We start from the raw sequence: 230,686 nt of genomic DNA on the forward strand, positions 1-230,686 counted from the left end.
GGGTTCTTGCGTGCTCGAGGGTGAACGGGCCGACCCTCGTGCGGCGCAAGGCGGTCAAATGGCCGCCGACGCCGAGTGCGGCGCCCAGATCGCGCGCCAGGGCGCGAATGTAGGTGCCGGACGAACATTCGACGACTACATCCAGATCGACGAACTCCGAAATATCCCGGCGGGCAAGGATATCGAAGCGCGAGACGGTGACCGGGCGCGCAGCGAGCTGGACCTCCTCACCAGCCCGATGCCGGGCATAGGCGCGTTCGCCGTTCACCTTGATGGCGCTGACCGTGGCAGGCACCTGTTCGATATCGCCGGTCAATTTCGCAGTGTGCGTGGCGATTTCGACATCGGTGAGATGGGTCGCCGACGCGGTCGAGAGCACTTCGCCCTCGGCGTCGTCGGTGGTGGTGGCCTGGCCGAGTCGAATGGTCGCGGTGTACGCCTTGGTGGTCAGCGTGAGCAGGCCGAGCAGTTTGGTGGCGCGTTCGACGCCGAGCACCAGTACGCCGGTGGCCATCGGATCGAGCGTCCCAGCATGACCGATCTTCTTGGTGCGCAATAGTTTTCGACATTTCGCGACGACGTCGTGGCTGGTCCAGCCGCCGTCCTTGTCGACGATCAGCAGACCGCCGAGTGCGTCGATCCTGGCGTCGGCCATCAGTCGTGCACGATCGCGGTCAGGATGAGTCCGTCGCCGATCATCCAGCGGCCGTCGAAGGAAATCAGCGGCGCGCCACCGTCGGTGACCTGTCCGGGCACCAGGATCTGGCTGTGGAAGGCACCCGAACCCGCGCCGTCGGAGCTCTCATCGATGGTGAAGGTGATGTGGGCGTCCTCGAAGCCGAGCCAGCGTGCGGTCAATGGCCACCACGCCTTGTAGGTGGCTTCCTTCGCGCAGAACAGCAAGCGGTCCAGGTGCAGACCGGAACCGTCGACCCGCGCCAACCAGTCCCGCTCGGGGGGCAGGCTCACCGAATCCAGCACGCCCTCGGGGAGTGTGCCGTGTGGTTCGGCGTCGATGCCGATCGAGCGGAACCGCAGTTTGTGGCCCAAGGCCGCCGCCCGGTAGCCGTCACAGTGCGTCAGGCTGCCGACGATGCCGCGCGGCCACACCGGTGCGCCCCGCTCGCCTTTGCCGATCGCGACCGGAGCCTCACCGAGTTCCGCCAGCGCCAGCCGGGCGCAGTGCCGAGCACCGATGAAGTCCCGGCGACGCTTCTCCACCGACTTCTCGATGAGGTGCGCCTCGGCCGGATGCGGCTGCAGATCTTCCGGGTAGGCCAACAACTCGGCCGAGGCCACACCGGCAGGAAGAATTTTCTCGATCATCACTGACGAGCCTAGTCGAGCCGCGCCACCGACAAACGCCTCGGGAGGCACAGCGCATCACCTGCGCTCGACCTCTGCAGAGGAGTGGACCGAGCACTCATACTCGGTCCACATTCGCGGGATCTGAGCGCTGAGACCCTCCTCTGGCGGCAACGCCGCCGGACTCACACACCGCGACGGCGCTCGGCCTTTTCTCGCATCTCGGCGGCTGCGGCTTCCATCTCGGGGGTGACCTTGAAGTGGCCGCCCCATTTATTCAGCGAACCCGGCGGGTAATCCGGGGTCGGGAGGATTTGGCGCAGCAACTGGTCGGGCAGTCCGCGACGCTGCCATTCGCGCGGGTAGCCGAGCGACACCTCTTCGAAGCGCACGCCGTCGTAGTAGGAGGTGCGCGGGATGTGCAGGTGGCCGTAGACCGAGCAGACCACGTTGTAGCTGGTGTGCCAGTCGGCGGTCAGATCGGTGCCGCACCAGAGGGCGAATTCCGGATACCACAGCACTTCGGTGGGCTGGCGGACCAGCGGGAAGTGGTTGATCATCACGATCGGCGTCTCGGGTGGCAGCGCGTCCAGTTTCCGCTTGGTGACCTGCACTCGGGCGTGACACCAGGCATCACGGGTCAGGTACGGATCCGGGGACAGCAGGAATTCGTCGGTGGCCACCACATTGCGTTCCCGGGCCAGGGCGAGGCCCTCGGCCTTCGTTTTGGTGCCCTTCGGCAGGAACGAGTAGTCGTACAGCAGGAACATCGGAACCAGCGTCACCTGACCGCCGTACTGTTCGGACCCCGCGCCGGTCCACACCGGGAACGGATCCTCCGGTGTGATCACATCGAGATCCCGGCAGATCGACACCAGGTAGTCGTAGCGCGCGACACCGTGCATCTGCACCGGATCCTTCGCCGTGGTCCACAATTCGTGGTTGCCCGGCACCCAGATCACCTTGGCGAAGCGGCCACGCAGCAGCTCCAGTGCCCAGCGGATATCGTCGGACTTCTCCCCGACGTCCCCGGCCACGATGAGCCAGTCCTCGGGCGAATCCGCCCGAATCTGCTCGACGACCGGACGATTCCCCTGGTGCCCGACGTGAACGTCGCTCACCGCCATCAACTTGGGTATCACCACACCTACATTGGCATATCCGCGGGAGTTGCCGCCGTTCGGCTCGACGATCATGGGCGATACCGATTCGAGTCCGCCTCTAACGGCCGCGTTCGTACGGCCGGTCCGGGGCCTCGATCCGCTGGTAGTCGGTGACGACGAGGGTGGGCGTGTGATCCGGATCCCGCTGAGCACTGCCGGTTTCGACGACACCCCTGACCTCGAGCCAGGCATCGTCCTCGATCACCTCCGGCATCCCCGACAGGTGCACAAGTACATACCGCGCATCAGCGACACAGCAGGTGATGACTACTCGCGCGAGATCCGCATCGGGCGTATCCGGATGCTGCTGCTCGAGATCCTTGGGCCGAATAATGAACCCACTGATAGTGATCTCACGACCGTCCAGCGAGTGACTGGAGTCCTGAAGCGCCCGATCCACCAGATCCACAATCGGCAACCGCGGTGCCGGCTCGGCAGGCAGCGGCGGAAAAGCCCAGAGCTTCGGCTGCTCCGCGGCGATGTCGCGCGGGACGACCTCGACCGGGGAACTGGTAACCGCCGCCCCCGCGCCCAGGGCGGGTGGCGCGATGAGCAGGAGTGCGGCGACCGGTGCGAGCAACAACCATTGCGCGCGACCCGAGCCGTGCTGGTGGTCGTGCGGGCCCTGTGCGGCGCCGTGCCCGAGTGCATAGTCGCGGCCCTGCGCGTTGGCATGGCTCAGTACATCGTCGCCGCCGTGGATACCGCGGGGGCGGCGGGTCTCGAGGTGGCCAACGACGTCACGGCCGTGCACGTTCGCGTGCTCGTCGGATGCGGTGCCGCGGCGGATATCTCGGATGATTGCCACTAGGGCGAGCAAGATGAAGCCGATGCTGCTGATCAGCAGGAACGGGTAGAGGCTCGGTTTCACATAGCGTAGGTAGCTGCCGTCGAGGGTTATCCAGAGCACCGCGCCGCCGATGAGTAGCAACAGGAGGTTCTGTGTTTCTCGTTTCATCGGGCACCTCCCAAGAAGATGTATCCGGCGATCGTGCCGCAGGCCACGGCGACCGCGAAGGTCATGGGGGCGAAGCGCATTGCGAAGCGGCGGCCGAAGCTGCCTGCCTGCATGGCGAAGAGCTTCACGTCGACGGCGGGGCCGACGACCAGGAATACCAGCCGCGGCAGTAGCGGCAGCGTCGACATGCTCGCCGCGACGAATGCATCGGCCTCCGAGCACAGGGCGAGCACGATCGCCAGCACCGCCATGACGAGGATCGCAACCACCATCTGCCCGGCCAACCGCTCGTACCAGGTGGGCGGAACCAGTACATGCAGCGCGGCGGCGGCCGCGGCACCGAGTACCAGAAATGCGCTGGCCTGCAAGAGATCGTGGCGCGCGGCCTCGGTGAGGACCTCCCACCGGGTTCGCCCCGTCACACAGTGGTCGCGTCCGGTACCACGCGGCAGCAGCCAGGCCGGGCGTCCGATTCGCGACCAGATCAGCCCCATCACCACCGCGGTGGCCAGCGAGCCGGTGAACCGCGCGGCCACCATTCCCGGCTCCCCGGGAAATGCCACCGCCGTGGCGATCAACACCACCGGGTTGATCGCGGGAGCCGACAGCATGAAGGCCAAGGCCACCGATCCGGGCGCACCCTGATCGGTCAGCCGTCGCGCCACCGGCACGACACCGCATTCACAGCCGGGCAGCGCCATCCCGGCCAGTCCGGCCACGCCGATCGCCGCAGGTTCGTTGCGCGGCAATACCTTTCGTAGCACCGCAGGTGATACGAAAGCTGCGATACCACCGCTCACCAAAACACCGAGCGCCAGAAACGGCACCGCCTGCACGAACACACCCGCGAAAATCGTCACCGCAGTCTGCAATCGCGCGGATGCCCCCACCGCATGCACCAACGGCGCCTGCAAGACCAGTCCGAGGACGATCAGCGCGGCGAGCACATATGTCGAGGACACGCGCGTCCGTACCGAATTCACAGCGTTCTGTGCGAGCACGTCCCCATCCTGCCCTGTGCTGTCGCGAAATCCCGCTTGTCACCGATCACCCCGCGTTGCGCCGCCCGTACATCGCCGCGAGCGGTCCGGCGCGAGACAACCCGTCCAACCGATCGACCACCCGAACCAACGGATCCGCGCAGTCGGCGCGAAACCCGCAGCGACCCTAAGCTCGCCACCCGGCTCGCAGCAGGCGATCCGGCGCGACAACCCGTCCAACCGATCGACCACCCGAACCAACGGATCCGCGCAGTCGGCGCGAAACCCGCAGCGACCCTAAGCTCGCCACCCGGCTCGCAGCGGGCGATCCGGCGCGACAACCTGTCGGACCGATCTCGACTACCCGAACCAGCGGATCCGCGCAGTCGGCGCGAAACCCGCAGCGACCGTGAGCTTTCCGTTCGTTTCGCGACGGCAGGATGCGATGGCGATATGACATGGTCGCGGGATATCGGGCGGGATACGGACGCCGCCGTCGATTTCGTATCGCATATTGGTGACCTTCCAGGAGCGGGCCTCAGGGTCGTCCGGGGTGGTCGGCGGTTGATCCGGCCGCACGACGGCCATGACTTCGGTAACGCCGATGGGCCAGGCGAAGACCAGTAGCCCCGCCTGTTCGCCCAGTCCGGTCACGGTCGGTATGCCGCTCGGCGACGGATCGTCCTGTGGTTGTTCCTGTCTGCCTTGCGGTTTCGCGACCGGGCCGGTATCTGATCGGGTGATCTCGGAGTATCTGCCCGCGACGGCGGCGGCCACCGCGTACACCGGCTGCCCGACGGCGGGGGCGCCACCGTCTTCGAGTTCGGTTGCCTGTGTGCGGCCGACCACGCGCCACGACCCGTCCGGCTGCAACCTGGTCACCCGGTAGGCGACGTTATCCGTCGATGTCGGCGACCACACCACGAGCATCGACCCATTCGCCAATCTCGTGGCCTCGACCCGCTGCGGAGCCCCGATCGGCGACTCCGCGAGCGCAGCGGCCGCACCGGCGTGATCAGCGCATACCTCGACCGCGGCGAGCAGCTCGCGCATCCTGGCATCGGCCGGTCCGGCCTGCGCCGCAGCAACGAGCCGGTCCGCCTCGGCGATGGCCTCTCGGGCTTCGGCGAGCAACTGGTCGATACTCGGCACCTGATTCGGTGGCAGCAGATCGGATGCGGTGCGGCGCACCTGTTCCAGATGCGGCAGCGCCTCGACAAACCGCTTTGCCGTACACGCGACCGTGGCATCACGCCAGTGGGCCTGTGCCTCGTTCAGCACCCGGTCCACCTCATCGGATACCGAACGGATCGGAGTGAGCCCTTCCCCGTCGGACCCGACCAGCCGGTGCGCCTCCTCGACATGGCGCGCGGCTTCCTGTGGGCGACCCCCGCGCAGCGCCGCCCGGGCGGCCTTGAGCGGTGCTTCCCAGAGTCTGGGCGCAGGCGGTTGCGATATGGGTTGCGGCGGCGCGGTCGGCGGCGAATTCGTCACTCGCGCACCGAGTTCCGCGGCGATCTCGGTGAGCACCCGGGTGGCGTCGGCCCGATCGAGACCCAACCGCATCGCCTCGTCGAGCAGATACTGGAAGTCGTCGCCGACGAGTTCGTCCTCGACCAGCACCGCCGCCCTGACCTTGGGCCGCAATTCCTTCGCGACATCCTCGGCCAGGGCCCGCAGATACTCCCGCAGCGTCGCCTCGCCCGATTCGAGCACGTCGTGGATGTGAATCAGCAACTCATCCAACACAACTCGGATGCGACCGGGCGGCAGCTCTCGCGACCGCGCACGCAATGCCTCGGCGCGCAGTCGAATCTCCTGGGTCTGACCGGCTTTCGCCGGATCCACCCGGAGCAGCGCGAACAGCGTCGGCGTCGGTTCACCGTCGATGAGCCGTTCCCATTCGCTGAGCAACTGCCGAATCTGTTGTCTGCGTTGGTCGGTGAGCACACCGGCAGGCGCGGGGGCGTCCTCGATGACCCGATGCCTGCGCAATCGAGTCGCGACCTCGGCGGCACTGAGCCCGCCCATCGCACCGATCTCCTCCAGCCCAGGCACCTTCCCGGCCGGAACCCCGCCGTGACGCTGCACCAATCGCGAGATCGCCGCGTCGAGCATCTCGTAGCGGTCCGCATCCCGGCGCTCGCGCATCTCCCGGATCCGCGCCGCTTCCGCGCGGCGGACCGCCGAATCCAGCAGTACGCGGGACAGCTTCGGATGCGCGTCGACCAGCAGCCCCACCAGCACCCGGTACTTCGGATGGTCGCGCTGGCGCTGCCAGAAACCCCAGACCTCCTCCACCCGGGCGGCGATCTCGGCATCGCTCAGCGACTCCGTCTCGTCCAGCGGAATGTCGTAGAGCTCGAACGGATCCGACTCCTCGAGCCCACCGCGGCGCTCGACATCGGCGAGCACCCGCTTGCGGTAGTCGTTCGGATCGAACGCCTGCATGGTCACCGCTCAGCTGTCGCGGCGGCGGGTGCGCTGGACCTGATCGAGTTCGCGCGCCACATCCGCTTGCGACAGGGTCGCGCCGGTCTGCGCGGTCAGGACCAATGGAATATCGGCGTCGACGTGATGGCAGGTGACGCGCAGGACGCCGTCGAAGCCCATCTCGAAGGTCACCCGCACCTCGCTGCCCTCGGGATAACCCGCGGGGATGCCGCGAATGCGCCCTTCCACCAGCACCTTCGTATCGTCGGGGCGAGCCGATGCCGCCTGGCCCTGCTGCTCCACAATGGTCAGCGCGATTTCGTCCTGATCCGCGCGCACGGTACCGAAGGAACGACGTACCTTCACCGGCAGCGTCGAATTGCGATGCACCAACCAAGTCGCCGCCAGCCCGTACTGATAGTCGAGCGCGAGCACACCGAAACCGCGCGAAACGACGGTATCGACCTGGATTTCGAGCATCCGGCGCACCAGCCCGACCGGTTGCCCGAAGGAGGCGGCGACGCGGGCGATCGATTGGTCCAGATCGGCCGGTGCGGCGTCGTCGATATTCGCGCCGTCGCGCAGTCGACCACGGGTAGTGAGGTCGGCGAGGACGAGACGTTCCATCTCCAGCTTTTCGCCGTACAGCGCCGCGCCGCGCGCCACCGAGAGGTCGGGATCGCGCAGTTCGCCGGCAAGGCCGAGTTCCTTGCGCAGTTCGCGCTCCACCATCGGCATGCGCGAGGAGCCGCCGACCAGCAGCAGGCGGTCGACGGATCCGACACCGCGCTTACTCGCCGCAGTCAGGCAATCGCGGGTCAGGTCGATGGTGCGGCGCATGAGCGAAGCCGTCATCGCGTCGACTTCGCCGCGCGTCAGCGGGATAACCGCGCGAGCGCCGTCGTGCGCGATCACCACATCGGTGCGCTCGGCATCGGTCAGCTCGCGCTTGGCACGTTCGGCGGCCAGCACCAGCATCTGCGAACCCGCCGAATCATCCAGCGGGTCTTCGGCATCCGGGTTCGCCTCGCAGAACTTTTGCGAAAGGTACAGCGCGATGCGCTCATCCCAGTCGGCGCCGCCGAGTTGGTGATCGCCCTCGACCGCGAGCACCGAAATGCGGCGGTCGGCGAGTTCGATGACGGTGGCGTCGAAGGTGCCGCCACCGAGGTCGTAGACGAGAACCGTCTCGCGCGGGCCCGGCTTGCCGACGTCCATACTGCCATCGAGTCTGCCGAAACCGTAGGAGAGCGCCGCCGCGATCGGTTCGGAGAGCACACCGGCGACATCGAAGCCCGCATACGTGCCCGCCTGGATGGTCGCGCGCCGCTCCTCGTCGCCGAAGTAGGCGGGCACGGTGATGACCGCGCGCTTCACCGGTTCGCCACCGCTGAATTCGGCATCCGCGGCAAGGCTTTTCAGGATCAGCGCCGAAACCGCGGGCGCGGACCAGGTTTGCCCGTGCGCGGCGAAACGCCAGTCCGTATCGCCCATCCGCCGCTTCACCAGCGCGCACACATGCTCCGGATCGAGCCGAGCCTGCCGCCGCGCACCCTCGCCCACCAGATGATCGAACGCCGACGCGAACAAAACGACCGAAGGCACCGTCGCCTCGCCGTTCAAACCGATCATGACTTCGGGCCGACCATCAGCGTCTATCCGCGCGATCGCCGAATTTGTCGTACCAAGGTCGATGCCGTAGACCCCCATGAGACGCGATGGTAGCAGCCACATCCGACACCAGCCCAGTTCCCAGCAGTGGATCCCGATGCCGCCCAAAACAATCGATGCACCCCCGCGAACTAGCGTTAAAGTGCGAGCATGACCGACCCCGCCGCGCCGGACCCCGAGGACCCAACCATCCCCGCCGCGCCGCAGGTAGAGGCCAACCCAATCGCGCCACACACCGGTCATCCCACCGGCCCCCGCACGCCACCGCTCGAAACCCTCACCAGCCCCACCGCACCGCAAGCTGGTAACCCCGCCAAACCCCTCACGCCGTGGGCCGACACGACGACCAGCCAAGCAGCGTCACGGTCTGGTCACCTCACCGACCCAGGCGCATCACAGGCCGAGACCTTCGCCGCCCCCGCGCCGCAAACCAAAACCCACACCGACCCCACGCCACCAGCCAGCCACACCGCCGATCCCCTTGAGCCGCAGATCAAGGCCCCGACCGCGCCGCAGGCCCATTACCCCGCCAACTCCCGCACACCACAACTCGAGAACCCCGCCGACCCGCTCGCCCACCTGGCGGAACGCATCGAAGACCTCACCCGAGTAATCGCCCGCCAAGCCACCACCATCGACCGCCTGGCCGACGAAGCCAAGGCCCGCGACCGACGCGACCGCAGCGGCGCCGACCTCCCCCTCGTCCTGGAACTCTTCGCACTCCACGCCGACAGCACCGCCTGCGCGGCCACCGCCGAATCCCCGCGCGAGCGAGCAGCATTCGAAGCTGTCGCCACCCGCATCGAACGCCTCATCGTCGGCCGCGGTGGCACATTGGTCACCCCACGCCCCGATGACGCCTTCGACTCGCTCACCATGGAAGCGGCGGATGTCGCCAAGACCGACGATCCCGCATTGGACCGCACGGTGGAATCGGTCGTGCAAACCGGCTTGACGGTCTCCGGCCGCTCGGTGCGTCCGGCAGGAGTGGTCGTCCGCCGACACCACTGACCACTCGTTGCCCGCCGCACACGAACTCACCCAGCAGAGCAGTCGTCCGCCGACACCACCGACGACCCGCTACCCGCCGCACACGAACTCACCCAGCAGAGCAGTCGTTTGCCGACACCACTGACAACCCGCCGCCACCGCACACGAACTCACCCGAGTGGCTGGTGCACCGACACCACCGACAATCCGCTACCCACCGCGCACGAGTTCGCCCGGCGAAAACATGCGCGGGATGCGAAACCGTGCACGGCGCACCGCGCTAAGCACTGACGCGCGGGATTTCGGTGCCGATTTGCGCCCAGCGGCCGGATTCCGCGCGCCAGACTACGGCGATGAGGCGTAGGAGCATGAAGGCTACGAGGCCGGTCCAGATGCCCGCTATGCCCCAGTTGAAGACGAGGGAGAGCCAGATGGCGGGGAGGAAGCCGAGGAGGGCGGCGCCGAGGGTGGTGTTGCGGAGGTAGGCGGCGTCGCCCGCGCCGAGGAGGACGCCGTCGAGGGCGAAGACGATGCCTGCGATCGGGATGATGGCGACGAAGAACCACCAGGCGACGTGGGTGCGGTCGAGGACGGCCGGATCGTCGGTGAAGAGTTCAGGGATGACGGTCGCGCCTGCTGCGAAGGCCGCCGCAAGGACCAGCGCCAATCCACCCGACCAGCGGGTGATGCGGCGCGCCAGACCGCGCGCTCCGGTGGCGTCGCCTGCGCCGAGTGCCGCACCGACCAGGGTTTGGGCGGCGATGGCGAGCGAATCCAGGGTCAGGGCGAGGAAATTCCAGAGCTGCAGGACCAGTTGATGTGCGGCCACCGATGCCGCACCGAACCGGGAGGCGACGGCCGCCGCCGACACGAAGCTGGCTTGGAAGGCGAGACTGCGGGCGATCAGATCACGACCGAGTACCAGCTGTGCCCGCATCACCGACCAGTGCGGCGCCAGCGGAACACGTGCGCGCACCAGCGCGGTCAGGAACAACCCGGCCGTTACGGACTGGCCCGCCGCATTCGCGACCGCCGAACCCGCCAACTCCAGCCGCGGCGCACCCGCCAACCCGTGCACCAGCGTGGGGCACAGCACCCCCGAAACCAGCAGTCCCGCAACAACGAACAGCAGCGGCCGACGCGTCTCCTGCACCCCACGCAACCACCCGTTACCCGCCATCGCGATCAGAATCAGCGGCACCCCGAACAGCGCGATCCGCACCCAGACCAACGCCTCCCCCGCAATATCCCCACCACCCGCGATCACATTCGTCAGCGGAACCGCAATCGCCTGCCCCATAACAAGAACCAGCGTCCCGACGATCACCGCGACCCAGGTCGCCTGCACCCCTTCCCCGATCGCACCGCGTTTATCCCCCGCCCCATGCCGCCGCGCCGCCCGTGCCGTGGTCCCATACGACAGGAACGTCAGCTGCGAACTGACCTGCGCCAGAATCAATCCGCCGACCGCAAGCCCTGCCAATGCCAACGCCCCCAGCCGCCCCACCACAGCCAGGTCGAAGAGCAGATAGATGGGCTCCGCCACCAGCACACCCAAGGTCGGCAGGGCGAGTCCGAGAATCCGTCGCGGCCCCACCGCGCCGGTCGGATTCGACGCAACCCCGCTGACTTCCGAACTCACCCGAGTTCAGCCAACAGCGCCGCGACGACCGATTCGGACGTGCCATTAGTGGTGTATCCGGCAGCGAACCGATGCCCACCGCCGCCCAAAGATGTTGCGACAGTGGCCACATCGACACCATCCTGCGCCCCCGGCGCACTGTCGCGCGACCGCAGCGACACCGTCCACCGATCCGGAATCGTGCGCGATTCCTTGAACACCGCGGCAACCCCGGCCTCGGAGGTGGTGCGGACGATATCGACCACACTCTCCACCTCTTCCGAGCGCACACCATCGACATCCTCGCGCCGCACAATGGCGTACACCAGTCCGGTCCCACCACCGGCCTGTGGCTCCAACCGAGCCGAGCCGAGCACCCGCGACAGCATCGGCAACCAGCCGAACGGATGCGTATCCATCAGCGAGCGCGTGATCTCGGCACCGTCGATGCCGGTGGCCAGTAGCCGCTCGGCCAGCTGATGGGTGCCGGGCCGCACCCAGCGGAAGGATCCGGTATCGGTGACCAATCCGGCGTAAAGGCAATGTGCCACTTCGGCATCGATCGGCACCTGCCAGGCGTCGAGCAACCGCGCGATCAAACTCGTCGTCGATTCCGCACTCGCATCGATCACATTGATCGTCCCGAACCGGGTGTTGGAGCGGTGATGATCGAACACCAGAGTCGTTCGGGCCCCGGCCAATCGATCGGCGAGCGCACCCAGCCGACCGGCACTGCCGCAGTCCACGGAAACCAGCAGATCCACCTCGGCGGGTACCTCGGCGGGCGGCACCAGATGCTGCACACCGGGCAGCGTCCGCATCGTTGCGGGCAGTTCGGCGGGCTCGGCGAACGATACCCACACCGGGACACCGCGCCGGTGCAACACCAATGCCAAAGCGAGCCCGCTGCCGATGGTGTCGGCATCGGGCTGCACATGACACAGGATGGTGACCGAACGCGCCGCGTTCAATGCGGCAAGGGCCGGTCCGAAATCGACCGTATCGACAGCGACCCCCCTACCCGGGTCGACGGGCATCGTCGTCATGGTCTACCGCACGTCACTCGTCGGATTCGCGTTCGACCTTATACGGGTCGGCATCGCCGGCATGGGTGGCGGTGGACGCCACCTTCGCGACCGCGTCATCAGCGGCCCGCGCCCTGGCCAGCAGCTCTTCCATATCCCGTGCCGCGTCGGGCACCTTGTCGAGCACGAACGCCAGCGTCGGGGTGAATTTCACGCCGGTGCCCGCGCCCACCTTCGAGCGCAGCACACCCTTCGCCTTCTCCAGACCGGCGGCCGCGGCCGCGTAATCCGGTTCCACGTCGAGGGTTTCGCCCATCACCGTGTAGTACACCGTCGCCTCGCGCAGATCGCCGGTGACCTTCGCATCGGTCACGGTTACGAAATTCAGACGCGGATCCTTCACCTCGTATTCGATCGCGGTCGCCACGATCGCGGAAATCCGCTTGGCGAGTCGGCGTGCCCTGGCTTGATCCACCATGGCTGAACCCTCCTCACTACTACTGCTGTGTTCATTTTGCGGCGGGACCGGGACCCTGCGTGGTTACGCAAGCTTCCGCCTCCGGGCCCGTCGTTCCCGCCGCGGATCAGTCTTCGGGTCCGAAGATCCTGCGGCGCACTGCCAGCAACTCTAACTCCGGACGAGCCGCGACGTGACGCTCACATTTGTCGAGTATCTCGGTCAGGTGATCCATACCGGAACTGACCATGGCGACTCCGAGCAGTGAGCGACGGTGGCGGTCTTGTTCCCCACCCTCGGCGGCACTCACGCCGAAGCGCTGCAATTCGGCCAGCACGGGCCGAATCACCGAACGCTTCTGCTTCAGCGAGTGCACATCTCCGAGCAGGATGTCGAACTCCAGTGCACCCAGGTACACCCAAGCCTCCTGTATCGGCGCCTACGAAAAGATTGTCTCGGTGGTCCGGTCCAGCGTTGACGGCCGGACCGGACCACCGACGAACAAATCAGTCGCGCGGCTTCTCGCGCAGCTCGTAGGCCTCGATCACGTCGCCTTCCTTGATGTCGTTGTAGGTCAACGTCATACCGCATTCGAAGCCCTCGCGGACCTCGGTGACGTCGTCCTTCTCCCGCTTCAAGGTGGAGATCGTGACCGTCTCGGCGACCACCAAGTTGTCGCGGAGCAGGCGCGCCTTGGCGTTGCGCTTGACCGAACCCGAGGTGACCATGCAGCCGGCGATATTGCCGACCTTCGACGAACGGAAGATCGCGCGGATCTCCGCCCGGCCCAGCTCGACCTCTTCGTAGATCGGCTTGAGCATGCCCTTGAGGGCCTTCTCGATTTCGTCGATGGCCTGGTAGATCACCGAGTAGTACCGGATGTCCACACCTTCGCGGTTGGCCAGCTCGGTCGCCTTACCCTCGGCCCGGACGTTGAACCCGATGATGATCGCGTTCGACGCCGACGCCAGGTTGACGTTGGTCTCGGTGACGCCACCGACACCGCGGTCGATGACCCGCAGGCGCACCTCGTCGTCGATCTGGATACCGAGCAGCGCCTCCTCGAGGGCCTCGACGGTACCGGAGTTGTCGCCCTTGAGGATCAGGTTGAGCTCCGAAGTCTCCTTCAGCGCGGCATCCAGATCTTCCAGGCTGATCCGCTTGCGGCTGCGCGCGGCCAGTGCGTTGCGCTTGCGCGCATTGCGCCGGTCGGCGATCTGGCGAGCGATCCGGTCCTCGTCGACGACGAGCAGGTTGTCACCGGCGCCCGGCACCGACGTGAAGCCGATGACCTGGACCGGCCGCGACGGCAGCGCCGCGACGACATCGTCGCCGTGCTCGTCGACCATGCGGCGGACGCGACCGTAGGCGTCACCCGCCACGATCGAGTCACCGACGCGCAGCGTGCCGCGCTGGATGAGCACGGTAGCTACCGGGCCTCGGCCGCGGTCGAGGTGCGCTTCGATGGCGACACCCTGTGCGTCCATGTCCGGGTTGGCCCGCAGATCCAGCGCTGCGTCCGCGGTCAGCAGGACCGCCTCGAGCAGTTGCTCGATATTGGTCCCCTGCTTGGCGGAGATATCGACGAACATGGTGTCGCCACCGTATTCCTCGGCAACCAGGTTGTATTCGGTCAGCTGCTGCCGGATCTTGTCCGGGTTCGCGCCTTCCTTGTCGATCTTGTTGACCGCGACCACGATCGGCACGTCGGCCGCCTGCGCGTGGTTGATGGCCTCCACCGTCTGCGGCATGACGCCGTCGTCGGCGGCGACCACCAGGATCGCGATATCGGTGGCCTTCGCACCACGGGCACGCATGGCGGTGAACGCCTCGTGACCCGGGGTGTCGATGAAGGTGATGAGCCGGTCGTTATCGCCCAGATGGGTGAGCACCTGGTAGGCGCCGATGTGCTGGGTGATGCCACCGGCCTCGCCCTCACGGACGTTGGCCTTACGGATGGTGTCGAGCAGTCGGGTTTTACCGTGGTCGACGTGACCCATGACGGTCACCACCGGCGGACGCTGTTCGAGGTCTTCCTCGCCGCCCTCGTCCTCACCGTAGGTCAGGTCGAACGATTCCAGCAGCTCGCGGTCCTCGTCCTCGGGGCTGACCACGTGCACGACGTAGTTCATCTCGCTGCCGAGCAGCTCGAGGGTCTCGTCGTTCACCGACTGGGTCGCGGTGACCATCTCACCGAGGTTGAACAGGGCTTGCACCAAGGCGGCCGGGTTCGCATCGATCTTCTCCGCGAAGTCCGACAGCGAGGCACCCCGGGCGAGACGGATGATCTCGCCGTTACCGCGCGGCAGCCGCACGCCACCGATGGCGGGGGCTTGCATGCTTTCGTACTCGGCGCGCTTCGCCCGCTTCGACTTACGGCCACGACGCGGGGCGCCACCGGGACGACCGAACGCACCGGCCGCACCGCCACGGCCACCGGGACCACCCGGACGACCGCCGCCACCGCCACCGGGACGACCGCGGAAACCACCGGCCGCGGGAGCACCGGCACCTGCACCGGGCGCACCCGTGCCACCGCCACCCTGGCCGCCGCGGTAGCCACCGCCACCGCCACCACCGGGACGACCGCCGCCGCCACCACCGGGGCCGCCGCCGGGACGACCCGGACGACCGGCACCCGCGCCGCCGCCCGGACCCGGACGGGCCGAACGTGCGGGCATGGCACCCGGATTCGGGCGCGGCGGCATCGAGCCGGGGCTCGGACGCGGACCACCGGGACGCGGACCACCCTGGCCCGGAGACGGACGCCGCTCGCCCTGGGCGCCACCCGGACGGGGACCGCCCTGGGCCGGACCTGGACGCGGACCCTGGCCGGGACCCGGACGCGGGCCACCCTGGCCGGCGCCCGGACGGGGTGCACCCTGGCCGGGAGTCGGACGCGCGGCGGGACGCTCACGATCGGGAGCCGAGGAGAAGGGGTTGTTGCCGACGCGCGGGGTCTTCGGGCCCGGCTTCGGACCGCCGGGACCACCCGGACGCGGGCCACCCTGGGCCGGAGCACCGGAACGCTGCTGCTGACCGGGACGGGCACCGCCCGGCGTCGGGCGCTGCCCCCCTTGGGAGGGGGCACCGTGAGCCGGAGCGGACTGGGCCGGAGTGGCCTTCGCCGCAGGAGCCACCGGGGTCTCCTGCGCCGGGGTGCTCTGCGCGGGCTTGGCCGGAGCCGGGCCGGGACGAGCCGCGGGGCTCGGACGGACGGCGTCGGACGGACGCGCGGCAGGAGCCGCGGTCTCACGGGCGGCCGGAGCCGCCGGGGCTGTTGCCTGCGCGGGCGCAGGAGCGGGGGTACGGGGACCCGGACGCGGACCGCCGCCTGCGGCGGGCTTCGCGGCCGGAGTGCTCGACGGTGCGGAACCGGGGCGCGTCCCGGACTTCGCGCTGCCGTTCGCCGGGGCGGACTTACCTGCCACCGACTCGCGCAGTCGACGTGCGACGGGTGCTTCCACCGTCGAGGACGCCGACTTCACGAACTCGCCCTGCTCCTTGAGCGTTGCGAGTAGTTCTTTGCTTGTGACACCGAGTTCTTTGGCCAACTCGTGCACGCGGGCCTTGCCTGCCACTGCTCTCCTCACTGAGAGGTCGAGCAGTGCCTCCGCCTAGGGAAGGCGGGCCCGCACGACCTCGGGTTATCTCCGATGGACGTTCATCGTTGGTGCTTCACGGTGTGCTCATGAGTGCTCGTGCCTGTTCTCGAGGTACTTCTCCAGGGCTGAGATATCCAGTTTTCCGGACACTCGTAGTGCTCTGCCGAATGCTCGGCGTCGTTCTGCGGTGCGCAAACAAACCGAAACGGGGTGCAGCCAGGCACCCCGTCCGGGAAGTCTGCGCCACGGATCGGGAACTATCGCAACAACCTCGGAACCGTCACCGGTTTCACAGTCCTGCGCCACGATCCGCAACAGATCGACGGCCAACTCGCGCTTTCGGCACCCGATGCACGTCCGCTCCGGGGCTGCTCGACGTCGGTGCGCCGGGGCCAGCTCGGTGGTGCGTTCGGACAAAGAAACCGAAGGCTCGCGTTGAACCTGAGACCACTCTACCGCTGTCCCGCTCGGAACACCGAACCCCGCCCCTTCGGAAGTTACGAATATGTCATCCGGCGGGCTCGATTCGCGGGAATCGATCAACTCCGATGCGCCTCCGTCCGCACACTGCCGCTGCCCGCATCCGGGGTGGCATCGCTGCGGATATCGATCCGCCAACCGGTCAGGCGGGCCGCCAACCTGGCGTTCTGCCCCTCCTTACCGATGGCGAGCGAGAGCTGGAAGTCGGGGACGACCACGCGTGCGGCGCGGGCTTCGGGATCCACGATCGTGACCGAGACAACTTTCGACGGCGACAGCGCATTCCCGACGAAGGTCGCCGGATCATCGGCGTGATCGATGATGTCGATCTTCTCCCCCGCCAGTTCGCTCATCACGTTGCGCACGCGCTGACCCATCGGGCCGATGCACGCGCCCTTGGCATTGACGCCGGGCACGGTGGTGCGCACCGCGATCTTGGAGCGGTGTCCGGCCTCGCGGGCGACCGCGACGATCTCCACCGAACCGTCGGCGATCTCGGGCACCTCGAGCGCGAACAGTCGGCGCACCAGATTCGGATGGGTGCGCGAGAGGGTGATCTGCGGGCCGCGCGGGCCGCGGGAGACACCGACGACGTAACACTTGATCCGGTCGCCGTGCTCATAGCTCTCGCCGGGCACCTGCTCGGCCGGCGGGATCAGTCCCTCGGTGCCGTGCAGTTCGCTGCCGATACGCACCACGACGGTGCCGCGGGCATTGGCACGGGCATCGCGCTGCACCACGCCGCCGACGATGTCGCCCTCATGGGTGGAGAATTCGCCGAAGGACTTCTCGTTCTCGGCATCGCGCAACCGCTGCAGCACCACCTGGCGCGCGGTGGTCGCCGCGATCCGGCCGAAACCCTCTGGGGTGTCGTCCCATTCGGAGAGCACATTGCCGTCGGCGTCGAGTTCGCGCGCCATCACCCGGACCACGCCGGTCTTCTGGTTGATATCGATGCGCGCGGTGGGCTGGTGGCCCTCGGTATGACGGTAGGCCGTGAGCAGTGCCGACTCGATCGCGGAGATCACGGTCTCGATCGAGATCCCTTTATCGGCGACTATCGCGCGCAGGGCTTCGATTTCGATGTTCATTCCACGATCCCTTCGGTCGGCGAATCGGACGCTGTGTTGTTTCGAGCGACCTGCAAGAAGTCGCTAGCGGCTACAGATTCTGTCGGTTCATCTGGTACTTCGGTTGTTCCTCGGACATCGGCGGTGGGGTCCACCGCTTCCTCTTGCCCCGGCCGCGGACGACCGGGCGCGACTCCGCCCGCGAGTTCCAGTTCCCGCCCGCCGGGCGGGTTGAATTCCACTTGGACGACCGCCTCGGCGATATCGGCCAGCGGAATCGTCACCCGGTGCGGTTTGTTCTTCCCGCCGAGCACCAGCGCCACCGTGTCATCGGTGAGGACACCGACCCTGGCCTCGAACTTGTCCGATGACTTCGGATCCGGCGAGGAGGCACCGGCGCGCAGCTTGATCCGCACCTTGCGGCCCTGGGCGCGGCGCCAGTGGCGGTCGACGGTGAGCGGACGGTCGATGCCGGGGGTGGTCACCTCGAGCAGGTAGGGCGTCTCGCCGAAATCGCCCGCGCTGTCGAGGGCCTCGGATAGCTCCGTGCTCAGTCCGGCAATGGTGTCGAGATCGGAAGCGGCATCGCTGTCGACGATCACCTTCACCCGAGCCTGGGCATCCACATGCTTGCCCGCCGTCGAGATATCGACACCCTCGAGGTCGAATCCTCGGCGCTCGACGAGCCCAGCAACGAGCTGGCTCACCCTTTCCTCCGTCGGCATGGGCATGTGGGGCGGCTCCTGGTTCAGTTGTCAGACGGCGGGAAATTTCTCTACCGGAGATCTAGCGTAACGCGCCTCGAGAGTGTAAAGGACCAGCGGCCTCGAGCAAGTTTCCTGGCCACGCGCCCGAAACACGGCGTGCCGGGCCTGGCACCGACCGCACGGCAGACGCTCGGTCGGCCGTGCCGCGCGAATCTGGCACGATGGTGCCGTGCCAATCCGCCTCTCCGCCCCGCCGCACGCCGGGTGCACTTCCGGCATCCCCATCGACCGGCATCAAACCCAGCACGGCAGCGCCGGCGTCGGTCGCACCGGCATCGTCGACCGCCGCACCGCATTGCGGCTGGCCGGCGGCACGACCGTGGGTGTGCTAGCCGTCGGCGCCGTGGCCGGATGTACGGATAAGACGGTGTATCAGCCCGATCCGCTTGCCGCACAAGAGAACCTGGCGCGCGCCGACGCAGCGGCCGCGACGGCGGCGATCGCGGTGACGCCGCAGCGGCATGCCGCATTGACCGCGATCGCGAACGAACGCACCGCACACGCGGATGCGCTGCGTGCCGAAATCAACCGTGCGATCGGCGTTTACGGTGACGGCACTACTCCGACGCACCGCACCCGCGAAGTCACCCCGCCCGCTTCCGGCACTTCTCCCGCGGCATCGGGCGCATCAACCACCACTCCGCCGAGCATCGACGAGTTGCGCACGCGGCTGGCCAAATCGCAGCAGTCCGCGGGTGATCTCGCCCGCACCCAATCCGGTTATCGCGCAGGACTATTGGCCTCGATCAGCGCATCGTGCGCGGCGCAGGCGGGGGTGTTGCTGGCATGAGTCGTGCCGCCTCGACCTACCTCGCACGCCATGCCGGGCGCACCACTCAACTCATCCAGGCAGGGATGCGCACATGACCGAAGCCGAACGCCAAGCCCTGCTCGACGCGTTGCGCGCCGAATACGCGGCGGTGTACGCCTACGGCGTGATCGCGGCCTACGGCTCCGCCGAACGAGTCCGCTTGATCGCGCAGGACACAGCCGCCCACCGTGCCCGCCGCGACACCACGATCGATGCGTTGAAGGCGGCCGGAGTCACGGTGCCACCGCCGGACGCGGCCTACACCACGCCTTTCCCGGTGAACGATCCGATTCCGGCGGCGAATCTGGCCGTCACGGTGGAAACGGACACCGCCGTCGCCTGGCGCGCGGTCGTCGAGAACGGCAGCTCCGAATCCCTCCGCCGGACGGGCGTGGACGCCCTCACCGAATGCGCGCTGCGCCTGGCCACCTGGCAAGCGATCCTCGGCGCCAATCCACCGACAGTCGCCTTCCCGGGCAAGACCTAACCGCCCGCTGCGCACCTTTTCGCCCGCCGCGCACGGATTCGTCAGCGAATCCGTGCGCGGCGCGCCAATCCGTGCGCGGAGCGGGTGGCCAGTGTGATCGCGACTACGGGCGCATTTCGTAGGTGCTGTCGTAGGCGGCGACTTCGGCCCAGACACGGTCGAAGCAGGGACGGTCGGCGACCGGCGGGCGCAGGGCGGAAGCTGCCCAGGCCTGCTGGTCGGGGGTGGCGGAGGGCTTGCCGTAGAGGGTGGTGGCGTGGCCGTTGAAGTCCCGGATCTGGAAGTCGAAGATCTGCTCGATGACGTCGCGGTCCAGGCCGGTGATGGCCGCCTGCTCCAGGATCAGCTGGCCGTAGACCACCAGGGAGAACAGGTGGCCGATGGTCAGCATGAAGTCCAGATCCTTCTGCTGATCGGCATCGGGAGCTGCCGTGGTCAGCAGGGTGCGCAGGGCCTGGGCTTGTTCGTAGAAGCGCGCGACATTCGGCAGATCGGCGTGCTTTTCGTACACGGGGGTCCAGTCGGCGAACTGCACCTTGCCCGCGCCACGAGCCGGGCCCTGCCGGAAGAAGAACTCGTCGTCGGCCGCATCGAGGCGGGTACCGATCTCCGGGTAGTCCTTCGGGTTGAACAGGTAGTTCGGCATGAACTTCAGGATCTGGCCGACATTGACATGCACCGTGCCCTCGAGCCGGGGCAGCGTCCCGATATAGCGGGCGACCTGCGCGAAGTAGGTGTTCTTCTCGAATCCCTTGGCGGCCAGCACATCCAGCAGCAGCGTCATGACGGTCTCGCCCTCGGAAGTCACCTTGGACTTGGTCATCGGGTTGAACAGCAGGTAGCGGCGGTCCTCGAGGCTGGCGCTGCGGAAGTAGTCGACGGCCCGGTCGCTGAACAGCTTCATCGCGACGATGCGCGCGTACGCATCCACAAAATTCGTTCGCACATGCGGGAATTCGGTGACGGCCTGGCCGTAGAGGATGCGGTTGTTCGAGTGCGTGATGGCCTCGTAGAACGAGTGCTCGACCATGCCGATGCTGCCGTGGCACAGGTTGAACTTGCCGACATTGACGGTGTTGAGCGCGGCGGAGAAGGCCTCGGGACCGGTGGACAGGATGTCGGCGGCGGTCACCGGGTAGTCGTGCAGCGCGAAGGTGCTGACATACAGCTGACCGTGGATGACGTTGTCGATGAGCTCGTAGCTGTCCTGGCGGCTGTCGGCAGCGAACCATACATAGCCGTCCGCACCCTCGATATCGGCGCGGCGGGAGAAGACCGACACCATCGAAGCGACATTGCCATTGCCGATGTAGTACTTGACGCCATTGGCGCGGAACAGGATTCCGGCCTCCGCATCCGCACTGCCCGGCTCGGTCGGTGTCAGGATCAGGTCGGTGTTGTAGATGTCGGCACCGTGGTCGCGCTCGGACAGACCGAATGCCATCACCTGGCCGTCGAGGAGATCAGCGGCCGCGCGTTTCTTGGCGTCCTCGTTATCGCTCTGCCAGATCGGCCCGAGGCCCAGGATGGTGACCTGCTCGGCGTACCAGTACGCGAGACCGTAGAAGCCGAAGATTTCCGACAGCGCCGCATTGCGGGCACCGTCCCACCGCCGGTTCGCGTCACCGTCGGCGTAGGCGGCCGGGGTCAGGAAGGTCGCGAACAGGCGCTCCTTCTTGACGAACTCGAGGAAGTCCGACACCCACACCGCATCCGCGTCATCGGCCAGCAGCTGCCGCTTGCCCCGCGACTCGAACCACTCGATGGTGGCCTTCAGCAGCCGCCGCGTCTCGGCGTCGAACTGCTTCGGGTCATAGCTGGTCGGGTTGAACAACAACGCGTCGGTGCTCGTCATGCCGCTAACTTACCAGCGGGTAACAGCAGCCAGGAGGGGGTCCGCGATTACGGCCCGCCACGAATCGTGCCTACGGAACCGTAGGTCCGGACGTGTGCGAGAAGCCCGGTCGACCGGGCTCGGTCGACCGGGCTTCCCTACGGTTGTCGAAGGCCGAAGCTACCGCCCGCCGCGGACCTGCGCGAGCACCGATTCGACCACCGAATCGGCCGGGACCTCGGTGGATTCGCCGGTGAAGCGGTCGCGGATCTCGACCTTGCCCTCGGCCCAGCCGCGGCCGACGACCACGACCAGCGGAACGCCGATCAGCTCGGAATCCTTGAACTTCACGCCGGGCGAGGCCTTGCGGTCGTCCAGGACGACTTCGAGTCCGGCCGTATCCAGCAGCGCCGCAACCTGTTCGCCGCCCTCGCGCGAGGAGTCGTCCTTGTTCGCGATTACCACGTGCACGTCGAACGGCGCGACCTCGCGTGGCCAGCGCAGCCCCTTCTCGTCGTGCTGCTGTTCGGCGATCACCGCGACCATGCGGGAGACGCCGACGCCGTAGGAGCCCATGGTGAGCCGCACCGGCTTGCCGTTCTCGCCGAGCACATCGACCTCGAAAGCATCGGTGTACTTGTTGCCGAGCTGGAAGATGTGGCCGATCTCGATGCCACGGGCGGATACCAGGACGCCGCGCCCGTCGGGCGAGGGATCGCCGTCACGCACATCGGCGGCCTCGATGGTGCCGTCGGGGGTGAAGTCGCGGCCGGCGACCAGGCCGACGACATGCTTGCCCGGCTCGTCGGCGCCGGTGATCCAGCTGGTTCCGGTGCCGATGCGCGGGTCGACGAGGTAGCGAACACCGTTGGCTTGCAATGCCTTCGGGCCGATGTACCCCTTGACCAGGAACGAGTTGGCGGCGAAATCGGCCTCGGTGAGCAGTTCCACCTCGGCGGGTTCGACCGCGGCGCCGAGGCGCTTGTCGTCGACCTCGCGATCGCCCGGAATGCCGATACCGAGCAGTTCGGTCTTACCGTCCGGGTGGCGCAGCTTGACCATGATGTTCTTGAGGGTGTCGGCCGCGGTGACAGGTTGCGCGGAGATGCCCGCACTGTTCGCCCAATCCACCAGCGTCGCGATGGTCGGGGTGTTCGGCGTGTCGTGTACGACGGCCGCGGGCAGACCCTCGATGGGTTGCGGTTCGGCAGCAGGCGTGACCACCGCTTCCACATTCGCGGCGTAGCCGGACTCGCGGCACACCACGTAGGTGTCCTCACCGACCGGGCTGTCCGCCAGGAATTCCTCCGACGCGCTGCCGCCCATCGCACCCGAGGTGGCCGCGACGATGACGTACTCGACCCTGAGCCGGTTGAAAATGCGCTGGTAGGCCTCGCGATGCGCGTTGTAGCTGGCCTTGAGCCCGTCCTCGTCGAGATCGAAGGAATAGGAGTCCTTCATGATGAATTCGCGGCCGCGCAGAATGCCCGCGCGAGGCCGCTCCTCGTCGCGGTACTTGGTCTGGATCTGGTACAGCGTGACCGGCAGATCCTTGTACGAGCTGTATTCACCCTTCACGGTGAGCGCGAACAGCTCCTCGTGCGTAGGCCCCAGCAGATAGTCCGCGCCCTTGCGGTCCTGCAGCCGGAACAGGCCGTCACCGTATTCGGTCCACCGGTTGGTGGTCTCGTACGGTTCGCGCGGCAGCAGCGCGGGCAGCGAGATCTCCTGCGCGCCGATGGCGTTCATCTCCTCCCGCACGACCTGCTCGACCCGCCGCAGCACCCGCAGGCCCAGCGGCAGCCACGAGTACACGCCCGGGGCGATGCGCCGCACATATCCGGCGCGGACGAGGAGTTTGTGACTGGGCACCTCGGCGTCAGCGGGATCGTCGCGCAGGGTACGCAGGAACAGGTGGGAGAGGCGGGTGATCACGGAACGACAGGGTAGTCGCTGGCCGGACGATGTCTGCAACGCATTGGCCCATTTCGGCGTGATCGGGGGCTCTCCGTGGTTACGCAAGCTACCGCCTCCGAGCCCTGACCGATCACGCCGGTACCCTGTCCGTTCGTGCTGGTGCTGCTGCCCCCTTCCGAAACCAAGTCCGATGGCGGTACCGATGTGCCGCTGGAGCTGGAGTCGCTGGCGATGCCGCAGCTCGCGGCGGTGCGCGACCGGCTCATCGACGAGGTCGTCAAGCTGGCCGCCGACCCGGACGCTTCGCGCGCGGTGCTCGGCCTCGGCAAGGGGGCTGATACCGAGATCGCGCGCAATGCGACGCTGCGCACGTCAGCGACCCGGCCCGCGCTGGAGCGCTACACCGGCGTGCTCTACGACGCACTGGATGCCCGCTCCTTCACCAAGGTCCAACGCGCCAAGGCCTATGCCCGCCTCGGCATCGGCTCCGCCCTGTTCGGCGCCGTCCGCGCCGATGACCTCATCCCCGCCTACCGGCTCTCCGGCGGTTCCAAACTTCCCGGCCTCCCGACACTTTCCGCCATCTGGCGCGATGTCCTGCCCGACGCGCTGGTCGCCGAGGTCGCCGGTGAACTCGTCATCGACCTGCGCTCGGGCACCTACCAGCAGCTCGGCCGCATCCCCGACGCCATCACCGCCAATGTCCTCACTGAACACCCCGACGGATCCCGAACCGTGGTGAGCCACTTCAACAAACACCACAAGGGCCTACTCGCCCGCGCCCTCGTCCTCACCCGCGCCGACCCCACCGACATCCGCGCCGTAGCCCGCGTAGCCACCAAATCCGGCCTCCGCACCGAAATAGCCTCCCCCACCGAACTCCTCATCATCACCGGCTGATGTACGGCTGGCACATGACCAGTGCGCGTCTCACATAGGTCGCAACTTATGTGCAGCGCACGCTGGCTCTGTGCGAGCACTTCACTCGCGGAAGGCGGTTGGTTGCGGCGGGCTATTCGCGCTCGGTGGGGCGCCAGGTGCCGGCTCGATGGATGCGGTGAGCGAAGGCGGCGGCTCGGGCCAGTCGGGTCAGCCAGCGGTCCGGGGTGTCCAGGTCAGGCCAAGTCCAGCGGACAACGGCCCAACCCAGGGCGCGCAGTGCGTCCGCACTGAGCTTTTCGGCGATCACGGTGGATTCGGATGAGCCGTGGCGGAAATTGTTGCGGTACTTGATCATTCCATCGAATTCGCCGATAACACCCAGCGTTGGGAACAAGAAATCGACTCGGGCGACGAATCCGCCGTTGACATCCAGGACGGTCGACTGGAGTTCCGGTGCGGGCAGTCCGGCAGTGCACAAGACAACCCGGCTCCGCGATTCGCCGGGGCTCTCGGCGCGGCCGTCGAGGAAGTCGATGACGCGGCGCGCGGCCGGGCAGCCCGGGCGGCCGTTCGCCCGCAGTAGTTGTTCCGCTAGTTCGGCACTGCTGGTATGCCCGAGGCGCAGTGCCGCATCACCCACTACGACAGCTTGTTCGAACGGCACGGTTCTGGCCAGGTCGACGATCGTGCGCGCTACGGTCGTCACCCGCAGATCGCCGATCTGCACCACCTCGTCCGACTCGATGGACGCGGCGTGCATCATGACCCGCTTACCCGTGCGTGCCCCGGTTCTTCGATTGCGCGTCAAATGAACCCGTGCCAACGGAATCGACCACACCGGCAGACCGTGCACGACAGCCGCGGAGATATGACTGACGACGGCAGCTGAACTGGAGCCCGCGGCGACAGCATCGGTCAGCACCAGATGCCTTTGTTCAGTAGTCATTTCGCCGATATCGACCGCACTCAGGTATTGCCCCCGGCACACCCGCTGCCAAGGTCGCCTGCTCAGCTCACGTCCGGTGAATCCGGCTTCCAGCGCATTCCGCCGGGAAATAGTTCGAGGTACCTCCACTCCCCGATGTTCTCGACCGACTCCACCCAGCCGAAAGCCCCAATCCACGGATTGTGGATAAATCACCGCCTGTGCACAACTCCACACCACACGCCATACCTGACCATCGAGCCACCTCCTGCGCCCTACCAGGCTCCAATCACCGCGCCGATCTTCTCGTGCACGGCGCCACGGTACGCACGAGTCCGAGCGCAGAAGCGCCGCCGCACCTTGCAGCATCCATCCGGCAATGAGCCAGCCCGCCGTGGGCGCGAAGCCGTGACCGGCGGGTTGGCGCATACCCAGTGAGCGCCGCGCAAGAGTTGCAACCTATGCGCGGCGCCCACTGGTGCGCGACACCGCAGGTAGCGTGCTCAGGCCTCGCGGGGCGGCGAGCAGTCGGCACGGCGCTGTCCTGCGCGCGGTCAGCGCTGTGCGGCGGCCAACGCGGCTCGGATCTTGTCAGCAGCCGCGGGGGCAGCGGGGTGCTCCCAGAACGGAAGATCCGCGGCGTAGGGGTCGCCATAGGCGGGGGTGTTGGGCTGGGAGCGCCAGCTCTCGTTCAACGAGCCGATGTCGACTGTGTCGTAGCCGAGGGTGTCGAGTAGTTCGGCGGCGGCCTTTTTCGCATCGGCGTCATCGCCTGCGATGGGGAGGGCCGAGCGGTCGGGGGCACCAGAGGGGCGGGCGAGGGCGGCCAAGTGGGGATAGAAGATGTTATTGAAGGACTTGACGACCTTCGAGGTCGGCAGGTGGCGCTGCAGCAGTTCGCTGCTGGTGGTGGTGCCGTCCTCGAGTTCGGGGAAGGTGCCGTCGCGGTCCGGGTAGTAGTTATTGGTGTCGATGACGACCTTGCCCGCCAGCGGCTGCACCGGAACCTGCCGGTAGTTCTTCAACGGCACCGTGACCACCACAATGTCACCGGCTGCGGCCGCCTCCACGGCGGTGGCGGCACGCGCCCGTGGCCCGAGCTCGGCAACCAGCTCCGCCAGCGTCTCCGGCCCCCGCGAATTGCTGACTACGACATCGAGTCCGGCCGCGACGGCCAATCGTGCCAGCGTGCCGCCGATGTTCCCGCTACCGATCAATCCAAGCGTTGTCATGCCCCCACCCAACCGAGTCGACGCCACGATTGTTCCCGCATGCGGTCGGTGCAACCGGAAAGCGTCGTGAGCAGCAAGAGTCGGAGTGGGCCGCGATGCGCGCGGTAGCCGACCTGCTCGGCGTCGGAACCCCGGAAACAGTTCGTAAGTGGGTGCGTGCCAAGGCCAGATCGGAACCGCTGCTCGTGCCGGGGTCAGCATCGACGAGTCGCCGCAGCTGCGGCGGGAGAAAGCAGAACTCGAGCGCGCCGAAAGCGTCCCGATGTTGCGGCTGGTCGGGCACAGGCTTCGACGAAGGATAGGCGAAGTCGGTGCCGAGAGTGGCTCCGGCGACCGCTCCACAGCGCCGACGCCAGGCTCCATGCCGTCCCGCACGCGAAAACTCGGATGCGCGGAAAATAACCGGCCTGTAGTGTTCGGCGAGCGGCGGGGGAAATCCGAAATGAGGGGCCGCACAAGGAAAGTGATGGCGTCGAGGGCGCCCGGGGAGGTAATTGATGACGAAGTTGAATCAGATCATCGCGGTGGAAAAGGGCGTCAAGAGCGGCGCGCTGCGCGAATTGGCCGAAACCCAGAGTCAGCTGCAGAAGCCGGGGCTGCTGTCCGGTATCGCGCGCACGTATCAGCCGAAAGATGAAGAGGGTGAACAGCTTCCCCCTGAGTCGACGCGGGTGCAGGTCAAGTCCGAGGAGGTGTTGCACCAGACGGCCGCGACGCTGACCCGGCTGTTCGACGTGACGGCGACCAAGGACTGGGCGAACTGCGAGGCCAAGGCCGACGTGCGCGTCGACGAGGAGACTCTGCTGGCCGCCGTACCGGTGTCGTACCTGCTGTTCCTGGAGAAGCAGCTGGCCGACCTGCACACCTTCGTCAAGAAGCTGCCGGTGCTCGACGCCGCCGAGGCCTGGGCATTCGACGATTCGTCCGACACCTGGCGCACCGACGCCGTGCGCACCATCCGTACCAAGAAGGTGCCACGCAACCACGTCAAGGCCGAGGCGACCGAGAAACATCCGGCGCAGGTCGAGGTGTACTACGAGGACATCGCCATCGGCTACTGGACCACGATGAAGTTCTCCGGTGCGATGCCGGCCCGCCGCGTCAACGAGTTGGTCGAACGCATCGAAAAGCTCCAGCAGGCAGTCAAATTCGCCCGCGAGGAGGCCAACGGGAGCCAGGTCACCGACCGCAAGACCGGTGATGTGATCTTCCGTTACCTCTTCCGCTGAACCGGGCGGGGGCGAAAAATCGCCCCCGCCCCACAGACTCCCCCGCCGCGTGCGGGGGAAGCGCAAGAGCGCAAACTCAAACTGAAGATAAGCCTGAAGACACGGTGACAGTGTGGGTTCGAATCCCGCTCCGGGCACAGGCCCGGATAGCCCAATTGGTAGAGGCAGCCGGAATCTCAGACTCTCGCTCCAGATTGAGCATTCGCCGCCGAACACCCGATCACGAGGAAGGACACAATCGCGACGAGATACGGGTTCAAATCCCGTTCTTCCAGCCACAATGGAAGATGGTCTAATCGTATGACACGTCGTATCAGTTTGATCCGATCCCACCGACCCGGTGCGCGAATTTGGGTGGCACCAAGGAACCCGGGGGCAGGCTACGCCCTCGGGTTCCCTTGCGTTGGTACAGGAATGGTCAGAGCGCGTGCTTGTCGGTGAGTCCGAGCACGTGGTCGAGAATGTCCAAGCCTTCCTTGGCCTCGGTCTCGTCGATAATGCACGGCGGAACCACATGCAGCCGGTTGAAATTGACGAACAGCAGCAGGCCCGCCGCCTTGGCCGCGGCCACAGTTTCGTTCATGGCCGCGCTGGTGCCGCCGTACGGTGCGAGCGGTTCGCGAGTTCGCTTGTCCCGCACCAGTTCCAGCGCCCAGAATACGCCGGTTCCGCGCACATCACCGATGCTGGGATGGCGTTCGGCGAGTTCGCGCAAGCCGGGTCCGAGTACGCGGGTACCGATATCGGCAGCGTTCTCCACGATTCGCTCGTCCCGCATCGCATTGATGGTCGCGACCGCGGCGGCCGTCGCGAGCGGATGACCCGAATAGGTCAGCCCGCCCGGATACGGACGGTCATCGAAGGTCGCCGCGATGGCCCGGCTGATCGCGACACCGCCGAGCGGCACGTAACCGGAATTCACCCCCTTGGCGAAGGTCAGTAGATCAGGAACCACGCCCTCGAAATGCTCTATGGCGAACCATTTTCCGGTACGCCCGAACCCCGACATCACTTCATCGGCGATGAAGACGATGCCGTATTTGTCGCACAGCGCCCGGACACCCGCCATATACCCGGGCGGCGGAACCATAATTCCCGCTGTACCGGGGATGGATTCGAGCACGATCGCCGCGATTGTGTCCGGACCCTCGAAAACAATGGTCTGCGCGAGATGCGCCAAAGCCCGTTCGGCTTCCTCGGTTTCGGTGCTCGCATGGAATTGCGAGCGGAACAGGAACGGACCGAAGAAGTGGACTACTCCGCTATTACCGTGGTCGTTCGGCCAGCGCCGCGGGTCGCCGGTGAGGTTGATCGCGGTCTCGGTGCCGCCGTGATAGGAACGGTAGCGCGAAAGCACCTTGTAGCGGCCGGTATGCAGGCGCGCCAGCCGAACCGCGTGTTCGACGGCATCGGCGCCGCCATTGGTGAAGAAGATCTTGTCGAGTTCGCCCGGGGTCCGCTCGGCGATCAGCCGGGCAGCCTCGGAGCGAGCATCGTTGACGTGTTGCGGCGCGACGGTGCACAGCTTTGCAGCCTGCTCCTGTACCGCCGCAATGACTTTCGGATGCTGGTGACCGATATTGGTGTTCACCAGCTGAGAGGAGAAATCGAGCAGACGATTACCGTCGCCGTCCCATACGTAGCAGCCCTTGGCGGCCGTAATGGCCATCGGTGTACGGTGCGCCTGCGCGGACCACGAGTGGAATACGTGGCGGCGGTCGAGTTCGAAGGCGCGGGCGGCGGCCTGCCGGGCGAGTTCGGGTGCCGATCCATTCGGGAGGGTCATCGAATTCTCCTGCGTAGCTATTGGTTCTGGGGGAATCCGAGTTCGAGTCCGCCGTGGCTGGGATCGAGCCAACGCGTCGTGACGGCCTTACCACGGGTGAAGAAATGCGCGCCCTCGATGCCGTGTGCATGCGAATCGCCGAACAGCGAATTCTTCCAGCCGCCGAAGCTGTAGTAGGCCATCGGAACCGGGATCGGCACATTGATGCCGACCATGCCGACCTCCACCTCATTGTGGAAGCGCCGGGCCGCGCCGCCGTCATTGGTGAAGATGGCGGTCCCGTTGCCATAGGGATTGTCGTTGACCAGTTGCAGCGCCTCGTCGTAGCTGTCGACGCGCACGACCGACAGGACCGGGCCGAAGATTTCGTCGGTATAGACGCTCATCGCGGTACCCACATGATCGAGAACCGTTGGACCGAGCCAGAATCCATCCGCCGCACCATCGGCCTGGATGCCGCGACCGTCGAGAACGACACTGGCACCGGCGGATTCGCCCGCATCAATATAGGCGGCGACGCGATCGCGATGCTCGCGGGTCACCAGCGGACCCATATCGGTATCGCGGGTGCCGTCACCGGTCTTGATGGTCTTCGCGCGCTCGGTGATCTTGGCGACCAGTTCGTCGCCGACCGCACCGACCGCACCGACCGCGAGCACCACACTGATCGCCATGCAGCGCTCCCCCGCGGAGCCGAATCCGGCATTCACCGCGGCATCGGCGGCCAGATCCAGATCGGCATCGGGCAGCACCACCATGTGGTTCTTGGCGCCGCCCAGCGCCTGCACGCGCTTACCGCTGGCGGTACCGCGCTGGTAGACGTACTTGGCGATAGGTGTGGAGCCGACGAACGAGACAGCCTTGATATGCGGATTGTCGAGCAGTTCGTCGACCGCGACCTTATCGCCCTGCAGCACATTGAAAACCCCTGCGGGCAAACCGGCTTCGTGCCACAGCTCGGCCAGCCACAGCGATGATGACGGATCCTTCTCGCTCGGCTTGAGCACCACGGTGTTTCCGGCCGCGATCGCGATCGGGAAGAACCACATGGGCACCATCGCCGGAAAGTTGAACGGTGATATCACCGCGACCGGGCCCAGCGGCTGGCGGATCGAGAAGATGTCCACCTTCGTCGAAGCATTCTCGGTGAATCCGCCCTTGATCAAATGCGGTACACCGCAGGCGAATTCGACCACTTCGAGGCCGCGGTTCACTTCGCCGAGCGCATCGGAGTGCACCTTGCCGTGTTCGGCGGTGATCAGCTTGGCAAGTTCTTCCTTGCGCTCGTTGAGCAGTTCGCGGAACCGGAACAGGATCTGTGTGCGCCGCGCCAGCGAGGTGTCGCGCCATTCCGGGAACGCCGCCTTCGCCGATGCGATCACCGCCCTGGCATCCTCGACACAGGCCAGCGCGACCTGCCCGGTCACCACCCCGGTCGCCGGATTCGTCACCGGCGCTGTCGCCGAGCTCGTGCCCGCGAAGGGTTTGCCGTCGAGCCAGTGCGCGATTGTCTGCATATGTCCTCGATTCGATCCTGAGCGCCGGATGGTGTCGTGGTTTCGACTCTGCACCATCGCTGCCCGATTTCGGCCAGACGTTATGTATGCGATTTCGGATTTCCTATTACGATTTGTCAGATGCTGCTCTCTGTCGCCGATGTACTGGTCATGCCGGTTGTGCGCGCGGGCGAGCCGGAGGTCGTCGGTTCGGCGGCGCTGGATCGGCCGGTGCGGTGGGTGCATGTCAGCGACCTGCCGGATGTCGCCGAGTTGCTGGTCGGCGGGGAACTGATGCTGACTACGGGCTTGGCATTGACCGGCAGCGACGAGTCGGCAGTCGCGTATCTGAATTCGCTGGCTGCTGCGGGGGTGGCCGGACTGGTCATCGAACTCGGCAACGCCGTTCCGCAGCTATCGCCGATCATCGCCGAGACCGCCGACGCACTCGGACTCCCGGTCATCGCGCTGCATCGCGTCACCCGCTTCGTGGAAATCACCGAGGCCGTGCACCGAGTGATCGTGGCCGACCAGTATGCCGAACTCGAATTCGCGCGCACCGTGCACGAGACCTTCACCGATCTCAGCGTGCGCCGCGCCGCGCTGGCCGAAATCGTCGAGACGACCGCCGACATGCTCGATTCCTCGGTCGTACTGGAAGATCTGGCGCATCGGGTGCTGGCGCTGACCGCCCGGCACACCAGCACCTCGGCGATTCTGGAGAACTGGGAGACCACCTCGCGACTGCTGCCAGAGGGCTGGGATGTGGTACAGGTCGGCCCGCATACCCAGCGCTGGGGTCGGTTGATCCTGCGTTCGAGCGAGCTGGCGACGCCGCGCGCCCGCATGGTACTCGAGCGTGCCGCACAGACGCTGACGCTGCACCGGATGATCGATAAGGATCGCTTCGGCCTGCATCGTCAAGCGCAGACCGGACTCATCGACGATATGGTCAACGGCCGCGTCCTCGACGAACGCGATGCGCAGGCCAGGGCGGCCGCGTTGGGGCTGTTGACCCGACGCGCGCACTACGTTCCGCTCGCGATAGACGTTGCCGCCCTTGCCGAATCCGATCAGGTCGCCAGGCAGCGCCGCAGCGCGGGCGTGCTCGACGCGGTCACCCACGGTCTCGGACTGTCGAAGGCGACCGCATTGACCGCGGCCGAGCACGGCGACCGGGTCGGCATGGTGCTCGCGATCCCACGCAGCGCCGATCTCGATGACACGCTCCGCACCGTGTGCTCGGCGATCATCGCCGAGGTGCGGCGGGTGGAGGGGGTGCGGCGGGTGGTCATAGGCGTTGGCGCGGAAGCGGATTCACTGCTCGACACCGCACGCGAATTGGCGCAGGCGGCGCATGTCGCCGAGGTCGCGTTATCGCTGGAGTCGGCGTCTGATCGGCCGCGCTCCCGGGACGCTACGTGGTCACGCTCCGCTACCGCCTCCGCGTCCGCCGCTCGCGCGGCGGTGCCGAGAGCGTTCTATCGCAGCGGCGATATCCGGCTGCGCGGACTGCTCTCGTTGATCCGCAATGATCCCGGCGTGCAGAGCTTCGCCGAAACGGAACTGAGCGCGTTGCTGCGCTACGACATTCGGCATGCGGCCGATCTGACCCGCACGTTGCGACAGTTCCTCGACGTCGCGGGCAATAAGACCGAACTCGCCAAGCGGCTCAATATCAGCAGACCGACCCTCTACGACCGGCTCGCCCGCATCGAGCGGATTCTCGACGTCGACCTCGAGGACGGTGAATCCCGGACCTCACTGCATACCGCACTGCTAATTCGCGATCTGACCGCCGACTCGAACTCCAGGACCGACAGGTGATTTCGACCGGATCGGGAATGTTCTCGAGTCGGCAACCGTTTCATCAACCCATGACAGCTGTGCTCTCCGAGGAATTGAAGAAGTACCTGGACGAGTCGAAGGTCTTCGCGACCGCGGCGACGATCGGACCGAACGGACAACCCCACTTGACCGTCATCTGGCTCGAGCGCGATGGCGACGATCTGCTGTTCTCCACGACGGTGGATCGGCAGCAGGGCAAGAACCTCGCCCGTGATCCGCGGATCACGGTAATGATCAATCCGCCGGATAATCCGTACGTGTACGCGGAGATTCGCGGCACCGCCACGATCACCCCCGATCCCGACAAGACACTGCCGGACAAGCTGTCGGAGCACTACACCGGGCTGCCGTACGTCGAATTCAACCCCGCCTCCGTCAATGACGGACCCCGCGTAATCGTGCGTGTGACCCCGCGCAAGGTCGCCGGTCGCCTGTGAGCTCACGGCCGGGCGGGTCAGCTCTGCCCGGCCTCTTCCCTCGCGTGCTGCGCCTGGCCGACCTCGGCCGCCGTGTAGCGCAATGTCAGTGCCACCAGCCCCACCAGCAGTGCGCCGATGGCGGTGACGAAAAGCACCAGCGTGTAACCACTTCCGAGCGCATCCAACTCCGCGGGCGTCATACCGGCGGGCTTACCCGTTCGGCCGCCGAGCGACAGCGTGCGGGATGCGGCGACCGGCGCGAGCAGGCCGATCGCGACGGGTGTGCCGAGGTTCATGAACATCTGACCGACCGCGGAGAGCGGGCCGATATTCTTCGGCGCGACACCGACCAATACGCACAGCGGGACGATCACCACGGCAACACCGATGCCGAATCCGATCATGATGAAGAGCCCCAGCAGGGTCGGCCAGTACGGCACGTCCCGTTCGAGCGTCGAGCCGAACAGCAGTCCGACGACGAGAATCGCCGCGGCACCGCTCAACAGCCAGCGCGGCGCGACCGTCATCGCCAGCTGCGAAGCCGTGGCGGTGCCCATACCAGCACCGATGGTGAACGGGATGAACGCGACCCCGGCGACCAGCGGGCTGTAACCGACGGCATTCTGAACGAACAATCCCGCGAAATAGGTGCTCGCGGCCAGCACTCCGCTGGCCAGGAAGATGGCGCCGAAGGTGGCGACCCGATCACGCTTATCGAATAGCGACCAGGGCAGCAGCGGGTTGTCCACCCACCGTTCGGCAAGCACGAAGACGATCAATACCACCACACCGGCGACAATCGAAGCGATGATGACCGGACTGTCCCAGCCGAATTCGGGCGCTTCGGTCGCGCCGAATACCAGGGACGCGCAGGCGAGGGTGCCGAGTACGGCCCCGCGCACGTCCAGGGGTAGTCGGTGGTGGGTGGTGTCGCGCAGCCGCCGCACCGCGCCGGCGAGGATCAACGCACCGATAGGCACATTGATCAGGAAGATCCAGCGCCAGCTCACCTCGGTGAGCGCGCCGCCGATCACCAGTCCGCCGACCGAGCCGACCGCCATCATGGAGCCGAAGATCGCGATCGCCTGATTGCGCACCCGGCCGGGCGCGAAAGTGGTCGCTACCAGGGCAAGTGCGGTCGGGGCCGCGAGCGCGGCGCCGGTGCCCTGGATCGCGCGGGCCGCGATCAGCATGCCCTCGTTCTGCGCAAGTCCACATAGCAGCGAGGCCAGTGTGAACAGTGCGACGCCGACGATGAACATGCGTTTGCGGCCGAAGGAGTCGCCGATCCGGCCGCCGAGCAACATCAAACCCGCGAACGGCAGACCGTAAGCGGTGACCATCCAGGCACTACCTGAGCTCGATAGACCCAGTTCGTCTTGTAGTCGGGGCAGGGCGAGAATCACCACCGTGCCGTCGAGCACGACCATCAATTGCAGCCCGCTCAGCACCAGGATCGCCAAGCCGAAGGCCCGCCGCGTCACCGGATATGGCGTCGTAGCGGGATTGTCTGGCACAGTCAGCCACTGTAGTCAGAGCGACGGATGACAGGTAGCGGCCCGGTCCGCGGCACCACCGGCATGGAGCCGGTCCGCTGCGATTCCTCCTGCGCGTGCTGTGCCTCGGCCAGTTGTCTCGGCGAATAGCGCAATGTCAGCGCGATGAAGCCCGCCAGCACCGCGACTAGCGAGCAGACCGCGAGCACCAGCGTGTATCCGCTGCCGAGCGCGAAGATCTCGGCCTCGTTCATATCCGCCGCCTTACCGGTGCGCCCGCCCATCGACATGGTGCGCGATGCCGCGATGGGAGTGAGCAGACCGATGAATACCGGCGTTGCCAGGTTCATGAACATCTGCCCCACCGCGGACAGCGGACCGATATCGGACGCCGGCACCCCGACGAGCACGCACAACGGCGCGAGCACCATTGCCACGCCGACACCGAAGCCGATCACGATCAACAGCGGCAGCAGGGTGGTCAGGTAATTCACGCCGCCGTCGAGCTGTGATCCGACCAGCAGTCCGGCGGCCAGCACGAATGCCGCGCCGCACACCAACCAGCGCGGTGCGACCAACAACGCCGCCTTGGAGGCCACCGCACCGCCGATGCCGATGCCGATGGTGAACGGGATCGAAGCGATACCCGCGACCAGCGGTCCGTAGCCGAGCACGTTCTGCAGGAACTGCGCGACGAAGAAGGTCATCGCGCCGAGCACACCGCCGGCCAGGAAGATCAGCATGAAAGTGGTGACCCGATCGCGACTGTCGAACAGCGACCACGGCAGCAGCGGATCATCGATGGTGCGCTCGACAACCACGAAGACGATCAGCAGCACCGCACCCGCCACCAGCGCACCGATCACGGCCGGACTGCCCCAGCCCAACTCGGGCCCCTCGGTCGCGCCGAACACAACCGACGCGCAGGCCGCGGTGCCGAGCACCGCACCACGGATATCGAGTGACGATCGGTGGTGTTCGGTGTCCGCGAGCTGGGACAGCGCACCGAGAATGATCAATACGCCGATGGGCACATTGATCAGGAAGATCCATCGCCAGGACAGCTGGGTCAGCGCACCGCCGACCACCAGACCGCCGACCGAGCCGATACCGACCATCGAGCCGACGATCGCAATGGCCTGATTACGCGCCTTTCCGGGCGCGAAAGTGGTCGCCACCAGCGCGAATGCCGTCGGCGCCGCAATCGCCGCGCCCGCGCCCTGCAAAGCGCGAGCCGCGATCAGCATGCCCGGGCCCTGCGCCAACCCGCACAGCAGCGAGGCGACTGTGAACATCGCGACGCCCAGCATCAGCATTGGCTTACGACCGAACGTGTCCCCGAGCCGCCCGCCGAGCAGCATCAGACCCGCGAAGGTCAGGCCGTAGGAGGTCACCGTCCACGCGCCGCCCGCGCTGGACATGCCCATCTCTTCCTGCAGTCGGGGCAGCGCGAAAATGACCACGGTGCCGTCGAGCACAACCATCAGCTGCAGCCCGCTCAGCACGAGTATGGCGAGCCCGAAGGCCCGCTGCGTCACCGGATACTGCATCTTCGCAGGGGGATTATCGAGCACGGTGAGCCACTGTAATTGATCCGGAACCCAGGTCTCCGCTCCAGCGGGTGCGATTCATCTAGTCATAGCGAAAGTCACTGGACGGTTGTGACACCTTCCAGTTGCGGGAGCCCAGCGGTTGTGCAGCATTACCCGGCGGAGGACTCGGCGCCCGGTGCGGCGGCTTCGGCGGAGAAGCCCGCTGTGGGGCCGATCACAACGATCGCCGGCGGGCGGATGGCTTCTTCGCGGACGCGGGCGGCAACAGTGCCGAGGTCCGCGCGCAGGACGCGTTGGGTGCGGAGGGTGCCCTCCTGGATCACCGTGGCCGGGGTGTCAGCCGGTCGGCCGCCCTCGATGAGAGCGGTGGCGAATTGTTCGATGCGCTCGACCGCCATCATGAGCACGATGGTGCCGCGCAGGCGGGCCAGGGCGGGCCAGTCGACCAGGGAATCCGGGTGGTCGGGTGCGACGTGGCCGCTGACCACCACGAATTCATGGGTGACGCCGCGATGGGTCACCGGAATGCCCGCGGCGGCGGGGACGGAGATGGGGCTGGTAATTCCGGGGACCACGGTCACCGGAATGCCTGCCTCGACGCAGGCCTCGAGCTCCTCGTAGCCGCGCCCGAACACATACGGGTCGCCACCCTTGAGCCGCACCACGAACTTGCCCGCCTTGGCGCCCTCGATCAGCGCGGAATTGATCGCCTCCTGCGCCATCGCCCGCCCGTACGGAATCTTGGCCGCGTCGATCACCTCGACGTCCGGGCCGAGTTCGGCGAGCAGTTCCGGCGGTGCGAGCCGGTCGGCGACAACGAGATTCGCGCGGGCCAGCAGGCGGCGGCCGCGCACCGTGATCAGATCCGGATCGCCGGGACCGCCGCCGACCAGCGCGACGCCCGGGGTGATCGGCGTCGAATCGTCGGTCACCACACCTGATTGCAGCGCCTCGAGCAGCGCATTTCGCACCGCGGCGGACCGCCGGTGCTGACCACCGGCGAGCACACCGAGCGTCAGGCCGTCGTGCCGAGCCGTCGCCGGCGTTACCGCGGTGCCCAGCCGCGCGACATCGGCGCGCACACAGAAGATGCGTCGTCGCGTGGCCTCCTCGACGACCGCCGCATTGGTCTCGGGTTCGTCGGTGCATGCGATCGCATACCAGGCGCCGTCGAGATCGCCGTCGGCGTAGGCGCGCAATGTCAGCGTGAGTTGCCCCGACGTAGCCATTCCCTCCACGGCCGGAGTGACTTCGCGACTGATGACGTGCACGTCCGCCCCGGAGGCGATCAATAGGCCGAGCCTGCGCTGCGCCACCGTCCCGCCGCCGACCACGACGACACGCCGCCCATTGAGATCGAGCCCGACCAGGTAGTTCGGATCACTCGCGGGACGGTCGGCCGGGTTGATTTCCGGCTGGTCATCGGCAGGTACTGACGTGTTCGGCACAGTGTTCGAGACTACGTCTTGCGTGCGCGTGCCCGGCAATCGCCCGCCGCGAGGGCGCAATAACGGGCACATGCCGGTCGTGGATCGGACAGATGGCCTCCCTATACTTCTGCGCATGAATCGCTGGGGTCGGGCGGCGGTATCGGTAGCGTTGATCGGGTGGCTAGCGTCGGGCGGTGCCGCACAGGCGGATCCGGGGCCCTATGTACCCGCCGCGGGGACCGAGGCGACCTATTTCCAGGCGGGACCGCAGGCGGTCACGGAGCAGATCGGGTTCGGCTGCTGTGATTCGACCGGGGCGAAGTACGACGTCTGGTACCCGACCGATCTGGGCACCTCACCGCATCCGATTGTGGTGTGGGGTGACGGTGCCTGGAGCAACCAGACCAGCAGGTTGGAGCCATGACACAGGCAGAGCAACTGCTGGAGGTCGCATACCGGGAGGCGCTGCGCGGCCGGGCCGAAGGCGGGATTCCGATCGGCGCGGCCCTGTTCGCGGCCGATGGCACCCTGCTCGGACGCGGGCACAACCGGCGGGTGCAGTCCGGCGATCCCAGCATGCACGCCGAAACCGATGCGTTCCGTAATGCGGGCCGCCGCCGCGACTACGGCTCGACCATCATGGTGACCACCCTGTCACCGTGCTGGTACTGCAGCGGGCTGGTGCGCCAGTTCGGGATCGGCGCGGTGATCATCGGGGAAGCACAGACCTTCCACGGCGGGCATGACTGGCTGGCCGAGCACGGCGTCGCGGTGACCGTGCTCGAGGACCAGCGCTGCATCGACCTGATGACCGAATTCATCGCCGACCAACCGCTGCTCTGGCACGAGGACATCGGAGTAGCTGGGGATTGACGTCGGACAAACGATTTCAGCGGAAGTACGGATAGTCCTGCACCCAGTTGAATCCACGGCCGCGCAGCGGAAAGCTGTTCAGATCGACCTGCTGCAAGGTGATGGTCACCGGCCGGCCGTTCAGCTGTCCGTTGAGCGTCAGGCGGTCGGGCGCGGGCTGTTCGAAGGTGAAGTCGGCGATCTGGGCGGGTTGTGCGTCCGGCTGCTCCGGCGGCGCGGACACCGAGATCTTGTGGGCGGCGGTATCGACAGCGGGGACGGCGGGCACCAGCGTGCCGTCCATCTTCTGGTAGGTCATTCCCCGCACATCGAAAACGACTCGCTGCCAACGTGTCTCGTCGGTGCTCAGCGGCGGTACCGGCACGCCGTCCTGGGTGAATTCCGATACCGTCCAGATCCCGTACAGCAGCGGCTTCGGGCTGCCACCGCCGCCTTCGTTCCAGTACTTCAGGCCGGTGTGCACGAAACCCGCTGCCATCCACAGGCCCAGTGCGACTTGCAGCGCGATCGCGATCCGGCGAGTTCGGTTGCCACGGAACGGATCCGGTTGCGTGGCAGGGTCGGACGGGCGGTTCAGCACCAGCACATTCGCCAACCGCCGTGCCTGCGGTGCGAGCAGCACCATGCTCAGCAGCATGAGGTGGAAGGCCAGGATCTTGACCGGGACGTCGAAGGTCATATTGAGCACGAACACCTGCGCCAAGCTCACCAGGCTCAGCATTGCGCCGAGCGTCGCCGTCCTCGGCAGGAAGAGCAGCAGTCCGCCCAGCACTTCGGCACAGCCGAGCAGGATCTCGTAGGTGGGTGAACTCCCGACCTGGTTCCACAACACCGAGGCGGGGCTGAACTCACCGTAGGGTTGCAGCAGTTTCGCCAGCGTCGGCTCCGGCATCTGCGTCGGAATCGCCTTGGCGAACCCGTAGAGCAGCATCTGCCCGCCCAGGCACATCCGGATGAAGAGCAGGAACCAGGCCTGCAGCTGCCGATAGTTCGGCCTGCGCCGGTCCAGCGCGGTCCAGATGAGGGTCGCCACCGCGGCGGCGATCAGCACACAGAAGACGAATGTCCAGATGAAGTATTGATCGCCGCTGCCCGAATCCTCGCGCAGCACGACATCGGTATCGAAGAACAGTCGTCCGGCCGGCTCGATGATCGGGCGCAAAGCGCGAAATTCCCAGAGCACCGCGCTGTCCGACAGCGATCCGGCGAGCAGCCCGGCGAAGGCGAACGGAATCTGGGTGAACAGCAGGCAGAACAGTGCGAAATAGCCGAAAGAGAACCGAAAAGCGATCCTGGTCAACGGATTCCACCGCACGGGCGGCTCGGGCGGTATGACGCTTTCTTCTCGATCGAGAACCTCTGCACCGACCGTACTCACACCGATCCCTCCCTCTCACGACTCCACGTCAGGCGACGGTATCGGCGGCAGAGCCCGACCGCTTCCAGGAAAACCCCGATTCCCACCCCACCTCTCGGCGTACGCGACTCCGCCGGAGGTATGACCCCCGCCTGGTGCAGTGGATTGTCAATACCGAATATCACCCAGTGAGGGTCGCTCGATTTCTTCGAATTTCTGCGGTAAGCACCGACTAGAACGCGTTACAGTTTCCGCAGGCACATGCGTCAGGAGGACAAAGAATGGCCGACGATCCCGATCCCACCGCGCGACGGCAGCTGACCGTCAGCGCGCGGGACCTCGACACCCTCGCCGAGGACCTGTCCCGGTGGCTGGACGGCAAGGTCCACGCTGATCAGCCGCCCAAGATTTCGGCGCTGTCGCGGCCACAGGGTGCGGGGATGTCGAGTCCGACGGTGCTGTTCGACGCCGAATGGAGTGTGGACGGGCGCGCGGACGGCGGTTCGTTCGTGGCCAGGATGACACCGGAGGCCGACTCGTTCCCGGTCTTCGAAAACTACGACCTGGAGCTGCAATACCAGATCATGGCCGGGGTCGCGGCCGCCTCGGCGGTGCCGGTCCCCGAGCTGTGCTGGCTGGAGACCGACGAGAAGCCGCTCGGCACCAAGTTTTTCGTGATGCGGCGGGTCGAGGGCCGGGTGCCATCGGACAATCCGCCGTATGTGTTCATCGGCTGGCTCTTCGACGCCAGTCCCGAGGAGCGTGCGGAATTGGCAGCGAAGACCGTCGAGGTCATTGCGAAGGTGCACGAAATCCCCGATCCGGCAACGCGATTCCCGATGCTGGACGGTCCTGGTCAAGCGCTGCGCCGACATGTCGAATGGCACCGCAACTGGTACCGCTGGGCATTGGCCGATGACGGCTACCCGATTCCGCTGATCGAGCGAACCTTCGACTGGCTCGACGCGCACTGGCCCGCCGATCCCGGTCCGGACGTACTGAGTTGGGGTGATTCGCGACCGGGCAACATTCTGTACGACGGCTTCACCCCGGTCGGTGTACTCGATTGGGAGATGGCCGGACTCGGCCCGCGCGAACTGGATATTGCCTGGGTCATCTTCATTCACCGCTTCTTCCAGGACCTTGCCACCCGCTTCGATCAGCCCGGACTGCCGGACTTCCTGCGGCGCGCGGATGTCGTCGCGAAATACGAGGAGACCACCGGATATACGGTTCGGGATCTCGACTTCTACATCGTGTACGCCGCGCTGCGGCACGCGATCGTGATGGCCAGGGTGAAGCGCCGGATGATCCATTTCGGCGAGGACACCGACACCCCCGATCGCGACGACTACGTGATGCACCGAGCAAGCCTGGAGGCGTTGCTCGACGGAACCTACGAATGGGATTAGAGGAAAATCATGGCTGTATCTGATGGTCGCTCCGCAGGCTCCGCTCCCTCGCCCCTCGACGAATACCCCATCCATCAGACCCACCTGTCCATGTCCCGAGTCGCCAGCAGCGACCGGAACTTCTACGACAGAAGCTATTTCAACGGTCACGACCGCGACGGCGGCACCTTCTTCGTCACCGGCGGCGGGGTGTATCCGAACCTCGGGGTGATCGACGCCTACGCCTGCGTCCGACGTGGCGACATCCAGCGCACGGTCCGCTTCTCCGACGCGCTCGGCGATCGCGGCGTCGACCTGCGCGTCGGCGGGTACCGCATCGAGGTGCAGGAACCGCTGCAGCGGATCCGGGTGATCTGCGAGCACGATGACCTCGGCTTCGACCTCACCTGGCACGGATCCTTTCCCACTGTCGAGGAACAACCGCATCTGATTCTCAACGGCAACCGCCCGATCATCCAGGCCACCCGGTTCGCACAGGTCGGCTCGTGGGAGGGAACGTTGCACGTCGACGGCACGGATCTCACCGTCGACCCGGCCGTCTGGATGGGCACCCGGGACCGCTCCTGGGGCATCCGCCCGGTGGGCGAACCCGAGCCGCCGGGCCGGGCCGCCGCCGAGCCGTCCGGCGGCTTCTGGTGGATGTACGTGCCGCTGCGCTTCGACGATTTCGCCATCGTGCTGATCCTGCAGGAGGAACCGGACGGCAAGCGCACGCTCAACGACGCCGTCCGCATCTTCCCGGACGGTCGCACCGAACAGCTGGGGTGGCCGCGCTACCACATCGAATACCGTTCCGGTACAAGGCATCCCATCGGCGCACGGCTGGAGATGACCACCCCGGACGGTAAGCCGCTCGAGGTCGAAGTCCGGACCGTCACCAATATCCCCCTGCACGTCGGCTGCGGATACGGCGGGGATCCGGACTGGTTGCACGGTCGATGGATGGGTCGCGACTGGTCCTCGAGCGGCAGTTACGACCTCACCGATCCGGCCATCGCGGGACGCATCCCGTTCGGGGTCATCGATCATGTCGCGCACGCGCGCTGCGGGGGTTCCGAGGGGTGGGGCCTGTTCGAACACGGAAGTCTCGGGCGGCACGACCCGACCGGGTTCGCAGACTGGGGCTCGGTCGCGCCGTAGGGTTTTCGGTGGGCACGTACTCGTGCGCGCCCACCGGATTCAGCTCGTCGGCCGAGCCAACTCGGGACGCTTGCGGTAGTCGGTCAGCCCGATCACATTCCCCCACGGATCGGAAACCTCTACGCTCCAACCGGTTCCGACCTCGAACGGTGCGCTGACCACCTGTACGCCGAACCCTTCGAGTTCGGCCGCGGCCGCCACCGCATCCAGTACCTCCAGCCACAGCCGCATTCCGGACAATCCGGCTTCACCCGCCCGCGGATCCACCCGAGCCATGACACCGGCCACCTCACCGCCGACATCGAATACCGCAATCCCCTGCTCCGGCAGTGTGAACTTCACCGCCAACCCCAGCACGCCACCGTAGAACGACACCGCGGCATCCAGGTCACCGACCGGAACCAGCACATTGTCGATGCCTCGAATATCCACCACCCCACTAAACCACGCCGGCCTACCGGAACGGCCACGAATAGATGGGCTTCCCGCGGCTGAGAACTGTATGCCTGCGGGCGAGCCCGATGTCTGGCACCATGCCGCTCCACCGGCGAAACATCTTGCTGAACAAGGTGATTCGGCGGAAGCTTTGTCTGGTTGCGTAAGCGACCGATCGTCCATACCCGTGCCAACGGGTCGGCACCGCCCGAGGGGTCATCATGACAAGTCTTCCCGCATTCCCCGCCGCCGACGAAAGCCCGCTCGACACCTGCATCCGGCTACAGCAGACCGCGCCCGTGGTCGAAGTGGAATTCCCGGGCGGCGTGCCCGCCTATTTGGCCTTGACGCACAACGCCGTTGCGGAGATCCTCGCCGGCGACAACAAGACCTTTGCCAGGGACCCGAAGCACTGGCCCGCGCTATACGACGGATCGATCCCGGAAGACTGGCCGCTACGGGCCATCGCCCAAGGCGACCACCTGTCGACGAAGGATGGTGAGGATCACCGGCGGTTGCGTGGTCTGGTCGGGAAGGGATTTACACCTCGACTGGTGCAGGCGATGGAACCGCGCATCCAAGAGCTCATCGACGGCCTGTTGGACGAGGTGATCGCCGCAGGTGACGGAGTGGATCTGGTACCAACCTTCACCGACGCACTGCCGATGGCGGTCATCGCCGAATTGTTCGGCGTGCCCGACGCGGACCGGCCACGGCTGCGGAAATGGACCTCCACTCTGTTGGCGCACACCACCCCGCCGGAGCTGGCGTTCGCGACCCAGAACGAACTCGGGGCTTTCCTGCACGAATTGGTGCAGCGCAAGCAGCAGGAACCCGGCGACGATCTGACCTCGGATCTGGTGCGGGCCCGCGATGCGGGCGATCGGCTCACCACCGACGAATTGGTCGGCGTGCTCTGGCTGATGCTGATCGCCGGTCACGAGACCACGGTGCATCTGCTCGGTCACGCCGTCATCGCACTGCATCGGAATCCGGACCAGCTCGCAGTGGCCAAAGCCGAAGGCCGGTGGGCCGATGTGGTCGAGGAAACGTTGCGGTACCGCCATTCGGTGATGATGACCAGCTACCGGTTCACGCTGACCGATGTGACGATCGCCGGTGTGGCCATTCCCAAGGGGAGTGCGGTCGGTGTGGTCTACCAGGCGACCGGCATCGATCCGGAGGAGTACGGCGAGACCGCGAACCAGTTCGATCTCGCCCGCGAACAGACCGGACACCTCGGCTTCGGACACGGGCCGCGCTACTGCATCGGCGCACCGCTCGCCCGATTAGAGAGCCGACTTGCCCTCGCCTCGCTCTACCGGCGGCTGCCTGACCTGCGACTCACCATCGATCCGGACGACATTCCCTACTCGCCGTCGTTCTTCACTGTCGGCCCGTTGTCCCTGCCGATCGAACTGGGGACGGTGTCCTGACTCTTGTTACGTCAGTGGTGATTTCGGTGCGAGCGCGGCCGCGATCACTATTCCGTCGACGGTCCGCTTGGGAATAACGAGCGGACCGTCGGCGGCCAGTAGCGCGGCCGCCTCGGCGACGCTGGCGGTGCCGAGTGCGTCATCGGTACGTGCCGAGGGATTCGGTACGTCGACCCGGGCGAGCTCAGCCGCTGTGAAGGCGCGGACCGAGACGCCCAAACCAGCGGCGGCATCACCGAGTTCTTCCGCACGTCGATCGATGGTCGCGAGGTAGGCAATAGGTTTGTCGCCCAGCACTTCTCGCAGAGCATCCAAAATCCGCTCGCTCGATGTGCCCGGCCGAAACCCGAGACCAACGGCCCAGCCTTGCGGGGTCGGTTCGCCGGTTGGGGACGCCGAGGTGTCAGATGGTGGCACGGCTTTGGGCGTATTGGGCGGCTGCGGCGACAAAACGGGTTGTGGCTCCGGGGTTTCCGGCCGGGTGGGTGTGCAGGTAAGAGGCGTGAACGCGGTGGATCAAGGCGCCCTCGCGGATGCGCTCGCCTGCAGTGTGCCAGCCCCAGGCAGTGGCGTGGTCGCCGGTGGAAACCAGGCGGGTGCGGTGGAATTCGTGGCCGCGCACCCGTTCTCCCGCGCGCCATAGGGCGGAATCCGCCAGCGCCACGGCATCTCGATAGCCGAGGGTCAGGCGGGGTCCGAATTCCGCTGTCGCATCGACTACCCCCGCCATCGAATGGCCGTCCAGCGAGCGGCTGAGGTACAGCAATCCAGCACATTCGGCATGCACCGGAAGGCCCGCCCCGGCCTGCTCGGCGACCTGCGCCAGCAGCCGATCGTTGGCCGCCAACGCCGCGGCATGCTCCTCGGGAAACCCACCGGGCAATACCAGACCGGCCGTCCCCGTGGGAAGTTCATCCCGCAGCGGATCGAAGATCACAACCCGTGCCCCGGCAGCCTCCAACAACTCCCGATGCTCCGCATACCCGAACGTGAACGCAGCCCCGCCGGCCATGGCAATCACAGGACCGAGCGCGGCCTCCGTAACCACACCCGACACAACCGGGCCTTGTGCGGCCGTCGGCATCGCACGACTCGCGCGTTCCGCGACTGCATCGGCTGCCCGCGCTCTGTCGCCGACGCCCGCAGAAGCGACACCGGCAGTGCTCGCGCCAGCCTGGGCATTCGAACGGCTCGCCCCGCTGAACGCGCTGGTCACGTCTGTGGCGATCGCCTCGTCGACGCTGGCCGCAGCCACACTGTTCGCGTACACCGAGTCCTCGAATTCACGGATCGCGGTTGCGGGATCCCAGGCTGGGGCGGCGATGGTCGAGCGGGCCAGGCGGGCGATGGTGAGGAGGTCGACGTGGGCGGCGACGAGGTCGGTCATTGCTTCGACGGCGGCGGTGGCGGCGTGGCCGTGTTCGACTGCGGGGATGAGGCCGAGGTGGCGGGAGGGGACCTCGAGTTCGGCCATGCGCGGTAGTGATCCGAGGACCGGGAGGCCGACTCGGTCGCAGGCGGCACGCAGCACCTGGTCGTGACGTTCGCTGCCGACGCGGTTGAGGATGACGCCGCCCAAGCTGATCGCAGTGTCGAAGGTGGCGAAGCCGTGCAGGAGAGCGGCGAGGCTCTGACTGTGGCCGCGGGCATCGACGACCAAAATCACTGGGGCGCCGAGTAATCCGGCGACCTGCGCGGTGGAACCCTCGGCGATCGGTGCGGCGTGGTTCTCATCGATGCGGCCGTCGAAAAGTCCCATTACGCCCTCGACCACCGCCAGATCGCACCCGTGGGCACCGTGGCGGTACAGCGGAACAACACGTTCCGCGCCGACCAGCACCGGATCGAGATTGCGTCCGGGCCGCCCAGCCGCCAGGCCGTGATACCCCGGATCGATATAGTCCGGCCCCACCTTGAACGGCGCCACCCGATGCCCGGCGCGCCGCAGCGCCCCGATCAGACCGGTCGCCAATGTTGTCTTCCCACTGCCCGAAGCGGGCGCGGCGATCACTACCGCCGGAACCCCACTCACAACCGCACCCCTTCCCGGGATCCCGGTGAGGTCACCATTCGATTCCTCGCTGGCCTTTACGGCCCGCATCCATGGGGTGCTTGACCTTGGTCATTTCGGTGACGAGATCGGCGGCATCCAAAAGGGCTGCGGGCGCATCGCGGCCGGTGATAACCACATGCTGGTTACCTGGGCGGTTGCGCAGAGTTTCGACTACCTCGTCAACATCGACCCAGCCCCATTTGAGCGGGTAGGTGAATTCGTCGAGGACGTAGAAGCGGTGCTGCTCAGCCTGAAGCCTGCGCGCGATCTCGCGCCACCCGGCCAGTGCGGCGGCGGCATGGTCCTCATCGGTGCCCTGCTTGCGGGTCCACGACCAACCCTCACCCATCTTGTGCCATTCAACCGCCCCACCGACACCTGTCTCTTCATGCAGACGGCCGAGGGTGCGAAAGGCTGCCTCCTCCCCCACCTTCCACTTGGCACTCTTGACGAACTGGAATACCGCTACATCAAACCCCTGATTCCACGCCCGCAACGCCATCCCGAACGCGGCCGTCGACTTCCCCTTCCCCGGCCCCGTATGCACCGCGAGCACCGGCAAATTCCGCCGCTGCCGCGTCGTCAGCCCATCATCCGGAACCGTTTCCGGCACACCCTTAGGCATCGAAACTCCTTGATAGCCCATTGATCAGAACGTCCACACCCGCCGCACCGCCATGCGCTACGGGATCGAAGCTGCCCGACTGCACATCCACCAGGTGCCGAGAGGCCGAATACCGTTGTTCGGCTATGGGATCGGTAGGTAGATCCACCACGATCAGGCGGCTCGTGTCACGCCGGGGCGACCGGATCCGGCGCGGACGACGTCGGCGACCGAGTCGCCGGTCAGTTCGGCGAGTTGGAGGTAGCCTGCGCGGAGGGTGCGGGCCAGGTCGGCGGCGAGGCCGAGGCGGACCATGCCGCGTTCGCAGTCCACGACGATCGAGGTGATCGCCTCGGCGGCAAGCAGATTCGCGGCGACACGGGCGCGGGGCACCGGATCGATGCCACCGGTGGCGCGGCCGTCGGTGAGCAGGACCAGTATCGGGCGGCGGCGCGGATCGCGGACACGTTCGCGGTGCACGACCTCGCGTGCCTTCAAAAGCCCTGCGGCGAGCGGAGTTTTGCCGCCGGTGCGAATGCCGGACAGGCGACGCACCGCGATATCCACCGAGGATGTCGGCGGCAGGACGACTTCGGCTTCTGCGCCGCGCACGGTGATCACAGCAACCTTGTCCCGCCGCTGGTAGGCGTCGCGCAGCAGCGCGACGACCGCGCCGGTAACCGCCGATAGGCGGTCGCGCGCCGCCATGGATCCGGAGGCGTCGACCACGAATACCACCAGATTGCCTTCACGCCCTTCGCGATACGCACCGCGCAGATCATCGGCGACCAGCTTCAACGGTCCGTCGGCTCGGCCGCGGGAGTGCTGATGCGGTGCCGCGGCGAATACCGTGCCGAGCAAATGCAGACCGCCGGAGGTATCGGTACTGGACCGCACCGTGCGTCCCTGCCTGGTCTGTGCGCGCGAACGGCGACCTGCCGCGCCCTCGCCGACGCCGGGCACCTCCCAACGCGGCGGTGTCACAACGGAGGTCGCGGGCGCACCGATACGACCCTCGCGCGCGGACGGTGACTGCCCGCCGCCCGGGGAATCCGCACCGCCGTCGGGGCCAGAAGCGCCCGGACCACCATTGCCGGGACCGCCATCCGGATCATCGTCTGGGCCTTGACCATCCGGGCCACCATTGCCGGGACCGAAATCCGGATTGTTCAATGCATTATCCGAACCTGCATCATCGACATCGGTGCGGTTTTCCGGACCACCACTCGAACCGCCATCGTCGAGATCCTCAGCCCCGCCCTGCTCCAATTTTGCACGCTCGCTGGACTTTTCCGCCTCTTCCCCCGCCGCACGCATCGCCTCGTCCAGCTGCTCTTCGCTGATCCCGGGCTCATCGAACGGATCCCGCCGCCGCCGATGCGGCAATGCCAACTCGGCCGCAACCCGCACATCCGCCTCGGCCACCGCATCCGCCCCACGCCAGGCCGCATGCGCGGTAGCGGTCCTGGCAACCACGAGGTCCGCCCGCATCCCGTCCACATCGAACGACGCACACAGCGCGGCGATCCGCCGCAACTCCACGTCATCGAGCGCGACGGACGCGACCCGCTCACGGGCCGTGAGAATCCGCTCGGCCACCTCCCGATCGGCCGCGGCATAGCGTGCGGCGAATCCGGCCGGATCCGCCTCGTAGTCCAGCCGACGCCGCACCACCGACATCCGCATGTCCACATTCCGCGAGGCCGCGACATCGACGGTGAGCCCGAACCGGTCCAGTAGCTGCGGCCGCAGCTCACCTTCCTCCGGGTTCATGGTGCCGACCAGCACGAACCGGGCCGGATGCGAATGCGAGACCCCATCGCGCTCGATATGCACCCGCCCCATCGCGGCGGCATCGAGCAGCACGTCCACCAAGTGGTCGTGCAGCAGATTCACCTCGTCGACGTAGAGCACGCCGTGATGCGCGGCCGCCAACAGGCCGGGCCGGAACGCCTGCTCGCCGTCGCGCAGCACCCGCTCCAGATCCAGAGAACCGACCACTCGGTCTTCTGTAGCCCCCACCGGCAACTCGACCAAGCGAGCGGGCCGCGCACCCGTCTCATCGACAATGGGCGGCAGCAATTGCGCAAGCGCCCGCACCACAGTCGATTTCGCGGTCCCCTTCTCCCCGCGCACCAAGACGCCGCCGATCCCGGGATGTACCGCGCACAGGATCAACGCCAGCTGCAACCGCTCCTGCCCCACCACCGCCGAGAACGGAAAGCCCGCATCACCATCAGCACCGGGACGCGCCCCGGTCAGCGAAGAGGCATGCGGCGCGGTTTCGGTACGGGGCAATGGCACGCCCCAACTCTATTCGCGCCACAATGCCCGCCCGGCAGCACCCTCCGCGGGGGATCTACCCCTTGCGCATGGGCAGATGCATGATGCCGTCTTCTTCGAACTCGTCGCCGTCGGGTTTGAAGCCGAACTTGGCGTACAAGTCGACCAGGTAGGTCTGGGCACTCAGGCGCACGGTCGCCGAACCCGCCTCGGCGAGCGCAGCCTGCACCAGCCGGGTGGTGTACCCGTGCCCGCGCGCCGGAACCGACGTACACACCCGGCCGATGCGGAACGATTTCACACCGTTCTCGTGCTCCTCGGTCAACCGCAGCGTCGAGATGATCTCGCCCTCGTCATCGAGCCAGAAATGCCGTGTCTCCGGCAGCAGGTCGAAGCCGTCCAGCTCCGGGTACGCGCATTTCTGCTCGACGACAAATACTGCGACGCGAAGCTTCAACAGCTGATACAGGGTGGCGGTGTCGAGATCAAGCGCCCAGGACCGTTTGAGTGCAACCGTTGACATCATCGCGTCTTGCTATCACAACTACGCGATCGGCGCGACCCCTGCGTGCTTCGGCGTGTTGTCCGACACACTGTTCAGGTTCAGGGTTTTGGTCGACCAATCCCAGACTTCCTGGAACAGCGCCTGGTTCTCCGAGAGCTTCACGCCCAGCGAGGGCACCATTTCCTTCAGCTTCGGCGACCAGTCGTCGTACTCGCGCGGGAAGCACCGCTGCAGCACGTCGATCATGGCGCTCACACCGGTCGACGCGCCGGGTGACGCGCCGAGCAGACCCGCAATGGTGCCGTCTTCGGCGGCGACGACCGCCGTGCCGAACTCGAGCACACCGCCCGCACCCTTGCGCCGGATGACCTGCACGCGCTGCCCCGCGGTGATCAGCTCCCAGTCGTGGCCGTCCGCGCGCGGCATGAACTCCTCCAGCGTCGCCACCTTGCCCGCCTCGGACTTGAGCAGCTCGCTGACCAGGTACTTGGTCAGGCCGAGTTCGGTGACGCCGACGCCGAGCAGCGAGAAAATGTTGTTCGGCTTGACCGACTTGAACAGATCGGTGTTCTTACCGTCCTTGAGGAACTTCGGCGTCCACCCGGCGTACGGGCCGAACAGCAGGCCGGGACGGCCCTTGATGATGCGAGTGTCCAAGTGCGGCACCGACATCGGCGGCGCGCCGACCGCGGCCTTGCCATAGACCTTGGCCTCGTGCTTGTAGATCAGATCCGGGTTGGTGCAGCGGATGAACTGACCGCTGATCGGGAAGCCGCCGAAACCCTTGGCCTCCTTGATCCCCGACTTCTGCAGCAGCGGCAGCGCACCGCCACCGGCGCCGACGAAGACGAATTTGCTGATCAGCGTCCGGGTTCGGCGAGTACGCAGGTTGCGCACCTTGACCAGCCAGGAACCGTCGGACTGCTTGGTGAGGTCGCGCACCTCGTGACCGAAGGCCAGATCGACACCGGAGCGGCCGAGGTAGGCCAGCAGTTCGCTGGAGAGCGAACCGAAGTCGATATCGGTGCCCTCATCGGTCCAGTTGAGCGCGATCGGATCGGAGAAGTCGCGGCCCCTGGCCATCAGCGGCAGCCGCTTGGCGAATTCGTCGGGGCTGTCGATGTATTCCATCGTCGAGAACAGCGGATGCCGCGACAGCGCCTCGTACCGCTTGCGTAGGTAGTCCACATTGTCCGCGCCGTGCACGAAGCTGACGTGCGGGATGGGGTTGATGAAGGCGGAGGGATCGCCGAGGATGCCGTTCTCCACGCCGTAGGACCAGAACTGGCGCGAGACCTGGAAGCGCTCATTGATGTCGATGGCCTTGCTGATATCGACCGAGCCGTCCGGATTCTGCGGGCTGTAGTTCAGTTCGCACAGTGCGGAGTGGCCGGTGCCCGCGTTGTTCCACGGATCGCTGCTCTCGGCTGCGGCCGCGTCCAGCCGCTCGAATAGGGAGATCGACCATTCCGGCTGCAGCTGCCGAAGCAGTGCGCCGAGAGTGGCACTCATGATGCCGGCACCGATGAGTACAACGTCGGTCTTTTCAGTCATGGCAGCGTTCGGCACGGGTAGATCGACTTCCTTGTCCTTCTGCGCACGCCCACCCCCACGGTGGGCCTGCTGGGCACGGGCGCTATGTGGTTGTTGCGAGTCCTGCGTGACTCGGCGAGGTGTAGGTTACCCGCCGTTCACCTAGCCCAATTGTGCACCTCACCTGTTCGAAGTCCGACAACGAACCAACCGAATGTGACATAGATTCCTTCCTGGGTTCGACCTTAGAAACGGCCCTGACGTCGCTGACCCTTTCGAGTGACCTGCAAGCAGTCACTACGGCTAGATTGATCCTTGTGACGAATGAAGCCTCGCTCAGCGTGTCCGATATCACCGCCCCGGCGGCCGAGCGATGGCAGTCCGATGTCCTCGGTGCGGGCTATGAGCAGCGCACTCTGCCGCTCGGTCCGGACCCCGATGGTGAGGGCGAGGCCGTGGGGACCCTCGTTCGCTACACCCCCGACACCGGTGCCACCACCACCGAACCCGCTGTGCTTTACGTGCACGGTTTCACCGACTACTTCTTCCAGCAGCATCTGGCCGAACACTTCACCGGGCGCGGGCACCGCTTCTACGCGCTGGATCTGCGCAAGTGCGGTCGCTCGCTGCGCGACGGCCAGACGCCGCACTACGTCACCGATCTGGCGCTCTACGACACCGAACTGAACGAGTCGCTGCGCATCGTTCAGGAAGAGGCGGGCGATAACGTGCTCCTGGTCGCGCATTCGACCGGCGGACTCATCGTGCCGCTCTGGCTGGACCGGCTCAACAAGGCGAAGGGCACGGCCAAGTCCGGCATTGTCGGCCTGGTGCTCAACAGCCCCTGGTTCGACCTGCAGGGCCCCGCGTACTACCGGACCATCGGCACCCCGATGATCAAGATGCTCGGCCGGTTCCGGTCGATGGTCGAACTACCCGGCAACAAGATCAGCTCCTACGGCGACAGCCTGCACCACAGCGTGGCGGGCGAATGGGATTACAACCTGGATTGGAAGCCGCTGGCGGGCTTCCCGGTCCGGCTCGGCTGGCTGCGCGCGATCCGCAACGGGCACGCCGAGCTGCAGGCGGGGCTGTCGGTCGGCGTGCCCGCGTTGATTCTGCGTTCGCGCATCACGAAATTCGCGCGCAAGTACGGTCCGGCCGTCGATGTGGCGGATGCGGTGCTCGATGTCCGCCAGATCCAGCGCTGGTCGGGCTGCCTGGGCGATCGGACCAATATCGTCCCGATCGACGGCGCTCGCCACGATGTCTTCCTGTCCTCGGCCGAACCGCTGGCCAAGGCCTTCGCCGAACTCGACAGCTGGCTGGACTGGCTGGCGGCCTTCCACAGGAAGACCGCCGGATCACCAGAGGCTGGTGCGTAGCACGATCTCGGTGGCCAATTCGTGGTCGGCCTCGGTCGCCACATTGTCGACGTCGATCTCGACGACTCGAAATTCGCCGTAGACATAGCGTCCGGAGGCATCCGCCACCGAACGCGGCAGATTCTTGGTGACCAGCACGGTGGCGGCGACCTCCACCGGCCGACACGTGGGGTCCGCGACGGTGCCGTCGGCGGCCGGAATCGCTGGATGGCCGCGATCGGCGACGACAAGGCTGATGAACCGGCCGAAACCGCCCGCGCAGACCTGCCAGCCCAGCTGCGCACCCGCACCACGTCCGGCGACATTCACCCACGGGATGCCGAGTTCGTCGAGGATGGCGTGCACGCCCGCCGGATCCAGGTCCGCTATCGATTCCACCGCAATGGTGCGCAGGTCCGAGGTGTGCAGCCGCGCGCACACCTGGTCGTAGACGTCGACCGGATCACCGGCATCGGGCAACAGCAGCACGCTGTGCCGAGACTCCGGGCCGTCGACCCGTACGGTCCATGCCCGGTCACCGACCGAGATCCGCCGAGATTTCACCCGAAATACGGTACACGCCCGAAGTCAACTTCTCGGTCCGTAAGGGCCGAGCTCAGTGGAAACGACCGGACTAGCGCCTGAGTCCGCAATTCCTCCCTAACGCTGGGAATCCGGGATGTCTTGCGCATCAAGTTGAACGGGACCGTGGTCAGTTCACACAAGTCAGGAACGCACAATATTTCGGCGATTGGGCGAGCTGATCAAAAAGGTTTGCTGCCGACTCCCAGGCCGGAGACGATAGTCGGCAGATCGGTGGGCGCACCGTCGGCGAGCAGGCGTTCGATGTGGGCGATGTCGAGGTGCTGTTCGATCAGGTCGGCGAGCAGGTCGAGTTGGGATGAGCGGATCGCGGCTACCGAAGTATTTTCGGCGACGACGAAACCATGCCGTCCGGCGCGGGCGGCGACCTCGCGGAGCCAGGAGCGACGGAACTCATCCGACTCCAGCAGGCCGTGCAGGTGAGTGCCCCAAATCGCCTCGCGCGCAGTACCCTCTGCGGTCGGCGAGCTGTCCAGCTCCAGCCAGGCCGGGTCACCGCTGCGCTCGACGCGACCATGGTGAATCTCGTAGCCGTGCACGGGAATTCCGTTACCCCGCCCGGTGCTGCGCCGCAGCACCTTCGGGTCGGCGAATTCGATCTCCAGATCGAGCAGACCCAAACCCGCGGCCGTCCCCGCATCCGATTCGACCCGGTCGACGATGCGACTCCCGAGCATCTGATATCCGCCGCAGATGCCGAGGATCGGTCGCCCGGATGCGGCTCTGGCCCATAGCGCATCGGCAATTCCGGTGCGCCGCAACCACTCCAGATCCGATACGGTGGCCTTACTGCCCGGCAGCACCACCAGATCGGCATCGGCGAGCCGGGACGGGTCGCTGACCCAACGCACCGCGACACCGGGCTCACAGGCCAACGCTTCGACATCGGTGGAATTGGAGATGCGCGGCAGACGGATCGCGGCGACCGTGAGCCATTCGGCGCCGACCGGCGGGTTGGGACGGCCGACCGGCGCGTCGGCGACCGTACTGAGCGAGTCCTCCGCGTCGATCCACAGCTCGTCCGCGTAGGGAATGACACCGAGTGTGCGACGTCCGGTCAGCTCGGTGAGCCGGTCGAGTCCGGGGCGCAACAATTCGACATCACCGCGGAACTTGTTGACGATGAAGCCGGAGATCAGTTGCTGGTCTTCGGGCTCGAGGACGGCCACGGTGCCGAACAGGTGCGCGAGCACGCCGCCGCGGTCGATATCGCCGACCACGAGCACCGGCAGTCGCGCTGCCCGGGCAAGCCCCATATTCGCCAGATCGGTGGCGCGCAGGTTGATCTCGGCGGGCGAACCGGCACCCTCACAGATCACCACATCGAATTCGGCGCGCAACGAATCCAGTTCGGCGGCAACGACTTCGCGTAGGTCCTGGCGACGCTGGAAATAGTCACGCGCGCCGACGGTGCCGATGGCCTTGCCGCGCACCACGAGTTGGGAGCGTCGGTCGCTACCGGGTTTGAGCAGGACCGGATTGAACCGGACACTCGGCTCGAGCCCGCACGCCGCCGCCTGCAGGGCCTGCGCGCGACCGATCTCGCCGCCGTCGAGGGTGACCACCGAATTGTTGGACATGTTCTGCGCCTTGAATGGCGCGACTCGAACGCCGCGCCGGGCAAGCATGCGGCAAAGTCCGGCCACCACAACGCTTTTCCCGGCATCGGAGGTTGTTCCAGCGATCAGCAGCGCGCCTTTCAAAGCGCCGGCTCCGTCAGCGGTGCGACCGCCACATCCCCGTCATCGCACCGCGCACGAGCCGACCCCAGCCACTCGCGCGCGTGATGTGCTCGCGTCACGGCAGGGAAAGGATCTCGGCGCCCGTCTCGGTCACCACCCGACAACGCGAGCTTCGAACTACGCGCTCCACCCATCACGGCAAAGTGAGGATTTCGGCGCCTGACTCGGTGACCACCAGCGTGTGTTCGAACTGCGCGGTCCATTTGCGATCCTTGGTGACCACGGTCCAGCCGTCGTCCCAGATGTCGTAGTCGATACCGCCGAGGTTGATCATCGGCTCGATGGTGAAGGTCATGCCGGGCTCGATGACCGATTCGATGGCTGGCTGGTCGTAGTGCAGGATGACCAGGCCGCTGTGGAAGGTGGGGCCGACGCCGTGCCCGGTGAAATCGCGCACCACGCCGTAGCCGAAGCGGTTGGCGTAGGACTCGATGACGCGCCCGATCACATTGAGCGCCCGGCCCGGCCGAACCGCCTTGATGGCCCGCATGGTCGCCTCGTGCGTGCGCTCGACCAGCAGTCGCACCTCCTCGTCGACATCACCGGCTAGGAAGGTCTTATTGGTGTCGCCGTGCACGCCGTCGATATAGGCGGTCACGTCGATATTGACGATGTCGCCGTCCTCGATCACCGTCGAATCCGGAATGCCGTGGCAGATCACCTCGTTCAGCGAGGTGCAGCACGACTTCGGAAAACCCTTGTAGCCCAAGGTCGATGGATACGCTCCGTGGTCGCACATGTATTCGTGCGCGATGCGGTCCAGCTCATCGGTGGTGACACCGGGCGCGACCGCCTTGCCCGCCTCGTCGAGCGCCTGCGCCGCGATCTTGCCCGCGATCCGCATCTTCTCGATGGTCTCGGCCGTCTGCACCCAGGGTTCACGGCCCTCGTTCACGGTCTTCTTCCACGCATACTCCGGGCGCTCGATCGAGCGCGGAACCTCACGGGTGGGCGAGAGCGTGCCGGGAACAAGCGGCTGGCGGGTACGCACTGACATGGAACAAGACTATCCGCACCGGTCATCGCGCACTGTCCGTGCCCGCGCCGCGAATGCGCGGTCAACTGAAGGAATAGTTGCGGACCACGGTCCGTTTAGGCTAGTGGTTGACGTAGAAACTACACACGAACAGGACTCGAGCTGTGGAACTGGGACTCACGACTTTCGCGGAGCTGTACCCGGTCGGCGACCGACCGGCGCCCACCGCGGCCGAACGGCTGCGCGAGGTGGTGGACGAGGCGGTCGCCACCGAGCGCGCCGGACTCGACGTCTATGGCGTCGGCGAACATCACCGCAAGGATTTCGCGGCATCCGCGCCCGCGGTCGTACTGGCCGCGATCGCGGCACGGACCGAGCGCATCATGCTGACCAGCGCGGTGAGCGTGCTGAGCTCGGATGATCCGGTACGGGTGTACCAGGATTTCGCCACGCTGGACGGACTCTCGAACGGTCGCGCCGAGCTGATGGCCGGACGCGGTTCGTTCACCGAGAGCTTTCCCTTGTTCGGTTACGACCTGAGCGACTATGACGAACTCTTCGAGGAGAAACTGGCGCTGCTGCTGCACATTCGCGCGGACAAGCCGGTGACCTGGAACGGCAAGTTCCGTGCCCCGCTGCGCGATGCGGTGATCTACCCGCGCACCGACAACCGGCCGCTGCCGGTCTGGATCGCGGTGGGCGGCAGCCCGGAATCCGTGGTTCGCGCCGGACTGCTCGGCCTACCGCTGGCGATCGCGATCATCGGCGGACAACCCGCACGCTTCAAGCCGCTGGTGGATCTGTACCACCGGGCGCTCGAAGAGGGCGGCCACGAGAAGCAGCCGGTAGCGGTACACGCGCACGGCTATATCGCCGATACCGACGAACAGGCCGTCGCCGATTTCTACGCGCCGTACGCCGGGGCAATGAGCACCATTGGGCGCGAACGTGGTTGGGGCCCGATGACCCGCGCCCAGTTCGATGCCCTTCGCTCCCAGAGCGGTTCCCTCTTCGTCGGCACCCCGGACTACGTCGCGGAAAAGATCACCGACATCCGCGACACCCTCGGCCTGGACCGCTTCATGCTGCACACCAGCGTCGGCACCCTGCCGCACGAAAAGGTGCTGCACAACATCGAATTGCTCGGCGCGAAGGTCGCACCCCAGGTGCGCTGAAGAACCCTCACGAGGTCAGGACATTCTCCTGATGCCGTGGTTGTGGCGTCGGAAGCGCGGTGAGAATTCCCAAATCGGGTCGCGCACAGGCATAGAAGCGGTCTCTGGCTTCCGACGCCGTCGCGAGTGTCAGTCCAACAGCCTCCGCAGAGACCGACTGGTCGGCGTGTAGTGCTCGCAGATCCCACACCTTCTGCTGCCAAGTCCGCGCCGCCGCCACGGTCGGACCATCGGCGAGCAGGAGTATCGCTTCGAGCAGCGCCGTCTCGCGGCAGATGGCCGCCAGGTCCCGGCAGACAGCGCAGCCGCGTCCGATCGACGGCCGTCCCGGCCAATCGCAGTGCGCGCCGGGCACATTCGATGGCGGCTAGATCCGCACCGTCGGCTACCAAATGGGTGGCGTGCCAGCGCAGGCAATCGCCGAGGCCGGGCCCGCGCTCGTCGGGTTCGTCCTCGGCGAGGATTTCCCACAACCCAGCGCGCGGGAACATCCCGGATTCTCTGATCGTGACTGTGCCTCTGCCAGATCGGGCGAGAATCGCGCCAGCAGCACAGCATGCCGGCTCGCTGCGAGGTTGATCGCGGGACAGCTCAACCGACCGTAAAGTTAACCGTCGGTGGGTGCGCGGCGCGGATTCGATCGGTAATGATCTCTTCGGATCTGATCAAAGCGATGAAGAATGAGGTAGATACGTGCGAAACACTATGCGGCGCACCGCAGCCGCGACGGCCGCAGTGGCGGGAATGGTGCTGGCGGGAGGGATGCTCGCGATCACCACCCCGGCCGTGGCTCATGCCGAGGACTGTGTGGAGAAGGCGGAAAACAAGCCTGCGGGTCACCTGGTCTCGCCGATCAACGACGGCTGGTTCGAGACGACCGCCGCGTGCGGCGGCAGCATCAAGGTGAATTCTTTGTCGAAGAGCGCCGCGAATGCCAAGGTTCAGGTGTGTTATCGGGACGACAACTCCGGTGACAAGAAACTGCGCCCCGGCAACAAGTGCGGGGAATTCACGACGCTCGAGAAGGATAAATGGCTCACGGTGGCCGAAGGCGTCAAACCGGGCACCAAGTACCGCTTCGAAGTCAGAAGTGTCAACAACAATGACGATTCCGTCCGTAACGCGGATGCCCCGTACTTGCGTAAGGGGTAACAACACCAAGGCTCCGCGGCTGACCGGGGTAGCACACAACCACGCTTCCATGGCCGGGTGGGCAGCACCTGGCTATGGAAGCCGAAATCCCCACAGCCAGAGGCAGTCCCGCGCGGTCGGAGAGCTTCCATGGCGTAACACCGCGAATCTCGGCGGTGGAATCCGATGCGCGATACACAGGAGTCGCACAGGCCCGCAGCCCCGATGCGGGTGGGAACCGGTCCAGCGGCGCGATCGGATAGAGATCGACCCACGCGACGGCCGGGCTACTGACGAACCGTGGCCCGATCGGCGACCAGCAGTCGCAGCGCATCGGCGAACTGGTCGGGCTGAACGGGAATGGCCGACGTTGAGGTAGACCTACAATCTCTTTCCAACACGATCAACCCGATGTGATCAATGTCTGCGGTCACACCTCGGTGCCGGTATCTGTTCGGGCACTGAAGACATCGGTGCTGTCGAGGAGATCGTAGAAGAAGTCACCCGGCAGCATCGTGCGCGCCCGTTCCCGCTCGGCCTCGGTAATCGGCACGACGTTCATGATCCGTACTACCTCGTCGCCGATCCGCACACAATCCTGACCGTCGGGAACGAAAGGGCCGGACAGGAAGACCGCTCGGCAACCGGGAAACGTGGGAAAGTCGTCGACGAGTCCCACCATATGGCCCCAATCCAGCCCACCACCGGGGCGCCACGGATAGATCGCGATGTTGGCCAGTTGTCGTGCGATAGCCTGCTCCTGCTCTTTGTCGAGCGATCCGCGCCGCGCGAACCGGAGTTCGGCGCGCAAGCCGCGACTGCGCCCAGAAGGCGCGGGCATCTCCTCGATAGCCATGCCGATGGTGGCGAACGACGTCATCGCAATGGCATCGGTCGGCCGATAGACGACCACATCGAGCCGATCGACGGGAGACGGCCCGTTGTCGAACAGGTAGCCGTCATTCTCCGGGCCCCAGTTGGCCTGAAGGTCTTGGTACACCCCACGCAGTATGGGTGGTGCGGACACTGGGACATCCTCTCGTGCGACTGTGATGGCAGTCATCGGGCCGGGCGACCGGTGCGGCGGTTCATTCACCGCGGCGGCACCAACGGGCCGCGGTCGATATCGGTGCTGTACAAGGGAATACTGGGCGACAGCCGCTGCAGCAGTGCAGGCGCATTGCCACCCTGGGCTGCTTGGTATTCCTCCGACGTCAGCCCGACGACCTGAAGGAACTGCACACTGCCGTTCAGTGTGTCGATCTCGCCGAGTTCCGGGCCGATGGCGAAAGCGAGAGCGCGCAGTCGGGCCGGTCGCCGGCGATCGGGCCGTTGGCGTTGATGGTGTGGCCGGGTTCGACGATCGGAAGATATACCGCGCCATGTACTGCGGGAGATTGGCCGGCCAGATCGGCGGCTCGGCATCATCACTCGGATGAAACCCGCAGAAGCAGATCGGTCGACTTTTTACAATCGCTCGAGGGAATCGCATTGTGCTGCGCCCAGGCGAGCCAGATATTCCCACTCATTCCGTGTACCGGCCCGCACACCCGACGCGGCAGCAGTGCCACGTCGTAGGGATCTACTCCACCACCCTTGCCGGGTGTACACAGCGTGGGGCCGCGCCCGTACGGGAGCGGCCCTCACCGTGTTACATCAGCAGCCGAATGACATGGTGCACGGCATATGACGCGGCGGGTGGTGCGGATGGCGCACCTCTTGGCCCACGGGAACATCATCCGATACCGCCGGAACCTCCAGCGGCACACCTACGGTGGCAATCGTGTCGCTCGGCGCGGCGGTGGCGGGAACCGCAACGGCCGCAAGGGGAATAGCGGCAAAGACACCCGCGATAGCTACGCGCGCCACGGTCCGGCGGCTGCGCCTCGAGATAGTGATGAACATGAATACCTTTCCTTCTGCAACGTGAGCCCCCCGTTGGTGCTGCACGTCGTCATCGATGAAACCACAGCTGTCACGCGAAAGGTTGGCCGTGCACGGCGAGATATCAACTGCCGCAGAAATTTACACGCCGCTGATATTCATCCGGGTGACGCGCTGATCCACAAGCGCAATTGACATCACAGGCATACCAGACGAGACCACACTCAGAATTGAGTAAAATATTCACTCCTGGAGTTGACGGGTGGTTTTGTGCTGTGGCGGATGCCCGGACGGTGGCCAGGGGTTCAGGCGTGCGCGGGTTCGAGTGCAGGAAGCTGTAATTTCTGGTAGAGCGTCCTGCACCCGGTAGCGACCGGAAGTAAATAGCTGAGCGACCGACTTTTGACAGTTTCTTGAGGTCCCATCAATCGTCCAGGTCAAGAGGGTAGACCAGCTGCGGCGACACCTGGGCTGAATAATATTGCGGCACAAGACTTCCCGCCACTGAACAGCGTCTTCGCGGCGTCGAATATCGCCAGCGGTCTGGCCGCCGGTGCGCGAATCGTCGCAGGGACGCTGACCGGCGCACATGGCGCAGCGCAGTTGCTTGCGGCGGGAGCCACCCATGTGGTGGCCTCGGTTACCGAATTCGCGGTCTTGATCCTCGACCGAATCTGATCGGCCCGAATCCCCGCCCCTTCGATTCCAACCCGACACGAACCGAAAGTTGTAGTCATCTGCGTACTTCGAACACGCAGGGCTATATGGCACGCACCATTTCCCGGACCGCGCTGGCCGTCACCGCCATCGTGCTCACCGCGGCCTGTGGCCGACAGCGGCGGCGAGACATCACCGTCTATTCCGCAGACGGGGTCGGCGGCTGGTACACGACCCCAATTCGACGAATTCAAGAAGAAGTCTGGCATCTCGGTCAACCTGGACGTGGCAAGCAGCGGCCGCATCCCACTCCAGACCCGATTCGCCGAGTTGCGCTTCGAGGGCGATGCAGTCACCCCAAGTAGCGGGCGCGGACTCGTTCGAGGGGCACGCCGTGTCGGTCGACGCTGCGCCGGTGCAAGAGCAAAACATTAGGGCTGCGGCGCACAGCGACGTAGTCGTCGGCCTTCGGTGCTCAGGTTGCTTCGGACTCGAGGTCAGCGGAACCGCGAGCGCGCCGGAACGGGATCGACAGCGCCGCACCGAGTCCCAGCACGATCAGACAGGTGACCGAGCCGATGATCGCGATACGTCGCGGCAGCGGATCGGGTCCCGCAGGATGGACCGGGGCCGCCATGACACGCGGGGTATCGGCGCCGACGCTGACCGGCTTATCCGGGAGTTGTGCGGTGAGTGCGGCCAGCGGATCGATCAGGCCGTGGCCGACCCGATCGTCGCGGCCCGGGCCGGGCGCTTGTGCGGTGCGGGTAATTCGATCGATCACCTGTCCGGCAGTAAGCTCCGGGAAACGGGAGCGGACCAGTGCGGCGAGCCCGGCGACATAGGGTGCGGCGAAACTGGTGCCCTGGATGGTTCCGGTGCCCTCCTGGGTGACCGCGCCGTTGACCAGTCCGGTACCGCCCGGCTTATTGTCGAGCGAGACGATATTGCGCCCGATGGCGGCGGCGCCGACCCACGGCCCGTGCAGCGAAAGCGCCGAGGGCGCGCCGTTCGGATCGATGGAGGCCACGGTCAGGACGTAGGGCTGGAACCACGCGGGACTGGCGATGGTCTGCACGCTGTCCCAGCCGTCACCGTCGTTCTGCTTCTCGCATGCGCCGCCGTTCTCCACATTGCCCGCTGCAGCGACTACCACGACGTTGTGGTCGTAGGCGTACTTCACCGCGGCACCGAGCGGAACGTCGGCGGTGTCGGTTCCGGCTGCGCTGCAAGAGACTTCGGAAATATTGATAACCGTGGCACCCATATCGACGGCGCGCACCACCGAGGCTGCCAAGCCGAGCACACTGCCGTAGCCGGAGGGCACCATGGCATCCGGCGGCTGATCGCCGCCCGCGCGATCCTTGCGCTCATAGTGCGTGCTCAATTGGCGGATGGTGAGGATCTCGGCATCGGGCGCGACGCCGACGAAGGCATCCTCCGGGCTCGGGCGCGCGGCGATAATGCCGGCGACGAGGGTGCCGTGGCCGTCGCAGTCGACGGTGCCGTCACTGTCGGAAACATAGTCGCCACCGGCTTGCAGTGTGGGCAGTCGCGGATGCCGGTTCACGCCGGTGTCGATGACCGCAATCTTTTGTCCCGCACCGCGACTGAATTGCCAAGCCGCGGGCAGGTCGAGCACACGCTGCGGCAGCGGCGGTTCCGCGGGTGGACCACCGATGAGCGACAGTTCGGCGCAGACGACCTTTTGCTCGGTCGGCTCCAAGGGCGCGGGCCGACCGCTGAGCGCCTGCGCGGGCCCGAGTGCGCCCGGGTCGATAGTCGGTGGCGGGACCGCACCGGCCGGAGCAGACCAACCGAGCATCGATGCACCGAGAACCGCTGCAGCGCAGACGATTCCGGTTCCGCGCCGCCAGCCGGGCTCGCTCGCCCGAGCAGTCATATGTTCCTGGCCATCGAATACACTCCCATGATCCACAGCACCAGCGGGATCACCGCGATGATCAGCAGATATTCGGTGATCTCCATGGCTCGTCGGGTCACCGGCGTCACCTCGAGGTGCGGACCGATCACTCCGAACGCCAGCACCCCCGCAGCGAAGGCCAGCAGCAGCACACCCGCGAGCAGCAGCAGATCCGAATCGCCCAGGGCCAGTCCGGTAACCAGGCCGACGACTACGACGCAGCCGCCCGCGATCAGCGCACCGGCCTGCACCAGGTCGGCGAAACAACGGCCGCGCAGACCGATGATCACCGCTGCGATGACGGCGAGGGTAATCCCTTGCCAGCGTGCGGATCCCAGCGGATCAGCGGCGCCGAGCGCACCGACGACCGCGGCAATGGCGCAGGCGATGAGCATACCGGTCTGGTACTGGTTGGCGGCCCTGGCCCGCTCACCGAGTCCGGCGGCCGAGGGCAGTGCCGTCGCGCCGATCGCGCCGATACCTTCGATGGTGGGGCGTGGTTCGTGATCGGCCGGATCGATCGCGCCACCCGCGGTCGGCACCGGCGGGATCGGCAGCCGGGCCAGCACCGCCGCAAGCCGCGGCACCGCGGAGATCAGTGTGATGGCCACCACCAGGATGGCGGCGGAGATCTTGGGCAGGTCGAAATTCCAGATCATCCGCACGAGTGCGGCGAATCCGCCGAACAGTGCGACGGTCACGGTGGCGGCGGTGAGCGCGGCACCGGTCGCGGTGGCGCGATAGATCACCGCCGCGGCCACCAAGGTGACCGAACAGCCGAGCAGCAGATGCGGACTGCCGAGGTCGCCTGGCACGAATAGTGCTGCGCCGCCGAAGAACAACAGCAGCGCGCACAGTGACAACCAGGTAGCCGTCAATTGATCCGCGTACTTACGCGCCGCGATACCCGCCGCGACGGCAGCGATGATGGCGACACCGGTCGCGAGGAAGGGCGCGGCCAGAGCGCCGCCGTGCGCACGCCCAGCGGCGAGCAGCCCCACCGCGAGCAGCACCGCCGACACCGCGGCGACCAGACCGGTCCAACGGGCCGCGGTGGGCGACCAGCCGCGGAAATCGACACTGGTGAGCCGGGATACCGCATCGATGACATCGTCGAAGAGCGCGGGCGATTCCTTCGCGGTGACCGAGCGCAGCACCAGCAGCTCGCCGTCGAACACCTCGGCCTCGCAGAGGCTGCGGCTCGGTGCGATGGCGTCACGGCCCAGCCGGGCCAGGGTCCAGTGTTCGGTATGCAGTGGGGTACCGCCGTCGTCGCCCTCCACCACATCGGGATTGCGCGATTCGATCAGGGCGACGAGATCACCGATAAATGTGGCGATAGGCACGGTCGCCGGAAGCCCGACATCGAGCTGGGTATTTCCCCCGATGACGGACACTCGGCACAGTTCAGGTTCGGCGGCGCGGGTGCCGCTACTCAACGGTTCGGTCAATTGCGCACCGACCCCAACGCCTTACGGAACGATCCCAACACTGATCTCAGCAACCTATTTGTCGGACCAACATACGACCAGCTCTACTCTCGCATGAATTCGCTCGCATGGCACGCGGTATTCCCACACGTTGCAAGCCACCGCCAGTAAAACATAATCTGTCCATCGGACCGTTCAGTTGCGATCGTTAAGCTGTCCGGAAGATGTACGTAGACAATAGCTCCAACCAACACTTCGGGGTTTGACAGCAATGACCGGCAACCGCCAAGCACAACGGGCCTTCGACGCCGGAATCCTGTCGCTGGGCCTGACCATCGATGGACAGGAATCGGCTCGCGATCTCGAGTACGCGAAACTGGCGTTTGCGCGTGCCACCGAGTGGGACCCGACGATGTGCGACGCCTGGCTGGGCCGGGCCGCGGCGGGTGAGGTCACCACCGAGGTGCTCTACAACCTCTACAAGAACAGTGGGACAACACTTTTCCGCGAGCAACGCCGGTTGGGGCTGGCGCCGCGGGCATTGGCCGGACGCTTCCTGGCCGGGCTGTACATCGACTACCCGCTTGCCGGCTACACCGAAATCTGGCTGGCCCAAGCGGCACAGCTGATTTCGGAGAAGGAGTACGACGAGGCCGAACAGGTGCTCGACGAACTCGCCACCCACCGCGCCTCGATGCTCTCGGATACCGATCGGGAGATCGACGACCGGATCTGCGCGTATATCCGTGGCGTACTGCACTTCAACACCCAGCGCTGGCCCGATGTGATGGCCGTGCTCGCCGGATCCGCCGAATGGGACGACCCGTATCTGGCGGCGGGCGCACATGTGATGGTCGGCTCGGCATGCGCCCAGCTCGGCCTGTTCGGCGAAGCCATCCGACGTATGGAACAGGCCGAAGCGGGACCGATCCCGGCGGCCCGGACCACCGCCATGTTCTGCCGTGGCCTGTGCCTGCGCGAGACCGGTAAAGAGGCCCAGGCGCAGGCCCTTTTCGAGAAGGTGTATTCGCAGGCACCGGATTTCGCCGCCAATACCGCAGCCATGCGCGATCGCACCTACCGGCTCACGGTGACCACCAAGGAATCGATCGACGCGCGCACCGACCGCTGGGATCCCGCGTCGGCGCCCTCGGTGGAGGCGATGCAGACCGCCGACGCCGAGGACCGCGCCAAGAAGATCCTGACCGACGCGCGCGCCGAGCTGGATTCCCAGATCGGCCTCGAATCAGTGAAAACGCAGGTCGCGAAGTTGCAGGCGACCGCGCAGCTAGCCAAGATCCGGGCCGAGAAGGGTATGGCCAGCATGGCCCGCGGCAACCACCTGGCCTTCACCGGTCCCCCCGGCACCGGTAAGACCACCATCGCCCGGGTGGTGGCCAAAATCTATTGCGGCGTAGGACTACTCAAGACCGACAAGGTCCTCGAGGCCAAACGCGTGGACTTCGTCAGCCAGAACCTCGGCGGCACCGCGATCAAGACCGACAAGCTGATCGATACCGCGATGGACGGTGTGCTTTTCATCGACGAGGCATACACGCTGATCCAGACCGGTCTGCAAGGCGGTGACGCCTTCGGCCGCGAGGCGGTGGATACCCTGCTGGCCAGGATGGAAAACGACCGCGACCGGCTGGTGGTGATCATCGCCGGCTACGACGGCGAAATCGACCGGCTACTCGCCGCAAACGACGGTCTGGCTTCACGCTTCGCCAAACGCCTGCAATTCCCCTCCTACACCCCGACCGAACTCGGGCAGATCGGCAGCCTGATCGCCCGCTCCCGCGACTCCGAGTTGTCCGAGGAAGCAATGGAACTGCTGATCGAGGCATGCGGACGGCTCTACAACACCGAACGCGTCGACCAGAACAGGCAGCCACGTCGCGGCATCGACCTCGCCGGCAACGGCCGATTCGTGCGCAACATCATCGAATCCGCCGAGGAGGAACGCGAATTCCGCCTCGCCAACGACGAAACACTGGACCTGAGCGCGGTCGACGAAACCGTACTCATGCGCATCGAAACACCGGATATGCAGGCCGCACTCACCGGAGTACTGGCCTCGCTGGGCGTCTGAGATAGATCCCCGCGGCGGCTTCGTCCGCCGCGGGGATCTATCTCAGCTGGCTCCAGTGCCGATAACGTCGCGCTGGACCAGGGCATCGTTCTTCGACAGCGTCGGTCCGGGTACCAGCTCGGCGATGATCGACTGCGGGGCCAGACGCGGACTGTTGCCCAGGCCCAGCACCATTGCCGCCGCGACATCCGGGATGCCGTAGCGGATTCCGTTGTCCGCCACATAAAACAGCGGGCCGCGCCGCAAACTGCCCGCCTCCATTCCGGTGACCTGGACGAATTCACCAGACGACGGTGGGATGTAGACGTTATCGACTCGATCGCCGGTGCCATCGGCGGTTGCCAATGGCACCGGCTGCGCCGAATCAGGCAGTGGGAGTCCAGTGCCCGCCAGCAGCGTGACCACGGCCCGGTCCGCCGGACCTTCGGCGGCGTCATTGCCACGTTCCGCGCTCTTCGCCCAGGCCACGCAGGTGACCGGGGCGTCCTCGGCGGAGACGATCTTCGGCGTGGTCGCCGGGAAGTGGTCGACGGACAGCTCGTGTAACACTGGCACATTGGTCAGTGCATCCGGGGGCACCACCTTGATCTCGCGCATGCCCTGGGAATTCGCGGCGCGAATGACCTGCGCCGTGAAATCCGAGATCGGCTGCACACCGTCGGCCAGCACAACATAAAGCTGCGCCCGATCCGTGTGCCCTGTGCCGCCGATGGCGACGACACCGCCGATCGGCACATCGGAAAGTTTGCCGGGACCGGGCTCACCGGACCGCGGAATATCGGGTGCGGCCAGCGGCGGCACCGCGATGGCCACGTCCAACAGACCGGTGCCGACGGGCCGCGGCCGGTGTCCGGGCAACCCCAGCGAGCGCGCGATGACCGAATCGTCGGGCTCGACCTCCGCACGCTTGCCGTCATAGATCAGGTAGAGCTTGTCCGTTCGCCGCACCAAGAGCGCATCCGAGGGCGCCATGGTTCGGATGCGTTCGTCCAGTTGGGGTTTGCCCGCGAAAACCGCGGTTTCCACGCCGGTCGCCGCAGCCGCGCTGCCGGTGATCGAGAGCTGCACCGTCTCGCACAGCGACCAGTCCGAGCGACCGCCCTGCATTGAACCGGGCAGCGCCGCGGGCGCACCCGGGATGCCGAGCATCGGACCGCGCGGCATCGACGAAAGCTTCGAATCCTTCACCGATTTAGGCGATTCATCGCTGCCACTGATCAGCCGGGCCGAGGCCAGGTTGAGCACCGGATGCAGGCGTTTGTCGTCCTTCTTGTCCTCGGATTCGGCCACCACCACATACAGCGCGCCGCTGTCCTTGCCGATCACGATGTTCGCGTCGCCGATCGAGCCCTGAGGCCGCAGGAAGGCCAGGATGGCCGCACCGGCCACCACGAGCACGCCGAGGATCGCGCCGACGAGCATCGAACGCAGCTGAGATCGCATCGGGTCGTGCAACATCCGCACATCGCGTCGAACCAGAGCGTGATCGAGTCGGCGCAGCAGAAAACGGTAGCCGTTGACCTGGGCCTTGGTGGTCAGCTGAGCCGGCACATGGTCTCCATCGAACTACGGGAAGGAATGGACGACATTGCACCACAAATCGGTGCAGGCATTTCAATCAGGCAACTATCTAGCAACCAGGCGCTAGGTGCGCGAATACCGTTGTGGCGCGGTACTGTATTCCCGAACCGTAGGCACAAACCATTGTGGGCGAGTCTGTGAACGAACGAGATACCAAATCCGGTGCGAATGCCCGTACGGAAACTGGAAACAACAAATCGGCGCACATAACGAACAAACCCTTGCGCGATCCGGAATACTGGCTGTTCCGTGAAATCCCACTGCGGCTCGCGATTCCGCTCGCCGCAGTCGCCGCGGCGGTCGCGTGGATTGCCACCGCATTCGGTGCACCGACATACGTCATCGCCGGTCTGGCAGTATTTGTCGTAGGCGCCGGGGCCGCCCCAGTGCGCCGCCGCGACCCGCGCAATGTAGCAGGCATTGCCGCGCGCGCGATCACCTTCCGCTCGCGACGTGCCCGACCCGGCGCGGCCGATACCGGCCAATCCCCCTTCGACGTACCACTGCCGGAAGGTGGCAGTTACGGCGTGTGCTGGGACGGCGACCTGCTCATGACCATGCTGCACATCAACCCGCCACCGGATACGCTCACCCTCCTGCGCCGTGGCTCGCTGTCCACCGACCAGGTTCTTCCGCTCACCGAAATCGGTCGCTGCCTCAGTCAATTCGATATCAACCTGGCCTCGATCGATGTGATCAGCACCGGCGCGCGGACCGCGGGCGGCGGACCGGTGGCCCAGCTCTACGACCGCATCCTCGGCCCACTGCCCGCCATCGCGCATCGCACGGTCTGGCTGGTGCTGCGGCTGGATCCGCTCGCCAATGCCGAGGCCGTGGACAACCGTGGCGGAGGCGGTGCGGGTGCGCTGCGAACCGCGATCATCGCGACCCGCCGGGTGGCCAATCGACTTGCCGCACAGGATATTTCGGCTTCGGTGCTGACCGCGACCGAAATGAACGGCGCAGCGCGCGAACTCACCCGTGGTATCGCACCGGAGGAATTCACCGAAACCCCGAAGTCGCTGGTGCACGGTGGCATTCACCTCACCAGCTATGAGATCGGCCCGGAGCTGATCGGATCGCGCGGCTTCGCCGATATCTGGGCCACCCCGAGCCTGACCACCACGGTCACTGTGCGCCTGCGGCCCGGTACGAGACGGCCAGGCGAGGTGCGCGGCGACACCGACACGCCCATCACACTGGGTGCACTGATCCGCTTCGACACCATAGACGAGCCGGTAGAACCACCGGTCACCGGACTGCGTGCCCTGCCGGGCGAGCAGTTCCACGCGCTGCTGGATTGCCTGCCCGCGCACCGCTGCGGCGACACCGCTGGCGACTACCGTGGCCCGCTCACCGCACTCGACGGTATCGCGGTGCCAACTGCCGGATGCGGCCAACTGATCGGTGCCGACGACGCCGGACAGGGCATTGCCGTACCACTGATCGGCGACGGCACCCGGCACCTGAAAGTCATCGGCCGGCTGGACCTGGCCCAGCAGGTGATCCTGCGGGCCATCGCCCTCGGCGCGCACACCATCGTGCACACCGACCGGCCCGAAGCCTGGCAGACCATGGTCGCGAATGTCGATGCGCCGCATTCGCTCTCGCTCGCACCCCGCTTCGCGGGTGCGGGACATCATCCGGCCTCCCCTGCCGCGCCGTCGAGCACGCTCATCCCCGGTGCGGCGGTGGTTGTCTTCGACGGCATCGAACCCGCCGCGCCGACCGGCGGCGCAACCATCGTGCAGGTGCTCGCCCCCGAACAGCCCGATGGGCAGTTCGATGCCGATATCGTGCTGGTGCAAGATATTTCGGCTCCAAATGTGATCACGGTGCGGACCTCGACAGCAAGCGCGACAGTCAATATGGTCACCACCCCGGAGGAGATGTGGTACATCGGCGAATCCCTCGCCGCGGCACGATAAACCCGGTACGGTCGGTCCGCCAGCGCAGCGCTAGCGGACCGACCGTATTGCCGACCTTCTCGAGTGCCCCGCAAGCGATCGCTAAACCACGGCTCCGAAGCCTCCGAAGCCGTCACCGATCCTGCTGCGCGTAGGCATATGCCATGAGGAAGTCCTGGCCTATCAGACCGAAGACCGGTGCCGCGGCGGCGACGGTTGCCACCTGGTCGAACGCGGCTGCCGTCGCGACGGTGGTCGCCATCGCGACCGCCGCGTCCCCATACGCGCGAATCGCATGAGGTGTTGCCACGAGTTCGCTCATCGTAAATCCCCGCTCGAGTAATAATTCGACCAACAAAATGTGCTATCAACAATGAACTAACGACAACGAACCCACCAACCCCGATCGCGAAGTCGGGAAGCAAATTTGCACAAATTTGAGGTTCTCGACGAAAGTCCTATCCTGCCAACGCAAACTCTCGGTCGCTATTCGGCGACTTCCTCATTGAACGCTGTGACCAGTTCACCGCGCCGTTCGAACGCACTCCGCACGGCAGCGGCAGCGGTAGCCACCAGAACCGATTCGAACTCGGTTGGCGACATACTCGAAACAGCCTGGGAGAACCGCAGATCCAGCAGCGTCCCATTGCCGTCGACGGCCACGGTTATGGAGCCGTTCGACGCGGTCTCCTCGGCACGGACCCCGGCCATATCGTCGGTCAGATCCCGGATCCGATACAGCCGCTGCCGCACGGCGGCCATCAGCTCATCCATGGTCTCGTACACGGCGAAAGCTCCTCTCGCGGTTCGAACTACACCGACCGCAGCCAGCTACCCGGCTCGGTCTCATAGTCTTGTTCCTCGGCGATCTCTTGGCGCGCAACTTCTTCGGCGGTCGGCAACCCGGTCAGCGCCAACATCTCCGCGGGCACCCCCGCCGCCGCCAACTCCGCCCTGCGCGCCATCCCGGCCCTGTTCGCCGCCTGCCTGCACAGCCGCAGCACCTCGGCCGCCAACGCCTGCGGGTCCCGCTTCAGCTCCGCCGGTTCGATCGAAATCCCAAGCGGCAGACCCTGTTCCGTGGTGCGCACCGAAATCGCACCACTGCGGGCGGCTGCGGTCCATTCGACAGGCACCTGAGGTTGTTCGTGCATGACGATCACACCCCGTCGTCCCGGACCGCACGCAATGCCTCGGCGATCCGCATGTTCACGCGTCCCACCACGATCGCAGCGGCAGCGCGGCTTCACCGTGCGCGTCGAGTTTGACGGCGAGTATCTGGTGCAGCTGAAGAAAGTTGCGATCGAAACCGACGCGGCATGCGGCCATGTACAAACCCCACAGTTTCGCCGTGCCTTCGCCGACCTCCGCCACACAGGCATCCCAATTGTCGACAAGGTTCGCGCACCACGCCGCAAGGGTGGCCGCGTAGTGCTCGCGCAAGTTCTCCTCATGACGGACCTCGAAGCCGACGTCATGGACCTCGGAAATGACGCGACCCACGCCTATCAGCTCGCCGTCGGGGAACACGTATCGGTCGATGAACGCGCCCACCTTGGCGTCGCGAGTGTTGTCCTTGCGGGTGATGGTGTGGTTGAGCAGCAGCCCGCCCGCGCGCAACTTGCTCTGGATGAACCGGAAGTAGAACGGGTAGTTGCGTACACCGATGTGCTCGGTGAGCCCGATCGAGGACACCGCGTCGAAGCCGGTCTCCGGGATGTCGCGGTAGTCGCAGTGCCGGACCTCCGCGAGATCGGTCAGCCCCTCCTCGGCGATCTGCTTCTGGGCCCAATCCGCCTGCTCGGACGACAGAGTCGCGCCGATCACCCGCACACCGCGGCGGGCCGTGTAGCGGACCATGCCACCCCAACCGCACCCGATGTCGAGCAAACGGTCGCCCGGTCGCAGCCGCAGTTTGTCGAACACCAGCCGGTACTTATTGTCTTGAGCCTGTTCCAGCGTCCAGGCCGGGTCACCGAAGGCCGCGCAGGTATAGGTCATCGAGGGCCCGAGTACATATTCGTAGAACGCATTCGAGACGTCGTAGTGATGCTGGATGGCCTCGGAGTCCCGGGTTTTCGAATGCCGCACACCGTCCGCGAGCCGTCGCCAGCGCGGCGGGGCTTCCTGCGGCGGTGGCGCGACGGGCCGAAACGCCTGCCAGCCGAGCGCGCGGGCGGCCTTTACCGATTCCGCCGCGGACGGACGCCGAACTCGGAGGTTCTCCGATGCCCGCAGAAACTCGTACGGATCGCCCGGATGCACACCGGAGACCTCCATGTCACCACCGACATAGGCGCGGGCCATGCCGAGCGGTCCCGGCGCGGTGGCCAGATAGTTCACCGCCCGTGGCGTCTTTATGTGCAGACCGAACGGGCTATCCGCTGGTCCGGCGACACTCCCGTCGTGCGCCGTGACACGTATGGGGAGGGCACCGGCCGCGAAGGTCTGCAGAATATCGGCGAATCCGAACCTGCCACTGGTCATCCCGCCATCAGCGCGTTCTTCGGGAATGGTCATTTACGTTCTACCACCTTGGCGTAAAGGTCCAACAATCTATTTTCGGGGTCATAACGTTTTTTCAGAGTCGTGTAGGTATGTCCGCCGTAGAGTCGGTCGAAGTCGACTTTCTCGTAGAAGGCTTCGGAGTACAGTGATTTGTGTCCGTCGAGGTCGGCGACTTTACCTTCGATCTCCCGATTCATCGCACCTTCGCGAGCATCGACCGCGGTCGGCACGGTCGACCAGAAGCCCACGTTGACATAGGTTTTCTCGGCCGGAATCGGATACAGCGGCCACGGCGCTGTGCCGCTTGCGGATGGCGCACACAATCGCACCGGGCACAACCAGACCGGTTCGATGGGAATCTCAGATAAAAACCAGTCGAGGAACTCCGCGGTCCGCTCGATCGGCACCTCGATATCCTGAATCACGCGTTCCGGCCGGGCGCCGCCTTTATATACTCGCAGCCGGTCGGCAATATGGTAACGGTTATTGAGCGCAATCAGCTTCCAGTAGACACTGCTGCGGAGGTAGCGCTTTGGCCAGCAGCGACGGACGAACGGGTGCTGCGCGCCGAAGTACCGTGAACACCAGAACCAGTCGGTATCCCATCGCCACAAGTAATCATGGATAGTCAGCCGGTCGGTATCGCGCGTCCGGATGGACTGGTAGTAGATGGCCATCCCGGTGTAGTCGCTGACCGGGCCCGGCTCATCGGTTTGCCGGCCCAGCGTGAGGTAGCTCTCATCCCGGCCGAACACCACCCCATCGAGGTAGTCGACGCGCTCGCCACCGTGACTGCGCTCGGCGACAATCCGGTCGATCGCCGACACCAGCTCGGACAGCTCGCGAAAGCGCAGGTGCCGTAGCGCGACGTACGGCCGCACGGGTTCCAAGCGGATGCGCAGCCTAGTCGAATATCCCAGCGTGCCATACGAATTGGGGAAACCATGAAATAGATCGGCATGTGCGCCAGCGGGTTTCGCGGTAACGATCTCCCCCGCCCCGGTCAACACATCGATCTCCAGAACCGACTCGTGCGGCAGGCCGTTGCGGAACGAACTCGATTCGATTCCGATCCCGGTAACCGCTCCGCCGACCGTGATCGTCTTCAACTGCGGCACCACCAACGGACTGAGGCCGTAGGGCAGCGTGGCCGCCACCAAGTCCTCATACGTGGTCATCCCACCGACATCCGCGGTCATCCGGTCCGGCTCGATGGCGATGATCCCGGCCAGGCCGCCGACATCGAGTCCGGGCACGGCCGTATCGGCCCTCGTCCGGAACAGGTTGGATGTCTTCTTTGCCAACCGCACGGTAGTTCCGGGAGGCAATCCGCGGTAGCTCGCGAGCAATCGCTCGACGCCTGCGCGGTGGGCAATGAATCGAGCGTCATGACCAGGCACCCGACCGAATGTACTTATCGGATGACATATTCCCATCAACGGGAATGTCATTCAGCACGAGGCGAAATGGGTTGCAGCTCAAAGGAATGTAAAATTCCGTCCAGATAATAGATTCGGCTATTGAACGAGCCATTATTCAACGTTATGGTCCACCCTCGGTCGGAAGTCCCTCATTCTTGCGGGCCAACCTTCAGGGCGGCGGTTGGCGTACCGCAGCACCCAGCCGCCGATCTCGTTGATACATGCAGCATTCCGGTGTTCATCGACCTTCAGACCCACCATGGTCGGCGCCGTCTGCTCAGAACTTCGAAAGGTCGCCCGTGGCGATAACGGATATCAAGGCGTACGCCCATCTGACCCAATCGGATGTCGAGACGCTGTGCGCGGAACTCGATGCGATCCGCCGAACTGTCGAGCAATCGCGCGGCGATCGGGACACCGCGTACATCCTGCGCACGATCAAACTGCAGCGCGCGCTGGAAATGGCCGGGCGCGCAACACTGTTCGCGAGCAGGCGGCGAACGGCTTGGCTGCTCGGCACCGGACTGCTCGCGGCCGCCAAGGTCATCGAGATGATGGAGCTCGGGCACAACATCACTCATGGCCAATGGGATTGGATGAACGACCCCGAAATCCATTCCAGCACCTGGGAATGGGACTTCGTCGGCCCGTCGGCGCACTGGAAGCGCTCACACAACTACGTCCACCACGCCTACACCAATGTCGTCGGGTTGGACGAGGATCTGAGCTTCGTCGTCCTGCGGATGACACGCGACGAGCCTTGGCGCCCCATCCACCTGATGCAGCCGGTGTTCGCGCTGGGCGTGGCCCTGCTCTTCGAATGGATTATCGCGCTACACGACTGGGCGCTCGAACGTACACATACAAACATCTCGCGCCGCGATATCTGGTCCAAACCGGACCGCGAGTTCGTCAGCAAGATCGCCCGGCAGGTCGGCAAGGACTTCTTGTTCTTCCCGGCACTCACCGGCCGGGCCTATAAGCACACCCTCACGGCCAATGCCAGCGCGCTGCTGCTGCGCAATCTGTGGTCCTACCTGGTGATCATGTGTGGCCATTTTCCCGACGGCGCGGAGAAATTCACCATCGAGCAATTCGAGCACGAGACCCGCGGCGAGTGGTACCTGCGCCAGCTACTCGGCACGGCCAACATCTCGGCGGGACCGGTGCTCGCCTTCATGACCGGCAACCTTTGCTACCAGATCGAGCACCATCTGTTCCCCGACCTCCCGAGCAACCGCTACGCCGAGATCGCCGGGCGAGTACGCGCAGTTTGCGACAAGTACGACCTGCCCTACACCTCCGGTCCGCTATTCGGGCAGTTCTGGCAGTCCTACCGAACGCTGTACACGCTCGCACTGCCGGACCGGTGGCTGCGCCGAACCAGCGACGATGCGCCGGAGACGCGGTCGGAGCGGAAGTTCTGGACCGATGCCGCACCGAAGACACACCTGCTGAAGTCGTCGACCGGACACCTCCGGTTCGGACTCCGTTCCGCGCTCGCTCGTGCCAGAGCGAAACAACGCAGCTCACCCGCACCGTTCGGCGCGTAGGAACCCCGAAATACGTAGCAGCTCAAAGAAATGTAAGTTCTCCCGCGCCGATCAGCCGGTCTTGCCCCGGACAACGATAATTCCGGCACAGATCGGATTCGTCGACGACATCGCGGACGCGACACTCATCACGAACTGATCCGGCATTTCACGAGAGAGATCGACAGATGACTTCGTCCAAGACACCGCACGCCTCGGCCTCCGAACTTCCACCCTCGGTGGGCTTGCGGCCCGCCCTGCTACGCGACCCGTTCCGGTTCGTCATGGATGCCGCCGCCCGCCACGACGGGCTGGTGCGACTCGGCTTCGGACCGCTGGAGACCTATATCGTGAGCCACCCGGATTACATTCGCCGCATCCTGGTGACCCACGCCGCGAACTATGTCAAGGGCCCACTGATGCGGCCTTTTCAGGCCGCGCTCGGCAACGGACTTGTGACCAGCGAGGGCGAGCATTGGCTGCGGCAGCGACGGCTCATGCAGCCCGCATTCCATGCCAAACAGCTGCATCTGATGGAGCAGCAGATCACCGCATGTGTAGAACGTGCCATGCGGCGGTGGGAATCGGCCGCCAACGCGGGACAACCGACGAATTTTCTCGATGACTGCATCGAACTCAATGTGGAGATCGTGCTCGGCGCACTGTTCAGCACGTCGATCGACGCGCCGCGGGCACAACGCCTGCGCGAACTGACCTCCGAGGTGTTCGCCGGCCTCGCATCGAAGGTGTGGACGTTCTTCCTACCCGGGTGGGCGCCGGTACCGGGCGCGATCCGATATCGCCGCGCGGTAAAGGATCTGGATGCGCAGGTGCACGCGCTCATCCAGGAGCGCCGTCGCGCCGACCGCAAGCCCGAAGATCTACTCGGCCTACTACTGGACGCTATCGATGCCGACACGGGAGAGCAGATGAGTGATCGACAGTTGCGCGATGAGATCTTCACCCTGTTCATGGCGGGTTATGAAACAACCGCGACCGGATTGACCTGGGCGGCTTATGAACTCGCACAAAATCCGGAGGCCGCCGACAAGATGGCGGCCGAACTGGAGCGGACAGCTGCGGCAGTTCCCACCTTCGCCGAGTTGCCGTCACTGGAATACGGCAAGCGCGTCGTCAATGAAGCGTTTCGCCTGCACCCGGCGTTCCCGATCTGGTTCCGCAGCTCGATACAGCCTGATATGCTCGGCCCCCACTATCTGCCGCCAGAAGCCAAGATTGTGCTCAATCCCCATGTAACACAACGTGATTCGCGTTTCTGGGAAGATCCGGAGACCTTCGACCCGGACCGGTTCGGCCCGGAGCGCTTCAGTGCCCGCCATCGGCACGCGTATTACCCCTTCGGCAAAGGCAGCCGGGTCTGCATCGGCGAGCGATTGGCCACGACTATTACCCAACAGGTGCTGAGTGCCGTCGTCGGCACCTTCGAATTCACCATCCTGCCCGGATTCAATGTGGTGCCCCGCTATGTGGTCACCTGCCAGCCCCGGGGTGGGCTGCCCCTGGTGCTACGCCGACGCTGACCGCGATCGCCTCGATCGCCTTGGTATACGTTGCAGGACACGATGATAGGTAGCTAATTGGAATGGTTGTCTCATTCACTCGGGTGACGAGCGAAGAATTCGCGCGGATACAGGCGGCTAACATGTCTTGGGTCGCCCGCGACGACGCCGACCCCTCCACGTGGCAGATCGCGGTGGAACCGGCGCGCGGCGGGCAGTGGGAATTCCACCCGGCGACGGCAACGAACCTGCTGCTGCGTCTGCTACGTGGACAGGCGGCCTCCCTGTACTTGCGGAGCTTGCGGAATGCCGAACAGCATTCCTTCACTCCTGCCAGGTGAAAACCGTCACGCCCACCCGGGGCCGGAACAGGCATCCCGGTCACCTGATCAGCGACTACGCCATACCCGCCCGATTCTCGACGACCTCCAACGCACCACCGGCCCATCCAGCATGCCGCCGAAATTCGCGGACACTCGCCGATCCTGGTTCGGTCGCTTGGTGGCTCGAGTTCGATCCCGAAGACACCTATGTTCCCGGAGTCTTCGCCTGATGTCTCGTCATCGCCAGCGGCGGTCGAACCCTCATGTCCGCGCGGGCATTTCGCGGATTGGCCGCGGTAGAGCTGAGAGACCACGGGATGTCATCGGACACGGCCGGACACGTCCACTCGGCGCTCACCGCAGCCGGAGTCCGGATCGAAATCGGGCAACGGACCGCCACCGAATAAGCGTCAACTCGCCTGCCTCGCAGAGCAATTTCTGCAAAGGCACAAGTTTCGTAGGCCGGCACGCCCATTCCGCCCATGCAGCCTACTGGACGAAAGTAGGCAGCACTATTCTTCGCGCCGCCGACGGCGACTGCGCGTCGACGATGCTCATTCCGTCCAGCGGGTCCGGGCCACCGAGTGCCCACGGATGCCGTGGTGCCCAAATGATATGGTTCGACATTTCTGTACAGTCGGCGCAACGCGTCATCGATGGCCTGCCATTCGGTCGAATCACGCACTACGTCAACATCAGTACCCCTCGCAGACCCGCCGCACGCGAATTTTTTTCCGATTTTACAACTTCTTGAGGTATCGATTCGATCGGCGGCGAATCGAAAGAATGCGCCGCCCGAATAGCCTGGCGAGAAGTGTGAATCTCTTGCCATTGTCGGGAATAGTACGGGCGAATTCCCGTCCACCGTCCGTACTGTCGATCAATGATGTCGAAACCCATACAATGCCAATCTCGACGCCAGGCGATCCGAACCGCTGTCACACCTGCTCGAACATTCGCACACGGCAGTCTCGGCCCGGCAGCCGCACGCGGACCGCACCTGATGCTGTGGACAGCGGCGAACCGGACGCTGTTCACGATATGCCGCACCGATGGGCAAGTGGTGTGGCGCGGATCGTTCGGCACCGTGCTGCCCAGTGCGGGTGCCGCAGCCGAAGCCGCGGCACGACAGGCGATCTGGCTGGCCGGATGCGCCCGTACCGACTGGGGTGCCGACGCGGCGACGCTCCACCTGGGTCTGACCACCGACAACGATGTCGACGTCGACGCCCTCGAGCGTCATGCCTTCGCCCTCGGGCTGGTGCTCGATCTGATCACCGCACCAACCGACAACCCAGCCACCGCGCAACGCAACATCAAGAAGCTCGTCGATTGGCGCGGCAGCGACCTCGGCGCGCTCATCCAATCGGGGTGAGAATTGGTATGAGCAACGAATTGGCTACGCACGCAAGAGATCTGCGCTCGGGTCGTGGTCGCGTCATAATTCCTCACCCCCGAGCCGACCGCCCGGGACAATGTCGTGCCGCGAAACGACGCCCGCCGCACGGTCTGCCTTCGACAGCGGATCCGCGATGTCCTCGAGCGACCGCCCTTCCGCGTTCACACCGAAGAACCACGCGGCCCAGTCCTCCGCCTCGGCCAGACCGTATCGACCGTCCCGCGCCCACTGGGCCACAGCGAAGCGGTTCGGCACGCGACGAAGCCCCCGTCACGGCCCACGGTTGATCCGCCGATAGATTCGATGGACGGTATCCTCGGCCGCGGCCAGGCGCTCGGCGAATACATCCGGCTCCGCAGCAGCCAATTCCGTGAACAAACTGACCGCACGCTCAGGCTAAGGCTTCCCCGGCATCGCGATCACACAGCAGCACCGGGCGACTCGGGGACGCTGCGCACAGCCCGAATTCTTACACTCACTTGACCTGCACCGAACCAGGTTCGCCGCATCGCGGAATCGGACCGGGCGGCAATGTGGATAGGCCTACGGGGTGCTGCTCAGTCACCTGGCGTGCAGGACGACGAGCAGGAGCAGGACTTGGACGAGGCCAATTGCGGTGCCGAGCGCCGCGCCGAGGACGCTCGTGCGAATTACCGCTGCGCGAGTCAGTGGGTAGGCGCGATTGGTGCGGTAGGAAATGCGCACCGGCACCTCGGAACCGAGTATGTACCGGCCAGCGACCGCCGCACGTCGTCCGCGCCAATCCGCACCCTGGTATTCGAGTACGGTGCGCTGCTGCCAACGCAAGCACGGGCACAACGTCGGCTCGTGGTCGCGCTTACATGTGTGCGCCACCGCCTTCGCCATTCGCCGACGGGTGTAGGACGGTGCGCTTCTGCCGAACACTTCGTCGAACGGCACCAGCACGTGCCAATACGCGACACCGCACACCCACCCGAACAATGCGCACCCCACCCACCCCGCTAGCAGCCCAAGCATGAGCCTATCGAGCAATTTCTCCGTCACCACTTCCAGATCGAGAGGGAGTCGGGCAGCTCGGCGAGTCCACCGTGTATGGAAACAACCCCAAACCGTCGGTCACGGTAACCATTTCAGGCGTTGGTATCCGCTTCTCCTTCATCGCCTACCCCCGACGCGAACATCATTCGGCTGCGGTCAGTAGTTAGGGGGCGCCGCGAGCGCGCAGATGTGCGGCGCAGCCGAATCGACGAACCCACAAGCGGTCCGCCGGGCAGGGGCGGCGGTACGGCTGCATTACGGGTGCGGCGTTCCGGTCCGGTGCCGTCCAATCCGCAACGGAGCGTATGAAATCCGTGCCCTGTTGACACCCGCACTCCTCGGACGCCGCGCCCTATCCCAGGCGATCACACCTTCACCCACCGCGCGCCGGGGCCGTCAGGCCAGAGAACCACAACGAGCGATCGGCGGGAACCGCTCACAACTGGTGGCACCCGTTGAATACCCAAGTCGCTCGGTTGTAGAAAGGCCATTTCAGCGCAGCGCGCGTTTTGGGCCCGTAGATACCGTCCGCGCCAGTGCCCGCCTTCCGCTGCGCATCAATCAACGCTTCTCGGGTCTTGTCGCCGAAAACGCCGTCGACAACCAGCGTCCCCACGTCGTAGCACTGGTTGAGGGTCTTCTGCAGCGCCTCGACCGCTTCCCCGCGATCCCCCTTGTCGAGCTGACAGCTGTCGGTATGCGGCGTCTCGGCGCTGCCGACTACTCCCGACTTGCCGTGGAGCTGAGTTCCGCTGCAAGTGGCAGCCGCATTGGCCGGGCCAGCGGCAACCACACCGACCCCAGCGCCGGCCAGCGCAATGACAGTCGCCACCAGCGCAGCCCGTCCGCAAAGCATGCCCATAAAATCTCCTCAGGATCGAATCATCTTGTCCACAGAGAAGTATGGATTGCCATAATTTGCAAAACCAACTGCCGAGCACATATTTTGCAGTAACTTGAGTTACGGCCAATCGTGAAATCAAGCGGTTTTGAAGTATTTCCGCAGAAATACAGTAGTCGTGGTCTGAATTTGCATCACGGAGAGTCGAGTGGACAGGCTGTATGACTCTCGTGCTTATTCCGCCGATCCCGCACGGGAGAACGTAGGCGACTCGTCGTACACCGCCTCGACCAGTGAATGTCGAGGACATATGTCCCGAGCACCGCGCATGGAGACGGTGCGGCGTCACTCGCGAGACCGTCCGCAGCCGAGGAAGACATCGGCGCCTTGGGCAGCGGTGTCACCTGGTTGAATTCCGGGTGAGGTATTCACCCAAGCCTCCGCCGAGCCCATGCGCGTGATCGGGTAGCCTCTGCGTGCCTTCGCATTCGACGCTTCGATGCCGCCGGATATCGGCGTCCCCGTTACCCGTTGCGCTGCTGACGGCTCACGCCGACTCGACGGGTATGGGATAGCGCGGGAACATCACCGTGAAGGGGCCGGGGTCGGCGGTGATCCGCTCGCCGACTGACCAGGTGCCGCCGGGACCCGATGTGCACCAGACGATTTCGTTGGCGTCGAGCCGAAACGCGAGCGACTCCGCGGGGACGGGCAGCGGGGAGGTGACCGACACGATGCGGTGCAGCCGGTCCCCCGCCACCGAGGAGGGCCTGAGCGGATACCGGTTGCCGAGATCGTCTGTGAGATGCAGATAGTCCGCATTCAGGATCCAAGCCCGCGGGTCCCGAGCTGCGGGGTCGGTGGTTCGGTGGGCGATGGCGTCGGGGTGGTCGTCGTCGAGCTGGACAATGAGCCGAAGGTGCACGCCGCGGTCGTAGCGCTCCATCGTCAGCACCGTCAGTGCCACGCCGCTACGGCGCGCTGTCCGGGCGACCGCGGAGATCCCGACCAAATCGGCGTGACGCAGCAAGTCCGCCGCCGCGATCGGGCGAAGATCGGGGCGTGCGACAGGGGTATCCGGCACGGGCAACCGAGCAAGCCGGGCGGCCGCCGGCGCGGGTATCTCCCCGAGAAGGGGCATCAGGGGTATCTCGCAATTCACCTGCACCGGCTGGTCGATGCTGCCGGGCGGGAGCGTCAACCGCACAGTGATCGCGGTCGCCTCCGGCGCGAGCACCGGATCGCAGTGCACTTCTCCGTGCGCGTGCCAATCTCCCCCGGGCCCGGCGCCGCCACCCATAACCGAACGGCACCGGTACACGTTACCGAGGTCATCCATCGCCTCGACCACAATGGTGCGGACTTTGCCGATCGTGACCTGCGATGGACCGGGATCCGGCGTGGCCCCCTCGCCCACCGGGTACCGCACCCGCAACTGGATGGTGAAACCATCGGTATAAGCGACGACCGAGATCAGGGCCACCTCGTGATAGGCGGTACAGCCCACCGCATTTACGGCCAGAACATACGACATCCGGTGCAGCCGAGGCAGGTTCGGCCCCGTCGGATCGTGCCACGACCGGGTCGCCTGAGCAGTGTGATGGGCCTGGGACATTCGCCCGGTGCGCCGGGACTCGTTCATGGTCACGAAGACATCTTTCGATTCAGGGCTTTCGGCTCGGCCGGGGCGCAAATCACTGGACATGTAGACGCGTGCGTACTGCGGCGCTCCCGGAGCGCGACCTCGGGGATGGGACAGGTAGCCCAGCGAGGACCAGAGCACGTCGGTGCCTCTACGTCACTGTGCCGATCAGTTCTGGGAAGGAATCATCGCCTGGTGGATCCGGCCGGCGCACCCACCAGCGAACATTTTTACAATCCGCTGAGTCAGAAATGAAGATCCGCGTGGCTGACGATATAGCGGCACGGGCGCGCCCGGCCGTCGGCGCCCGTTCTTCGGCATCGTCGCTGCGTTCACGACCAGCCTCATCTACCTCAACGCGTCATTGCGCCCGCTGTCCCATCACCGCTTCGCACATCACCCGCCATGGGATTCGAAAGCCGTTGCGGCAGTTCCACTATCGGTGAGCATAGGGGCGGTGAGCCTGAGATCTGGATAGTCGCGTCCCAGCAGTGGCAGCAGGAAGCCTCCGAACATCATGAATAGATTGGAACCGACTCACCGTCGAACTTAATGCCTGTGCCGTCGGCCCAGATAGGCCCAGCGGCACGGCTTTACATATCTTTGAGATATCGGTCCGGGCTCCGGACGCCGCCCGATATCGGCGCGACGTCGACACCGGAAGAATGTTATCGAGCCAAGTCGTTACGCCGTGGGCACCACAGCCGCGCCCCCGATAGGCTGCGATCATGCGTGATCTCAGGACCGGATTCGGATACCTTCTCGAGGGACAGCGCTGGGTCGGCCAGCACGGCCGCTGGTTCGGTATCGGCCTGCTACCCGGGTTGATAACACTGGTGCTCTACGTCGCCGCCTTGATCGGATTGCCCTTCGTCGCAGTCGATTTCGTCGAGTGGGCGACCCCGTTCGCCGACGACTGGGACTCGCCGTGGCTGGGAATTTTCCGTGGCTTCCTACTGCTATTCGTATTCGCCCTCGGCCTGCTACTCGCAGTGATCACCTTCACCGCAGTCACCCTATTGATCGGTCAACCCTTCTACGAGAAATTATCCGAGCAGGTCGACATATCCGAGTCCGCCGACGGAACCGCACCCGAGTCCGGGCTGCCACTGATACGTGAGCTGTGGATCTCCACCCGCGACAGCATCCGCCTACTGGCACGGGCACTGATCTGGGCAGTGCTATTGCTCGCCCTCGGCTTCATACCAGTCCTCGGCCAGACCGTGGTCCCGGTGATCGCCGTATTCGTCACAGGCTTCTTCCTGACCCAAGAACTCACCTCCGTCGCACAGGCGCGACGCCGCATCGAAGTCCGCGAACAACTCATCCTGTTGCGCTCACGCCGAAAACTCGTCTGGGGCTTCGGTGTACCACTCGCCCTCGCCTTCCTGATCCCGTTCGTGGCAGTCTTTCTAATGCCCGGAGCTGTAGCGGGGGCAACGCTCATGGTGCGAGATCTCGAAGGGGACGACGACCCCACGACACAACCCCCTTACCCCGCATCCGACAACCCTGCCAGCGTACGAATCAACAAGTAGAGACGACAGCATCACAGAAGTCGGACTTCATCCCGGTTGCTGTTGCCGGTGGTGATGGCGGCGAACACCTCCGTGGGCGATGCCACCACCACCGCCCAGTGCCCTCTGATGGTTCTGCGCAATGCCGACGACGACGAAAATACAGAACGGCCGAGGTCGCGCACTACCGCGCGACCTCGGCCGTTTCAGAACCGAGAGGTACGCCCCCGGGACAAGACCGCAAGGCCCTCCGCCTTACGCCCCAGCCAAGCGTCGCCGTGCAGGATCAGCCAGTCACCTTCTCCAGCGCCTTCGTCGACATCTGCATCAGCGGTTGGGTGAACTTGTTCTGTCCCAAGCGTTCATAGTGGTACGTGATACTGATGAACACGTTGTGATAGATGAACGACATCTCACCCGTGCTGATGTTGTTATTGCTGCTCTTGATTTCACGGAATCGATCGTCGTCGGCGCCGGGAATCCCGACCGCGCTACCTGGCTTGCGTCCCAGCTCAGTCTTGGCCTTCTGCACACCGGATTGGTTCTGATTCGCTTTGAGCAGTTTGGTGGTCACGATGACCCAAACCGCCGGTTGCCGTTGGGCAGTGTGAGTCTTCTGGTTGGAGAAGCTGCACTGCGCCGATTTCTCGTAATCCTTGTCACCGCCGAAAACGTCGGTCGGCTCGGTGGTGAACGTGCCCGGAATGAACGGAGCCAGTTCGGCCTCGGTGAATATGCCGCACCCCATCGGCGCATCGGCGAGATCCAGGGATGTGTCTACCGCGGGCTTCTTGTTCGGATCCTCTTCAAAGAACAGGAAATAGGCACCGGCGGCGCCGCCGGCCAGCACCACCAGCACGAACACCAGCACGAGTGCGATCAGGCCGCCACGCCCCTTGCGCGGCTGCTGTTGCGGCGGCCACGGCTGACCGTACTGTGGATGCGGCTGGCCGCCTGGTGGCGGGAACTGCGCCGGACCTCCAGGGAACTGCTGACCGCCCTGCTGGAACTGCTGCCCCTGGGGCGGGAACTGCGCCGGGCCTGCTGGGTACGGCTGTTCACCCGGCGGGAACTGGCCCTCCGGGAACGGCTGACCGCCCGGTGGAAGCTGCTGGTCGCCCACTGGGAACTGTTGTCCCTGCGGCAACTGCTGACCAACTTCCGGGAATGGCTGCCCCGGAGGGGGATACAGCTGACCGCCGTCGGGAGGCAGCCCCTGCGGTCCGGGCTGCTCTTCGGGTGGCGCGGGCGTCGGTTGCGGTGCCCCGCCCCCCTTCCGCAACGAGGGTGACGACCCTTGCTGCGGCGCGACGGGGTGCTCCCCCGGCGCCGGGTCGTGTTCCGGCACTCCGGGCTGAGACATGGAACCTCCTGACGGGTCCACCGAGCTGGGCCGCCCCGGACCAGGCTCAGAATGCTTCGGTCGCCAGATTCTGGCCTCTGGCCTGCACCCGAAACAAGCCGACCGCGTATTTCTTACAGTCCATTGACCTTGTGCGTTAGCTCGCGTATCCGAAGCCCTTCCGACGGCCCAAGCTGTGCGCCGCGCCGGTAAGCGCACTCTGGCAGATGTCTGCTCACACGCACTGAGTTCTTCGGATCGAGCATTTTGGGGAACCGGGCCCGCACTTCAAGTTCGGTCTCGTCACCCGAGAATTCACAGGTCCAGGCGGGAAACACGTCGAAAGGTTCTGCTCCCAATCCTGGGTGTGGGAGCGGGTGATGCCCGGCAGCACACTGGCAACGCAGCCGAAGTCGTTGCCGGACAAGCGGAATCCCGAGCAGGTAGCGAAGGGGGTCGCATTGAACAGCGCCGCCTCGTAGCGGCGCGCGAATGTCAGGATCGCGGCAGCGGACTCGTCTGAGAAACCCTCGTGCAGATGATCTGGAGGGCGTAACCGTCATTGGACGCCAATGCGATGGCGCGTTGAAATCTGTTGCGTGCCGCGGGAAACGTCCATGCCTGATCCATCCCCGCAAGCGGGCGCACGTTCGGGAGATTCAGGACTTCAGCTGCGATGGTCACTGTATTCCACTCCTGCTAGTCGTATTTAGAAGTGACCAACCGAAAAGCTATGTGTCCGTTCTTTTTGCAATTACTCCGGACAGGGGCCGATCGATCCGGCTCGCCAGGCTGCCGGGGCGGATCAGGCGCCGAGCGGGAGGGCCGCGACGACGGCGTTGGCTACCCTGGTGAGCTCGTTACACAGTTCGGTTCGCTGGCTATTGCTGGCTACCTCGGCGCCGTTGATCCGGGCGTCGAACACGATCGTGCCCGCTGCTATGCCGGACTTCGTATTCCGCGCCACGTCGAAGGCCATGTTGCAGTGCCGATTTCGTCCGAACAGCTTGTACAGTCCGACCGCACGGCGGCCTCCGATTGTCGCCGCACAGGCGCAGATCGACCACATCTTCTAGCGCACCGATAATCATGCGGGCCCATTGGCCCGATGCCCACGGCGCGCTCGCCGGTTTCCGGGTCCAGGTGCGGGCTGCACGCCCACGCGAGCAGATCCAGCCAGGCCGACGTGTGCCAGGCGTGTGCCAGCGCCCGGATCATCATCGGTCGATCGGGTTTGCGGCATCCGCACCGTGCCGGGCGAGGTATCGATCAACGGCCGAACGGAATTCGTCCTTCGCGCGAGCGGCTCGCTCGTTGTCCTCCCGAACGCCCCCAGACTCTCGATCAACCATGCCGTAGCGTCCGCACCGGACTCCGGTTCACTGCTGCCATAGCAACCGACGCCGGTCGGCGGATTTCGCATTGAATCCGGTCCAGGGGACCACACCGTCGTAGGATCGAATGTTCTTGACACGCAAGGGAACCGGATCACCATTGCCGGTGGTGTTGGTCGCGCCGTGTCCTTGCGCGGCGGCGAGCGTCCAGCGCGGCCTGATCCCCCGGCGCCACCTCCGCTTCGAACTCGCCGGGCCGATCGGCCGATTCCACCAGCAGCGCCGGCCCTGTAGCACCCTCGCGGCTGGCGGCATCCGGTTCCGTCGCGGCCTCGGCAATGGAGTCGCCTGCTTCTCCAGAGTCGCCTTCTTCAGGCGAACGGTTCGTATCACCCTGTGAGCCGTGAGTCTTGGGTCGGCCTTCGTCCTCCGCCGCTGTCACGGGCGTTGGATCGGAGTATTCGCCGTAATCGGCGTAGGGGCCGTCGGCGCCGAAGAAGTTGAACATGTCGCCCAGCGGCAAGTTCGGTGACCACTGTCGCGAAGCCCGGGTACCGGGCTCCTCGGCGTGCTGCTGCTGTTGCAGCAGCTTGATCTGTTCACGCAGCGCGGCCGGCGATTCGGCTGCTCGGCGCTGCTGTTCCAGCATGTTCTTCCGGTAGGCGGCTCCTGTTTCCTGCGCCTGGGATGGCGGCGTGAACATGAACTCGCGGATGAACTGGATCATCCCGGCCTCAGTGTTGGTCAGCGCAAGCAGATCGTCGACAGTCTGCTCCACCTTCCGCACCACGGCGCTGCGCATCGCGGCGGCAGTCTGTGCGACTGTTCCCGCCTCCGCGTTGTAGTAATCCACACTCCCCAGATAGGCCAGCCCGAGAATTCTCAATATGGTGTCGACCGGCTTCATCTGGTCGATCATGTCGGCGTTGAGGGTCAGGCGGTGCAGAATGGCCCCATTGCGCAGGCGCGCGAACGCGTTATACACGTATGCGGCCATATCCAGGCCCTCACAGGTACCGACCCCGGACGCTTCCCGGATCTGCACCCGGCCACCGGGATAAACCAGGTAAACCTCCTGCTGGTCGCCGAGTTTCTTACCATCCGATTGGGTTTGGGCGGCACAATGCGTACAGTAGGTCGACATCGTGTCGTCGACGCCGTGCCGAGGGCACTCGAATTCCACCGACAGCCCGTCGATCTGCTCGCAGATCTCGATCATGTAATCGACGAAGCTGTCGATATCGACGGCGCCTTCATCGACGTGCAACTGATCATCCCGGCTGACACCGAGCAGCTCGTACAACGTCTGCACCCGCAGCGGGAACGGGGCCGCGGCATGGGTGTATTCGAAACGGATTCTTCCGGTTTCCGGATCTTTGACGCGACGCACGACCAGGAACGGTTTCGGCCTCTTGCGCTCCGCCCATTCGCCCACCACCTCGTGGAAGACGTCGTCCAGTGACACCATCGTCATATAGCCGCGGAAGATCATGTACTTCGTCACTGCGATCGCCGCGCGGATCTTTTCATGCGCGGACATATCGGTGACATGCACCGTGACCGAACCGTCCTTCTGGACCTTGGCGGACTCCGCAGCGTAATGGCCGATATCTTCGAGCTGGATCTCACCGGACCCGGCACCGACCCGGCCCAGCATGGCCCGGTACGGATTCTCGCCCTGTTTCTCCTCCGATACCGGCACACCGATCTCGATCCCGAGCGAATGCAGGAAAGCGTCGGAAACATCCGGGATTCCCCACACATACCTGGTTTCCGAATCGGCAATCATCTTGATCGCGGCGTTCCGGTCGCGCAGCTTCTCCAGCCGTTCCCGGATCTTCCGGCCCAATACCGGAGCCTGTTCCGTGAACCAGTCATTCTCCAGTTCGGACACATCGGCGGCGTGCACCACATGCAGGTACTCCGCACGCACAGTGGCGACAGCCGCATCGACGGCGGATTCCACTGCGTCCGCCCCTGTTTCGCGGTCGATCGTCTCGAATCTGGACTGCCGCACCGCGGCCCGGACGTTCCGGGCGATCTCTTCGATGTCGACCTTGCGCTCGAGGAAAAGTTTCCGCTGATCGATCACCGAACCGACCGATTCCTGACCGGACTCGGGCACGGTGTCCGCGGTGTTCGCACCCGCCAACTCCTTGACGATCCGCGTGCGGACCTGATTAACCGCTTTGCTGTCGAAGAACTGTGTGATCTTGCGCTCCGCATTCGGACGCCATGCACCGGGTCCCTGCGCGAAGTCGGTCGGCCGGAGCATTTTCAGGTCGCGGACGCCCTCACTGCGAACCACATGTTTGATGGCCGAGTGCTGTTCGATAGCATCGAGAACATCGATGTTCGGCTCGCCCCCGACGGTGTTGTCCAGCACGCGATCCAGCAGTTCATCGGGATTCTCGGAGCCCGCGACAGAGCTGCCGCCGCGTTGCTTGCGCCGCGTTGCCACAGGATGCCAGCCGTGCCAGAGACCGGACCATTCCGGCATGTAATGCCACCGTTCGGCGATCTGGGACATAGCAGCCTGCAGATCGCCGTTCGCCGCCAATTCCTCGGCGTCGGCGGTGAGCTGCTCGAATCGCCGCCGCAACCTGTCGTATCGCAGTTGCGCGCACCGCTGCTCCAACAGCTCGAAAGCCGTCGCCGGTATCCGCCGATCGTCGAAAACGGGCAGATGCGTCGCGGTGATCGAGTCGGGATCATCCTCCGCGAGCGCGTCGGCAAGCTGCTCGATCCGTGCCCGGTCGAGGTGGAAATGTTCGGACCGATAGTCCAGTGCGGAATCGTATTGACGCCTGGCTTCGGCCGCCTCCTGCTCATCCTGCTCACTGTCGGCGAGCGCAGCGCGCAGAGCGCGGACGCGGACGACGAAGTCCGCGAGGATGTCATGGCCATGATCCAGGGCGCTAGTCTTCTGCCGCAGGAGCTGGTCCGCATTCTGCATGCGTTGCTTCGCCGCCTCCTGTTCAGCGGTTACCTGTTCCAGCACCGTCAGACGGCGGGGTGCCGGTGATTCCTTGCGGCGTATCACCTTTCCATCTGTGGTCCGAACGATCGTGACACTGCGCTGCTTCGATTCCGGATCGACCGCCAGAACCGCCGTGACCGAGCCATCTCCAGTCGCCGCATCCGCGAACCACCGCGACAGCTGCTCGTCCAGAGCGAATTCGCCTCGCCAGCCGCGGCCCCACGCCTGCGTCAGCTGCGCCTTCGCCGTGTCACCGGGACGGCGTTCATCGAATCCATGTGGACAATGCCAGGCCGCATGCCACGGCTTTTTGCCTGTCACTTCGAGCGAATGCCATATCGTCCCGTCGCGCTCATCTGCGGCCAGTTCGATACGGACACCATCGCGACGGTCGCTGAACACCCGCACCCGGTCACCCGGGTTCAGGGCCGATGTGATCCAGTCGCTGATCCAGCGAGTGCGGTCATTCGGTCGCTCCTGCTCGATGAACAAGCGAATCTGCTCGACTACATCGGCAGCGGTCACCTCGTCACCGACGGTCACCGCGAACAATCGGCTCCACTGCTCCGGCTGCGTCGACTTCCAATCCACATCGATCCGGAGGTTCTGCTCCGGAAACTCTTGCCTGAGATCACCAGTAGCGGTGCCGACAGCCAATACCCGCTTGCCGCGGGGGCCGCGCACCGTCACATGTACGGCACCGTGGTCGCCGAGCAGGTTCTCGATGTGCTCCTGAGCATCGGACACATCCGCCTGGCCACCCCGCCAGCCGGATGCGAAGTCGGTCACCTGAGGGACAGGAGCATGGCGGTGGCGCTCACCGGACCGGGCGTGGAAGGTGAACTCCTGCCGCTGCTCGGCGGATCCGGCGCCGTCGACATGATAGGTCAGCCACGGATCCGCACCGTCGGCCGCGGTCACGTCGACGGTGCGGTCGCCGTGCTTGCCGGCGACCCGTACGTTGAGAGTGCTCGGTGGCGCTGCTTGCAGCAGCACCGTCACTGGATCCAGGTCACGCATCTCGCTGTCACGCAGCACCCGGGGCAGTTGGTTGGCAGTCGCCGCGATACGTGTCATGTCATGTTCGGTCGGTGAACTACTCCAGCGACAGACCCGCCCCACGGACTCCGGATCGGCTTCGAGGAATTCGAAACGTTCGATCAGTGTCCGGTCTTGCCAGTCGTGGACCTGGGTCACTTCGACCACGAGAGTGCGCTGCCAACCCGTGCCGGATATCCACGCGTCCACCGTCATCCCGTGGGCCGAGCCCGGCCCATCCAGCAGCCGCTCGATCGACAACGCAGCATTCTTGGCATTTCTGTGTCCGACCGGCTGGGGCAGCCCTCCTGCCCCGCTCTGCGCAGCGGGCATGGAATATGTCGCACGCACCCTACGGATGTCCCACAGCAGCGAATTCAGTGCGCCGAGCACCACCTGCCGCATGGTCGCGTCACCCGCCGGCACAAACCAACTGCTGCACCACGTCACAGTATCGGCGGACGCACCGGACCTCGCCGAACGCAGATGACCGGCCCCGGTCCGCCACGGACCCCGCATCGCCCCCAGCGTATGCCCTTCGATGCTCGGCTTCGCCCGATCCCGCTCCACCCGCTCACCGGCCACCCCACCATCGCGGTCGTACCAGATGCCGTTGGAACATTGCACCAATACCTCATCCGCCACAACCCGCACCGCACCGCGACGGGGCGCCTTTCCACCGCCATCCCAACGGAATTCGATACGCGCACCAGTGAAGGCGTGGTTCCGCAACCGCGATTCCAGTTCCGCCGCGGCCATCGCAGCCAACCGCGCCTCGGACTCACCGGCCGAACCGGACACGACAATCAGCCGGTCGTCTGGATCGAAAGCCACTCGGCGAACGGACGGGACCTTCTCGCTCCAGTCGGCGGGGTGGGCGACCATGTCGGCGGGCACTGTGACCGGGATGCCGACGTTGTTATACACGGTACCGTAGGTAGCGCGCACGCCGTGAATGCTGCCCTGCTCGTATGGCGTGACGGCTCCGGTTTCCGGGTCGTAGACGCGAATTCCGTTGTGGTCCCGCACCATCGTCCAGAACCGCAGGCCACCGTCGGCGAGTTCGTGGACACCGACGAGCACCGAACCGAGCCGCATCGGGTCGAGACGAACGGCGGCGGCGTCCAAGTCGTGGAATGCCCGCATATGCGCGCTCGCCGCAGCAGGACGCAGGTACCCAGAGGCACCCGAGGTGACCTCCGCGGCGAACCGCAGGGCATCCAGGTAGTGCCGCTCCTGCGCCGTCGCGTACGACGTGCCGAAATCCGTGGTGTCCGAACCGTTGTCGAGGGGGCGCTGGGCCGCTGGGTCACGCGGCGGGGTGAAGATCTTCTGCAACAGCGTCGGATGGGGCACGCCGGGACGGTGCTCTTCGAGCGGCGGCTCCATGCCGACCAGGATCATCGCGTTGGCGAGCAACGCCTCCGAGGGGGAACCGTCCGCTTCGAAGAAGAAGTAGGCGCCGTGCTTTTCGATACCGCCTGTGCGCTTCGAATTGGCGGTCACACGGACCGCGCCGAAAAGTTCGGACGCGGGGTCGATGCCATGCCCGAACCCCGCGAGGCGGCCTGCAGTGTTCGCGCCGAGTTCCGAAATCGGGTCGCCCGGTGTCGCGAGGACGAAGACCCGGTCGGCAGGCAGGCCGAGCTCCGAGACATGCTCCGCCGGCACACCCGATGCTCCGTTGTAAGCGAACCTGACAACCGAATCGGGCAGTGCGCCACGCAGTGCCGCCAAGGTACCCAGCACCCCGCCGTAGCTGAGCGGGAATGCCACGATCTCGGGAACCGCCGGCCCGCCCGGCCGTCCGGCCAACCGTTTCCGGACGGTATCGAGGGCGTGCAGGGTTCGCGTCAGTGCCGGGGCGCCCTCGCGGGCCTGCGCGGATCCCGGTACCTGCGGCCACAACAACGGCGTAGCGCCCGGCCCGCGGTATCCGACCCACGCCAGCATCGCGACATCGAGTTCGGGGCTCAGCCTCTTGGCCACTTTGCAGACGTTTCCGGCCTTCTCGACACTGGCCGGCAGAATCCCGAGTTCCGCGAGGATCCCGGGCACGAACACACCGATACGCTCGGCGGTACCCGGATTGCCGAGCGCGACGACGGCACGACCGAATCCGTGGTGTGCGGTGCTGTCGTACTCCAGCAGAAATACCTGGTCGGCGCCGAAACGGGTGACCGCGTCCGCCAAGCCTTTTCGCGCGGAGAGAATGGCGCGGATCCGACGGCGTTCGGCCGCAGTGAGCTCGTATATCACCCACTTCCGCAGGGTGGTGTCGACGGGCACGCGCGCCAGGATCCCCGCGAATTCCTCCTCCAGCACGGCCACATTCGCCGCGTGCCGCACCTCGAAGGAAACGCCGTCGGCATTGCCCACCCACCGGGGGAAGTGCTCGATCATGGCCTCGCACTGAGCGTCGGTCAGCGAATCCCACCAATCCGCAAGCATGCTCACCCACATCGGGTGCACGGCCGCCGCCTCGTCGGTGGTGCGGTATTCGCGGCGCAGGCGCGCCGCCAGCCGCTCCCAGCCAGCACGATCCTCAGGCTCCGGCGGAACTTCGCCCTCGGCGAGCCAGAAGCTCAATGCCTCCCGCGCCGCGAGCGGCACCGGGCCGGTATCCGCGGCGCCGGCGATATCGGTGCCCACACCGGATGCCGCGATCCGCTGATCCAGCTCATCGACCAGCTCCAAGAACTCCGCATCGACGTCCGGATCGTCGTCCTCGGCCGGATCCAGCTCGACCGCACCCACCAGCGCATCGGATTCGACGATACCGCTGTCCGAACCCATCGCGCCGTCGCCGGTCGTTCCGGTCAACGAGGCCGGACCAGCTGTGACGCGGCGGCCCCTGAACGCGGGGTGGTCGATCTCGGTGCCGATGGGGGTTCCCCGCTCGACCATCGCCTTTCCCCCAGGATGGAATGCGAGCACGTCCGTAGCGCCGAAACCGTCGAGTTCGTCATCGCCCAGCTCACGCTTGTGCTCCTCGAACAACATCCGGTAGGCGGTGACCGGATCCTTGTCACCGGCAGCGTGGTTGATGTCGATGTCGGGCACATCGGCCGGGTCGAGGATGCTGATCCGGCCGCCGCCGTCGTTGCGCAGCAGCACTGCATGCCGGTCCGCGTCGGCGACGGCCGAATCCAGGCCCGCGACAAAGAAAGTACCGACCTTGGTGGCGCGCAACAGCCGGACGAGATCGGTGCCCGATTCGACGCCCACCCATTCGGTGTGGAGCTGAGTCGCCAGTTCGATGCCACTCAGCCGGGGCTGGAACTCATTCGGCTCCGGTGCCCGCACATCCGCCCGCGTATCCGGTGCCATGCTGTATGCGACACCCCAGGTCACCAGTGCGCACCGCTGCGGCGTGTCCAGCACCTGGTGCAGCGGATCCGCGCCGCCGGGCGGGCGATAGCCGGTCGCCGACAATCCCTGCGCGGCACCGAGGTAGTACTGCCTGGTGGCCGCCACGTCGAGAGCACGGTATTCGGCGAGCCGCGCGGCGACCGTGCCGGCGGTGCGGATCTCCGGTCCGACTCTGATGATCTTTGCCCGTCGCGCCCCGGCAGCCGACTGCTTCACATACGCGGTAGCGGCCACCGCCAAGGTCGACGAGCAGTTCTCGAGCTCGGTGGCATCCCGAACCGTGTCGACGTCGTCTGCGTCTTCCACCCGGCTGAACTGGAATTCGGCGAAACCGTTGGCGATGTCGACCCGGCCCACGAACACTCGCACACCCGCCTTGTCACCCCAGGCGGAGGCATCGGCCCACGCCTGCAGCACCGACTCCCACGTCCGCAACTGCTCGGCGAGGCTCTCCCGATTTTCCCGCAGATGTAGCGTCCGCGAGTCCACCAGCTCTGGCGGCACCGATTCGCGCAGCGCCAGTTCGGCATCGAGCTTCGTCAGGTCCGCGCCCAGCGCGTCGATCGTTCGGCGCAGTACATACCGGCTGGCGAGATCCCGCCATTCGCTGGTGATGCCGGGCAGCTCGGAGACCTCCAACGGTTTGCCCCACACCCATATCCACTGATCGCGCCAGTCCAGTTCATCCCATGCTCGAGCGTAGAAGCGAATATCTTCGGCCCGCGGCTCGGAGGTATCCCGCCAGCCGAACGCATCGGCCGGCCCGCCGCGGGAGTTCTCGCGCCGCAGCTGGCGTACCCGATCATGGAACCGGCGCGATACCGCATGCGCCCGCTCGAAGTCGCCGGTGTTGTCGTGCAGCCGCCGCCGTGTCCACCGCGCCGCCCTGCGGTGTGGATGCGAGACGTCCACACCGTGCGACTGCTGCCACAGTTCCGCGCTAGAGATATCACCGTCCGCGGCCGAAACACCCTCGGCAACAACAGCTTCCGGCTGCCCGTCCTGCGCTGCCCCTTGCGCGCGGAACGGCTGGGCGGACTGCTCGTGCGGTCCGCCGCCGTCCGGACCAATCGACACACCGACTTCACCGCGGCCATCGGCTGATTCGCCGCCGGTAGGTTCACCGTATCGGCCAGACACCAAGGTCGGCTGCGGGCCGCTCGATGCACTGTCCCTATCGCGGCCGAACGGCGAATTCGAACCATCGGAAACCAGCCGCAACCTCGCGGACACCGGAGACTCCGACCCGGAAACGGGTGCGTCGGTTTCAGTTTCGGCATCGAACGGGTCCGGGGTGGGAGGCAGAGGTACATCGGCACCACCCCTGGTCTGGCGGAACTCGTATCGGGTGCCGAAGATGACGTCGGTGCGTCTCCCGGACTTGGCGTCGGTGCGCTCGAACTTCAACCGGGTCCGGATGAGCTCATCGGGGAGGAACTTCAGTAGCTCGGGATCGAGGCGGGCGAGGGACGGAGCGTCAAGGGTGCCGTCGTCGACAGTGACGGTGAGGCTGGTAGCGGTGGCTTCCACTGCGACGGAGCCTGTTCGTCCTGCCACAGCGATTGCGTTCACCAGGCTGCGCGTGACGACGACCGTCCTGTCGACCTGACCTTCCGGCCATCCGTCCGCGAGGTGTCGCACCAGTTCTTCGGCAGCATTCGCCGCCTGCACCGGATCCTCGCCGGAGAATTCGATGGTGCCGGTCTGCGCAGGACCACTCGAATCATCGACGGGCGCCTCGTTTTTCGAGATTTGCGCTGGCGACGGCGTCTCGGCCACCTGCTGCGACGCCAGTCGCTCATCGGTTGGCTGGTGCACCTCCGAAACCGATACGCCGTGCAACCGTTCGAACGCCTCGGCTACGGCCGCGCCAATCGATTCCGCCGATACCTGTTCTCCCACAAGGTCTTTGCGATCAACCGCGAGCCAGTTCCGCTTGTTCAGCAGACTCTCGCCACCATCGATCGCCCGCAATCGGGGGCCGCCGGTCTCCGGCGACTCCACACCGACCCGAATCCCCGCTACCGGGTAATCCGGCGGGAGCGCCCGCACGGCGTCCACCAGCATGGTGAGGACATCACCCGGGATACCGTCCGCGCCGCGCACCGGTAGCCCGTCCACCGAGACGGTTGGGCGTGGTGTGTCCGGGTCATGGTGCGGCGCCGAGAGATCGACTCCGGTGCCTGCGATCAGCAGGTCTTCGTCGCGCAACGGCGGAGCGTCGCCGAGACCCGTGACAACAGCGCCGCCGCGGATGACCGTCGCGAACGTCGCGGCCGGTTCGCCGAACGCGTCTCTGTCGAAACCCTTGCCGAAGTACTCCCCCTTCGCGTGCTGAGCAACAACCCACCGCCCGTTGATCTTCTCCACCGCGACGACTTGGCCGCCGCTGAGTTTCGTCACCGCGTAGGCGTGGCCGTCGGCGCCGGGCAACCCGTTGTGCAGGTCCACGACGAATGCCACATCACCCACCTCGAGTGCTACCGCGATCTTGTCGTGGGCGGTCCCGTCCTCGTCGGCCCGGAACCCTTCCAGCTCGACGGGCTCCGGCCTGCCGTTGCGCAAACGGTCGAGAGTCTGCCTGACCGTCTCACCCGCCAGCGCCGCCTCGGGGTTCGCCCGAGCATCCACCACGCCGGGCGACAGGGCCTCGATCACCGTGCAGGTGTTCTGCACACACGCACCCGGTAGATCCTGCGTATCCGTCTGCGGCAGATACGACCCGGTGCCGTCGTCATCGCCGGTCTCCATAACCGCAGTGCGCGAACCACTTTCGGCTACCTGCATCGATTCGAGATGCTGGCGGGCAGAACGGTAATAGATGGCGTCGATGACGCGGGCGCTGACGTCCTCGGCGGGGATCTGTTGGACCTCGTCTCGGACGCGGTCCGGAATCTCGCCGCCGTACACCGACAGTTCCGGCCCAATGACGCCTGGGAAATGCTCGGCCAGCCACGCGGCCAGCCGGCGCTCGGCATTCACCTTGCGGCTCTCGACCTTGCCGACGAGGTCGAGACGTTCGATAGGAGTAAGCGCGACATACGCAGCCACGAATGCGCCGCCGACATCCCGGCGGGCCCTCTCGATGACCTCCCGCGCGTGGTATCGGACCACCTTTCGACCTGACAGCAGGTCCGCCGCCCGCACAATGGTCGACTGGCCGAGCTTCGCACCGGCGATGCTCCGGACCTGCGCCAGCTGTTCGAGGTCCAGTTCACCGTCCAGCCACTGCCTGAACACGTCGGACTGTTGACCATCCAGCGCGCTCGCGATCGCCTCCAACAACATCGACACCTCGCGAATGCCGGCGGCCGACTGCTTCGCGGCGGCGAGCAACGCCTTCGCCTCGGAGTGTTTGTTCAGCTCCGGGGTCGCCGGTGTATCAGCGGCAACGGCGGGTGGGGCGGCCTGCTCACGCAACCGTTCGACCCCGGGCAGGAACGCGTCCAAGCGGTCTACAGCATCGAACACCGCCGCGCTGCCGGATCGCATCGATCGGCCCGTCTCGGCGACGAGCCGGGCCTCAGCTGCAGCGACGGTCAGCCTGTCGACCGCCATCATTCTGAACAACACGGCGCCGGGGCTGGAGAATCTTGCGTCTATATACGCCGCCAGACGGGTCCTTCGAGCGGCAACGTACCGGGATTCAACGGACAACATCTTTGCCACGTGAAGCACTGCGTCACTGAGGTCTTCCTGGATGCCCCGCGCCGACTGATCCGCTTCCCCATACAACTCCCGTGCCTCAGCAAGCGTCGCGCCATTCAGTGCGGCCCGCAGCACCAGCTGCTGGTCTTGCCCCAGTACCTCGATCCAGCGGTTGACACGCTCTGAATCCGACTGCCGCGCACTCACGATCAACTCGTACCGCTGCCGTAGCTCGCCGGACAGCTCAGCTTCGAGCGGGATCTCCGCTTCCGCCTGTTTTCGGGCGACCGCGTCGGAGTCGTAGTCCTCGGGAACTAGCGTGTCCATGCGCCCTACCGCGTCGCGCAGCACCAGGCGAATTTGATTGGGCGTCCGCTCGATATCACGGGCCGTTTCGGCCAAGGAACCGCCCGAACACACCACTCGGATGAATACTGCACGCTGCACGTCGGTCAGCCGCGCCGCTGCGATGGCTGTGTGCAGCGCATCCTCGCCGATGCTGCCGAACCGGGACTCCAGCGACAGGAACAAGGCCAGCCTGCGCATCGCGGCGGCGAAGAACTCCGTGCGGATCCGGTAAAGCCGCACGCCGAGGTTGTCCGCCGCATCGCGGATCGTGCCGCCCTTCAACCACACCTGGATCACCAACTGCTGTTTCGGAGTCAGCATCTCGACCCACCGCCGGACACGATCGGCATCCGCACCGAAGACAATGCCGACGGCCTCGTACGCGCGTCGCGTCTGCTCATCGAGGCCCTCGGTAAACGGATCGTCCGTGGCAAACGGGCTGTCGCCACCAACCGCACCGGCGTCCGCTTCGTCCCCGAAGGCGGCCATGCCACCCACAACGGCGGTCCCGGCGACCGCCGGACCGCGGGCGCTACCTCCCCTTGCCGTGCCCTCATCGATGCTCGGCGGCTCGTTATCCGACGAGCCGACGGTGTTGCCGCCCGAGGGCTGCGAATCGGCGAATTCGTTGTCCCAGTATGCTTTCAGAAAACGTCGCATCTCCTGGTTGGCGGCGGTATCGGGCTTGCCCCACCGCGCCAGAGCGAGCTGTTCGACCGCTTCGTGCCAGCTGATGCGCGCGGCCGCGTACTCGCCGTAGATCTCGGCCGCTCGATACCCGCCGGGCGGTTCTCCCCACTCATCTTCCTCGAACGCGCTGATGTCGATGCCCGCGCTGAGGATTTCCCGCCGAGCCTCCCAGGCGACGAGAGCGACCTCGGCTTCCATGCGGAACCAGTTCAGCAGTTCTCGTTCGATCCACTCAGTTTCGGACATACCCGCGCTGGGCTGGTCCCAGGTCGATATGTCCTGGTCGAAGAAGATCCTGCCGACCAGCTTGGCGAAGAGGAATACCCGCCTTTCGATCGAATCACTCTCGGGTACAGCGAAAATCACTGTCTTCTGCGCAGGACTGACTCCGATTGGCACCGCGCCGCTGCCTTGCGTGAATGACCGGCCATCAGCCTTCAGATATTCCAGTTTCCGAGTCAGGGACGGCGAATACGAGACGAGCGTATCCATATCCCGGCCGAGACCGGTTGCGCCGCCGTACCACTGGTCGGTGGCCCACGTCTTGATGTCCTCGTGGTAGGACCCATTCCGATCACGGGCCATATGATCGGCGATCCGATCGATGGCCTCCGTGAGCCGGATCTCGCCACGCGCGACGGCATCGTATGCCTCGACATCGCCATAGCCGTTGGTGGTGAAAGCGTCATCCGGGAGTTGCCTGTCCAGCTTCTCCTCCAGCTCGCGCCGCACTCGCACGGAGACGAGCGCGGCATGCGCCTCGTTCTCGAAGCGCTTGCGCATCTCGCTGGTTATCCACTGGTTCTTCGTCACTCCCGGCTGCCACGGATCCAAGTCGGTGTCGACTCCGTAAACAGCGTGACCGAGCTCATGAGCAAGGGTGAGAACGATATGGTCCGCAATCTCGGCGGCGATGCGATCCGGGTCTCGCTCCCCCCGCTTCGTAGCCACTTCCTGCACACGGTTCGCGATTTCGGTGCAGTCGACCTCGATCCGACCATCGTCACGGATATGGCGACCCCATGTTCCATCGGAATGCGCCGGATCACCACCGTCTTCGATGACATAGTCACCACTGGAAACCCGCGTGAACTGCTGCATGAAGTATTCGGAACGGTGGGCCAGATCGTTGACGAGCGAATCAATCTCCTCACCGAGACCGGTCTCGATAACCAGCGGCGGATCGACAGGCTCTATGTCCGCGCCGGGTCCGGCCTCGATGACAGCCGGACCGTCTCCACTTCCGACAGGAGCGCCATCGTCATCGGGACCGGTATCTCCGGCCATGGCGAGCGCGGCAACCCCGAGACCGCCCCCGAGCAAGATGCGGCGTTTCACACCCCCGATCGCCCCGGTGTCATCGGAATAGGGCAGCTCCGCAATCTTGCCGGCCAGCGCCTCGAGCGCTTGGCGCTCGGCCTCGAGAAAGCGCTCGACCGTTCCGGGAAAGGCCGCCTGCTCGATGGTTCCGTACCCCGGCCCGAACCGCTGGGCCAGCACACTCCGGTCGACCCCACCCAGCTGCCGCCGCGCATTCTCGACCTGCTCGAAGTCCGCATCCTCCACGATGCGGTAGACGTCATCCGTCTCGTCGAAACCGTGGTCGTGCCGCAGTGCGTGCAGGATCATCCGATAATCGCGCCGAATGTCGGGAGTGGGTGAAGGGGCAGCAAACCCGCCCCCACCCGACTGGCCCTCAACCCGCGATGGACTGGGCGGGGTACCGATCCGGCCGGAAGCCTCGAGCGCACGCGCCGGCAGCGTACCAACGGGGATTCGATGCACCGGATCGCCCGAGGCATCGAAATCCCAGTGACGGATCTCGACACCGGGGTAATGCCTGCGCGCGTCGAACGGCTCGTGACGCAACACCGGCGGACCCTCGAGCCGCCGCCCATGCTCGTCTACCGGGAAGATCAGCTCATGAATCCACGGCTCACCATCAGCTCCCCGGTACACCGTGACGACATGCCATTCCGGCTCCCCCTTCGGTGCGGTACGGTTCCGCACTGCGACGAGTGAAAACCCACCGCCGCGGACTGCGTCGGCGATATTCGCAAGCTCGGCCGATCGATCGGGATCAGCGTCGAACTCGGCGAGATCGGCATCGAGCGCATGCGCGGCAGTCGGAAAGGAAACACCTCGATCGTGCGCCGCCGCACCATCGAGCATCTCGCGTATCTCCGCATCCCCCAGCCGCATCCGCAAATGCCGTGACATTCCTTGCTCTACAAGGAATTCCAGCTCAGAAACAAGACACACGTTGGCGCCGTTTCCGTCCTCCAGCAGCAGATGCGCATCCTGCACCGGCCCCAGCTCGGGCGCCGACTCGCCGGCTGGTCGTACGCCACTGCCATCCTCGGTTTCGCCCACCTTCCGCAACGAACCCTGACGCGCCGCCGAGTCACTGAGTTCTGAATCCTGGTATGCCTCAACCGCTTCGCGCGACTTGTCAAGGACTGCGGTAACGCGGGACCGCCCGATCGCCCTGCCACCCGGATCAGTAACGCTCGCCCCACCAACATTCGACCTCCTGTCGACCCCACCGATCCACTGCTCTGCCCGACGAACTCGACTCTGTGCCTCGTGATATCTCGACACCGCCGCCACCAGCATGTTGTCGTGCCCTATCCGCGCCAAAACCTGCGCATATCGATCCGACACCATCTCGGCGAGATCAATCTCGGGCCACCGACGAATCGCTTCTTTCAAGGACGACAACGCGGCAGCCCGGTCAGCGACCAACTCATCCATGTCCCAGACACCCGGTACGAACCCACGTTCGGCCACATCCGGTACAGCGAAAAAGACTCGGACAGCGGTATTCTCACCCAAAACACCGTCCTTGCTACGACGGTAATAGATCGCAACCTCGGTATAGCCGAGCTCAACGGCCAGCTTCCCGGTGAACGTATTCCGCGCCGCATCCTCAGGAGAGAGAAACAGTTCCTGCACACCGGCATTGAAACTATCCAGGTTGTCGGCGACCGCGGCATCGGATTCCCATACGCTGCCGATCACCCGCACTCGATGCCCGACGGCAGCCCAGAGGCCTTCGAACATCTCCCGTCCGGACAGTGTTCCCTCGGCCACTTTGATCGACAACGTGAGGACGCCGTTCTCATCGACCGTGCCGTGAATGCCTACCGACCCACCGTAGATACCGTCACCGACATCAGCCCGCCGATACATGCAGGTGTAGCTAGCGCCGTGCTCGTCTTCGTCATGCTCAACTCTTAGCGGTACCCACACCGCTCCCGTCGCTCCCAGACTGCTCTCTGACCCCAGACCCGAGTCGACGGCCGACTGGAGACCCGCCACACCTTGGCCGCTGTGCTCATTCGCCGGATCTCGTCGTATCAGTTCCTTCGGAGTGGTGCCGTACTGCGCCTCGATACCTTCGTCCAGCGCAAAACCGAAGTCGGACAGCGCATCGCCGCCATCGTCCGGCGATGCGGGGGTGCTATCGGAGGCTGGGGCGTTGTATGGCACCGGGGCACGGCCGATGAAACGCCGCACCTCCGCGTCGGTCTGTGGGGCCTGCGCGACATCCGGCCACCGCTGGAGTGGGTCCCCGACCAGCACAGCGCTGATGTTGTCCAGAGAAATGTCGCCGGCTTTGTCTTTGTTGTCTCTCTGTTTCTGCTTCGCGGCGTACACCTGATTGACGAGGGCGGTCAGGGCCACCCGGGCATTCGGCGCATTCATTACGGTCTCGGCCACTTCGGCATCGCTCAGCGCGTTCATGCCGTCGCTGCAAATCAACACGTGGCTGAAGGGGGCCGCGCCGGACTTACTAGAGAAGGTCTTGATGTATTCCTCGACCTCGTTATCGCCCGGAATATCGTCGCGGCCGATGGCACGGGCGAGATACCTGCCGACCCCGTGGTCCTTCGTGAGCTGGACAGCGGTGCCGCTTTCGGAATCCACCCCGTACACGCGACTGTCACCGATCCAACCAACGGTCACCTGACCGGGTTCGACCACAGCGATCGCGATCGTCGTCGCCGGTGGCTTCCTTTCATCGGGGTACAGCAGCTTATTCACCGACTGCACAATGTCTTCGGCATCGGCAATCGCTTGCTTCACCGCCCCATGCGCGGCCATGCCACGACCCAGCGACCGCACCAGACTGTCCTGCGCGACCCGAACCGCCAGCTGCGACGCGACCTGCGAACTGGTCGCCCCGCCGACGCCGTCGCACACCACGCCCATCGTCATCGGTGTGCCGTTTCCCGCGGTCACCTCGACGAAAGCCCGCGCGTCCTGGTTGTGTTCGCGCTCCCCGATATCGGTGATCGTGGCCGACGATCCGGCATCCACGATCTGGCGCTTCGCTAAATCCTGACGCTTCGCTGAATCGAGCTCGAGCATCACTTCCAGATGCTCGCGTACCGCGGCGCGCAGTCGCTGCCGTGGACTCGGTGCGCCGTCGACGTGCGCCTGTTCCATTGCCTGCAGCAGTTCGGCTGAAAAGAACCCGGTGCTCTGCGGATCCAGTACTGTCGTCAAGTCCTGCAACGTGGTGGCGGGCGCCTCGAGCAGTTTCGGCACCATGAACTGCTCCGGCGACAGCCCCAGCAATCGTGCCGCTTCACGCAACTCCGCCTCCACAGCAGCCCATCGCCCGAACCACGACTCGACGACAGGTGCATGGACAGCCCGGTACGGCCCCCCGTCACCCACGGGCGGTTCCGAAATGTCATACGGCCCAGGTTGTGCCCCGCCGGTGTCGTCCGCCAGCGATTGTTCGACCAACTCCGTCGGCCCGACACCGGACGACACGAACGGTCCATCCGCCGACCGACCAGCGCCGTGCTTCGCAGAAACTGCGCCCCCGCCCGCTTCGACCCCGGTCTGCGGCGCAGAGCCTGGACCACCGTCCTGGTTCCGTGGCGAACCATGCCCGCGCCGCACCGCCACGAAGTCCCGCGCTGCACGCAACAATCGCTGCACCGGATCCAGCGCACCCGCCTCCCATGCCTCCCGCATGGCCTGCAACTGTCCCGGAGTGATCACCTGGGTCACGTCCGGTCGCAGCTTCGACTCCAGATCCGACAGCGTGCGATCGGGTGCATCGACCAGTCGCGCCATGAGTTTGTCCGCGTCCACCTCCCATTTGGCCGCTGCCTCCCGCAGCTCAGCCTCCGCGGCCCCGGCAGCGTCTGCACCGAGCGAAGATCCGAGCCATGGTTCATCCACGGATCTCGGCAAATCGCCTGAGCCGGCGTCGCGCTGCGACGCGTTCCCGTCGTTCGTCGAGTCGCTGTTATCAGCCTGAACCTCGGCCTCGTCCGAATGATCCGCCCCCAGCCGGACGTCCGGGCAGTCCACACTCGGCCGCGCCGTCGAGACACCTCCGTCGTCCAAGTGAATCCCATAGCCGGGCAAGGGAATTCCATCGGCACCCAGCAGCACACGGCTCTCCTCCGGTGGCAGACCATCGCCACCCTTGGGAATCTCGCGCCAGCCCTTGGCATCCACGTCGATGCCGTAGGTCTTGGTTCCCTCGGGGAACCACTCCGACGGCAACGACCCGTCGGCCGCGACGGGTTCGTCGCGGACCTGGCCGTCGACCTTGTCGTGCCAGCGCACACCACCGTCTTCGCCCGGATACAGCAGCACTATGTGGGCCAGCTCCGCGCCCGGCTTCTGGATGGCGAAATACACGCGATCGCCGTAGGTGCGGACCAGATCGATGGCGTCGGCGGGCGAGAGTCCCCCACGATGCCAGTCGCCGCCGACGGCCGTCGCCAGGAAACCAGGGGTGGCGCCCGTGGCCTTGAATGCCTCCAGCAGCGCGTCGAGCGGCGTCGGAGCATCGGGGTCGGCCTCCGGCAGGCCCTCGCCGAACGTGACAACCTCGACAACGCAGTCCAGCTGCTCGGCTATCGCATCGGCCGATTCGCCGAGCAGCGCCGCCAGATCCGCGTCGGTGATCGTCGCGCGCTCGGCTACCGGATCTTCCTGTGCCGCACTGTATTCGAGGACGAGCTCCTCGAGCTCGGTGTAGATGTTCTGCTCCAGCACGGACCGATCGTCGATGACGGCGCGGATGTCCATCTCCCGCAGGAGCTCGATCGGCACCGGTGAGAGCGGCAGATGCGCGTTGACGACCTCGGCGTGAATGTCGCGCCGGGTATAGGACAGCTCAACCGGACCCTGCGGCGTATCAACGACCTTGGTGACGGTCCGGTCTTCGATCCGGGTGATCCGAATATCCAGCCCGCGTCGCAGAATGATCTCGTTCGCGCTGTTAGAGACATGGCCCGTGAACAGAGCCGGCGTGCCGGCTGGAACATCTAGTTGCATGCGGTAATCCACCGCACCGACCGGAGTCTCTTCCAGTACCCAGTGACGTGCTGGGCCGAGGCTGCCCGAGGTGTACCGCCCTCGCCGCAACACCATACCTTCGTGCCACTCCGACGGCGGTGCAGACCAACTCCACTCGTCCAAATCCTCGCCCTGGGGAGCGACGTCGATCCCGACCCTCAGGTTCTCGGTTGTCGGCGTCATGCCGACCAAGTGATCCATGCGCTCGATCTTCTGAGCGAGTTCCGGATCAACAGCCTCCCCGGACTGGAGCGGATCGTTGAATTCTGTCGAATCATCCCAGTAGCGGTGCAGGACCTCGTCCACATCCTGCTGCGGGATAGCCCGTGTCATCTTCCGCCACGTCGCACGTCCATATGCGAAACCCTCGTCGGTAGTCGAGAAGGTCCGGTATCCACCGGGAAGCGGGGACAGCTCTGCCGGCCAGTTGCCACCATCCCTGACTTCGCTGCCCGAGATTTCGCCGTCCCAGATACCCCAACGCGACGACTCCGATTCGGTCAGATCGTTGCTCGGCTCACCGTCACCGAAGCCGGCGCCCCCGGCCAGCGGAACATCCGGGCAATCCACACCGGGCCTCGCCGTCGAGACACCGCCATCGTCCAAATGGATCCCATACCCCTCCGCCGGAATCCCGTCGGCGCGCAGCAGAACACTGCTCTCTTCTGGAGGCAGCCCATCACTTCCCTTGGGGATCTCGCGCCAGCCATGGGCGTCCACGATGATGCCGAAGGTCTTGGTCCCTGGCGGGAACCATTCCGCCGGCAACGACCCGTCCGCCGCGATCGGCTCGTCGTAGACCCTGCCATCGACCTTGTGGCGCCAGCGCCCACAGCCGTCGGCACCCGGGTACAGCAGCACCGTATGCGCTATCGGCGCGCCCGGTTGCTGGATGGCCAGATACACCCGGTCACCGTTGTCGCGAACCAAGCCGACGCCCGCTTCCGGCGACAAACCACCGCGATGCCAGTCCCCAGCCACGGCCGTCGCGAGGAAACCGGGGGTTGCGCCCGTGTTCTTGAATGCCTCCAGCAGAGCTTCGAGCGGCGTTGGCCCGCCCTCGGATTCCCGGTCGCTCGCCGCCACGTCACCGGCGAAAGTGATCAGCTCGACCACGCAGTCCAGCTGCTCGGCGGGATCAGGAGGCGTTGCACCACCCGAACCGTTCCCGATAGCGTTCGTGCTCAGGCCCTTGTCGCCCGAAGCTCCGGGCTCGGTGACCGGTGACTCACGGAATTCGAACCAGACCGTCTCACCGTCGGATCGGCGGTCCACACCCCACATGCCGGCGATGTGGTCCATGGCGATCCGGCCGTCGCTCCACTCGACCTCCTCGTCCGACTCGACCCACAACGGCAGTGCCGGTTCGCTGCAGGAGACCTCGACGCGAATCACCCGGGTGCCCGGCGCACCCTGTTCCGTGACGGTCACCGACGCATCGGGTCCGGCCTGCCGGATCGCCACACCGGCAAGCTCGCGCAGCAATCCCACGGTCGGCGGGTCGGTTACGAACCAGTCCCGCATACCCTGTCGCACCTGGCGGCGGACATCGTTCTCGAGCTGCCGGGCCGCATCATCATCGTTGCCGTCCGACTGATTCCGCTCGGACTCGTAGCGCGCTTCGGCGGAAGCGATCAACAGCCGATGCAATATCCGCTCGCCGGCCGTAGCCGATTCGATGCCGCACAGTTCGATGACGGCAAATGCTTCCGGGAGGGCTTCGTGAAGATTGAGGGAGCCGTCTTTTTTGCTGAAGCTGTACCTGCTGAACTGGGTTCGCAGCCAGTGCTGGTACCGGATTTCGTCGTCGACACCGTATGTGGCACGGAAGTATTCGCGGAGTTCGTTGTGGGCATCCACCCATGCGCCGTGCCCGCCCGCATAGTCCATGACGTGGCCGAGTTCGTGGAAGATGAACGCATACAACAGACGCTCGGCGGGCATTGCGCTGAACCCGTTTTCGACGTTGTGCACCATCGTCATGCCTTCGAACTGCGGCAGATCGAGCGCCTGCGCCACGTCGAAGATCAGCGCACTCGTGTAGCGGCACTCTCCGTCGACATATCCGCGCTTGGCACGCGCATAGGCGATTTCATCTGGGTTTCTGGTGGATTGGAGAAGCTTGTCGATTCGGATCTCGGGAAGATCCAGCCAGGGGTACTTGGTGAAGATGTGGTCGACTGCGCGTGCGAACTCACGAGCCAGGTCGATATCGATCGCGGAGTTGTCGAAAACAATCGATACCGGACGCGAGTTTCCTCGGCGCTCTCGCAGTCTCTCCTCGAGCGCCGCAGCGACCTGTTGTGGAGTTTCGCAGTGGGCCGCCCAGTCATCGGTGACAGATCCGCGGTGCTCGGCGCTGAGCAATGGGATAGTCGACGACTCGCCCGCAGCACTACTCTCGGCCGACGGCAGGTGCTCCAGAACTGCCGAACGCGGCCGAACCTCACTCTGATAGACGTTCAGCGCCTTGACCGCTACCAGTGCGTGCAGCTCCTTCGTGGAGTCTCGCTGATTCGGAATCTGCGCCTCGACGGCAGCGAACGCGTTGGCTGCTGCGCTGTACCAGTCCTGGTCACCAAAATTCAACTGAGCCCAGGCAATCCAGGCCGATTCCTCCCGATCCGGGTGAATCTCGATCGTCCGCTCGAATGTCACCGTGAAAAGGGCCTCCATCGCCTCCCGCGCCTGCGCATCGATCAGAGGCCGGCCGAGCTTCTCGTCGATGGTGGCCATCAGCGCGAAACCGAGTTCACGCATCGTCGCCAGATATACGGGACGGTCACTGGAGCCCGGCAGCATCGCCAGTGCGGCCTGCCGGACATCGCTCGCATCCGACCGGGTGTTCAGAACAATGGAAGTCGCGGAGACCGGCGCACCCCACACTGGCTCCGAGGCAGCAAAGCCCCGAGCTACACCGAGGTCCCGGACATGCACCTCGCGGAGGTCGATCTCGGGATACTTCGTGAGGATATGGTCGATCGCTCGACCGAACTCACGAAATGTCTCGACATCGACCCCCGCACCGCGGAACTCCTCGACCGCGACCGCGACATCGGGGTGCCTGCGTTGCAGTTCTTCCGCGACCTCCACAGCCGTGCCGCACCGAGCCGCCCAATCAGCAGCGACCACCGAACCCTGGTCGGTCCCCGCGCTGTGGTCGGGAGTGGGCGCGGTCGCCACGAACCAGGGGCCCTCGCGCCCTGCAACGAATCCTCGCACCGTCAGTACGTCGCCGGAGACATCGACCTGCGCCCGGAAACCATTGGGGTTCCCCGTGTCACGCAGCCCTCGGCGCATCATGGTCGTGACAACATCGACGGTGCCGGTATCGGTGATATGACGGATTACCTCGGCGACGAAGTCGTCATCGGAACGGCAGTCCGATCGGTCGATGATGATCGGGCCGGACGACAGCAGCCGGTACAGCAGCCGTTCTCCGTCCCTCGCATTGTCACGGCGCAGTTTGACCGACGCGAACGATTCGGCAAACACCTCGTTCATGTTGAGCCAATCGGCCAACAAGAAGCTGTATCCGCTGAATTCGCCAGCACACCACTCCCAGAAGCTGTTCTCGTCATCGGTGCCGGTGGCCTCGCGATGAAGATCGCGCAGTGCGTTCATGGCTGACTTGCGCGCGCTCCTGCCGCGCGCGATATCCAGCAAGTGGCCGGCCTCATGATAAGCCACATAGACGAAGGGGCTGACGTCACAGCCAGACAAGAACCCAGTCGCGACATTCATTCGAAACCATCTGATCGCCAGATCTCGATCCCGCATAAACTCTTCATTGAAGGTGATGGTTCGCGTGTCGGCGTTTGTCTCCGCGTACGCGGTGTCAGGTTCTACCGGACCGACACGAATCTCTTTCAATTCAATTCCTGGATACTCATCCAGAATCGCCGCAAGAGAGTTCAATATATCACGTACCGTCTGGATATCGATATCTGGATCATCGAACCCATTGACGGCGACCTTGTATTTACGTGAAAACGAATCAATAATTTTACGAATTTCTTGCCGCGCAGCTGAATCCGTGTCGCGCTCAGTCGAGTCTTCGCCAGAAGCTATCGATCGGGATTCGCGTGTCAGCAGTGAGTGCGCATCTATCGCTGCTGCATTCGGGGTCAGCTCAGGAACCTCCACGACAGCAAATGACGTCGCCAACGCCTTCGAATAGGCCAGCTTTCCGTCACTGCTGAAGCACCGGCTGCTGAACTGCGCCTTCTGCCAGAGCTCGAATTCCACCATTGCAGTGGGAGCCCTACCGGATACCGCTTCCAAAACGATATCCGGATCAAGCGAGGCGGCATAGGACTCGAACATACTGACCTGCGCAAGCTTCACTGCTCGCGTTTCACCTGAATGCATGAGAGCAAGACCGACGACATAGGCAGCCAGCACTTCTGCGGGACGGGCGTTCTGACTGCCGCCAAGTTCCGCCATCGCTTCCGCAAGCAGTTCCGGATCCTGGAAAGACCTGGCGTGCAGCGCGATACCGAGTTCACCGTCAATGTCTAGGGCTTCGGGCAGAACGAGGCCGTCCTCCCCCGTGCGCCGTGACGTGTACAAGTGAGAGATTTCGACCTGCGGGTACGCCCTCAGCAGCCTATGTAATGCGTTGAAGAACTGACGAACTGTGTCGATATCGAATTCGGGGCTGGCGAACCTTATCAGATTGAGACCGAATTGGCCGCGGAGCTCGTCGACAATCTCCTGAACCGTAGAATCGTCGAACGGCCCCGAGTCCTTCGCAGCCGAATCGGCCTCGCCGTCCGGGATCTCGACAGCTTTCGAGTCGTCGGTTCCGTCACCGAGCAGTTCCGGCTCCGCCCCCACGGCCTCCGCCGCCGCCCGAAGCTTGAGCTCCGCGACACTCAGCGGGTCGGATGCGCCCACACCTGGTGCCGTGTGCGCGTCGGAACCAGGCGCCAACTCCGCGCCCAGGTCGGTTTCCGGTTCCTGTTCGCGCTGAGTGTCTTCGGCAGCCCCTGAGCTGTCCGCAGACTCGGCAGGACCATCACCGGGGTCGTCAGCCTCGTTCGGCATCGCCAAATCCGGCCGATTTTCCTGCGGCTCAGGAGCGTTCAAGATGCGAACGTAGGAGTCGGTTGCACGGAGATCGTAGTCACAGCTGAGCTCGATGGTTTTACCAGAGAAGCGCTGCATCAGTGCCGCTTCGATCAGTGCCTGCACCGTGGCAAAGTGCGGATGATCCAGCTGGGGTCGACGGTAAATGACCTGTGCTTGAATTCGGCCCCTATTCGGACCTCCGTCGTAGATCCGGTAATAGAGTTTGAAATCGACTGCGAGATCGTCGATCTCGAGATGCAGGAGATCAGGAGCGCCGACCGCGCGCCGAAGCGACTCGTGAGTAGGGCCGCGTGTCTCGACCGCATGCAGTTCCGTGGCGGCCAGCAGTGACTCCACGCCCGTCTCGTCACCGGCCGCTACCGGTGTGGGAAGATTTGCCACACCGATCGCCGTCACCACCCCGGTAACCGATTTGGGAAGCTGCCCCTCTACCTCCGTCGTCGGTGCACTGATGATCCAGCCCGGAATGTCGGTCGGCGGACCACTGTAATCACTATCGGTGTCGAGCAGATCAACACCCGCTACGACACTGTCCAGTCGGCGCCGCAGGCCGCCGGAAGCACCGTCTACTGCCCCAACCACATAGTGGATATCGATGGTCGTATCCGGGAATCGTTGCAGCAGTGCCGCATCGATCATCATTCGCACGGTGTCGAAATTCGGGTGGGTGAGATCGGGATGATCGAAGATGACTGTGGCCTCGACCGGACCTAAACCATCATCGGCATACGCATACGTGATATTGCAGTCCACGGTCAGATCGCCGCAGACGATCCGTGTCCGCGACGGGCTTCCGAGCACATTCCTGATGTCGGCATGGGCGCCGGCTCGAGCTTCGACCGCACGCAGCATTAAAGACGCCGATCGCCGCCGTTCCCCATCCGTCCCGGGCACCGACGTCGCTGCGGTGCTGTCGGCCTCATCGACACCGGTCACCAACCCCAAGGTTCTGCCGGCCCGGCCGCCATGCAATCTCAGATCCCCGTCCAAGCGGGTGACGATCATGCGTCCCGAAACATCCGACAGCCCCTCGGACTCCGCGCCCTCGACAGGACTGCCATCGACCGAATCGTCCACGGAACGCTGGACGAACTTCCGCGCCGAGTCGGGGGCGCGCTCATCGCCGTGATGCGCACCGATGGGGTGGGTGGGGCCGCGGCGGGGCCTGGGCGGACGGCCGCGCAGCCGACGGCGGGCGACGCCGTCGCGGTACAGGATCGCGTCGACGTTCGCGCCGGCGAACTCCCAGTCGCCGGGCTCATAGTGGTAGAAGTACTGCGCGAGGTCGATCGGCTTGCCGTTGCGCAGCTGCTGGAGGTCGGTGATGCCGATGTCGGCGGGGTCGAACCAGACGATGTTTCCGTCGCCCAGGTTCGCGATGACGATGGCGTGTGCCACGGGGTCGTCGTCGCTCGTCGCCAGGTGTGGGCGTTCGACCGAAACCACCGCCATGTCACCGGGTTTCAGGGTCTTCACCACTCCGGCTACGGACCGGAACCGGCCGCGCCCTTCCCAGTCGGCGTCCAACGATGCGGCGAGTTCGGCGGCGCTCAGCGGGCTGCTGTGCTCCGGGGCGGCGCCTGCCACGGCCAGCGCCGTCCGCGTCGCACAGTCCAGCGGCCCACCCTCGAGCTGAACGTTCAGCATCGGGTCGACAAGCGGCGGTCGGGCGTCCTCGCCCGACCGCCTCGACTCACCCAACGTCGCCCGGTACAGCCGACGTGTCCGCAGCCGGTCGTCCAGATCCGCGGAGACCAGATCCGCTCCACGCTCCGAGTCGGGGCGCAGGTACACGATCGATGTTCCGGAGCCGGGCGAGACGACCTCGTCGGTCGAGCCAACCGCCTCGATAACGGTCACGTCGTCGTCGGCGACCGCGTCGGGATCGCCGAAGGCCAGGCCGACCACACCGGTATCGACGTCGAACCGCAGCAGGTACACCGTGGGGGTCGGGCGCCGCCACCCGACTGCACCATCCGGCCCACCACCTTCCGACGCCGACTCCAGCAGCTTCAGGACCGCCGCGAACGCGTCGGCCTCGCGGGCGTCGGCGTCGGTCCACACGCCGGCCACGGCCTTCTCGTGCAGCGCCTGCAGACGGTGCAGGAGCCGCCACCGGTTGGCGTAGTCGCGCCAGCGCGCGGGAACTCCATCGTGATCGGTCACTTCGCCGATGCCCGGCACACCGCCAGGCATCGCCGCCCAAGCCGCCCGCTCCTCGCGCGTGAGCTTCGCGAACACCAGCGCCACCGCCGTGTGCGGGTCGAGCCCCGCCTCGAGATTGCCCCGGCACTCGTCGGCGAACGCCCGCGCCGGAACGGCCACGCCCGCGCCCGGGTCGTCCGGCGCGAGCCTCCGGGCCCGGCGCAGGAGGGCCGCCAGGGCTCCCCGACGTCGAAGTGAAGACTCACCAGCGGCGAATGGAGAACTCTCCTTCGGCGGGGTTACCCGCGCTGTGCCGCCGTCGATCTCGACCCGGCCGATGCCCAGGCCACCGAACTCGTTGCCGAGGTGGGTCCAGCGGCGGAAGTCGACGTCCATGCCGTCACCCAGCTGACGCAGCAGCTCGTGGTCTTTCCGCAGCAGGCCGGTGAGGAACGCGACCACGTCGTCAACCGAGGCCCGGACCTCGCCCGCCACCACCAAGCGGCCGTCGACGACTCCGACGCCGAACCGACTGCCGGCCGTCTCGATCACCCGCAACGGCATATCCGCTGTGGACGTGGACGCTTCGTAAGCCTTCCCGGTCAGCACGCCGTGCGCGCGACCGTCCGCGCCGACAAGCCCCTTCTCGCCCTCCAACACCCGCCACGGCGACTCGCCGCGAATGGTGAACGTGACGGCATCGTACAGCTCACCCACCAGGAACAGTGGATCGTCGGCGGACGCTCCGATGTGTCTCAGCAACCGGACTACGTGCGCCGGCAGCACCGTGTCGAATTCTTCGAAACTGGCTTGGCCGTGCACGGCAGTGTAGGTCAATTCCGCACCGTCAAAGGTGATCTCGTACGAGACCCCCCGCATCATCGTCACGACGACATGCACGCCGTTGTCGTCGCGGCGCGGCGTCACGGTGGCTATCGGTGCACCGTCGGCGCCGAAGGCAATGTCGTCGGAATGCGGCGCCATCGGATCGACCAGCGCGGCCCGGACGATATCCGTCACGGTGTCGATGACATCGCCGTCGACCTTCCAGCCGCGCAACAAGTCCCCGGTCCGCTGCACCTGCGCGCGGATCGATGACGCCGGCGGTGCGTCGCTGACGTCCTGACCGGTCCGATCCTCTTGCTCATCCGTCCCCTCCGCATCGCTTGGCGCCATACCGAACCGAGTGACCAGTTCAATCTCCTTGTCCGTAGCAAGGAATGGCACTTCATCGGGACGTATCTCCCCGGTTTTCGGGTCGGGGACCATGCCGTAGGCCACGACACCCGTTGATTTCACCGGTCGTGCCGGGGCTTCGGCGTCATCGAACACACGCCAGCGCTGTTGATCCGGGTCGTACATCCACACGTTGTCGCCGCGCGCGAAAGCTCCGTGTACAGCACCGATTTCGGCCGGGCCGCCACCCTGCTCCGCGACTCGTCTCGCCACTATTTCCGGATCATTGCTGAGTAGGAACATGTGCCCGTCGAGTGGACCATCGCCGTACTGCTCCGCGACCAGCACTGTCCTCGGCTCGTCGAGATCGGCCAGTGCACGCCGGACCGCGAATCGATCGGTGACCTTGTGGAGTTTCTTTCCCCTCAGCGCACCCTGGTACGCATGTTCGGGATCAGTGTTGACCAAATCCTCGGGATGCGCGCCTGCCTGGGGACCCTGGCCCGGCTCCGAACCAGTGGCGTCCGTCGCCCCGCCCACCGGCACGGCGCCGACGATCTCGGAGCCGTGGATTGCCCGCAACTCACCGATGGTGAACAGTGCGCAGTCGGCGAGATACCACTGCTCGAGCGCCCGATCGGCCGAACCCCAATCCCGGCTCTCGTCCGGAACCCATTCCCGCCCATCCGGCGACAGGGTGAACATTCGGGTCCGCGTGAAATCGTCGGCGAAGGTTGTTTCCCGCTTCTCCTTGCCAATGACCGTCAGATTAACTGTGCCATCGGCGGAAACCCGCACCGTGACTTCGGGTTCGCGGCTTCCTTTCTCACGTTCGCGACGGAGCGCACGCGCAAGTTCGCGCCGCACGGCGTCCGTCACTTCCCGTGGTTGTCCCGCCAACGCGACCTCGCGCAACAGGGTGTCCGCGAGGCCGATCGGATCGTCCAGATCCCACCGCACCCGCCACGACATCCGGGGCACGTCGCCTTCACGCGACTCGAGATCCAACCACGGCTGCCCGCTGCCGTCCCAGGCGGTCATCCGTACGCCGCTGTCCTGGATCGGGGTTACCATCGACTTGCCCCCTCGGGCGGCAAGCGAATGCCGGACTGCCGACAACATCGTCACCACATCGAATCCGGGAATCCGATCCCATTTCCAGCGGGACAACAGCCACGCGAAGTTGCTGTTGTCTGCTGCGTCTTGCAGCGAGGCAACACGCAGTCGGCCGGACTCCAACTCCGCCCGCTCGCTAGGACGCACGTCGTGAGCTACCAGGAGCGAGTTGTGATAGCGCATCGCACGATCCAGCCGATGCGAACAATCCGTGTTCTCCAGCGTCTCCGCCAAACGAGTCACCTGCTCGGACAGCAGAGTGATCTCTCCGGCCAGCCTTTCCATCTCGGCGGTGGCCTCGCCGGCGATCGGCACGGCCAGGCCACTCGATCGCAAGTAGGCCAACAGCATGGCGAAGGAGTCGGTGACACGAGCTATGTTGCGGCCGACGGCATCACCGGCCTCGAGATCGGTGATCGCGGCCAGCGCGTCGCGGAGCTCGGCGAGTTGCGCCAGGTCCACCCGCCCCTCGGCGATCCCGTCGAACTCCCCAGCGACCCGGTCCAATTCGGGCGCCACCCCGTCCGGCAGACGGTAGCGGAAGGTATATCTGAAGCCCCCGTCGTTCCCGGAGTTGTCGGCCGGAAGCCTCTCGACCTCCGCGCCGCTTTCCATCACGATGGGTAGCCGGTCCGACCGCGCCAGGTCGGCCGGGAAACGACGGTCGACTTCGACCTCCAGCGCGGGGCCGTGCTCGGTGTCAACCACGCGCAGGGCGCCGGTCAGCTTCTCATCGGGCCCGATCTGCTCCACTAGATTCCGTAACTGGCGCTCAGCCATGATCACGCCCGTGCCCGACCTCGAGCCCCTCGGCACCATCTCCTCGACGAGTGTGTGCAGGGCCCAGCTCGCAAAGGCGTTGCCGTCCCGAGAGAACCCGACTTGGGCCAGGACGCCGTGCTCGTCGTACTCACACCACAGCGGGAAATCTTCTTCGGCATTGTCATTTCGCAGCGTCAGCCCCCCACCGGCCGTACACACCACCGACACGTCGCCCTTGTACAGCATGTGCATGAACACACGCTCGCTACCGGACCACTCGCCCGTCAGGGCGCTGTCCTCCGCTTCTCGCCATCGCCACAGCGCCGCCGGGTCGCTGGTCTCTCTCACCAGCCATCGCCACTGTTCTTGCGCTGCTAGATCCCAATCGGCGAACCCGACACCCGGAAGATGGCTCCATTCGACCGCCACCGGACCAGCTGCCGATATCGACCATTCGCAGTAGGACTCACCATCCGCCCCCTCGACTCGGACGCCCCACACCACCACCGGTTTCCCGTCATCGCCGGCGAGCACGGACTTCTCGAGCCGCACCTTGCCGCCCTCGACCCGCAGGAAGCGCCCGACACCCTCGGCAAACCTTTCGGCCGCAGGAAAATCGAAACCTACTGTGCCGCCGACAATCCCGATGACATCGCCGACCGCCGTCGCAATGACGTTCCCGTCCTCGAAGGCATTCGCGTCATCCGCGGTCACCTCACCTTCCCACCACAGCCGGCCGTCCTCCTCGACGTAATCCAGCACTGGTTTCCACGGATACCGTGTGGTGCCTGCCCCCTCATCGGGTACCTCGTCCAGCGACTGCCGCCGCAGCGGATCACCCTGGTCCGTATACGAATTGAGCGCCTCCCTCAGACGCTGACTCCAATACGTCGCACCGAGCTCCACGAATCCTCGCCACAGATCCCGCATTCGCAAGACCTGGCGCCGCTCGGCATTGCCGCTGCGCAGTTCCTCCAGCCACTCGTCGATCTCCAGCCGAGCGGAACGCGGCGAATCGCCGGTATCCGGTGCTGCCTCCCAGGCAACAATCCACTGGCCCTCGTACCGCGTCAGCGCGTCCACCAATCGCTGCGCGAATCGAATCCGATCGGCCCCGCCCTCCTGCACCAGCCGCATCACTTCCAGCAGCGCGTGCGCGATCGTGGGCTGCGCGGCCGACCCACCGCTCAACTCCTCCAGCAATCTCGACGGCAGCCACTCGTCGCCGACGCCGCCGAATTCGTGGCCACCAGACCCCGAGGCGGCGTCGCCCGGCATCTCGCCGTCTCCCGTCGAGGGAGTGCCTCCCGATCCGATGTGGCCCAGCCCGAACACCTGCGTGCCGCCGCGCTGATGCTGGGTGAGCGCCGCGCGCATCGCCTCCTCGCTCTTCCACTGCCGCTTCTCGCGCTCGGCCGCCGCAGCACGCTGCTCTTCCAGGTAGCCCGTCAGCACCTGGTACATGACCCGCTCGCCGTCGGTGACGTTCTCGATCCCAAGGTGGCGTACTGCCGCGTACGACGACAACGCTGCCGTGTACAGGTTGAGCTGATTGTTCGTGACGTAGCTGCCGGAGCTGAACTGGCGGCGCTCCCAATCCGTGTAGTGGCCCACCTCGTCGTCCGGCAGATCGCGATGGTGCGCACGCAGCGCACCGACGATTCGCTCGTAGAACACATCCGGTCCGGCGGCGCCCAAACCGTTGCGCCACAACAACCCACCCATCTGATAGACGGCGGCGCCATACACTGGGCGGTCGGCCGGACCCCGGTAATAGCCTGCGGCGACACCCGCACGCCACCGGTCGGCGAAGCCGTCCGGGTCGACGGCGACCGCATCGTTCAACATGAGCGAGCTCGTGCCGCCGATATAGCCGATCCCGGCTTCCTGCAGGGTCAGTGACGGGTTGGCCGCCTGCTCGTCGAGCACCGCGGACGCCAGCTCCCGCAGCGTATCCAGCGCAGTGCCGTCCTCGTACAGCAATTCGATGCCATGCTCGGCCAGGATCTCCGCTATCCGTTCCGCGTCGGCGTTCGCCAGGCCCCACCGGTCGGCCCTCCGTTCGTGCGCGGTGCCCGGCGTATCCGGTATGTGCTCGGGGTTTTCGCTCTGCTGAATGTCCCAACCGGACCGGACCCACCACTCCCAGTCGCCCTGGGAGGTATCGGGCTGATACTGCGGTTCCTCGGCCCCCGTCACACGTTGGAACGGACTGTTGTCCGCTTCGGCCTGCCGGGCCGCTGCGAGTGCCGCGTCGTCGATTTCGTCGGCGTCCGGCACCTCGGCCCCAAACCGATCATCGCGTCCGTGCGAATCCGGGGTGCCCGATGCGAACGGGTCGCCGACATCCCGCGGTGGGCCCTCGGAGTGGGCGTCACCACGGTGCGAACCCGTGGAACCGATCTCCGGCGGCAACTTCCGGGGCGGCCAGGGCTCGCCGGGTCGCCATTTCGGCCACTGCCGCGCACCACCCGGAGCATCACCCGGTTCGGATGACATACCCGAAACAGCTTCAGTGTGTTCGTAAGACTCCTCGGCACCGGTGGCCGGGTCCGTGAATTGCACGGACAGCATTCGCTCGCCCGGTGATCCGGTCGCCCGCATCGTCGCCACCATGCTGTGGGCGCCACGACCCTGTGCCTGCGTGGCAGTGTGATGCAACCAACGTCCCGCAGCATCCGGTTCCGGATGCTGCCAGCTCTCGGTGAGCACTACGGGGATTTGTGAGATCACCAGCGGCGCCCACAAATCGGAGGCGCCCGCACCGATCTCCGTGCCGATGCTCCACTCCCGGTCCCCGGCACTGCCCGACACTTCGATAATCGCTGTCGCCGCGCCGGACTGATCCTTGACAACGACACGCAACACCTCGTGGTCGGCGTACGCATCGACCGATCCCGGGCCCAGCTGTACCACAATGTCGACGAATTGCGCGACAATGCCCGCGACATCACCGAAGCCGCCCGCGGACGCCTCGAACCACCCAGCCAGCCCATCGCTGTCGGCGAGGGTGCCCGACCACCGCTTATCCGATGCCCACATTGCAGCACGAAGAGAGTTGTTCAGCTCGGCCGCGTAGTCTCCGTCCCCGCGCCGACGCCGTTCCCGATGAATCTCGGACAGAACGTCCCGAGCCCGCGAATCCGCATCGCGATACTCCGCATCCAGCGAATCGCCGCCGTCCCGCAACTCGGCGATCAACCCATGAACCCGCTCGGCCAGATCCGACCCATCGGTATCCGGCAGCGGACCATCCACCTCCACCGGCTGCGCCCGGTTCTCTCCGGAAACAGCCGGCGACTCATTCGCCGATGCAGTGCCTCCACCACCGCCCGACGCAGCCCCCGCACGTCCTCCCCTCGACCCGTCAGCGTCCGCCGAGCCCGGGGTTTCGTCCGGTTCGTCATCGATGTCGGGTGGCCGTGCACCGTAGATATCCCACAGGAACTGGCGGATGTCCTGCACCCGCCGCCACTGTCCCGCCACGTCGAGCGGTTCCCCGTTGGGCCCGACCTTGTTCGCCGCGTCCTCGAGCAGCTTCAAGTGCCGGGCGCTTGGTGAGAGCCCCTGCCGCAGCGACTGCTCGATCACGTATGCGCGCAACCGCTCGATCAGCTCGACGGACTGCGCCTCCCAGACACGCTCGGCTTCCGCCGCCTCGCGGTCGGCGTCTGCCGCCTCGATCGCGGATTCCAGTGCGATCTCGACGAATTCGTCGTCCCCGACCGAATAGAACGAGTCGCCCAAGTCGTCGGTCACGTCCGGCCCGTCGGCGAACTCGGCCGGACAGACGACATCCACCTCTGTGGCGGTGTCGCTCAGATCATCGGCACGCTCGTGCACGACCGGTGAACCCCACACACCGAGCAGAACCAGCTCGTCGGGTGTCGGCAGCCCCATCTCCGCGCACTTGTCACTGCCCAGCCCATCGGCCACGGTCTCGACGGCCTCGGCACCGTCGGCAACCACCACCAACCGCAGCCTCGTCTCACCGTCCTGCGCGGGCAACGCGTGGGCCAGCAACCAGGCGAGCTCGGAGGCATCGACACCGACAGCCGCCACCATCGCCACTCGGCCACCGACGCCGGTCTCCCGTATCCGCGCGAGCAGATCGATGGCGCCGTCCGCCTCCGCTGTCGGCGAATCAGGTTGTCCCGCACCGAGATACACAACGACGGTATCCGCGTCCTCCAGATTCTCCGTGGCATAGAGCTGGGACTCCTGCGGATCATCGAGCTCGAAGTACGGCTCCAAGCCCGCATCCTCCAGCGCGGACTCGATGGAATCGCCGGTAGCTCGCCCGCGCGTCGGTGTCGACTTCGATCCGGGATCACTGTTCGCACCGGGATCGTTCGTGTTCCCGTCCACCGGCAGCGGGAACGGACCATCCACGTCCGGCGACGATCCGGTGACGGGTCCCTCCGCGATGGCCTGCCGCTCGTCCAAGGCTGTCTGCAAGGCAGTGCGCAGCCCGCCGACGGCCGCCTCACTCTGGCGCCCGAGTTCCTGTACCAGCTGCTGGGCCCTGTACAGGTGCTCGGACTCGGCCTCGCCGTGGCGTAGCACCTCGATCAGGTCGTAGCACTCCACTCCGAGTTCGATGAAATGGTGCCAGAAATCCTGGCCGGGACCGTTGAGCCGGTCGAGCATCCGACGCGCCAGCGCGACAGTCTCGCTGGACGCCTCGCCTCTCATCAACTGTTCCAGAACGAGTGCCGGCCTCTCGTCCGCATCCTCAGGCAGGGTTTCGACCGGGACCGGGTCGCTGTCCTCGGGCGGAGGGAGCTGTGCGGTTTGTTCGACGGCGTCGGTCTCGTCGGCCTCCTCCGACGTCGGTTCCGCGGCGACGGGTGCTTGCGATCCACGCTCCGTCACCGGAGGCGGCACGGGATCGGTTGGTTCATCAACCGGCGGCGTGGTCGGCGATTCCGAAACATCCTGCCGCGCAGGGATGCTCGTCAGATCATCGACCCGCTTCCGAAGTTGCCGCGCCGCCTCAGCGGCACTGCGCCACTCATGAAACGACCGCACACGATCCGACACATCGACTGCCCCGGAACGCAGTTGATCCGGGTCCCGCACACCCACCTTCGTCGCGAGGCTCCGCATCCGGTCCTCGGCACGCGCCAATGCCCCACGCAGGTCATCGATTTCGGGTGAATCACCGGCCGCCACCCGCGCCGACAACTCGTCGACCTCGTCGACCGCATTCGCCAAATCCAGCAGCCGCCCCCGATACCGCTTATGGAATTTGGTGGCAGCCTGATCCCGAATACGCCGCTGCTCCTTCAGCTCACGCTTCAGCTGTTCCAGTGTGTCGTACGAGTCGTCAGACTCCCCCGGATACACGGACAGACCGCCAGCACGCGCATCGGTTTCGCCGATCTCGGACTGGGGCCCAGCGGCCTGCTGCGCCGCAACCGGGACCGCGCCGCGAGGTGACGGGCCGGTCGCGACGTCATTGCCACCGAACCGTGCCTGCAGGTCGCGCTCGATCTGCCGGAGGCGTTCCAGCCGTTCCAGTCCGGTCGGCGAGCGACCGTCTGTTTCACTGTTGGCTCGCTGGATTTCCCCGTCGAGGTATGCGCGCGCTTCCGCACGCTGAGATTCCTCCGGGACGGCACTGTCGAGATACGTGTACAGCTGCTCGGTGCGGGTGTCCGCCGTTGCCGAGGCGATCTGGTCTTGGATCGCTTTGCCTTGGGCGGCAAGGTCGCTGATCACCTTCAGCTGTGCCAGCCGATCGAGCAAATCGTGCATGGCCCGACCCGGCTGATCGGGGTAGGAGCGATGGAGCTGGGCTGCCAATTCGGCATACTCATCCCACAGGCGCTCCCGTTCTTCTCGACTGAGCTGCGCCGCACGTTCGTCGTACTCGTCATTCCGACGCGCGTGCTCTTTTCGTGAGAGCTGCGCCGCCCTTTCCTCGTACTCATCACGCCGACGCACCAGCTCCCGCAGCCGCTCCCGCTCGGCTTGGTGCGCCTCGAGATCCTCGAGCAACTGCCGCCGACGCCGCTGCCGCTCCTCCCGCGCAGTCCGCAAGCGCTCGCGCTGCGCATCCACATCGCCCGGACCCAGCATCTCCCCCACGGACGGCAGATTGGCAGGGTCGAGCCCACCGAGCTCACCTGTGATCCTGGCAATCTCGGCATCCTCCCCGCCGATGCGCTCGGCCAGCGCCATCTTCGAGAGCTGATACGGCAACGGAGCGGTCTCGGGCCGACCCAGATCCGGCGGCTCGAGCAACAGTTCATCCGCCAGTTCGTCCCATTTAGCTCGCGCCTGCGCCCGCTGTTGCCGCAATTCGCTGATCTGCGTGCGCCAATCGGCTGCCTGCGCACGCAATTCGTGCGGATCCGATTCCTGCTCGGCCGACAGTCCGGCGCTGCGCTGCTCCGCAGTCTGTGCTTCCGCCCGCTCCAGCCTGGCTTCCGAGCGTTCGAGCTCGGCTTCCAACTGTTGGAGCTCGGCGTCGGCACGCTCGACCGCCTCCGCGGCGGCAAACAGCTCCGATATCCGCTCGGCATCCACCTCGGCCCCCGATGTCGGTGTCGCCGCCAGTTTCTGGGGCGCCAACGCCTCCACCACGTCCTGGATGGTCTGGTGTAGCCGGCGCAGCGCGTCCACGTTGTCGGGAGCCTCGTAATGGGCCGTGGCATCATCAGGCCGCCCGCCCGGCCCGACCAGTTCCCATTCCTGGCTACTGGAATTCCACCGTTCGACAACCGGTTCCGTCTCGCCCATCCGAACCCGGCGCCGTTCGACTGGAAAACCGTTGGGAGACTTTGCTTTCCGCTGCTCCGCGTCCCCGGAGCGCGCGTCGATCAGCCGTAGCGCTTTCTCGGTGGATGCATCGACGAACGGATCCTCCTCCACGCCTTCCGGAGTGATGATGACGACCTGGCCGCCGACCGTGGCCTGTTGCGTGGGCACGGTCCGGCCATCCCGCAGGGTCTTGGTTCCGTACACGACCCGGTCCCCGAGTACCACGCCGTACTCCCCGAACGGGACCCCGCCCAGCTGCCGCCGATATTCCTGCGCCGCCACCTTCAGTTTTTCGGCGATAGCCGCGTCGTACTCCGCCAGTACCTCGGCGACGTCCGCGCGCACCGATTCCGGCAGGTCGTCTCGCTCGGCCACGGCACGGGCCTGCTCCACGAGTTCCGCGCGGGTCATCCGCTCCGGATACTCGACCAGCCCTTCCAAGGCGTGCACGAGGGGCTGGAGATCCCGCTTCGCCTCCCGCTCTGTGTCTTCCCGCTGAGCGGTTGTCTGCATCACCTGTTTCAGGCGACCGTACATCCACTCCATAAACTCGAGCGTCTCGAAAGCGGTTGGCGCGTCACCGCTCCGGGTGAAGGCGGCCACATTCGAATCCATCGCGGCGAGCTGCTGCTGGAGCATCCGCCGCAGACCGGGCCGCTGTTCCCTGCTGAAATTTCGGCCGATGTGCTGCCAGAGGCCGTTGGTCAGCTCCTCTGTCTTTTTGCGGGCGTTGTTGGCGAGACGGTTGCGTTCCCGGTCGATATCGCCGATGGCGGCGCACACATCGCGCAACGCCCGCGCTCGCTCCAGCAGATCGGCATTCCAGCCCGCCGGTTCGCCGGACTCGTCGGTGTGCAGCAGCCCCGCACGCTCGAGTTGCGCAATCAAGGCAATTCGCCGGGCTCGCAACGCATCCCGGTGCAGGCGCGGATACTCCAGCTCCGAACGCAACTGGAACTGCTCGACCTGGATCGCGGCACGACGTGCCTGCAGCACGGTCCGGCGGGCCTCGAGTACGGCGCGTTTCGCGTCGATGTCCCACATCGCCAGGTCCAGCGCCTCGAGGTCGGACTCGATCCGCGCGAGTTCCTCGTCGACGCGGTCGATCTCGGTCTGCGGCGTGCCGGGCTCCGACCGCAGCCGTTTCCGCTCCGCCAGTGCCGCGGCGTAACGCGCCTCCAGCTCGGCACGTTTCGTCTCGAGATCACCCTCCGCGACGCCCAGTGGTGTCAGATCGGATTCGATCTGCCCGAGTTCGGCGGCGTTCTGCTCGAGTTCCTCGTCGAGACGCTCCGTCTCGGTCTCGAGGCGCTCGGCCTCGGCCTCGGCGTCGGCGATTTTCGCTTCGAGGGCGGCAAGTTCCTTGTCCACCCGGCCCAATTCGTCCACCGCATCGGTGAGCACCGTTGCCGCGGAGCCTCGTTCCCGGTGCGCGGCCAGGCGGTCACGGTCGGCCTGCCGGTCGACCCCGTGCTGACGCACTGTCTCGAGCTGCTCGCTCAGCTGATCCCGAGTCGACTCGAGGTCGGCGCGCATCGCTTGCAGCACAATGCGTTTCATCGCATCGACGGGGCTCTGCCGCTCCTCCGGACCGAGCTGCTCGAGTTCGTCTTCTATCTGCGCGAGCTGGGCATCGAGACGGTCGATCTCGGTCTCGAGATTCGCGATCTTCGTGTCGATGGTGGCCAGGTTGCGGTCCAGGTCGGCGATGTCGTCGGCTATCGCCGCCCAGGCGGCCGTCGCATTGGCCTGGTCGATATCGGCGTCAGACGCCGCCCCTAGATCCGGCAGATATTCCGCGATCGCGTCGCGCACGGCACACAGGGTTCGCCGCTGCCGCTCCAGCTGGGAATCCTTGCTGCCCAGCATCCTCGCGTAACTGCCGCGGACCTGCGGCCGGGAGCGGCGGTGCGGTACCGGCGGCTCGGAGACCCAGGCGCCGTCATGCCACCACAGGGTCGTCACTGTGCCGTCGGATTCGACGATGTGCCGCTCGACCAGCACCCTCTGCTCCTGCAGGGCACGCAACATGTCGGCATCGAGGACGGGGCTGCCCGTCGCCTCGGTGGTGACGAACACCAAACGGTTGTCGACCACCTGCCCCCAGGTGCCGAGCGGTGTGCCACCTACCCGGCGGCGTTCGGCGCGGGCGGCGGCGGCCAGCCGCCGCTTTTCCTTCTCGACCTCGGCGTCATGCAGTTCGAGCAGCTCCGTCAGTTCCTGCCAGGCGGGGTTGTCGGGCTGCTGTGGCTCGGGGTTGGCAAGCGCTTTGCGGGCCGCGGCCAGCACGCGCTGCGGGGTCGGCTCATCCGGTAGTTCGACACCCAGCTTCCCGAGTGCACTGGCCACGTCCTCCCAGTTCTTGGTTGGATCTTTTTTGCGCTTCCCTGGCCAGGGATTCTCCGCCGGGCCGCGCAACGTGCCCGCTGCCGCACGCTCGGCTGCCTCCGCGTCGGGGGCGGTGTCGCCGAGCCGTTGGAGCTCCTTCCGGCCCTGCTGAAGACGCCGCAGCCGGCGAATCTCGGCCGCCGCCAGGTCGCCGTCGGACTGCGATGCCTTGTCGCTGGTCGAGTCGGCGGATGCGGGGTCCGGCGCGCCACCCCGCTTGCGCTGATCGGGCCCATCCGCCGTAACACCGGGGGCACTGTCCGACACGCCGGAGCCGTCCGCGGTCCCGCTCGGCGCCTCCGAAACACTCTGCGCGTCCTGGCTTTTCAGCAGATTGATCTGCTTGCGAAGATGCCGCGCCTGCGAGGCGGCACTGCGCCACGAGTGAAACAATCGCACCTTGTCCGACACATCACCTGCCCCGGAACGCAATTGATCCGGGTCCACACCCACCTTTGCCGCGAACACCCGCATCCGGCGCTCGGCACGCTCCAATTCCCCGCGCAGATCACCGGCTTCCGGTGAATCACCGTCATCGGAAGCCGCCAGGCGCGCCGACAGGCTGTCGGCCTCGTCGATCGCTTGCGCCAACGTCAGCAGCAACTTCGGATTATCGAACTCGGCAGCCGCCTTGTCTCGAATCCTCCGCTGGGCCTTCTGCCGATGCCGCAGATGTTCCAGCGGCCCATCGCCCGCCGTGTCCGACGATTCTCGCCGTATCTTGTCGAGCGCCGCGCGAATCTTGTCGTTCTCGCGGTCGGTCCGGTTCTCCGCCTGCTGGTCGACCTGGTCTTGCAGCTCTTGATCGAGTTTGCCAGCCTCTGCGATCGCGGCGGCGGCGATCTCGTCGAACGACCGGCCGAGGTGGGGATACAGTGTCCGCGCCGCCCGCAATTGCGCCGAGCGCTGCGGCAGCCGATCGGTCGCCGCTTGCGTAGCGGCGGCCGAGATGGCGTCGCGGTCGCTCCGCGCCGACAGTTGCTCACCCCGAAGCGCGTTGCGGCGGGTCTCGGCCTGTTCCCGCCGGGTACGCTCAGCGTCGGCGTCGGCCTGACATTGTTCCCGTTCGGCTCGTCGGCTCTCGAGTTCGGCTTGCGCCTCCGCCTTGCGCGCGGCGCGCTCGGCCGCCAGCTGGGCGGCCAGAGACTGGATGAATGCTCGAGTCTCGACATCGTCACGCCGCAGCAGCGACTGATCGCCCTCGGCCGCAGTGTCAGGCTCCGAGGGCTGCTGCGCGGCCTGCTGCCGTGCGTGGATCTCGGCGATTTCGCTTGCGAGCCGGCGAATCTCATCGTCCAGGGACCCAAGCCGATCATCGAGCGTACCGATTTTCCGGTCGAGGGAACCGATCTCGCGATCCAGCGCGCGAATCTCGGTGTCGAGCACGGCAATTCGTGCGCCCAGCGCGGCGGCGCGCTCCAGTGCCTCGCTGGGCAGCAGCCCGCCCGACCACACGTCCGATCCCTCGGCGATCAGCCCCAGCCCTTCGGCCCGCGCGCACCAGCGCTGCCACGCCATCGCTCGTTCCCTGCGCAAGTCGGCGATCTGCTGGCGCGCTGCCTGGACATCGGCCTCCCACTGGGGCCGATCGGCGTCATCGACATCTGCGCCGTCCTGTTCGAGCCGGGCGAGCAGATCGGTAAGCTGCTCGAGCTCCGAATTGATGCGACCGACTTCGTCCTCAGCCTCGAGCAGAGCCGAAATCTGTTGCATCAGTGACGCATCGATCTGCGTCGAGGTGGTGCCGAGCGCCTGAGCGACCAGGACTTCCAGCACGATCCGCCGGGCGTAGTCGTCCAGCAGCTTACCGGTGGAATCCTGATCCGCCGGGGCGAAATCCGGTTGTCCCGGTTTCCACTTCCCGTTTTCCCACCACTCGAGGATCGGCAGACCGGTGTCGTCGACCGACGCACGCCACTGCTCGACGGGCACGCCGTGCTCGGCGATGGCTTGCAGCGCAGCCTCATCCAGTACCGGATCGTCGACACCGGCCGGAACGATGCGGATCAGCTTGCCGCCGACGATCCGCCCCCACGGGCCCGCTGCCACACCACCGATCTGCCGCAGCGCATCCCGTGCCGCGACCTTGGTGGTGCCTGCGACCAGTTTGTCGTACTCGTCGAGCGCCTCCTCCAAGTGCTGCTTGTCGTACTGGGTAAGCCGAAGACCTGTCGGATTCTTATTGGACTCAGTAGCGACACCTGGTGTGCCGCTATCGCTTTCGGTCGCTTGGGGACCGTTCTCGGCAGCCTCGGCTCGAGGACCGTCGGCCTCGGCACCGCTGGGCTTGGAGGTATCGGTCTCGGCGCTGCCGGATTTGGCGGTATCGCCCTCGTCGGTGTCGGACTTCGCACCGCCGCTTACCGCGCCGGCGGACACCACAGTCCCGACCGCTGTGGAGCCGGCCTCGGCGCTGTCGTCCTCCGCAGAATCGGATTCCGAACTGTCACCTACCGCACCAGCGGGCTCCCCCGAGCCGGTCTCCACCGAATCGGGCTCATCCTCCGCACCACCGAGTTGGGCATCATCGGTCTCGACAATGCCGAGTTCGGAGTTGGGAGCGGACTCCCCGCCACCGAGCTCGACAGCGTCGGTCTCCTCAGCGCCGAGCTGGGTGCTCCCGGAGCCGTCGGGATCGGCACCATCCGGCTTCTGAGCGCCCGAAACAGCCGTATCGGACTGTCCCCCACGCATTTCCATCCAGAATGCGTGAGAGCTGTTCGCCCACTGCCGCAGCCGATCCCGCAGAATGCCGATCTCACGGCCGATCGGCGCCTCGACGGTTCCCGAATCCAGCCGCTGGAACCGGATTTCGGCCCCCAGCTCGCCACCCCGGCTCACTGTCACCTTGACCCGCCCGGTCGTGCCGTCCGCGGCAGTGACCGCCAGCGACACCGCCACCTGGTCGTCTCCGGTGGACACGTGCTCCACGGAGACCTGGGCACCGTCGCTGCCACCGGCGAAGAACTCGGCGGCGAGCAGACCGCGGGCGATCAATTCCTCGGGCGACGGCTGACCGTCGGTCTCGTCCCAGACCGTCCGGATATTGTCGGCGGCGGCCCGCTGCCCGAGTGCGGCGCGCGTAATCCGTGCCAAATCCTCGGCGGTCAGTCCGGCCAGCTCGTCTTCGTCGTCGGCGATATTCCCGACACCTATGAGCAGCCGGCGCCGGATCGAGGGCACACCGACCTTCGCACCCTCAGTGGGCTTCTCCGGTATCTCGAACCACAGCAGGTTGCGCCACCCGGATTTGGTGCTGTCGGGAACCCCGTTCTCGCGGATCTCCCAGTAGTCGGCGTGCTGATCGATCGCCGGTGCCTTCCGACCACCGTCGCCGTCCTCGGCCGAAATGTACCCGGGCATTTCGGTTCCCAGGTCGAACACATGGCAGCGCAGGCGCCGGTCGCCGGTCTCGGGGTCGGTCACCACCTCCGCCTCCAGCCGCACTTCGCGGCCCGACTCGGCGGCGCCCCGAATCGCCTGCTCCACCGCGTCTTTGGCGTGTTGGGCCTGCGTCGGCGACCAGTCCGAGGTCATCAGGTCGACGCACCGCAGGGCCAGGGAGATACCGGATTCCGTGTCGTCGACCGGCGTCGTCAGCCCGAATGCGGTGAACCCGAGGTCATCGGGTTCCACGGGGCGGCCGAGCATGTCGGAAGCGTCGTTTTCCAGCCAGTCGAGGTAGCCGGCTTCCACCTCGAACACGCCGAATTCCCGGCCGATCGGGGAAATATCGGCCGCCGAGTTCTTGCTGGCCCGGCGCTCGGTGAACCATTCGGCCAGCCATTGCTGCTGTTGCTTCTCCTGCCATGCGGCAAGCTGGGTTGCCAGCTTGTCCACCGCCCGATCCCCGCCCGGCTGTGCCTCCATGTGAACCGGGGTAGGCGGGTCACCATCCGGCATCGCCGCTGTGACGATCTCCTGCAGCTCATCCGGGGTCATCGGCGCAACCGGATGCTGCGGCGCGTCAGGGTTCTGCGGCGCAACCGGGCTCAGGTAGCTCGCCATCGCGGACTCACCGGCCGCCTGCAGTTCGTCCAGGGTGCCGGGCTCCCCGTAACCGACCGCCGAGTGGGGGATGTCCCGGTGCCGTCCGATTCCGGACTCGACGCCGGGTCCGGCCACAGCGCTGGACCGCTCCGCCGCACCGACCCACCCGTACGCCCCGGGGGATCCGGCCGCCGCCACGGCGCCCGCCCTACCAGATCCCGGACTTCGCACGAATCCCGGTGCGGGAATCGCGAATTGGAACGTGACCTGGTTGCATCCGTCGGCCGCCGGCTCGATCCGCCAGGCGTGCGCGAACTCCCGCACCAGCGGGATCGCACGCCGCTGGTAGCCGTCGTCGGCACTCAGTCGCGGATCCTGGCGGCCGTCGACCACCCGCACCTCGATCGTCCCGTTCGCCAGCGGTGTCGCCTGCACCCGCGCATCCGGGCCGGCGCGCCGCACCGCGTCCTGAACCGTCTCGAGCACCGTCCGACGGAACAGCTCGATCTGGTTCTCGTAGACCTCCAGCTGCTGTTGCTGCACCGGTGTCAGGTTGGCGCGCACCGCATCGGGAACGTTGCCCACCAGTCCCATCACCTTGGATACGGCCTGGTTGACCGCAATGTCCTGACCGCCCGATGCGCCCAGCACCAGGGCAGCGGGGTTCGACTTGCGGATCTTATTGAGCTGACGTTTCGTCGGATCCGCGAAGATACCGGGACCGACAACCGTCGAAACCGCCGGGCCCGCACCGGTTCCGGCCACCCGCGCCGCAGCGGGGGACGTTGTGTCGGCAACGGAACCGTCCGATGACAGCGCCTCGTCGAGGGCCTGTTCGAGCTGTTCCAGCCGGGCCAGTCGCTGAGATTCGGTGAGCGCCCTGCCATCCAGCGACCGGCCGATGTCGCTCATCGTCTCACCGATCAGCCGATGTGCCGCCGCACGCTGCACCGACGCACGCTGCACATTGTCATCGGCGAAGTGATTGTCCACCATCGCATGCAGCCGCGAGGAGAGACGGTCGGCCTTCGCCTGCACCTCGGCCGTGTCGACCTCCGGACGCTCCGACAGCCCGGCCAGCGTGTGCTGCTTGTCCAGGCGGTCATGGAGATTCGTCTCCACATCCTCCAGCAGCGCCAGCCGTTCCCGCGGCTCTATCTCGCTGGCATTGTCCCCACTGCGCATCGTGGCGCGCGCATCCACCCGCCGCACCGCCTCGTCCACGGCCCGATGCGCTGCGGCGCGTTCGGCGTCCGGTGCGGAACGCAGGCGCATGTCGACATCACTGTGCAGCTTCCGAGCGAGCACATCACCGCGGGCGCGAGCCTCGTCCTCGCTCATCCACGGCTTGTAGCGCTGCATCTCCTCGATCGGCTGACCGGAGTAGTCACGACCACCGAAGAAAATGCTCTCCAACGAGCTCGAAAAGACGTTGCCGACCCACTCCTCCGGGCTGGTGCGCCAATCACCGGTAGTGACACCAGTAAGCACATAGGCTGTGGCTTGACCTGCTAGTCCGGCACCACCACCGATGATGATGCCTGTGGCCTGGCTACCCGAAAAAGGAATCTTGCCCAACCGGGTGTATCCCGGTAGACCGGTTGGGACTTCGAACGTCTTGAAGGGAAGATCGGTCTGAAACAGCCTGCGGTACAAGGCGTGCCCGGCAAGACCACCGGCCATGCCGGCGAGGAAAGCGATCCACTGCCCTGAGGTGAAGGACTCGAGTTTGGTTTCATGCTCGGGCCGGAGACTGTTCACCACTCCCTCGGAAATACCCGCGTCGACAAGCCCCTGAGCAACCTCCGTGAAACCTTCCTGAACACCTTCGTACAGGAAATTCTTCAGGATCGAGACGCCAACCGGATGACTCTTTGCGAGTGGCTTGAGAAGCCATGCGATGATCCGCTCCAGCCCTGCACCCAATTTCTGGAAGAATTGCTGCGCGTTCCTGATGATAGCGACTTCGGCAAACCACCCTGCGGGCCCATACGTCTTCGCCCAGGCCAGCTCAGCAACGGTCCAGACCAGCGCCATCTCGGCCTGAACCTTCATCTGGGCCAGGCTGTCACCGAATTCGTCGTAGGTCGTCGCAAGCAGCCGGAGCTGCTCGGCCAGATCGCCTTCACCCGCCTGAAGCTGGCGCAGCGCGTCATCGATCGCGGTGGCGCCCTCCCCCTCGTGGGCACCCTGATGCGTCGACCGGGCCATGTCGAGGTCGACACACAGCTGGCCGCTCTCGACCTCGTCGGCGAGGTCGCGCAATTCGTCCGCTAGCCCCCAGATCCCGTCTTCGTCACCTTCGGGAACCACCCCTCCGGTGATCCAGAGGAATGGTTCGAGACCGGGCGGGCACCACACTTCCACCGGCGGCTACCCCCACCCCGAATCCGACACCTCAGATCCAGACCCCGCACGCCGGACCTCGTCAGGGTCCTCCACATCCGGCATCTGCACCGGCACCGATTCCTCACCCGAATCGGCGAACACCTCCGACACCGGACGCGCGGGCGGAACCATCGCCTGCTGATCGTCGGTCGGCTCCGCCGCCGCGGAAACCCGTGACCGGCCAGGCAATTCGGCCCCGATATCGGGCAACCCCGCAATGAGATCGGACATCGTGGGCAGCTTTTCCCGCTCCCGCAACAGCGGTGCGCGTAGCTCCTCGGTCTGCCGCACGAGATCATCGGCAGCGGCCTGCGCCGCCGCGGTCACGGCGGGACCGAGCTTATCGGGGGCCATTCCTCGAACGTCGTCGGCGAAGGAGGTTTCGACCAGCCGGCCGTTCGCATCCACCGTCACGCTGACAGCGCCATCGAGAGCCGTAGCCGTCGCGGTCAATGCGAGACGCTGCTGCTCGAAGTCGGAGATTCCCGCCATCCGACCGCGCACGGCCTCCAGCATCTCCGCCAACTCATCCCGCGCGCGCCTATTGCGCATTGCACTTTTACCTCAGCCGAATTCTCTGTGTGAAGCTTCTGTCTCTAGCTAGTTGAATTGTGTCGCCGACGCCTGATCCGTCGCGCCGAGTTGCTCATTCGCATAGTCGATTCCGTCGCCCGCGGTGCCACACGACTCGGCCGAGGCCTCAGCGGAATCCTCGAGAGCGTCGAGAAACTCACCCGCGCCCGGCGCGCCGTCCCGCCCGTCGAAGAAGTCGTCCTTGTACCGATCGTCGCCCGCACAGGCCAGAGTGCGCTCCCGAATACTGGCGATCTTGGCCGCCAAACGCTCATAACCCAACCGCGCATTATCGGCGTGTTGACTCGCCCTCTGCATCCCTTCGGGATCAACACCGATGTCCGCCATCACCGAATCCTCCTGCGCCCATTCGTATCACGAAAGATCCTTTCACAACCCCACAGCTCCACCTACTCAAAGAACTGTCAATTCTCTGCGCGCACAATGGATCCAGCACCTCATTCTGGTTCCCAGCCACCGCACGCGGTGACGGCCGCCGAGTAGATCAGGACCGAGCCCGTCGCTCACTCGTCCCATGCCCACAACCGCCAGTAGGGCAGCGACGGAACGTTGCGGTCCCGGTCACCTGCACAGCAGGAGAGCCTGTGTGGCGACTACGGAGCCCATGCAGTCTCAGGTCCGGTCACGGAAACGACTGTAAGATCACTGCCCCACGGACTGCTGCTGCGACGGCACCTGACGCGGCGGCACAGGTGTCGGCGCCGCAGGCGCATTCACCGGACGCTCCCGATTCGGCACGACCACGGCGGCCGCCGACTGCTCCGCCCCCTGCCGATTCGGCGTCTCCCCGACCACGGGCCTCGTCGTACCCGAGATATCACCCAGACCCTCGTCCAAGTTGTCGGCCCGGTCCAGATACTTCGCCCGCTCATGCTTGTCGCCGCCCTGCCCCTGCCGTCCAGCCGCACCCGGCGACCCCGCGGCACCAGGTGACCCCGGCATACCCGCCATCGGCGACATGGCCGAACCGGCTATTGTCGCCGAGGTCGGAAGCCCCGCCCGCGGAAACAACTTCGACCCTTCGAAACCAGCTTTCGGAGCCGCAGAACCGGTGCTACTACCTGACCCGCTACCGATACCGCCGCCCGCACCGCCGCCGAAAGCACGCGGTGTGTAACTGGAGCCGGACGGATCCAAACCAGCGAGCGATGTCGGCATCATCGACGGCGCGGACATGCCCGACTCCGCCAATTTCTGCGCGGCACCGAGAAGCTGCTCCCCGATCTGCCCCGCCGTACCCAACCCCTGCTGGATAGCCGATTGTATGGCCTGCTGCTGTGCGGCCTCCTCCTGCGCCTGCCGCATTTCCTCGAGCGAGGATTCGTAATCGGAAGCAGTCGGGTAATCGGCCAGAGAGGGGGACGTGTCACCACCTGCCGGAGTCAAACCACCGCCGCCAGGGCCCTTAACCGGACCAGGAAGAGGGTCATAGATTGTGTCATCAGTTGCACCCTCATAGTCCCCGCCCAAACGGTGCTCCGGCAGTGGGGCTTCGGGGACGAGTCCGTCCACGATGTCGAACTTCGACTCGTAATACAGTTCCATGGCTTCCCGTTTGCCATTGACTTTCGTGTCGTCAACTCCGCCAATAGCCGGATCCAACGGGTCAGTAAGCCACCCGTTCCATTTCCAGAGAGTGTACGGCGGATCCGGATCGGGCGGCATTTCCTGCTGGGTCTTGTCGAGAAAAGCAGCGACGTGCGCGTAAAGATCGCTCAACGCAAGGGCAGCTTTGGACAAGGGCTCGGCGTCACCCACTACAACGTTGACCGTCTCGAAGGCCTGCGCGGAGCCCGGTCCGACCCACTTCGACTGGGTCACGTCCTTCAGACGCTCGACAAGTTCATCGACCACGATCGGTATGGCATTCCCCACCGACAGCCAATTCCGCGCCATCTCATATGACGCGCTCACAGTATTCCGCGTTCGAATATCCTCGCCGAATTCATAAAGGTCGCGCCACGAAAGATCGTACGGATTTTCACTCGCCGCAGGAGTATCTAGAAAACCACCATCGAACGCACTGACCGCGCCCGACGGTTCCTTAGCATTCCCATACGGATTGACATCGCTCTGCGCGAAATATGATGAATATCGTTCAAGGACAGACGTCGGCGGACCATAGTAAGAAAGTTCCGATAGCGACGGCGGTACAACAATGTCACCGATCTTGCCGAAACTCTCGGCATTCTCACCCTCCACGGCATCGTACGCCATCTGCGCCGCCACGAACAGTTCCTCCAGGGCCAGCAGATTCGCACGGAACATCTCCAGGCCTTGACCAATGATCAAACCCGCCGAATTGAACTTGTCTCTCATTCCGGTACCGGATGGCTGATTGGAGAACGGCTGATAATTGAACCCGTCATGAACAGCATGCCAGTGACATACATCGATACCCTCTATCGCAGCGGTGGTGTGGCCAGCACAGTCGTACGCCGCACCCCCTTCCAGATACAGGCGCTGCAGCTCGCCGTCGACTTCCACGCCTTCGGTGGCGAGCGTTGTAAGATCAGTCAACCCCAGCGTGGTGGTCTCGCCACCGGTGCCGAACGGATCCGTCGTCTCGGTGGAGTCCTCGCTGGGCACGTCGGTCTCGGACGTATCCTGCTGAGCCGTCGACTGATCGTCATCTGGGTCGGCCACCGCTCACCTCCTACCCCTCAACCGAACTCGGACGACAACACACCGCGGATTCCGCGTCGGGCGTGATCACACCCCAGGTAGCAGCACCCCGAAGCAGGCCTTCGCACCGCTCGGAATAGTGCCGCCGCCTCATCGCCGTTCGTCCTTGATCGCCCTGACCACATCGGCGATCAGGGCATCCACCCGAGCGGTCAGCCCATTCACATCGACACCGAAGGCCATCGGATGGTCCCGGTCGGTGATGACGTACCTGCCGTCGTTGTGCAGATCGCGCCATTCGAGTGTGCACCTGGCGGCATGCTGCGGTCCGAATCGAGAGACGCCCTGCCCGACGGAGATGGTTCCGATACCGGTGACCGGCGAGCGAAGGAATCGCTCTGCTCGGTACCATCCGGGATCTTCGGCAGGCTCGCGAGTCAGCGATTGCCCAAATTCCTGATCCAGCTCGGTCGCGGTGTGGGAAATCAGATCGACGCTGCCGAGTTCGCCCGCCACGGCGTCGGGTATACGGGCTGCCACGGCAGTACCCAATTCCAGGACCGGGTGCTGCTCGACAATGAATTCACCACCGTGCTCACCGGCCTCACCCCACACCTGTCCGACCAGATACGCGTCACTCCCGCGACGCGCCGCCTGCAGCCGGATCTGAGCCTCCTCCTCCGTGAGATCAACACCCCTCGCCACGATTCGGATATCGGGCTTGGCAACGACATCGAGCACGTCCTCGAATCCGTCCCCGAGCCGCCGCCGCACCGCCACGCGTGCCGCCTTCTTCGCCTTCAGGTAGTCGCGGTACAGCGGTATTCGACACGTGAAGCCGAATGGTTCGGGCAGCACGCCGGATTCCCGCATGTCCTCCCACAGCGCGACCAATTCCAGTCCGGTGAGACGCCAACTCCGCATCACCACGAACATCCTCCCCGCTTTACATCGGAACCTACGTGCAACGGTCGCTCAGCGCGGGCACGACTGTCAACGGAGATACGGTGCACGCCAACGTTCTTTACATTTGTTTGAGGCCGCACCGGCTACAGCGGCGGCAGATCGACCAACCGGCTTGAAGCTGATACAGGTTCGCGTCCACAGCCCGTCTACAGCTCCGGGAGTTCGATTCCGAACGACGCCTTGTCCGCGTCGAAGGTTTCCTCTTCGAATTGTGCGACCATCGTGAGCATCTGTTTCAAACAGGCCCCCGGCCAGTTCGGCCCAGCCTCGGCACGTCCACGCAGCCAGGCCCGCATATGGATCTGCGACCCACGCGGCCGGGGCGGACGCGCAGACTGCCACCGAAGCGCCGAATTATTCCGACTGTGCTCAACTACTGGAACAACAGTCGAGTGGCAGCCTAGCTGAAACTCAATTTGATCTTTCCTTCCGCAAAGCTAGCATTTTCGTAAGACGCCTGGGCCCCATTCCCCAGCCCACCCACAGAGTCTTTGATTTCATCCAGAAGATTGGCAAGTTGATTCGCCTCGGCAAGAAAGGTTTCGGCCGAGCCGTTACCTTCCCACGCGTTGTGGACCGTCTGAGCAGCCTGCCGGAACCGTTCCAGCAAATCATCGAAATTATTCGACATAGATGCATGTCGACTGGCAAGATTTTCGAAACCAGCACCTACATAACGCATGTTAATCCTTCTCTCTCCATTGTCCCATCTTCCCCTTCCAGCCTAAGCGTCAAAGAGGTTTGTCATCAATTCCTCGTTGTCGAATTCCATCTGATCGAACTCGTTCTTCGAAACACCGAGCCGGTCGATCAGATCGGCCGCCAGCGCATGCGCCTTGGTGATCTTATCCTCGAGAACGGCGCGCGCTTTCTGCCCTGCCCCTGCCGCGCCTCCGTCCCATGAAGCTGTGATTTCGTCCCAAGAATCACCGAGCGGCCTGAGAACGTTTCCGACCACGTCATCAAGGGCATCAAGGAACGTGGACTCCGCCTGGGAGACGGTCGCCGAGTCATGCTGAATGCTCGAGGCGCCGGATGCTGTTTCTACCATAGTTCACCTTCTCAACGAGAGTGTGCCGACCGCAATGTATAGCCAGCGTATCTATATCATCTTCGAAGCCCGCCCCCGATGTCTCTCAAGTATTTGTAAAATGCAAGAAATTTACCCACCCGGCCACCCCTGGATCATTCATTGTCGATGATTCCCGCCACTGATAGCTGACGGTCGCCCAAGCGAACCGCAGATGTTGACGACGTACCAACCAAGACATCTCACACCGGCGGCAGCCACGCCACCTGCACCATCTCCGGCTCCCCACTCCGCGAGATCAACACCCCCCGCCCAGGCGGCAGCTTCTCCGCCCGCACCCCACCAAGAAACTTCCCCTCATCCTTGGGCGCACTCATCAACAACGCATCCACCGACAGATCCTTCAACGCCCCCAGCACCTTGTCGTACAACGCCCGCGCCGCCCCACCGGCCCGCCGCACCACCACCAGATGCAACCCGACATCCCGCGCCTGCGGCAGGAATTCCAGCAACGGCTCCAACGGATTCCGCCCGCCGGTCACCACCATGTCGTAGTCGTCGACGACCACGTAGATCTCCGGGCCGCTCCACCAGTTGCGCTCGCGCAGCTGCTGCGGGGTGATATCGGCGTCGGGGATGCGTTTGCGTAGGTAGCGGGCGACCTCCTCGATCATCTTGAACGACGTGCCGGACGAGGTGGAGTATCCGGCCAGCTGGTCGCCCTCCAGCACCCCGAGCATGGTCCGCCGGTAGTCGAGAAGGATGACCCGAGCCTGGTCGGCGTCGGAGTTCTCCGCTATGCCCATGACGATGGTGCGCAGCAGCGTGGTCTTACCGGATTCCACATCCGCGAACGCCATCAGGTGCGGCTGGGTGCCGAAATCGAGGACCAATGGCTCCAATTCGGCTTCACCCAGCCCGATCGCCACGCGGGTCGGGCCCAGTTCGATATCCCGTGCGGAGACTTCGGCAAGTACCTGCTCACGCGGAATCTGCAACGGCAGCATACGAACCGGCGGGGCGGCACGGTCGCCGTAGAGCTCGCCCAACTGTTCGACAGCGGCGCGGACCCCCTCGGGGAGCGTGTCACGATCGGAACGAGAATCCAGCCGCGGCAAGGCAATCAGCATATGTAGCCGGTCCGGTGTCAGGCCGCGTCCCGGCCGTCCGACCGGAACATGCACCGCGGTGCGCCGATCCATTTCCGAATCGCCCGGATCACCGAGTCGCAGCTCCAGCCGGGTTCCGAGATTGTCCTTCACCGCCGGGCGGACCTCGGCCCAGCGCCCGGCCGACATCATCAAGTGGATGCCGTAGGACAGACCGCGTTGCGCGATCGTGGTGAGCTGCGGCTCCAGCTGCTCGAATTCGGTGCGGATCGTGGCCCAGCCGTCGACGACGAGGAATACGTCGCCGAACAGGTCCTCCGACAGCGGATCATCCACGCCGCCGGATTCGGTGCGTAGGCTCAGTTCCGCCTTGCGCCTGCGGAATTCGTGCACCGAGTCGATGCCGAGCGCACGAAAGCGTTCCTCGCGCTGATGCAGCAGGGTCATCACTTCCGCGACGGTCCGCCGCACCCGGTTGGTGTCCAGGCGACCGGCCACCGAACCGATATGCGGCAGATCCGCCATGCCGGCGAACGTGCCACCGCCGAAATCCAGGCAGTAGAACTGGACCTGCTCCGGCGTATGGGTCACGGCGGCCGCCAGGACGATCGCGCGCAGCGTGGTCGACTTCCCCGACTGCGGGCCCCCGACGACGGCGAGATTGCCACGCGCCGCGGACAGGTCGACGGTCAGTGGCTCGCGGCGCTGCTCGTACGGCTTGTCGATCACACCGATCGCCATCCACAGCCGGCCGTGCCGGTTACCAGCCGAACGCCAGTCCGGCTCCGGCAGCAGCATGTCCACCGACGGGGATTCGTCCAGCGGCGGCAGCCATACCTCGTGCGCCGGGCGGCCGTGCCCGGTCAACCGGCCCACCACGATATCCAGCAGGCTGGTGGGAATCCCCTCGGCCTGCGCCGCGTCGTCGGCCGGCGCGGACCCCGGTGGGGGCGGTAGCTCCGGAAGGCCCCGCGCCACCGCCGAACTCACGAAGTCCGGCAACGGCTCCACTTCCGAAAGCACCGGAGCCGCACTGAATTCCACCACCGACTGGCCACCGGCGGAGCGGCCGTCCGCCGACCGCGCCGCCAGTGGTGCGGCGTACGGTCCCGACACATAACTGGCGTTGAACCGCACCGGGTCCGCGCCACTGGTTTTGAGGTAGGCCGAGCCGGGCACGCCGGGCAGGTGGTAAGCATCGGTGATGCCGAGTACCGCCCGGGACTCGTTCGCCGAGAAGGTCCGCAATCCGATCCGGTACGACAGGTGGCTGTCGAGCCCGCGCATCTTGCTTTCCTCCAGCCGCTGCGAGGCCAGCAGCAGGTGCACCCGCAGCGACCGGCCCAGTCGTCCGATCATCACGAACAACTCCGCGAAATCCGGCTTCTGGGCCAGCAATTCGGAGAACTCGTCGACCACGATGAACAACGCCGGCAACGGTTCGAGCTGGGCACCGGCCGCTCGGGCGCGCTCGTAGTCGGTGACATTGGCGAAGTTGCCCGCGGCGCGCAACAGTTCCTGGCGGCGGTTCAGCTCACCCGACAGCGCGTCCTTCATGCGGTCGACCATCGTGAGCTCTTCCTCGAGGTTGGTGATCACCGCGGCCACATGGGCCAGTGATTCCAGGCCGAGGAAGGTGGCGCCGCCCTTGAAGTCGACGAGCACCAGGTTCAGCAGATCCGGTGAATGCGTGGTGACCAGCGACAGCACCAGCGTGCGCAGGAACTCCGATTTACCCGAACCCGTTGCGCCGATGCACAATCCGTGCGGGCCCATGCCGTTCTCGGCGGATTCCTTGATGTCCAGCTCGACGGGCACACCGTCGGGTGTGATCCCGATCGGCACCCGCAGCCGCTCGGTGGGGGTGCGCGGACGCCACACCTTCGCCGGATCGATCCGGGCGGCATCGGAAATCCGCAGCAGCGCCATCAGTCCGGGGTCCGCGCTGCTGTCGGCATCGAGATCGAACACCTGCGCGGCCGTCGCGATCCGGTAGCGCGCCAGATCGCGGGCCAGCGCCGCCGCCTCGGCACCGCTGACGTCGTCCGCGGTCGCGAACCGCTCGGTACCGGTGGGCGACTGCACCGCCACCGCGCCGTCGTTCACCACCAGATGTATTCCCCGGCGAGCCGCGAGCCGGGTCGGTGCCGCTCCGAGGTCGAGCACGGTCACCGAATCCAGGCCGATATCACCGACGATCCGCTCGGTGCCGCTCACATACCCGTCGTCGAGGATGACCAGCAGATGGCGGCGCCCCGACGTCGACTGCGTGTTGCGCATGAACCGGCCGCGTTCGCCGAGGTCGGCACCCAGGGAGGTCTCGAACTCCGCCAGCGAGGCGTACATCATGCGGGCGGATCCGACACCGTCGCGCTCGGTCGGGTGCTGCACGTGCGGGAGCCACTTCGCCCACGACCACGCCGCATCGTCCGGATCGGCACAAATGACGGCCACCGCCGCGTGGTCGGGACCGTGAAAGGTGGCGTACTCCATGAGCATTGCCCGCGCCAGCCGACGCGCCTGGTCCCGGTCGCCGCCGATCGCGACGGCCGGGAATGCCCGCAGCGCCAGCGCGGTCGGCAGCTGATGCACCACCGAGTGGGTGCGCACGAAACGGCGCAGCGCCACCGTCGACACCGGCTCCAGATCCTCGACCGGACCGGTCTCGGGACGCCCCAGCCTTGTCGCCAGCCGATGGCTGCCGACCCCGACCCGCACGTGGGCGAAATCCGGATCGTTGGGGCGGCGCTCCCACATGCGCCGGGTGCCGGCCAGCGACTGCAGGTCGGCCGGCTCGGGGTGGCTCCACAGCAGGCTTTCCAGCTGTGCATTACCGGTCTTGCGGACGTCCTTGCGGATCTGATCCAGATACCGGAAGTAGTCCTTGCGCTCCTCGTTCAGCTCGGCGGGACGCTTCTGCCCGCCACTGCCGCGCAACCCCGCCATCATGCCGACCATCGACATGATCATCATCAACGGGAACATCATCATGAAGGGATTCGACAGCAGGCTGCGGCCCATCATGGCCATCATCGCGATCATGCCGACCACCGCGACCACCATGACGACGGGCATCAGCTTCACCAGCAATGGGGCGGGGATGGGTCGCGCCACCTCCGGCGGCGCGCTCAGCGTGATGTCACCGCCCGGTGGGCGTGGTGGCGCGATGCGCGGCCGGCGCACGAAGCCCTCGGTAGTCATAGTGTCTTTGTCACGTCCTTTCACCGGCGGACCGACCCGGAATCCGATCTCGGCGAATCCGATCAACGCATCAGAGGATTATCAGAGTACATACTCTTGCCATTCCCAATATTGGGAAACTCAAAGGAATGTAAAATATCTCCCGAATTCGGGCTTGTTCCATTCACGGCCGACACTTTTTTACCAATATTTGAGCCATGGTCCGGGCGGCTCGAATTCTCGGTCCGGTAAATTGCTATTCAGCAGCATTCTGTTCCTCGATGGGGGTTTTCATGACCGAGCTGATCGCAGTTCCCGACGCAATCCGCCACTACGGCGATGCGTCGGCCGCCATGGCCGCCGAGGTCGCCGCGGTCGCGGCCGCCGACCAGGCCGCGACCATCGCCGCCGCGGTGCCGGTCTTCGGCCTGATCGGGCAGGACTTCCTGATCGCACTCGCCCTCGCCCAGGGCAACAACCTGCAGTCGAGCGCCGAAATCGCCGCGGTACACGCCGCAACAGCGCTGACCGCCTACGACGCCGCGGCCGGCTACGAGGCCACCGAAGACACCTCGGCCGCCGAATTCCGGGTAATCGGAACCGACTGATGTCGCAGCCGCTGGACCAGGCGATCCTGGACATGATCCGGGCCACCCCGGTGGGCCCGATGCTGGACCGGCCGGTCAACGACATCCTGCGGGATATGGGCCTGCCCCCGCTGCCCGACCTCCCCCCGATGCCGCCACTGCCGGGTATGCCGCCACTGCCGGTAATCGATGTGGCGGCCATGGCGCGGCCCCTGACCGATCTGGCCAGCGGCTTCGGCACCGGGCAACTCGGCAGCGGTCCGACGGTCGATCCCGCCCAGGTGCTGTCGCAAGTGTCCTCGGTAATTCAGACCGCGATACAGCTCGGTTCGACGGCCCTGCAGCTGGCATCGTCGCTGTGGCAGGGCGCCGCCGCCGACGCGGCCGCCGGAAAAGCGACACAGGTCGGCGCGGACAGCGCGGCGGTGGCGGGGCAGAGCACACAGACGTCGGCCGGTGCGGCAGCCGCGGCGGGAACGGTATTCCGCGGCACGACCCTGATGTCGGGAATCATCGCGAAATACCTGACCTCGATGCTGGCGGCGGCACCTTTTCTCGTCACCCCGCCGGGACAGGCGTTCGCGGTGGCGATGTCGGCCGAGACGCTGACCGAGGCGCTGGCAGTGGTCGCCGAGACCCGCGCCGAGTTGACCGTGCACAGCGCGGCCATGACGACCACCGGCACCAAGGTGCCGGTGACGAACGCGCCGACCGGTGTCGACCCCGCACAGATGGTGTCGCAGTTGGCGCAGATCCTCCCGTCGCTGGCGAACGCGGCCACCACCGGGGTGAAAGCCATCAGCGAGGCGATGGCCCCGTCCGCCGCTCGGACGCATCGCACCGGAGACCCGGAGGGTGCGGACTACCGCGGGCCGCACGGTTTCCCGGGCATCGGTGGTATTGCGGGCGGCACGCTCGCCGGTGGAACCACCGCGTCTGGGGCCACCCCCCGTCCGCTGACCGCATGGACCAGCCCCACCGCCACAAACACCTCCGGCACGACCACACCCGGTACCGCCGCGTCCCCGATCGGTTCCCCGGCCGGCGGGCGTGGTGGCGCCACCACGCCCGGATTCATGCCGACGGGCGCGGGCAGCGCTGCCGGTGCTCCGCGCGGCGCGGGCGATGCGAGCGCCACCGGATCGGTGCACACCAACTTGGTCACCGAACAGAACGGCCAAGAGGTCGTGGGTGAGGTCGAAGGGACGTCACCGCCGGTGATCGGCGCCGCCGATCCGCGACACACCGAGCCGCCGGACAAGGCACTGATTCTGTAGAGGGGAAGCTGTGATGGAATTCGATCCGATCCGGGTGCATGCGGCCGCCGCGGATCTCGACGCGCTCGCCGATTGGTTGTCGACCGACCTCCGGGAAACCATGCCGACGCTGGCCGTGGCACCGACCGGTGCCGACGAGGTGTCGGGCCGGGCCGCCGATACGCTGCGGCTAGTCGCGCAGTCCTACCACGAATCGGCCGCCGGTAGCATCGACGAGCTGCGCAAACTGGCGTCCGTACTGCGGTCCCAGTCCGAGCGGCTCACCTCGATGGAGCAGGACAACGCGGCGGGCTTCTCACCACTCGGGCAGGCCGGATGATCGAACCACCGAAGGCCGGGTTCACCGGGGTGGTCTGGGAGGCCAGGCCCACCGAGCAACTCGCGCAGGACCTCACCCGCGACGCCAGCACCGCGCCGCTGACCGACGCGGCAACGGGGTGGTCGAAACTCGCGGCCAGTTTCGGCGCCGCGGCACTCGATTACGACCGGATCATCACTACGATCCGCGAGTCGTGGCGCTCCACGCAGAGCGAGGCGGTGATCGCGCGCATCACGACCCTGCGGGACTGGATACAGGACGCCGCGACGGCCGCCGCCACCAACGCGACCCGCGTCGCCAACCAGATCGTCGCGTACGAGGTGGCGCTGGCCGCCATGCCGCACGTGGAAGAACTGGCCGTCCTGGAGGAAACCAGACGCAACCTCGAACGGCTGGGCGCGCTGCTCGGCGCGCCCCTCGTGGCCACGGCCGCCGACACCGAGACCGAACAGGATGCGGCGAAGGCGGCCGCCGCCCGGATCATGCGCAGCTACGAGGAGGCCACCGAACCACTGGCCACCGCATGGCAGCAGACACCGCCCCCAGTCATCGTCTCCGATACGGCCGTCGCCGACCAGGAAGCCGGTGCCGACCAGCGGGCGACCGCACAGGCCGGCACCGGGATACCCCCGATGCCACATCTCGGCACGATATCGGTTCCCCGGGCAATGACGGCCTATCGCACGCCGGTCGTCACGCCGGTGTCCGGACCGCCGGAACCGGTGCCGGTGCAGGCGAGCTCGGTACAACCGGACACCGCCGCCAACAGGATGGCCCCCGCAGCTATGGCCCCCGCCACGGCGGCCGATGCCGAACGCACCGTCCGCGGCGGCGTGGCGTCGGACGCACGGCCCGGCGACGCCGCCGCGTTCGAGGCCGGGCTACAGGCGGCCCCCGCTGTGCTGGGCGTCCCCGAACAGGCACCACCACCTGCGGCGAGCAGTCCTGACACCTCTGCCGCGCACGGCCCTGGGATCGGGCCACGGCGCGCGGACGCGTCATGACCGAAATGACGAACGACGCCGTGCTCGCGGTGTCGAACCTGCTGCAGGTGCAGACCTTGCCGACGGTGCTCGGCATAGGCCCGCAACAGGATTCGATTGCCGACTGGGCGGCGGCTCAGCAGGCGGCCCTGGCGGGCCTGCGAGACTCGGGCGTCATCGACGAATACGACGACGTCGACTCCGATCTGACCGATGCCCTGCGCATCCTGGCCCATCCCGAGCGGGAACTTGCGGCCCGCATCTACACCGAATTCGAGACCCGCCGTTTCTGCCTGGCGCGCAACGGAACCCGGCACGCCGTGGCCGTCCGAACCGGGGACCTGATCGAGATTCGTATGGTGTGGGCCGACGAGGGACCGGCGGTGGCTCGCCCGGTACTGGACCTACTCGGACCGTGCACACCGGCCGAGATCACCGGCTTCAGCGCCGTATCCGCCGAGCTGCGCGAACGGCTCGACCAGGCATCGGATGCCACCGACTACGCCCAGATCGCCTACTCGTACGGGCTGGACGACCGCCAGGCGATCGACTTCGGGCTGACATTGTCCAGCTGCCACGCACACGCGGAGATCGTCGCGTACGCCCACGAGGGCGGGGTGACCACCCGGGCCCCCGGAGCGGTCGCCGTCTACGACACCGCACGCGGCCGGCTCTGCGCCGGACCCGCCACGGCCGGCGACCAGCAGACGTTGTCCACGTTCGCACCGGGTTCCGACCACCGGATCGCGCAGTCGATCTGCGCGATGATCGAGTCGCTGCCGGGCGGACGGTGGATGCCGTAGACAGCACAGCGAACCCCTTAGTGTCGCCGTGACTGCTCGTCAGCAACCCCACCGAAACCTGCAACTCGTACCGCAACCGGCCGTCGCGACCACACCACCCTGCGCATGCGGAGAGGAACACCCGTCCGATCCAGCGACGATCATCGAATCACTGGACCAGGTCACCGATCCGCTGGACGCGGAGATCCTCGGGGCTGCTGGCCTCCGCGGATCTGCTGGGTGAGGAAGCGGAAGAGATGGTGCTCACCGCGATGCTGCCCGCCTTCGAGGCATTGGGCGGCGCCGCGGCGGCGGGACTGCTCACGGTGATCACCGCGCTCGGTACGGAAAGGATCGCGGCGGCGGCAGCGGCGCACAAGGAGCGCCTACCGTTGCCCACCACGCTTCCCGCCTGGGTCCAACACCTTCAGGACCCGGTGGCCGCGCACGGTTGTGTGGCGCTGACCGGCCCGGACGGCGAAATATTCCTGCTGGCAGCGTGTTTCGACCGGCCCCACGGCGCGCACGCGATGCTGCTCATGATCGACCCCGAGGAATGCGGCGCCGCAACGCATCTCGCATTGGTGGACGCCCAGGACATGTCGGAGGCATTGGCCGAAGTGCACCGACATGCCCGCAACGACGGTATCCGGTTCGTCGAAAAGCCCCTGAGCCCAGCCGAATTCCGGTGGCATGCCGAAATCGCCTTGGACCGCCGCGCCGACCACGACCGGGACGAGTCGCTCGACGACGAACTCGAGGAATCCTCGACCTGGGTGACGACGACGACGGCCCCGGCTTCCACGTCCTCGCGACGTTGCTGCGTGCCCGGCTGCGAACTCTGCCGCTGTCGCCGATGCCGAAACCGCCACACCCGGAACCCGTCGAACCGGATCAAGAAGCCATCCTGTCGTTGCTCGAGAAAATGGCGCCCCTGGCGCAGCGAGGTGCATTCCGGGCACCGACACCACCGAAGTTGCCACCCAAGCGGAAAACCAGGGACGGCCCGGCACCGATCCTGCGGCTGCGGGTGGATCTGCGCGGCGCCAAACCACGCATCTGGCGGCGCCTCGAGGTTCCCGATATTGGCACAATCGAGTTCGGCGAAATTCTCGGTTATTCGAACGACGATTGACGCCACACCGGAGCCCTGAGATGTGGGACCAGGGATGCTCGTTGCGGGGGTTCCGGTGTGGAATCAATGTCATGAAGACGGAACTTTAAGCAGCACAACCACGCTCGCAGACTTCACCGTCGCCGCGGTGACCGCCAGCGGGCGACATTGCGCCACAGGAAGCACCAGACCAGACCACCCGCGCCGAGCCAACGGCTCGGCACTCCCGAAGATGGTCGGTGGCCACGCGCGGTCGGCCTCGATCGGGTGCTGCGGACCGCGAATGTCGAGTCCGCGTGGACGGCTGTCGGGTTTATCCGGTCCGCCATATCAAGTAAATGTAAGATCATCCGCTTCCCATCGGTGTGACCGATATGGTGGCATCCAAAATTGGTCAGGGACAGCGCCTCGATCGCATACCGAGCGGTGCAAGAATGTTGCTCTGGGACGACGCAATACGCCCGCTGAAGGACGAGATCGACGGGCTCCGTGCCCTTCCTCGACTCGAGATCACCGTGAACGCTCTGTCATGGACCATCAGGACAATGGTTCCGCCGATCGAGGAGCAGTCGGTCGTCGATTTCGCATCCGACGTGCTCGACTACCTCGAGCAACAGATTCGGCAGGGCAACGCGAGCCCGGAATTCATCACCGACCTCGAGGAACGGCACGAAGGTCTCCTCGACGAGGAGATCGTGGAGACCGGAGTCGACCCCATCCTGTCCGCCATCACGGCCTGCTTCGGGTACCGCGAGCCCCAGCTGCGGACCCAAACGGTGTACTACTCGCTCTCGTCGTGCTACCAAGCGCAATTCCAACGCATCGCCCCGGACATGGCCACCATCGAATTCGAGCGCGACAGTGCCCGATGCAGCGAGATCATCGACTTCCAGAAGACCCTGATCCGCCGAAGCGGCCATCAGCGCGGTAGCAAGCCGCACTGCCTCAACCAGTCACAGTGAAGAGTGCGGCCCCAGGGATGTATGACCGCAGTCGACACATAGGTCGCCCTCGGCGGGCGGCTGGGACGGCAGCAACTCGACGCCGCAGCGGTCGCAGTGCCGTGACTCGCCAGTCCACCAGTACCCGGTTGACACGAAACTGCTCCACCGCCCGCCGCCACGCACGCATCCGCGGCTCGTCGTCGGCGAGCAGGTCACCGTCCCGGAACGAGGCGGCTCCGGCTCGTTACCGGACAAGTATCCGCGGATGAAATAGGCGGCAGCCAAGGAACACTGACCGATCTCGCTGCGATCCACACGTGTATAGATGTCATTCTTCGCGCAGAACGCCCACATACGCCCCGGAAAGGTATGCGCATTGCCGTCCACCAGATAGTGCCGACCGCACGATTCGGTCTCGAACCACAGGGCGGGATCGACATCGGAGGGCAACGGGTCGGTCACGCTCCATATCGCATGTCCGCCAACCCACCCCCGTTCGCCGCGCCGACGATGATTCCGCATGGTGTTCGAGAGTTGCCGAGCGGTTGTCGGAAACGTTCGGCCACAGGCGATCGGCTTTGTGCGCACTACGCCGATCGTGCCTACGGCCCAGCGTGATCGAGGTTAACCGAGGGGCCAGTCCGCGATTGCCCCGGAACGGTCGATCCCGTACGGGGGCAGCCGGTGTCAGCGTTCAGATCCACCCACCACTGGTTCGATCGGATCCGGTCACTGGGTCTGGGTGACGATATCGTTGAGCGCCTTGAGGAACCCGTCATCTTTGCCCACGGGTGCGTGGCCACCCACACCGACCTGCCAGACCGGTGCACCCCCGGGCTCTTCGGCGAAGAACCGGCTGAGATCCACTGTATGCCTGCCCCGCCCGTCGTCCGCGGTATCCACGTACTTGGTGTTGCCATCGAACGATTTGGCGGTCTGCGGCTCGTCCAGCCAGGCCGCGGTGTACTCGGCCTTGGTGGCTTCGTCACACACCGACGGGCATTTGCGTAGCACCAGATTCATCACCGCACCCCTCGCAACACCACTGACGCATTGCCAGGTCAGTGCGTCCGGGATCTTTTTGTAGGTGCCCTCGAAGCAGTTCCAGTCGGCGGGTGCACGGAAGGCGAAGGGCCATTCCCCGAACGATAAGATTTTGGCCTCGTCGCCGGTCTGCCAGGTCGAGCCGAGTACAGACAGCGGGGGCAGCTCCTGGAGGTCCGCGAACGGCCCCGATTGTTCCGTGGGCGTTGGTGTGGCGCCGGTGGCCTGTTGACTCGGCGGCGGCGCGGCCGATTCCGAACTGTCCGCCGCTGCGGCGTTGTCCGAGTCATCCGAGTTCGCGAGCACGACCATCACCCCGACAACGCCGACGACGGCCAGCGCCACCACGGCGGCCAAGACGGCAATCACCGGCCCCGTCTTACGGGGCGGACCGCCACCGGGCCCCTGGACGGGCGGCGGGTATCCGGGTTGGGGTGGCCCGAATTGCGCTGGATAATACTTCTGCGGATCGCCCCCCGGAGGCTGGTTCCACAACTGCCCTCGATCTGCAGGTCCCATTCGACGAGCCTACGACACCGAGTCACCCGATTGACCAGTTGTAGGTGCCCAGCAACATCAAGCAAAGATAAAGTCTTCTTCACCCGGCATGTTTCCCCCGGCATGGTGAGAATCGCACGGCCCGTGCGATTCTCCACTTGCTACGGTCGGACACGTGGAGATCGCACACCAGTTCGCAGGTGAGTTCGAGGCACATCTAACGGTGCGCCCACTTGCGGACGAATCGCAGCTGGCCGATTGGGCTGCCGCCCACGACTTCCGACCAGGCCGGGGTCCGGTCCACGTGCCCGTCGCACCGAAGGCGATGTGCACATGGAAGTCCCGTCCCTGCTGGGTTGTCGGTGTCGTCGCCAGCATGACCAGGCCCAGACGCGGTCGGATCGCGGACTAGACTAGACTTAGTCTGCGATCGTTATCGCATGACCGCAGTGAACATCCATGAGGCGAAAACGCATCTGTCCAGACTGTTGGAGCGGGTCGAAAAGGGGGAGCGCATCGTGATCTCCAAGGCGGGAAACCGATCGCTGACCTAGTGCCTCATCGGGCGGCTCCGGTGACAATCGGTGGCCTGAAGGGCCAGTTGCAGTACGACGACGATGCATTCGACCTCGATCCGTACATACAGCGGATGTTCTAGGAGATGACTCCGATGCTTCTGCTTGACAGTCAGACCGCACTGTGGGTGCTCGATGACAATCCCCGATTGGGTATGACTGCCCGCAAGGCGATCACCTCCGCAACCGAGGTCTATGTTTCGGTGGCGACAATCTGGGAACTGACCATCAAGTCCATGCTGGGTAAATTGACGGTACCGGCGAACCTCACCGACACAATGAGTGATCAGGGGCTCGGAATTCCGGACGTAATCGGACAGCATGCGGAGAGCTTGCGTGAGTTCCCCGAATTGGTGCGGCACGACCCGTTCGATCGATTGATTACAGCTCAGGCGTTGTGCGAACGCCTGAGCTTACTGACCGCGGACAGCGTCTTGCTGAGACTCGGACGGGACTTCATCATCGATTCCACCCAGTAGTCCGGGCATTGCCCGCTGGCGTTGTTGGTGGCGGTCTGCGCCGAAAACTCGGACCGAGCCACAACTGGTCGTCGCCGACGCCCCGTCCAACACCCCGGCCTCGGCGAGGTAGAAGGCGCCCGTATGGGCTGCGGCTAGATGGGCACCGCCATCGCGCACCTGCCGAATCCGTTCCAGCACTTCACGATTCGCGGGTGCGGAAACCATATCTATCAACGCCTCCGCGCCGAGCACATTGACCGCAGGCACGATCATGGCGCCGGGCAACACGGAGAGCTCGGCCAGTGGTGTGGTGGGAATGGTGTGTCCTAGTACTCCAGCATCACTTCGTGATGTTGCGAGCGTCTTCGCTGGTAGTGGGCTTGTTTCGCCTGGTGTTGGTGGCGTCGTCGCCAGGTCGACCAGCGGCGCGCCAGGGCCGGGCTCGGGAGTGGGGTGATCAGGTGTGCCAGGAGACGCTTGATCTCGCCGAGTGTGAGTGGAATGAGGCCGCTGCCAACGCTTTTGGGGAAACAGCAGCCGTCACCGCGAGGTAGGTGTGTGCGAGCATGGCGAGGGTGATGTGCCGGTACCAGGCGTCGTAGCGGCGGACCTGGTACTGGTCGAGCCCGACCTCGGTTTTCGCGGTCTGGAAGCAGTCCTCGACCGACCATCGCGCACCGGCGACCCTGATCAGGTCGGTGTCGGTGGTGCCGATCGGGGCGCCGCACAGGTAGTAGGCGATCTCGAGGTCACCCTTGGCATTGCGGGTAAGCGACCGCCTGGCCAGCAGCCAGCGCCGCCACCCGGCGCCGGCCTCGCTGACGGTGGGCAGCGTGGCGACAGCCCAATCGAACAGGCGAGGCCCCTTCGCGCCTTCTCCGCAGCTCAGCCGCTTCCACGCGTCGGGCGGCGCGTCCGCGACGACTTGGTCGGCGCGCCAGCTGCCCGCCAGCGACACGATCGGCGCACTGCTGGGCACCGCTACCACGTACCCGATCCGCCGCCGCTCGAGCCATGTCCGGAACTTCGAATCACCGCCGTATGCCTCATCCGCGGTGACCCAGCGAGCGGGCACACCGGCATCCAGAGCGCGGGCCAGCATCTGTTGTGCCAGAACCTATTTCGTGGCGAAGTCGACATCGTCCGGCACCCCGGCGTGGCGGCAGCGGTCCCGATCGGTGGTCCACGACTTCGGCAGATACAGCTCCCGATCGATCAGCGTCCGGCCCTTGCTGCTCGTGTACGCACAGAACACACCGAGCTGACAGTTCTCGATCCGCCCTGCCGTGCCCGAGTATTGACGTTGCACCCCAGCAGATTTCACACCCTTCTTCAGAAAGCCGGTCTCGTCCACGACCAGCACGCCGTCCGCGTCGCCCAAATGCTCGACGGCATACGCTCGCACCTCATTACGCACCCCGTCGACGTCCCACGCCGCCGCGTTGAGCAGCCGCTGCATCCCGTGCGGTGTCAGATCACCCGCAGCTTCGGCCAAGGTCCAGCCGTTCTTACCCGCCAACGGCGCCAGCAGCCCCCGCACATACGCCCGCGCCCGCAACCGCGGCTCCGCCCGATGACCACGGCCCGCCACCCGCGCGAACAACTCCTCCAGCCCAGCCGTCCACGCAGCCAGATCCTCATCAACCAGCACGAAACCCCATGCTACCCAACAACATCACGAAGTGATGCTGGAGTACTAGCGCCGAGAGCGAGCTGTGGCCGGTGAGTGGTTCGCCTATCGCTGTGCCGGTGACAGGATCCCACAGTTGGATTGCACCATGGCGTCCGCCGCAGGCCAGCAGGTCGTGACCGTCCGGGCCGGGAACGGCCGCGAGGTGGGAGATCAAGTCGGTCAAGTCGCCCGCCGGAACAGAAAATACGCCGGAGTACTCCGCACCGGTCATGGGGTCGTAGACGAACGCCTCAGGGCCGCTGCCTGCACGGGCGGAACTGCGTGCGAGCAACGGTCGGCCGTTCGGTCCGGATAGTGCGACCATGATGGCGTCATTCGGGAAGCGAGTGCGTATCGTTCCCGCCGGCTTACCCGTGGCCGGATCCCAGGTCTGGATAGTGAACGGGCGGATGGACGCCATCAACGCTCCGCCGTCCGGCAACGGGATCGCCGTGGACGAGGCGCCGAAAGTGCTTGTGCGACAGTGACCGACTCCGGTAGCGGGATCCCACTTCCAGAGCATGCCTGCGCGGTCGGCGCTGACTACCTGTGTGTCGCCTGCCGCGGTCGGCATCGACACAACCGAGGTGATCGAACCGGCGTGCCCCCGCATGGGGGCACCTACCGCGGCACCGGTTGCCAGGTCCCACATCTGGACCATGCCGTCGGCATCGCCGGTGACTACACGCCAGTCCTCGACCGCGGCGAGTGCCGTCACGGCGACGGCGCCGGTGGGTACCGGTGCGCAAACCTGTGTGCCGGAAGCGACGTCCCACAGTCGAAGGGTTGCGTCCTCGCCCCAGCTGGCCACCAGTCCGTCCGGTAGGGTCGCCAGCAGCCGAACCGGAGCACCGTGACCCGACAACGGTTTCCCGACAGGTTCGCCTGCGGTGTCCCACAACCGAATTCGATGAGCTTTGCTGGCACACGCCAGCACGCCACTGCCGTCCGGCAATCGGGTTCCGGCCAACGCGAACACGCAGCGAGATCCGCCTGGAAATCCAGCCAGCAAAATGCGGGCCGCCGTCGCGATATTCCAGATCGAAAGTGTCGTCCTCGTGCCGGTAGGTCTGGATGTACTCCTGTTCGACATCGAGCCGTTCGAGGATCAGGAAGTTATTGTTCGGTGCGGTCAGTTCCAGCAACAGGGTAGCCAGCGTGTGCTGCGAAGGGCCGTCTTTACAGCCGCCGTTCTCGCTCATTGCACGCAATGCTGCCCCGGCAGCAGGAGGCGCCTGGAACTGCCAGCTTTCCGAAGGAACTCGGGCAAAGCTCTCACGGCGTTGCAAGCCACGTTGAGCCATTGCTACGGCGCTGATATCACTATCGACGGACAATTCGGGCCCCGAACCAATCCGCACTGAAGAGCGTTCAGGACAAAGCAGGCGCCGGCGTGGACGGGGTATACGGCCCCGAGACCCGAGACAAACTCGAGTGGCATTCCAAAATGCAAGACGCCGATAAGGATGCAACAGGGTCACCTGATCGTCGCGGGTGATGAGCTGGCCCCGACCGGGCTCATCACCCGCTCCTGCGGGCATCACCCTCGATCATCTTCTTCTCCGCGAGGATCATGCACCGGGCGGGAGGACCGCGAGCAAGGCGCTGGTTACCCGGGTGAGCTCGTCACACAGTTCGGTGTGCTGGCTGTCGGTGACTACCTTGTTGCCGAAGACTCGGGCATCGAACACGAGCGTGCCCCCTGCTATGCCGGACTTCGGATTCTGCGCCACGTCGAAGGCTATGGTGCAGTGCAATTTTCCTCCGAACCTCAAATGCACGCCGACCGCCCGGCGGTCTCCGATTGTCAACCGGATTGGACGCATGTAGTCGTCGTTGCTGTAGATCATCGACTCGAACGAGTAACCGGCGGAGTAGATCTCGACTCTGAACCATGCGCCCTGCCATGTACACCGTGTGTTCAAGTCATAGCTGCGGGACTCCTTTGAACCGATCTGGAGACCGGCTGCCGCGATATCGCTATCGGGAATTGTGCAGGGGTTCCACGCGGGAGTCCGCGGATCAGAAGCCGCTGTAGTGGGCGATGTAGTGGTGGGCGGAGTAGAGGTGGTTGCACTGGGGACTGGGGTAAACACTGTGATCGGCAGTGCCGATTGGGCATGTTGGGCAACCGCTTTCGCGATCGATTCCGCGCCGGCTCGCAGATCTTCGCGCAGTTTCGGCGAGTCGTCGGCGGGCCATGGCTCCGAATCTTCAGACCAATCCCAGCCGGATGTCATGATATCCACATCCAAGTTACCGATCACGAACCGCAGACCAAACCGGACCGGGGAATTCCTGGGCTCGTCGACCCAGGTGATCGCGTCCTCGCCGATTCCGGGTGCGGTCGACGGTTGCGTGCCGTATGAGGCTTTGTTGGCTCTCGCCACCAGGCTTTGGGTGATCTGTTCGACCCGCCGAGGCGTCTTTGTGAGATCGTAGCGAATACTGAAGCTTCGCGACATCGGCACCAACCCCGGCTGGATGGGTTCACGCGGAATCGGAACGCTGTATACCATGTCGCTGCAGTTCAGCGTCTGTGCCTGTCCGGACGGACTATCGGTGCGGACGTCTCGCTCGAACTCGACGTTCGGACGGTACAGCTCGCCCGCAAACGCCTTGACAGCCGTCTCCAGCGGCTTCACGGCCTCGGCGCAGGAAGCAGGCAGGGATGCGAATCCTGGTCGATATTTCTGTGTTTCGGTGGTCTCGCCGGGGTTGGCGCAGCCACCGAGCCACACCACCGAGCTCAGCAGCACCGTGGTCAAGCCAAGCATCCGCCGACGGTTGGAAACACGCACGAGTAAACCTTCCGAAGACCGGTGACAACTCCCGTATCACAAAACATCGCATCCATTTGTCCCCGATCACGCCCGGCTGAAGGTCGAGCCGAGCCATGCCCGTCCGATAGCATGCGTTATATGCTGGCTACCTTTGACGGTAGGACAGCCTTATCGCCGGATCCAGTTCGCCGGCCTCCTTTTACATCCACTTGAGGTTCCACCGGTGACCTCGACATCCCTGAGCAACTTGCTCGCCCCACGCTGAGCAGCTTCCTCAAATGAAGCTCAAGAAGTTCAATACGGCCTTGCACCTCGAGGGTGTGATCAGGAATAACTTGTCCGTGGCGACACGATCATGAAGGCCGAGATGACCAACCTGGATGACGTTGTGTCCGAGATCCTTCGATCCGGAGTGCGGTGGGGCGATTTGCCGCCCCTTGTCGCCGCACTGTTCGGTGCACGGCATCTGCTCGCCGGCCGGTCCGAGCAGGAACAAGGCCTCATCCACGGCATCGCCATGGCCCGGTTCACCGGCATCATCCCGCGCCGCGATACCGCGGGCCCGCAGCGGATCCGCTGGGCCCGGCTGTGGCGCGACCCGCTGCACCTGACACTGACCGGGCATCGGACGTTGGTGCAGCGGCTGGCGAGCGTGCCGCTGGCCAGCGGCCGTGTGCTGCTCGCGGGGGTGAGCGTCGACGCGGTCAGACTGTGGGATCCGTGGAACAGCGACCTTGTCGGCCGGGAGATCGTGCGGCAAGTCGTTGTGCGAGAGTCACTGAAGATGTGCGCGGAAACGCGGAATCTCGACCGAACCCGCCGTCGACGCCGACCTCACCCACCGCCGCCACGCCCTCATCGAGACTATGTTCGCCGACCTGATCGAATGCTCCTGGCGCACATGCTCTCCGGCCGGTCTGCGTATACCGGTCACAATGGTCCTGCCCGTGAACCGCACCGCCCCGGAGTAGTCGTATGTCCCGTGTGAACCCCTGGTGGAGCAGTGATATCGGTCATGCCAACGCCATCAACGACCTCGATGACGAGCTCGCCGCCGAGCGGGAGGCGCGCTACCGCCAGGCCAGCCGCGTCGCCTTAGAACAAGCCAAGGTCGCGCGCCACCTCGAACAGGTCGGCTCCCGGATCGACTCGGTCACCGACCAGATCAACACCGTCCTCGAATGGACCGAACTGCGCTTCCAGCTACTCGAATTCGACGAGTACCAGGTGCGCAAGGAGATCCGCAAGGCATTCAGGGCCATCGCCCAGGGCCGACCGGACATCTTGCCCGAGGTCGACGACGTCCCCGGCTACTGGATGCCGCCGGCCGCGCTGGCGGTCTTACCGCTGATCCTGCGCGAGCGCAACCCCGCCAGCGTCCCAGCCCGCCATCCCGGCGCGAACCCGTTGAAGGACTTGAACTCCGGGCTCGAGTCCGCCCGCGAGCGCGACGCGGTCCGCGCCGAGCTGTTCAACCTCGCCGTTGGCCTGTGCTTCGACCAGCCCGCGTTCATCGACGCGGCCGTGCTGCGGCTGCTGTCCGAACCGGTCGGCCTCGGCCAGACCGAAGCGGGCCAAGTGGCCGAGGGCTGGCGGACCCTGTGGAAGCACGCGGCCCTCGGCGGCTTCGGCCCGGTCGCCGCCGAGCAACTGTCCGGCCGTCTCGCAGCCCTCTTCGACCCCGCCGCCGTCGACGAGGAGGAGCTCGAGGTCTGGGACCGGGCGATCGAGATGTTCGGTTCCGACGGCAACGCCGCGCCGACGAAGGCCGAGGCCTTCACAGCGCTGCGCGCCCACCTCGCGGTCGAACCCGATCACACCGAAGCCTTCGCGGCGCAGGACGACCTGTGCTGGCGCATCCACCTCCAGGAGCTCGTCGAGGAGCCCAGCCCCGCCGAGCGGCCGCTGGTGCGGGCCATGGAGAACCTGCACATGCCCGCCGAGGAGGCGCGGCGCTCGGCTCCGAGCTGGGGCGAGCCCGCCGGGACGGTCGTGTCGCTGGTCCGCGGCGACCTGTTCGACCCCGGCACCCCGATCCCGCTGCGCCGCCTCGCACTCCAGCTGAGCGGCCCGCTGCTGCGCTCGCGTCTCGACGCGACGCTCGTCGCGCCCGAACCAATCGTCACCACCATCAAGCGCCGCAACGCGACCCTCGAGGTCACGAGCGAGGGCCACAACGCAGAACGGCTCGCCGCCGTCGAGCGCCGGATCGCGGTGGACTACAGCGCCGACGCCCCTTCGAAGACCGTCGGCGCCGCCGTCTTCGCGGGCCTCGCGGGCCTCGCCCTGGTGATGATCGTCTTCGGCCAGTGGTTCGTGGCGGTGCTGTTCGCACTCGGCGCGCTCACCCCAGTGTGGAAGTACCGCAACGACCGAAACGCCGCCCAGGATGCCGCGGCTCGCCGCGACGAGCAGTTGGCCGAGGTCCGTTCAGCACTCGTCCAGGCCCGCAAGAACAACGCCGACAAGGAGCGCCGCCTGGCCGAGCGATACGAGGCCGACCGCGAGGCCCTCGACCGCTTGATCGCGTCGCTGCCCACCGATCGGGATTGACGCCGAAGCCGACATCCGAAGGGCCCGATACGCATATGGTCGGACGATGCGGCATCCGGTAAAGCACGAGGCTCCCTGAGGAACGTTGCGCCCACCTCGCCAACTGCGACCTGGCCATCGTCCAACCCGACACGGGGCGTCCTATGGCGGGCAAGGCGCGACCATGAACCCGTGCCGCGTTTTGATCGTGTCCGGGATCGGGTAGTCGACACTGTCGCCGGCGTCGGCGAGCAGACCGGTGAGTTCGGCGAAACCCGTTGCGTCATTGGCTGATCCGCTTCTTCGCGATGAGCGTGCTGGCTAGACCTCCGATTTCTATCGGTTCAATCCAGCGTCCCTCAGATCGAGTGTTTCCGCTGACTGGTTCGGCCGGCCGCGCTGGGAGATAACGCCGAGGATACGGACGGATATTCGGGCGTCATCTGCGAAATGCGATGTCCGGCACCAGGATTCGCAAGACGCCCAGGATCGGGATCTACTACGAGTTCCTGGAACCGGGTGGCCGCTTCCAGCAGCAGGTCGTCGTAATGCTCGGCGACCAAATCAGATTCAGCTTCCGCGTCAGCAACGGTCCCGCGGTGTGGAAACCGCGACTCCACCTCGGACCGCAAACCCGGCCGGTACAGGGGATGCGGCCCAGATCGCGGATGCGGGGCGGCAGCTGTAACCCGAGCAGGTCGAACAGCCGAAGTTCACCAGGGTGAGACCGTGGGTATCGGTCGCATACTCGGTGATCGACAGATCGGTTGCGTTGCCGAGGATTTCGTCGAGCACGTGGTGGGCTTCTCGTTTCGTGGCGACGATGATCTTCGTGCCGTAGGTGGTGTCCTGGTCGGTGACATGGGTGTAGGTGGACAGGCCCTCGTCCGCGAGATCCCGGCCCAACGCCCGCGCGGTGATCGACTTGCCGCGCGTGGGGAACCGCTACCCATCGGAGGAGGACAACAACGTGTCGGCCCCGAAGATCGGGGTCAATGGCAGACGCTGGCGGTAATCGATGATCACCAGATTTGCCGCGCAGCGTCTCATCCCACACGTACCATTCCGACGTCCACGCGAGGATGTCGTAGGAGATGCCGGAGGCTTCGACCGCTATCGGCGACGGTTCCCGAGCCAGCAAGAACACGTCCAGTTCGAATTCGGAGTCCGCGCGCAGATTCGTGGGGGCAAATCGTCGATTGGTTCCGACTCGACCAGGAGTCAGCGCTCCGGCAAGCTCCGCTCGACGCCCGAGGCTTGGATCTGTATTCGGACGACGACTGACGCCACACAGGAGCCCTGAGATATGGGACCATGGCTGCTCGTTGCGGGGCTCCGGTGGGGAATCGATGTCGTGAAGACGGAACTTTAAGCGGCACAACCACGCTCGCAGAGTCGGTCAGCTTCGATCGGTGCTGCGGACCGCGAAGGTCAAGTCCGCGTGGACGGCCGTCGGGTCGCGTGGCCGTCGACTGTCTTCGAGAGTGCCGAGCCGGTTGGCTCGGCGCGGGTGGCCCGGTCTGGTGCCTACTCTGCGGTGCCGCAGACTTTCCAGTCGCCGTTCTCCTTGACCAGGCGGTATTTCGCAGTGTCCTTGTCGCCGTTGGAGGAAATATCGACGGCGAAGGTGCCTTCGTCGCCCTTGACGTCGACGGCGCCGAGTGTCGCGGTGATCTTCTCGGTCTCCGTCGGTGCCTCCTCCACGGCTTCGGGCTCGGCTTCTTCGGAGAGCTCGCGCTCCGCAACACAGAGCAGTTCGGGGTTCGGTGCGGCACCGTTGACGATCTCGACGAATTCGCGCGCCGTCGCGGCGGGGTCGGAGTGGCCCGGGGCTGGTGTCGCCGACGAATACGCGGCGCCAACCAGTGCGGCCGAAGCCAGGCCGATCACTGCCCAACGCCGACTATTACGAATGAACATTTTTCCTTTCACTGCAGTTTCCATAAAGCCCCTCAGGCCATACGGAGCGAGCCGACGGTGAGACCACCCAGACCTCAAACGCACGTAAACTCTGTGTACCAATTCCGCCTTGTCACGCTCGGCGGGCTACCAACGGTGCTCATATATCACTCGCAGCTTTCGCATAACGACTTGTCGTGCGCCACCGAGCCGGCTGGCGCACCGATCCACGCGGCTGCGAAACTCGAATCGAACTCATCTGGCAATGGGTTACCGGGGCGGCCGACGGCGAACGACAATGCCGCCAGCCTGCTCACACTGCACGAACGGATTCGATCACGAAACACAAGGCGGGGAACCGCCCTCAACGAATTGTAAAATATTGGGGTTCGGTCCGCGACAACCTGGCGTCGAACTAATTCCCGAAAGCTGTCCAGCAAATCTCTGGGACCGGGCAATATTCCGGCCCCTCTCGCCCAACAACTCAGGAGTATCGCGCTCGATTTTACACGCATTTGAGATTGCTGCGCCACTGTGCGTCCAGTTCGCTCGGTAGAGTTGGAAGCGCCTCGAGGAACGTCCATCCCCAAGGGATGTTCATTCGTAATAGCCGAATTTGCGCGGCGGTCGGTCCGGCTTTCACGGCGCCGACTGTTCCCGTGGCAGCAAGCTGCGCTCGCTGCGGTACAGCAATCGCAATGCGCCAGGAGGCAGCAACAACTGCTGCGCCGATCCCACTAACAGAGGGACGTACAACTTATTACCAATACGTAGACGGCAACGCGGAGCCGGTATCAGATTGGAACGCTCCCAATTCGGGCTATTACCACGAGAGGAGCATGGCTGGCGAAATTACTCTGTATGACCCAGATGGTAACGCCGTCGAGTCATGGAACAATGCCACTTAAGTGGCATCGAGCCGTCGGCCGACATACTCGATTGGTCTAGCGAGGTGAATCCGATTGTGGCACACCGGCAGACTGAGTACATCTGCCGGTTGAACGCCCGCGCGAATTCCGACCCGAGACGAATACTGCCCATAATCGGCGAACCTCAACCCGTCGTAAATTCGCCCGCAGGCAGATGACATCGCGCCGCCCGCCCGGATACGTTGCCAATGCTGTTGAACGAGGAGGGAATTAAATGAAACGCACGATCACCGCTACGATACTCGGCGCCGGTGTGCTGTCGCCGCTGCACCGAATTGGTGCTGCGACTGGACGACAAACCGAACTGGCAGCGGTTGCGCTATGCGGTGTATGCGCATGAGCAGGTGGTGAGACAGCCAGCGTTCGTGGTAGTTCCGGCGGTAGTCGCGACCCCGGAGATAGACCCCGTCTGGATTGCGACGACCACCGGAACCACAGTTTCAGCGCCATCCGACCGCGCGCCCACACCTCCCGACACTGTGTTTTCGGCACAACCGATCAACCGCGGGTAATCGACCGAAGCTATAGCTACCGAGGGGAATAGGAGGCGCTCGTGACCACATACTTTCAGGTTGTCGACGGAGAATATGTCGAAATCGAGGGGGAGCCCACCAGCGCTGGATATTACTACGAAGTCCGTTACTCCAGCGGCGCCGGAGATGGATATCACTATCAAGTACTCCACTACTCCGATGGCACAGTATCGCAGGCCGTTGGATATACCGAGAACCTCGTCGGCACCGATGGTGAGCTATACGCATACGAGCCCAGTCGCGGAAGAGTAGGTGAGTATGCGGTCCGTTCGATATCCGAGGATCAACCGGTTGGCAACATCGCCGACAAGGAAATCGTGGGGTTTGATCAACCCATGCCGCCGGTCCACGAGCGCGCTGAAGACCAGCTCCTGCCGGGAGAGATGCTGCACCCGGAAGGGCCCGACTCGGGCGACAACGAAGAAACCCGCAGCTCGATCACCAATAATGGCTATACGCTGAGCCTGAACGAGAACGATGAACTGATCCTCACCGACGCGGATGGCAACGAGCTCTGGGGATACGCCGGTGCGGATGCGGCGGAGCTGCTGTCGCGCGGGTCCACGGTCAAATTGACCGCGGATGGCGAAATCATCTTGCTCGATGCGGACGGGAATCCGGTACTGGATGCGGACGGCAACGAAGTCGTCATCCGGGAGAAGGGCGATGACCAGCATGTCGAACTGGTGCTGCTGTACCACCCGCCGTCGGTCTCCGAGCCATTGCGACGCGCGATCGACGAAGCTCGAGATGCGCTACAGCTGCAGGTGGACTGCTTCGGAAAAGGCGAGGCTGTGCTGGCCGAAGATGTTGCCGAATGGCTGCAGAACGAGGGATTGGTCGACAGCGAGAACACCTCCGCGCTGACCCTCTCCTACAACGAGTCATATCTCGACTATGACACGCAGGTCAAGAACCATTTCAAGGACCTGGACGAGAGGATCCGAACAATTGCCGTCAACACAAATCAGGTCGGTCTCGATGCATACACAGAAATCTGGGACGCGATCGACACGCTCGACACCCATTTGCGTTCGATCGACGCTGTGGAAGATGTCGAAGTCGTCTCTGTGGGCGAGCAGGGATCCCACACCTATCGACGCATTCTTCCGGATCTCGAGGACGAGCTCTTCGGAGCGATCGAGACCACCCTCAGTGATGTCGAGACAATCATCGCCGATGCGAATCAGGCGATGGAAGACGCCGAAGCGGATACTGACGAGCAATCGGCCGAATACCAGGCGGGCATCGACGACGGATATGCGGCAGGGTATGAGGAGGGTTTGGCCGCCGCAGGCGGCACCGACGAAGACGTCTACGACTTTGCTGCCGACTACGACGATCTTCTCGGTGCCGACTTGACCGGGCTTGCCGATCAAGAGTTCGGCACCTCGTCCCTGCTCGACCAATCAACCAGCGACGTCGAAAGCGGAGCGACGGCATCGGGCGGAACCGAAAGCGGAGCCATGTGGACCGGGAACAACTCCTCGTCCGACTCGAGCGGCAATGCGCTGTCGAAAATGATGGAGCAGCTGGGGATGCAGCAGCTGATTTCGAGCCTGATGAACCAAGATAAATCGCGCGGCGACGAGTCCGAGGATGATCCGCTTTGTGCAGAACAGTCGAATATTTCGGCAGCACAGTCGAATACACCGGACGCGGTCGGCGACGGAACCCTACCTGGTGCGGTGACGGCGGATCTCACTACGCCCCCACCGGTTTACCCCGGCAACACCATGGTGGATATGAAGCTGCCGGACGGTTCGACTCAGAAGGTGCCCTCGGTCGTGGCGCAGGCAGTGAACAAGGAACTGAACAATCCGAACGGCAGCGATGCGCGAGCCGCCTATGAAGGCACGCCGGGGCAGGCCTCGGCGAGCAACCCGTGGACAGCGGTCAACAGTGCGAATGTGCGGACCGGTGATGTGGTGCAGTGGGTTGATCGCAGCGGACTGGTAGTTGTCACCGATGCAGGTCTACAGGTGATCGCCAACGGCCAACTCGTCGCGCTCGACCCACATATTCCGCCGGACAGCGGGCACGGCGGTTACGGCGAGTTTCGGGGTTTCTTCCATCCTGGTGGCGCCGACCTCTCCGGTACTACCGAGACACTCGTTTCCGGAACACCCTCGGTGCCCGCGCCGCCGGCCGTACCGTCGACATCGCCAGCGGCGCCGACGCCGTCGGGTGACCCGAAATAACCCTGATCGAGCTGACGTAAATCTGTTCGAACAATGCAGTGGGGATACCGGGAGTCACCAGGCCACCCGAGACGCCCGCAGTTCGGCAATGGACATGCCGCGGCGGCGGCGGACCAGATTCCGTAGCGTGCTCGCATTGAGATATCCGACCTTCGATGCCACGGCCTCCACCGTCAGGGAGGTCGACCGCAACAGGTGCGCGGCATGTTCCAATCGGATGTCGTTGACGAAATCGCGTGGGGACATACCGAGTTCGGCCTGGGTAGTGCGTTGCAGGCTGCGTTCGGTAACCCCCAATTCGAGTGCGGCCTGGGCGATGGTGAACTGCTCGGCCAGATGCGCACGCACCCAACGTTCGAAGGCCGCGGTCACCGAATTACCCTTCGCGACCACCTCCGGAATGATGAAAGCAGACTGCACCATTCGGTTTCCGGCAGCCAGATAGCGCACGACAAGTTCAGCCAGGGCGGGGCTTGCACCATGGACGAGTGAGAGCGCCAGATCCATGTGGGATAGCGAGGCACCCGCGGTCGTGATGTGATCGCCCCGGCACAGCGTCTGTCCCTCGTCGAGGGCGACACGCGGATATCTACGCCGAAAACTCGGACCGAGCCACCAACTCGTCGTCGCCGACGAGCCGTCCAACACCCCGGCCTCGGCAAGGTAGAAGGTGCCCGTGCAAGCCGCGGCCAGATGGGCACCTGCATCGCGCACCTGCCGAATCCGTTCCAGCACTTCACGACTCGCGGGCGCGGAAACCAGATCTATCAACGCCTCCGCACCGAGCACATTGACCGCGGGCACGATCATGGTGCCGGGCAACGCGGAAAGTTCGGCCAGTGGTGTGGTGGGAATGGTGTGTCCATAACTCGACTGCACACTTGTGCCGAGGGAAACGGTCGTGACCTCCCACGGCTGCGGTCCCGCGGTCAGCTGCGCACTCAAAGCGTTTGCCATACCGAATGTTTCGAGCAAGGCGGCAAACCCGAAATCGGCGACTCCGTCGACGACGAATATCGCGACATCCATGTCGGAAATAGTACTAAAGGTGTCGTATCCGACGCTCCTTTTATGGATATATCGACCTTACGCTCAAAGACGTGACGGCTCGTCCCGGCACCCCCACCGCCGGGAAGAGCCGTCACCGTCATCCCGGACCTCGAAGTCCCACCCTCCCCCTCGGAGTACACATGCCTCTGCTAGCAACCACCGGTACCCATCACATCCGGCTCACCGTGACCGATATCAAACGGTCGCGTGCCTTCTACCAGGATGTCCTCGGGTTCCCCATCGCGGCGGAATCGCCCGGTAGCCCCGACGATCCAGCGGTGCGCGCCGATCCGTTTCAGCTCTACGGCGGGGTGGTCTTCCAGGCCAACGGCATGTTGTTGGGACTGCGCCCGGTAGCGCCGGCCACCGATCGGTTCGACTCCGAACGCATCGGTCTGGATCACCTCAGTTTCAGTGTCCCGACCAGGCAGGACCTGGTCGACGCCGCGGCACGACTCGATGCGACGGGCATCGAGCACGGCGACATCATCGAAATGGCCGCCTTCGGCATCGCGATCCTGTCGTTCACCGATCCCGACGGGATCCATCTCGAACTCACAGCTCCCATGTAATCGAAAGGCGGCGGGCTGCGGCTATGACCGAAATACAAATGGTGGCCATGACGGTCATCTGCGTTGAAGTGCTCCTTATAGTGGCGGCACTGTGCTGGCCGCAGCGACGCCGCATTAAGGCTCCGGCGGTACGCCGACGCAGGCGGGAAGATGCGCCGAGGACAGGCCGACCATGACCGTCGCCGCGATAACACCGAACGGACCCGCCCACCCGCTCGCCTGGGGCTCACGTGCCGTCCGCGCGGGCACTCGAGCTGTGCTGCCGAGCGCCAGCGAGCTACTCTGCGCGCTCAGCGGCCAGTACGTGCGTGGCGAACTGTGCGAACTCGCCTACGCGCTGGTCGAATTGCACCGCCACAGACGGGAGTGGCCACTCGAATTCAACTGCCGCCGTGCCGAATTGGTTGCCGATGTGAATGCCTGGGCAGTCCGGAACCTGCCGCACCGCGCCGTCGGTGCCCGCAAGCACGAGGAAAGCCTGGGCGAGTTCATGGACCGCATAGCGGCAGTCGCGGCCCACGCGTTCTACCTGCTCATGACCGACGATGTGACCGGCACCCGGATGCACGCGGCATGGACCCGACTCGCGGAGCTCGAGGTCGGCTACAGCGATCTGCTTCGCGATGTCCACGATGGTCGCCGGTATCTTCCGGCATCTGAAGATACCGCCGACAGACTGTCGGGTTCAGTACCGAAGACGTCGTTTCCGACACTCCTGCAGCAGTGGCCCCTGCCTTAAGGTTTTCTTCAGATGGCTACCGTTCCCGTGCTGCAAGCTGGTGCCGGGCAACGAAAGCAAGGAGATGATCGTGATTCAGATCGTGGCGTGGGTGATCATCATCCTGGAGGCCGTGCTCATGCTGGCAGCGTTCTGCTGGCCGGAGCGACGTCGGCCGTACCGGCATCGCACGTCGACCGAGCCGAGGACGTGCGAGGCGCGAACACGCGAACACGAGCCCGTCGGCAGACGGTAGACCATTCGCCCGCACTACTTTTGCGGGCGATGGATCCCGACTCCCCGACCACAGCATTCCCCCGCTGTCACACCCCTGAGCGCCGACATTGCTGGAAGCGCTGCTCGAAATAAAATCAACGCATTCGGCCGACAACATCGTTCCACGAATCCCGTCGCCGTCTCGACCGATTTCGCATACAGCGCTAAAGAGACTGTAAATTAGCGTCTCCACGCTTTCCGAAGCCGTCGGTGTCGACGCGGGCATGCGCTCCACCGGAGCCCTGATCCCATGCGGCCGCAGTATGTCCGCAAACACGGTCCGAAGGAGCTGCAGCGGCGGCAGATCCGGAACCTGGATCGCGCTGGGGACGGCGGCGGCTCACCTGCTTCCAGCTCGCTCACCCCCACCGAGACCGTCGCCTCACGAACCCCGGCCGCCCGCGCCACCACTCGGCCCCCCACGGCCGAGCATCCGCGCCTCGGCAGCCAACATCAACCGCCTCTGCCGCTCGTCCAGATGCGGCAGCAACACCTCGAACTTCGCCGCCAGATCCACCTCGGTCACCACGAAATCGCCAATACCACAACATCACTCGTAAAAGCGGAATGTTGCGGATTAATTCTCGGCGGGCCCTAACTACAAGGCATTGGGGCTAAGCTCGGCGTGGTATGGCCGGGACGGCTGCGGCTTGCAGTTCGGCGACTACCGATGGCTGCGGCCATCCGTCGGCTCGATACCGAGGCGGATTCAACCCAGGAATCGTTTCGATGCCGGTGAGTTCGACCACCGTCGAGAACGGGACCTCGAACATCCGTTGCCGATCGCCGCTGAGGAACACGACGAAATCCGTTGCAGGTAGCGCGTATGTCACTCCTTCGGCCCAGACGGTTGCTGTGATCCAGGCTGCATCTCTCTCGGCAACCTTCACACTGGCGACAAAGATGGCTTCCATTTCCTCCTCGTAGAAGTCGGATAGCCATTTCTGCTGATCGTTGTATTCCTGCATCGCGAACAGGGCCCTTGCTCGCCGTGCGGCGGGGACAGCTTGATCGAACGGCACTACCCGGCCCTGCGCGTCGACCGTGTATCCCTGCGGTGACAAGGGACGCTCCGCCTCCAGGTACTGCTTCTCGATCATCGTGAAGGCCGGGCCGATGTTCGCCGGATCGCCGGTGATGAGGATCAGCGAGGTGGAGTCGGGAATGAACGCCACCGGTGGGTAACCCAGTCCCTCGGCGCAGGACGCCAGCCAGCCAGGATGCAGGAGCCACGAGGTGAGGTAGTTGTCGTTGTTGTCGATGAACGGGACGATGGCATTGTCGGACAAGAAGGGCAACGGCGGTATGAGCGCCGCGAGATTCTCGCGCGCGGCCTCGAACACTTCCTCCGCCGACACACCCCATTTCGCCAGATGCGAATCGTTCACAAACTCCCGCGTCTCGGGACGATCCGCTACCACCATCTCATCGATGAACGGGAATGCCGGACGACCCAGCAATCCTCCTGGCGAACGGCTCCGGCCGTATGTCGACTTCCTCAGTATCGGGCGCAGCAGCGGACGGACCTCGGCCCACTCCTCGGAATCGCGGGAATCGAGCAACTGCGAAACGATGCGGACTATCCAGCGGTCCCGCTCGGGCAATGTCATCTCACCACTGTGCCGAAACCAGTTTTCCAGCGGCATCACGGCGCCGTTGCCGAGCCGGATGTGGAATTCGTCCGGGTCGTACGTCGCGTCCCGGGCACCGCTGTCCCGGAATGCCTGCAGCATGGCCGCCGCGAAGCGCGGGCGATTGCCATCATCCTGCGTCGTCATCGTGGTTATCTTTCTCTCGCTTATTACTCATTGCTCGCACACAATTCAGCGCTATCGAAGTCTCGAATGCGACTATGGAAACCGGATTTTGGAAATCTTAAGAAAGCTCCCCGACCACAGCATTCCTCGCCATCACACCCCTGAGCGCCGACGTTGCTGGAAGCGCTGCTCGAATCCGGCCACGAACTTCGTCGGTGGCACCGAGGACGAGGACGGTTCCAGCACACCGTCGTCGGCGATATAGAAGATCGCGCGGCCGATGGCGATTTCACCAGACGACACCGGGACATACACCATCCAGCCACAACTGAGCCGATCGGCGACGAGTTCGTCCAGTGGATAGCCGGTGGTGTCCAATCCGCGCCCGAGGACGTACTGGCGAATCCTGGTGACGGCCAACTCCTTCGGCATCGGGTCGGCCACCTCGGTAACCAGCCCGGCCATACCGAGTTGGAAAAGCGCACCGTCGATATCGTTGATTCCGTTGTCCGCGAAGAGGTTTGCGACAGAATCCCGAGTGACGACACCGACATCGGCCGCCGCGACCAGATTTCGGGCCGCGGCTTGTTGCTCGCCGCTCGGCTGCGCGGCCACGAGCCGCGCGATGATGTCGGATACGGTGTCGGCGCTCCATACACCGGGTATCGCCGGAGCACACTCTTCGGCGGACGGCGATTCGCCCCGATACCATCGACCGGCATCCCACCAGTAGCAGAACGACAGCAGACCGGATTCGGCCCGCGGATTGAGTACCTGATCGGCCACCCATTCCGGTGCTCCCGCAAAGAAATTCGGCATGTCCGCGCTGTCGTTGTAGGTGGCGTCCAAGGCCGATGCATTCCACACACCACCCGATAGCACGGCCCGCCCTCCGGGCAGGGCACACAGGGTCGAACCGCTGCGCCGGGAACTTTCGAACCACGCCAGCGACGGCATGATCCGTGGCCCCCATTCCGAACCGACGGCCACGAAGGCCGACGCGATCGCCGCCCAGCGCGCCCACATCACCGGGAACGCGGGAAGTTCGTTTTCCGTCAGCTCCGACCACACCCCGGCCGCACGGTCCGTGCGTACCGCGGCCGCGGCCTGTCGCGGGCCGCGAACTTGCCTGCCGCCATGCCCGACATACGCCGCCAACCACACCGGAAGCCGTCCCCGCGGATACCGATCCAGATCGGCCCGATACGCCTCGGGCGCAAACAATTGGCCCTCCGGGAAAGGGCGCTCACCGTAGTCGTGCTCGATATCGATCTCGCCACCGGCGGTCACATGCAACAGCAGGCGCCACCACGGTTCCGTGCCTTGATCCGCCGCCGCTTCCCGATGCGCACGGACCGAATCCAGGACCTGCTTCGACACCGCCACCGAGATCTCGGTGTCGTCGACGGAGAAGGCGGCCTGCGCGGCCTCGGTTTCGACGGTTATCGCGAACTCCGCGTGGAGTCTGCGCCAAGCGGGGGGCGCCACGGCGGTCAATTCGGCGACAATGCGCGCCACGACATCCGGCGAATCCTCCTCGGCGAGTGCGATATCGGACGCATCGGCGGTGTCGGCGACCTCGTCACCGTGCTGCTCGACGCCGTCGTCCGGCAACTGCTCGCCCGAACCCGCTAGGGTGAACGCGACGTCCGGCGCTTGCGGCTGGTCGTCGGGATCTTGGTCGCGCTGCCCCGTCATTCGATGCGAAACCTTTCCACCATTGCCGTTCTCCTCGCCCGAACCAGCGAAATCCAGTGGCGTGACCCAAATCTCCGACCCACGCATGCAGACAAAGAGAATGCGATCGCCCGACTTGCCCGGTTATGATCGCGCTGTGCTGTCAGGTTAATCCGACGCAAGCCCGCCGGCGGTTCGAAAGTCTCGAACTTTGCATTCCTTTGAGTTGAGTAACAGCAACTCGATTCGGCACCGAACCTCAAACAATCGTATTCCTTCCAGACCGAGGAAGGTGGCACCGCCCTTGAAGTCTACGAGCACCAGATTCACCAGATCCGGCGAGTGCGTGGCAACAAGCGAAAGTACCAGTGTGCGGAGGAATTCCGACTTACCGGATCCGGTTGCACCGATGCACAGGCCGTGCGGGCCCATACCGCTCTCGGCGGATACCTTGATGTCGATTTCGACCGGCGTGCCGTCGGGGGTGACGCCGATCGGCACGCGCAGCCGCTCCCTGTCGTTGCGTGGGCGCCACACCACCATCGGGTCGATCTGCGCGGCGTCGGAAATCCGCAGCAGGGCCATGAGGCCCGGATCGGTGCGGGTTTCGTCGCCGAGGCTCATCATCTGGGCAGCGGTCGCGATGCGATACCGCGCCAGATCCCGAGCCAAGGCCGCGGCTTCGGCACCGGTCACCGCATCCGCGGTGGCGAACCCCCGCCGCGGATTTCGCGGCGACCATGCCGCCATCGACCACGAGTTGCAGGCCGCGGCGCACGGCGAGACCGGTCTGCGGTGCGGTGAGGTCGAGCACTGTCACCGAGTCGGGGCCCGCGTCGCTCACGATCCGTTCGGAACCGCTGACATATCCGTCGTCGATGACGACGAGCAGGCGGATCCGGCCCGGAGTCGGCTGAGCGTTGCGTGTGAACCGGCCGCACTCGAGTAGCTCGGCCGCCATCGAGGTCTCCAACTCGGCCAGCGATTGGTAGACCATCCGCGCCTTACCCATCCCGTCCCGAGCCACCGCATGCTGTACATGCGGAAGCCACTTCGCCCACGACCACGCGGGAGCATCGGGATCGGCACAAATGATCGCCACCGCCACGGGCCTGCGCTCCCACATCCGTCTGCCGCCGACGACCGACTGTAGATCGGCGGGTTCCGGATGGCTCCACAATAGGGCGGCCAGCTGTCCCTGCCCGGTCTTGCGCACATCGCGGCGCATCTGCTCCAGATAGCGGAAGTAGTCCTTGCGTTCCTCGTTGAGTTCGGCCGCCCGCTGCCCTCCGCCGCCGGTCCGATATCCCGCCATCATGCAGACCATCGACATCAGCATCATCACTGGGAACATCAACATGTACGGATTGGCCAGCAGGTTGCGGCCCATCATGGCCATCATGCCGATGACGGCGACCACCATAACGAGTGGCATCAGTTTGACCAGCATGCCCGCCGGTATCTGCCGCGGAATCTCCGGCGGCGCGGAGAGTGCGACCTCGCCGCCCGCCGCGCGCGGCGGGGGAATCCGTGGTCGGCGGACAAAGCCTTCGGTAGCCATTGGTATGTAATCCGGGTAGCGACTCAGCAACCGCGCGGGTTGCTCGCCGATCCAGTCCCCGAGATGAGACCGGCACAGGCAAATTCCCGGATTTCATACATTTCGTCAACGGCAGCCGACCCGGCTCGTGCCACGAGAACTCCCTTTCGAAGACCAACTGCAAACTGATCACAGCAGCAGTTGGTAACTATTAGATAACAAAACATCCCGATGCGGGCAATCGACCGACTTCTTACACTCTGTTGAGATTTGCCGAGTGCGACATTCCGAACGTCACGACACATAAAGCAGGCATGTCTCCGACACAGCACGACGCCACCACAACCAACCAGCCCGGCGACACTGGACACCACCGACCTGCACATGCCGGCTGTTGACATGCCCCTGCCGACGAGTTGGAATGACCTGCACTGTGTGAAGGGGCGACCCGGCGGCAACCGTTGTCCGCCGCATCACCCTGCGGGACCGAGATAGTCAGGAGCGCGATCGATGTCTGACAGCGCTCGTGATTGTCGGCGCGGCGGAGACGGCCGCGCGATGCTCAGCCGTCGGTCGCTTTTCGCGCTCACCGCGGTGTTCGCGGTATCCGGCTGCGGGGATGACCCGCCGACGGTCCGCCTCGGCGCCGCGCGGGTCGGCGGCCTGTTCTACGAGATCGCCGAGTTGCTCGCCGCCGCGGCCGCCGAGGCGGGCACGGTTCGGATCGAGCCGGTTGCCACGGCCGGATCCCAGATGAACCTTGATCGGCTCGCGCGCGGCGAGATCGATATCGCGCTCTCCCTTGCGGATACGGCACACGCCCGGGCTACCGACGCGCTCGCGATCGGTCGATTGTACGAGGCGTATCTGTATCTGGCCGTACGTCCCGACAGCCCGATCCAGCGGGTCGAAGACCTGCGCGGAATGCGCGTCGATCTGGGTGTTGCCGGCTCCGGCGCGACGCTGACCGCCGAACGAATGCTCCGGACAGCGGGCCTCGACCCGGCCTTCGACATGACGATCAGCAACCGACAGTTGTCCGATGCGGCACCGAAGCTGTACGCGGGCGAGGTGGACGCGATCCTTTGGGGCGGTGGCGTGCCGACACCCGGCGCCGATATCCCAGCGCGCATGCGATTGATCGGTACCGGCGATCTGGCCGCCGCGATGACCGAGCGGTACGGCTACGCATACGACCGCATGATCATCCCCGAGAACGCCTATCCCGGCAGTCCCGCCGTGGGCACCGTCGGCGTTCCCAACCTACTACTGGCTTCCCCGCGGCTCGCCTATTCCGCGGTGTCGGCGGTTACCGAGCTGCTGCTGCGCTATGCCGACCGCGTGGTACCCGAGCAAGCGCTGGGCATCCATTTCCTGGATCGACGCTGGCTGGCGGGAACCGGCAACATTCCGATGCATCCCGCCGCGATGGAAACCCTGCGCGACTGGCACGGCTGACCGAATCCAGGCTTTCACGTCGACCTCGACGAATGCTCTGAATATTCATTGGAATGCACGGGGGGCGGATTATTCGACTATCCGTTCCCACGCCACACTATTAGAGCAAGTGGCAATTCCACCAAATTATTGCAAACAATCCATTGGAGCAATCGATATCCCGGCGAGCGGGCGGGGGTCCACGACGATCACCGAAGCGGAAGGGCTGCAGCGACCGTCGCGCAGGGGGCTCGCCGGTCTATCGGAGACACCATCAGGTGCCGAGATCAATTGTCGCACAACATAAATATCCCCACAATGATCGAAGGTCAAGACAATGTAAAGTATTCAAATACAGGTTGCGGGGACGTGAGAACCCAAATATGTATTAACAATGTCCGCGACATTACCGCACGGTGGCGCATGCACTGCCGTCGACTCGTCCCACCCGCACGCCGGGTCCGGGCAGTTGGCGAGTACGGCGCAGCCGTCCACCGTGCCGACCTCCGGCGCACTGCAGTCGGATCGGAGAAACCCGTGAAATGCGGAGATTCGGCCCCGGCAAGTAAAGACAAAACAATCACTTTGCCCGACGGCCAACATCCCGATCCCGCCATGGGGGATGATCTGCATGTGCGACTAGCAGTAGTGGAAGACGATGACGAGGTCGGGGACGCTCTGGTGGAGGTCCTTACCGACCACGGGTTCGTCGCTGAACGCAAGACCCGAGGCGCGGACATCCTGCTCGGCCACCGTCAGTTCGACGCGGTCATCCTCGATCTCGGACTGCCGGACGGTGACGGCCTGCATGTGCTGCGCCAATTGCGGGAGGTGAGCACGGTGCCCGTCGTGATACTGACCGCTCGCGACGACGAGCGCACCGTGGTACGAGGCCTGCGCAACGGCGCCGACGACTACATCGTCAAGCCACCGCGCATCCCTGAGTTGGTCGCCCGGCTCGAGGCTGTAACCCGCCGCGCCAGCACCGCCATCGGCCAAGAGTCGGCGGTGATCGTGACCGACGACGTCCGAGTAGATCTGGCCGCACGGGAGGTCGAAGTCGGCGGCGAGCTGGTTGTCCTGACCCAGAAGGAATTCGACCTTGTCGAAACGCTCGTCGAGCGGCCGGGTTCCGCGGTCAGCCGGGAAGCTCTGATGGACAAGGTCTGGGGCGACGCCTTTATGGCCGTGTCGCGTTCGCTGGATGTGCACATCTCGACGCTGCGCCAAAAGCTCGGCAAGCCAGGCCTTATCACGACCATCCGCGGCTACGGCTATCGCTGGGGCAAGTGACGGGCTGACGACTTGCGACGACGGCTGCTGGTAGCGCTGCTGCTCTTCGCCGCGCTCGCGGTCAACGCGCTCGCGGTTCCCTTGGCGGCGAGCGTATCCACCTCCCGAACCCAACAGCTGTGGCTGAGCCGGTACGTCTACGCGGGATGGTTCGCGGAGCTCACCAAAGATGCCTTCGCGACCGGCAACCGCGAGGCACTGGTCGAGGAGATGGAACGATACCGAACGCTCTACGGCGAAAGCGTGCTCGTGGTCGACGCCGGCGGCGCCGAGTATGCCAATACCGGTATCGATACCCGTGACGCCACGGTGCTCGACACGCTCACCACGGTCCGTAGCAACCGGCAGGCGACCCAGCCGCCACACCGGTTACGCACCTGGGATCCGGACACGATAATTGTCGGTGCCCCGGTCGGCAGCGGCATCCACGTCGACGGTGCGGTGGTCATCGAGGCCTCGACGGTGCGCGCCAAAGCGGAGATCGCCGACTATTGGGCACTGATCGCGGTCGGCGCGTCGACCGCACTGGCGGTGTTCACCGGGCTGGCCTTGGCGCTGAGCCGATGGGTACTACGGCCGCTGGCCCAACTGTCGGATTCGCTCGCCACACTCACCGAGACATTGCCGAAACCGGCACCCAGCGACGACCCGCCCACATCGATCGCCCGGCATTATGGCGGTCCACCCGAGGTTCGCGAACTCGCGCAGTCCTTCGACGCCATGGCGACCGCGGTCTCGGATTCTGTCCAATCACAACGGCAATTGGTGGCCGACACGGCCCACGCCATCCGCAATCCACTGGCCGCACTCGCCATCAGATTGCAGGCATTGGAGCGAGTAATACCGGAGCAGGCGCACAACTCATTCCGCCGCGCCAGCTCCCAGGTCGACCGACTCACCGCGATACTCGACGGACTACTGAAACTGACCGTAGCCGAGACGCCGGTCGGATTCGATCCGGCCCAATCCGATTCGCATTGGCCCGACCAGTGCAATGTGGCGCAGGTTGTCACCGACCGCATCGAAGAGTGGCAAGTCGCCTTCGACGACGCGCATATGACGCTATCGACCATCCCGTCGGAACCGGTGATCGAAGCGGCCGTGCCCGCCGATGCGCTCGAGCAGATCCTGGATATCACCCTGAGCAATTCGTGCCGCTATGCGGGGGCCGGGGCGAATACCGAAGTGCGCATCCAAGGCGGGCAGACGTGGATCACCATTTCAGTAATCGATAACGGCATCGGCGTCTCCGAGAACGAGCTCGACAAGCTGACCACCCGGTTCTACCGCGGTGCATCGGCGGCAACGGGCGGATCCGGGTTGGGCCTGCCGATCGCGCTGGCGCTGGCACAGCGGTTCCAGGGTGAAATTCTGATCGGTTCGGCGGATCCACACGGATTGCATGTGGCAGTGCGGTTGCCTGTGGTGAAAAAGTAGCGCGAGGTCGCCGCTCGGTCCGAACGGCACGGATCGACATTTGGCAAATAGAGCGCGGGTGGCGTGTCCGATCATCGCTTGCTCATGAGATCGCCGACAATATCCGACCTTCGCAGAAAGCGAAATTCCTCCCAAAGTATACGCGGAGGAGAATGTCGCCAACCCGGATTGCACCGTATCGTCGGATAAAACGCAGGTAACTTACCCGAGAAGAGATCATTGCGCCCGGTTGGCGTCTCGATCTGCAGCTCAGCCTCGAGATCAAGCCCGATATCACATTCCTGAGCCTGGACAGCATCGCGCTGACCACCGACAACGATACGAACCGCAGCATTCTGACCGGAAGCAGGCTCTGAGACAAAGCGCTCGATATGCCCCGGACGCCCGCATGGTGCGCGCTTCGAACCACCCCGCAACGAGGTTCGAAGCGCGCACCAACCATGCGAGCCAGTCAATCGATACACGATGCGACAATCGTACGTCTAACAGATCTGCGGATCCGTGCCGAAATTTGAGCATCACTTGAGGTTGCCGCTGATATTTGATTATTTCTTTGGATTTTCGAAAGCCATCGGATACCGCTTGCCGTATATGATCGGCGAACCGAGAACAATGAATCAGAAGGGTCCAAATCCGTGCGTAGCACTGTTATCACCATCGCCACTATCATCGTCGGCCTCGGAGCACTTTCCGGTTGTGCCGGCAAGGATTCGTCATCGGCGTCATCGTCATCGTCATCGCATGCATCGGCCAGTGACAATTCGTCCGCCACCGAGTATTGCGCAGCGGTCGAGAACATGGGCGACCTCAGCGCACAGTCGTCCTCGGACGACCTGGTCGCCAAGTCCAGGAAAATCGCCGAGATCGCGCCGGCCGATATCAAGGCGGACTGGGAGACATTCGCAGATGCCCAAGAAGCCTCCATAGCTGCCCTGAATACCAAGCTCGATACCTCCGACCCGTCGAAGTCGCTGGCGGAAATGCAAAGCAAAATGGGCTCCCTCGAGGAGAATTCGACCAGGATGATGACTGCCGCGCAGAACATCGGAACCCATATCGAGACGACCTGCGGGAAATAACTGAAGCAGAAATCTGCGGGAGCCGATCCGGCCTGTTCAATCGCGCCGATCGGTCAGACAGGCGCCGAATTCGCGGAGCATCCGCTCGTCCTGTTGCAGCGATGCCCGCGCTTCATGATCGCTGACCTGCGCACCTCCGCGACCAGCGCCTGGACAAGCGAAGTGAACGCCGTCATCGAGCGCAGCACCGAGGCACTGGCCGCGTCGACGTTGAACACCTGATACGCGCAGTGCATGCCAGCGGCGACGCCGGATGTCGGTCATTGCGATCACGTGCGGGCCGAGCGAGTACGCCCACTGCGCACCGCATCGACCGGGTAGCGGTGATTCGAAATGGCCACAAAGCGGTCTCCGGGACGTACCCGACGCAGATCGTCGGTCAGTGCTCCGGCGGTCGCGGTCACGAGGGCAACATCCTTACGCACCATCCCCAGCAAGTACGCGGGCGTATGACACTTGCACAAACCCATGACATGCACGCCCGGCGCGTCGGCCACCGCCGCACCGCCGCATTCCAGGCCTGGTCGTCGATGCGCGCGAAGGTCCCGTGCGATATTCGCCTGATCGAACACCAGCGTTCGCTCCAGCCGGCCACCCTCCGCTCCGGAAAGACGCTCGAGGATTGTAAAGCGGCGCAGCAACTGTGCCTGCTCCCGCAGCCGCTCCCGATATAGCCGCGTCAAGCCCGGATACCCCTTCAGCCCCAAGGGCGTTGGCGAACCGTACGACAGTCGCGTCGTTGACCTCGACCGGCGCCGCCAATTCCGAGACCGTCATGAATGCCACTGCCTCCGGGTCCACGATGACCCGCTCGGACAGCCGCTTGTGCGACAGCGACAGCGACAGCGACAGCGACAGCGACAGCGACAGCGACAGCGACAGCGACAGCGACAGCGACAGCGACAGCGAATCATGACGTAATCGCAGTTCGGCGAGCAATTCATCGAAGATCCGCAGCCCCTCGATCGTCGGTTGTGCACCCATCCGGCAATCCTGCCTCGCGGCGATTCCAGCGGACCACACCCGACTGTTCGAATGAAAATTTGCATACGGGCAATATTCTGCAAAACTAGTTGCACACAAGCCTCAAGACTGTTGCCTACAGCACACGACCAACCGAGCATGTCTGGACCTAGTCGATGACCACCACACCTGCCGCTGACTCAACCCCTTCGATGCTCCGCAATCCGGCCCGCTCCCACCACGCTGATCTCGCTGCGCGGCGTGACCAGAGCTTTTGGCAAGGTCACGGTGCTGCGTCGTCGCCCTCGATATCGGGTGCTCGCGTACGCCTGCGTTCCCGCCGATCAACTGATGGATACCGCTACGACGCTCGCCGCCACACTGGCCGGTAAAGCGCCGCTGGCGCTCGCGCGGATGAAATCCGCACTGGCTCGCGCCGATTCGCTCGAGGCGGCGTTCACCTCCGAACCACAAGAGTTGCTCGCGCTCATGGGCACCAGCGACTGGGCAGAGGGACTGGCCGCCTTCGCGGAACGGCGCGCACCCGTCTTCCACAGAAAGTAGGAACACCACACCGTGACACACCGACCAACGACACCACTGGCCGGAATCTCCGAACGCAGTGCGCTGCATCGGCTGCTCGATCCGCGCTCCATCGCGATCATCGGCGCATCGACCAACCCTGCCAAGCGCGGCTACCAGGCGATCAGAGCGCTACGCGACTCCGGATACGCACACCCCATCTATCCGGTCAATCCAACCGCGACCAAGATCCTCGGTGTGGACGTGGTCGCGAGCATCGACCACTTGCCGTACGGCGTCGATATCGCACTGATCGCCCTGGCGGCCGCGGCAGTGCCGCGGGTGCTGCGCGAGTGCGGTGCCGCGGGAATACCTGGTGCGGTCGTGCTGGCCAACGGTTTTCGCGAAATCGGTCCGGCCGGCGCGCAGCTCGATGCCGAACTGCTGTCGGCGATCGCCGACAGCGGAGTGCGGGTGATCGGCCCGAACACCTCTGGTGTATTCAATGTGGAAACCGGTGCGAATTTGGTCGGATTGCCCGGTGTCCCCAACGGGCCGATCAGCGTCATCACGCAGAGCGGGAACATGCTCCTGTCCCTGGTCAACGACAACCGTGCGGTGCGCGGACCCGGCTTCCACTCCTACGTCGGTCTCGGCAACCAGGCCGATGTCCGCTATGACGAATGTGTAACCGAGCTCGCCGCGCAATCCGGCACCGGGGCGATGGCCATCCACAGTGAAGGCTTTGTCGACGGACGCGCCTTCCTGGTCGCCGCCGCCGACGCCGCGACCAGGAAGCCGCTTGTGCTGTTGCGTGGCGGACGGTCGGCGATCGGCGGCAGAACCGCCATGTCGCACACGGGGTCGATCGCGGGCTCCGACGCGGTGGCCACCGCAGTGCTCCGGCAAGCGGGGGTGGAGTTGGTGCATCGCAGCGACGAACTCGCCGTCGTGGCAGGCGCATTGGCAACTACCGCATCAGTGCGGCCGGGCAGGCGAGTCGCCATTCTCAGCGACGGTGGCGGTCATGCGACTTTGGCCGCCGACGCAATGACCGCACGTGGCATCGAGCTCGCCGAGTTGTCCGAGTCGACCCAGGCCGCACTCCGGGTGTTACTCGGCCCGACGGCCTCGGTGGTCGATCCCGTCGACGTCGCCGGTGCCACCGATGCGGATCCGAGCATATTCGCCGATGCGGTCGAGATACTCATGAAAGACCCCGCAGTCGGCCTTGTCCTGATCGTCGGCCTGTTCGGCGGCTATCACCTGCGCTTCGACCGCAGCTTCGAATCCGTCGAGAACGACACCGCGACGGAATTGTTGGCCTTGAGCGCGGAATACGACACGCCACTACTGGTCCAGAGTTGCTACGCGAATGACAAGATCCGTAATCACGATCGGCTACGCGCCGGCGGCGTACCGGTCGTCGCATCAGTCGACCACGCGGTCCGGATCGCGGAGGCACTGGATCGACGCCGGGTTCGGCGATCCACGGCGCACCGGCGCACATCGTTCGTTTTGCCAGCCCCTGCCAAACCGGTGGCCACGCACCCCGGGGCCCTGGACGAGCCGAAGGCACGCGCGCTCCTCGAAGCAACCGGAATCGATACCGGCGCATGGACATTCGCCACGACGATAGATGACGTGACGGCGGCAGTGACCGAATTCGCCTGCGCATGTGCGGTGAAAGTCGTCTGCTCGCAGGTAGTCCACAAGTCCGATGTCGGCGGCGTCCGTCTCGACGTCGTTGCCGCGACGGCCGCGGCGAACGCGCAACGCATCATCGACACAGTTACCGCGCGAGTACCTGACGCCCGGATCGACGGAATGGTCGTCACCCCGATGGCCGAGCGCGGTGTGGAATTGCTCGTCGGTGCCACCCGAGATCCGATCTTCGGTCCGATCGTCGCCTTCGGCACCGGCGGCGTGCTGGTCGATGCCCTCGAGGACGTCGCCTTCCGCGCCGCGCCACTGACCGAACTCGAAGCGCACGAGATGATTTCCGAAACCCGCGCGGCGCGGCTGCTCGACGGATACCGCCACCTGCCGGTCGTCGACCGGAACGCACTTGCCGAGTTCCTGGTTCGGGTCGGTGATGTCGTCGCCGCGCATCCGGAGATCACGGAATTGGACCTCAATCCGGTCATTGCCACAGGTAATAGCCTGGTGCCAGTGGACGTTCGGATAGTCATCGGGCCGACAGTCCCCGTTCCGATGGAGAGGAATTCATGAGTGACCCCGTCCTGATCGAGCGCACCGGCGATATCGTCGTCTGGACACTCAACAACCCCGAAGCACGTAACCCGATATCCGAATCCGACGTCATCGAGGCACTCGAAGACGCCGTCCATGCGGTCAACCGAGACTCAACTGTCCGTGTGGCAATTCTGACCGGAGCCGGGACGGCGTTCTCCTCCGGCGGGAATATCAAGCACATGCGCGACCGCGCGGGCATGTTCGGTGGGGCGCCGGCCGAACTACGTCAGAGTTACCGGCACGGCATTCAACGGATACCGAAAGCCCTGTACCACTGCGAGATTCCGACCGTCGCCGCGGTGAACGGGCCCGCGATCGGCGCCGGATGCGACCTCGCCTTGATGTGCGATATGCGGATCGCGGCAAGCACCGCCACTTTCGCCGAAAGCTTCGTCAAGGTCGGCCTCATTCCCGGCGATGGCGGCGCATGGCTACTCCCCCGTGCGATCGGCATGGCACGAGCCAGCGAGATGGCATTCACCGGTGCGGCGATCGATGCGGCTACGGCACTGGCGTGGGGGATGGTTTCCACCGTCGTGCCGACCGGCCGACTCCTCGAGACCGCACACGAACTGGCAGGACGGGTGGCGGCCAACCCACCGGATGTCCTGCGGATGACCAAAAAGCTACTGCGCGAAGGTCAACAGCAGAGCCTGGACAGCCTGCTCGAGCTCTCGGCCGCCATGCAGGCCATCGCCCATCAGACCGACGATCATCACGAGGCGGTCGCCGCCATGCTCGAGCGCCGCGCCCCCAGGTTCACCGGTCGGTGACGCTTAGATGCCGCATATGTCTGGTCAGCATCCCCCCGCAGAGGGCACTGGAGATCTCTTTCACCATACGATGGCCCGATGTCAGCACTGCCCCTGATCTTCACCGCGGGCTGGGCGAGCGGGGTCAATGCCTATGCGGTGGTCCTGCTGCTCGGCATCTTCGGCGTGACCGGTCTGTCCGATGAGGTGCCGGAAGCACTGCAGCGCACCGATGTGCTGATCGCGGCCGGTGTGTTGTTCCTCATCGAGGCCGTCGCGGATAAGGTCCCCTATCTCGACAGCTTCTGGGATGCGGTGCACACCATCGTGCGCCCGGCATCGGGTGCGGTTGTCGCGGCACTGCTCGCAGGCCAGGATGGTTCGCTTCCCCAGCTCGCGGCCGGTGCGGTCGGCGGAACCACCGCCCTGGCAAGCCATCTCGTGAAGGCCGGAACGCGGATGGCGATCAACACCTCGCCGGAGCCCGCGAGCAATATCGTCATGAGTCTCGTCGAGGATCTGACCGTCGGCGGCATCGTCACCATCGCGATCTTTCACCCGGTCGTGGCGGCCGTCTGCGCGGGCACACTGCTGGTGATCGGCTTGATCCTGGTTTATCTGCTGGCGAGTCGAATCCGCCGCTACCGCATTCGCCGCAGACAACGGCGCGAGGCCAAACAGGCGGCGGCCGTCTAGGCGGGTTTGCGCCACACCAACGAGTAGCGCCAGAAGACCAGCCGCCGCACCCGCGCACCGGGCAGAACCGCCGCGACCCGCGCCCGCACCTGCCGCGTCGTCAGCGGCGGATCGAGCACAACCGGCATGGCATCATGCGTCTCCTCAACCGCGTACCAACTCCCCCGGCCACGCGCCCGAAGAATCCGAAACACCATCCCGAGCACCCGATGCCCGATGGCCGCCACCAACTCGACGGGCAATTCCCGACGGAGATCGCGCCGCGGCAATGCCACAGCAGCGATCACACCACCCGGCCGCACTGCCCGCGCCAACGCCGGCAGCACCTCATCGAGCGGCATATGGTGCAACGTGCTGATCGACACGATCGCGTCATGGGCGCCCTCTGCCAGCGGCTCGGTCAGCACATCCCCGAGGATGCACCGGACATTGTCCGGCGTCGCCTGCTTCGCGGCATCGATCATCACCGGCGACCGGTCGATTGCATCAACGTGCTCGACCCGCCGCGCAAGTTCCCCCGCGAATGCCCCGGCCCCACAACCGACGTCCAATACCCGAGTACACGGGTTAGGCAGTTGCCGCATGAGAAACCGCTGGTAATAGGCGTTGTGACTCCAATTGAGCTTGCTCATCGAGAACACCTTGCCACGCGTCCGCCGAAACTCCGTCCGCGCCCGGAGTTATGTTCCGATCGCGGCGGAATACCGTTGCGGAGCAGAGGATCTGGATCGGGGCCCGGGCGACGCCGCCGGTGATCGACACTGACCTGGCCCGAACCGGGATGGTCCGGGTGCCATCCGTCGATTACACCATTGGAGACAGTATGACCGAGTCGGTCATCCAGCTGCCGACCGCTGGACAAACGGTTCTCGAGACCTACGAGCGAATTTCGCAACGCGGGCCGGTGGTTCCGGTCGAGTTGACCGGTGGCGTCGCGGCCTGGGTCGCGGTGAGCCACAAGGCGGTGACCGACGTTCTGGCGGGCGACGGCACAGTATTCAGCAAGAACGCCAAGAACTGTGCGGCACTGCACGACGGCACTATTCCGGCGGATTGGCCGATGCGCGCGTTCACCGATATCGACCACATGCTGAACAAGGACGGCGAGGACCATCGGAGGCTGCGCCGGACGATCAGCGCCGCGTTCACCCCGGCTCGGGTCGCCGCACTCGAATCCCGGATTCAGCAGATCACTACGGAGTTCATCGACGACTTCGCCGACGAGAAGGACGAATTCGATCTCGTCCCGCGATTCACCCTCCCGTTCCCGGTGCGGGTGATCTGTGAACTGTACGGGGTCGGCGAGGCGGATCAGTCACGGATCCGCGATTGGGCCACCACCCTCATGTCGCAGACCAGCACCGGTGAGCAGATGCAGGCCGCCATGACAGAGATGCTGGCGTTCCTCGCGGAATTCCTCGAGGCCAAACGGCGCGAGCCGGGCGACGACCTCACCTCCGCCATGCTGGCGGCCAACACCGACAACCTGACCACCGACGATATGGTCAACATGTTGTGGCTGGTGATCATGGCCGGCCACGAGACCACGGTGCACCTGCTGGCCAATGCGATCATCGCACTGTGCGAGAACCCGGTGCAGCTGGACAAGGCCCGCACCGAGGACCGCTGGGCGGACGTGGTCGAGGAGGCACTGCGCTTCCGGTCGCCGGTGTACAGCGCCAACCTCCGTTATGCCCAGCAGGATGTCACCATCGCGGGCGTCGACCTGCCGGCGGGCGCGATCGTCATCTGGAACGGCAATGTCGGGCGAGACCCGGAGCGATACCCGAACGCCGATGTGTTCGACATCGACCACGATCACCGGAGTCAGTTGGCCTTCGGCAGGGGCCCGCACGTCTGCCTGGGCGCACCGCTGGCCCGCCTGGAGGCGCGCATCGCGCTGTCCACGCTGTTCCACCGCTTCCCGCTGCTGCGCCTGGCCCGGGATTCGGCGCTGCTTCCGGTCAGCCCGCAGTTCATGACCGCGGGCCCGCTCACTCTGCCGGTGCGGTTGCACCCAGCCGACTGACTACCGATGCCGGCTGGCCGGTCTCGGCCAGCCGACGTTTGCGGAATTCCCTCGGGGTTTCGCCGAATCGCGCCTTGAACGCGGCGGAGAACCAGGTGACGGTGAATCCGCTGCGCGCGGCGATCTCGCCGATGGTGAGTGTCGTACTCGAGTTTTCGAGCATGCCGCGTGCCGCACGCAGTGATTCATCCTGGCGAACTTCACGATACGTAGTACCGACCTGTTCCAGTGCGGTACGCAGCTGCCGTGGCGACCAGCTCAATGCCCGCGCCACCGCGGACAGCCGGAGGTCGGCGACTCCGATATTGTCGCGCACGTACCGACGCACGGCCTCGGCCGTCTCGGCCAGATGCGCTCGCTGCGGACTGCTGTCGCCCACGGCCATCATGCACAGCAGTTCGGTGGTCCGGTCGCAGACCGCGTTGAAGTCACGGCCGGTGAGCCGGGATCGCTCGGCATGAGTGTCGCGGATCATGTTCCGGGCAATGCGTCCGAGTCCGGAGTCGAGGTCGAATACCGGTCGACGCGCGCCGAGCGGTGATATCGCGTGGTCGACCTCGGTGCGTGGGATCTGGAAGCCGAATGCCACCGAGCTGGGCACCCCTAACCGAAGTGCTTGGTCCAAGCCCATCAGAACCGCCTGTCCCGGTGCTACACAAGTGATTTCGCGATCATCGGCGACCGTGAACGACCCGCGCTCCGGGACCACCAGCCAGTAGAAGTTCTCCGCGGGCATCCGGCGGATGTGTGACGGCGTGCGAAGTGCCAGTCGATCGCCCGGCTGATCCCAGCGCAGCAGGTTGTAGCTCGTCGTATGCTGCGTGATCAGTGTGACCTGCCACTGGTTCCGATCTCGATATCGGTGGTCCATCGGAACAATGCTGTTGGCCACAGCGGTCCATTCATCGGCACCGGCCACGTGCAGTTCGTCGTATCTCATGTCGAAACCCCGATCACCTCACCGGATAACGATATCCGCTCCGCTGAACAAAAGGTCGGCCGGACGGGATCGGGATGCCCTGCCTGTCGGTCGAACGCTGCGCGATGCAGCAAATATTCTGCCCAACAGTAGAACTCGTCTATTCACGGCTGGCCCGAAAACATAAGTTCTCTGCCTCGGAACAGAATTGATGAGGCGTCGGGCCCATGGGTGAGGAGTTTGTCGACGGAATGCATCGGACCGCAGACGGCAGCTCACCACGGTCGCGGCCGGACGCAAGCCGCCGAGTACCGCAGTCCGGTGCCGTCGGTGCGGAGCTGCCCGATCGGTTCCCGGCGGCGGTCAGGTGCCGACGATTGCCGGATGGCGTCATCTCGGCGAGCAGGGCGAGCACCCCGGCGCCACAACGGAATTGCGTGCGCTCGCCGATCGACCGTTCGTACGTAGTGCGGGCAACTGCCGCGCCCGGTTTGACATAGGTCCGGCCTCCGGTTACGCATGAGTGATGCGCAACGACCGACGAATCTGATCGTGGGCACGCTGCTGGCGCTGGTTTCCGCGTTGAGCTACGGGCTGTCGGATTTCTTGGGTGGAGTCGCGTCACGGCGCGTCGGGTTCGGACGTGTTGCTCTGCTCGGCCAGCTCGGCGGGTTCGTCGGTACCGCGCTCGTCGGCCCGTTCGTCTCCCAGACAGTGCCCCAGCCGATGGATCTCTGGTGGGGAGCACTATCCGGCGTGGGGACCGGTATCGCGATGACATTCCTGTTCCGCGGAATCAGCCGCGGGGCAATGTCGGTGGTCGTACCGGTCAGCGCCGTCGGCGGTGTCGCGCTGCCGGTCCTGATCGGAACCGTCCTGCTCGGTGAACGTCCGGCACCATTGGCGTGGGCCGGCATCGTGCTCGCGCTGCCCGCACTCTGGCTCGTCGCAGGCGGCACCACCGGCACCGGTCCGATTGCCGGTGCCGCCATCGGTGACGGACTGATCGCCGGTCTCGGCATCGCCGTGCAGTATCTGGCGCTGGCACAGGCCGCGCCCGCGGCCGGGATCTGGCCGGTGACGGCCGGCCGGGCCGCTGCCGTTGTGCTCGTCGCCCTTCTCGCATGGCAGCTCGCATCCGGATCCGGGGATATCGCACCGGCCCAACGACATCGGAACGATCTCTTGGCCGCATGTTCCGGCATCCTCGCCGCCGTAGCACTGGTGTCCTACCTCTTCGCTACCCGGACTCAATACCTGGCCGTGGCAGTCGTGCTGTCTTCGCTCTACCCCATCGTCCCGGTAATCCTGGGCGTGTCCGCGCTGAAAGAGCAACTGCGCCGGAGCCAGGTCATCGGGCTGGCCGCCGCTTTGATCGCCAGCACGATCATCGCCACTTCCTGATCGTGACAACAGTTCTCAGCACAGGAGGCTGCTCATAACAGCTGGGGCAGCATGATGAACTCGGCGGTGAGCGCGAGGACGGACAGGATGATTCCCGTGACCGCCAGGCCCTTGGCACGGCGCTGTCCGGTGCAGCCGACGATCCCGAGGACGAGTCCGGGAATTGCGAACGGGAGGCCGATCAACGGTCGTACGCCGGTCAGGTCGATCGGCAGGAACGGGAGTACGCAACCGACGATGCCGAGGATCGCCGACGCTACCGCGAACCATGGCCCCTGCCGCCGATCGGCGGGCTGTGGACCGCCTTGCCATCCGGGGTCGCTGGTATACACCCAGGGTTGTTGCTGCTGAGGAGGATTCGGCGAGTACGGCCCCGGCGGGATAGGCGCGGAGTATCCGGCGTTCGGGCCGGGAGCCGCCGTGCCGGGGTGCCAGCCCGGGTTGGGTTCCGGCGGCGAACTGTACGACATCGGTAACCCTCACTCACGAATTCCCGAGAATGGCCTTCTATCATTTGCAGGCCACGATAGCCGCATACCGAGGTCTGCATCTGGCCCAAATCCGCTGGGCCGAAAGCAAACCGACCGTACGGCATGTTCAACAGGCGGGTACGGTAGCGGGCGGCGCGCTGGTCGACCATCCCGCGCGACGACTGAAGCCGACCGTGCTCCACACCACGGATTCGGACACCATGCTCGCCACCGCAGGTGCCCTGTCCCGTAGCGGCGAGTTGGCCAGTCCACTTGCCGCGGTGATGCTGATCCCGCAGTGCGGGAATCACTTCGACTGGTCGGCACACCGCGGGTCGAGCTGCTCGCAGCACTGCGCGCACACGACACGGTCGACATTCGCGTCGCGGCGGCAGCGGTCCGGCTGGTGGCCGGATGAGTTCGGGCACTGTCGAATTCAGAGCAGTGGCGAATTCCGTGGCGGGCGTGCCGCGCCAGTCGACCACGCGGCACGCCGGGCGGGGCGCCCCGTTGCGCCCGCCGTCACTGTGCCGGCGACGTTAGCGTCCGGGTCGGGTCATTGGTCGGACAACGTGGACCCAGGACGTCGCCAATTGAGCAGTAACGCTGTTTGGGGCAGTGTCACTATTGCGGACGAAGGTCGCCGTCAAGACTTCACTGTTCAGGCAAACGGCGGCGGCCACCGGCCACGTCGGTTACCAGATCAGTGTAGCCGTCGACAAGTTCCGCCAAGTGGTACCAGTGTTTATGGGTATTGTCGCTACGCGCGCCATCGACATCGATGGCGGTGTTGGCATCCACCCAGCTGCGCGCCATCCGATCCACCACCGCACCGAGGCTCTCGGTATGTAGCGAAGCACCATTGCGATGCTGCGGGATCTCCTGCGCAATCCACTCATTGATATCGTCGACGAGTTCGCTACGACGGCAATCGATTTCGGCAACGAGGTTCATGTCCTGAATCTCGGCGCGGCGTGCGTGCAGTTCGGCGAGGGCATGTGCGGAACGCAGTAATTCACGATCTTGAAAACGTCTGCCCTGAAATGCACACAATATCTGCGGAGCGGTCGGCAGCACCCCCACTGTGGGCGCGCTCATCGCCGTACCCCGAATTCACCCGACACCAACGCGCTTTGTACCAACATGATTGGCTCTCGATTCGGTTATCCCGGTCATCGGATCGGTTCTTCACAACTAGCGTAGCTGGATCATGCTCTTACAAATGCAAGAACGCAAGACTGCGTTCTCATTGCTGCGGTCACGACCTGGTCACCGAGTGGCGACCCCACAGGCAGCTAGCGACAACGACTTTCACGCTCGATGCACACCAGGAGCTGGACCGGTCGCCAAGAGTTTGCCACATCATCGCCCGGCGCGTGGGCAGTATGCGATCGCCGCCTACGGTCGGGGCGTCCCGAGGTAACTAGTCGCCCCCGCCGGACTCGAGGATCGTCTCCCACGCCGGCTGCGCCGGCTCCGGTAGCGCAACCGCAGGATCTCACCGGCCAGTGCGCCTAGCGCGGCCTTGTTCGAATCGCTGTTCACCGTTGGCCATTTCGGCGAGGCCGATCTCGTGCAGCACACAAATCAGGAACATCAGTTCTTCGTCGTAGTCCGCGCCGGGAGGCAGACCGGCCTACTCCGCGAGGGCGCGCCCGGAAAGGAAACCGCGCACGCTGTGATTGCGCAGTGGTGTCGCCAGCTCGTGCGTGACCAATTCCTGTGCGGCACGAGCCAACAGAGTCGACGGCAATGAAGCCGGTTGTGCCGCAGCCGGTCTCCCCGACCACAGCAGCGTAGTAGATGCGCCGCATCGTCTCCTCGGAGCCGAAGCCGCAGTGCCGCGCAATGGTGGCCACCCCGCCGGTTGAGGATTCGAGCAATGCCTGCCCGGCCTCCACCCCCTGCGCAGGAATACGACGAGGCGTTCGGCCGATGCGCGCGCCAATTCGGCGCCATCTACAAGGACGAGCACCCCACAGATCCGGCCATCGGCCCGGTTCGACGCGGTGAAGCACGGCGCGCTCGACCCGCGATCCACCGCGACGAGGGAATATCGCACCCAAAACTCCGAACTTCGTTGCTGTAAAAGGCGGTAGTCTCTGACCACGCTGCGATTGCATATTTGCGTGTGTGGCGGGCACTTACTACAGACATGTACGCAAGAGTGCTAACAGGTGCGCCGGGTGAAAGGGTTGTCATGGCAGGCAAGCGCACAGTCCTCACCGCGGGTTTGCGGCGGCTCTCGGTGCTGCTGACCGAGATGCGCGAACACGCAGGGCTCAGCAAAGAGGACGTCAGCGGCAAGACCGGCATCAATATCACCACGCTGTACCGCATCGAGACGGCGCAGGCGCGCCCGCAGCGGCGCACGCTGATGGCGATGCTGGATCTCTACGGTGTCACCGAACAGCAGCGCGACGATGCGCTCGAACTCCTGTCGGACGCACTCAAGCCCGGCATGTCCCGCCCGTACGAGGCGACGCTGACCGAGGTACACGCGGCCTATATCAACTTCGAATCCGAGGCGCTATCGGCCCGGCACTACCAAACCTCCTACATCCCAGGGCTATTGCAGACCTCGGACTATGCCGAGGCGGTCATCGACACCAATATGCCGAAGCTGGACGGAGCCACAGCGTCGCACAATGTGCGGGCGCGGATGGATCGGGCCATGCATCTCACCAAGCCGGATCCGCTAGAGCTGTGGGTGGTGCTCGACGAGGCGGCGATCCGACGGATGGTCGGCGGCCCCGATGTCATGAAGGCACAGCTGAAGCGGCTGCTCGACGATTCGCAGATGAAAAACGTCATCCTGCAGATACTTCCGTTCAGCGCGGGCGTACATCCCGGCATGGCGGGATCCTTTACGCTGCTGGACTTCAAGGATCCCGCCGATCCGGAGCTGGTGTACGTCGAGGGCATCGCGGGTGACCAGCTGATCGAGGGCCATCCCCAGATCCGCCGCTTCGGCATTATTTTCGACCAACTGCGCGCCATGGCGCTCAGCCCGCGCGACTCCATGGCGCTGATCGACAAGGCCTCCGAAGAGATGAGCTGATCAGGTGCGGCTGGCCCGTCGATAGCCGACCGCCGCGGGGACCGCGAAGACTACGAGCGCGCCGACACACCAGGCGATGGTGGCCAGTAGCGGGTCGCGCACCGGCCCGCCGACGGATAGCCCCTTCATGGCATTGATGGCGTAGGACATCGGCTGATGCTGCACAATCGGCTGGGCCCACGGCGGATAAGCGACCAGCAGCACGAACCCGGTACTGAAGAACATCATCAACGATGATCCGAGCGAAACAGCCTCCACCAGTGCGGCTTTCGCGCTGAACACGGCCACCGCGGTGACAACGGTGGCGAAGGCGATGCCGAACAGTAGCGGCACCGCGAACAGCGCGATACCGGCGAGCAGCCCTTGCTCGAATCGGAAGCCGAGCACCACTCCCACCGCGAACATCACCGCAGTGCACAGCACAATCCGGATCCCTTCGGCGACAATGCGCGCAACCAGTCCGGACGCGCGGTGCACCGGCAGCACCCAGAAGCGGGCCAGCAGACCTTCGTCGCGCTCGCGTCCGAGGGTGATGGCACCTGCCACCGAACCGGACATCACACCGACCAGCGCCGACATCGGCACGAAACCGTACAGTGCACTCACCTCGGAGAAATCCGAAATCTGTTTTCCGAGAACGGTATTCAGTACAATCAGCAGGAGCGCGGGAAAGACGAGCGACTGCACGACGGTCAGCGGATCACGCCACCAGCGCATCAGCAGCCGCTTGGTCTGGATCAGCGTCTGTGGGATCAGCAGACGCCAGGTCTCGGTGCGACCATAGACCTTGGGCAGTTCCGCCGTGGGAGTCAGTACCTCGGTCATGCCGACCTCCGGATCGAAACGAATACCGCACCCGCACCGAAGAGAACGATCTGACCGAGTATCCAGGCCAGCCCGGGCCCGAGGGTCGACCAGCCGACCACGCCCGCGTGGCCCGATGGATCACCGGCCAGCGCCCGCAGCCCGTATACGTACTGCGAGACCGGCTGGTTGCGTGCGAACCCCTGGATCCAGTGCGGGAATTGGCTGACCGGGGAAAGTCCGCTGGACACCATGCCGAGGATCAGCTGCGGCAGGATCAGCGCCTGGGTGGTCGCCTCCGGGCTCTTGGTCAGACTGCCGAGCAGATCGGCGCCCAGGCACAGCGCCAGCCCGATCAGCATCGCGAAAGCGATGAAACCGATTGTTTCCCACCAGCTTCCATAGAAGCGGAAGCCGATTACATGTCCGCACACGAGGGCCGCGGCCAGCGCGATTCCCGCCCGACCCAGCGCGGTCGTGACTCGCGCGGCCAGCGGCACCGTCGAAAGCATCGGCATCGATCCGAACCGCACATTGAGCCCGTCCCTGGCATCGGCGGCCGACCGGAATGCGGCCGTAATGGCGCAGAAAGCGATCGCCTGCATGGCGATCATGGGCATGAGGAATTGCGCGTAGTTGCTGAGCCCGCCCCGTCGGAGGGGGTTCAGTGACATCACGAGGTTCAGCGGGACGTAGAAGCCGACGGTGAAGACCACTGGCGCGAGCAGCGCGGTGAATAGTTCACCATTGCGCCAAGACGGCCGGACGAGGCGCGAGGTCAGCGCCCACCATTGCGCCGCCGTCGCCATCCGCGGCGGTGGCGCATCCACCAGCCGCTCGCTGCTCAGGCGGCGGTTTTCCCCGTCGCCGCGTTCCTGCGGAACGGTGCTCGATCCCGCGTCGCTACCGATGCTCATCTGCACGCTCCCATCCTGCGCGTCAACCGTGCTTGTCGGTGGGGAACCGGCTGTTCTCAGCATGTCGCACGTAGCCGCAGCCGGTACAGCTTTCCGCACTCTTCGAGTACGTACCGCATGATCAATCTCGCTCGCTCTCGTCCCCTGCCCACCGAGATCGGGCACGCCGCCGCCGTGCGGCGCGATCGGCTCGCCGTCCAATTTCGCCGCACCTACGACGTTTCGATACCACCCCCGGGTGTTGCAACGGCGACTCCGAGAGGGCAATGAATCCCACCAAGGTGTCTGCCGGCTCGACCAGAACGCCGTCTCACGGGTGCATGAATTATGCAGTGTCGCTATCGGTTTCGACGGAATGTCCGATTCGTGAGGTGACTACCGTGCACGGGGTGAGTAATGTATGCCCCGATGACCAGCATGGAAGCCCGTTTCCGTGAAGCAGCGCGGACCGTGCCCCTCCCCAGTCCTTGGAATCTGTCCGCCTACCTCGCAAGTGTCGCCGCCTACCGTGGTCGTTCCATATCGCTGCAGGCGATCCCCGCGGCCGCGCTCGCGGATATCGGGTGTCGTGGCAGCGGACTCTGGATCGCGCGCGGTCACGACGACATCATCGTCTACGACGCGTCCGCCACCGAGCGCAATGCGGATCACATCATCCTGCACGAAATCGGTCACATGCTGTTCGGGCACGGTAAGGAAGGTACGGAGGCGGGTGAGCCGATCACACCGTCGCTGGCCGCACTGCTGCCGTCCGTCTCACCGTCCTCCATCAAGCACGCACTCGGCCGCGAGCATTTCGGCGCCGACCGCGAACGGGAAGCGGAGGTATTCGCCGATATGACCATGGTCTACGCCACTCTGCCGCGCCGCCCGGCACGCTCGTTCCGACTTTTCGGGCGCGGGCGTTAGCCACCGGGTAGTCGGCGGGCACCCTCGCGCAATCCGTCGATCAGATCCTGATAGCTATCCGCCAGCTCGTTGAGCTGCACCCACGCGTCATAGAAAACGGGCTCCGGCGCCTCGGACAGCGGCACGAAGGCCTGCGTGGTCATTCTGGCCAGCCGATCCACGATCTCGCCGACGGTTTCGGAGTGCAACTGCGCCTCGGAGCACGGGACCGGCATCGCCAGCGTCACCCACAGGTCGATCGACCGCACCAGTTGGGCGCGCCGCCGATCCAGCTTGGGGATTTCACGTACCGGCGTCCGCTCGCGGATTTCGTGCAGCTGCGCCAACTCCCCCGCTGCCTCCAGCATCGGATGATCGTCGTGCGGTAGCCCGCGGCATGCGGCCAGCAACATATCCCGCCCCGGAACCATCCGGTTATTCCCGACATTCCTCATCTGGGCCTCCCACCGACGTCGGAACGCGCCGCCATCGGCGAACCTCCGGACCAGCAACGTCGTTTCCGCACCGCACGACCGCACGTCACGCCTCGATTATCGACCCAGATCCGCGCCCGCGACCGGAAACGCCGATATCAAGTTGTTACAGACCTGCGCGTTCATGGCAAACGATCAGTAACCCAAACTATGGTCCGGGTGGTCAGCGACCGAGTGTGGGCGAGATGAGCTTCGACTAGGCAGGTACACCCTCGGCCACGCCGTCCGCCAGATAGTCCTGACCGCCGACATAGAACGTGCGACCGGATTCGCCTGCGGCACTTGCGGCCTCGCCGACGACAGCGGCGAACTCCTCGACGGTCGGCAGCGCACCGTGATCGCGGCGAGCCGAAACCGCCTCGGGATTACGACGTTCCAGCAGGCGAACAATGATCGTGCCGTCGATCATGTCGCCGGACACCACATTCAGCCCGATGCCACGTTCGGTCAGCTCCGGAATCATTGTGCGCAAGGCATCTTCACCCGCACGCTTACTGGCCGCGATCGGCTCATAGTCCGCCGGAACGGGTTTGCGGCCGTGAAAGTGGGCCTGATGGCTGGTCACGAAGACGATCCGGCCGCCGGATGGCAGGTGCGGCAAGGCTTGCCGCACCAGACGAATCTGCGCGTCACGATTCAACGCCATCGCATAGTCGGGCGCGGCATTGCGCTCGAGACCGCCGGATGCGTTGAGCACCAGCACATCCAGCCGACCGAACTCCGCTACCACATCGGCGATCATGGCCGCGGTGGCGTCGGCATCCGCAATATCGGCACCGGCAATCGAGGCACTGCCGCCGACGGCACCGATCTCATCGGCGATCGTCTGAGCGCGCTTGCGCTTCTCCCGATAGTTGATGATCACGTGATCACCGCCGGCCGCCAGCACTTTCGCCGTCTCTGCCCCTATCCCCCGCGATGCGCCGGTGATCAGCACAATCCGTCGTTCCGTCGAGTCGCCCACCATCTGCCTCTCGCTCATGCCTGCGCCTCGCCGGCGCTCGGCTCCGGCACGAGCGAGCGGCTCGGCCGTGTCTTTGCTCGCTCGCTCATCAGCCCACAGCAACGCTTCTAATTTAGAATCACTATGGTAGTTCGAAATGAGAAGTGCAAATGGAGCCAAGCCGTCGCGCGGGCGAAGCGACCCGGCGCACGCGCCCGTGCTGGCCACCATGGAGCTCATCGGCCAACGCTGGATCCTGCGCGTCCTCTGGGAGTTGGAACCCGGCCACCTCGGCTTCCTCGAACTGCGCCGCCGCATGGGCAACTGCTCGTCGAGCATGCTCTCGACCCGCCTGCAACACCTCCAGACCGCGGGCGTGATCACCAAGAACGCGGACAAAACCTACGAACTCACCCCGGCGGGCATCGACCTCACCGCGGCCCTCCAGCCACTTTGGAGCTGGTCCGAACGCTGGGCCCCGCCATCCCCGGATCCCGAGTAGCACGTACGACAAAGGCGGTCCCCGGTGCTACCGGGGACCGCCTTCGCCTACTGCAGGGTTACTTCAAGCGGAGCTTGCCGAACAGACCTTCCTTCTCGTCATCCGGGCCCGCAGTGAAATACAGCGAGTCGGCGTCGCCGAGACTCTCGCCATTGCCGAACATCAGGGCCCACAGACCCTCGATCTCGATCGGCTGGCCCTTCTCATCGCGCAGGTAGTCGACGAACTTGCCGGTGGCGTCGTCATAGGCGAGCACGTGGCCGAGGCCACCGAAGTTGCCGACAAGCAGCTTGCCGCTGAGCGGACCGAAGTTCGCGGGCGCCACCGCGACAGCCCACGGCGCATTGAGGCGACCGCCGTCGTCGAGGATGCGGACCAACTTGCCGTTGCCGTCGAATTCCGCGACCTTGCCCTTGGCCGGCTTGCCCTTGGCGTCCTTCTCCTGGTCCTTGTCGAGCGAATCCTCTTCGGCCTTGTCGAACTTGGACGCGTCCTGCTCATCCGGCTTGGTGTCCGCGTACGAGACGAATACGCGGTTGCCGATGGTGGTCACATTGAACGGGGCGGGATCGCCGGGCTTGGCCTTCTTGCCCTTATCCGGGGCGGCCGCGTCGATCTGGTCGCCGGTGGCGAAGGGGTTGGCGAAGCCGACGGTCGGGATCAGCTGCCAGTCCTTGTCGAAGGTGCGGACCTGCGGGTTCTCACCGAAGTCGGCGGCGAGCAGCTTGTCACCGGACGGAGCGAGCGTGATGCCGAAGAACGCCATGCCCTCGGACTCGCCGTCGAAGACCAGATTCGCCGGACCGTCGTGCCGGATGATCGCGCCCTCGGGCCCCTGCTCGGTCCAGGCTGAAATCTTGCCGGAGTCGGTGGCGAAGATGAACCGCGACGAACCGGTCAGCAGCATCGGCGCACCGTCGACATCCACCGGCTGATCACGGACGACGAACAGATCGGAGGTGATGGGAGCGCCGTTGAACACGACGCCGGTGGTCTTGCCGATGCTCTTGTCCGAAGTGTCGGCATCCGCGCCCGGAATCGTGACGATCTTCAGCGGATCCTGGAACAGCTTCTGCACCTTGGGATCCGCGGACGCGCTGACATCGCCCACGAATTGGAAGGACTTACCGCCCGCGCCGACCCAGAAATGCCCGCCCGCACCCTTCGGGCGATCGGCTAGTCCCCACGCGTTCACCATATCCGGAAAGGTGTACTGCGCTTTGTATTCGGCATTGTTGGCGGCGAGGTTGGTCTGTGCGTAGTGATTGCCGTCGAGGGCAGGCACTTCATCGTTAGACGACTTCGAATCCGAGCATGCCGCGGCCACGACCAGGGCAACGCCGAGCACCGATGCGCGTAGCAGACCGTTGCGGGTCCGCGACCGCCAGGCACCGTTGCGGCGCAGTTCACTAAGGCGTGCGTTCAACTTCTTCGTCCTTTCCAGCCACTCGCAACCCTCATTTGGCGATTAGGCGACGCTAACCTTAGCTTGGTGGAATTTCGACCGTATCGGAACGCCCCGAATCCGACGGGTTTAAGCTGTCGCGCGTGGTCGCCCCCCAACCTTCCGTCGCCCCCCATCCGGATATCGCTCCGCTCGCACCATTGCTCGGCACATGGCGCGGACCAGGGCACGGTGAGTACCCGACCATCGAGTCATTCGACTATGTCGAGGAAATCAAGTTCGGCCACCTCGGCCGACCGTTCCTCACCTACCGGCAGCGCACCCGCGCCGCCGACGGCAGCCGACCGATGCACGCCGAAACCGGTTATCTGCGGTGCCCGCGCCCGGATCACGTCGAATTGATCCTGGCCCACCCGACCGGCATCACCGAGATCTGTGAGGGCAGCCTCACCGTCGTCGATGGTGAACTGCGGATGGAATTCGAATCGACCAGCATCGGCCGCAGCAGTACCGCGAAAGTGGTAACCGCCCTCGGCCGTTCGATCAAGTTGGTCGGGGACACCATCGACTACAGGCTGCGTATGGCCGCGGTCGGCGAACCACTGACCCACCACCTCGCGGCGACCCTGCACCGCACCTGATCAGTCGCGGGACGGATCCGGACGCCAGGGCAGATACGGCGTGCCCGCGGCCTGAGCGGCGGCCTCGGCCGAATGCAGTTGGTACGGCGTGATACCGCCCGTCTCCCAGGCCCCGACGGAACCCGCCGCAACGGCCTCGTGTGACTTCGCGGTCAACCCGATCTCATTGCGCACCACCGCGATCGGACGATCAGCCAGCGCGAACCAGTCCAAGTCGAGGAAATCGTGGCTGCCATGGGTGAGCGCCCCGCGTCGCATGGCATCGCCTAGGCGCGTCGCCATGCCTGCGGTGCTCAAATGTCCTTCGTTGGCTTCGAACAATCCGGCTCCGGCATGTAGGTAGCCGGTTTCGAAGAGTGAAATCACCATGGCGAGCAGGCTGAACGCGCGCGGGTCGTCGTTGGCGCGCGCCATGAATGCGAATACCTCGATCTCATTTTCCAGCGTGGTGCCGTATCCGGCGAGCACATGCACCCAGTCGTGCTGGGCGAGCAACGGCGGCGCGGAACCCGGCAGGCCGGGCGTGACGAAACCACGGTCGACATAGAAATCGGAGACACCACGGCCGAGCGTCCCGACGGGCAACTCGCGCAGGCCGGCCCAGCGCGTGGCCAAGGTCGGATCATCGCTGACCTGCCCCCAGGACGAATCCAGACTTTCGGTGTGCAGCGCGGTCAACCGGCTCGGATCCAGCCCGCCGAGATAACCGTTGCGGTCGAAGTCGACCGCGGCGAGTTCGATCGCGCCCTCGGCATATTTCTGCGCCACCGCGATCATCTCGTCGTCGACCTCGAGCGCGTCGGCGAACTCCCGCAGTTTGCTCGCGACTGCGGGCGGCAGCGGCCGCACCACCAGCGCGGACAACAGCATCGTCTGCACGATCCGCTCCCGGAAGATCCGGTTGCGCCGATCCAGACCGACCGCGAAAGTCTCGGCATCGACGGGCGGCAGCGTCTCCAACTCGACTCGATGTCCGGTCATCGACAGGAACAGCGACGGAATCAGCAACTGCTGCAGCGGGGTCAGCCCGTCGGCACCGGACGCCGCAGCGACCACACCGCTCGCCAGCAGCGTCACTTCGGCCGCATCGGGCGGGGTCAGCAGTACATCATCCATCCGGTCAACTCCAACAAGATCGCCGACAATGTCCACCACGGCGGTGGACGATCCCATTATCGATCCGAATCCGGCACGGCGCGTAATCATTTCGCCGACGGCGTACTCGCGACGGGGCACGGCATGCCAGCAGTGCGTATGCTGAATTCATCGCGTGACGCTTCCGTCGGCGAAACAGCCGTGGGGCAGCGGCGGCCCGGAAGCGGATTGCGTTCGGAGGGAATCTGGTGGGCTCTGCGGGCTCGAATCGACCGGCGCTCGATCTTCGAGTGCTCGGACCGGTGCGCCTGCTGGTCGACGATCAGGCAATTCCGTTGCCCGGCGCCAAACTCCGCGCGCTGCTCGCCATGCTCGTCATCAACCGCCGCAATGCCGTCGCGAAAACCACACTGGCGAACAGCATCTGGGAAGAGGAGATGCCGAATCGCTCGGTCGACGGCCTCTACGCCTACGTGTCGAATCTGCGCACTGTGCTCCGTTCGGCCGGGGTCGACGACCGGGCCATCCTGCGCACCGTGCACGCCGGATACCTCCTCGATATCGCCGAGGATCAATGCGATGTCGGCCGCTTCGAGCGGGCCAGGACCCAGGGCTCCCTGGCCTTCACCACCGGCGATCTGGAAACCGCGGCCGAATGTTTCGCCGACGCGCTCGCGGAGTGGAGTGGTGAGGCGGTCGCCGGACTGCGCGGACTGCGTTTCGCCGACAATTTCGCCACCGATATGGACGAACGCCGGTTGAACGCCATCGCCGATCGCCTGGACGCGGACATCGCATGCGGGCGCGAAGGCGCGGTCCTGGGCGAACTGACCGCACTGACCACCGAACACGCCGTGAACGAGCGGCTCTGGCGACTGTTCATCTCCGCGCTCTACCGCGCGGGCCGCCAGGCCGACGCACTCGCCGCCTGTCTGCGCATCCGCCGCAACCTCGCCGACCAGCAGGGCATCGACCCGGATCCGCGCACCCTGGCACTGGAGGCGGCGATCCGCAGCCAGCAGGCACTGCCGACGGTCTCCTCCTCACCCGGGGCGACGAAGCGGGATCTGCCCGATGTGCTGCGGCAGGCCTGGCTGCGGGTCGGCGACGGTGAGGCGATCGCCATTCCGGCGACCGGGCTGCGGATCGGCCGGGAATGGGATAACGACATCGTGCTCGACGATGCCCGGGTCAGCCGTAAACACGCGCGCATCGTGCCGCGCGAGAACCGGATCTTCATCCGGGATCGGGATTCGGCCAACGGCGTTTACGTCAACGGTGTGCCGATCGGTGCCGATACCGCACTCGCGCACGGCGATATCATCCGAATCGGTTCCACCACACTGCGTTACGAGATGCCCGATCGCGGCGCCCCGCCGGAGTCCACCAGTCGCACCAACTGAGTCGGGTTCAGTACCCTGTGGGCAGGGCGGCGAGCATATCTCGCGTCACCGCCACGGCATTATCCGAACTGCCGCCCTTGACCAGCAATGTCGCGAAGGCCAGATCCCCGCGATAGCCGACGAACCACGAATGCGAGCCGCCGCCGACCTCGGCCTCCCCGGTCTTCCCGTACACCTCGCCCTGGTCGGCAATGCGTTCGGCGGTACCGCCGATGACCACCTTGCGCATCATCACGCGTAAACCATCGATCACTTCGGCCCCGATGGCCGGACGGTCCCCTTTGATCTCCGTGGTCCGTCCGGCGATCAGATACGGCACCGGCGCCGACCCGTGCGCGACGGTCGCGGCGAGCACCGCCATTCCGAACGGGCTCACCACCACCTTGCCCTGGCCGATGCCGTCCTCGGTGCGCTGGATCATATCGTCGGCCGGTGGCACCGAACCCGATTCGGTCGGCAGACCTGGAACCGTATACCCCTGTCCCACACCGAGTTTCGCGGCGGCATCGTGCAGTGCGTCGCTGGGCAGGTCACTGGCCAATTTCGCGAATGCGGTATTGCAGGATCGCTCGTAGGCCGTGGCCATCGACACGTCACCGAGTTGGAAGAGATTGTAGTTCGGAATTGTCCGCTCCCCGATGACAATTCGGCTCGGACATGGCAAAACCGTTTCGGGCGTGGCCTTTCCGAGCGACATCGCCGCAGCTGCGGTCACCGTCTTGAAAACTGAGCCCGGCGGATACTGGCCGATGGTGGCCACCGGCCCGGCACGGTCGGCCGCCTTGTTCTGAGCGACAGCGAGAATCGCGCCGGTCGACGGCCGCAGCACCACCATCATGGTCTGCTCCTCGCGGCCGCTGACGGCACGCTGCGCGGAGTTCTGCACATTGCGGTCGATGCTGAGCGAGAACGACGGGGCGGGTTGTGCGGGCACCTCGGTGAGTACGTCGGTATCGGCGCCGTTGGCGTTCATGGTGACAACGCTCCAGCCCGCCTTGCCGTCCACCTCGGCGATCACCGTCTTGCGCACCTGTGCGAGCAGATCGGGTGCGAAATCGCGGTCGGTGGCGACCATATCCCACTGCTGGGTCACCGTTACCCCGGGCAGACCGATGAGATCTCCACTCACCTGTTCGAATTCGTACTCGCTCAACAACGCGACGGTGTACTCGCCCTTGGCGGCGTACGCCGCGCTCAGGATCGCCTCGGGGATGAGCCGGTCGTCGAAGCGGTTCAACGCCGCCGCCAGCGAGGTCGCGGTGTAACCCGGATCCGGTGCGGAGGCCACGGTGAACGCGACCCGAGATACCTTGCCCGGCACCAGCACATCGCTGCCGGACTGCTCGTTCACCCTGGCGCGTGGGGCCGGGTTGGCGCGCAGTGCCATGGTCTGGGTGGCACCGAGTTTGGGGTGGATATCGGAGGAGGTCCAGCGCACCATCCAGCGGCCGTCACTGCGGCCCATCTGCAATTGGCCGGTGTATTTCCAGATCCGGTCCTTGGGCAGGCGCCACTCGTAGGTGTAGTCGACGGTCGCGGTATCGCCGGTGACCCGCGCCGCGCCGGTATGCGCGGTCAACTTCTCGGCCTGCAACTCGTCCCATGTGGAACGCAGTGCGGCGGTTGCCTTCTCGGGCTGACTGGTGAGATCGGCCGCGGCCTCGATGTAGTGGTCGGCGAAGGCGGCCAGGAAGGCGTCCGCCGCGGGCACCGGTCCCTGCGGGCTGGCCGAGCAGCCGGATCCCACCGCCGCGAACGCCGCGACGGCCAGCGTAATGAGCATGCGAGTCGACATCGGGACCGATCGTATAGTCAACCGCGAGCAAACGGCTGTGGCACACCGATGTTCAGTGCCGCGTTCAGTCCAGCAGCACGGTCGCGAAGGTGGCGATCTGCCGGAATCCGACCCGGCTGTAGGCCCGGCGGGCGATGCTGTTGTAGTCGTTCACGTAGAGGCTCGCGGTGCGCCCCGAGGCCACCACCGCATTGGCCACGGCGGCCGTACCGCGAGTGCCGAGACCGGCGCCGCGACGTTGCGGATGTACCCACACGCCCTGGATCTGCCCGGTACGCCGGGACAGCGATCCGACCTCGGCCTTGAACACCACTTCGCCGTCCTCGAAACGCGCCCAGGCGCGGCCGGATTCGATCAGGCTCTGGATCCGGCGCCGATAGCCGCGGCCGCCGTCACCCGCGCGCGGATCGACCCCGACCTCCTCGATGAACATGGCGATCGCCGCGGCGTGATAGCGCTCCAACTCATCTGGCCGAACCCTGCGGACCTGCGCATCGGCGGTGGCCAGCGCGGGCTGGCCGAGAGCTAGCAGCGGCTGCGCACCGCGTAGCTCGCGTTCCGGGCCCCAATGCGCCGACAGCATCTCCCACAGCGGCAGCGTCAATTCCTGACGCCCGACCACCGACGAACACACCCGCGGCCAGCGGACCGCCCGCGTGGCAAAGGCGCGCAACGCATCCTCGTCACCGCGCAAGGGCACCAGATTCGCCCCGGAGAAGCACAGCGATTCCGACGGTCCACCCCGACTCCACAGTTCACCGTGTCCGACGCCGGTATCCAAGCCGAATTCCTGTAACCGCGCCGCCACCATGCACGAGGCGATCGGATCGCTATCCAGCACCCGCAGCACCTGTGCCAGATCCCGATTCGCGAGCTGACGCGCGGGGGCATCCTTGGCCCGTCGCGCCGGTTCCAGCAGACTCCGCACATCGACAGCCTGCCACGAATCGGTCGACTGTGGTACGGCTACTCGGGAACTCCCGCCCGTAACGACCGCTTGCGGGTCGCTCGAAAAGGTCAGCCGACGGAGACTACTGGTTCGCCCGCGCCTGCCGTCTCGCCCATCTCCTCGGCAATGCGCATGGCCTCTTCGATCAAGGTCTCCACGATCTGCGCCTCCGGCACGGTCTTGATGACCTGCCCCTTGACGAAGATCTGGCCCTTGCCGTTGCCCGAGGCGACACCGAGATCGGCCTCACGCGCCTCACCCGGACCGTTCACCACGCAGCCCATCACGGCCACCCGCAGCGGCACCTCCATGCCCTCCAGACCGGCGCTCACCTCATTGGCCAAGGTGTACACATCGACCTGGGCGCGACCGCAGGACGGACAGGAGACGATCTCGAGCTTGCGCGGGCGCAGGTTCAGCGACTGCAGAATCTGCCCACCGACCTTGACCTCCTCGGCCGGCGGCGCGGACAGCGACACGCGAATCGTGTCGCCGATGCCCTCCGACAGCAGCGAACCGAATGCGACGGCGGACTTGATCGTGCCTTGGAACGCTGGACCGGCCTCGGTCACACCGAGGTGCAGCGGGTAGTCGGACTGCGCGGCCAACTGGCGGTAGGCCTCGACCATGACCACCGGATCGTTGTGCTTGACCGAGATCTTGATATCGCCGAAGCCGTGCTCCTCGAACAGGCTCGCCTCCCACAGCGCCGATTCGACCAGTGCCTCCGGGGTCGCCTTGCCGTACTTCTCCAACATCCGCTTATCCAGCGAACCGGCGTTCACGCCGATGCGAATCGGGATGCCCGCCGCGCCCGCGGCCTTGGCCACCTCGCCGACCCGGCCGTCGAATTCCTTGATATTGCCCGGGTTTACGCGCACCGCGGCACAACCCGCATCGATGGCGGCGAAGATATAGCGCGGCTGGAAATGGATATCCGCGATAACCGGGATCTGGCTCTTGCGCGCGATGGTCGCCAGTGCGTCGGCGTCCTCCTGGCGCGGGCAGGCGACGCGCACGATATCGCAGCCCGAGGCCGTCAGTTCGGCGATCTGCTGCAGGGTGGCGTTGATGTCGTGGGTTTTGGTGGTGGTCATCGACTGCACGGAAATCGGGTAATCGCTGCCGACGCCCACATTGCCCACCATCAATTGGCGGGTCTTGCGGCGAGGTGCGAGAACGGCCACGGGTGCGGTCGGCATTCCCAATCCGATTGTGCTGGTCACTTTCGGCTGCCTACTTTCGTGCGTACTGATTCGGGCCGTTCGCCTACCGAGCTTAGCCGCGTGTCACGGCTGCTCACCCTGTGACAGCCATGACATGAGTCATGACACACAGATGTCCCGAAATGCCAGCAATCCGGCGTTCGCGGTAGTGATCGCGGCACAACCGCGACAGGTTAGCGCGTCAACGGAACAACTGGATCGGATTCACGATGTCGGCGACCAGCGTGAGCACCATATACGCACCGCCGATCACCACTGCGACGTAGGTCACCGGAAGCAGTTTCAGATAGTCGACCGGACCGCCCGGCGCCAGCCCCTTCCAGCCGCGGACGGTATTGCGGACCTTCTCGTAGAGCACCACCGCGATATGCCCGCCGTCCAGCGGCAACAGCGGCAGCAGGTTGAACGCGCCGAGGAAGAAGTTCAGGCTGGCCAGGACCAGAATGAACACGCCCCACAGGCCGCGCTCGGCGGTCTCGCCGCCGATCTTGCTCGCGCCGTAGACACTGACCGGGGTTTCCGGATCGCGCTCGCCACCGGTCACCGCGGTCCACAGCGCGGAAACCTTCTGCGGCATCTGGGCCAGCGATTCCACCGTGCGCACGAACATCTGCCCGGTATAGGCGCCCGCGGCCGGAATCGCGGCCAGCGCGTTGTACTTCAGGGGCTCGTAGTACTCCGAACCGACGCCGACCGCGCTGACCTCGCGGCCCGGCCCGCCGTCATCGGGATAGCGCGTGACGCGTTCCGGGGTGACCTCGATCGTCCTGGTCTGACCGTCGCGCTCGATGGTGTAAGTGAACGGGCCGGTCTGCTTCTGGGTTTCGGCGGTGAACTGCTGCCAGGTCGTCACCCTCACGCCGTTGACGGCCTTGACCACGTCACCGCGCTGCATACCGGACTGCTGCGCCGGTCCGGTGCCCTGGCAGTCGGCCAGCGTTTTATCCGGATTCTGCTGGGCGACGCATTTCATCGCGCCGATGGTGGTCGCGGGCGGCTGGTCGAAGCGCGGCAGTCCCCAACCGATCGCGAGTACGACCAGCAGGAGGAAGCCGAGCACGAAGTTCATGGCGATCCCGCCGAACATCACGACCAAGCGCTTCCAGGTGGTCTGGCGATACATGGCCCGGTCGAGATCCTCGGGTGCCAGTTCGTCCAATGCCGTCATGCCCGCGATATCGCAGAAGCCGCCGAGCGGGAGCGCCTTCAGGCCGTATTCGGTTTCACCGCGCCGGAACGAGAAAATCTTCGGACCGAAGCCGATGAAATAGCGCCGCACCTTCATGCCCGTGGACTGGGCAGCCCACATATGCCCGCATTCGTGCAGCGCGATCGAAATCGTGATGCCGAGGGCGAACAGTACGAACCCCAACGCGAACACCATTTGCTGTACAGCCCTCCTGCGTTGCGCAGCTCGCCTCAAATGAAGTGCGGCCGCCCGCAGCGGCCGCGATTACCCGCACAGGCACGTCCGTCCGCGCCGCGGGCACCCCGACCACAGTAACCGGACGCCGACCAACCTTCGCTCCCAAGTCTGCCAGGCCACCATCCGGCGGCGCGTCCGATCGCATCGAAGGCCGTTCGGCGCGGACGATCCGCCTGGCCGCGCACTTTCGCACGCCTGCCGCAAAAATCACCGGATAGGGCGGGAAATGCGCGCTCAGGCCGGGTGGACGAGCGCGCGGGCGTAGTCGCGCGCCCACGTATCGGCCGCCAGCACATCGTCGAGTGTCTCGGGCTCGGCCTGCCACCGATCGGCCGCCTCGACCGCGCGGGCGACGGTGCGCACGATATCCGGGAAACGAATGATCCCGTCCAGGAAGGCTTGCACCGCGATCTCATTCGCCGCGTTGTAGACCGCGGTGACGCTGCCGCCCGCGGTGCCCGCCTGCCTGGCCAGCTCGACCGCCGGGAATACCGCATTGTCGACCGGCTCGAATTCCCAGGTCGACGCGGTGCTGAAGTCGCAGGCGGCGGCCGCGCCCGGTATGCGATCGGGCCAGCCGAGTGCCAGTGCGATCGGCAGCTTCATATCGGGCGGGCTGGCCTGAGCAAGGGTGGAGCCGTCTTTGAAGGTGACCATGGAGTGCACGATCGACTGCGGATGCACCGTGACATCGATATGGTCGTAGGGCACCCCGAACAGCAGATGCGTCTCGATTAGTTCGAGGCCCTTGTTCACCAGCGAGGCTGAATTCAACGTATTCATCAGGCCCATCGACCAGGTCGGATGCGCCTTCGCCTCGGACGGATTCACCGATTCCAGCATTTCGGTGGTCCAGCCGCGGAACGGACCTCCCGACGCGGTCAGCACCAGCCGATCCACCTCCTCGGCCCGGCCGCCGCGCAGGCATTGGGCGAGCGCGGAGTGTTCGGAGTCGACCGGCACGATCTGGCCGGGTGCGGCGGCGCGAGTCACCAGCGAGCCGCCCGCGACGAGGGATTCCTTATTCGCCAACGCCAGTCGGGTGCCTGATTGCAGGGTGGCCAGGGTCGGCTCCAGGCCGAGCGAACCGACCAATGCGTTGAGTACGACATCGGCCTCGGTGCGGCGCACCAATTCGGTAACCGCGCCGGGCCCGCTCAGAGCCAGGTCGAGGTCGGTGCCCGCGGCCGGATCGGCGACCGCGACATTGCGGGTCCCGGTGGCGGCCATCTGGGCCGCGAGCAGCTCGGTATTGCCGCCACGCGCGGCCAACCCGACCACCTGGAACTTGTCGGGATTGGCGGCAATCACCTCGAGCGCCTGGGTACCGATGGAACCGGTGCTGCCGAGCAGAAGGACTCTCACGATGTCGGACACGGCCCCATTGTGGCAGCGGGGCCAGCGACGCGCCCGCAGGCGGTAGCCCGCGTAACCACGTAGGGCGCCGCTCGCCGATCGAACACAGCCCTGCTGGCTACGACGAGCGGTCGTATGCCACGATATCGGCAGCAACGCTTACACCGAGCTAAGGAGCGATCGTGGCCGCCACGGAACTCGAACCCACCAGTGACCGCGCAATCGTCACCCACGTGGACACCGCCGAGGTTCCGTCCGCCGAATGGGGCTGGAGCGGGGAATCGCGCCGCACCTTCCGTGTCGCGGGCTGGATCGTCTGCGTGATCCTGCTGGCCATGACGATCGGCAACCACAAGGGCCGCATCGAGGACCTGTTCCTGGTCGGTTTCGCCGCCGTGATCGCGGGCGTCATGATCCGCGACTCGATCCTGCGGCGCAAGCCTCGGTAGTCCACACCGAAAGGTATTGACTCCCTCGGGAATTCGCCCGCCTAACGCCCTCGTCGCTTGGCGGGCTTTTTCTTGGCTCCGGCGTTCTTGACGACGCTCCTCGTCGAACGCTTGGCGGTGGTCTTCTTCGGCTCGGTCTTCTTGCGCTGAACCTGGGCCCGCGAGCTGCGTTCCGAACGGCCGCGCACGACGCCGACGAACTCTTCGATCAGTTCGGTGGTGTGCGCGACTGGCCAGGCCAGGGCGATTTCCGTAGCCGGGACGCCCATCATCGTCCGGTAGACGAGGTCGCGGCGCGCGTACAGCCGGGCAATGGAATGCGGGACGATGGCGACGCCGACACCGGCCGCGACCAACTCGATGGTGCCCGCGATCGCATCGATATCGCTCGAGTCCTGGATCCGTTCACCCTCCAGATCGCCCATGCCCACCTGTTCGAACAGCGACAAGGTGTGGTCTTTGGGCACCACGACGACGGGAAGCTCTCGGTAGAGCGGAATCGCGCTCAGACCTGCACGATCGATGGGCAGACGGACGAAACAGGCGTCGACGCGCCCGTCACGCAGCGCGGCGAGTTGTTCGGCCATCGGAATCGGGACCACCTCCAGCGCGGTGTCCGGAAACCGCTCACCCCAGATCCGCGTCCATTTGGAGACCGTCACGCCAGGTACGAAGCCGACCCGCAATGCGACATCCTCCGCAGCCACGGGCTCGGGCTCCGCTGCCCGCGCGATGATATCCCTGGCATCGCGCAGCAACTGCTGTCCCTCCTCGGTCAGCTGCGTCGGCTGCGCTCCGGGCACAAAAAGTTTCTTCCCGAGTTCTTGCTCCAAATCGATCACCGTGTGACTCAACTTCTGCCGCGAAATGTGCAGCGATTTCGCCGCCCGGGCGAAATGCAGTTCCTCGGCAACCGCGACAAACCAGCGCAGGCGGGTCACGTCGATGGACTCGGGGTTCATTCGTACGAGGGTATTGCCATCGAGGCTGTCGACTCACGAGGCGGGTGGTCCGAGGGCACCGCCGGGCCGGATACGCGGTGGCCTCGCCTTCGCTCTTCCACGCGCAACAGACTGCGGGCGGACTGCGTCCGGCTGTGCCCATTAGGCTGTACCGGTGAGCCCGGATAAGAAACCGCAGACCATGAAGCCGCTGACCGCGGCGAACAAGCTCGGCATCTACCTTCCGGCGACGCCCGAGGAATTCCGCAACTCCCCGATCTCCCGCGCCGAACTCGAAGAGTTGCGTACCAATCCCCCGGCCTGGCTGACCGAACTGCGCAAGGCGGGCCCCTTCCCCCGCGATATCGTCGCCCGCAAACTCGGAGTTTCCAATACCGGCCTGGCCCGCGCCGACGTCTCCGATGCGATGAACGCCGAGGAAATCGCTGCCCTGCTCGCCGACCCGCCCGAATGGCTGATCCGCGAGCGCGAGAACTACGCCGCGGTGCTGAAGGAAAACGAGCGCGTCAAAACCCAACAGGCCGAACGCCGCGCCGCTTCCAACCGCCCCGCCAAGAACCGCACGTAGAACAGCCGCACTCAACTGGGGTGCGGTTGTGTTCAGGTGGTGGAAGCGGTTATGTCGCACCGGGTTTCGTGGTGACCAGTTGGCAGGTTCCGTCGATGCACGAGCGCTGCAGTCGGCCGCGGGAGAGCGTCTGGAGCAAGCCGATTGCCCAGCAGGTCGGGCAGCCACGCAGTGCGACGAGACCGACCGGCAGGAGCAGCAGACCGACGGGGCCGACCGCCGGCATCAGTGCGAACGAACCGACCACAGCGCCGAATCCGATTGCGCCACGGGCCAAATGGCGCGATAGCGACGCACTGGCGAACTCATAGCGCCCGCCCGTCGCCCGACCACCACCGCTCATGGAATCGCTACGCGATGCTTTCGTCATTACCGACCTCCAGACTCTCCTGCACCGCCATACGCGCCCGATGCAGCCGTGATTTCATCGCCGCGGTGCTCAGCCCGAGCAGATCCGCGACCATTCGACCGCTGTACCCCTGCACATCTCGCATGATCAGCACCCGCCGCTGATCGCCGGGCAGTGCCGCGATCGCCGCGGCCACCCGTTCGGCCTCCCAGCGATTGATCGCCTCCTGTTCCGCCGATGCGATGGCCGAGTCGGGAATCGGTTCGGCCCGACGCACGCGTAACCGCAGTTGTCGCAGGCATTCATTGCGCACAATGCGAAACATCCACGAGGCCAACGCACCCGATGCCCGCAATGTCCCGATCTTGCGGTACAGAATGATCAACGCCTCCTGCGCCGCATCCTCGGCATCCTCCGGCGTCGCGCACAGCGAGTACGCGAAGCGCCGCACGTGCGGATGCGATCCGGACACCAGCGAGGTGATCGACTCGATATCGCCCGCCCGCGCCGCGGCGACGAGATGTTCGTCGGGCCAGCACACCTCGGTCATTCCGACCGGCTCCGCCGCCGCAGCACGGTGATGCTGCACGCGCAAATGAGCAGCGCCCCAACAACAATCGCGACTATGATCACGTCGAACCTCCTGATCTCGCGCCGACCGTGTTGCCGACACAAGTATGAGAGGTGTAAACCCGCACAAAGGATTCACCGCAATCGAGCATCGCAGCCCGATCCATGCGGACAAACGACCAGACGTTGTTACGATGTGCCGTGGGACATCAAGGGAGGTGCGGTGGCTGAGGCCGATCGGGCGCCGGTACGCGTCGATCCATCCAAGCCGAACGCTGCTCGGGTGTACAACTACCTACTCGGCGGTAAAGACAACTACGAGGTGGACCAGCGGGTCGCCGAGCGAATGCTCGCGGTCGCGCCGGATACCAAGACGACGGCCTGGTTCAGTCGTAAATTCCTCCTCAACGCCGTGGAAGAGGCGGCCCAGGCGGGGATTCGGCAGTTCATCGATATAGGGGCCGGAATCCCCATCTCGCCCAACGTGCACGAGATAGCGCAGAAGGTCGACCCCTCGGCACGCGTCGTGATGATCGACTACGACCCGGTCGTGTACGTGCACACCAACGCGCTGCTGTCCGGCACGTCCGGTGTCACATCGATACTCGGTGATATTCGCCGCACGGACGAGATCATCGAGAAGGCGCGGACCGAAGGACAGATCGACTTCGACCAGCCGGTAGCGATTCTGATCGTCGGCGTACTGCACTTCGTGATGGACGACGAACACCCGGCCGAGATCATCGCGCGACTGCGCGATGTGATGGCGCCGGGAAGCATCCTGGCCTTCACCCACGGATCGGTCGACACATACGCGGAGTTCGTCGCGCAGTCGACCAGCGACACCGACGGCAGCTCGGCGCAGGTCCAATACCGGACCCCGGATATGGTGGCCGCCTACCTGGACGGCTTCGAGGTGGTCGAACCCGGTCTGGTGCCGGTACAGGATTGGCTCGACGACGACCTGCCGCGCACCAAGTTGGTGCTGTTGGGCGGAGTCGGTCGCAAGCCCTAGCTCGCGGCGAGCGTATCGGCGCGGGCCGCGAGCGCGTCGGCGATCGGACGCGAACGGCGACCGAGTCCACATGCACTCGCGACGCCGTCCACCGGTCTACTCAGTGCGTTCTCAATCAACCGCAAGGTCTCGACCTGCTCTGGCACCGTGGGAGTGTCGTGGACGAATCCCGCGTAGAAATTCGTGCCCTCGCCGAGTGACAGGTCCGCGAGGGGCGCGTAGAACGCAGGATCCGCCGACGGCGGGATATCGCCGGCCGCAAGCGGACCGTGCACATAGGTCAGCGGGCGATCCGACGGCCACTGCCGGACAACGGAATTGGCCAGCTCCACGAAGGGTCGCAGATCACGCATGCTGGCCCGGGACTTGTTGTGCATGCTTCCGACGCACAGATGAACGCCGAATCTGGTTCCCGCAGGCGTGGATTCGGCCAGCGCCGCAATTCCCTCGCCGAGGCACAATGTCGCCTCCAGCCGTCGGTGCAGTGGCTGCGCCTTCGCCATGAGCACCATTTCCGCGGTCGCCTCCAATTGCACGACCACGTCCTCGGTACCGACCAGTTCGTGAATGGCCGCGATATCGCGCACGGTCGCGTCACGGAATGCCTTGCGGTGCGACCGGACACCTGGAATGCCCATGGCGATGAAGGCCAGGGTGAAATCGGTCGGCATCCCGATCTGGAGAGTGAGTTCGGGCAGCTCGCGCGCCGTGCGCAAGTCCCGGAATATCGGCAGCGCCTCCTGGGCCTCGGCGAGATAACCGAGCTCCATCATGTCGCCCGTCAGCCCGCGACCGCTCGGAACGCGATGGATAGTCCGCTCCCGACTCGACCGCCACGTACCCGGCTTCTTCACTTCCAATGCGCCCTGCGCCACCAGATCCTCGATGATCGGCTGGATGTAGAACTCGTAGCGACGCGTTTCGCCCGTCGGGAGCGTGCGTAGGCGCGGACCCGCGGCATCGAGCATCGCGCGCATCGCGTCGTCCGTACTCGCACCCGGAAAGCTGCCGACGAAGTGCACACCACGCGAACCCATGCCGTGCATCGTAGATCGCATCTTCGTCACGCAACCCCATAGCTACGGATCTTCGTGTGCGGTATGGTGATTCGCCAGAAGATGGCGCGGCGCACGACATTTCCCATTCGGAGGGAACGCGGTGACGAAGAAGCTCTACGCCCGAATACTGGTGGCCGCTACCGCGGCGGCGACGATGCTCGGTGTGGTGCCGGGCGGGGCCAGTGCTGATCCGGCCGCCTCGCCCAACCGTTGTCAGGAGATCTCTTTCCCGGTACCGCAGGGGACGTTGGGCGCGACCCTGTGCCTGCCGGACCGGCCGACCGATACCGTCATGGTGTTGATGGCGGGGTCCAACTACAACCACACCTACTGGGATTTCTCTTACGCCCCAGAGACTTACAACTTCCGGCGCGCGATGAACGCCGCAGGTTACGCGACGCTGGTGGCCGATCGACTCGGTAACGGCGCGAGCACCCGTCCGCCGAGCATGTCACTGACCGCATCCGCCACCGCAGAAGCCCTACACAACATCGTGCAGGCCCTGCGCCACGGCCTGGCGGGCGCACAGCCGTTCGGCAAGGTCGTCACCGGCGGTCATTCGCTGAGCTCCGGCACCTCCGTCATGGAGGCCACCACTTACCACGATGTCGACGGCGTGCTGCTCACCGGATATTCGCACACCCTGAGCGTGCCGGATGTCCTCGGTGTGATCGGCACCTACTACCAGGCGGTACAGGATCCCGTATTCGCCAGCCGCGGATACGATTCGGGCTATCTCGTGACCCGGCCGGGCACCCGGGCCAGTGATTTCTTCGGGCCGGATAATTATGATCCGCAGGTGCTCGCGATCGATGAGGCGACGAAGGAAACCTTCTCGCTCACCGAATATCCCGACGGCCTCACCTCTACCCTGCCCGGGATGTCCAGCCTCATCACCGCCCCGGTCATGGTCGTCAATGGCAGTTTGGACCGGTTGTCGTGCGGACCCGCATATTCGATCTGCGCCGACAACGCGACCCTGCAGGCCGCGGAGGCCGCGTTTTTCAGTCCGGCCGCGCGATTGCGAACCTTCGTGCTGCCCGGCAGCGGACATTCGGTGAATCTCGCGCGGAATACCGCGCAATATCATGCCGCCGTCATCGCCTGGATGAAATCGGTCGTCGGATAGCTCGATCTGCTTGCGGCAGTCCAGTTTCCGTGATCACAACGGACTGATCCGCAGAGGGTACGGGCGCACCACCGCGGCCGCGCGACCGTGCGCCGCCGGATCGCACAAGTAACGCACCAGCTGACCTTCCGTCAGTGCGCGATACCCCGGCACATCGATACGGCTGTATTCGACGAACACCGGCCACTGCCGTACACCGTCTGGATCGATGAAGCCGAATCCACGCTGTTCGTCGAACCAGGCCACCGTACCGGTCAGCCATACCGAAGTCGGATCGATAACGCTGCTCATAATAGCCTCCGCGATGTCGGATTCGGCCATATCCCCTCTCTCGGCTACCCGCGAATACCACTGGTAAACACCATTTTTCAGGCCGCGAAACAGCCCGACCACCGGGCGATATCCACTCGATTAACCGACCGAATCCCGGGTAGATCGCAAATGTGGTCCGAACCGGGGCCGCAGATAGTTCCAACTACCGAGAAGGAGTGCCGTCATGGCAGATCCGAAGAACCCCGGGCAGTTCGGCAATCGCAAGGACACCCAGGAGCAGGCCAGCAAGGGCGGCAAGGCCAGTACCGGCAGCTTCGGCCAGCGCAATGCGGCCGACCCGCACGAGGCGGGTCGTAAGGGCGCACTGGCGCAGCCGACGGCGGCCAAGCAGAAGGGTGGCCAGCACAGCCACAGCGGCAGCTAGCTCCACCTGCCGAACGGGCCTCGGTCATATCGATCCGAGGCCCGTTCGCACGCGTCGAATATCGCGCGCGAACCTGGGTAAGCGCCCGACATGGTCAAATTCGGATATTTCCTAGCCAGCGAACAGTTCGGGCCGAAAGAACTCGTCGACCAGGCCAAACGCGCCGAACAGGCCGGGTTCGAGCGGCTGTGGATCTCCGACCATTTCCATCCGTGGAATGACGCCGAGGGCCAGAGCCCCTTCGTCTGGGGCACCATCGGGGCGCTCTCGGAAGCCACCGATCTGCCGATCACCACGGCGGTCACCTGTCCTACCGTCCGTATCCACCCGCTGATCATCGCGCAGGCCGCAGCGACCGCCGCCGTCCAACTCGACGGCAATTTCATACTCGGCGTCGGCAGCGGTGAGGCGCTCAACGAGCACATTCTCGGCGATCCGTGGCCGTCGCCCGCGGTCCGGCTCGAAATGCTGGAGGAGGCGGTCCAGCTGATTCGGCGGCTACACCGCGGCGGCAATGTCAACCATCGCGGCGAGTACTACACCGTGCAGGACGCCAGAATCTACACACTGCCCGATGCCCCGGTACCGATCTATATTTCCGGATTCGGCCCGCAGGCAACGCAATTGGCGGCGCGCATCGGCGACGGTTTCTGCACCGTACTGCCCGATGCCGATGCGGTCGACACCTTCCGCACCGCAGGCGGCGACGCGAAACCGGTACAGGCGGGTGCCAAGGTCAGCTGGTCCCGCGACGAGGAGTCGGGTCTGGATGCCGCACATCGCCTGTGGGCCAATGAGCTGCTGCCCGGCCAACTTTCCCAAACTCTGCCGCGGCCGCGCGATTTCGAGGACGCGATGAGCCTGATCGATCGCGAATCCACCCGTGACCACTTCGCCACCGGGCCCGATCCGGAACGTCATATCCGCCAACTCCGGCAGTATCTCGATGCCGGTGTCGACGAACTGTACGTCCAGCAGATCGGGCCCGATCTGGATGGCTTCTTCACCGCGTGGGAGAAGGAGATCCAGCCCGTCCTGAGCTGAACCGGGACGGCTAGGCGGGTACCGCGATGGTCGACCGGCGCCAGACCCGGTGCTGGGCAAGCGCATTCGCGAATGTCTCGATGAACTCCTCGGCCACGCCCGCGCCGCTGGCGGTCGTGGTGAAGACACCTGTTTGCGCGTCATGATCGGTATCGGATACGACACCGGCGACCCGCAGCAGCGTGATGCCGTCGCCGAAGCCGCCGATCGGTTTGGCGTGTTTGAACGCCTCCAGGACGAAGTGCACCGCCGCGCCATTGCCCACCAGGGTGTCGGCGGACTGCGCTCCACCCGCGACCAACACGGCATCGTAGAGAACCGAGGCGACGGTGGCCAGCGACCGGTCCACTGGGAGGGTTTCGCCGTCACTGCCGTCACCGCCCAACGTACCGGCATGCGGCGCAAGCACTTCGGGGACCGCACCACGGTCTGACAACCACGATTTGATGCGGCGTACACCGAGTGTGTCCACACCATCCGCGGCCAGGATCGCGATCTTCCGGGTCGCGATGGTGTCGGTGATGGTATCCAGTTGCGACAGCGCGGGAGATACCACCGCCTCCCGATCACCCGAGTCCGATTGCGGTATCGGCATACCCAGTTCACTTGCGACCCGCTCGGCCAGTTCGGGCTCGATCCGCACCAGATGTTCGAGCACCCTGGTCCGGATGATCGGCCGCTCCACCTTGCCCAGTTCGAAGGCGAAGGCGGCGACGATGTGGTCGGCCTCCGGCGGCGACATACTGCGCCAGAACATTCGCGGCTGCCGGTAGTGCTCCCGAAAACTGCTGGCGCGCTGTCGAATAGCAGAACCGGATAGTGGCTCGGCGTAGTGCTGGAACATCTCGGTATCCGCCAGTGCCGGACAACCGCCACCGATGGTGTTCTTGGTATACGCGGCCTCGCCCTGCGGAATGGCGTGCTGACCGTAGCCGTCCTGCTGGTGATTGCGCACATCGGCAACCGGCCGGTTGATCGGCAGCTGGGCGAAATTCGGCCCGCCCAAACGGATCAGCTGAGTATCCAGGTAGGAGAAGTTGCGCAACTGCAGCAGCGGATCATCGCTGAAATCGATACCGGGCACCAGATTGGCGGTGTGGAAGGCCACCTGCTCGGTCTCGGCGAAGAAGTTGTCCGGGTTTCGGTCCAGCACCATGCGTCCGACCGGCTGCACCGGAACCTGTTCTTCCGGAATGATTTTCGTCGGATCGAGCAGGTCGAAGTCGAAGCCGAATTCGCTTTCGTCCGAGACCAGCTGCACGCCGAGTTCCCACTCCGGATACTGGCCGGCCGCGATGCAGTCCCACAGATCGCGTCGGTTGAAGTCGGGATCACGCCCGGCGATCTGCTGACATTCGTCCCACAGCAGCGAGTGCACGCCAAGTTTCGGCGTCCAGTGGAACTTCACGAAAGTGCCTCGGCCCTCGCTGTTGACGAGTCGGAAGGTGTGTACGCCGAAGCCCTGCATCATGCGATAACTGCGCGGCAGTGCCCGGTCCGACATCAGCCACATGATCGCGTGCAATGTCTCCGGCTGCTGACCCACGAAGTCCCAGAGGGTGTCGTGTGCGGAGGCGGCCTGCGGAATCTCATTGTGCGGCTCTGGTTTCACCGCGTGCACAAAGTCCGGGAATTTGATTCCGTCCTGGATGAAGAACACCGGGAAGTTATTGCCGACCAGATCGTAATTGCCCTGGGCGGTATAGAACTTCGTCGCGAATCCGCGCACATCGCGCACGGTATCCGCGGATCCGCGCGAACCGGCGACGGTCGAAAATCGCACGAACACCGGCGTTTCCACGCTCGAATCGATGAGGAAGCGGGCGGCGGTGAAGTCGCCGAGCCAGCCGTCGTAGGGCCGGAAGTGTCCGTAGGCGCCCGCACCTCTGGCATGGACCACTCGCTCCGGGATCCGCTCGTGATCGAAGTGGGTGATCTTCTCCCTGGCATGGAAATCCGCGAGCAGCGTCGGTCCGCGCTCCCCCACCTTCAGGGCGTCGTCGGTGCTGTCCACCCGTACGCCCTGCTGTGTGGTCAGCTTCCCCTGTTCGCGATCCACCCGGTATCGATCCAGCTGGCGCTGCTTCTCATTCGATGCGCCGTTCCTATTGGCTGCGTCGGCCACGCCGCTCACCCCTCGGTCTTACGGCGCCAATCGCGCACCGCGTCGCGAATCCGGTCGAAGAGCGCAAGTGGCGGTCCGGCAACAATATTCACCAGCGCCGACTCACCCGCCTCCGGATGCGGCCGAGTCGGGGCGACGGCCTCGGCGACCCGCACGACATCGGCGAGCACCGCGCTCTCGTTGGCGGAAATCTCTTGGCGCAGCTGGTCGAATTCCTCCTTCTCCTCCATATCGGCGTGTTCGATCACCGATTCGGCGAAGCTGCGGAATTTGGTATCGAAATCCTTGTGCTGCACGCCCATGTCGTAGAGCTCGGCGAGCACGCGTTTGGCCTCTTCTTCTTCGTGCAGCCTGTCGTCGACGACACTGGCGGGCACAGATGTTCGCCGTGATGCCGGATGCACCACTTCCTCTTCGGCGCTCTCGTGCACGGCCAGCGCGCGGACCAACTCCTCGAACGGCTCGCGCTTGGCCGCACCCTGCGCAACCTGTACTTTTTCGATCAGCCCCTTGATCAGTTCGTGTTGTGCCAGCAAGAGCGTGACGACGTCTTCCTTCTGACCGGTGGCCATTGCGCACCTCCTCGATCGGGGACGGAGCCACCGCGGCTCCTCTCGTCCGCGCATACCCGCAAGCGGCACACTCACACCTGCACTCAGGGCAGCGCGGACGAGACGGTTCGCAGGTCGCGGTCAGTCCGTCGACACCGCCTCCACCACGCCGCCGGTATCGGCATTGCCGAGCGCGACGGCCACATCGGCCTGCGCCACAATGCCCACCAACTGGTCACCGTCGAGCACCGGAACCCGGCGGATCTGATGCACCGCCATCACATTGAGCACCTCATCGGCATCGGTGCCCGCCTGCACCGTGATCGGTGTGCCCTCCGCCAGTTCCCCCGCCTTGACGCCGATCGGGTCCTTGTTCTCCGCAAGCACCTTCACGACGATGTCGCGGTCGGTCAGTATGCCCTTCAACCGATTGTCCTCACCACATATCGGCAGCGCGCCCACGCTCAGCTGTTTCATCAGCTTGGCGGCCTGCACCACCGAATCGCTGGATCGCACGCACTGCACGCCTTCGGTCATGAGTTCACGCGCGGTTGCCATGGTTGCCCTCCTGTTCGTCGCAAGCAGATTCGGGTTCGCGGTACCCGCCGCGATCGCCGATACACCCTGATTGATCCGGAACATGTCGGGTAACCGCTCGAACGAGACGATCCATCCGAACGGAGAGGACGCCATGTTTCCTGGACCCGACGCATCCGATCGGCTGCGCTCCGACTTCCCGGACCGCGCACGCAACACCAGAAATCACGCGGGCGAAATGATCGCTGATACCCACAACTGGCCCGGCGTCATCCTGGTGCTGCTCGGCGTAGTCAGCGCCGCCCTGACGCTCACCGCCGCAGGCTACGGATTCGCCGGCTGGGCCGTGGTGGCCGGCATCGCCACCGCTCTGTGCCTGATCTGCGGCGGCGGACTCATCCTCGCCGAACACCGCCGCGTCAAGGCCGACGAAGGCCGCGATCTCCTCGAGCCGGGCGGCCACTGACCCGCAGTCACCTGCGACAATCGGCGGTACGCTCGTCCGGCCATGGACGAAACCGCGTCCGAGATGCGCCTGGCCGAATTGGTCGCATCCCTCACTGGCTACCGACCTCGGCCTCGGCCAGCCGGAATGTGCTGCGCCCGTCTTGCCTTCGGCTGCGAGCGCAATGGTCAAGGCCCGAGGTGAGCGCCTGACGCATCACGAATCCTCATTGCTGCGATCTATCGCAGAAGCCCGCCCACAGCACTCAACTAGAACCTGACTTAGCACTGCGGACGCAACGATTAGCGGCGCTGCTTCGCAGCTTCAACCGGTTCCGTAGGTTATCATTGCTATCGCACCGTTAATTTCCACTACCCCAAGGCGAGCTGCGCGATTTACGAGGGCTTGCACCACTAGCACTTCGATAGCAACGATAGGAGTTCAGGTGACGCGGCCGAAACCTCGTCGGCGATCTCGGGACGAGATGGGTCCGCTCACCTCCTTCGGAGCCTTCATCGCGGAGCGGCGGCGCAGTCTCGGGCTGACCCAAATTGATCTATCGGATCTTGCCGATGTCGGCGTCTCATCGGTACGCACCCTGGAGGCGGGGCAAACATCACCGACCCTCGCGATCACCTTGCGCATCCTGGACGCCCTCGGGTTGACGCTCGTAAGCATGCCGCACGCGGATGCCAGAACCCGGTCCGGCAGCACCGCCGAACTGCGCGCCGTGGAAACCAACCGCCGGTGACCACACCGAACGACCTTGCCGACCTTCGCGCCATCGACAATGCCGATGTCTACAAGGCCGGGCGGCTCGCCGGACAATTACGCCGTGAACGCGACGACGTCGTGTTCACCTATGCCGAGCCCTATTCCGCCGATCCGACGACACCACCGGTCGCCTTGACCTTGCCGAAGCGGACAGGGACATACCGGGCGACCGGAGGCTCGGTCCCGGCATTTTTCGCGGGCCTGCTACCCGAGGGCCTGCGCCTGACTGCGATCACGACCGCCGCACGGACCAGCGAGGACGACCATTTCAGCATTCTGCTGGCCGTCGGCGCCGACACCATCGGCGACGTCCAGGTGCTGCCCGCAGGAACCGTCCCCTCCGACCCACTACCCCTGTTCGACCAGACCGACACCACGAACGCGGATTTCGCGACACTGTTCACCCGCGCCACCTCCACCGACGCCGGCGAACTCGACCGCACCGCGCTACCCGGAGTCCAGATCAAGGTCTCCGCACAAATGATTTCGGCTCCGGTCTCCACCACACGAGGCCCGGCCATTCTCAAACTCAACCCACCCGAGTACCCGTACATGGTCGAGAACGAGAACTTCTTCCTCGACATGGCCGACGCGTGTGGTATCCGAGTTCCCGACCACCAGCTCGTCACCGACCAAAACGGCCGCACTGCACTGTTCATCGACCGGTTCGATCGCGTCATCGAGCGCGGCGAAACCCGCCGTCTGGCGCAGGAAGACGCCTGCCAGGTCCTGGGGCGGTACCCGGCCGCCAAGTACCGAATCACGTTGCAGGAAGCCATCAAAGCCCTTGCCGACGCAGTAGTCACAGGCCACGGCTCACATCCTCTGGCCACATTGCACATGCTCGAAATCGCCGCATTCAGCTACCTCATCGGCAACGGCGACCTGCACGGTAAGAATCTGTCGATCCGGCAGAACCCCGACGGCATCTGGGAAGTCATCCCCGCCTACGACCTGCTGTGCACCCAGCCGTACCTGAGCTGGCGTGACCCCATGGCCATTTCGCTGTACGGACGCGACACAAAGCTCGCCCACCGCTGGTGGGCAGAAGCAGCCACCCGCCTCGGCGTCACAACACGAGCTGTCAACCGCAGCCTGGCGCGGATCGTCGACGCATCGGAATCTTGGACCAACCGGGTCGCGGAAGTCGGCTTCGACGACAAGACCACGCACCGCCTGGCAGCCCTCATAACGGAACGACGCAAAGAGCTCCAACAATCCTCGACATGACCGCATTGCTCTGCGCCCCAATAGGATACGGTTCGCCGGCAGTCGTCGCCGAAGGCCGACGCGATGACTTCGTAAAAGGGGAACAGCCTAGCCCTCTGCGGCCAACTGCCCGCATGCCGCGGCGATTTCCTGACCCCGCGTATCGCGCACGGTGCACGGAACGCCCTGCGCGTTGACGCGCCGAACGAATTCCTGCTCAACAGGTTTCGGGCTGGCATCCCACTTGCTGCCCGGCGTCGGGTTCAGCGGGATGACGTTCACGTGTACGCGGGAGCCAAGGGCCTTGTGCAGTTTCGCGCCGAGCATGTCCGCGCGCCACGGCTGGTCGTTGATATCGCGGATCAGCGCGTATTCGATGGAAACCCGGCGACCGCTCTTATCGGCGTAGTAGCGGGCGGCATCGAGGACCTCGGCGACCGGCCATCGGTTGTTCACCGGCACCAGGGTGTCGCGCAGTTCGTCGTCGGGGGTGTGCAGCGACACCGCGAGGGTCACCGAGAGGTCCTCGTCGGCGAGCTTGCGAATGGCCGGAGCCAAGCCGACGGTGGAAACGACCACGTTGCGCTGAGAAATACCGAAGCCGTCGGGCGCGGGTTCGGTGATGCGACGAACCGCGGCGACCACCCGCTTGTAATTGGCCAGCGGTTCACCCATGCCCATGAAGACGATATTGGACAGGCGGCCCGGACCACCCGAGACCTCGCCGTCACGCATGGCAGCGGCCGCGGCACGGACCTGGTCGACGATTTCGGCGGTGGAGAGATTGCGGTTGAGGCCGCCCTGACCGGTGGCACAGAACGGGCACGCCATACCGCAGCCGGCCTGGCTGGAGATGCAGAGGGTGGCGCGGTCCGGATAGCGCATCAACACGCTCTCCAGCAAGGTGCCATCACCCGCACGCCACAGGGTCTTTCGCGTCTCGCCGCCATCGCACGCGACATGCTTGACCACCGACATCAGCGGCGGAAACAGCGCCGCGCCGACCTTTTCGCGCACAGTGGCGGGCAGATCGGTCATCAGCTCCGGATCGGCCTGCAGGCGGCCGTAGTACTGGCGCGCGATCTGGTCGGCGCGGAACCTCGGCAGACCGAGCTCCTCGACCGCGGCCTTGCGCCCATCGGCATCGAGGTCGGCGAGGTGCCGCGGCGGCATGCCACGGCGCGGAGCATCGAAGACGAGGGGCAGGGAGACGGTCATAGTCTGTCCAGTGTCCCATCTCGCGTGTGCGGCCCGGACCGAAGGTGACCATCACGACGCCCGACGCGACGAACGTCACGTTCGATCGGGCCGGGTGCGCACCCCCTGCCTCGACATAACGACATACCGGTCAGCGCGCAGAAATACGTGCACCCGAGATAGCGATCGGCAATGATCGAAGTATGACCAGTCACGCCGAGTCTTCCGAGCCGGAGCGCACCGAAGATGTCGCACCTGCGTCGACCGGCCGTAAGCCGGTAGAGCCGACCGGTCGCAAATCGCTGGTGAAGAGCCGGACCGGTGACACTTGGGTCGCCCTGGTCGCCGCGACGCTGATCGGGATCGTGCTGCTGATCTTCATCCTGCAGAACCTGGAACAGCAGCGGGTGGATCTGTTGTTCTGGAGCTTCTCCATGCCGGTCGGCATCATGATGCTGCTGTCGGTGATCGCCGGTGCGCTGGTGATGGCGCTCGTCGGGGGGGTGCGGATCATTCAGCTCCGGCACGCTGCGAAGCGCTAGATCAAGCTGCTGAGCACCAGCCACGACACGAAGGCCGAGGGCAGCATCGAATCGAGGCGGTCCATGATGCCGCCGTGGCCGGGCAGCAGGGTGCCCATATCCTTGATGCCCAGTTCCCGCTTGACCTGGGATTCGATGAGATCGCCGACGGTCGCGACCAGTACCAGGCCGACGCCGAGCACCACGCCGATCATCGAATTGGCTTCCAGCAGCAGGGTCACCGTCAGCAGACCGCCGATCACGCTGAACACCAGCGAACCGCAGAAGCCCTCCCAGGACTTCTTCGGGCTGATCGCGGGCACCATCGGATGCCGCCCGAACAGCACACCCGCCACGTAACCGCCGACATCGGAGCAGACCACCAGGATCATGAAGGTCAGCACCCGCAGGTTGCCGTCGGGCTCGAGCAGCAGCAGCGTCGCGAACGAGGCGAGCAGCGGAATCCAGGCCAGAGTGAAGATCGTGATCGCGGTGTCGCGCAAGAAGTTTCGCGGCGCGGTCTGCAAGCCGTGATCGAAAAGGCGCCACACCATGCAGATCAGCGTGGTCGCGGCAAAGGCGCCCGCCACGCCGCTGGCGCCCCACGGCCAGCCGAGCCAGAACACTGCCTGACCGCCGACGATGAGCGGGATCCGCGGGACGAGGACATCCGCCTCCCGCAGCCGCTTGGCAACCTCCCAGGTCGCGACGCCGACTCCGGCGGCCGCGACGCCGATGAATACCTTCGGCACGAACAGCAGGATCGCGATGAGCGAGAGCCCGAGACCGAACCCGACAGCCAAGGCGGCGGGCAGGTTGCGGCCGGCGCGCGAGGCGGGAGCTGCGGATTCGTCCGAGTTCTGTTGCTGGGCTGTGGCATTCACGGGCTCGGCGGCCGAAGACTCGGGGGTCACGGAACCGTCGTTTTCGGGTCCGGGCGTCGCCGGTCCCCAGCTCGAAGGCCCATCGGTCGCGGGTTCTGGAGTCGCAGGTCCATCAGTCGCGGGGCCATCGGTCGTGGGACCATCGGTCGCCGAGCCGAGCGTCGCGGGGCCGAGCGTCGCGAGACCATCGGTCGCGGGGCCGGATGTCGTCGGTCCCGAGGGTACGACGGTCGCATCGCCCGGAGTCGCGGGCCGACCGGTCGAGGCCACCGGCGCCGAGGATCCCCGACGTTCAGCCTCGGATGTCGCGGAGTCGGTGTGCACGGATTCGGGAGGTGCGGCTTCGGGAAGCGCGGCATCGACCGCGCGCCCGTCCGTCGCATCAACAGTGCCGTTGGCCGGCCTCGGCTCCTCGGCCGCACCGGTCGCGGCGGCGTTCTCGGCCACGATTGTCCCGTCGCTCAACTCGTCGTTCCGTTCGTCCCCCGCCCGAGCGGGCCCGAAAGATCCGGCCTCGGACCTCAGACCTCGAGCAGTTCAGCTTCCTTGTGCTTGACCAGTTCATCGACCTGGCCGACATATTTCGCGGTGGTCTTGTCGAGCTCCTTCTCGGCGCGCCCGACCTCATCCTCACCCGCCTCGCCATCTTTCTGGATCCGCGACAGTTCGTCCATGGCCTTGCGGCGGACATTCCGAATCGAGACCTTGGCGTCCTCGCCCTTGCCCTTGGCCTGCTTGGCCAGTTCACGGCGCCGCTCCTCGGTGAGCTGCGGGACCGAGATCCGAATGATGTCACCGTTGTTGGTGGGGTTGACACCGAGATCCGAATTGCGGATCGCGGTTTCGATCGCGCCGAGCGTCGACTGCTCGTACGGCTTGATCACCACCATCCGCGGCTCGGGCACGGTAATGCTCGACACCTGGGTAATCGGGGTCGGCGAACCGTAGTAGTCGATGACAATCCGTTGGAACATGCCCGGATTCGCCCGACCGGTGCGGATGGACCCGAGATCGTCTTTCGCTACCGAGACGGCCTTCTCCATCTTCTCCTCGGCGTCGAAGAGCGCTTCTTCAATCACGACCGTTTCCTCCACAGCGTCGTCATCGTCATGATCCGCGGGCGCGGGGTCAGGACCGAACCAATGTGCCGATCTTCTCACCGGCGACCGCACGGGCGATATTGCCCTTCGTCAACAAATTGAACACCAGGATGGGCATCTGGTTGTCCATACACAGGCTGAAGGCCGTCGCGTCGGCGACCTTCAGGTCGCGCTCGATGACCTCTTTATGCGTGATTTCGGTGTACATGGTCGCGCTCTGGTCGACCCGGGGATCCGCGGTGAAGACCCCGTCGACGGCCTTGGCCATCAGTACCACATCGGCGCCGATCTCCAGTGCGCGCTGAGCTGCGGTGGTGTCGGTGGAGAAGTAGGGCATGCCCATACCCGCGCCGAAGATGACAACGCGACCCTTCTCCAGGTGCCGCTTGGCGCGCAGCGGCAGATACGGCTCGGCGACCTGCCCCATGGTGATCGCGGTCTGTACCCGGGTGTCGATGCCCTGCTGCTGCAAAAAGTCTTGCAGCGCAAGGCTGTTCATCACGGTGCCGAGCATGCCCATATAGTCCGAGCGGGCGCGTTCCATACCGCGTTCCTCGAGTTCGGCACCGCGGAAGAAGTTGCCGCCGCCGATCACCACGGCCACCTGAACACCGCTGGAGACCACCTCGGCGATCTGCTCGGCGACCGTCTGCACCACGTCGGGGTCGAGCCCGACCTTGCCGCCGCCGAACATCTCCCCGCCCAATTTGAGGAGCACCCGGCGATATCCTGGGCGTTCGATCCCGGGGTTCGTCATGGGTGTTCGTCTCCTTCGGCGATTGATTTCGGTCTGTCGACACAGCACGTGGGCCGGATGGCAACGCGGAGGCTCAACACGGAGCGCCCTTATCCTGCCTTACTCGGATTCGATGTGGGTAGAAGACCCCCTCGGACGCAACGAACTCGCCCGGTCAGGCTCGGGAATTGCGGATGAACGGCCGGCGTCCGGACAGCCGAAACCCCTCGTACACCGCATCCGGAGCACGAGGGGTTTCGCAGGCGTTATCAGGCCTGGCCGACCTCGAAACGGGCGAAGCGGGTCACGGTGACACCGGCCTCGTCCAGCAGGGCCTTGACGGTCTTCTTCGAATCGGTGACCGACGCCTGCTCCAGCAGGACGACATCCTTGAAGAAGCCGTTGACCCGGCCCTCGGTGATCTTCGGCAGCGCGGCCTCGGGCTTGCCCTCTTCCTTCGCGGTCTGCTCGGCGATGCGGCGCTCGTTCTCCACCACGTCGGCCGGTACATCCTCGCGAGTCAGGTACTTGGCCTTGAGCGCGGCGACCTGCATGCCGACGGCACGCGCGGCGTCGGCGGCGGCGTCACCCTCGCCCTGGTACTCGACCAGCACGCCGACCGCGGGCGGCAGGTCGGTGGCGCGCTTGTGCAGGTAGACGGCGACCGGGCCGTCGAAGGAGACGACGCGACGCAGCTCGAGCTTCTCGCCGATCTTGGCGGCCAGCGCCTGCAGCGCCTCCTCGACGGTCTGACCGTCCAGCTTCAGCGCCTTAAGCGTGTCCAGGTCGCCCGGCTTGGCGGCCGCGGCGGCGGTCACAATCTTGTCGGCGAGGCCCTGAAACTCCTCGTTCTTGGCTACGAAGTCGGTCTCGGAGTTGATCTCGATCAACACGCCTTCCTTGGCGACGACCAGACCCTCGGCGGTGGCGCGCTCGGCGCGCTTGCCGACATCCTTGGCACCCTTGATGCGCAGCACCTCGACGGCCTTGTCGAAATCGCCGTCGGTCTCGACCAGCGCGTTCTTGCAGTCCATCATCCCGGAGCCGGTGAGCTCCCGCAGCCGCTTCACGTCAGCGGCGGTGTATGTCGCCATGGGTGGCGATCCTCCTGTGTGTTGTTTCGGGTGGTAACACCACCTTGCCGACCGCTCCTATGCAGGAGAGGTCGGCAAGGTGAACAAACGCGACGATCAGGCGTCGGCCGGGGTGGCGGGGGCCTCGGCGGGGGCCTCGGCGGCAGCCTCGGCCTCGGCCTCGGTCGCGGCGGGGGCGGCCTGCGCGAGGAGCTCCTGCTCCCACTCGGCGAGCGGCTCGCCCGCACCGGCTTCCGGCTTCTCGTCACCGGAGGAGATACCGGCCCGCGCCTGCACGCCCTCGGCCACCGCGGAGGCGACGACCTTGGTCAGCAGAGCGGCGGAACGGATCGCGTCGTCGTTACCCGGGATCGGGTAGTCGACCAGATCGGGATCGCAGTTGGTGTCCAGGATCGCGATGACCGGGATGTTCAGCTTGCGCGCCTCGCCGACGGCGATGTGCTCCTTGTTGGTGTCGACGACCCAGATGGCCGAGGGCACCTTGGCCATATCGCGGATACCGCCGAGGGTGCGCTCCAGCTTGTTCATCTCACGCGTGAGCATGAGGATTTCCTTCTTGGTGCGACCCTCGAAGCCACCGGTCTGCTCCATCGCCTCGAGCTCCTTGAGGCGCTGGAGGCGCTTGTGCACGGTGGAGAAGTTGGTGAGCATGCCACCCAGCCAACGCTGGTTAACGTAGGGCATACCGACGCGAGTCGCCTCGGCCGCGATCGACTCCTGGGCCTGCTTCTTGGTGCCGACGAAGAGAACGGTGCCACCGTGGGCGACGGTCTCCTTGACGAACTCGTAGGCCTTGTCGATGTAGGTCAGCGTCTGCTGCAGGTCGATGATGTAGATGCCGTTGCGGTCGGTGAAGATGAACCGCTTCATCTTCGGGTTCCAGCGCCGGGTCTGGTGTCCGAAGTGTGCGCCGCTGTCGAGCAGCTGCTTCATTGTTACGACAGCCATGGTGCCGTATCTCTCTTTCGTTGCCGGTTGCCGCGGCGAATCGGTGATCCGCCGCCCTGGCGCCTCCGAATCATCGGACCCGATCACGAGGATCAGGACCAGCCGATGATTCCCTGCTCCGCATGCACTGCCGATTCACGAAGTCGAGCTCCGGTTCGAACAGCGCCGTTACGAACAAGCACAGGGTGGCGCGCGAAGTCGGTCCGTGCAGGCACAGACCGCTCGACCAGTCTACGGGCTGAGGGGGTGAGTTTCTAAATCGCCCTGTCATGGGTCGAAACAGGCCATCTCCACAACCGAGCAAGTTGTCCACACTCGCCGAAGCGAGGGTACTGCGGGTGTCCTTCGCGGCCGACGCTTGAAACATGAATCGCATAGCTATCTCGATGACCATGCTCATCCCACCGCTGTTCCTGCTGTCACTGGCTCTGGCACAGCCGGTTTCGGCCGCACCGCGGAATGGCGGGGCTCCCGTGGCGGTGCCTTGGGGACCTGCGGCGATCGCTGCGCCTGCCAGGGGCTTCCCCGGATCGGAAGTCGTGTTCGGGGAGTGCACGGGTTCGGCTTGTTCAGCGGGTGGCGGGCCTGCGCGGGTGCCGGATCCGCTTCGTGCTGCACCGCTCGTTGTGAATATTTCGCCTGGTGCGCCGGATGTGAATGTAGCGCCGGATGCAGCCCGCGTGAACCTCGCGCCTGGGACGCTGGGAGTTGATATCGCGCCGAATGCGCTTCGAGTGAATATCGCGCCGGATGCATTGCGCGTGAATGTCTCTTCCGACGGACTCCGCGGAAATATCGCCCCAGAGTCACGCCATGTGAACGTTGCGGCCGACGCACCGCGGATGAACGTCACGCCGGACGCACTCCGCGTCAATGTCGCGCCCGACGCACTCCGCGTCGATATCGCGACCGACGCACTCCGCGTGGACCTTGCACCCAACATGCTCCGGGTGGGCGGTGCATTCGAAGGGCATTCGGTCGACGGCGTGCAGACGTCGATCTTCGAGGAGGACGCGGCGCCGCTCGCGACCGATATCGCGCGTGGGGGCAGTACCGGGTCGGCGAGTTCGTTGCCGCGGGTTTTCAGCGATCTGCTGTCGCGGCTGCTGGATCTGGTTCAGCAGGCTCCGCTTCCACTGCAGCGCTGATCTCGGATGAATGATCTCGGCGGGGTCGGCAGTCTACATCGGCGGCGGCTGAGTTCGATCGTCCTCGGGGTTATCGCTCTGCTGGGACTCGTTGCGGAGCAGTCGGTTTCGGCTGCTCCGCACGGGGAGTTCAGCTGGCCGCTGCAACCACGGCCCGCGGTCGAGCGGCAATTCGACAAACCGGCGCAGGACTGGCTACCCGGACATCGCGGGGTCGATCTGGCAGGTACGAATGGGCAGGCGGTCCTCGCGGCCGGAGACGGAATCGTGGTGTTCGCGGGGACAGTCGCAGGCAAGCCGGTCGTGTCGATCGATCACCCCGGCGGGCTGCGAACCACGTACGAGCCGGTGCAAGCAGAGGTTTCGGTGGGCATGCGAGTCGGTCGCGGAACGCGAATCGGCGCTTTGGAAGCTGGACACGAGGGTTGCGTGGCGGCGGCGTGCCTGCATTGGGGTGCGCGACGAGAAGCAAGCGATCACAGCCGACGTGAATACATCGATCCGCTCGGACTACTGCACCCGACTCCCCTGCGACTGAAGCCGGTGACTTGAATTCAGGGCCGAGCAGCCGGTTCGGAGGATGCTCTTCCGCAGTGACGGTTTGGGCGCGAGGATCGGGTTATGGGAGATGCGCTCGAAGATCCGCCGTTCACCTATGCCGAGGTCGGCGCGACGAAGGAGGTGCTGCCTGCGGGCTATCACCGGTTTCGGCTGCGCCGCCGCATCGGGTCCGGGCGGGCGCTGTTCGAGCGCGCGGGTGCGGAGATCCTGGCGTATCGAATGCAAAAGGGCACCGGCATCTTTCGGGAGGCCGACACACCGACCGCGGAGCCGGGGACGCGGCTGACGGTGCGGTTGGGCGGCGGTCCGGTCGGCATCACCGCGCCGTGCCGCGTCGTCTACGTCCTCGACGAACCCGACCGGCGCGGCTTTGCATACGGCACTCTGCCCGGACACCCAGAGATCGGCGAGGAACTGTTCGCCGTCGAGTACGACACCACCGATGACACCGTCTACGGCCTGGTCACGGCCTTCTCCCGCCCCGGGGCCTGGTACGTGCGGCTCGGCGGACCGGTGGTGCGAGCCATCCAACGCATCATCGCCGGAAAGTACATCGACACGCTCCTGACCTCCGCCTAGGTTCCGCATAACGCTCGGGTCAGGACAGCGGATTCTGCTGCAGCACAGCCGAATTCAGCGCACTTGCCCGGATGGTAGACAACACGAGAACGTGCGGCAATGATGTGCTCGACGGCCGTCCAGGAGTCGCGCTCCCATCTCGGCTCACGCAAGAGCACACAAGCGGCACGCGAGCGCTATCTCACGGGGTGACGATGGCGAAGTCCGGATCCGGCGCGTCGATCACACCGACCACCGCGTTCAGCCCGCTGGGATCCCCGGCAATGGCGATATCGCCCGCGGCGACCAGTGCACCGAGATTCTCCCCTGCCAACAAGGCTCGAATCAGGATCGACCTCGTCAAGGTGAAAGAGGCATCCGGATCGGGTAAGTCGGCGCCGTCGGGCTTGTCGTAGTGGACCATCAGGCCGTTGCGCAGTTCGAGGCGGTAGGTGCGTTTTTCGTCGGTGATGTGCCAGTCGATCACCACGCGCAAATTCCACGCCTTCGGTCCATCGATGCGCAGCGCGATCGCATCGAAGATCTGTTCGATGGTCAGCGCCTCGAGCATCGTGGGCGCATTGGTCATCGTCGGCGTGCCGAACGAGCCATTGCGCAGCTCATAGGCTCCGCTGAGGAAGAAGTTGCGCCAGGTGGCGTTCTCAGCACCATAGCCGAGCTGCTCGAAGGTGTTGGCCTGCAACGTTTTTGCCGCCGCATGGGCCGGATCCGCGAAGATGACATAGTTGACCACCTGCGCGACCCACCGGTAATCCCCAGCGTCATAAGCGGTTTGCGCCTTACGCAGCACCTCGTCGACACCGCCCATGAATTCCACATGACGCCTCGCGGATTCGACCGGCGGATGCTCCCACAGATGCGCCGGATTGCCATCGAACCACCCCATGTAACGCTGGTAGATCGCCTTCACATTGTGGCTGACCGAGCCGTAATACCCGTGCGTATGCCACGCATCGGCGATGGCCGGTGGCAGCTCCAGCATCTCGGCGATCTCACCGCCCAGATAACCCTGATTGAGCCTGCGCACCGTCTGATCGTGCAGATATCCATATAGATCCCGTTGCAGCGAAAGGTATTCCACCAGCCGCTCGGTATCCCAGGTCGGCCAGTGATGTGAGGCGAAGACCACGTCGGACTTGCGGGCGAACAGATTGATCGACTCGGTCAAATACTTGGCCCACACATGCGAGTCACGTACCAGCGCGCCACGCAGCGTCAGCAGGTTGTGCAGTGTGTGCGTTGCGTTTTCGGCCATGCACAGCGCGCGCATATCCGGGAAGTAGAAGTTCATCTCGGCGGGCGCCTCGGTGCCCGGGGTGAGCTGGAAGACGATCCGGATTCCGTCGACCGTTTCTACCTGACCGGTGCTGGTGATATCCACCGTCGGCGGAATCAAGGTGATCGTGCCCAGCGACGTGGTCTGTCCGAGCCCGGCCCCGACCTGCCCCTTCGGGCCCCGCGGCAGCGCGGCGCCGTACATATAGGCAGACCGGCGCCCCATCGCAGTTCCCACATAAATGTTTTCGGCAACCGCATGTTCGAGGAATCCGGCCGGTGCGAGCACCGGGCAGCGGCCCGCCGCAACATCGGCCACCGTCGTCACACCCATAGCACCGCCGAAATGGTCTGCGTGCGAATGGGTATAGATCAACCCGGTTACCGGCCGATCGCCTCGGTGCGCTCGATACAGCGCCAAGCCCGCCGCGGCGGTCTCCGCTGATATCAGCGGATCGATCACGAGCACACCGGTGGTTCCCTCGATCAGCGTCATATTCGACAGATCGAGCCCGCGGATCTGATAGATGCCCGCTGCGACCTCGTACAGCCCCTGCTTGACGACCATCCCGGACTGCCGCCACAGGCTCGGATTGACCGACGCCGGGCAGGTTCCCTGCAGGAAGGCGTAGGATTCATTGTCCCACACCACCTTTCCGTCCGATGTGCGCACCTCTCCGGGCTCGAGTGCCGCGATGAACCCGCGGTCCGCATCCGCGAGATCGGCCGTATCGGTAGGCAGTGCGGCCGCCGCTCGTTGCTGCTCGGCGACGATGAATTCGCTCGGCTCGGTCGCTGTGCTCATATCCATCCTCCTGTGCTTGTCAGCCGAACATGTCCGGCCCGCAACGCATTAGGGCCGTGGATCCGTAAATCCGATTGCGGCCGCGACGCATGCGACGGCCAGCACCGCCAGCATCGTCGCCGCAATGACTCCCCCGCCATGGCCGAAGCGCCCCTGGTGCAAGGCGCGATTGCGTGAAAAGGACAGGGCCGCAACGGCTGCCATGGTGATCGCCGCCCCCGTCGGTGCGATGGCGACGGCGCGCCACCCGTTGGTCGCGGCATGATTGACGAAAAGCGCGGCAACGACCATCGCGGCAATGGCCGTACGCCGCCACGCCAATGCGGTACGTTCGGCGGCCAGACTCTTGGGGGTCATCGCAACAACACCACCACGCACGCGAATACCGACACGACGGCGATACCCCACGACAGAATCGGCACCATAATGGTCTCGGGTAGTGGTTCACCGTTTCGCATGGCCCGACCGACGCGCCGCCAATGTCCATACGCACCGACCGCGATAATCACGGCGAGCACGATGCAGCTCATCGCGAGCGTCCGGCGCAACCCCGACATCCGCACCGGCTGCACCAGCGTATGTACCGCGACACCGCCCGCGAGCAGGCCGAGCGAGGTGCGCATCCAGGCCAGGAAGGTGCGTTCGTTGGCGAGGGTGAAACGGTAATCGATCTCCTCCTCCCCCTCCTCGGATTCCTCGGCGGGGTTGGGGAGTGTCATGGCGCCTCGGCTCGGACTGCACCATGGTCGTCGTCGGAATTCACGGGCACCTCTCCATCGCTGGTCGGTTTACTGCCGCATGCGAACGCTCCGCTACGTCAGGTTAACGACCGGCGTTCTCGTCGTCTACGAAGATCACGATCGCGGGTGCCACACTCCCGGTCAGATGGGTGTGGCGTCCTGGAAGGTCATCGCGAGCCGATCGACGGTCGAGGCCATGAGTGCGTGTTTGGGTAAGCCGAGGGAGCGCAATTCGTCGGCCCAGGCATGCTCGCCGAGGGACAGTTCGGCGCCGCCGGGTCGAGCGCGCATGCCGGACGGTTCCATCTGCCACTGCGTGCAGCGGGTGACCCCGTCGATGTGGGAGTACGCGTCGAAGGAGGAACCCTTACGGCGTTGCGGGACCGCGAGGCCGGGGCGGACGGTGAGATCGACGATCAGCTGCCCGTTCTGCTGCAAAACGCCGCGGCGCATGCTGCCCTCGTGCCGTGCGTCGAAATCGGCGATTTCCTTGGGGAAGCCCCAGATGCCGCGGCCGGCGGCCAGGGTGAATTCTCCGTCGACCGGGAGACGATGAATGAAGACGCCCGCGCCGCCGGTGGACAGGGCACGCAGGTCGCCGAACGTACTGGCGAGCCCAGCGGTGTGATGTCGGACCATGAACGAAACACCGAACTCGTTGTACGGCCCGAGGTCGCCATCGACGTAATCGACGAAAACGAGCGTGCACATGGCACGACCACCCGGCAACCGAAGAATCTCCAGGCCGGAGTATTCGAGGAGCCGCTGCGCTGCCGCCGCCGGCACCGAGTAGGTCGCCATGAAGGCATGCGCGAGCCGAATCCGCACCGGCATCTGTACTTCCTTGCCCAGCACAGTATGCGTACTCATCGGCTCCACCCCGAGACAGCAATGCAGCATGCGTCGACCATCGAGCGGTCGGCAAATCGTGCGGCGTCCACAAATCCTCCATATTAGAACTCGTGTCAGAATAGCGATTATTTTGCGCTTACCGCTTGGTCCGAGCCAGGGCCGACGCCAAATCACGGTCTCCAGTTCCGATGGTCATCCTCAACTCCGGCAGTCAAGCGCGGCCGGGCCATGACTACGGTGCTGGAAAGCAGGCCTCCCCATCGCGCCTCAGATCTTCGTCCACCGCTCTATGGGCGGTCAGGCTCGGGGGTGGGCCTGGTCATGGACCTTTTTCAGGCGCTCGATGGAGACGTGGGTGTAGAGCTGGGTGGTCGCCATGCTTGCGTGGCCGAGAAGTTCCTGCACTACGCGCAGGTCCGCGCCACCCTCGAGCAGATGGGTGGCGGCCGAATGCCGCAGGCCGTGCGGACCCATATCGGGTGCACCCGGGATTGCCGAAACGACCTCGTGGACAACCGTTCTGGCCTGACGTTGGTCGAGCCGTTTGCCGCGGCGGCCGAGCAACAGCGCACGGCCGGAGTCGGCTGTTGCGAGTGCGGGGCGGCCGTACTGCAGCCAATTCGCAATAGCCTCGTCGGCCGGCACTCCGAAGGGCACCGAGCGCTCCTTATTGCCCTTACCGATAACGCGGACCAGCCGCCGCTCGAGATCGATATCGTCGAGATCCAAGCCGCACAACTCACTCACCCGAATGCCCGTCGAATACAACAGCTCCACGATCAGCCGATCCCGCAATGCCATCGGATCACGTTGCACTGCACCGGATTCCGCCGCATCCATGGCCGCGACCGCCTGCTGTGTACCGAGCACCGCGGGCAACACCCGATGCGCCTTCGGCGACCCGAGCCGCAACCCCGGATCGATCGACAGCCGTCCGGTGCTCGTCAACCACGCGGTGAACGTCCTCGCCGAGGACGCCCGCCGCGCCATGGTCGTCCGCGCCGCCCCACCGGCCGATTGCGCCGCCAACCATGACCTCAACAATGCCAAATCCATTTCCCGCACAGCCGAATCCGCCGACCGCGCAACCAAATGCCCCAACAACGACCGCGCATCCCCCACATACGCCCGCGCCGTATGCACCGACCGATTCCGTCCGAGCCGCAAATGCCGCTCATACTCCGCCAGCAACGCCTCGAGATCCTCCGGCAACTCCATAGCTCCACCGTCACCGCGCTATCCCCCCTTGGCAAGTCAGCACGCCGCACCGCGGCGGGTTTACCTGCCGTGGACCCGGCTCTGCCGCTTCACCGCGTCAACTGCATCTCGACCGGATTCCTCCGACGTCAGCGGACGAACCACGCCGGGCACCGACAGGCCCAGGTCCGGACCGACTCGATTCCATGACCGGCGTAGACACCGTCCGGCGCATCCTCACTCCTGAACACCGACGCACGACCCTCCTCGCGGCCGAGCGCGCGCTCCCCGTCGTACCGGGTGCGAGCCGCCCTCGCCGCAGAGCGTGACCCGCACCGTTCACAAATTGCCAGGTTCGCTTCCCTCCGCGCCGCAGAGCGCTGAGCTGTCGTCGTCACTGGTTCGGGGGATTTACGGTTCGGTGCCAACCGTTTTCGTCCATACCGGCCAGGCCGGCGAGTTCTAGCGCGGGGAGGATGGCACGGACCGCGGGGAGCTCCAGGCCGGAGTTTTCGGCGATGGCGCGGGGTTGGCGGGAGCCGATTTTCGGAAGGGCGGCGTAGACCGATGCTTCAT

General features: G+C 65.2%; 175 protein-coding genes, 1 tRNA gene and 4 pseudogenes (2 of these 180 only partly in view). 68 read left to right on the forward strand and 112 right to left on the reverse strand.

The genetic code is table 11. The annotated features are described in order from the left end of the window. The 7 genes from truB to OIE68_RS20470 form a co-directional block, all read right to left on the reverse strand. Positions 1–655, reverse strand: partial view of a tRNA pseudouridine(55) synthase TruB gene (truB, locus tag OIE68_RS20440; RefSeq protein ID WP_327100960.1) — the 5' portion only. 251 nt of this gene lie to the left of the window's left edge; 655 of the gene's 906 nt are visible here — the first part of the coding sequence; it begins with the start codon at positions 653–655; its stop codon lies beyond the left edge, outside the window. After that, entirely contained in the window at positions 655–1,326 is a 672-nt protein-coding gene (npt, locus tag OIE68_RS20445; protein WP_327100961.1) for a 4'-phosphopantetheinyl transferase Npt, read from the reverse strand. The genes truB and npt overlap by 1 nt, the downstream gene beginning before the upstream one ends. A 164-nt stretch (positions 1,327–1,490) precedes the next feature. Then, the gene (locus OIE68_RS20450; RefSeq protein ID WP_327101733.1) at positions 1,491–2,447 is read right to left on the reverse strand and encodes a metallophosphoesterase; all 957 of its coding nucleotides are present in this window, start codon (positions 2,445–2,447) and stop codon (positions 1,491–1,493) included. A 79-nt stretch (positions 2,448–2,526) separates the two neighbouring features. Beyond that, the gene (locus OIE68_RS20455; protein WP_327100962.1) at positions 2,527–3,426 is read right to left on the reverse strand and encodes a TIGR03943 family putative permease subunit; all 900 of its coding nucleotides are present in this window, start codon (positions 3,424–3,426) and stop codon (positions 2,527–2,529) included. Further along, positions 3,423–4,427, reverse strand: coding sequence for a permease (locus OIE68_RS20460; protein ID WP_327100963.1), 1,005 nt, complete (start codon positions 4,425–4,427; stop codon positions 3,423–3,425). The genes OIE68_RS20455 and OIE68_RS20460 overlap by 4 nt, the downstream gene beginning before the upstream one ends. A 339-nt stretch (positions 4,428–4,766) precedes the next feature. Further along, a complete protein-coding gene (locus tag OIE68_RS20465) occupies positions 4,767–6,857 on the reverse strand; it encodes an Ig-like domain repeat protein (RefSeq protein WP_327101734.1) in 2,091 nt (696 codons plus the stop codon). Between the two features lie 9 nt (positions 6,858–6,866). Further along, complete coding sequence (locus OIE68_RS20470; protein ID WP_327100964.1) at positions 6,867–8,549, reverse strand: Hsp70 family protein; 1,683 nt, start codon at positions 8,547–8,549, stop codon at positions 6,867–6,869. A 111-nt stretch (positions 8,550–8,660) separates the two neighbouring features. Here OIE68_RS20470 and OIE68_RS20475 point away from each other — a divergent pair, with 111 nt between their 5' ends. Further along, on the forward strand, positions 8,661–9,521 hold the full coding sequence (locus OIE68_RS20475) for a hypothetical protein (protein WP_327100965.1): 861 nt from the start codon (positions 8,661–8,663) through the stop codon (positions 9,519–9,521). Positions 9,522–9,780: 259 nt separating this feature from the next. Here the strand turns inward: OIE68_RS20475 and OIE68_RS20480 are convergent, their stop codons facing one another. From OIE68_RS20480 to rimP, 8 genes are all read right to left on the reverse strand, one after another. After that, positions 9,781–11,142, reverse strand: coding sequence for an MATE family efflux transporter (locus OIE68_RS20480; RefSeq protein WP_419150722.1), 1,362 nt, complete (start codon positions 11,140–11,142; stop codon positions 9,781–9,783). Then, positions 11,139–12,167 carry a DHH family phosphoesterase gene (locus OIE68_RS20485; RefSeq protein WP_419150723.1) on the reverse strand — a complete coding sequence of 343 codons (1,029 nt, stop codon included), beginning with the start codon at positions 12,165–12,167 and terminating at the stop codon, positions 11,139–11,141. Before OIE68_RS20485 ends, OIE68_RS20480 begins: the two co-directional genes overlap by 4 nt. Positions 12,168–12,180: 13 nt before the next feature. Beyond that, complete coding sequence (gene rbfA / locus OIE68_RS20490; RefSeq protein ID WP_327100967.1) at positions 12,181–12,624, reverse strand: 30S ribosome-binding factor RbfA; 444 nt, start codon at positions 12,622–12,624, stop codon at positions 12,181–12,183. Between the two features lie 106 nt (positions 12,625–12,730). Further along, a complete protein-coding gene (locus OIE68_RS20495) occupies positions 12,731–13,021 on the reverse strand; it encodes a DUF503 domain-containing protein (RefSeq protein WP_327100968.1) in 291 nt (96 codons plus the stop codon). A gap of 88 nt (positions 13,022–13,109) precedes the next feature. Beyond that, complete coding sequence (gene infB / locus OIE68_RS20500; protein ID WP_327100969.1) at positions 13,110–16,184, reverse strand: translation initiation factor IF-2; 3,075 nt, start codon at positions 16,182–16,184, stop codon at positions 13,110–13,112. Between the two features lie 108 nt (positions 16,185–16,292). Next, complete coding sequence (locus tag OIE68_RS20505) at positions 16,293–16,604, reverse strand: YlxR family protein (protein WP_327101736.1); 312 nt, start codon at positions 16,602–16,604, stop codon at positions 16,293–16,295. A gap of 143 nt (positions 16,605–16,747) precedes the next feature. Then, positions 16,748–17,779 carry a transcription termination factor NusA gene (gene nusA / locus OIE68_RS20510; RefSeq protein ID WP_327100970.1) on the reverse strand — a complete coding sequence of 344 codons (1,032 nt, stop codon included), beginning with the start codon at positions 17,777–17,779 and terminating at the stop codon, positions 16,748–16,750. Continuing rightward, positions 17,776–18,489 carry a ribosome maturation factor RimP gene (gene rimP, locus OIE68_RS20515; protein ID WP_327100971.1) on the reverse strand — a complete coding sequence of 238 codons (714 nt, stop codon included), beginning with the start codon at positions 18,487–18,489 and terminating at the stop codon, positions 17,776–17,778. The genes nusA and rimP overlap by 4 nt, the downstream gene beginning before the upstream one ends. A 205-nt stretch (positions 18,490–18,694) precedes the next feature. On the opposite strand from rimP, the gene OIE68_RS20520 reads away from it, so the two are divergent. After that, the gene (locus OIE68_RS20520) at positions 18,695–19,315 is read left to right on the forward strand and encodes a hypothetical protein (protein WP_327100972.1); all 621 of its coding nucleotides are present in this window, start codon (positions 18,695–18,697) and stop codon (positions 19,313–19,315) included. 73 nt (positions 19,316–19,388) lie between these two features. After that, a complete protein-coding gene (locus OIE68_RS20525; RefSeq protein ID WP_327100973.1) occupies positions 19,389–19,823 on the forward strand; it encodes a ferritin-like domain-containing protein in 435 nt (144 codons plus the stop codon). Positions 19,824–19,926: 103 nt separating this feature from the next. Here OIE68_RS20525 and OIE68_RS20530 read toward each other — a convergent pair whose 3' ends face one another. Together OIE68_RS20530 and OIE68_RS20535 are read right to left on the reverse strand one after the other, a co-directional pair. Next, positions 19,927–21,678, reverse strand: a complete 1,752-nt coding sequence (locus OIE68_RS20530; protein WP_327100974.1) for an acyl-CoA dehydrogenase family protein — start codon at positions 21,676–21,678, stop codon at positions 19,927–19,929. A gap of 159 nt (positions 21,679–21,837) precedes the next feature. Continuing rightward, positions 21,838–23,592 (reverse strand): proline--tRNA ligase, encoded by a 1,755-nt coding sequence (locus tag OIE68_RS20535; RefSeq protein ID WP_327100975.1) that lies wholly within the window; start codon positions 23,590–23,592, stop codon positions 21,838–21,840. A 135-nt stretch (positions 23,593–23,727) separates the two neighbouring features. Here OIE68_RS20535 and yaaA point away from each other — a divergent pair, with 135 nt between their 5' ends. After that, positions 23,728–24,474: a peroxide stress protein YaaA gene (yaaA, locus tag OIE68_RS20540; protein WP_327100976.1), complete on the forward strand. Its 747-nt coding sequence runs from the start codon at positions 23,728–23,730 to the stop codon at positions 24,472–24,474. Positions 24,475–24,586: 112 nt separating this feature from the next. Here the strand turns inward: yaaA and OIE68_RS20545 are convergent, their stop codons facing one another. Beyond that, positions 24,587–25,531, reverse strand: coding sequence for a hypothetical protein (locus OIE68_RS20545; protein ID WP_327100977.1), 945 nt, complete (start codon positions 25,529–25,531; stop codon positions 24,587–24,589). A 404-nt stretch (positions 25,532–25,935) separates the two neighbouring features. Continuing rightward, complete coding sequence (locus OIE68_RS20550; protein WP_327100978.1) at positions 25,936–26,613, reverse strand: NADPH-dependent F420 reductase; 678 nt, start codon at positions 26,611–26,613, stop codon at positions 25,936–25,938. Positions 26,614–27,110: 497 nt separating this feature from the next. On the opposite strand from OIE68_RS20550, the gene OIE68_RS20560 reads away from it, so the two are divergent. Together OIE68_RS20560 and OIE68_RS20565 are read left to right on the forward strand one after the other, a co-directional pair. Beyond that, the gene (locus OIE68_RS20560) at positions 27,111–27,842 is read left to right on the forward strand and encodes a hypothetical protein (protein WP_327100979.1); all 732 of its coding nucleotides are present in this window, start codon (positions 27,111–27,113) and stop codon (positions 27,840–27,842) included. A gap of 143 nt (positions 27,843–27,985) precedes the next feature. Next, positions 27,986–28,120 (forward strand) — tRNA-OTHER (locus OIE68_RS20565). Positions 28,121–28,260: 140 nt separating this feature from the next. Here OIE68_RS20565 and OIE68_RS20570 read toward each other — a convergent pair. Continuing rightward, positions 28,261–29,628, reverse strand: coding sequence for an aspartate aminotransferase family protein (locus OIE68_RS20570; protein ID WP_327100980.1), 1,368 nt, complete (start codon positions 29,626–29,628; stop codon positions 28,261–28,263). Positions 29,629–29,645: 17 nt separating this feature from the next. Continuing rightward, positions 29,646–31,145, reverse strand: coding sequence for a CoA-acylating methylmalonate-semialdehyde dehydrogenase (locus OIE68_RS20575; protein ID WP_327100981.1), 1,500 nt, complete (start codon positions 31,143–31,145; stop codon positions 29,646–29,648). Positions 31,146–31,265: 120 nt separating this feature from the next. On the opposite strand from OIE68_RS20575, the gene OIE68_RS20580 reads away from it, so the two are divergent. Together OIE68_RS20580 and OIE68_RS20585 are read left to right on the forward strand one after the other, a co-directional pair. Beyond that, positions 31,266–32,951 carry a PucR family transcriptional regulator gene (locus OIE68_RS20580; protein ID WP_327100982.1) on the forward strand — a complete coding sequence of 562 codons (1,686 nt, stop codon included), beginning with the start codon at positions 31,266–31,268 and terminating at the stop codon, positions 32,949–32,951. Between the two features lie 50 nt (positions 32,952–33,001). Further along, positions 33,002–33,409, forward strand: a complete 408-nt coding sequence (locus OIE68_RS20585; RefSeq protein ID WP_327100983.1) for a PPOX class F420-dependent oxidoreductase — start codon at positions 33,002–33,004, stop codon at positions 33,407–33,409. A 17-nt stretch (positions 33,410–33,426) separates the two neighbouring features. Here OIE68_RS20585 and OIE68_RS20590 read toward each other — a convergent pair whose 3' ends face one another. The 3 genes from OIE68_RS20590 to cobA form a co-directional block, all read right to left on the reverse strand. Beyond that, entirely contained in the window at positions 33,427–34,908 is a 1,482-nt protein-coding gene (locus OIE68_RS20590; RefSeq protein WP_327100984.1) for an MFS transporter, read from the reverse strand. A gap of 2 nt (positions 34,909–34,910) precedes the next feature. Next, positions 34,911–36,437: an MFS transporter gene (locus OIE68_RS20595; RefSeq protein ID WP_327101737.1), complete on the reverse strand. Its 1,527-nt coding sequence runs from the start codon at positions 36,435–36,437 to the stop codon at positions 34,911–34,913. A 152-nt stretch (positions 36,438–36,589) separates the two neighbouring features. Next, entirely contained in the window at positions 36,590–37,888 is a 1,299-nt protein-coding gene (gene cobA / locus OIE68_RS20600) for a uroporphyrinogen-III C-methyltransferase (RefSeq protein WP_419150724.1), read from the reverse strand. A 115-nt stretch (positions 37,889–38,003) separates the two neighbouring features. Here cobA and OIE68_RS20605 point away from each other — a divergent pair, with 115 nt between their 5' ends. Both OIE68_RS20605 and OIE68_RS20610 read left to right on the forward strand, forming a co-directional pair. Beyond that, on the forward strand, positions 38,004–38,294 hold the full coding sequence (locus OIE68_RS20605; protein ID WP_327100985.1) for a hypothetical protein: 291 nt from the start codon (positions 38,004–38,006) through the stop codon (positions 38,292–38,294). Further along, positions 38,291–38,743 (forward strand): nucleoside deaminase, encoded by a 453-nt coding sequence (locus OIE68_RS20610; RefSeq protein WP_327100986.1) that lies wholly within the window; start codon positions 38,291–38,293, stop codon positions 38,741–38,743. Before OIE68_RS20605 ends, OIE68_RS20610 begins: the two co-directional genes overlap by 4 nt. A 16-nt stretch (positions 38,744–38,759) precedes the next feature. Here OIE68_RS20610 and OIE68_RS20615 read toward each other — a convergent pair whose 3' ends face one another. Beyond that, entirely contained in the window at positions 38,760–40,121 is a 1,362-nt protein-coding gene (locus tag OIE68_RS20615; protein WP_327100987.1) for a DoxX family protein, read from the reverse strand. A 260-nt stretch (positions 40,122–40,381) separates the two neighbouring features. Between OIE68_RS20615 and OIE68_RS20620 the strand changes: the two genes are divergently transcribed. Together OIE68_RS20620 and OIE68_RS20625 are read left to right on the forward strand one after the other, a co-directional pair. After that, a complete protein-coding gene (locus OIE68_RS20620) occupies positions 40,382–41,512 on the forward strand; it encodes a phosphotransferase family protein (RefSeq protein WP_327100988.1) in 1,131 nt (376 codons plus the stop codon). A gap of 9 nt (positions 41,513–41,521) precedes the next feature. After that, positions 41,522–42,652 carry a hypothetical protein gene (locus OIE68_RS20625; RefSeq protein WP_327100989.1) on the forward strand — a complete coding sequence of 377 codons (1,131 nt, stop codon included), beginning with the start codon at positions 41,522–41,524 and terminating at the stop codon, positions 42,650–42,652. A gap of 39 nt (positions 42,653–42,691) precedes the next feature. Here the strand turns inward: OIE68_RS20625 and OIE68_RS20630 are convergent, their stop codons facing one another. Continuing rightward, entirely contained in the window at positions 42,692–43,084 is a 393-nt protein-coding gene (locus OIE68_RS20630) for a VOC family protein (RefSeq protein WP_327100990.1), read from the reverse strand. 224 nt (positions 43,085–43,308) lie between these two features. Here OIE68_RS20630 and OIE68_RS20635 point away from each other — a divergent pair, with 224 nt between their 5' ends. Further along, entirely contained in the window at positions 43,309–44,523 is a 1,215-nt protein-coding gene (locus OIE68_RS20635) for a cytochrome P450 (RefSeq protein WP_327100991.1), read from the forward strand. Between the two features lie 6 nt (positions 44,524–44,529). Here OIE68_RS20635 and OIE68_RS20640 read toward each other — a convergent pair whose 3' ends face one another. From OIE68_RS20640 to mqo, 6 genes are all read right to left on the reverse strand, one after another. Next, positions 44,530–44,838 carry a cobalamin biosynthesis protein gene (locus tag OIE68_RS20640; protein WP_419150725.1) on the reverse strand — a complete coding sequence of 103 codons (309 nt, stop codon included), beginning with the start codon at positions 44,836–44,838 and terminating at the stop codon, positions 44,530–44,532. Positions 44,839–44,926: 88 nt separating this feature from the next. After that, positions 44,927–46,555: a cobyrinate a,c-diamide synthase gene (locus tag OIE68_RS20645; protein ID WP_327100993.1), complete on the reverse strand. Its 1,629-nt coding sequence runs from the start codon at positions 46,553–46,555 to the stop codon at positions 44,927–44,929. Positions 46,556–46,586: 31 nt separating this feature from the next. Further along, entirely contained in the window at positions 46,587–47,201 is a 615-nt protein-coding gene (gene cobO, locus OIE68_RS20650; protein ID WP_327101739.1) for a cob(I)yrinic acid a,c-diamide adenosyltransferase, read from the reverse strand. Positions 47,202–47,354: 153 nt separating this feature from the next. Next, the gene (locus OIE68_RS20655) at positions 47,355–49,442 is read right to left on the reverse strand and encodes a magnesium chelatase subunit D family protein (protein ID WP_327101740.1); all 2,088 of its coding nucleotides are present in this window, start codon (positions 49,440–49,442) and stop codon (positions 47,355–47,357) included. A gap of 97 nt (positions 49,443–49,539) precedes the next feature. Continuing rightward, positions 49,540–49,989 carry a GNAT family N-acetyltransferase gene (locus tag OIE68_RS20660; protein ID WP_327100994.1) on the reverse strand — a complete coding sequence of 150 codons (450 nt, stop codon included), beginning with the start codon at positions 49,987–49,989 and terminating at the stop codon, positions 49,540–49,542. Between the two features lie 18 nt (positions 49,990–50,007). Beyond that, a complete protein-coding gene (gene mqo / locus OIE68_RS20665) occupies positions 50,008–51,522 on the reverse strand; it encodes a malate dehydrogenase (quinone) (protein WP_327100995.1) in 1,515 nt (504 codons plus the stop codon). 296 nt (positions 51,523–51,818) lie between these two features. On the opposite strand from mqo, the gene OIE68_RS20670 reads away from it, so the two are divergent. Further along, positions 51,819–52,886, forward strand: a complete 1,068-nt coding sequence (locus OIE68_RS20670) for an alpha/beta hydrolase (protein ID WP_419150726.1) — start codon at positions 51,819–51,821, stop codon at positions 52,884–52,886. On the opposite strand, the gene OIE68_RS20675 is transcribed toward OIE68_RS20670, so the two are convergent. The 3 genes from OIE68_RS20675 to map all read right to left on the reverse strand — a co-directional run bounded on the left by OIE68_RS20675 (position 52,866) and on the right by map (position 56,207). After that, a complete protein-coding gene (locus tag OIE68_RS20675; protein ID WP_327100996.1) occupies positions 52,866–53,429 on the reverse strand; it encodes an alpha/beta hydrolase in 564 nt (187 codons plus the stop codon). The two genes, OIE68_RS20670 and OIE68_RS20675, sit on opposite strands and share 21 nt — an antisense overlap. 200 nt (positions 53,430–53,629) lie before the next feature. Next, on the reverse strand, positions 53,630–55,171 hold the full coding sequence (locus tag OIE68_RS20680) for a cobyric acid synthase (protein WP_327100997.1): 1,542 nt from the start codon (positions 55,169–55,171) through the stop codon (positions 53,630–53,632). Positions 55,172–55,343: 172 nt separating this feature from the next. Further along, a complete protein-coding gene (gene map, locus OIE68_RS20685) occupies positions 55,344–56,207 on the reverse strand; it encodes a type I methionyl aminopeptidase (protein WP_327100998.1) in 864 nt (287 codons plus the stop codon). Between the two features lie 143 nt (positions 56,208–56,350). Between map and OIE68_RS20690 the strand changes: the two genes are divergently transcribed. Continuing rightward, complete coding sequence (locus tag OIE68_RS20690; protein ID WP_327100999.1) at positions 56,351–57,361, forward strand: LLM class flavin-dependent oxidoreductase; 1,011 nt, start codon at positions 56,351–56,353, stop codon at positions 57,359–57,361. 7 nt (positions 57,362–57,368) lie between these two features. Here OIE68_RS20690 and OIE68_RS20695 read toward each other — a convergent pair whose 3' ends face one another. Next, positions 57,369–57,716, reverse strand: a complete 348-nt coding sequence (locus OIE68_RS20695; protein WP_327101000.1) for a hypothetical protein — start codon at positions 57,714–57,716, stop codon at positions 57,369–57,371. A gap of 350 nt (positions 57,717–58,066) precedes the next feature. Between OIE68_RS20695 and OIE68_RS20700 the strand changes: the two genes are divergently transcribed. After that, complete coding sequence (locus OIE68_RS20700) at positions 58,067–58,513, forward strand: hypothetical protein (protein ID WP_327101001.1); 447 nt, start codon at positions 58,067–58,069, stop codon at positions 58,511–58,513. Positions 58,514–58,922: 409 nt separating this feature from the next. Here OIE68_RS20700 and OIE68_RS20705 read toward each other — a convergent pair whose 3' ends face one another. From OIE68_RS20705 to OIE68_RS20715, 3 genes are all read right to left on the reverse strand, one after another. Next, complete coding sequence (locus OIE68_RS20705) at positions 58,923–59,519, reverse strand: suppressor of fused domain protein (RefSeq protein WP_327101002.1); 597 nt, start codon at positions 59,517–59,519, stop codon at positions 58,923–58,925. A gap of 65 nt (positions 59,520–59,584) precedes the next feature. Continuing rightward, the gene (locus OIE68_RS20710; protein WP_327101003.1) at positions 59,585–59,920 is read right to left on the reverse strand and encodes a suppressor of fused domain protein; all 336 of its coding nucleotides are present in this window, start codon (positions 59,918–59,920) and stop codon (positions 59,585–59,587) included. 228 nt (positions 59,921–60,148) lie between these two features. Continuing rightward, positions 60,149–60,397 carry a hypothetical protein gene (locus OIE68_RS20715; protein ID WP_327101004.1) on the reverse strand — a complete coding sequence of 83 codons (249 nt, stop codon included), beginning with the start codon at positions 60,395–60,397 and terminating at the stop codon, positions 60,149–60,151. 501 nt (positions 60,398–60,898) lie between these two features. On the opposite strand from OIE68_RS20715, the pseudogene OIE68_RS20720 reads away from it, so the two are divergent. Further along, positions 60,899–61,054 (forward strand): annotated as a pseudogene (locus OIE68_RS20720) (haloacid dehalogenase); the annotation flags it as partial. A 454-nt stretch (positions 61,055–61,508) separates the two neighbouring features. Here the strand turns inward: OIE68_RS20720 and mycP are convergent. Beyond that, positions 61,509–62,936, reverse strand: a complete 1,428-nt coding sequence (gene mycP, locus OIE68_RS20725; protein ID WP_327101005.1) for a type VII secretion-associated serine protease mycosin — start codon at positions 62,934–62,936, stop codon at positions 61,509–61,511. Further along, entirely contained in the window at positions 62,933–64,408 is a 1,476-nt protein-coding gene (gene eccD, locus OIE68_RS20730) for a type VII secretion integral membrane protein EccD (protein ID WP_327101006.1), read from the reverse strand. Before eccD ends, mycP begins: the two co-directional genes overlap by 4 nt. Positions 64,409–64,658: 250 nt before the next feature. Between eccD and eccA the strand changes: the two genes are divergently transcribed. Then, complete coding sequence (gene eccA / locus OIE68_RS20735) at positions 64,659–66,479, forward strand: type VII secretion AAA-ATPase EccA (protein ID WP_327101742.1); 1,821 nt, start codon at positions 64,659–64,661, stop codon at positions 66,477–66,479. A 42-nt stretch (positions 66,480–66,521) separates the two neighbouring features. Here the strand turns inward: eccA and eccB are convergent, their stop codons facing one another. Continuing rightward, complete coding sequence (gene eccB, locus OIE68_RS20740; protein WP_327101007.1) at positions 66,522–68,030, reverse strand: type VII secretion protein EccB; 1,509 nt, start codon at positions 68,028–68,030, stop codon at positions 66,522–66,524. Positions 68,031–68,197: 167 nt separating this feature from the next. Between eccB and eccE the strand changes: the two genes are divergently transcribed. Beyond that, entirely contained in the window at positions 68,198–69,988 is a 1,791-nt protein-coding gene (gene eccE / locus OIE68_RS20745; protein WP_327101008.1) for a type VII secretion protein EccE, read from the forward strand. A gap of 112 nt (positions 69,989–70,100) precedes the next feature. Here eccE and OIE68_RS20750 read toward each other — a convergent pair whose 3' ends face one another. The 5 genes from OIE68_RS20750 to OIE68_RS20770 all read right to left on the reverse strand — a co-directional run bounded on the left by OIE68_RS20750 (position 70,101) and on the right by OIE68_RS20770 (position 73,926). Then, entirely contained in the window at positions 70,101–70,289 is a 189-nt protein-coding gene (locus OIE68_RS20750; protein ID WP_327101009.1) for a hypothetical protein, read from the reverse strand. 164 nt (positions 70,290–70,453) lie between these two features. Continuing rightward, positions 70,454–70,753: a YbaB/EbfC family nucleoid-associated protein gene (locus tag OIE68_RS20755; RefSeq protein WP_327101010.1), complete on the reverse strand. Its 300-nt coding sequence runs from the start codon at positions 70,751–70,753 to the stop codon at positions 70,454–70,456. Positions 70,754–70,779: 26 nt separating this feature from the next. Beyond that, a complete protein-coding gene (locus tag OIE68_RS20760) occupies positions 70,780–71,121 on the reverse strand; it encodes a hypothetical protein (protein ID WP_327101011.1) in 342 nt (113 codons plus the stop codon). Between the two features lie 55 nt (positions 71,122–71,176). Next, the gene (locus tag OIE68_RS20765) at positions 71,177–72,454 is read right to left on the reverse strand and encodes a class I SAM-dependent methyltransferase (protein WP_419150779.1); all 1,278 of its coding nucleotides are present in this window, start codon (positions 72,452–72,454) and stop codon (positions 71,177–71,179) included. Positions 72,455–72,483: 29 nt separating this feature from the next. Then, the gene (locus tag OIE68_RS20770; RefSeq protein ID WP_419150727.1) at positions 72,484–73,926 is read right to left on the reverse strand and encodes an FAD-binding oxidoreductase; all 1,443 of its coding nucleotides are present in this window, start codon (positions 73,924–73,926) and stop codon (positions 72,484–72,486) included. Positions 73,927–74,195: 269 nt separating this feature from the next. On the opposite strand from OIE68_RS20770, the gene OIE68_RS20775 reads away from it, so the two are divergent. From OIE68_RS20775 to OIE68_RS20790, 4 genes are all read left to right on the forward strand, one after another. Next, on the forward strand, positions 74,196–75,449 hold the full coding sequence (locus OIE68_RS20775) for an acyl-CoA desaturase (protein WP_327101014.1): 1,254 nt from the start codon (positions 74,196–74,198) through the stop codon (positions 75,447–75,449). A 167-nt stretch (positions 75,450–75,616) separates the two neighbouring features. Continuing rightward, positions 75,617–76,969 (forward strand): cytochrome P450, encoded by a 1,353-nt coding sequence (locus tag OIE68_RS20780; RefSeq protein ID WP_327101015.1) that lies wholly within the window; start codon positions 75,617–75,619, stop codon positions 76,967–76,969. Positions 76,970–77,091: 122 nt separating this feature from the next. Beyond that, positions 77,092–77,289 (forward strand): hypothetical protein, encoded by a 198-nt coding sequence (locus OIE68_RS20785; protein ID WP_327101016.1) that lies wholly within the window; start codon positions 77,092–77,094, stop codon positions 77,287–77,289. Between the two features lie 985 nt (positions 77,290–78,274). Further along, complete coding sequence (locus OIE68_RS20790; RefSeq protein WP_327101017.1) at positions 78,275–78,646, forward strand: hypothetical protein; 372 nt, start codon at positions 78,275–78,277, stop codon at positions 78,644–78,646. 63 nt (positions 78,647–78,709) lie between these two features. Here the strand turns inward: OIE68_RS20790 and OIE68_RS20795 are convergent, their stop codons facing one another. The 4 genes from OIE68_RS20795 to OIE68_RS20810 form a co-directional block, all read right to left on the reverse strand. Continuing rightward, on the reverse strand, positions 78,710–78,925 hold the full coding sequence (locus OIE68_RS20795; RefSeq protein WP_327101018.1) for a hypothetical protein: 216 nt from the start codon (positions 78,923–78,925) through the stop codon (positions 78,710–78,712). Between the two features lie 306 nt (positions 78,926–79,231). Next, positions 79,232–79,669, reverse strand: a complete 438-nt coding sequence (locus tag OIE68_RS20800; RefSeq protein WP_327101019.1) for a hypothetical protein — start codon at positions 79,667–79,669, stop codon at positions 79,232–79,234. A gap of 457 nt (positions 79,670–80,126) precedes the next feature. Continuing rightward, positions 80,127–80,552: a peptidoglycan-binding domain-containing protein gene (locus OIE68_RS20805; protein WP_327101020.1), complete on the reverse strand. Its 426-nt coding sequence runs from the start codon at positions 80,550–80,552 to the stop codon at positions 80,127–80,129. 526 nt (positions 80,553–81,078) lie between these two features. Continuing rightward, positions 81,079–82,179 (reverse strand): hypothetical protein, encoded by a 1,101-nt coding sequence (locus OIE68_RS20810; protein ID WP_327101021.1) that lies wholly within the window; start codon positions 82,177–82,179, stop codon positions 81,079–81,081. 722 nt (positions 82,180–82,901) lie between these two features. On the opposite strand from OIE68_RS20810, the gene OIE68_RS20815 reads away from it, so the two are divergent. Continuing rightward, positions 82,902–83,711 (forward strand): EI24 domain-containing protein, encoded by an 810-nt coding sequence (locus tag OIE68_RS20815; RefSeq protein ID WP_327101022.1) that lies wholly within the window; start codon positions 82,902–82,904, stop codon positions 83,709–83,711. A gap of 265 nt (positions 83,712–83,976) precedes the next feature. Here OIE68_RS20815 and OIE68_RS20820 read toward each other — a convergent pair whose 3' ends face one another. Next, entirely contained in the window at positions 83,977–84,561 is a 585-nt protein-coding gene (locus tag OIE68_RS20820) for a hypothetical protein (RefSeq protein ID WP_327101023.1), read from the reverse strand. A 69-nt stretch (positions 84,562–84,630) separates the two neighbouring features. Here OIE68_RS20820 and OIE68_RS20825 point away from each other — a divergent pair, with 69 nt between their 5' ends. Continuing rightward, the gene (locus OIE68_RS20825; protein ID WP_327101024.1) at positions 84,631–84,981 is read left to right on the forward strand and encodes a hypothetical protein; all 351 of its coding nucleotides are present in this window, start codon (positions 84,631–84,633) and stop codon (positions 84,979–84,981) included. A 546-nt stretch (positions 84,982–85,527) separates the two neighbouring features. Here OIE68_RS20825 and OIE68_RS20830 read toward each other — a convergent pair. The 10 genes from OIE68_RS20830 to eccCa form a co-directional block, all read right to left on the reverse strand. After that, complete coding sequence (locus OIE68_RS20830; RefSeq protein WP_327101025.1) at positions 85,528–85,716, reverse strand: hypothetical protein; 189 nt, start codon at positions 85,714–85,716, stop codon at positions 85,528–85,530. 121 nt (positions 85,717–85,837) lie between these two features. Then, complete coding sequence (locus tag OIE68_RS20835) at positions 85,838–86,011, reverse strand: hypothetical protein (RefSeq protein WP_327101026.1); 174 nt, start codon at positions 86,009–86,011, stop codon at positions 85,838–85,840. Positions 86,012–86,520: 509 nt separating this feature from the next. Further along, positions 86,521–130,527 carry an alpha/beta hydrolase gene (locus tag OIE68_RS20840; protein ID WP_327101027.1) on the reverse strand — a complete coding sequence of 14,669 codons (44,007 nt, stop codon included), beginning with the start codon at positions 130,525–130,527 and terminating at the stop codon, positions 86,521–86,523. A gap of 60 nt (positions 130,528–130,587) precedes the next feature. Then, positions 130,588–131,154, reverse strand: coding sequence for a YbaB/EbfC family nucleoid-associated protein (locus tag OIE68_RS20845; protein WP_327101028.1), 567 nt, complete (start codon positions 131,152–131,154; stop codon positions 130,588–130,590). A gap of 48 nt (positions 131,155–131,202) precedes the next feature. After that, a complete protein-coding gene (locus OIE68_RS20850; RefSeq protein WP_327101029.1) occupies positions 131,203–131,523 on the reverse strand; it encodes a hypothetical protein in 321 nt (106 codons plus the stop codon). A gap of 315 nt (positions 131,524–131,838) precedes the next feature. After that, positions 131,839–133,842: a hypothetical protein gene (locus OIE68_RS20855; protein ID WP_327101030.1), complete on the reverse strand. Its 2,004-nt coding sequence runs from the start codon at positions 133,840–133,842 to the stop codon at positions 131,839–131,841. A gap of 129 nt (positions 133,843–133,971) precedes the next feature. Next, entirely contained in the window at positions 133,972–134,745 is a 774-nt protein-coding gene (locus OIE68_RS20860; protein ID WP_327101031.1) for an ESX secretion-associated protein EspG, read from the reverse strand. Between the two features lie 442 nt (positions 134,746–135,187). Continuing rightward, positions 135,188–135,469: a hypothetical protein gene (locus tag OIE68_RS20865; RefSeq protein ID WP_327101032.1), complete on the reverse strand. Its 282-nt coding sequence runs from the start codon at positions 135,467–135,469 to the stop codon at positions 135,188–135,190. A gap of 42 nt (positions 135,470–135,511) precedes the next feature. After that, positions 135,512–135,838 carry a hypothetical protein gene (locus tag OIE68_RS20870; protein WP_327101033.1) on the reverse strand — a complete coding sequence of 109 codons (327 nt, stop codon included), beginning with the start codon at positions 135,836–135,838 and terminating at the stop codon, positions 135,512–135,514. A 221-nt stretch (positions 135,839–136,059) separates the two neighbouring features. Then, positions 136,060–140,127: a type VII secretion protein EccCa gene (gene eccCa, locus OIE68_RS20875; protein WP_327101034.1), complete on the reverse strand. Its 4,068-nt coding sequence runs from the start codon at positions 140,125–140,127 to the stop codon at positions 136,060–136,062. Between the two features lie 272 nt (positions 140,128–140,399). Here eccCa and OIE68_RS20880 point away from each other — a divergent pair, with 272 nt between their 5' ends. The 5 genes from OIE68_RS20880 to OIE68_RS20900 are packed head-to-tail and all read left to right on the forward strand — an operon-like array spanning position 140,400 to position 144,075. Next, positions 140,400–140,714, forward strand: coding sequence for a type VII secretion target (locus tag OIE68_RS20880; RefSeq protein ID WP_327101035.1), 315 nt, complete (start codon positions 140,400–140,402; stop codon positions 140,712–140,714). Further along, positions 140,714–141,970, forward strand: coding sequence for a hypothetical protein (locus OIE68_RS20885; RefSeq protein WP_327101036.1), 1,257 nt, complete (start codon positions 140,714–140,716; stop codon positions 141,968–141,970). Before OIE68_RS20880 ends, OIE68_RS20885 begins: the two co-directional genes overlap by 1 nt. Before the next feature lie 13 nt (positions 141,971–141,983). After that, positions 141,984–142,289, forward strand: a complete 306-nt coding sequence (locus OIE68_RS20890) for a PE family protein (protein WP_327101037.1) — start codon at positions 141,984–141,986, stop codon at positions 142,287–142,289. After that, on the forward strand, positions 142,286–143,293 hold the full coding sequence (locus OIE68_RS20895; protein WP_327101038.1) for a PPE domain-containing protein: 1,008 nt from the start codon (positions 142,286–142,288) through the stop codon (positions 143,291–143,293). The genes OIE68_RS20890 and OIE68_RS20895 overlap by 4 nt, the downstream gene beginning before the upstream one ends. Further along, positions 143,290–144,075 (forward strand): ESX secretion-associated protein EspG, encoded by a 786-nt coding sequence (locus OIE68_RS20900; protein ID WP_327101039.1) that lies wholly within the window; start codon positions 143,290–143,292, stop codon positions 144,073–144,075. The genes OIE68_RS20895 and OIE68_RS20900 overlap by 4 nt, the downstream gene beginning before the upstream one ends. A gap of 148 nt (positions 144,076–144,223) precedes the next feature. Here the strand turns inward: OIE68_RS20900 and OIE68_RS20905 are convergent, their stop codons facing one another. Continuing rightward, a complete protein-coding gene (locus tag OIE68_RS20905) occupies positions 144,224–144,379 on the reverse strand; it encodes a hypothetical protein (RefSeq protein WP_327101040.1) in 156 nt (51 codons plus the stop codon). Between the two features lie 61 nt (positions 144,380–144,440). Then, positions 144,441–144,749, reverse strand: a complete 309-nt coding sequence (locus OIE68_RS20910) for a hypothetical protein (protein WP_327101041.1) — start codon at positions 144,747–144,749, stop codon at positions 144,441–144,443. Positions 144,750–144,910: 161 nt separating this feature from the next. On the opposite strand from OIE68_RS20910, the gene OIE68_RS20915 reads away from it, so the two are divergent. Both OIE68_RS20915 and OIE68_RS20920 read left to right on the forward strand, forming a co-directional pair. Further along, positions 144,911–145,189: a hypothetical protein gene (locus tag OIE68_RS20915; protein WP_327101042.1), complete on the forward strand. Its 279-nt coding sequence runs from the start codon at positions 144,911–144,913 to the stop codon at positions 145,187–145,189. A 413-nt stretch (positions 145,190–145,602) separates the two neighbouring features. Then, complete coding sequence (locus OIE68_RS20920; protein ID WP_327101043.1) at positions 145,603–146,130, forward strand: hypothetical protein; 528 nt, start codon at positions 145,603–145,605, stop codon at positions 146,128–146,130. 711 nt (positions 146,131–146,841) lie between these two features. Here the strand turns inward: OIE68_RS20920 and OIE68_RS20925 are convergent. Then, positions 146,842–147,525 (reverse strand): hypothetical protein, encoded by a 684-nt coding sequence (locus tag OIE68_RS20925; protein ID WP_327101044.1) that lies wholly within the window; start codon positions 147,523–147,525, stop codon positions 146,842–146,844. A gap of 569 nt (positions 147,526–148,094) precedes the next feature. On the opposite strand from OIE68_RS20925, the gene OIE68_RS20930 reads away from it, so the two are divergent. Further along, positions 148,095–148,208: a type II toxin-antitoxin system prevent-host-death family antitoxin gene (locus OIE68_RS20930; RefSeq protein WP_327101045.1), complete on the forward strand. Its 114-nt coding sequence runs from the start codon at positions 148,095–148,097 to the stop codon at positions 148,206–148,208. A 116-nt stretch (positions 148,209–148,324) separates the two neighbouring features. After that, complete coding sequence (locus tag OIE68_RS20935) at positions 148,325–148,708, forward strand: type II toxin-antitoxin system VapC family toxin (RefSeq protein WP_327101046.1); 384 nt, start codon at positions 148,325–148,327, stop codon at positions 148,706–148,708. 520 nt (positions 148,709–149,228) lie between these two features. On the opposite strand, the pseudogene OIE68_RS20940 reads toward OIE68_RS20935, so the two are convergent. From OIE68_RS20940 to OIE68_RS20950, 3 genes and pseudogenes are all read right to left on the reverse strand, one after another. Further along, positions 149,229–150,338 (reverse strand): annotated as a pseudogene (locus OIE68_RS20940) (IS701 family transposase); the annotation flags it as partial. Continuing rightward, complete coding sequence (locus tag OIE68_RS20945; protein WP_327101047.1) at positions 150,331–151,341, reverse strand: hypothetical protein; 1,011 nt, start codon at positions 151,339–151,341, stop codon at positions 150,331–150,333. The gene OIE68_RS20945 and the pseudogene OIE68_RS20940, both read right to left, overlap by 8 nt. 592 nt (positions 151,342–151,933) lie before the next feature. Next, entirely contained in the window at positions 151,934–153,121 is a 1,188-nt protein-coding gene (locus OIE68_RS20950) for a DUF3558 family protein (protein ID WP_327101743.1), read from the reverse strand. Positions 153,122–153,512: 391 nt separating this feature from the next. Here OIE68_RS20950 and OIE68_RS20955 point away from each other — a divergent pair, with 391 nt between their 5' ends. After that, the gene (locus OIE68_RS20955) at positions 153,513–154,133 is read left to right on the forward strand and encodes a hypothetical protein (RefSeq protein ID WP_327101048.1); all 621 of its coding nucleotides are present in this window, start codon (positions 153,513–153,515) and stop codon (positions 154,131–154,133) included. Beyond that, on the forward strand, positions 154,121–155,698 hold the full coding sequence (locus tag OIE68_RS20960; RefSeq protein WP_327101049.1) for a hypothetical protein: 1,578 nt from the start codon (positions 154,121–154,123) through the stop codon (positions 155,696–155,698). The genes OIE68_RS20955 and OIE68_RS20960 overlap by 13 nt, the downstream gene beginning before the upstream one ends. A gap of 508 nt (positions 155,699–156,206) precedes the next feature. On the opposite strand, the pseudogene OIE68_RS20965 reads toward OIE68_RS20960, so the two are convergent. Further along, positions 156,207–156,785, reverse strand: a pseudogene (locus tag OIE68_RS20965) (Tn3 family transposase); the annotation flags it as partial. A 419-nt stretch (positions 156,786–157,204) separates the two neighbouring features. Next, entirely contained in the window at positions 157,205–157,597 is a 393-nt protein-coding gene (locus tag OIE68_RS20970; protein ID WP_327101050.1) for a hypothetical protein, read from the reverse strand. A gap of 1,461 nt (positions 157,598–159,058) precedes the next feature. Between OIE68_RS20970 and OIE68_RS20975 the strand changes: the two genes are divergently transcribed. Next, positions 159,059–161,239, forward strand: a complete 2,181-nt coding sequence (locus OIE68_RS20975) for a hypothetical protein (protein WP_327101051.1) — start codon at positions 159,059–159,061, stop codon at positions 161,237–161,239. Between the two features lie 54 nt (positions 161,240–161,293). On the opposite strand, the gene OIE68_RS20980 is transcribed toward OIE68_RS20975, so the two are convergent. Continuing rightward, on the reverse strand, positions 161,294–162,268 hold the full coding sequence (locus tag OIE68_RS20980; protein ID WP_327101052.1) for a GlxA family transcriptional regulator: 975 nt from the start codon (positions 162,266–162,268) through the stop codon (positions 161,294–161,296). A 161-nt stretch (positions 162,269–162,429) separates the two neighbouring features. Between OIE68_RS20980 and OIE68_RS20985 the strand changes: the two genes are divergently transcribed. The 3 genes from OIE68_RS20985 to OIE68_RS20995 all read left to right on the forward strand — a co-directional run bounded on the left by OIE68_RS20985 (position 162,430) and on the right by OIE68_RS20995 (position 163,835). Next, positions 162,430–162,861, forward strand: coding sequence for a VOC family protein (locus OIE68_RS20985; protein ID WP_327101053.1), 432 nt, complete (start codon positions 162,430–162,432; stop codon positions 162,859–162,861). A gap of 172 nt (positions 162,862–163,033) precedes the next feature. Continuing rightward, entirely contained in the window at positions 163,034–163,600 is a 567-nt protein-coding gene (locus OIE68_RS20990; protein ID WP_327101054.1) for a DUF4254 domain-containing protein, read from the forward strand. Between the two features lie 70 nt (positions 163,601–163,670). Then, entirely contained in the window at positions 163,671–163,835 is a 165-nt protein-coding gene (locus tag OIE68_RS20995) for a hypothetical protein (protein ID WP_327101055.1), read from the forward strand. 402 nt (positions 163,836–164,237) lie between these two features. Here the strand turns inward: OIE68_RS20995 and OIE68_RS21000 are convergent, their stop codons facing one another. From OIE68_RS21000 to OIE68_RS21015, 4 genes and pseudogenes are all read right to left on the reverse strand, one after another. After that, entirely contained in the window at positions 164,238–164,381 is a 144-nt protein-coding gene (locus OIE68_RS21000; RefSeq protein WP_419150864.1) for a hypothetical protein, read from the reverse strand. 88 nt (positions 164,382–164,469) lie between these two features. Then, a complete protein-coding gene (locus OIE68_RS21005; protein WP_327101056.1) occupies positions 164,470–165,633 on the reverse strand; it encodes a hypothetical protein in 1,164 nt (387 codons plus the stop codon). Positions 165,634–165,765: 132 nt separating this feature from the next. Further along, positions 165,766–167,397, reverse strand: coding sequence for a hypothetical protein (locus tag OIE68_RS21010; protein ID WP_327101057.1), 1,632 nt, complete (start codon positions 167,395–167,397; stop codon positions 165,766–165,768). A 168-nt stretch (positions 167,398–167,565) separates the two neighbouring features. After that, positions 167,566–168,850 (reverse strand): annotated as a pseudogene (locus tag OIE68_RS21015) (FtsK/SpoIIIE domain-containing protein); the annotation flags it as partial. Between the two features lie 489 nt (positions 168,851–169,339). On the opposite strand from OIE68_RS21015, the gene OIE68_RS21020 reads away from it, so the two are divergent. The 4 genes from OIE68_RS21020 (at position 169,340) to OIE68_RS21035 (ending at position 174,075) form a co-directional block, all read left to right on the forward strand. Continuing rightward, positions 169,340–170,287, forward strand: coding sequence for a TAXI family TRAP transporter solute-binding subunit (locus OIE68_RS21020; protein WP_327101058.1), 948 nt, complete (start codon positions 169,340–169,342; stop codon positions 170,285–170,287). Between the two features lie 612 nt (positions 170,288–170,899). Next, the gene (locus OIE68_RS21025; protein ID WP_327101744.1) at positions 170,900–171,559 is read left to right on the forward strand and encodes a response regulator transcription factor; all 660 of its coding nucleotides are present in this window, start codon (positions 170,900–170,902) and stop codon (positions 171,557–171,559) included. 12 nt (positions 171,560–171,571) lie between these two features. Beyond that, positions 171,572–172,996 carry a HAMP domain-containing sensor histidine kinase gene (locus tag OIE68_RS21030; protein ID WP_327101059.1) on the forward strand — a complete coding sequence of 475 codons (1,425 nt, stop codon included), beginning with the start codon at positions 171,572–171,574 and terminating at the stop codon, positions 172,994–172,996. Positions 172,997–173,631: 635 nt separating this feature from the next. Continuing rightward, a complete protein-coding gene (locus tag OIE68_RS21035) occupies positions 173,632–174,075 on the forward strand; it encodes a hypothetical protein (protein ID WP_327101060.1) in 444 nt (147 codons plus the stop codon). A gap of 269 nt (positions 174,076–174,344) precedes the next feature. Here OIE68_RS21035 and OIE68_RS21040 read toward each other — a convergent pair whose 3' ends face one another. Continuing rightward, positions 174,345–174,479 (reverse strand): hypothetical protein, encoded by a 135-nt coding sequence (locus tag OIE68_RS21040; RefSeq protein ID WP_327101061.1) that lies wholly within the window; start codon positions 174,477–174,479, stop codon positions 174,345–174,347. Positions 174,480–174,492: 13 nt separating this feature from the next. Next, positions 174,493–175,059, reverse strand: a complete 567-nt coding sequence (locus OIE68_RS21045) for a hypothetical protein (protein WP_327101062.1) — start codon at positions 175,057–175,059, stop codon at positions 174,493–174,495. Between the two features lie 240 nt (positions 175,060–175,299). Between OIE68_RS21045 and OIE68_RS21050 the strand changes: the two genes are divergently transcribed. From OIE68_RS21050 to OIE68_RS21065, 4 genes are all read left to right on the forward strand, one after another. Beyond that, the gene (locus tag OIE68_RS21050; protein ID WP_327101063.1) at positions 175,300–175,602 is read left to right on the forward strand and encodes an enoyl-CoA hydratase-related protein; all 303 of its coding nucleotides are present in this window, start codon (positions 175,300–175,302) and stop codon (positions 175,600–175,602) included. Between the two features lie 12 nt (positions 175,603–175,614). After that, complete coding sequence (locus tag OIE68_RS21055; protein WP_327101064.1) at positions 175,615–177,792, forward strand: acetate--CoA ligase family protein; 2,178 nt, start codon at positions 175,615–175,617, stop codon at positions 177,790–177,792. Beyond that, positions 177,789–178,589 carry a crotonase/enoyl-CoA hydratase family protein gene (locus OIE68_RS21060; RefSeq protein ID WP_327101065.1) on the forward strand — a complete coding sequence of 267 codons (801 nt, stop codon included), beginning with the start codon at positions 177,789–177,791 and terminating at the stop codon, positions 178,587–178,589. The genes OIE68_RS21055 and OIE68_RS21060 overlap by 4 nt, the downstream gene beginning before the upstream one ends. A gap of 78 nt (positions 178,590–178,667) precedes the next feature. Then, positions 178,668–179,264 (forward strand): DUF4126 domain-containing protein, encoded by a 597-nt coding sequence (locus tag OIE68_RS21065; protein WP_327101066.1) that lies wholly within the window; start codon positions 178,668–178,670, stop codon positions 179,262–179,264. On the opposite strand, the gene OIE68_RS21070 is transcribed toward OIE68_RS21065, so the two are convergent. Further along, positions 179,261–179,896 carry a class I SAM-dependent methyltransferase gene (locus OIE68_RS21070; RefSeq protein ID WP_327101067.1) on the reverse strand — a complete coding sequence of 212 codons (636 nt, stop codon included), beginning with the start codon at positions 179,894–179,896 and terminating at the stop codon, positions 179,261–179,263. The two genes, OIE68_RS21065 and OIE68_RS21070, sit on opposite strands and share 4 nt — an antisense overlap. 191 nt (positions 179,897–180,087) lie before the next feature. On the opposite strand from OIE68_RS21070, the gene OIE68_RS21075 reads away from it, so the two are divergent. Then, positions 180,088–181,293, forward strand: a complete 1,206-nt coding sequence (locus OIE68_RS21075; protein WP_327101068.1) for a cytochrome P450 — start codon at positions 180,088–180,090, stop codon at positions 181,291–181,293. Here OIE68_RS21075 and OIE68_RS21080 read toward each other — a convergent pair. Further along, on the reverse strand, positions 181,259–182,233 hold the full coding sequence (locus tag OIE68_RS21080; protein WP_327101069.1) for an AraC family transcriptional regulator: 975 nt from the start codon (positions 182,231–182,233) through the stop codon (positions 181,259–181,261). The two genes, OIE68_RS21075 and OIE68_RS21080, sit on opposite strands and share 35 nt — an antisense overlap. 498 nt (positions 182,234–182,731) lie before the next feature. On the opposite strand from OIE68_RS21080, the gene OIE68_RS21085 reads away from it, so the two are divergent. After that, positions 182,732–183,616 (forward strand): EamA family transporter, encoded by an 885-nt coding sequence (locus OIE68_RS21085; protein ID WP_327101070.1) that lies wholly within the window; start codon positions 182,732–182,734, stop codon positions 183,614–183,616. Between the two features lie 32 nt (positions 183,617–183,648). On the opposite strand, the gene OIE68_RS21090 is transcribed toward OIE68_RS21085, so the two are convergent. Both OIE68_RS21090 and OIE68_RS21095 read right to left on the reverse strand, forming a co-directional pair. After that, positions 183,649–184,086 (reverse strand): DUF4190 domain-containing protein, encoded by a 438-nt coding sequence (locus tag OIE68_RS21090; protein WP_327101071.1) that lies wholly within the window; start codon positions 184,084–184,086, stop codon positions 183,649–183,651. 654 nt (positions 184,087–184,740) lie between these two features. Continuing rightward, complete coding sequence (locus OIE68_RS21095; RefSeq protein WP_327101072.1) at positions 184,741–185,184, reverse strand: DUF4254 domain-containing protein; 444 nt, start codon at positions 185,182–185,184, stop codon at positions 184,741–184,743. 1,102 nt (positions 185,185–186,286) lie between these two features. On the opposite strand from OIE68_RS21095, the gene OIE68_RS21100 reads away from it, so the two are divergent. After that, positions 186,287–187,147: a helix-turn-helix transcriptional regulator gene (locus OIE68_RS21100; protein ID WP_327101073.1), complete on the forward strand. Its 861-nt coding sequence runs from the start codon at positions 186,287–186,289 to the stop codon at positions 187,145–187,147. On the opposite strand, the gene OIE68_RS21105 is transcribed toward OIE68_RS21100, so the two are convergent. Further along, a complete protein-coding gene (locus OIE68_RS21105; protein ID WP_327101074.1) occupies positions 187,148–187,972 on the reverse strand; it encodes an ABC transporter permease in 825 nt (274 codons plus the stop codon). Then, positions 187,969–188,868: an ABC transporter permease gene (locus OIE68_RS21110; protein WP_327101075.1), complete on the reverse strand. Its 900-nt coding sequence runs from the start codon at positions 188,866–188,868 to the stop codon at positions 187,969–187,971. Before OIE68_RS21110 ends, OIE68_RS21105 begins: the two co-directional genes overlap by 4 nt. Positions 188,869–189,276: 408 nt before the next feature. Between OIE68_RS21110 and OIE68_RS21115 the strand changes: the two genes are divergently transcribed. Further along, the gene (locus tag OIE68_RS21115) at positions 189,277–189,777 is read left to right on the forward strand and encodes a hypothetical protein (RefSeq protein ID WP_327101076.1); all 501 of its coding nucleotides are present in this window, start codon (positions 189,277–189,279) and stop codon (positions 189,775–189,777) included. Here OIE68_RS21115 and OIE68_RS21120 read toward each other — a convergent pair. Both OIE68_RS21120 and OIE68_RS21125 read right to left on the reverse strand, forming a co-directional pair. Beyond that, positions 189,774–190,211, reverse strand: coding sequence for a DUF4254 domain-containing protein (locus OIE68_RS21120; protein WP_327101077.1), 438 nt, complete (start codon positions 190,209–190,211; stop codon positions 189,774–189,776). The two genes, OIE68_RS21115 and OIE68_RS21120, sit on opposite strands and share 4 nt — an antisense overlap. A gap of 235 nt (positions 190,212–190,446) precedes the next feature. Beyond that, positions 190,447–191,232 (reverse strand): SDR family oxidoreductase, encoded by a 786-nt coding sequence (locus OIE68_RS21125; protein ID WP_327101078.1) that lies wholly within the window; start codon positions 191,230–191,232, stop codon positions 190,447–190,449. Between the two features lie 118 nt (positions 191,233–191,350). Here OIE68_RS21125 and OIE68_RS21130 point away from each other — a divergent pair, with 118 nt between their 5' ends. After that, entirely contained in the window at positions 191,351–191,695 is a 345-nt protein-coding gene (locus OIE68_RS21130; protein WP_327101079.1) for a helix-turn-helix domain-containing protein, read from the forward strand. Positions 191,696–191,753: 58 nt separating this feature from the next. On the opposite strand, the gene OIE68_RS21135 is transcribed toward OIE68_RS21130, so the two are convergent. Further along, positions 191,754–193,028 (reverse strand): TIGR03118 family protein, encoded by a 1,275-nt coding sequence (locus OIE68_RS21135; RefSeq protein WP_327101745.1) that lies wholly within the window; start codon positions 193,026–193,028, stop codon positions 191,754–191,756. Positions 193,029–193,234: 206 nt separating this feature from the next. Between OIE68_RS21135 and OIE68_RS21140 the strand changes: the two genes are divergently transcribed. Next, the gene (locus OIE68_RS21140) at positions 193,235–193,741 is read left to right on the forward strand and encodes a peroxynitrite isomerase (RefSeq protein ID WP_327101746.1); all 507 of its coding nucleotides are present in this window, start codon (positions 193,235–193,237) and stop codon (positions 193,739–193,741) included. Here OIE68_RS21140 and OIE68_RS21145 read toward each other — a convergent pair whose 3' ends face one another. Further along, complete coding sequence (locus tag OIE68_RS21145) at positions 193,742–194,857, reverse strand: hypothetical protein (protein ID WP_327101080.1); 1,116 nt, start codon at positions 194,855–194,857, stop codon at positions 193,742–193,744. A 227-nt stretch (positions 194,858–195,084) separates the two neighbouring features. Between OIE68_RS21145 and OIE68_RS21150 the strand changes: the two genes are divergently transcribed. Then, positions 195,085–196,239, forward strand: a complete 1,155-nt coding sequence (locus OIE68_RS21150) for a BTAD domain-containing putative transcriptional regulator (protein ID WP_327101081.1) — start codon at positions 195,085–195,087, stop codon at positions 196,237–196,239. A gap of 7 nt (positions 196,240–196,246) precedes the next feature. On the opposite strand, the gene OIE68_RS21155 is transcribed toward OIE68_RS21150, so the two are convergent. The 5 genes from OIE68_RS21155 to dxr all read right to left on the reverse strand — a co-directional run bounded on the left by OIE68_RS21155 (position 196,247) and on the right by dxr (position 203,012). Beyond that, entirely contained in the window at positions 196,247–198,034 is a 1,788-nt protein-coding gene (locus tag OIE68_RS21155; RefSeq protein WP_327101082.1) for a penicillin-binding transpeptidase domain-containing protein, read from the reverse strand. A 64-nt stretch (positions 198,035–198,098) separates the two neighbouring features. Further along, positions 198,099–198,962 (reverse strand): GNAT family N-acetyltransferase, encoded by an 864-nt coding sequence (locus tag OIE68_RS21160; RefSeq protein WP_327101083.1) that lies wholly within the window; start codon positions 198,960–198,962, stop codon positions 198,099–198,101. Positions 198,963–199,051: 89 nt separating this feature from the next. Next, a complete protein-coding gene (gene ispG / locus OIE68_RS21165; protein ID WP_327101084.1) occupies positions 199,052–200,209 on the reverse strand; it encodes a flavodoxin-dependent (E)-4-hydroxy-3-methylbut-2-enyl-diphosphate synthase in 1,158 nt (385 codons plus the stop codon). Between the two features lie 181 nt (positions 200,210–200,390). After that, positions 200,391–201,593, reverse strand: coding sequence for a site-2 protease family protein (locus tag OIE68_RS21170; RefSeq protein ID WP_327101085.1), 1,203 nt, complete (start codon positions 201,591–201,593; stop codon positions 200,391–200,393). 276 nt (positions 201,594–201,869) lie between these two features. Beyond that, a complete protein-coding gene (gene dxr, locus OIE68_RS21175) occupies positions 201,870–203,012 on the reverse strand; it encodes a 1-deoxy-D-xylulose-5-phosphate reductoisomerase (RefSeq protein ID WP_327101086.1) in 1,143 nt (380 codons plus the stop codon). A 161-nt stretch (positions 203,013–203,173) separates the two neighbouring features. Here dxr and OIE68_RS21180 point away from each other — a divergent pair, with 161 nt between their 5' ends. Next, the gene (locus OIE68_RS21180; protein WP_327101087.1) at positions 203,174–203,440 is read left to right on the forward strand and encodes a DUF2631 domain-containing protein; all 267 of its coding nucleotides are present in this window, start codon (positions 203,174–203,176) and stop codon (positions 203,438–203,440) included. 41 nt (positions 203,441–203,481) lie between these two features. On the opposite strand, the gene OIE68_RS21185 is transcribed toward OIE68_RS21180, so the two are convergent. Beyond that, the gene (locus tag OIE68_RS21185) at positions 203,482–204,402 is read right to left on the reverse strand and encodes a LysR family transcriptional regulator (protein ID WP_327101088.1); all 921 of its coding nucleotides are present in this window, start codon (positions 204,400–204,402) and stop codon (positions 203,482–203,484) included. 154 nt (positions 204,403–204,556) lie between these two features. Between OIE68_RS21185 and OIE68_RS21190 the strand changes: the two genes are divergently transcribed. Continuing rightward, positions 204,557–204,970, forward strand: a complete 414-nt coding sequence (locus tag OIE68_RS21190; RefSeq protein ID WP_327101089.1) for a DUF5997 family protein — start codon at positions 204,557–204,559, stop codon at positions 204,968–204,970. A 49-nt stretch (positions 204,971–205,019) separates the two neighbouring features. Here the strand turns inward: OIE68_RS21190 and OIE68_RS21195 are convergent, their stop codons facing one another. Further along, positions 205,020–205,340, reverse strand: coding sequence for a hypothetical protein (locus tag OIE68_RS21195; RefSeq protein WP_327101090.1), 321 nt, complete (start codon positions 205,338–205,340; stop codon positions 205,020–205,022). Then, positions 205,321–205,869 carry an RNA polymerase sigma factor gene (locus OIE68_RS21200; protein ID WP_327101091.1) on the reverse strand — a complete coding sequence of 183 codons (549 nt, stop codon included), beginning with the start codon at positions 205,867–205,869 and terminating at the stop codon, positions 205,321–205,323. The genes OIE68_RS21195 and OIE68_RS21200 overlap by 20 nt, the downstream gene beginning before the upstream one ends. 243 nt (positions 205,870–206,112) lie before the next feature. Between OIE68_RS21200 and OIE68_RS21205 the strand changes: the two genes are divergently transcribed. After that, entirely contained in the window at positions 206,113–206,904 is a 792-nt protein-coding gene (locus OIE68_RS21205; protein ID WP_327101092.1) for an SAM-dependent methyltransferase, read from the forward strand. Here OIE68_RS21205 and OIE68_RS21210 read toward each other — a convergent pair. Further along, positions 206,901–207,941 (reverse strand): hypothetical protein, encoded by a 1,041-nt coding sequence (locus OIE68_RS21210; protein WP_327101093.1) that lies wholly within the window; start codon positions 207,939–207,941, stop codon positions 206,901–206,903. The two genes, OIE68_RS21205 and OIE68_RS21210, sit on opposite strands and share 4 nt — an antisense overlap. A 121-nt stretch (positions 207,942–208,062) precedes the next feature. Here OIE68_RS21210 and OIE68_RS21215 point away from each other — a divergent pair, with 121 nt between their 5' ends. Then, a complete protein-coding gene (locus tag OIE68_RS21215; RefSeq protein WP_327101094.1) occupies positions 208,063–209,091 on the forward strand; it encodes an alpha/beta hydrolase in 1,029 nt (342 codons plus the stop codon). A 33-nt stretch (positions 209,092–209,124) separates the two neighbouring features. Here OIE68_RS21215 and OIE68_RS21220 read toward each other — a convergent pair whose 3' ends face one another. Next, a complete protein-coding gene (locus OIE68_RS21220; RefSeq protein WP_327101095.1) occupies positions 209,125–209,382 on the reverse strand; it encodes a cold shock domain-containing protein in 258 nt (85 codons plus the stop codon). Positions 209,383–209,587: 205 nt separating this feature from the next. Here OIE68_RS21220 and OIE68_RS21225 point away from each other — a divergent pair, with 205 nt between their 5' ends. Together OIE68_RS21225 and OIE68_RS21230 are read left to right on the forward strand one after the other, a co-directional pair. Then, a complete protein-coding gene (locus OIE68_RS21225) occupies positions 209,588–209,788 on the forward strand; it encodes a hypothetical protein (protein ID WP_040693214.1) in 201 nt (66 codons plus the stop codon). A gap of 90 nt (positions 209,789–209,878) precedes the next feature. Then, entirely contained in the window at positions 209,879–210,832 is a 954-nt protein-coding gene (locus OIE68_RS21230; protein ID WP_327101096.1) for a TIGR03557 family F420-dependent LLM class oxidoreductase, read from the forward strand. A gap of 10 nt (positions 210,833–210,842) precedes the next feature. Here OIE68_RS21230 and OIE68_RS21235 read toward each other — a convergent pair whose 3' ends face one another. From OIE68_RS21235 to OIE68_RS21245, 3 genes are all read right to left on the reverse strand, one after another. Beyond that, positions 210,843–212,957, reverse strand: coding sequence for a catalase (locus OIE68_RS21235; RefSeq protein WP_327101097.1), 2,115 nt, complete (start codon positions 212,955–212,957; stop codon positions 210,843–210,845). A gap of 5 nt (positions 212,958–212,962) precedes the next feature. Further along, on the reverse strand, positions 212,963–213,529 hold the full coding sequence (locus OIE68_RS21240; protein WP_327101098.1) for a hemerythrin domain-containing protein: 567 nt from the start codon (positions 213,527–213,529) through the stop codon (positions 212,963–212,965). 120 nt (positions 213,530–213,649) lie between these two features. Further along, positions 213,650–214,066 (reverse strand): CBS domain-containing protein, encoded by a 417-nt coding sequence (locus OIE68_RS21245; protein WP_327101099.1) that lies wholly within the window; start codon positions 214,064–214,066, stop codon positions 213,650–213,652. Between the two features lie 133 nt (positions 214,067–214,199). Between OIE68_RS21245 and OIE68_RS21250 the strand changes: the two genes are divergently transcribed. From OIE68_RS21250 to OIE68_RS21260, 3 genes are all read left to right on the forward strand, one after another. Then, positions 214,200–214,511: a hypothetical protein gene (locus OIE68_RS21250; RefSeq protein WP_327101100.1), complete on the forward strand. Its 312-nt coding sequence runs from the start codon at positions 214,200–214,202 to the stop codon at positions 214,509–214,511. 424 nt (positions 214,512–214,935) lie between these two features. After that, positions 214,936–215,241, forward strand: a complete 306-nt coding sequence (locus OIE68_RS21255; protein WP_327101101.1) for a helix-turn-helix domain-containing protein — start codon at positions 214,936–214,938, stop codon at positions 215,239–215,241. Then, entirely contained in the window at positions 215,238–216,494 is a 1,257-nt protein-coding gene (locus tag OIE68_RS21260) for a type II toxin-antitoxin system HipA family toxin (protein WP_327101102.1), read from the forward strand. The genes OIE68_RS21255 and OIE68_RS21260 overlap by 4 nt, the downstream gene beginning before the upstream one ends. A gap of 87 nt (positions 216,495–216,581) precedes the next feature. Here OIE68_RS21260 and rlmN read toward each other — a convergent pair whose 3' ends face one another. Further along, positions 216,582–217,691, reverse strand: coding sequence for a 23S rRNA (adenine(2503)-C(2))-methyltransferase RlmN (gene rlmN, locus OIE68_RS21265; RefSeq protein WP_327101103.1), 1,110 nt, complete (start codon positions 217,689–217,691; stop codon positions 216,582–216,584). Positions 217,692–217,873: 182 nt separating this feature from the next. Here rlmN and OIE68_RS21270 point away from each other — a divergent pair, with 182 nt between their 5' ends. Then, positions 217,874–218,212, forward strand: a complete 339-nt coding sequence (locus OIE68_RS21270) for a LapA family protein (protein ID WP_327101104.1) — start codon at positions 217,874–217,876, stop codon at positions 218,210–218,212. On the opposite strand, the gene OIE68_RS21275 is transcribed toward OIE68_RS21270, so the two are convergent. The 5 genes from OIE68_RS21275 to rpsB all read right to left on the reverse strand — a co-directional run bounded on the left by OIE68_RS21275 (position 218,209) and on the right by rpsB (position 222,953). Beyond that, positions 218,209–219,075 (reverse strand): phosphatidate cytidylyltransferase, encoded by an 867-nt coding sequence (locus OIE68_RS21275; RefSeq protein ID WP_327101747.1) that lies wholly within the window; start codon positions 219,073–219,075, stop codon positions 218,209–218,211. The genes OIE68_RS21270 and OIE68_RS21275 overlap by 4 nt on opposite strands. Before the next feature lie 521 nt (positions 219,076–219,596). Further along, positions 219,597–220,154, reverse strand: coding sequence for a ribosome recycling factor (gene frr, locus OIE68_RS21280; RefSeq protein ID WP_040693344.1), 558 nt, complete (start codon positions 220,152–220,154; stop codon positions 219,597–219,599). 49 nt (positions 220,155–220,203) lie between these two features. Further along, positions 220,204–220,932, reverse strand: coding sequence for a UMP kinase (gene pyrH, locus OIE68_RS21285; RefSeq protein ID WP_327101105.1), 729 nt, complete (start codon positions 220,930–220,932; stop codon positions 220,204–220,206). A gap of 248 nt (positions 220,933–221,180) precedes the next feature. Beyond that, positions 221,181–222,005 carry a translation elongation factor Ts gene (tsf, locus tag OIE68_RS21290; RefSeq protein ID WP_327101106.1) on the reverse strand — a complete coding sequence of 275 codons (825 nt, stop codon included), beginning with the start codon at positions 222,003–222,005 and terminating at the stop codon, positions 221,181–221,183. Positions 222,006–222,101: 96 nt separating this feature from the next. Further along, the gene (rpsB, locus tag OIE68_RS21295; RefSeq protein WP_327101107.1) at positions 222,102–222,953 is read right to left on the reverse strand and encodes a 30S ribosomal protein S2; all 852 of its coding nucleotides are present in this window, start codon (positions 222,951–222,953) and stop codon (positions 222,102–222,104) included. Positions 222,954–223,318: 365 nt separating this feature from the next. On the opposite strand from rpsB, the gene OIE68_RS21300 reads away from it, so the two are divergent. From OIE68_RS21300 to OIE68_RS21310, 3 genes are all read left to right on the forward strand, one after another. Continuing rightward, positions 223,319–224,101, forward strand: a complete 783-nt coding sequence (locus tag OIE68_RS21300; protein WP_327101108.1) for a hypothetical protein — start codon at positions 223,319–223,321, stop codon at positions 224,099–224,101. Positions 224,102–224,107: 6 nt separating this feature from the next. Further along, on the forward strand, positions 224,108–224,653 hold the full coding sequence (locus OIE68_RS21305) for a M23 family metallopeptidase (RefSeq protein ID WP_327101109.1): 546 nt from the start codon (positions 224,108–224,110) through the stop codon (positions 224,651–224,653). Positions 224,654–224,722: 69 nt separating this feature from the next. Continuing rightward, positions 224,723–225,241, forward strand: a complete 519-nt coding sequence (locus OIE68_RS21310; RefSeq protein WP_327101110.1) for a DUF1990 domain-containing protein — start codon at positions 224,723–224,725, stop codon at positions 225,239–225,241. Between the two features lie 181 nt (positions 225,242–225,422). Here the strand turns inward: OIE68_RS21310 and OIE68_RS21315 are convergent, their stop codons facing one another. The 6 genes from OIE68_RS21315 to dprA all read right to left on the reverse strand — a co-directional run. Further along, on the reverse strand, positions 225,423–227,321 hold the full coding sequence (locus OIE68_RS21315) for an alkyl/aryl-sulfatase (protein ID WP_327101111.1): 1,899 nt from the start codon (positions 227,319–227,321) through the stop codon (positions 225,423–225,425). A 48-nt stretch (positions 227,322–227,369) separates the two neighbouring features. Then, complete coding sequence (locus OIE68_RS21320; RefSeq protein ID WP_327101112.1) at positions 227,370–227,678, reverse strand: DUF202 domain-containing protein; 309 nt, start codon at positions 227,676–227,678, stop codon at positions 227,370–227,372. After that, a complete protein-coding gene (locus OIE68_RS21325) occupies positions 227,675–228,040 on the reverse strand; it encodes a YidH family protein (protein ID WP_327101113.1) in 366 nt (121 codons plus the stop codon). The genes OIE68_RS21320 and OIE68_RS21325 overlap by 4 nt, the downstream gene beginning before the upstream one ends. 162 nt (positions 228,041–228,202) lie before the next feature. Next, positions 228,203–228,931, reverse strand: a complete 729-nt coding sequence (locus OIE68_RS21330; RefSeq protein ID WP_327101114.1) for an acetoacetate decarboxylase family protein — start codon at positions 228,929–228,931, stop codon at positions 228,203–228,205. 279 nt (positions 228,932–229,210) lie between these two features. After that, positions 229,211–230,131 carry a tyrosine recombinase XerC gene (locus OIE68_RS21335; RefSeq protein ID WP_327101115.1) on the reverse strand — a complete coding sequence of 307 codons (921 nt, stop codon included), beginning with the start codon at positions 230,129–230,131 and terminating at the stop codon, positions 229,211–229,213. A 373-nt stretch (positions 230,132–230,504) separates the two neighbouring features. Next, positions 230,505–230,686 carry the end of a DNA-processing protein DprA gene (gene dprA / locus OIE68_RS21340; protein WP_327101116.1) on the reverse strand. 937 nt of this gene lie beyond the right edge of the window, so the window shows 182 of its 1,119 coding nt (coding positions 938–1,119); its start codon lies beyond the right edge, outside the window; its stop codon occupies positions 230,505–230,507.

This window comes from Nocardia vinacea, from assembly GCF_035920345.1.
Classification (GTDB): domain Bacteria; phylum Actinomycetota; class Actinomycetes; order Mycobacteriales; family Mycobacteriaceae; genus Nocardia; species Nocardia vinacea_A.

Bases quoted from the DNA above. Each gene is read 5' to 3' on its own strand.
- npt (WP_327100961.1), bottom strand. From the start codon at position 1,326: ATGATCGAGAAAATTCTTCCTGCCGGTGTGGCCTCGGCCGAGTTGTTG.
- OIE68_RS20455 (WP_327100962.1), bottom strand. From the start codon at position 3,426: ATGAAACGAGAAACACAGAACCTCCTGTTGCTACTCATCGGCGGCGCG.
- OIE68_RS20465 (WP_327101734.1), bottom strand. From the start codon at position 6,857: ATGCAGGCGTTCGATCCGAACGACTACCGCAAGCGGGTGCTCGCCGAT.
- OIE68_RS20470 (WP_327100964.1), bottom strand. From the start codon at position 8,549: ATGGGGGTCTACGGCATCGACCTTGGTACGACAAATTCGGCGATCGCG.
- OIE68_RS20475 (WP_327100965.1), top strand. From the start codon at position 8,661: ATGACCGACCCCGCCGCGCCGGACCCCGAGGACCCAACCATCCCCGCC.
- OIE68_RS20485 (WP_419150723.1), bottom strand. From the start codon at position 12,167: ATGACGACGATGCCCGTCGACCCGGGTAGGGGGGTCGCTGTCGATACG.
- rbfA (WP_327100967.1), bottom strand. From the start codon at position 12,624: ATGGTGGATCAAGCCAGGGCACGCCGACTCGCCAAGCGGATTTCCGCG.
- nusA (WP_327100970.1), bottom strand. From the start codon at position 17,779: ATGAACATCGAAATCGAAGCCCTGCGCGCGATAGTCGCCGATAAAGGG.
- rimP (WP_327100971.1), bottom strand. From the start codon at position 18,489: ATGCCCATGCCGACGGAGGAAAGGGTGAGCCAGCTCGTTGCTGGGCTC.
- OIE68_RS20525 (WP_327100973.1), top strand. From the start codon at position 19,389: ATGACCGAAGCCGAACGCCAAGCCCTGCTCGACGCGTTGCGCGCCGAA.
- OIE68_RS20530 (WP_327100974.1), bottom strand. From the start codon at position 21,678: ATGACGAGCACCGACGCGTTGTTGTTCAACCCGACCAGCTATGACCCG.
- OIE68_RS20550 (WP_327100978.1), bottom strand. From the start codon at position 26,613: ATGACAACGCTTGGATTGATCGGTAGCGGGAACATCGGCGGCACGCTG.
- OIE68_RS20560 (WP_327100979.1), top strand. From the start codon at position 27,111: ATGACGAAGTTGAATCAGATCATCGCGGTGGAAAAGGGCGTCAAGAGC.
- OIE68_RS20570 (WP_327100980.1), bottom strand. From the start codon at position 29,628: ATGACCCTCCCGAATGGATCGGCACCCGAACTCGCCCGGCAGGCCGCC.
- OIE68_RS20575 (WP_327100981.1), bottom strand. From the start codon at position 31,145: ATGCAGACAATCGCGCACTGGCTCGACGGCAAACCCTTCGCGGGCACG.
- OIE68_RS20580 (WP_327100982.1), top strand. From the start codon at position 31,266: ATGCTGCTCTCTGTCGCCGATGTACTGGTCATGCCGGTTGTGCGCGCG.
- OIE68_RS20585 (WP_327100983.1), top strand. From the start codon at position 33,002: ATGACAGCTGTGCTCTCCGAGGAATTGAAGAAGTACCTGGACGAGTCG.
- OIE68_RS20595 (WP_327101737.1), bottom strand. From the start codon at position 36,437: ATGCAGTATCCGGTGACGCAGCGGGCCTTCGGGCTCGCCATACTCGTG.
- OIE68_RS20605 (WP_327100985.1), top strand. From the start codon at position 38,004: ATGAATCGCTGGGGTCGGGCGGCGGTATCGGTAGCGTTGATCGGGTGG.
- OIE68_RS20610 (WP_327100986.1), top strand. From the start codon at position 38,291: ATGACACAGGCAGAGCAACTGCTGGAGGTCGCATACCGGGAGGCGCTG.
- OIE68_RS20620 (WP_327100988.1), top strand. From the start codon at position 40,382: ATGGCCGACGATCCCGATCCCACCGCGCGACGGCAGCTGACCGTCAGC.
- OIE68_RS20625 (WP_327100989.1), top strand. From the start codon at position 41,522: ATGGCTGTATCTGATGGTCGCTCCGCAGGCTCCGCTCCCTCGCCCCTC.
- OIE68_RS20635 (WP_327100991.1), top strand. From the start codon at position 43,309: ATGACAAGTCTTCCCGCATTCCCCGCCGCCGACGAAAGCCCGCTCGAC.
- cobO (WP_327101739.1), bottom strand. From the start codon at position 47,201: ATGCCTAAGGGTGTGCCGGAAACGGTTCCGGATGATGGGCTGACGACG.
- OIE68_RS20660 (WP_327100994.1), bottom strand. From the start codon at position 49,989: ATGATGTCAACGGTTGCACTCAAACGGTCCTGGGCGCTTGATCTCGAC.
- mqo (WP_327100995.1), bottom strand. From the start codon at position 51,522: ATGACTGAAAAGACCGACGTTGTACTCATCGGTGCCGGCATCATGAGT.
- map (WP_327100998.1), bottom strand. From the start codon at position 56,207: ATGTCAGTGCGTACCCGCCAGCCGCTTGTTCCCGGCACGCTCTCGCCC.
- OIE68_RS20700 (WP_327101001.1), top strand. From the start codon at position 58,067: ATGCGGCGCACCGCAGCCGCGACGGCCGCAGTGGCGGGAATGGTGCTG.
- OIE68_RS20710 (WP_327101003.1), bottom strand. From the start codon at position 59,920: ATGATGCCGAGCCGCCGATCTGGCCGGCCAATCTCCCGCAGTACATGG.
- OIE68_RS20715 (WP_327101004.1), bottom strand. From the start codon at position 60,397: ATGTTCATCACTATCTCGAGGCGCAGCCGCCGGACCGTGGCGCGCGTA.
- mycP (WP_327101005.1), bottom strand. From the start codon at position 62,936: ATGACTGCTCGGGCGAGCGAGCCCGGCTGGCGGCGCGGAACCGGAATC.
- eccA (WP_327101742.1), top strand. From the start codon at position 64,659: ATGACCGGCAACCGCCAAGCACAACGGGCCTTCGACGCCGGAATCCTG.
- OIE68_RS20750 (WP_327101009.1), bottom strand. From the start codon at position 70,289: ATGAGCGAACTCGTGGCAACACCTCATGCGATTCGCGCGTATGGGGAC.
- OIE68_RS20760 (WP_327101011.1), bottom strand. From the start codon at position 71,121: ATGCACGAACAACCTCAGGTGCCTGTCGAATGGACCGCAGCCGCCCGC.
- OIE68_RS20765 (WP_419150779.1), bottom strand. From the start codon at position 72,454: ATGACCAGTGGCAGGTTCGGATTCGCCGATATTCTGCAGACCTTCGCG.
- OIE68_RS20770 (WP_419150727.1), bottom strand. From the start codon at position 73,926: ATGACATTCCCGTTGATGGGAATATGTCATCCGATAAGTACATTCGGT.
- OIE68_RS20780 (WP_327101015.1), top strand. From the start codon at position 75,617: ATGACTTCGTCCAAGACACCGCACGCCTCGGCCTCCGAACTTCCACCC.
- OIE68_RS20785 (WP_327101016.1), top strand. From the start codon at position 77,092: ATGTCTTGGGTCGCCCGCGACGACGCCGACCCCTCCACGTGGCAGATC.
- OIE68_RS20790 (WP_327101017.1), top strand. From the start codon at position 78,275: ATGCTGTGGACAGCGGCGAACCGGACGCTGTTCACGATATGCCGCACC.
- OIE68_RS20800 (WP_327101019.1), bottom strand. From the start codon at position 79,669: ATGCTTGGGCTGCTAGCGGGGTGGGTGGGGTGCGCATTGTTCGGGTGG.
- OIE68_RS20805 (WP_327101020.1), bottom strand. From the start codon at position 80,552: ATGGGCATGCTTTGCGGACGGGCTGCGCTGGTGGCGACTGTCATTGCG.
- OIE68_RS20815 (WP_327101022.1), top strand. From the start codon at position 82,902: ATGCGTGATCTCAGGACCGGATTCGGATACCTTCTCGAGGGACAGCGC.
- OIE68_RS20825 (WP_327101024.1), top strand. From the start codon at position 84,631: ATGCGGCTGGCCGCCTGGTGGCGGGAACTGCGCCGGACCTCCAGGGAA.
- OIE68_RS20835 (WP_327101026.1), bottom strand. From the start codon at position 86,011: ATGGCCTTCGACGTGGCGCGGAATACGAAGTCCGGCATAGCAGCGGGC.
- OIE68_RS20845 (WP_327101028.1), bottom strand. From the start codon at position 131,154: ATGCGCAATAGGCGCGCGCGGGATGAGTTGGCGGAGATGCTGGAGGCC.
- OIE68_RS20850 (WP_327101029.1), bottom strand. From the start codon at position 131,523: ATGGCGGACATCGGTGTTGATCCCGAAGGGATGCAGAGGGCGAGTCAA.
- OIE68_RS20860 (WP_327101031.1), bottom strand. From the start codon at position 134,745: ATGCGGAGTTGGCGTCTCACCGGACTGGAATTGGTCGCGCTGTGGGAG.
- OIE68_RS20865 (WP_327101032.1), bottom strand. From the start codon at position 135,469: ATGCGTTATGTAGGTGCTGGTTTCGAAAATCTTGCCAGTCGACATGCA.
- OIE68_RS20870 (WP_327101033.1), bottom strand. From the start codon at position 135,838: ATGGTAGAAACAGCATCCGGCGCCTCGAGCATTCAGCATGACTCGGCG.
- eccCa (WP_327101034.1), bottom strand. From the start codon at position 140,127: ATGACTACCGAGGGCTTCGTGCGCCGGCCGCGCATCGCGCCACCACGC.
- OIE68_RS20880 (WP_327101035.1), top strand. From the start codon at position 140,400: ATGACCGAGCTGATCGCAGTTCCCGACGCAATCCGCCACTACGGCGAT.
- OIE68_RS20885 (WP_327101036.1), top strand. From the start codon at position 140,714: ATGTCGCAGCCGCTGGACCAGGCGATCCTGGACATGATCCGGGCCACC.
- OIE68_RS20890 (WP_327101037.1), top strand. From the start codon at position 141,984: ATGGAATTCGATCCGATCCGGGTGCATGCGGCCGCCGCGGATCTCGAC.
- OIE68_RS20895 (WP_327101038.1), top strand. From the start codon at position 142,286: ATGATCGAACCACCGAAGGCCGGGTTCACCGGGGTGGTCTGGGAGGCC.
- OIE68_RS20900 (WP_327101039.1), top strand. From the start codon at position 143,290: ATGACCGAAATGACGAACGACGCCGTGCTCGCGGTGTCGAACCTGCTG.
- OIE68_RS20910 (WP_327101041.1), bottom strand. From the start codon at position 144,749: ATGCCACCGGAATTCGGCTGGGCTCAGGGGCTTTTCGACGAACCGGAT.
- OIE68_RS20915 (WP_327101042.1), top strand. From the start codon at position 144,911: ATGCCGAAACCGCCACACCCGGAACCCGTCGAACCGGATCAAGAAGCC.
- OIE68_RS20920 (WP_327101043.1), top strand. From the start codon at position 145,603: ATGTTGCTCTGGGACGACGCAATACGCCCGCTGAAGGACGAGATCGAC.
- OIE68_RS20930 (WP_327101045.1), top strand. From the start codon at position 148,095: ATGACCGCAGTGAACATCCATGAGGCGAAAACGCATCTGTCCAGACTG.
- OIE68_RS20935 (WP_327101046.1), top strand. From the start codon at position 148,325: ATGCTTCTGCTTGACAGTCAGACCGCACTGTGGGTGCTCGATGACAAT.
- OIE68_RS20955 (WP_327101048.1), top strand. From the start codon at position 153,513: ATGACCAACCTGGATGACGTTGTGTCCGAGATCCTTCGATCCGGAGTG.
- OIE68_RS20960 (WP_327101049.1), top strand. From the start codon at position 154,121: ATGTCCCGTGTGAACCCCTGGTGGAGCAGTGATATCGGTCATGCCAAC.
- OIE68_RS20970 (WP_327101050.1), bottom strand. From the start codon at position 157,597: ATGTTCATTCGTAATAGTCGGCGTTGGGCAGTGATCGGCCTGGCTTCG.
- OIE68_RS20980 (WP_327101052.1), bottom strand. From the start codon at position 162,268: ATGGATGTCGCGATATTCGTCGTCGACGGAGTCGCCGATTTCGGGTTT.
- OIE68_RS20985 (WP_327101053.1), top strand. From the start codon at position 162,430: ATGCCTCTGCTAGCAACCACCGGTACCCATCACATCCGGCTCACCGTG.
- OIE68_RS20990 (WP_327101054.1), top strand. From the start codon at position 163,034: ATGACCGTCGCCGCGATAACACCGAACGGACCCGCCCACCCGCTCGCC.
- OIE68_RS21005 (WP_327101056.1), bottom strand. From the start codon at position 165,633: ATGACGACGCAGGATGATGGCAATCGCCCGCGCTTCGCGGCGGCCATG.
- OIE68_RS21010 (WP_327101057.1), bottom strand. From the start codon at position 167,397: ATGCGTGGGTCGGAGATTTGGGTCACGCCACTGGATTTCGCTGGTTCG.
- OIE68_RS21020 (WP_327101058.1), top strand. From the start codon at position 169,340: ATGTCTGACAGCGCTCGTGATTGTCGGCGCGGCGGAGACGGCCGCGCG.
- OIE68_RS21045 (WP_327101062.1), bottom strand. From the start codon at position 175,059: ATGGGTGCACAACCGACGATCGAGGGGCTGCGGATCTTCGATGAATTG.
- OIE68_RS21060 (WP_327101065.1), top strand. From the start codon at position 177,789: ATGAGTGACCCCGTCCTGATCGAGCGCACCGGCGATATCGTCGTCTGG.
- OIE68_RS21065 (WP_327101066.1), top strand. From the start codon at position 178,668: ATGTCAGCACTGCCCCTGATCTTCACCGCGGGCTGGGCGAGCGGGGTC.
- OIE68_RS21070 (WP_327101067.1), bottom strand. From the start codon at position 179,896: ATGAGCAAGCTCAATTGGAGTCACAACGCCTATTACCAGCGGTTTCTC.
- OIE68_RS21075 (WP_327101068.1), top strand. From the start codon at position 180,088: ATGACCGAGTCGGTCATCCAGCTGCCGACCGCTGGACAAACGGTTCTC.
- OIE68_RS21080 (WP_327101069.1), bottom strand. From the start codon at position 182,233: ATGAGATACGACGAACTGCACGTGGCCGGTGCCGATGAATGGACCGCT.
- OIE68_RS21085 (WP_327101070.1), top strand. From the start codon at position 182,732: ATGAGTGATGCGCAACGACCGACGAATCTGATCGTGGGCACGCTGCTG.
- OIE68_RS21090 (WP_327101071.1), bottom strand. From the start codon at position 184,086: ATGTCGTACAGTTCGCCGCCGGAACCCAACCCGGGCTGGCACCCCGGC.
- OIE68_RS21095 (WP_327101072.1), bottom strand. From the start codon at position 185,184: ATGAGCGCGCCCACAGTGGGGGTGCTGCCGACCGCTCCGCAGATATTG.
- OIE68_RS21100 (WP_327101073.1), top strand. From the start codon at position 186,287: ATGGCAGGCAAGCGCACAGTCCTCACCGCGGGTTTGCGGCGGCTCTCG.
- OIE68_RS21105 (WP_327101074.1), bottom strand. From the start codon at position 187,972: ATGACCGAGGTACTGACTCCCACGGCGGAACTGCCCAAGGTCTATGGT.
- OIE68_RS21110 (WP_327101075.1), bottom strand. From the start codon at position 188,868: ATGAGCATCGGTAGCGACGCGGGATCGAGCACCGTTCCGCAGGAACGC.
- OIE68_RS21115 (WP_327101076.1), top strand. From the start codon at position 189,277: ATGACCAGCATGGAAGCCCGTTTCCGTGAAGCAGCGCGGACCGTGCCC.
- OIE68_RS21120 (WP_327101077.1), bottom strand. From the start codon at position 190,211: ATGAGGAATGTCGGGAATAACCGGATGGTTCCGGGGCGGGATATGTTG.
- OIE68_RS21125 (WP_327101078.1), bottom strand. From the start codon at position 191,232: ATGAGCGAGAGGCAGATGGTGGGCGACTCGACGGAACGACGGATTGTG.
- OIE68_RS21130 (WP_327101079.1), top strand. From the start codon at position 191,351: ATGAGAAGTGCAAATGGAGCCAAGCCGTCGCGCGGGCGAAGCGACCCG.
- OIE68_RS21145 (WP_327101080.1), bottom strand. From the start codon at position 194,857: ATGGATGATGTACTGCTGACCCCGCCCGATGCGGCCGAAGTGACGCTG.
- OIE68_RS21155 (WP_327101082.1), bottom strand. From the start codon at position 198,034: ATGTCGACTCGCATGCTCATTACGCTGGCCGTCGCGGCGTTCGCGGCG.
- OIE68_RS21170 (WP_327101085.1), bottom strand. From the start codon at position 201,593: ATGGTGTTCGCGTTGGGGTTCGTACTGTTCGCCCTCGGCATCACGATT.
- OIE68_RS21185 (WP_327101088.1), bottom strand. From the start codon at position 204,402: ATGAACCCCGAGTCCATCGACGTGACCCGCCTGCGCTGGTTTGTCGCG.
- OIE68_RS21195 (WP_327101090.1), bottom strand. From the start codon at position 205,340: ATGACGAAAGCATCGCGTAGCGATTCCATGAGCGGTGGTGGTCGGGCG.
- OIE68_RS21200 (WP_327101091.1), bottom strand. From the start codon at position 205,869: ATGACCGAGGTGTGCTGGCCCGACGAACATCTCGTCGCCGCGGCGCGG.
- OIE68_RS21210 (WP_327101093.1), bottom strand. From the start codon at position 207,941: ATGGGTTCGCGTGGTGTGCACTTCGTCGGCAGCTTTCCGGGTGCGAGT.
- OIE68_RS21220 (WP_327101095.1), bottom strand. From the start codon at position 209,382: ATGAGCAGCGTTATCGATCCGACTTCGGTATGGCTGACCGGTACGGTG.
- OIE68_RS21225 (WP_040693214.1), top strand. From the start codon at position 209,588: ATGGCAGATCCGAAGAACCCCGGGCAGTTCGGCAATCGCAAGGACACC.
- OIE68_RS21230 (WP_327101096.1), top strand. From the start codon at position 209,879: ATGGTCAAATTCGGATATTTCCTAGCCAGCGAACAGTTCGGGCCGAAA.
- OIE68_RS21240 (WP_327101098.1), bottom strand. From the start codon at position 213,529: ATGGCCACCGGTCAGAAGGAAGACGTCGTCACGCTCTTGCTGGCACAA.
- OIE68_RS21245 (WP_327101099.1), bottom strand. From the start codon at position 214,066: ATGGCAACCGCGCGTGAACTCATGACCGAAGGCGTGCAGTGCGTGCGA.
- OIE68_RS21250 (WP_327101100.1), top strand. From the start codon at position 214,200: ATGTTTCCTGGACCCGACGCATCCGATCGGCTGCGCTCCGACTTCCCG.
- rlmN (WP_327101103.1), bottom strand. From the start codon at position 217,691: ATGACCGTCTCCCTGCCCCTCGTCTTCGATGCTCCGCGCCGTGGCATG.
- OIE68_RS21270 (WP_327101104.1), top strand. From the start codon at position 217,874: ATGACCAGTCACGCCGAGTCTTCCGAGCCGGAGCGCACCGAAGATGTC.
- pyrH (WP_327101105.1), bottom strand. From the start codon at position 220,932: ATGACGAACCCCGGGATCGAACGCCCAGGATATCGCCGGGTGCTCCTC.
- tsf (WP_327101106.1), bottom strand. From the start codon at position 222,005: ATGGCGACATACACCGCCGCTGACGTGAAGCGGCTGCGGGAGCTCACC.
- rpsB (WP_327101107.1), bottom strand. From the start codon at position 222,953: ATGGCTGTCGTAACAATGAAGCAGCTGCTCGACAGCGGCGCACACTTC.
- OIE68_RS21300 (WP_327101108.1), top strand. From the start codon at position 223,319: ATGAATCGCATAGCTATCTCGATGACCATGCTCATCCCACCGCTGTTC.
- OIE68_RS21305 (WP_327101109.1), top strand. From the start codon at position 224,108: ATGAATGATCTCGGCGGGGTCGGCAGTCTACATCGGCGGCGGCTGAGT.
- OIE68_RS21310 (WP_327101110.1), top strand. From the start codon at position 224,723: ATGGGAGATGCGCTCGAAGATCCGCCGTTCACCTATGCCGAGGTCGGC.
- OIE68_RS21315 (WP_327101111.1), bottom strand. From the start codon at position 227,321: ATGAGCACAGCGACCGAGCCGAGCGAATTCATCGTCGCCGAGCAGCAA.
- OIE68_RS21320 (WP_327101112.1), bottom strand. From the start codon at position 227,678: ATGACCCCCAAGAGTCTGGCCGCCGAACGTACCGCATTGGCGTGGCGG.
- OIE68_RS21325 (WP_327101113.1), bottom strand. From the start codon at position 228,040: ATGACACTCCCCAACCCCGCCGAGGAATCCGAGGAGGGGGAGGAGGAG.
- OIE68_RS21330 (WP_327101114.1), bottom strand. From the start codon at position 228,931: ATGAGTACGCATACTGTGCTGGGCAAGGAAGTACAGATGCCGGTGCGG.
- OIE68_RS21335 (WP_327101115.1), bottom strand. From the start codon at position 230,131: ATGGAGTTGCCGGAGGATCTCGAGGCGTTGCTGGCGGAGTATGAGCGG.